We start from the raw sequence: 230,021 nt of genomic DNA, 5'->3' as shown, positions 1-230,021 counted from the left end.
GCATGGAACTGGATTACGGTCGCTCCTGGGCCGAGGTGAACCGGGCCCTGGGCGATTCTGGGATTCCGGTGGTTGACCTGAACCGCAGCGAAGGCTGGTTCCAGGTGGACTTCCGTACCGAGGATGAGCGCGACCCTGGCTGGTTCAGCTGGTTCAGTTCAGAGTCCTCACCAGAGCATACCCACACTGTCATGCTTCGCCAGGAGGCAGACGCCGTCGTGATCTCGGCGCAGCAACTACCGGGTACCGAGGCCAGCCGATCGCCGGCCGAGTTACTGGAACAGCTGTTCGATTACCTATACTGATTGAGAAGGTGGCCGCCCGTGGCGGCCGTTTTTCGGAGACTTCTAATGGAAAAACGCGAAGAACTCTACGCTGGCAAGGCAAAATCCGTCTACCGTACCGACGATCCCGAGCGGTTCGTGATGGTGTTCCGGGACGATACCTCCGCCTTCGACGGTGAAAAGAAGGAACAGCTGAACCGCAAGGGCATGGTGAACAACAAGTTCAACGCTTTCATCATGGAAAAGCTGGAAGCCGTCGGCGTGCCGACCCATTTTGAGGGTCTGCTGTCGTCTACCGAGTCGCTGGTCAAGAAGCTCGACATGATTCCGGTGGAGTGCGTCGTTCGCAACGTGTCCGCGGGCAGTCTGTGCCGCCGGCTGGGTGTTGAGGAGGGCAAGGCCCTCAATCCTCCCACCTATGAACTGTTTCTCAAGAACGATGCGTTGCACGACCCCATGGTGAATGAGTCACTGGCGGTCAGCTTCGGCTGGGCCACCGAGCAGGAACTCGGCCAGATGAAGACGCTCACCTACAAGGTGAATGACGTGCTCAAGGCGCTGTTCGATGATGCCGGAATGATGCTGGTTGACTACAAGCTGGAATTTGGTCGCAGCGGTGGCCAGATCGTTCTGGGCGACGAATTCAGCCCGGATGGCTGTCGGATCTGGGACAAGGAAACCCGCAAGAAAATGGACAAGGATCGTTTCCGCCAGGGATTGGGCGAGGTAATTGAAACCTACGAGGAAGTCGGTCGCCGGCTGGGCATCCAGTTCGACTGATTACCACTCACTACAATTCCAATAGGTGCGTTATGCGTAAACTGATGCTAGCTGTAGGCGGTTCACTGATTCTGGTGGCGCCGATGTCCCAGGCCGATGTGGTTGGGCTGGGTGCCAGCGTAAGTTACTGGGATTCCGATCTTTCCGGTAAGGCTGCCACAAACAATGATGTGGTGGATGTTGAGAACGATCTGAACCTGGACAACGACACCAACGCCAATGCCTCGCTCTACGTTGAGCATCCGGTGCCGGTGTTGCCGAACGTTCGCCTGAACTACACCCTGGTTCAGCAGAGCGGTCAGGGTGAACTGGGAGCGGATTTCGGCGATATCACCACGGTAGGTACCGGTGTGAATGTGCGTTCGGAACTGGATCTGGAGCAGGTTGACTTCACGTTCTATTACGAAGTGCTGGACAACTGGGTCAATCTCGACCTGGGCGTGACGGCGCGCGATCTGAACGGAGAATTGTTGATTCAGGAGCAGGGTGGCGCCAACCGGGTGAACCGCACGGAAGTGGATGCGGTGATTCCCATGGGTTATCTCGCTGCCCGCTTTGATCTGCCGCTCACCGGCCTGTCTGTTGGTGCCGAAGGCAACCTGATCAGCTATGACGGCGATTCCCTGCACGATTTCAACGCCTTTGGTCAGTTTGAAATCGCGCTGGTTCAGTTGCGGGCGGGTTACCGCCAGATGTCGATCGATTACGAGGACGGAGACGATCGGCTGGACGTTGAGATTGGCGGGCCGTTCGTGAGCGCGGGCGTCACCTTCTGATCCCGACACAGACTCCAGGGAGAGACACTTGAAGATTCTTGTTACCGGTACTGCCGGCTTTATCGGGTCGCACCTTGCCCATCGTCTGCTTGATCGCGGCGATGAGGTGATTGGCGTGGACAACGTCAACGACTACTACGACGTAAACCTCAAGGAGGCCCGGCTGGCGCGTCTGACCGGCAAGAAGGGTTTCCTTGAAGTACGTCAGGATGTCGCCGATCGTGCGTCCATGGCGTCGCTGTTTGCCAAGCACCGCCCCGATCGGGTGGTGCACCTGGCGGCCCAGGCCGGTGTCCGGTACTCCCTGGAGAATCCCCACGCTTATGTGGATGCCAACCTGGTGGGGTTCATGAATATTCTGGAGGGCTGTCGCCATAACGGGGTGCAACACCTGGTGTACGCATCCAGCAGCTCCGTCTACGGTGCCAACGAGACCATGCCGTTCTCGGTGCACGACAATGTGGACCACCCCCTGAGCCTCTACGCCGCCTCCAAGAAGGCCAACGAGCTGATGGCCCACACCTACAGCCATCTTTATAACCTGCCCACCACCGGTTTGCGATTCTTTACCGTTTACGGCCCCTGGGGCCGACCGGACATGGCGCTGTTTATCTTCACGAAGAAGATCCTCGCCGGGGAACCCATCGACGTGTTCAACCACGGCCATCATCGCCGGGACTTCACCTACATCGACGACATCGTTGAGGGTGTCATCCGCACCCTCGATCATGTGGCGGAACCCAACGATCACTGGAGCGGCCTAACGCCGGACCCGGGGACCAGCAAGGCGCCTTACCGCCTGTACAACATTGGCAGCAACAACCCGGTGGAGCTGTCACGCTTCATTGAGATTATCGAGGAGAAAGTCGGCAAGAAAGCCGAGAAAAACCTCCTGCCACTCCAGCCGGGCGATGTGCCGGCCACCTACGCCAATGTCGACGACCTGATAGCGGACGTCGGCTACAAGCCGGCAACACCCGTGGAAGAGGGCATTGGCCGGTTTGTGGACTGGTATCGGGACTTCTACAAGGTATAGCGTTCAGTCGGCGGCCACTGCCTCGAGGCAACGCCGGATGGGCGCAGGAATGCTGACCGAACGGTTCTCGGCGCGATCCACAAACACATGCACCACCTGGCCAACCGCTGAAGCTTCGCTGTCCGATTCCCTGAATATGCCGAGCTCGTAGGTCACCGAACTGTTGCCCAGTTTCAGGACCCGGAGGCCGACCGATAGCGCGTCGGGATAGGCCACCGGCCGGCGGAACTGGCAGGATGAGCTCACCACAAAGCCCACCACCGGCGCCTTGTGAATATCCAGACCGCCTTCTTCAATCAGATACCGGTTGATGGTTGAGTCGAAATACGAGTAGTAGGTGACATTGTTCACATGCCCGTAGACGTCGTTGTCCATCCAGCGGGTGGATACCGGATAGAACACCCTGAATTCGTCACGCTGCATTGCTTGTCGCCCCTTTAATACGCCGCCTGGTAAATGGCCAGGGCGTCTGCTTCAGTCACCTCCCTGGGATTGTTCACGAGCAGTCGGGTCTGCTTCATGGCGTCCGCGGCCAAGACCGGCAGGTCGGATTCGCCCACGCCCACCTCGCGAAGTGTCTGCTCCAGGCCCAGATCCGCACTCAGTGCCTCGAGGCGGTCAATAAACTCCCGGGTTCGCTGCTCGGCAGGCGTTGAGGCAAGATCCGGAAAGGCGTCCGTTGCCAGGACGGCATAGGACTCGTTACAGAGCTCGGCGTTGAAGCGCATCACATGGGGCAGCACCAGCGCGTTGGACAGGCCATGGGGTACATGGAAAATGCCACCAATCGGATAGGCCAGGGCATGAACAGCGGCGACCGGAGAGTTGGCAAAGGCCTGGCCCGCAAGCATGGCTCCCAGCAGCATATCGGAGCGCGCCCGGACATTCCGGCCATCCTTCACCGCGGTTTCGATATTCGCGCCCAGCAACCGCAGGGCTTCGCGAGCGAGCGCCCGGGAGACCGGATTATTGTTGGCGGAGGCCGAGGTGTAGCTTTCAATGGCGTGCACCATGGCGTCGATGCCGGTGGCGGCGGTGACATGGGCCGGAAGCCCAAGCGTCAGCTCGGCATCCAGCAAAGCGATGTCTGGCAGCAGCTGCGGCGCCACCACGCCTTTCTTCTCGGTGTCGCCGACCGTGATGATCGAGATGGGGGTTACTTCGGAGCCGGTCCCCGCCGTGGTCGGAATCTGGATCAGCGGTAAACGCTGCCCCTTGGCCTGGCCGACCCCATACACTTCATCAAGCGTTTCGCCACCACCAATCAGCAGTGCGATCAGTTTGGCCACATCCATGGACGAGCCACCGCCAAATCCGATCACGCCATCAATTCTGGAAGCGCGTGCCTGCGCCAGAGCGGCCTCTACCACTGAAACGGGTGGGTCAGCAACCACGTCTCCGAACAGCTCGTAATGGACGCCAGCCTCCTTCAGCGAGTTGATGGCCGGGTCGATCAGGCCCGCCATGACGAGGCCGGGATCGGTAACCAGCAATACTCTGGCGCCAATCTGCTCCCTCGCGAGAGTCCCGAGGCGCTTGATGGCTCCGGGTTCGCAAATGACGCTCTTGGTAGTGTTGAAGGTGAATGCAGTCACAAGGTCCTCCGAAGTCAGCGAAACCAGCATAGGGGATGACCAAAGACTAACACGGTTAGACGTTGGATGGTTCGCTTGGGAGACAGATCGGAGAAGAGAAAAAGTCAGTCGTGAGAGGTGTGTACGACATTGACCGGGATGCAGGAGTGGTAGGACCACGCGGATTCGAACCGCGGACCTCTACCATGTCAAGGTAGCGCTCTAACCAACTGAGCTATGGTCCTGTGTCCTGCAACGGGGACGAAATATACTGATTCCCTCCGGGCTGGTCAACCTCTTTTAGGCGGTTTTCCGACTTCGCAATTGCGTCTTGATGGCTTTGCTCAGAACGGTCCAGCGGTTGACGATCAGCGCCGCAAAAATGAGCCCGCAGCCGCCCAGTTGGATGGCTGTCATGGACTCTCCGAACCAGGCTGCAGCGAACAGCGCCACCCACACTGGTTCCAGCACCAGGATCACCACGCCGTGGCTGTTGGCCGAGAGGCTCTGGGCCAGGGTTTGCAGCAGAAAGCGGCCGGCGGTACCGATCACGGCGCTGGCGGCCACCCACCACACCAGTATCGGGGTAAGGTTGCCCAGTGTGGGTTGCCAGGGTTCCAGCAACAGGGATTCCACGAGGGTCAGCACGCCTACGGTCAGCAGGGCAATGGCGGTCAGGGGCAGGGCCGGTACCCGGTGTTTCTCCACAGTTTTGCCCAGGCGGTCCACCACGGTTCGCTGGTTTGCGGCCCGGGTATTGAGATTGAAGTACAGGGCAAAAATGCTGGCCGCAAGTACAAAGAAAATCTGACCGGCTTCAGGCCGGAAGCCGTTCTCCAGCGATAACAGGGCCAGGCCCGCAACTGCAATGGGGATTGCCAGCCAGGTGCTTGGTGGCTGGGCTTCGCGGAAAACAAGCCGGGCAATGATGGGCACAATCACCACGCCGAGGCTGGTGAGAAAGGCACCCTCGCCAAGGCTGGTGCCATGAACCAGGCCCATGACCCAGCAGGTCATGGCGGTGCCGAACACCAGGCCAACGCCAACACTGCGGCGGAGCTGGTCCAGGCTGAGCTTCATCAGTGAGCGCCGGGCAAAGAAGGCCAGTACCGCACCGGCAATCAAAAAGCGGGCGGCCATGAACATGAGCGGGGGCATCAGCAGCACCGCTTCTTTGGAGAACATCCAGCTGATGGCTGCAAACAGGGTAACCACCAGCAACAGAAGATCGGATTTGTGGGAGTCAGACATGGTATTGCGCTCGCCGGCATTGGCTCAGTCAATCGGGAAAGCGCACCAATGTATAGTTTGCGAACTAAAAAGAAAAGATGGGTAGAACTACCGAGAAGTGGGGGTAGGCTCGTCCCTGAGCCGCAATTGCACAGAACTTCAGTTGTTGAGGGTGGTGTAAACCAGGCTGGACATGTCGGTCTGGTCGGAGCCTGGTACTTCAATGTACTGGTCACCGGAACCCCACCACTGCCACCAGGCCCGCCGGTTGTAGGTGCGGCTGGCGAAGTCGACCCGCAAACCGCCCAGGGTGGTGTTGTTGACCACGGGCACCGAAATATTGCCGGTTTCCGAGCCAAGCACCCCGCTGTGGCTTGCCCCCTCGTTCATCAGTATCGGGTAGTGGTTGTAGTAAAGGGCATCCGGGCCGTTCTGGCTGGTGACTTTACCCGCAAGGCTGATGCTGTTGGAGCACGAATCGATGCCCGCAGCCGATGTGGCGCCGCAGGCCGAGTGGGTGGGCACCACGCCGTCATCGGTGCCTTCGATGAATGGCTTGGTGATGCCGCCGTAAGAGGAACCGCCGGCCACGAACCGCAGTCTGGGAATATTGTTGGGGCTGACGGCCAGGTTTCGGGCTGCATTGGTTTGCAGGTCGTTCACCACGCCAAGTTTGCCCGGTTCCGGCTCAATGCCGGTAAACGCCTCCACCGCGGCGCGCAAGGGCCAGTTGTACCAGCTGTCGTTGTAGGCCAGGCTCATGGCGAGGTTGGCCAGCTCGGTTCCGCCACCGGCGCCGGAGTAGTCCAGGGCCGCCAGGATCTTCAGCGGCGGCAGGCCTTCGGACTGAAGCCATCGCGCCTGGTTTTCCAGCAGGTAGCGGGTTACCAGGTCGCCCGTGGAGTGGGACACCACCAGGCACCAGTTGTTGCACAGGCCCTGCTGGCTGATCTGGCGCAACTGCTGGTAGGCCTGCTGGGCGATACCCCCCTCGACCCGACCGTTACTGCCCCAGTCGATACGCGCTTCGGAGCGCGATAGCCAGAAGGTTCGCCAGTAGTCCTCGCCGGCACTCTTCACTTCCTGAAGGTTGGCGGGTGGATTGGCCAGGTCTTCCTGTTGGAAGCCGTGCACCAGTATGACGTTATGCCCGGCCAACTGGGCCTGGGCGGTGGTACCGGCAAACAGGCTGCCGGTGATAGCGACCGCCAGGGCGGTCTTACAGGCACTTCCTATTGTTGTTGATTTCATGTTTGCTCCGTCTTCGCTGAATTATTGTTGTTGCAGGGCCGGGGCCCTGTCATCAGAACTTGTCGGCCAGCTGCCTGAGCAGCGCTGCCCGTTGTTCCGATTCGGGATTCGCCGCCGGGGTATCGGTGAGCCGATCCAGATCCGGCGGCGTGAACGTGTAGCCCTCGTCGGGCCCGTAAGCGTAATGGGTGCGGTCGCCGGGTTTTGCCGGCAACTGACGAATCTGGAGGTGCTTGAGCTGGAACTGTCCGTTGAAGTTACGGTTGGCCAGCACCGTGCCGTGGGCCCGGAGCTCGAGAACATCGCTGGTGCTGTCCAGGCGTTTCTCGGCCTGGAGTTGGGCAACCGGTTGTTGTCCCGCCCAGAGCTGGGCAGAAAGAGCGTAATAGCCCGGGTCCTCCGGTGCGAAATTGACCGGTATCACCAGGTTGTTATTGCTCACGAACGGGTCGCCAAGGCCCTCGAACTCGCCAAGGTCCGGTTCAATGGTCAGTGCCGAGGCGTGCCGTACCGGGCGGCCGTCCACGGTGGCCTCGACAATCAGTCGGTATTCCCCGGGCTCGGCATCTGCGGTCAGGATTCCCTCGTAATAGCCGGGGGAGCCGGCTTCCTCCAGGCGTGTACTGACAACCGCATCCCGGCTTTGTGGTGTTTCCAGGGTCGCTTCCATGGTGTTGCCAACCACCTGGGAGCCCTCAATGGCGGCGGCCACCAGAATGGTGTCTCCACGGGTGTAGCGAAACTTTTCGAGGGTGACCGTGAATCGTCCATCACCGGGCAGTGGCAGGGTCACAGGTTCGTAGTGGTTAGCCTGGTAGCCGCGGGCCTGGGCCGGGCTGAGGGGGATCGACCAGTCCGGATAACGGCTGGCCTGTTCGTACTGATCGGCGACGCTCGCGAGCATGAAGCCCAGGGCATTGTCGGAGGGCGGCTTGGGTGAGGTCGCTTCGGGCGACTTCCGGTTGTCTGCCGTCGTGGCGGAATACGGCGCGGGCGCGGGCGCCGGTGTGCTGCCGGCCAGGCTACGCAGCCATTGGAATTCAGAGCGGTTCTCGGCAGACAGAAAATAACCGGTGCCAATAACCGTCGTCAGTATGAGGGCTGGAATCAGTAGTGCCTTACCGGGCATGCGGCAGGTCCCTGTCTTGTTTTTGTTTCCTTAAACATAACGGGAATACCGCCGCACCCCAAAAATCCGGGCCCCTTTTGTAACAGAATGTGTCCAGGGTGTGCGCTGGGTCACATCGCAGGCATCAAGAGAGTCTGCTGATCTGAACACCTGTTCAGAAAAGACCGCCGGATTCGCGAATCGCCTCGAACCCGAATCTCAGAGTCACCTCATCGCCCACCATGGCCTGCTCGATCCCATAAGTCATGCCCCATTCGCTGCGCTTGAGGGTTGTGGAGGCGCTGATGCCCAGGGTGTACTCCTCATGCCCGAAGGGATAGACAGCGCTTTTGTTGAGAGTCACGTCCAGCACCACGGGGCGGGTCTGGCCGAGCATTTCGAGGTCGCCGGTCACCTTGCCGGTATTCTCGCCGGTGGTTTCAAATCCGGTCACCGTGTAGGTGATTTCCGGGTACTCCTCACTGTTGAGGAAGTCTTCGTTACGGACGTGCTCGTCCCGCTTCTTGTGATTGGTGAACACACTGTCGCTCTGGAACACCAGTTGACCAGACTTCAGCTCCCGGGCTTCCTCGTCGTAGACGAATTGGCCTTCAACCTCACGAAACATGCCCATCACCGGCGCGTAACCGATGTGCATGATTTCGAACACAATGGAGAAGTGTTCGTCGTCCACGATAAATTTTCGGGGTTCGGCCATCGCCCCGGTGCTGATCGCCAGCGCGGCGGGCAGGGCAACGAGGGTTCTGGTCAGTGTCCCGGTGTTAACAGCTGTCATGGCAATGTCTCCTTTGATAGAGCCAGCGAATGTCCAGGGAAAAGGACCACACCAGCAGCGCCAGCGCGGTGGCCAGTGTGGTGCTGACAAACAGGGGTGTGGCCGGTGGCAGGATCGCCACAAGCAGGGTGACGATCTGCCAAACGCAGATAGTTTTGCGTCGAAAGCTGTCGGGCAGGGGTTGGTTCATCCAGGGCAGCAACAGGCTGGCGGCCACGAAACCATAGCGCATCAGGCCCAGAGCCAGGACCCAGACGCCGGCTTTCCCGAGTGCCAGAACCGCAACGCACAGCCCGAGGATGAACAGCGCATCCAGCTCCATGTCAAAACGGGCGCCGAAGTCGCTTTGCGAACCGGTAGCTCTGGCCACCCTGCCGTCCACGCCGTCCAGCAGCAAAGCCAGTAATGCCACCACGGAGTACAGCCAGAGCCCGCCTGTACTCCCGTTTTCGCCAACCAGGTTTCCTGCGTAGGGAGCCAGGGCAACCAGCGTTATTACCAGCGTGCTTCGAAGAAGGGTCGCCCGATTGGCCCAACCGAAATCCTGGCCACGGGGCCAGGCGAAGCCAGCGCAGACGCAAACTGCTATATACAAAATGGCGGCCAGAGCGATAAACGTCAGCGGTAGCTGGGCCAGCCAGCTGGTAAGGAGGCATAACAACGCCAGCAATCCGCCTGCCCAGGCAAGATCGAAAGCCAGGGAGAGGCGGCCTGGGGAGGTGTGCCCATTAGAATCCATCGTCAGGCTCCAGCGTATACATTGGCAGCCAGCGCGGCCCAGAGCCGCGCTGCCACGCCCCGAATACAAAGACTATAGTAGTCGGATGGTGTGAATATTTACGAGAGCAGACTGCGTTCAGACCGTCAGCTTCGTCGTCCTTTCCCGGGCGCCGAAAGCCAGGCATGAAGCAAGGAGATTGCATTGCCAAAGGAAGCCGGAGCAACGAGCTCGCCACGTGAGGCCAGGGCCTGGTGGGTAACCAGTCCCGGGAAGGGCGAAATTCTGGAGACGTCATTGGCGGGGGACAGCCGTGAGTGCCGCGGCGACTGGGTGACGGTTCAGGCACTGTATTCCGGAATCAGTCGGGGGACTGAATCGCTGGTATTCCATGGGCGGGTGCCGAAAACCGAGCACGAGCGTATGCGGGCGCCCTTTCAGGAAGGCGAGTTCCCCGGGCCGGTCAAATACGGCTACGCAAGTGTTGGGAACGTCATTGAAGGGCCGGCGGAACTGGTGGGAAAGCCGGTTTTCTGCCTGTACCCTCACCAGGACCGTTACCAGGTTCCGGCGTCAGCGGTAACGCCTCTGCCCGAGGATCTGCCCCCGGAGCGGGCGGTGCTCGCGGCGAACATGGAAACGGCCGTGAACGGTCTCTGGGATGGTCTGCCAGGGGTGGGGGACAGGGTTGCCGTCGTTGGCCTGGGCGTCGTCGGGCTTCTGGTGGCCTGGCTGGCCAGCCGGATTCCCGGCACCCGGGTAACCGCTATCGACACCAACCCGGCCCGGGCGTTGGTGGCGGAGCAACTCGGCCTTGATTTCAGCGATGGCACCGGCCCACTGCTGGACGATCACGATCTGGTGATTCACGCCAGCGGCCACCCTTCCGGCCTGGAGACTTCTCTGGCGCTTGCCGGCGCTGAGGCAACCATCGTGGAGATGAGCTGGTATGGCGACCAGCCGGTTCCGGCGCCCCTGGGCGCGGCCTTTCATCCACGGCGCCTGACGCTCAAATCCAGCCAGGTGGGGCAGCTGGCAGCGGCCCGACGGCCCCGCTGGGATCACGGCAAACGGCTGGCCCTGGCCTTAAGCCTGCTGCGAGACGAGTCCCTGGAGTGCCTGATCACCGGTGAAACCCCGTTTGAAGAGTTGCCCCAGGCCATGAACCGCATTCTGATTGATGGCAGGGATACGCTCTGCCACCGCATTGCCTACGGCTAGACCACCAACCACTGCCCACTGCATAAGGAGAGACCATGTTCGGCCTGACCGTCCGTGACCACATGATGATTGCCCACAGTTTTAACGGTGAGGTCTTCGGGCCCGCGCAGAAACTCCATGGTGCCACCTACGTGGTCGACGTGACCTTTGAGCGGCATCAACTGGACGAGGACGACCTGATCGTGGATATCGGGCTGGCCTCGGAAGTGCTTAAAGACGTTCTCTCGGAATTCAATATGAAGAATCTCGATGAGATTCCGGAGCTCGCGGGGCGCAATACCACCACGGAATTCATGGCCAGGATGGTATTCGATCGCATGGCCCGGGCCATTCACGAAGGTCGTCTTGGCGAAACCGGCCGCGGCATTGCGAGCCTCAAGGTAACCCTCTCGGAGTCGCATATTGCCTGGGCAAGCTACCATGCCGGAATCTGAGGCGCCGCATGCCATCGAATTTCTGGTGCCGGGTGATCCGGACCAGAACACCGGAGGGTATCGCTACGTCCGAAAACTGGTGCAGGCCCTGAATGAGCGGGGCCAGCTGGCCCGGGTAACCGGGCTGGACGGGCAGTTTCCGAGGCCGGACAAAAAGGCGTTCGAAGAACTCGACCGGCGCCTGACGGCCCTGCCGGAAGGCACCTGCGTGATTCTGGACGGTTTGGCCATGGGTGGGTTGCCAGACGTTGTCGAAAAACACCACGGGCGGCTTACGTTACTGGCGCTGGTGCATCACCCCCTGGCGGATGAGACCGGGCTGAGCGAACCCGACCGGCAATGGTTTCTCGATTCCGAACGGCGGGCCCTGGCGTTCGTGTCGGGCGTTGTCACCACCAGCCGATACACGGCAGCACGGCTAGCGGACTACAACGTTCCGGAGGCGTGGGTCCGGGTCGCGGAACCGGGAGTCAGCGTGTTGGCCGGCAAAAGCGAGCCTGCACCTGCAGACGATTCTGGGGAGGCACCGCACTTGCTCTGTGTCGCGCATCTGTCTCCGCGCAAGGCGCAGCACCAGCTGGTGGCGGCGCTCGCAGCACTCAAGTCCTTATCCTGGCAATGCTCGCTGGCGGGCTCCGACAGCCGTAACGCGGGGTACGCGTGCCAGTTGCGCAAACAGATTGCCGAATCTGGCCTGTCCGACCGTGTCACCCTGACCGGAGAGCTGGACGAAGCCGGTTTGACAGATATGTACCGTCGGGCCGACCTGTTTGTGTTTCCATCGCTCTATGAAGGCTATGGCATGGTGATCGACGAGGCGCTGGCTGCCGGTCTGCCGATCATATCCTCCGACGGCGGTGCGCTGGCGAACACGGCGGAAAGACCCGGCGTAGTGCAGTACAGTGCCGGTGATGTTCAGGCCCTGACGGCACGAATCGAACAATGGCTGACCCACCCGGAAGAGCTTGCTCACGCCCGTAAGCTGGCGGTCCGGGAATCGCGGCAGGTGCGGTCCTGGCGGGCAGCGGCGGATGATTTTCTCAGCGCCGTTGAGCAATTCCGGTACGGAGCGTCCGGGTGGCACCAGCACTCTGCCTTCGACAGCCAATGGCTCTCGGCCCGTGAGGCAGCCGATCACAAGGCGCGCTCCAGGGAACTGACGGCGGCTCTGAATCAGTGGCTGGCCGATCGTTACGAGCAGCAGGCCGGATTTCAGGCACGGCCCTGTCGGATTGTCGACATTGGTACCGGCCGAGGCTCCAACGTTGTGTATCTGGCACCGGCCCTGCAGGTACCCCAGACCTGGCTGGCAGTCGATCAGGACCAGGCACTGCTGCGCGAGGCCCGGGAACGCGCCCGGGGTCTGGACGTGCCCTTTGAAACGGCACCGGTTCAGCTGACACCGGAAAACATCGAGCAGATATTGCCCCAGGACACGGCACTGGTAACGGCCTCGGCCCTGATTGACCTGGTGTCCCGTCCCTGGCTGACGGCCCTGGGCCGGGCGGTGGCGAATAGAAACGCCGCGGTTCTGATTGTGCTGAGTTACGCCGGTCGGTTCGAGCTCAGCCCGGAGCATCCTGAGGACGAGCTGCTCCGGGATCTGGTAAACCGGCATCAACACGGTGACAAGGGCACCGGTGCCGCCCTGGGGCCGGACGCATCAGACGTTCTGGCAACCTTGATGTCTGAGGCGGGCTATTCGGTTCAAACCGCTGAGTCCTCCTGGGTCCTCGGTGGTCCGGACCGTCCTGGCGAATGCTCCAATACCTCCCTCATACGAATGCTGATGCACGGCTGGGTAGAGGCTGCGATAGAACAGTCGCCGGAAAGCCGTCCGCAACTGGAACGCTGGCTGTCCGCCCGGGAAGCCTTGTTAGCCGAGGGAGCGCTTCAGATCGTGGTGCACCACACCGACGTGCTGGCTCTGCCGCCGGAGTCGACCGTTTGACCTGGCTGCAACGCCGGCGTGTTGGCCTGGCCGGTCGCTGGCTGGTTACCGGCCTGGTGATTGGTCTGGTGGTGCAGGCCGTCGATGGGCAGGCACTGTGGCGGGAACTCTCCGGCATTGCCGTATGGGTACTGGTGCCGGCCTTGCTGATGTCTGTCTTGCAGGTAGTAATCTCCGCGTGGCGATGGCGATACACGGCGCAGCGGTTGGGCGTCCCTCTGAGACTCGGCCTCGCCGTGCAGGAATATTATCTGGCGACCTTCCTTAACCAGGTGTTGCCCGGCGGGGTACTGGGCGATGTCCATCGCGCCTGGCGCCACGGTACCAGCGCCGGTGAACGGCTGGCTCCGGCCCATGCGGTCGCTATTGAGAGGTTGTCGGGGCAGGTGGTCCTGATTCTGGTTGTGCTGGTTTCGGTCATCGGGCTTGTCCAGGCCGGCCGTCTCCAGGTCGGGACGCCTGGTGGGGGGTGGTGGCCGGTGGTTGCGATTATCTCTCTCTCGCTCGCCGTCTGGCTGGCGGCCCGATTGGGGGCTGGCGACTATCTTTTGCGGCTCAGGCGTGACCTCCAGCGTGCGCTTTTGAGCGGGTCTGCGTTACCCGTACAGATGGCCTCCTCCTTGATGGTCCTTGCCAGTTATCTCGGTGTCTTCCTGCTGCTGGCCGCTGGCGCCGGCTATCTGGCCGGGCCGGCAACATTGCCCGTGTTAGTCGGCCTGTGCAGTGTTCTGCTGCTCAGCATGGTGATTCCCCTGACAGTCGCGGGTTGGGGGGTTCGGGAGGGCGCGGCCGCTGTGCTCTGGCCCCTGGCGGGCTTGCCGGCGGAGCAGGGCGTGGCGCTGAGTGTCGGGTACGGGGCCCTGGTTCTCATCTCAAGTTTGCCAGGTGCAGCGATGATCTTCAGGGGGCGGGGCACGGCCAGGGACGTCGGGCGATCAGGTGCCTGAGAAATCCAGGTCGAACAGCATGTCACTACCGAGATTGACCAGTTGGGCCCGCGGGCGCAGCGCGTCGTCCAGCAGATCAATCTCCGGCAGGGAAAACGCCGGGCGACCGCTGCCAATGATCATGGGCGCAACCATCACATGCAGGCGGTTCAGAAGGCCGGCGTTCAGGAAAGCGGAAACGGTAACGCCACCGCCTTCCACGAAAATCTTTCTCAACCCGTAGTCTGCCAGGACTTCCAGGATGTGCGCGGGATCTACCGGTGCGTCATCTTCGGGCCGCCCGAGGCAGGGCACGTCGGTCACGCCCGGCGGTACTTCCGCATGCGGTGGCTTGCTGTAGGTGCCACTGATCAGGCGCAGGGTTGGTGCCTCGCCATCGGTAAACAGGTGGTGGCTGTCGGGAACCCGGCGATGCCGGTCGATCACCACCCGTACCGGGTTCCGGCCATGGGTGCGTCGCACCGTGAGCCTCGGGTTGTCGGTTAAAGCGGTGCCTGCGCCCACGATCACCGCGTCGGACACCGCCCGTATCCGGTGGAGATGGGTTATGCCGTCGTCGCCGTTAATGAATCGTGACCGGCCGGTTACCGTGGCTATCCGGCCATCCAGGCTCTGGCCAAGCTGGCCGATCACGTTCAATTGAGCGTTGTCTGGCAAGGGCCGACACAGGGGCAGGAATACCGATAGAAGGCTTTGGGCCTCATGGGTGGCGGGTTGCATAAGGTTCCAGCTGCCCTGACCATTGATCCTGACAGCGGGCGTCTCGGTGCCCGGAAACGGCAGTGTCACATTGCTGCGGTCTACTGCACTGAGAACCAGTTCCCACGCCGTATCGATATCCAGAGGTCTCGCTGCCATAGTCCTTCCGTCAGGTTTCATTCACCCTTTAGTCACCCGAGGTAACGGTCGATTGTGTTCCTGGCTATATGTACGTTACATTTTCGGTTTGTTTCACTTCTCAGGGCATTTTCCGGCCGGTTTGCGCCGGATTCAATGACGAGGTCAGGGCCATGCAGGACATGCACCCCATTCAGCACTGGGATCCGGAAGCGCCCGGAGACGATGGGCAACTGGAACTCCCGGGCATTGCCCTGGACCGCAGTGACGAGCTTCTGGAATCTCTGGAGGAGCTGGAAGATGTGCTGGGCAAGGTCCAGCTGACGGCGGAGGAGGTGGAACTGCTGCGCCGGTTTCGCCGAACAACGGCGGAGAACCGGCGCATGATCCTGCAGTTACTGGCCCGCTGAGCCGGGCCCGGACCTTACTTCTTGCCCTTCTTGTAGATATTCTCGTACACGTAGTTGGTGGCTTCCACAAAGCCATCGATGCTGCCGCAGTCGAACCGCCGACCCTTGAACTGGTACGCCAGTACGCAGCCGTTGCGTGCCTGCTCCAGCAGGGCGTCGGTTATCTGCACTTCGCCGTTCTTGCCGGCAGGCGTGCGCTCGATGATCTCGAAGATATCCGGCGTGAGGATGTACCGGCCAATAATCGCCAGGTTGCTGGGTGCGTCCTCGGGCGCCGGCTTCTCCACCATGTCGGTAATGCGGTACAGGCCATCTTTCATGGATTCACCGGCAATCACCCCGTACTTGTGGGTCTCGTCTGCCGGTACTTCCTCAATGGCGACAATCGAGCAGCGGAACTGGTTGTAGAGCTTGACCATCTGAGCCAGCACGCCGTCTTCACCCTCGGGGCCAATGCAGAAGTCGTCTGCCAGAACCACGGCGAAGGGGCTGTCACCCACCAGGTTGCGACCAGTGAGGATGGCGTGGCCGAGGCCCTTCATCTCGTTCTGACGGGTAAACGCGAAGCTGTTGTTGTCGATCAGCTCGCGGATGGAGGTCAGCAGATCCTCTTTCCCGGAACCGGCAATCTGGTGCTCCAGTTCGTAGCTGATGTCGAAATGGTCCTCAATGGCGCGCTTGCCGCGACCGGTCACAAAGCCGAATTCATGAATGCCGGCTTCTGCCGCTTCCTCAACCCCGTACTGGACCAGGGGTTTGTTCACCACGGGCAGGATTTCCTTGGGCATGGCCTTGGTGGCGGGCAGGAATCGGGTGCCGTAGCCGGCAACGGGGAACAGGCATTTCTTGATCATGGGTTTCGTCCTTTGATGTTCGGTTTCACGGCCTGTGGCTTCGAAGTGAAGACGCTGTCCAGGAGCCTTTTCAGCTGATCAATCACAAAGTGTGCCGAGTTTACCCAAGTTGTCGCCACAAATGCAGGGGGGAGGCCGGTTTTGTAACCGGGCGTATCATCGGGTGTTCCTGAGCATCGCCCAGCTACATTCAGATACAACTTTCATATTGGATTGTAAGTAACTGGTTTGGCTGAACATTAAAATTGTAAGTTTTGGAAAGCTGGGGTGGTCTGAGGACCGGCAGTCTTTTAGAGTGACGATACTCTTTCCCCCGGCCCGAGACGTTTGCGTTGCGTAAGTACGGTTTGCTTGCACTTATTTGGTGCGCTCCTGCCAGTGCGGTCTCACTGGCGGACGCGGTACCCGAGAACCTGGCAGTCTGGACACAGTATCCGGAAAGCCTGCTTCGATCCGTTACCCACTACCTGGCCTCCACGCTGCAGTTCTCGGGCGATTCCGTTCACACCGATGAGTCGGCCAACGGAAGGCTCCGTATGGCCGGCAACGACATGATCCTCTCCCGCCACGATATTGCCCTGGACTTCGAGGATTCGGTGTCCCGAACCGAGGGCGGCGAATGGCAGTCTCTGGCGTTACGCTACGGGTTTCCGGTGGGCGGCGTCGATTTTGATCTGACTGTGAAAGAAACCGACCAGCACCTGGTGACTACCCGCTCGGGCCAGCAGCTGGATACCCGGGTTGATTACCGGGGCCTCGATCTTTCCGGCAGTCGGGCGCTGTGGTCCTGGAAGGGGTTTGAAGTGGATGGCGTGTTCAGCCATGCCACCGGCACCAGTGACTGGTTTGAGGAGTCCTCCTGGACATCGGAAACAGACCACCAGCTTTCCAGCCTTGCGCTGCGGTGTTCAGGGCAGCGGGAACTGGCGGGCGGCTTCCGGGCGGGCTCCACGGCGGTTGCGCTGGCGGGATTCGAGAGGCTCGAAACCGCAACCTCGACCGACATCAGCGAGCAGTCCGCGGGGTTCTACCGGGTCACACTGGGGGCATCGCTCAATCGCTCGTGGCATGCCTGGGATCTGGGCATTCAGGGCCGCTACCAGGTAGCGCCGCCGCAACTGGCTTCGTCAGAGTACCTCCAGATTGCAGGGCCCGCCATGATGCACGGGTTCAATGGCCAGTCGATGCACGTGGCCGAGGGCGGGTGGCTGCGCATGAATGCCCGGAGCCCGGGTTACGCCATTCCCTTCACATCAGCGCTTAATTCCCGCGTCACCTTTTCTGTGCTGAGAGGATGGGCGCCGGCCCGTACGACAGGCCTGAGAAGGTTCGAGGCCAGCTCCGGAGAAATTGCCCTGCAGCTCGAAGGCCGGGGCTTTAACGCCAGCATGAGTGTTGGCCAGATTCTCGACCTCTCCGGTGAGGCGATGGAGCGCCCGGACACTCCCGACGTCTCCCTTTCCCTGTCCATGGTCATGTAAGCCCACCCAGAGCTACCCGCCACAGAACAATCCTTTCAAGGCGTTACGAAGATGTCACTTGAGGCGATGCCAACACCAGGTGCTACATTCTTCTCATGGCACGGAAAGGATTTTCTGCATGAAAGGTTCAGGACTACCGAAACCCCACCTGGTGGCGCTTTTGCTACTGGCGCTGCCTTCGATGGTGAGCGCATTCAGCTTTGACGATGTGCTCAGCAAGGCGGAGAAGCTGGCGGGTAGTGACTATCAGGCGCCCCCGAGGGCACCGGAGTTTCTCCGTACGCTCGATTACTCCACCTATCAGACCATTGGCTTCAAACCCGAGGCTCGCCTCTGGCAGAGCGGGCGCTCCCGCTTTCAGGTAGCGATGGTCGCCCAGGGTGCTCATTACCGGCACCCGGTGACCATCAACCAGATCGATAGCGAGGGAGTGAAGCCGGTCGGTTTTGATCGCACAGACTTTACCTACCCCAATCCCGAACTCGCCAAACGTATTCCCGCAGACCTTGGTTACGCCGGGTTCCGGCTGTTTTTTACCCCTGGGAAGGCATCCGCTGGTGAGCCGTTCATGGTGTTTGCCGGCAACAGCTACTTTCGCGCCGTTGGCAAGGACCAGCGGTTTGGCCTGTCCGCTCGGGGTATCTCGGTGGACACCGGTTTGCCGTCGGGTGAGGAATTTCCTTCGTTCAAGGAGTTCTGGATTGAACGACCGGCCGCCGGAAGCGAGACGTTGGTGGTGTACGGACTGCTTGATGGCCCCAGCCTCACCGGGGCCTACCGGTTTGTGATCCGGCCTGGCGAAAGCACGCGTGTGGATGTGACGGCAGAGCTTTTCTTCCGGGAGGACATTGAACAGCTGGGCCTTGCGCCGCTGACCTCCATGTTCTATTTCGGCGAAAACTCGGTGCCGCCCAGGGGAGAGTGGCGGCCCCAGGCGCACGACTCAGACGGCCTGCTGATTCACGACGGCAAGTCCGGAGAGTGGCTCTGGCGGCCGCTGGTCAATCCGGCCCAATTGCATCTGAGCTTTCATCAGGTTGAGGAACTGGCAGGGTTCGGGCTGATGCAACGGGATCGTGCGTTTCACCAATTTCAGGACAGCGAGGCGCGCTACGATCTGCGTCCCAGCGCCTGGGTTCGGCCCAGCGAATCCTGGGAAGCCGGTTCGGTGGTCCTGGTGGAGATCCCCTCCGGCGCGGAAACCAACGACAACATCGTTGCCTTCTGGCGACCGGCCGAGAAAATCAAGGCGGGCGGGAGGAAACGCTTCGAGTACGAATTGAAGTTTGGTGCCCCGGATATTGCGGGCCACCCCTCCGGCCGCGCCGTTCACACGTTTCTGGGCCGGGAGTCACCCGGAAGCGAACCGGAAGATCTGGGCGCCTACCGGTTTATCGTTGATTTCCGGGGTCGGGAGCTCAGTTCCCTGAAGGCCGGGGCGCCGGTGGTCAGCGAGGTAAGCGCGAACGGGGGCGCAGAGGTGGTGGAGCACTTTGTGGAGTACGTACCTGCCAGTGATGTCTGGAGGTTATCGGTGTTGGTCCGCCCGCCCGCTGACAAGGCGTTGTCGTTGCGAGGCTTCCTGAGTCTCGAGGGCGAGCCATTAACCGAAACCTGGACCTATTCGCCGGGGCCGTCTTCGGGAATATCCGGAGCTCCAGACTGAACGGTAAAAAAAGGAGTCTTGATGAACGTTGACGTGCTGCATCTGACCCTGATCCGGACATCCGGTTACCTGGTGGCCTCCGGGGTTCCGATGACCACGGCCAATTGCCGAACCTTGCTGGCCATGATTGACCGCCTTCTCTCCGAACTGGAGGCGGCCGGCGTTGCGGAAGAAGATCTCGAAAACCGACTGCTCCTCATGGCCATGGATCGTCTTCCCTTTGAGTTCCCATTCCCCAACAGCCAACCGCCTGAAGCGACTCCTGCGCTCTCACGCGGAAGCATCGGGTACGCCGCTCATGTCTGAGGTTGCTGCGGAGATGCCGCTGCGGGCGCATCGTTGGCGCCATATCGCCTTTTTTCGCAGAACCCTGTTGATTCTCTTCGTGCTGGGGCAAACGGCGGTGGCCAGTTACTACCTGCTCTGGGTGCTGCCGTATCACGGCGGAACCTGGGTCGAGATCGGCATGACCGCGCTTTTCGCCATTCTTTACGCATGGATTGCTGTTGGCTTCTGGACGGCCGTGTTCGGGTTTTTTCTGCGTCTTACGGGTGGGGACAGGCACGCGCTGTTGCGACGCCACTCGGAGGAAATCCTGACAGCCACTCCGCTGGCGAAAACTGCCATTGTCCTGCCGATCTACCATGAACCCGTACAGTGGACCCTCAGTGGGCTCAGGGCTGTATACCGGGACATAGAGCGCACAGGGCTGATCGAGCACTTCGAGTTCTACATTCTTTCCGACAGTCGCGATCCGGATGTCTGGCTCGAGGAGCAGCGGGTGTGGGCGGAGCTGGTCAGCGAACTGGGGGCCGAAGGGCGCCTGTTCTATCGGCGACGATCAGTCAATCTCAACTACAAGAGTGGTAATGTTGCGGATTTCCTCCGCCGCTGGGGGCGCCGCTGCCGGTATATGGTGGTGCTGGACGCCGACAGCCTGCTTGCCGGTGACACCATCGTGCGCATGGTGCGGCTGATGGAGAGGGAGCCGGGCGTCGGCATTCTGCAGACCAATCCCACGATCATCAATGCCGAGTCTTTTTTCGCTCGTATCCAGCAGTTTGCCAATCGGTTCTATTCCACCCTGTTTGCCACGGGGCTTTCGGCCATCCAGATGGGCGATGCGGCCTTCTGGGGCCATAACGCCATCCTGAGAATCGAGCCGTTCATGAAGCATTGTGGCCTCCCCAAACTACGCGGCCCCGGCATATTTGGGGGCCCGATCATGAGCCATGACTTTGTGGAAGCGGCCTTCATGGGCAGGGCCGGGTACGAGGTTTGGCTGGAAACCGGGCTGGGCAACAGCTTTGAAGAGTCGCCGCCCACCCTGGAAGATGAGCTGACGCGAGACTTTCGTTGGGCGAAGGGCAATCTTCAACACCTCTGGGTGATGTTGCGGGAACCGGGTCTGCGATTTGCGCATCGAATGGCGTTTCTCAACGGCGCCATGGCCTACCTGGCTTCGCCCCTGTGGCTAGGGTTTCTGGTTCTCACCACGATTGAAGCTGCGCGGATGACCCTGGCTCCGATCGAATACTTTCCCGAGGGTCATCAGGGGCCGTTCCCGCTCTGGCCCGAGTGGCGGCCAGGCTGGGCGCTGATCCTGGCCCTGAGTACCTTTGCGCTGCTGTTCCTGCCAAAGTTCCTGGCCCTGCTGGATGCCCTGTGCCACCGCTACGCCCGTGATTTCGGCGGGTTCCTGAAGTTGTTCGGGAGCGTATTGCTGGAAATTGTGATCTCGATTCTGCTGGCGCCGGTAAGAATGTGGGCACACAGCCGGCACGTACTGGTGGCGTTGTTCGGCCTTTCTCTGTCCTGGGCCGGCCAGAACCGTACCGAGGAAACCACCTGGCGCAAAGCGTTGGCGGCCCAGTTCCCTGGAATGCTGGTGGGCGGCTGCTGGTCGGCGTTTGCCTGGAGCCTGGATACCATGTTCTTCCTGTGGTCTCTGCCCGTAGCCATTCCGCTGCTTCTGGCAGCACCGACCGCGGTTTTTATCAGCCGGAGGGGGCCCGGCGATGCACTCCGGGGGTTCGATCTGTTGCGAGTGCCGGAGGAGAAAGAGCCTCTCCGGCCCATGCTCGCAGACGCTCGCAGGTTTCGCCAGGAGCGAGGGTCCAGTGATGCCTGGCCTCCGTTCGAGCAGGTCGTGCTGGACCCTCATTTGAATCGTCTGCATCAGGCGCTGGCGCGCGATCATCGCAGGGGGCCAAGGCGCAAGCACCTTGAGACAGCGGTTGCCCGGTGCCTTGCGGACGGGCCCGAGGTGCTCAATCGCAGCGAGCTGAGCAGCATTGCCCGCGACAGGCAATCCCTCGCCGCGTTGCACGAGGGCGCCTGGCGCGCGCCCGACAACAGTTACTGGGGCCAGCGCCTGCGAAGGAAATCACTCCAGGGAAGTGTTGGATCATTGGCGCAACCGGAAGGTGGGGCGACATGAATCAGGTGAGCAGAAAAGACGGAGGAGCCGGGATGGACAAAATTGAGAGGCGACGGGTGTTGAAGGTTCTGGCGGCGCTAGTCGGCAGCAGTGCAGTACCACTGGCGCCAACGGTGTTCGGGGCCAGGGTCAAATCGGTAGCCGGTGGCGAGGGCCAGCCTTTCAGTTATGCCTGGTTGAAGGGCCACGCCCGGGAGTTGGCCGGGAAGGAGTACGTTTCTCACAAGGGTGAATTGCCGCCGTCTCTGAAAACACTGTCGTGGGACGATTACCAGGCCATTCGCTTTCGCGAGGATCAGGCACTCTGGCGTGACAGTGACAGCGCTTTTCAGGTTCAGCTCTTCCACCTGGGGCTTTATTTTCAGGAACCGGTGAAAATCCATGAAGTGGAGGAAGGGCAGGCCCGTCAGTTGGCCTATCAACCCGACCTTTTCGACTACGAGGGCGAGCAGCCGCTTGGCGACCTCCCGGAAGATCTGGGCTATGCCGGCTTCCGCGTCCACTATCACAACAACTTTTCGCTCGATCTGGCGGCGTTCCTGGGTGCCAGTTATTTTCGGGCGGTGGGTTCGGAAATGCAGTACGGCATGTCGGCCCGTGGGCTTGCCATTGATACCGGCATGAACCGGGAGGAGGAATTTCCCCGGTTCTCGGAGTTCTGGCTGGAAAAACCGGCGCCGGGAAGTCAGGTGATGCGGGTCTGGGCCCTGCTGGATTCGCCGAGCGTCACCGGCGCCTATGCGTTTGTACTGGACCCGGGCCGTAATATGGTGATGGACGTGGATGCCGCACTGTACCCGCGTCGGGAGATCACCCGTGCCGGCATTGCGCCGCTGACCAGCATGTATCAGGTGGGCGAGAACAGCCAGCGTATGGATTACGATTGGCGCCCGGAAATTCACGATTCCGATGGCCTGTCGTTGCTCACCGGCGCCGGGGAATGGCTGTGGCGGCCCCTGGTGAATCCGGGCAGCCTGCGCTTCAACAGCTTCCAGGACAACAACCCGGGTGGCTTCGGTCTGTTACAGCGTGATCGCAACTTCGACCACTACCAGGACGACGGCGTCTTCTACGATCGTAGGCCGAGTGTCTGGGTGCAGCCCAAAGGAGACTGGGGCAAGGGCAGTGTGGATCTCGTAGAGATTCCGACGGTGGATGAAACCTTCGACAACATCGTTGCCTTCTGGCATCCCCAGGAAGCTATGCAGCCAGGCCAGGAATATCTCTACAGCTATCGCCTCCACTGGGGTGCCGAGCCACCGGTTCGTCCCAGGGAGCTGGCCACGGTGCAGGCCACGCGCACCGGACTGGGCGGGGTTGTGGGCCAGAAACGCGAGTACTTTTCCTGGCGTTTTGCCGTGGACTTTGCCGGCGGAGCGCTGGAGATGCTTCGCAAGGGCGCGGAGGTGGAACCCGTGATTAGCGTCAGCCGTGGCGATGTGGAAATCACCTCGGCCCGGCCATTGTCAGCAATCAATGGCTACCGGGCCATGTTTGACCTGGTGCCCGATGACTCACAGGAGCCCATTAATATCCGCCTTTACCTGCGTCTGGGCGACGAGGCGCTGACGGAAACCTGGCTTTACCAGTATTCGCCGCCTCCGGTTTCGGAGCGCCGGCTCTACTGAGGGAATCCCCGGATGTTTACAATTCCGGGGTTCCCCTCCTTTGTATTGTTGACAATCTATAGATCCAGGCGTAGATTTGCGCAAAATAACCTGGGTTTTGTTGACAAACTATGCCTGAAATCCTGTCTCCTACCTACACGCGTGCTGACGAAGCCTTCGATTGTCTGCAAACGGCCATCGTGAAGGGCGATCTGGCTCCCGGTGAGAAAATCGGCGAGCTGGAGCTGTGTTCCCGTTTCAACCTTACCCGCGGCCCCCTGAGGGAAGCTCTGGGGCGCCTTGAATCCCGGGGCCTGCTGGTGCGGCGACCCCATGCGGGTGTAAAGGTGGTTTCTGTCAGTGCGTCCGAGCTAATGGAGTTGTACCGCATCCGGGAAGTGATGGAGGGCCTCGCCGCCCGCCAGGCGGCAGAGCGCATGACCGACCAGGAGATTGCCGACCTTCAGGCCACCCTCGACAGCCACGAGCGCATGATTGACGAAGCCCAGGGGCAAGCCTACTACCAGGCGGAGGGCGACTACGACTTTCACCACCGTATTGCCACCGGCAGCCGCAACGCCAAGCTGGCCCAGATGCTTTTGGGCGACCTGTATTACATGGTGCGCATGTACCGTTACCGGCTCAGCACCTCCACCGGACGTCCCCAGCGGGCGCTTGGTGAACACCGCCGTATCGTCGAGGCCATCGCCCAGCGCGACGGCGAGCTCGCCGAATTTCTGATGAAACGCCATATCAACGCCGCGCGACAGAACATCGAGAAAAAGATCCAGGAAGGCGAAATCTCCATTTAAATGAAAGAGGCCAACACCATGTCCAACAAACTCAGCCCCGGCGCCTGTTTCCGTAAGGCACTGAAAGAGAATCAGCCCCTGCAGATTGTCGGCACCATCAATGCCTACGCCGCGATGATGGCCGAGAAGGTCGGCCACCAGGCCATCTACCTCTCCGGCGGCGGGGTAGCCAACGCGTCCTACGGTCTGCCAGACCTGGGCATGACCACCATGAACGACGTAGTGGAGGACGTTCGCCGGATTACCGCCGCCACTGATGTGCCGCTGCTGGTAGACATCGACACCGGTTGGGGTGGCGCCTTCAACATCGCCCGCACGATTCGCGAGATGGAACGCGCCGGCGCTGCCGCTGTCCATATCGAGGACCAGGTTGCCCAGAAACGCTGTGGCCACCGCCCGAACAAAGAAATTGTCTCCCAGGAGGAAATGGTCGATCGCATCAAAGCGGCCGTGGATGCCCGCGAGGACGACGATTTCTTCATCATGGCCCGTACCGACGCGTTCCAGAAGGAAGGCCTTGAAGCCGCCATCGAACGCGCCAAGGCCTGCATCGACGCCGGTGCCGACGGCATCTTCGCCGAGGCGGTTACCGAACTGGAGCACTACAAGGCGTTCTCTGAAGCCCTGGACGTGCCTATCCTGGCCAACATCACCGAATTTGGTGCCACACCGCTGTACAACCGCAAGGAACTGGCCGAGGCCGGCGCCGACATGGTTCTGTACCCGCTCAGCGCCTTCCGTGCCATGAACAAGGCGGCCCTGACCGTTTACCAGAACATTCTGGAGAAGGGCGACCAGAAAGACGTGGTAGACCTGATGCAGACCCGCATGGAGCTGTACGATTTTCTGAACTACCACGAGTTCGAGCAGAAGCTGGACGAGCTTTTCAAGCAGAGCAAAGGTTAACAACAGATTCACTGTTTTGATGGGGGAGAACAACCATGGCTGAAGCAAAACAACTGAGCGGCGCGGGCCTTCGTGGCCAAGTAGCCGGCGAAACGGCCCTGTGTACAGTAGGCAAAAGCGGCGCAGGCCTGACTTATCGCGGCTATGACATCGCCGACCTGGCGGAAAAGGCCCAGTTTGAGGAAATCGCTTATCTCCTGCTGCGCGGCAAACTGCCGAACCGCCAGGAGCTGGACGCCTACGTCAAGAAACTGCATAGCATGCGTGGCCTGCCATATGCCCTGAAATCCGTACTGGAGCACATTCCCAAGGACGCCCACCCGATGGATGTGATGCGTACCGGCTGCTCCATGCTGGGCAACCTGGAAACCGAGGAAGATTTCAGCGAGCAGGACGACAAGATCGACCGCATGCTGGCGGTGTTCCCGTCCATCATCACCTACTGGTACCGGTTCGCCCACGAAGGGGTACGCATCGAAACCGAGAGCGACGTGGATTCCATCGGCGGCCATTTCCTGGAGCTCCTGCACGGCAAGAAGCCCAGCGAGCTGCACGAGCGGGTGATGAATGTCTCGCTGATCCTGTACGCAGAGCACGAGTTTAACGCCTCCACCTTTACCGCCCGCGTGTGCGCCTCAACGCTGTCGGACATTCACAGCTGTGTGACCGGCGCCATCGGCTCACTCCGTGGGCCGCTCCATGGCGGTGCCAACGAAGCGGCCATGGCCCTGATCCAGAAGTTCAAGACCCCGGATGAGGCCGAGCAGGGCCTGCTGGGCATGCTGGAGCGCAAGGAAAAAATCATGGGCTTCGGCCACGCGATCTACAAGGAATCCGACCCGCGCAACGCCATCATCAAGCAGTGGTCGAAGAAGCTGGCGGAAGAAGTGGGCGATACCGTGCTGTACCCGGTGTCCGAGCGCTGTGAAGAAGTGATGTGGCGCGAGAAGAAGCTGTTCTGCAACGCCGACTTCTTCCACGCCTCGGCCTATCATTTCATGGGCATCCCCACCGAGCTGTTCACGCCCATCTTCGTGATGTCCCGTGTGTCTGGCTGGGCCGCCCACGTGAAAGAGCAGCGGGCCAACAATCGCATCATCCGCCCGAGCGCCGATTACACCGGTCCGGCGGACGCGAAATGGGTACCGATTGAGGAGCGCCCATGAACACCGACTACCGTAAACCCCTTCCAGGTACCGACCTGGACTATTTCGACACCCGCCAGGCCGTGGAGGACATCCAGGCCGGCGCGTATGACAAACTGCCGTACACCTCCAAGATCCTGGCCGAGCAGCTGGTGCGCCGTTGCGACCCGGCCATGCTGACCGATTCCCTGAAGCAGCTGATCGAGCGTCGCCGCGACCTGGACTTCCCCTGGTATCCGGCCCGCGTGGTGTGCCACGACATCCTCGGACAGACCGCGCTGGTGGACCTGGCCGGCCTGCGGGACGCCATCGCCGAGAAGGGCGGTGACCCGGCCAAGGTCAACCCGGTGGTGCCCACACAGCTGATCGTGGACCACTCCCTGGCCGTTGAGCACGCAGGCTTCGAGAAAGACGCGTTCGAGAAGAACCGCCAGATTGAAGACCGCCGTAACGACGACCGCTTCCACTTCATCAACTGGACCAAGACCGCGTTCAAGAACGTGGACGTGATTCCTCCGGGCAACGGCATCATGCACCAGATCAACCTGGAGAAGATGTCGCCGGTGGTGCAGAACCGCAATGGTGTCGCTTTCCCGGATACCTGTGTGGGCACCGACAGCCACACCCCTATGGTGGATGCCCTGGGCGTTATTTCCGTCGGTGTGGGCGGCCTGGAAGCCGAAAGCGTGATGCTGGGCCGCGCTTCCATGATGCGTCTGCCGGACATCGTCGGCGTTGAGCTCACCGGCAAGCTGCAGCCGGGCATTACCGGTACCGACATGGTGCTGGCGATCACCGAGTTCCTGCGCAAGGAGCGCGTCGTGGGCGCCTACCTGGAGTTCTACGGTGAAGGGGCCGACAGCCTCTCCGTGGGCGACCGGGCTACCATCTCCAACATGACTCCGGAGTACGGTGCCACTGCTGCGATGTTTTACATCGACGGCCAGACCATCGACTACCTGAAGCTGACCGGACGTGAAGACGATCAGGTGGCTCTGGTTGAGAAGTATGCGAAAGAAACTGGCCTCTGGGCCGACAGCATGAAGAACGCCGAGTACGAGCGCGTGCTGAAGTTTGATCTTTCCAAGGTGACTCGCACCCTCGCGGGCCCTTCCAACCCGCACGCGCACCTGCCTACCTCCGAGCTGGCCGAGCGCGGCATTGCTGGTGAGTGGGAACAGGAAGAGGGCAAGATGCCGGATGGCGCCTGCATCATCGCCGCCATCACCAGCTGCACCAACACCAGTAACCCCCGGAACATGGTGGCCGCTGGCCTGATTGCCCGGAACGCCAACAAGCTGGGCCTGAACCGCAAGCCCTGGGTGAAGACTTCCCTGGCGCCGGGTTCCAAGACCGTCAAGATGTACCTGGAAGAGGCCAACCTGCTGCCAGAACTGGAGCAGCTGGGTTTCGGTGTGGTGGCCTTTGCCTGCACCACCTGTAACGGCATGAGCGGTGCCCTGGACCCGAAAATCCAGCAGGAGATCATTGACCGGGATCTCTACTCAACCGCGGTGCTTTCCGGTAACCGGAACTTCGATGGCCGCATACACCCCTACGCCAAGCAGGCGTTCCTGGCGTCACCGCCGCTGGTGGTTGCCTACGCGATTGCCGGCACCATCCGCTTTGATATCGAGAAAGATGCGCTGGGCTACGACAAGGACGGCAACCCTGTCACCCTGAAGGACATCTGGCCAGACGATGCGGAAATCGATGCCATCGTGAAATCCAGCGTGAAGCCGGAGCAGTTCCGCAGCACCTACATCCCGATGTTCGACATTACCCGGGATGCCCAGGCCAACACCAACCCGCTGTATGAGTGGCGCCCCCAGAGCACCTACATCCGTCGCCCGCCGTACTGGGAAGGCGCGCTGGCAGGTGAGAAAACCCTCAAGGGCATGCGCCCGCTGGCGGTGTTGCCGGACAACATCACCACGGACCATCTCTCGCCGTCGAACGCGATCCTGATGAACAGCGCGGCCGGTGAATACCTGCACAAGATGGGCGTGCCGGAGGAGGACTTCAACTCCTACGCCACCCACCGGGGCGACCACCTGACCGCCCAGCGGGCCACGTTTGCCAACCCGAAACTGTTCAACGAAATGGTGCGGGACGAGAACGGCAACGTGAAGCAGGGCTCCCTGGCGCGCATCGAGCCGGAAGGCAAGGTCACCCGCATGTGGGAAGCCATCGAGACCTACATGGAGCGCAAGCAGCCGCTGATCATCATCGCCGGCGCCGACTACGGCCAGGGCTCATCCCGTGACTGGGCCGCCAAGGGCGTGGCGTTGGCGGGCGTGGAAGCTATTGTGGCTGAAGGTTTCGAGCGTATTCACCGCACCAACCTGGTGGGTATGGGCGTGATGCCGCTGCAGTTCGAAGAAGGCACCACCCGCAATACCCTGGCCATCGACGGCACCGAAACCTACGACGTGGAAGGCTCACCGGCACCGCGCGCCGAGCTGACGCTGGTGATCCATCGCAAGAACGGCAGCACCGAGCGGGTGCCCGTGATCTGCAGACTGGATACCGCCGAGGAAGTGTCCATCTACAAGGCCGGTGGCGTGCTGCAACGCTTTGCCCAGGACTTCCTGGAGTCTGAGGGGGCCGCATGACACACGCGCCGCAAATCCGAATCCCCGCCACGTACATGCGTGGCGGCACCTCCAAAGGCGTGTTCTTCCGGCTGCAGGACCTGCCGGAAGCCGCCCAGGTGCCGGGCGATGCCCGCGATAAACTGCTGCTGCGCGTAATCGGCAGCCCCGACCCGTACCAGAAGCAGATCGACGGTATGGGCGGGGCCACCTCCAGCACCAGCAAAACCGTCATCCTGGCCGAGCCCACCGTGCCGGATCACGACGTGGACTACCTGTTCGGGCAGGTCTCCATCGACAAGCCCTTTGTGGACTGGAGCGGCAACTGTGGCAACCTCACGGCTGCTGTGGGCGCTTTTGCCATCAACAGCGGCTTCGTGGCCCAAGACCGGATCCCCGAGAACGGCACCTGCACCGTGCGCATCTGGCAGGCCAACATCAAAAAGACCATCGTCGCCCATATTCCCATTACCAACGGCGAAGTGCAGGAAACCGGCGACTTCGAGCTGGACGGCGTGACTTTCCCGGCCGCCGAGGTGCAGGTGGAATTCATGGACCCGGCCGACGGCGAGGGCGCCATGTTTCCCACCGGCAATCTGGTGGACGATCTGGAGGTGCCGGGCGTCGGCACCCTGAAAGCCACCATGATCAACGCCGGCATCCCCACCATCTTTGTGAACGCCGAAGACATCGGCTACACAGGTACCGAACTCCAGGATCACATCAACTCCGATCCCCAGGCCCTGGCCCGGTTCGAAACCATCCGTGCCCACGGTGCGGTCAAGATGGGGCTGATCCAGAACATCGAAGAAGCCGCCAATCGCCAGCACACACCGAAGGTGGCCTTCGTGGCGAAGCCGTCTGATTACGTATCCTCAAGCGGCAAGCACATCGGCGCCGGAGACGTGGATGTACTGGTGCGGGCCCTGTCCATGGGCAAGCTGCACCACGCCATGATGGGTACCGCAGCGGTGGCCATTGCGACAGCATCGGCGGTTCCGGGGACACTGGTGAACCTGGCGGCTGGCGGTGGTGACCGTACGCACGTGACCTTTGGGCATCCCTCCGGCACCTTGCGTGTGGGGGCGGAAGCCAAACAGGTTGACGGGCAATGGACGGCGACCAAGGCGATCATGAGCCGGAGTGCCCGGGTGTTGATGGAAGGTTGGGTGAGGGTGCCCCAGTAATCCGGGAGTGTCGGGTTGCTTTACACTTCGGTCAAGCACCCTCACATTGCTGTTTTGTAACGCGCTGTTTTTTCGTGACACTGCCCAAGGTGGCACGAAACGCGCGTTAAGACCTCGCGAATCCCGTTTTCGGGAATTCTGACAAACAGGAATAGTGGGGTCACAACATGAAGTATGGAAAACTAGTCGCCGCTGTGGCAACAGCAGGTTTGTTGGCAAGTGGCAGTGCGAATGCCCTCTTGATTACCGTTGAAGCTGGAGGCGTATACAACAGCAGCGTTTCCGGCATTACTGAAATTGACTTCAGCAGCGGGTGTACTTACGCGGGTGGCTGCTCTGGCAGCTTCGACGTTGTCACTGGCAGCGTAAGTGGCCAGTACGCAGCACCGTTTAACCTGGGCTCTGATAACCCGTACCTGACAGTGCCGGCACCTTACACCAGTGCACAGTCCGCAACTCTGGACCCGGGTGGCAGCTACAATTATTTCGGTCTTTTCTGGGGCTCGATTGATAACTACAACTCAATCAAGTTTTCCAACTCGGTCTCGGGAGAAGATTGGACTGTAACCGGTCTGGATCTTCAAACGGTTGATCCGAACATTCTGGTGCAAGGCAATCAGGTTAGCCTGAACGACAATCGCTACGTCAATTTCTTCTTTGGCGCGATGTCTTTCGACACCATTGAACTGATCAGCACCAGCAAAGCGTTCGAAACCGATAACCATACCTTTGCGCAGGTTCCGGAGCCGGCCACCTTCGCGCTGCTCGGCCTGGGCCTGATGGGGTTGGGGCTCAGGGGCCGCAAGCGTAAAGCCTGATTGCTCTATTTGCTCCCAAAGTAAAGAAGCCATTCAGATCCTGTCTGAATGGCTTCTTTGTTTTAGGACGTTACATCAACTGTGCTGGACATCCACTCGCTCAGGCAGAGCGTGAGAAAAGCCGGCGTCTGGCTCCCAGCCCAAGCAAGCCAAGACCCAGCAGTGCCAGGGTAGCAGGCTCCGGTACCGGGGTGGGCGTTACCTGCTCGGCATCACCAATCACCATGTCGTCGAAGGCGAACAGATCGCCACCGCCGGCGTTGGTAAATTCAATGCTGGTGAAGGACTGCGCCAGGTCGTAGAACCCGAAGAACAGAGTTGCCTGGGCAAAGTTGCCGATACCCAGGGAGTGAGGAACGGTCAGCTCCGTGGTGTCGCCCAGCGTATTGGTCAACTTGAGCACCATCTGGTTGGTGACAAAGTCGCCAATGTCGATACCGTTGAAGCCGAAAGCACTCACCGGATCGAGAAAATCGATTACGAACGAGCCAGTGCTGACTTCAAGGTATTTTGTACCGGACGTCGCAAACCGTCCAACCGCGGGGGAACCAGCAATGACGCCAGTACCTGTCAGGGTGGCACTCAGGGAGCCACTGCTACCCGGGAAGCTCAGGTTCAACGGGGAACTGCTCCCCGAGGTGAATGATTCAAAGTCCTCGTTTCCGACACCGGTCAGGTTAGCGAGAAAATCCGTGCGCGCCTGCGCGGAATTCGTTCCAAGGACCCCAGCTGTTGAGGTGTCCTCGCCAAAGAAAGTAATAGGAGCGGCCAGAGCACTGGAAGCTCCCCCCATGAGAGCAAGCGCTAGGGAAGCGCCTACAACGTGTCCACCGATTGTCATATTCCTGTTCATTGCTTTCGTCCCTTTAGTGTTTCCACGGTGTATTTCTTGAGTCTTTATGGAGCGTCAATGCCCCTTTACACCGGTGCAAGGTGAGGGCCAACTATGAAAAGTGCATTTATAACAATCAGATAACATGTGTCTTCATGGAGTCATGCCTGAAAATGTTTAATTTCCTGACATATGCTGTGCCAGCTGGCTCTCAGGCGGTCAGCAACTAGACTCTGGAGTAGGCGTCAGGCAACAAGAGGAGGATGGTTCCAATGTCGCAGACCTCAGATTCGAACGAGCGTCCAGACTACGACCAGGTACTGCAGAAAATCGCGGACTATGTGCTGACCTACAACATCGACAGCGAAGAGGCCTGGACCACGGCCAGATATTGCCTGATGGACTCCATTGGCTGTGGATTGCTGGCGCTGAGGTTTCCCGAGTGTTCAAAACATCTTGGTCCCCTGGTGGAGGGCACTCACGTTCCCGATGGCGCCCGTGTCCCGGGCACACCATTCCGCCTGGACCCGGTGAAAGCGGCCTGGGACATCGGCTGCATTATCCGCTGGCTGGATTACAACGACACCTGGCTGGCGGCAGAATGGGGCCACCCCTCCGACAATCTCGGGGCCATTCTGGCCGTTGCCGATCACCTTTCGCGTAAACGTGTGTCAGTAGGCAAGAGCCCTCTGGCCATTCGCGACGTTCTTGAAGCGATGATCATGGCCCATGAGATACAAGGCGTGCTTGCGCTGGAGAACTCATTCAATCGGGTGGGGCTAGACCACGTCGTGCTGGTAAAAGTTGCCTCAACCGCCGTGGCCGCCCGCCTGATGGGCGCCAATCGCGAACAGATGCTTTCGGCACTGTCTCACGCATGGGTAGACGGCCAATCCCTGCGGACCTACCGTCACGCCCCCAATGCCGGCCCCAGGAAATCCTGGGCAGCCGGCGATGCCTCCTCCCGCGGCGTGAGGCTCGCGGACATTGCCGTGCGGGGAGAAACCGGCATTCCAGGTGTGCTGACAGCGCCGCAGTGGGGTTTTTATGACGTTCTGTTCAGCAAAACCAACAAGGACCAGCAACTGAAACCCGAAGACCAGCGTCAGTTTTCCCTGCCTCAGCCTTTCGGCAGTTATGTGATGGAGAACATCCTCTTCAAAATCTCGTTCCCTGCGGAGTTTCATGCCCAGACTGCCGTAGAGGCGGCACTGGCACTGCACCCTGAGGTCAAGGATCGGTTAGAGGACATCGAACGAATAGTCATTACCACCCACGAATCGGCCATCCGGATCATTTCGAAAACCGGAAAACTCGCCAACCCCGCAGATCGGGACCACTGCCTCCAGTACATGACCGCCGTTCCGCTCATTTTCGGAAAACTGGAGGCAGAGCACTATGAAGACGGCTTTCACCAGGCCTATCCGATCATCGATGAGCTGCGAAACAAAATGGAGGTGGTTGAGGATGAGCGTTACAGCCGGGAATATCTGGAGCCGGAAAAGAGATCCATTGCCAATGCCATACAGGTGTTCTTCTCAGATGGTTCCAGTACGCAGCCCGTTGCCGTGGAGTATCCCCTGGGGCACCGGCGCCGCAGAGACGAGGGCATTCCGGAACTGGTGAAGAAATTCGAGACCAATCTGGCGACGCGATTCTCTCGCCAGCAGTGCGCCCGGATTCTTGCTCTGTGTGAGGATCAGAAGGCACTCGAGTCTGTGCCCGTTCACGAATTCATGGATGCTTTGGCTGGCTGACAGGGACCGGGCAAATTGGTGGAATCCTGTCGCTTGCGATTGCAGTAGCCTGAAATTGCAGTAAACTGCTGTTCTTGGCGCTGTATAACGCGGGATGCGTTTTTTATTGCTTGGGTAGCAAAAGGAGTTGGCGTGGCACACGTCAGATTGTTCAGACACTACATACACCTGCCTTTTGTCATTCTCGGGCTGATAGACCTGCTGGTCCTGGCACTGGTCTTTTCGCTTGCTGTTTTCTTCCGGTTCTTCGGTGATCTTCCGTTCTTCTGGGACAACCTCGTTTTTGTCCTGCCCTCAGCGTTGGTATTCGCTGTTCTCTGCCTGATTGTCATGATTGCCCTGGGAGTGCATCAATCCCGGGTTGAGGAAGGCATGTCGGGCATGATGCTCAGAACCATCATGGCGCTGATACTGGCCATTCCCGCCCATGGCTTCGCCTATGTGATTGCCGACCAATGGCTCTGGTATATGGGCAGCTTCGGCCTGCTTACCACCGCCACGGTGCTTTCGGTGTTTGCCCTCGGCGTTGCCCGGGTTCTGTTTTTCAGCATTGTTGGCAAGGAGGCGTTCAAACGCCGGGTGCTGGTGCTGGGCGCGGGCCGCAGGGCCAACCAGTTGCTGGTGGATCTCGAAACACCCTTTAACCGGAAGGGCTTCACGCTCGATGGCTTTGTGCCGCTTCCCGATGAATCGATCGAGGTGGAAGAGCAATACCTCATCAATAACCCTGCCTCGCTCCACGATTACATCCTGAAGCACCCGGTGAGGGAGATCGTTGTTGCGGTAGACGACCGGCGGAAAGGGTTGCCGATGGAGGACCTTCTCGAATGCAAGATGGAAGGTGTCCATATAATTGACGGTGCCAGTTTCTACGAACGAGAGTCCAGGAAAGTGGCGCTTGAGATGATTACCCGTGGCTGGCTGGTCTTTTCCGATGGCTTCACCGTTTCCTCGGTGTATGGCTTCGGCAAAAGGGCGCTGGATATTCTGTCGGCCGGCAGCCTTCTGATTGTCAGTGCGCCCATCATGCTGCTCACGGTTCTGGCCATCAAACTGGAAGATGGATTAAAAGCCCCCGTGCTATATAGCCAGGAGCGGGTTGGTCTTAACAACAAGGTATTTCGAGTGCACAAATTCCGCTCCATGCGGACGGACGCCGAGAAGGATGGCGCCGTATGGGCGAGCAAGAACGATACCCGCGTTACCCGTGTGGGCGAATTCATTCGCAAGGTGCGGATCGACGAGCTGCCACAGATCTTTAACGTGCTCAATGGCACCATGGCATTCGTGGGGCCCCGGCCCGAGCGCCCAGTGTTTGTTCAGCGCCTGACGGAGACGATTCCCTTTTATGGAGAGCGCCACCGGGTAAAGCCGGGGCTTACAGGCTGGGCACAGCTGTGCTTTGCCTACGCGGACAATGAAGAAGACACCCGCGAAAAGCTTCGCTACGATTTGTACTACATAAAAAATCAGAGTTTATTACTTGATCTGTTGATTATAATTCAGACAGTAGAAGTGGTATTGTTCAAAAAAGGATCACGGTAGTTTCGGAAGCACGCCTGGCCCGAAACATGGAAATCAGCACGGACCTCCAGAGAGGAAAAACGATGTCACGGAAGTACTCCCTCCAGGGACTCATACTCGTCCTTTTTTCAGTGGTATTGGTTTCAGGCTGTGCCACCCAGAGTGCCTCTTCGCCGGAGAAGATACAGCGGGCACTGTCGGTGGATGCAAGCACGAGCGTTGACCAGTACATACTCGGCGCCACCGATGTTGTAAGCGTCTCGGTGTGGCGCAATGAAGACCTCAGCATTTCAGTTCCAGTGCGCCCGGATGGCAAGATTTCTGTGCCGCTTGTGGGCGACGTGCAGGCCAGTGGCCGCACCCCTGAGCAACTGGCCAGCGCCATTCGCACCTCACTTTCCGAATACATACGAGAACCGCAGGTGAGCGTGGTTGTTACTTCCATGGGCAGCCACGAGTTCACAGACCGCGTTCGCGTTACCGGCGCCGTGCGTCAGCCCCTGTCTATCCCGCACAGGAGCGGAATGACCGTTCTGGATATTTTCCTGAGCGCGGGCGGCGCCAATGAGTTCGCCGCTCTGAACAATGCGATGCTCTACAGGAAGTTTGAGGGCGAGGTGGTCGCCATTCCGATAGAGCTGGGCGACATCCTGAACGAGGGACAGGTTCGGACGAACTACCTGATGAGGCCTGGCGATATCCTGACCGTGCCCGAGCGAAGCTTCTGATATGGCCTTACCTCTTTCGCAACTTCCCGGCGAAATAGTGAGGGAAGTGAGAAACCATAAGTGGATGGCTCTGTTGCTTTTCCTGGTGGTGAGCTTCGCGGTGCTGGCTGCGGGTTTTGTGTGGCCTTACAAGTACCAGTCGGATGTCATTATCTTTGTCGACGACCGGAACATCATAGGCCCGCTGATGGAAGGGCGGGCCGTTACCACCGAAATTAACGACCGCACTTCCGCCGCCCGTGAGCTTTTGCTCAGCAGAAGCATTGTTGAAAAGCTGGCAACCGATGACAGTGTTTTCCCGAACGCAGCCATGACCCCGGAAGCCGTTGAGAACAGGATTCTGGATATCCGCTCCGGCATCTCTGTAAGACCCAGGGGCGACAGCTATTTCAGCATTGGCTACTCGGCGACCTCCCAGATGGAGGCATTTCGCGCCGCCCAGCGGCTCGGCCAGCTGTTCATCGAAGAATCGAAGGAGCGCAAGCGTACGGAAAGCAGAAGCGCCTACGATTTTATCGACAAGCAGGTCAAAAGCTACGAGAAACAACTGGCCGAGGCCGAGGCCCGATTAAAGCAATTTCTTTCCGAAAATACCGATGGCACCGAGCAGGAGGCCAACGCCAGGATGGCGCAACTGAGAAGCCAGCTGGAGCTGGCGGAGCTGGAAAAGGAAGAGCTGCAGACTCGCGTTCGTTCCCTGCAGCAGCAACTGGCGGGCATTCAGCCAACCCTCCGGCAGGGAAAAACCGAAGATGCCTACAGGGAACGCATCAGGACCCTGGAAGAAAGACTGGATTCTCTCAGGCTCCAGTATCACGACAGTTATCCGGATATCGTGATCCTGCGTGAACAGCTTGCCGAACTTCGCAAACAGCGAGACCAGGCCGCTGAAGCGCAGGAGAGTGGCAATGTCGTCAGCGTTGAGGGTGAGGAAACCGTTAATCCGCTTCATCAGGAGCTGAGCGCAGCCCTTTCGAAGGCCCGGGCCGATGTGGCAACCGTGGATACCCGCATCGAATCCCTTCAGCGGCTGTTGCGACAGCAGGCACAACGGATGGAACGAATACAGGCCAACAAGGCCCAGTATTCTGAACTGACCCGTGACATGGAAGTAAACCGCGAGATCTACGACGACCTCCTCAAGCGTCGCGAGAAAGCCCGGGTTTCCATGCATCTGGACATTGAGGGCCAGGGCCTGAACTACCGCATCAATGAAACGGCGCAGTTCCCTCGCACCCCCACCGGTCCGAAATTCTCCATGTTTGCCGTGGCAGGGCTGCTTATGGGCATTGCCGCGCCGTTCGGAGCGCTCGCTGGCCTGTTGCAGATCGATCCGCGTATCCGGGCAAGGAGCCAGTTGGAAGAGGGTATTGGCCTGCCGGTGCTGGCGGAGATTCCCCAGGTACGGACACCGTATGAGAAGCGCAGACATCGTAAAGCGACTGTCCTGATTGCCGTCCTGGCCGCTTTGGCCGCAAGCGCCTACGTCACCATCGTTGTGCTGGCGGAATTGGGAGCAATTTGATGTCCGATTGGCAACGCAGTCAGCCCGGATCAGGGGAGAAGGAGTCCTTGGAACAGGATCAGCAAAGGGAGCGCGCCGGCGTTTCAGAAGAGCACGCCTATTTTCTTGAGCGGAAGGAACGCCTGAAGAGGGAGCTGGGGCACACCGACTCGGATGATTCCCGCATGCTGGTGCCCAGCTCACTGGAGCTCGGGCCCGGCGCCGTTGACAAGTACGTGATCAGCAAGCAGATCGTCCGCATGCAGGAGCCCCGAAGGCTCACGCCGGATGACCTCGAGGAACGTCGCATCATCTACCCGGAATCCCCCAACCGGGCACTTGTTAACAAGTTCAGGGATCTGCGCACAAAACTGCTTGAGCTTTCCGGTGGCAACAACTTCACCATGGTGGTCAGTGGTGCCGGTGAGGGGGCAGGCTCTTCCTTCGTTGCCCTGAACCTGGCCGCGGCTTTTGCCTTCGATCAGTCAAAAACCGCGTTGATTATTGACTGTAACCTCCGTGAGCCCTCGCTTCACAGCGTGCTGGACATTATTCCTGATCAGGGGCTTACAGATTTTCTGGACGATCCCGACTACGACATCGCCAGAATTCTCTACCCAACAGGCATTCCAAGGTTACGCCTGATTCCGGCTGGTAGCCGGCGGGAAACGCCGTCGGAGTTCTTTACATCGTTTCGAATGAAACAATTCATCCAGGCCGTGCGCAAGCGTTACCCGGACCGCTTCATTGTTCTGGATACCGCGCCGATTTCAGACTCGCCCGACGCCCGCATTCTCACCGAACTCTGTGATTATGGCCTGCTGGTTATCCCACACGGCAAGATTACGCCAGCAGCGGCGGAGCAGGCGGCCACGGCCTTCAATCCGGACAAGTTCGTGGGAGCGATCATCAATGGCTAGCCATGGATGGATAAGACGCGGAACGGCAGGCCCGGCCGGGGCGATGCTGGCCGCAGTGGCGCTGCAGGTGCCAGTGCCTGCGGTAATGGCGCAATCGGAGATTGTCTACGGATTGGACACCCGCTTCACCGACAACGCCCGGAAGGCAAGCACCAACGAATCCAGCGATCTGGAAACCCGCACCTACCTGACTGCCGGCTATCAAACCGACCCGGGCCGCTGCAATGCCGATTTTCTTGGCACCCTCGGCTACTCCTGGTGGCAGGACGATACCTTCGACAGCGAGACCTTCGCTGAAATGGATTTCCAGGGTAATTGTGAGCTGGCCAACCGGCTGTACTGGGAGGCTGCCAACCAGTTACGGGAAGTCACCCAGGATACCCGCCAGAGCAACACGCCCAACAACCGTACCCGTAAAAATGTCTTCAGCACCGGCCCCCGGTATCTCTGGCAACTGAACGACACCAACTGGTTCAACGTCTCTGCCCGGTACGAAAACACCGAGTACGAGGAGCCGGAGGAAACCGACAGCGAGCGATACACTGGCTCCATAGCGTGGGATCATCTGTTCAGCTCCACCTTCACGGGCGGTGTCAGCCTGGCCCATAGCCAGACAGAGTTTGATTACGGCGCTGAAGTAGACGTAAGCAGCGCCCGGCTCACGTTCCAGAACCGATGGGCAACGACCTCCCTTTCCGGCGCCGTGGGTGTTAGCGAGATCGAAACCGATTACGCGAACACCAATCAATCAAGCGACGGATTAGTGGGTGAGCTCAAACTCACCCGCGCGATCAATCCCACCACCGAGTGGTATGCGAACGCCTCCAGGGAGCTGACAGACCGCACCTCAACGCTGGATCTGCGGTTCGGTGAGTTTGAGTACAACCTGCGGGAGAGCATCACCGTGGAGAACACGGTGCTCTCAACAGGCATGAACAAACGGTTCTCCGATTCGTCGGCGTTGAATGTGGACCTTTACGCCTACCGCACGGATTATCTGGATACCGAAGAGACAGAAGACAAGATTGGCTTCAACGTACGTTACTCAAGGCAAGTGGCAGAGCTGACCACGGGTTTCATTTCCCTGGGCTTCGACCAGCTGAGCTACGAGAGTGACGACACCGAAGATGAAGTGGCGCGGCTTTTGATTGGTGCGGAGCACCAGGCCACGCGGGATTTGAGCCTGTTGGCCCGAATTGGGCACGACACCAAGTCCAGCGATGTGGCCAGCCGGGAGTATGATGAGAATTGGGTGCTGGTAGGGCTGGAATACCGACTGCGCTGATTGACACAGGAAGTGTGGGGCAATGGCTGAGAAAGAACGCATACCGAATGCACTGACCATAGATGTGGAAGATTACTTCCAGGTGGCTGCCCTGGCAGAAGCCGTTCGGTACGACGACTGGTCTTCAATGGAGTACAGAGTAGAAGCCAATACCGACCGGATTCTGGGACTCTTTGATCAGGCGGGCGTGAAGGCCACGTTTTTTACCCTCGGCTGGGTGGCAGAACGCTCGCCCCAGTTGGTGAAAAGAATTGCCCAGGCGGGTCACGAAGTGGCCAGCCATGGTTACAGCCATCAGTTGATCTACAACCAGACACCGGACGTTTTTGCCGAAGAAACCCGTCGATCGAAGGGCATTCTCGAAGACATACTTGGCACTTCGGTGACCGGGTACCGGGCAGCCAGCTACTCAATCACCAATCAGTCCCGCTGGGCGCTGGATATCCTGGCCGAACAGGGTTTCACCTGGGATTCCTCGATATTCCCCGTTCGCCATGATCGCTATGGCATGCCAGGAACCCCCAGATGGCCCCATAGGCTCACCACCGATAAAGGGTATGAGCTTGCGGAATTCCCACTGAGCACGCTGAAACTGCCGGGCTACACATTGCCCATCGCCGGTGGCGGTTATTTCCGCCTCTTCCCGTACTGGTTCAGCCGTTACGGCCTGGGTTCGATCAATCGCCAGGGCCGCCCGTTTGTTTTCTACCTTCATCCGTGGGAGGTAGACCCGGACCAGCCACGACTGGACGTGAAGTGGCTCTCTCGCTTCCGTCATTACAACAATCTGGACGTGTGTGAGGAGCGCCTTGCTCGATTACTCTCCGATTTCAGGTTCACCACCATGAGTCAGGTGCTGGAGAGTGAAGGGCTGCTGGCGCCAGATCCGGACCATGCAAACACCCGTTCTGTCGCAGGAATGGCATGATGGTCGGACTGTTTTGGCTGTCATTTCTGTTGTTGGCCTACATTTACTTTGGTTACCCCCTCTGCATAAAAGTACTGGCGGCAGCCCGGCCTTCGCCCGTGAAAAAACATGGGGGGTACCAGCCCCGGGTGTCCATCCTCATTGCGGCCTACAACGAGGCCAGGGACATAGAGGCTACCTTGAACAACAAGCTGGCACTCGAATACCCCACCGAGCTGCTCGAGATTCTTGTGGTTTCCGACGAGTCGGACGATGGCACGGATGAGATTGTGAATTCGGTGGCCGCAAAGACGTCGTGTTCCGTGCGCCTGTTTCGCCAGGTACCCCGACAAGGCAAGACAGCCGGCCTCAACATGCTCAAGGAGCACGCCAATGGCGACATCCTTGCTTTCTCCGATGCCAACTCGGAATGGGAAAAGGGCGCCCTCAGGGCCCTGGTGAGCAATTTCAACGATCCCTCAGTGGGCTACGTTACCGGCAAAATGGTGTATGTGAACCCGGACGGTTCGCTGCTTGGCGATGGGTGTAGCGCCTACATGAAATACGAGAACTGGCTCAGAAGCCAGGAAACCCTCGCCGGGTCGGTGGTCGGTGTTGATGGCGGTATTGATGCCATGCGCAAAGACCTCTACCAGAGCCTGCGGCCAGACCAGCTGCCGGACTTTGTACAGCCATTAAAAGTTGTGGAGCAGGGGTACCGCGTGGTCTACGAGCCGCAGGCACTTCTGAAAGAAGAAGCACTGAGTGACGGTGGCAGCGAGTTCAGCATGCGGGTAAGAGTCAGTCTGAGGGCCTTTTGGGCGTTGAAGGACATGAAGCACTTGATGAACCCTGCAAGAGATCCGCTGTTTGCCTGGCAATTGGTGTCTCACAAACTTCTCCGCTACGCGGCTTTTGTACCGATGCTGACGCTCGCCATTGCCGCGCTATACCTCGCACCGGTGAAGGGACTTTATCTGGTGGCGGCTATTGGGTATGGCCTATTCCTTTATCTCGCGTGGAGTGGGCACAAAAAAGAAAGCAGAGGCGAATCGCTCTCCACCCTTTACGCCCTGCCGTACTACTTTGTGTTACTCAACCTTGCTTCCTTCCGGGCCTGTGTTGCCTTTTTTAAGGGAGAGAAGAAGGTGGTTTGGAATCCAAGGAAGGGGTGATGAACGGTTATAACTCGTTTTTAATTAGGCGACGGCAAAAAACCGGTCATGGCAGATAATCAGCCGAGGCTTGCGCATCTGCTACAGCAACGCCAGTTGCCGGGCCTGGACGGCTTTCGCATGGTCGCTGTTGCTTCTGTGGTGTTTTATCACGCAGGTATCGAAGTTTTCTTTTCTGCCCGGCACGGCGTCGCCGGCTTTTTCGTGCTTAGTGGGTTCCTGATCACCTGGTTGCTAATTAAAGAACACGCTCTGACCGGACGGGTGTCCTTACGTGACTTTTACCTGCGCCGTTCACTGCGCATTTTTCCAGCCTATTACGTCTTCGTGTTCGTCACGCTATCTTGGGACTTCATGCGAGGTGACCCCCACGCCAAAGAAGTGCTGTGGCCAAGTCTTACCTACCTAATGAATTACTACAACGCGATAGAAGGCCATCCCTCCTCGTCGGTTGCGCACTTGTGGTCTCTTGCCATAGAGGAACAGTTTTACCTGTTATGGCCCATTCTCTTTATCGTCTTATTGAGAGCGGGTAGGGCGTGGGCGATAAAATGCCTCGTTGTACTAGCGGTGTTGGTGATGATTTGGCGTAGCGTCGTGGTCAGCGTACTCGATTGGGGCAACTCCTGGGCCTACAACGCCTTTGACACCCGCTTCGATAACCTTGCTATTGGCTGCCTGATGGCCTTCCTCTTGGAAAGGGAGCGCGTACAGCGAGTGGCGGAGACTGTTTCTAGTCAGCCCTGGATGCCTCTGGTCACATTGGCTTTTCTAGGTCTATCCCGTTCGGTCGCCAACTACCATTATGAGTATGGCCCGGCATTTACCATAGATGCAATTCTGCTGGCAGTGTTGTTGGTGCAACTGATCCTGCTGTCTCAAGGGAAGGTGTTTGGATGGCTGAACCACCGGGTTGTGGTCTACCTGGGACTTTTGTCATACCCCATTTATCTCTGGCATGTACGCGGGCTAGAGGCTGGCCTTAAACTTAACATGTTGCCGGAAGCGCTCCAGGTGGTAGCGGGCGTTGCAATCGGTTTAATGATGGCGGCCGCCTCCTATCACCTTTTGGAAACTCCGTTTCTTCGACTTAAGCGCCACTACCAACACCGTGATAAACCGGGCCCAGAAATCGCCACCACCAAAATTCTAGGGAATAAAGCTCCGGAAAGCGCCAATGACAGATATTAAGGTGCTGCATCTTATTGACAGCGGCGGGCTCTATGGCGCCGAGAAAATGCTGCTTACACTCGTTGCTGAGCAGATCAAACTGGGCATCGAACCAGTGATACTAAGTGCTGGTGAGCTAGGCACTAAAGAGAAGGCTTTGGAACTAGAAGCAAGAAAGCTTGACTTGCCAATCGTCGTATGGCGATTGGAACCGGGTTTAAATTTCAAACAGGCGCTTACGATTGCGAGATGGGCCAGAAAGGAACGCTTCCATGTTCTGCATTCTCATGGCTATAAATTCAATATCTTGTTAGGAATCTTGCCTCGGGGGTTACGACAGCTCCCTTTGGTGACAACGGTACATGGTTATGTGCACGCTCGTCGGTGGAGCAAAATGTGGGTGTACGAGCTCGTAGACCAGTTTGTACTGCGCCGATTAGATAAGGTTTGCCTTGTGAGTGGACACATGAGAAACCTAAAGGGTTTAGCTCGTGTTTCTTACAGTAAAACAGCCATCGTAGAGAACGGGCTAGGTCCGAGCAGAGCATTGCACGCGCCCTCTGGAACGTTGCCGACGCGCTTCGACGCATCTTTTAAAATCTTGGTTGTAGGTAGATTATCGCCGGAAAAGAATATAGCTCTCCTAATAAGAGCATTAGCAAACTGTAGAGTTGCTAATGCAGCGATTGAGGTTTTTATTGTGGGAGAGGGCCATTTAAGAACACACTTGGAACGGCTTGCCAAAGGGCTGGAGTGCGAACACAAAGTTCACTTCCTAGGCTATCGAAGTGACGTCCCGGATTTAATGAAAAGCGCTGATCTGTTGGTTATACCCTCTCTAACTGAAGGTCTGCCGATAACTTTATTAGAGGCTATGCGTTCAGGCTTGCCGATAGCTGCGAGCGCCGTGGGAGGCATTCCTGAAGCGTTAGATCACGGACGGGCGGGTTATCTTTTTAATCCCAATTCAGAAGATGAACTAGTTAATGCTCTCGATCATTTTGTAACAGGAAAAATTAACCGAGCGCAAACTGCAGAATTAGCAGAGCAGCGATTTCGAGAAATTTATACTGGTGAGTTGATGGCAAAGAAATACTTGAGTATATATTCAGAAGTAATTTGAAGTGATTTTATATAAACTAGATAAATAAGAATCTTCTCCAGGCTTCTATGAAAAATTTTACCAATTTATTTAGGTATTTTATTACACGAGTATTTTTTCGGGCTGTGGGAGTCCATCTGTCCAGCTATTTGAATTTCATTGAAGAGTTCTGGAGGCTTAATGAAGAAGAGCAAAGGGAAAAACAGCTCGAATTTTTAAATGGGCTCGGGCTAAAAGATGAATCTGGAAAAGTAATCTGCGACTTTGACAGTTTTTCGAGATTGCCAATAATGACGAAGAGCAATTTTAAGAGCCGGGGCTCTACTATTATTGAGAAATCTGCAAAAGGATCATTCATTCGAAAGACTGCGGGAACAACAAGCAGCCCGACTACGGTAGTACTGAACAAAGATGAGCTATCAAAGCTGCTCGCTGTAAGGGATTACTGCTTCAAGAACCATGGCTTTCGGCTTGGAAGTCGCGAAGCGCGTTTTTGGGGGCGCGCAACCAATGGTTTCAGGAACGACCTAAAAAACTTTCTTCTGCATCGACAAATATTTGATGCCGTCGCCGATGAACCGGAAGTATTCTTGCAGAAGCTTGCCAGGTGGAACCCTGTCTACATTTATGGCTACTCTTCCATGGTGCTCGAAGCTACTCGGATCGTTAAGGAAAACCCAGTCAAACTACCTCGATTACGCGGAATAGTGGTAACAGCTGAAGCGATTATGCCGCCCCAAAAGGCGTACATAGAAAGTACCTTTGCAGTTCCAGTAATAGAAGAGTACGGGTCAACCGAGTTTGATGTTATAGCTTTCGAGTGCCGACGTAGACACCGCCATCTGGTCAATCCTTGGATTCATCTAGAGCGTGAGAGCGAAGAGCTTCTTGTTTCGGATTTGAGTCGTTGTTCCCAGCCACTTATCAGGTACAGCATTGGGGATGTTGCGGAGATATATCATTCGGAATGCGGGGCATTCGGTAGCTTCAAGTGTGTAGGCGAGATAAAAGGGCGAACTATAAATCAGATAGCCTATGGAGCAGATGGGAAGCGATTTCATGCAGTAATTTTCAGTAGAGCACTTGAACACTATATGGTCCGTGTTGACAAAGTATTCTCGTTCCGTTTTGTACAGAATGAAGTTGGAGTATTTCATATGAACATAAATGGATGTGACGAGGCGGAAGAAAATAGAATTAAAGCATTTGTCATAGACTTTGTTCTTTCTGAGCTTGGTGTCCCTATAGAAATTGAGCTTTCAAATACGGAGAAAGTTGACGGAAAAAAGCCCTATTTTGAACAGCAGTTGGAAGAAATACACTAAATTTTGATGGTAAAAGGAATGGAAACTGAAGAATATCCATTTGTCTCGATTGTCATCCCCGCCTATAACGAAGGAGATCATATAGGGAAGTGCTTGGCGGCGCTAATTTCCCAGAACTATCCCGATGACAGGTACGAGATTATTGTTGTTGATAATGGCTCATCTGATAACACTGTGGCAGAGGCTCAGCGTTTCGATGTAAGGGTTTTGTCGAAACCAGCCGTTAAGGTTGGTGCAGTTCGAAATTTTGGAGTTGCACACTCCAGAGGAGATATCCTAGCGTTTATTGATTCCGACTGTATAGCTCAGCCAAACTGGCTCAGTGCTGGTGTATCTGCATTGAAAAAGGAGAATGTCGGTGCTGTGGGGGGTGGCTGTTTGTTAAGGGAAGAGCCTTCGTGGATTGAGAAAGGATGGAAACTAGGAAAAGAGGGTAGTGATGAGCAAGTTACAAGTCTTGCCGGTGGCAGCTTTTTGGTAAAGGCGAATTTGTTCCGAAAGCTCAATGGATTTGACGAGTCGATTAATGCTGGCGAAGATACGAAGCTTTCCCGCGATATCGCCAGCCTAGGATACAGGTTGCTATTTCTAAAAGAGTGCTTTGTCGTCCACTTAGGGTACCCTACTACGATCAAAGGATTTTTCAAAAGAGAGTATTGGCACTCGTCGAGTTATCTGAACTCACAGACTGGATTCAACGATCTAATGTTCTTTTCTGTTTTAGCGTTCACCTTTTCCAATATTTCCTTGTTAATTTATCTTCTATCGCAGGATCTTCTGGTGCTGTATGGCGCTGCCTTTCTTGTCATATCTCCTTTCATGTTTTTAGTAAAGAATATTAAGAAAGTCGGGATAGAGAATCTCGAATATAGACGAATACCTTCAGCAGTTTTAGTTAGTTATATTTATTATTATGGAAGGTCCTGCGGTCTGATAAATAGCTGTATTAATGTAATCGCTGATACTTTTAAGTCGAAAAAAAAGGCCTAGTTCTCTAGGCCTTTTTCTCAACATGGGTGGTTACTATTCGACCATGAGTTCAATGCTGGATGGCGGGCGTTGTACATTGCCGCAGTTTACGACGCAAAAGCCTGTTTCATTTCCCTTATTCTGTTCATCAAAAACGTACAAGTAGACTGCCTGGTTGGGATCAAGCCCGCCAAAGCGTTCTTCTACAACAATTTTGTTTTGATCCCAGTGGTTTATAAACTGAAACTCTTGATCTTTACCCATTTCCAGGTAATTTTCGCTGTTACTAAGGACAACTCTTTGAGGAGTTTTGTCAAAATAGATCTCGCCAAAATTCAGCGCTACATTGACTGTGTCCGATCCTCCAGCGGCCTCCCAACCAATATTTGAGATAGTAGGTCCAGCATAGTTCGGTTTTGAGTCAGCGATATAAAGATTATAAAACCATTTACGGTTTTGGTTATTCAAGCTGATGTAGCCATTGCCATAATCACCAGATAGGTCGATGAAAGCTTCCATTAACTGCCAGTCAGTCGTTTTGGAAACGTAAGGCACACCGTAACCCATGCCTGATGGCGTTTCGTAGGCGCGTCTCAGTTCGTTGTATGCTTCATCAAACTGAACGGAGATCCAGCGATTTGTTGACATTACAGCATGCGTACCTGCGCCCCCTACGGTCTCATAAGACCGAAAGTATTTTCCTGATAGACTTGACGCGTAGAATATTTCTGAATCAACTAATGCGGTTGCTCTACTGCTGTTTCCCGTGATCGTAGCTTTCCTGAAATGGCTTGAGGTTGTGGCAGGAGCCTCTATGTGCACGCGCCCATTTTGTTTATCGACTGAGACTATGTGTCCCTGCTTCGTGCTTCCATCTGGGGCAGCGATCGTGATCGATTCTCCTGGCGTAAACTGGTTAGAGCCTTGATTGAACTCGCCCTGTAAATCAACCAGCGCAACTTCTTTGTAAGCATTGATATCACCAGATGGCTTTATGCGCCACGATACGAAGGCTTTTTCAGAATATGGAGTATCCTCGCCCCCAAATGCGTAAGGCCAGCCAAGCCATCCATCGTTTTCGGACCTGTAGCTATGGGACAAGGCAGGCGTTCTTGCCTCATAATCGTACTTAACGCCTCCCCCGCGCGCCCAAAGGCTATCCTCCGCACCCAGGCCAGCAGGTACAGCTGAGCCTATTGCAATGCCGCTGTCTTTTTTGGTCGCTACGCCATTCTCTCGAACGTCTTCGCCGAAGACCCACAGTATCGGGGCTGGGGAGCTTTTCGTCCCGAATCCCTCACCGCTAATAGTTATGGAGCCATTGGTCACAGTTGCGGTCTCAATAGTTGGAGCTGCAACGCAATACATGAAAGGGAAAGCAGTAAAAATTGCACTAAAGAATGCATTCTTGTGAGGAGATGTAAATGACATGACGATCCTGCCTTCGAGCGACCATTTAACATCAGTTTACATCATTAGGAGCGCGTGTTTGTAAAGTTTCTTACCTTGTGACAGAGCTCAAAGCGATGCTTGGCCTGTAGCTTCCTATTTTTCGGAGCGGCTCTATGCCGATGACGATAGTCTGCATTCGATTCTAGGCGGGTACATAGAGCCCCTTATGCCTTTTAAGGCCCAGACGAAGCAAAGCCCAAGAACCAAAAGTGCCAGGGGGGCAGGTTCCGGAACTGTAGTGATTTCGGAGTGGACATGCTTGCTGTTCAATATAAAGGATGAAGATGAAGATTGCTTGAACTCGGTTAAGAACCAGGCACGGTTGATGTCGTTTGGGAAGGTGAGTATTGGGTTTTGTTCCTTGCGAATTGGTATTTCGGCAACGCCAAGCTCGAGATGATAAGTTACATTGGCGTTACCGAAAAACAAAAGAGCGGGCACGTTAGATTCCCACGAGGATATCGTTGGATTATAAGACCAGTCGGCCTTGGAAAAATTGCTCGAAACTCTGCTTCCACCAAAAAATAAGCCGTCGACCTCTAGGCTCGCGTCAATAATCGTCCAAAGGTCACTGTCCAATGTGACACTCCAATTGCTTGAACGACCGCTCAGGGTGAGCGTCCCAGCATCGAGCATGTTTGGAGTTTCAAAGCGATGTGTTATGAGCGCTGCGTCTGCGCTCCCTACCAAAAATACAAGAACAAGAAAAAGTGATACAGTCCTCATGGCCAACAGTCCTTTGTCACTTACTGTTTCACGTCACGGGTTCCAATAAAGCTAGGATACAGCCTGATGGCAGTCAGAGGAAGTGGTGTCAAGGGAGTAAGAAAGCTTTACTCCATAGTTCTAAGAGCTGGCCCGATCGATGCAAGCAAGGAGGCGGTATGGGTGAAAAGAGTATGTTGAGTGTCAGTGTCATCATCCCTGCGTTTAATCGGGAGAAATTTATATCTGAGGCTGTAGAGTCAATTCGAAGCCAAGATTACGACAATATTGAAATAATCGCCGTTGATGATGGTTCGTCAGACAGAACATACGAAATACTTAAAGGGTTTCAAGAAAACGGTAGCTTGGAATTATATTATCATCCGCGAAGAGCTAATAAGGGTCAGTCAGCTTCGATTAATTTGGGCATTTCGAATGCTTCGGGAGATGCAATTGTAATATTAGATAGCGATGATTTGCTTGAACGGGGCGCGGTTCGGCGGCATGTAGAGTTTTTGGAAAGCCATCCCGACATTGGTTTGGTATACGGCTATGGAAAAGCGATTGACGAGAAGGGGGAGCCACTGGGCTTCAATACGCTTGGGGCGGACCATGTTGAGCGTGGAGACCCGAACGGCTTATTACTCGACTGCTATATAGCTCTTCCCGGAGGCGCTATGGTCAGAAAAGACGTATATAAACGAGTTGGAGGATTCGCAGAGGAGTTCAGAGCTGGGCAGGATCACGATATGGCTTTAAGGCTTTTTGAGGAGACGAAAGTTGCCTACGTGCCGGAAGCGGCTTTTTGCTACCGAAAGCATGAGGACTCAATTAGTAACAAAGGGCTTGAGCGACGCTGGAAAACTGGGTTTGAAATTCTCGATAGAGCGAGAGGTCGATATCCATACCGCGCAGCAACCATAAGAAAACGCGCTGCAGTCCTCAACTTTCGGCTTGGACAAACATATTGGCGGCAGGGCCGCCGTTTGGAAGCCTTACCGCTCCTGTTAAAATCGGGACTGCTGGATCCAGTGAGGGCTGTTAAAGTGCTAGTCGGCCATGAATTGTCCAATTAGTGCTTGACTCCATAGAGGTAAAGTTATGTTTGACAAGGAAGTGGTCCTGTTTGTGATGGACCAGTTTGTAAATCCATATGCAGGCACGGAAAGCCAGCTTTTCAAGCTGATAAGCCACCTTCCCGCAGAGGGAATTACCCCGCGTTTACTGGTTCTTCGATCCAGTCCTTTCGTTGAAAACGGAGAAATGCCCTGTCCCGTAGATGTACTGGGCCATGCTAGCCTGAGGGACCCCCGAACCTGGCTCAGTTTTTGGCGCTATGCACGGCGCGCTAGAAAGAACGGCATCAAGGTCGCCCACGTTTTCTTTAACGATGCCTCCGTAGTCGCTCCGCCACTGTTTCGATCAACTGGTATTAGAACGATCATATCCCGGCGCGATATGGGTTACTGGTATACTCCGTTATACCTCAAGCTCCTCAGGCAAACAGGACGGTTCGTAGATCAGGTAGTGGTCAACAGCGAGGCGGTTCGCCAAGTAACCCATGACAAGGAAGGTATAGCCCTCGATCGGATACAAGTTATTTATAACGGTTATGTGCCGAAGTCTCGGGATGACTTGCCGAAGGTGGCGGAACTCGAACGCTTGCGAGAGACCATAGGAGAAGCGCCAATGGCGATGCTCGTTGCCAATCTCCGACCGATCAAAAGAATATCCGATGCGTTAGAGGCGCTGCGGGTATTGAAAGAGCAGGGCGTATTCCTTCATCTCGTGATTCTGGGTGGCGGTGATCAAAAAGTATTGAAGGAAACCGCGCAAAAATTAGGGGTGAGTGGTCAGGTGCACTTTTTGGGTCGCAGAAACGATGTCGACGCCTGCCTGGCATATGGTCACGTAGGTATTCTGTGTTCCGAATCCGAAGGATACTCAAACGCGATCGTGGAATATATGGAGGCGGGTCTTCCTGTAATCGCCTCGAATGTTGGTGGAAATCGTGAAGCGGTAGTGCACGGGAATACGGGTTGGTTGTACTCAATAGGGGATTTCGGTGAATTGGCGGATTTTTTGGGGCGGGTATGCGGGGAGCCGGAAGTAGCCAAGGAGATGGGCCGCCGGGGACGTATGCTGGCAGGCGAACGCCATAATTTACATAAAATGGTTGAGTCCCACTTAGAACTTTACGACAGGCTTTCAACGCTTGGCCGTGGGCATTTCAGTTTTTCGTCGAAGGATGTGTAAGTGATGGGGTTATCTCCTTTTGTTCGGCTTGCTGGTCAGTTCGGAGGCTATCGCCTTGCTCAATTCCTGACGGCCAGTCAGCCCCGCATTCTGATGTATCACCGTTTTTCAAAGTTTCCAGCTAAAGGACATGTGTCATCCGAAGTCTTTGAGAACCAAGTGGCTTTTATCGCAAAGCATTATAATCCCATGACCGTTTCTGAATTAGTTGCGGCATTATATGAGGGCGAAGGTACTCCAAAACATGCCGTGGCTATTACAGTCGACGATGGTTATAGAGATTTCTATGAAGTAGCTTGGCCGATTTTAAAGCGCCACGGGGTTCCTGCAACTTTTTATGTTACCACCGGGTTTGTTGACCAGCGGCTTTGGCTGTGGCCCGACCAACTTCGGTGGTTGCTTGAAAAAAGTGCTCCAAATGGAGGGTACATTAAGTTTAATGGTAGGAATGTTTTAACTAGCGGAGATTCTGGCGAGCTTGAAAAGCTTTTCGGCGAACTCGTCCAACATCTTTTAACGCTTCCTGATGCCAAAAAGCATGAGTTTATTGAGAATCTTTCGGCAAGTTGGGATGTTGACCTTCCCGAGCAGAGCCCCGAAGCTTTTCAGGCGGCGACTTGGAAACAACTTGAGGAAATGCAGGATGGTGGCATAGAAATCGGCGGCCATACTGTGACCCATCCGTCGTTGGGTAGGGTGGATTCGGAACAAGCCGAGATGGAGATTTCAGGGTGCTATCAAGAAATTAATGACCATTTGGGTTGGGCGCCTCGTTCATTTTGTTACCCCAATGGCACACCCTCTGATTTCGTAGGGGCGCATGTGCCAATCATAAAGAGGGTAGGCTTTTCAGGAGCTGTAGTAGCCTACGCAGATGCGCAGGGACAAGCGCAGCGCTATGCCTTGCGCAGGCATTCCGGCAGTGACGATATGTTCCAGTTCAATAAGGCGATTTCGGGCTTAGAGCTGCTGGGAAAACGGTTGCGAAATGAAACATTCAAGACTCTTTATGACTAGCCCAGCCACGCGGTTAAAGAGAACTGTTGGAATCCGAACTGCCTCTCAGAAACAGAGGGAAGTTAGCAGTTTCTCCTTCTGGTTGTATATGTATTTCCTGGTGGATTTCTTTCTTCACATGCCTGCCAGAGTACCTGGTTATGCCTATTTACGTCCGACTTTGTTACTGGTGTTAATCATTGGCTTCTCGCTATTTATCCAGCGACAAAAGTTTTCGGGCTGGACCAAGGAGCCAATCGTCAAGGCTTTGTTTGCTTTTCTGATCTACGCGGCGCTAGCTCTACCACTCGTTGAATACCCAGGCAGCGTTCTCAGGGCTAATCTCTCTGAATTTGTCAAAGCTATTATTTTTTTGTTTTTCACAGCACTTATTATTGATAGTGAGAGAAGATTGGTAGTATTTTTATATGTATTTGTTGGGTGCCAAGTTTTTAGAGTTCTTGAGCCACTTTATCTACACATTGTACATGGCTACTGGGGACAGAGGAATTATATTGGAGATGGCGAGTTTGCAATGCGACTATCTGGTGCGCCCTCCGACGTCGTGAATCCTAATGGATTAGGCTTTATTTTGGTAACAGCAATACCCTTCCTGCATTATCTTTTATGGCCATCAGGTATCAAGGGAAGAATTTTATATCTGATTTTGATGCCTTGTTTGCTTTATGCCCTGATTTTGACTTCATCTAGGGGAGCATTTTTAGCTCTCCTTGTCGTCGCTTTTATGATCTGGAAGGCTTCTAGCCGAAAAGTACTGCTTCTTGCACTTGGTTTGCTAGTTGGTATGGCCGGCTGGTCAATTATGGAGCCTCAGCAAAAGGATCGATATCTTTCGATTGTTGGTATGTCACAAACAAGTAACGCAGCAAGCGCTGAAGGAAGACTTAGAGGCATGCTAAATGAGTTCCAAGTGGGAATGAATAGACCTGTCGTGGGTCACGGCATTGGCACTACTGGGGAAGCGAAGTATAACTTGGGTTACGGGCGCCAAGCTGCTCATAATCTATATGCCCAATTACTCATCGAGACAGGGGTTATTGGTTTCGTTCTGTTTTTGCGTTTCTTGGTAAAGATATATAAGCAATTTAGACGAAATCAAATAGAGCTAAAAAATAATAGAGACAGAGTAGATTTGGAATTTTATCGTAAACTTAATAACGCAATGATAGCTGTGTTTTGGATGTATATAGTATACAGCACTAACTATTATGGCGTTTCTCAATATTACTGGTACCTTTTCGGTGGCGTCGCAATTGTTTATGCTCGGCTTTTGAGTAAGCGTTTGGACATTAAATCTGAGACAGAGTCAACTTCGTTATTAAGACGTAGGACCCATGGATTGGTGAGCAAGGTAGGATGAATATATTATTAACGGCCCTTCAGCCGGCTGGTGGGATAAAGACATTCTTCAGATATGTATACAGCCAGCCGTGTTTCGAAGGCTATTCTTTTACCTTGATCGCGCCGGATTCAGGGTTAAGCACGTACATTTATGATGTGTTACCTCCTGGTCGCATTACAGTAATACCTGCGAACGAGGGTAAGTTGGCTTTTATAAAGCAAGTGAGAAAGGAAGCAGAAAACTGTCGGTTTTCAATTGTACACTCTCATGGATTCTCGGCAGGAGCGCTAACTGGCGTTGCTCTTATTGGTCGGCGAATTCCCCATTTGATGACCGCGCACGATGTTTTTCTGGAGGCTCAGTTCGAGGGCGTTGTCGGTTATTTGAAGAGATGGGCATTATCGATGAGTTTTTCTAGCCTTTCTGCCATTCATGCCGTCACCAAAGATGCGCGGGAGAATTTCTTAAGTTTTTTCCCTAGCGTACCTGAGGAACGGGTGGTCGGCATTCTTCACGGGGTTGATACAAAATTTTTCAACGATGGTATCCCTCGCGAGCTCAAAGGTGAATTAGGGCTTGATCAGAACACTCCTCTGATTGGATTTTTTGGGCGTTTTATGGGGCAAAAGGGATTCCGCACGCTGGTCGATTCGCTTGAGGAGCTTAGAAAAGATTCAGCTTTGAGCGTAGTTCCTCATGTTGCAACTTTCGGTTGGGGAGGATTTATTCGAGAGGATTACGAGTATTTACGTCAAAAAGGACTAGGCGATTATTTTCACCAGATGCCCCAAACTGATGACATGCCTGCGGCTATCAAAGGTGTCGATTTAGTCGTCATGCCTTCACGTTGGGAGGCGTGTGGGTTGTTGGCAATGGAAACTCTGGCAGCAGGCACTCCAATCATCGGAACGAACTGCATTGGATTAAAGGAAGTTCTGGAGGGCTCTCCCTCCCGTCAAGTACCGGTGGGCGATGCCAGCGCACTGGCGGAGGCGATTATCCATGAATGTAACAATCTTGTAGCACGCAGGGAGGAGTTTACCGATTACGTTCCGGTAGCTGTTGAGCGATTCTCAATTCATCGCCCGGCCCAGAGTTTACGAGCACTATATGACAGCATGCTGAGCTCCCGGAGTCAGTCGCATGTTTCGTAGGCTCGTAGTTAATACTGGGTCCAACGTCTTGGTCATGATCGTGAAAATGGCGCTGACATTTATCATGACCCCGATCTTCATCCATTTCCTCGGCAACTATGATTATGGACTTTGGGAGATGGTGGCCGCAGTGTTGGGGTATATGGGCATGCTGGATCTGGGCATCAAGCCGGCTATCAGCCGATTTGCTTCCAAATACAAAGCAGAGGAAGATCAACACAGTCTGCTCACGGTGTATGCATCCACTTTGGTTTTCATGGCCGGTATCGGCCTACTGATTGCCCTGATGCTCGGAGGATGGGGGCTACTCTTCAGCAATGTGATGACTCCAGAGGGTGAGGAGCCACTTAAGTACACCATATTTTTATTGATACTGGCCGGGCAGATGTTGATAGTGTTCCCGGGGTACGTGACAGAAAGCTACTTGGAAGGCTTCCAGCGTTACAACATTAAGAACAATATCACTATCGTTAACAGCGTTATTGGCGCAACGGTTTTTGTCATCTTCGCTACTCCAGCCAACGCACTGCTCCTTTTAGCACTAGTCAACGCAGTGGGATTGGTCTTGAAGTTCCTGATCTACGGAGTACTTCTCAGGAGGCCTTCATTTGGCGGCATTGTATTCCGGCTTGCCTATTTTAATGCAACCAAGCTGCGCGAGTTGATGACATTCGGCTTCAAATCTTTTATCCAGGGCGTAGCAACAAGGGTTGAGAATGCCACGGATACCCTGGTCATCGGCGCCTTTCTCGGCCCGGCTACGGTTCCCTTCTACAGTATTCCCCAAAATCTTGTACGTTATATTCAGACACTTGGTTGGACACTTTCCCATGCGTTTATGCCGCTTTTCAGTGATCTTGCGGCACGCTCTGAGAACGACAAGATTCAAGGGATCTACCTGGTGGCAAGTAAGATAGTCGTCGGATTAGTGATGGCTATGGGCATCGGCGCTGCAATCGTTGGGACGCCGTTTCTCGCACTTTGGATTGGCACGGAGTACACCGAACAATCCGATATTATCTTGCTGCTATTGGTGAGCTTTACCGTTCTGCCGCTGATCAACCCGTTCAGCAGTCGCTACCTCACCGCTATAGGGAAGCACGGTATTTTTGCCCGTCTGATGCCGATTTCCGCGGTCGTCAACCTGGGGCTGAGTCTTCTCCTTGTTCAGCACTATGGTGTGGTGGGCGTAGCAGTAGCGTCTTTATTACCCTCACTGGTCCTTCAACCTGTGCTTCTCGTCTATTCGTGCCGACAGCTGGAAGTCTCTGTAGCTACCTATCTCCGCGAAAGTCTGTTGCCCAATGTGTTGCCCCTTTTACTGATGGGCGCGGTGACCGCCTGGATGCGTTGGAGTGTTGGTATCGATAGTTATTTGTTGTTAGTGATAACAGTTCTGCTCGCTATCGTGGTGTTTTGCTTGTCGTTTTGGTGTCTGTCATTCAATCCCCAGGAGCGCTCTTTTGTGCTTGAGCGCTCGCCGTTGAGAAGGAGTACTTGAGGCCATGTGTGGGATTGGCGGCATGTTGTCGACCGGTGCTCTGAGTGAAGCGGCGGAAAAGGTTCTGGTCGATATGGGGCGGGCTATTCAGCACCGGGGGCCAGACCAGGAAGGCGTCTGGCGCGAGGGGCGGCTTGGGCTTGTTCACCGGCGGCTTTCTATTCAGGATCTTTCGTCCGCGGGCGCCCAACCAATGGTTTCGAGCTCCGGCCGTTTTGTAATGGCCTTCAACGGAGAAATTTATAACTTCCTGACCCTGAAGCAGGATTTGGAGCTACTGGGAATCACTTTCAGGGGGCATTCCGACACCGAGGTAATGCTGGCAGCTTTTGAAGCCTGGGGTGTCGAAGAATCGCTTCATCGATTCAATGGCATGTTTGCCTTCGCGTTAGTCGACCGTAAAGTGGAACAGCTTCTCCTTGCCCGCGACCGCACGGGCGAGAAGCCTCTCTACTATGGCTGGCAGGGCGATACTTTGCTCTTTGGTTCGGAGCTGAAGGCAATGCGTGCCCACCCGGACTGGCAAGGGAAGATTGACCGAAATGCGCTTGCCCTCTTGTTGCGGCACAACTTTATCCCGGGGCCGCACAGTATCTATCAGGATATTCGCAAGCTGCCTCCCGCTACATTGATCCGATTCGATCTCGAAGGAAAGCCCGGAAGCTGGCCCGAGCCAGAGACCTACTGGTCTCTGCCTGAGGCTTTTGCAGATAGAAAGGTCCAGACGCTTGAAGAGGCGGCGGACGAACTGGAGCGCCATCTTGCCACAGTGATTGGTGAGCAAATGATCTCCGATGTCCCCCTGGGAGCGTTTCTCTCCGGTGGCATTGATTCGTCCACCGTGGTGGCGATGATGCAAAAGCAGGCCACCCAACAGGTACGCACCTTCAGCATCGGTTTTAAGGAAGCCGGCTTCAACGAGGCGGAACACGCCAAGGCCGTGGCAGCTCACTTGGGAACTGAACATACTGAACTCTACGTCTCTCCAGACGACGGCCTGGCGCTTATCCCGAAATTGCCAACCCTTTACGACGAGCCCTTTGCCGATTCTTCCCAGATCCCAACCTACCTGGTCAGTGAGATGACACGCCAGCATGTAACCGTTGCATTATCGGGAGACGGTGGCGATGAACTGTTTTGCGGTTACCCCCGATATCCGGGCAGCGTTGATGCCTGGAATCGTCGGGGGCAGCTCAAGGCCCGCATGCGCCAATGGGCTTCGAGTTTGCCTCCGGAATTGGTGGCTGGACTTGTTCAGAAACTGGTTCCGGGGCAGGGTGAACGGGCCCGCGCCTCCCTGGCGGAACGTTTGCGTCAGGAAGCGGCGGTGGCAAGTGCCGGTACCCTGGCGGAGAGGTATCGCCAAAGCGTGAGCTTTTGGGCGGCGCCGGAGCGTCTGGTCAAGAACGGGCAGGAACCTGACTATGCTCTGACGCAGCCCGTTCCCAAAGCTGTCTTGGGCGATCCTCTCAAGACCCTGATGTGGTTGGATCTCAACTGGTATCTGCCGGACGATATCCTTGTAAAAGTGGATCGGGCTGCCATGGCATGCAGCCTCGAAACACGCGTGCCTTTGCTGGACAGACGCATCGTGGAGTTCGCTTTGGGGCTTCCGAGCGAGCTTAATTATTCGGGTGGGGTAGGGAAGCGGGTATTGCGGGAAGTTCTCTACCGGTATGTTCCGAAGGAGTTAGTGGAACGCCCCAAACAGGGATTCGCGGTGCCACTGGGCCACTGGCTGAGAACCAGCTTGAGAGATTGGGCTGAGGAGCTTCTGAGCGAGCGTCGACTCCGGGAGGAGGGTTATTTTCATCCGGAGCCCATTCGACGGCTTTGGGAAGCCCACTTGAAAGGCAAAGACGACCACGCCTATCCGCTCTGGGGTGTTTTGATGTTTCAGGCATGGCTTGGGCATGGAGGCTAAAACAGTGGAGGTTTCCGGCCCGATAGTAAGCATCGTAACGCCTACGTTTAATCGGGCGAAATACATTCGCCTTGCCGTTGAGAGCGTGCTGGCCCAGACAGAACGGCGCTGGGAGTTGCTCATTGTGGATGATGGATCAACCGACGATACCGCTACCGTTTTGCAGCCTTATCTCAGTGAGCCTCGCATCAACTATATTTACCAGAGCAACAGAGGCCAGAGCGCGGCAAGAAATGTGGCACTAAATAATGCCCGTGGTGCCTACGTCGGCTTTTTGGACTCCGACGATATCTGGTTTCCGGAGAAGTTGGAGCGTCAGCTGCAGCTTTTTGAACGGCACCCCGATGCGCACATCGTTCACGGTGATGAGATAACGATTGACGAAAAAGGGAACGAAATCAGCCGCAAGAATATGCGCAGGTATTCGGGCAGGATTACACCGCAACTTCTGGCCGACAACAGCGTGAGTATTACCACTGCTCTGGTTCGGCACGAATGCTTTGATGTGATGGGAGGCTTCGATCCCAAGTACGGAGTGGCTGATGATTACGAGTTGTGGCTTCGTTTTTCTGCCCGGTATTCATTCCTTTATGACCCGAGACTGGTAGCGGGTTATCGTGTAATGCCCGATCAGATTTCCTCTGACAAACGTCGTCGCTTTGCTGCGAATGAGCGGATCATTCTGGATTTTTTGGAGCGGCACGGTGACTGCCTGTCTTCCACCGAGAGGCGTAGGGGGCTGGCTATGTTTTTTACTCGAAAGGCCCGATATTTTGCGTCGGTCGGAGAGTTCCGGACGGCCGCGACCGCGATTTCACGTTCACTGGTCTATGCCCCCACCAACCCTGTGGTGTGGCGCGGCGTTTACCGGGTTATTTGCCCACAGAGCATTGGGTGATTGACTGCTAATGAACAACGATCGTCAAAAGCCCCCTGTTCCAGAAGACTCGATTGGTTCGATAAGGTCTGTCACCTGGCACCCCAGGTATCGGGAAGGTGTTCTGGAACTCTTTTCGAACGTGCCACACAAAGCGCAGCTGTGGCAATGGGAGTTCGAGAGTAGCCCGTTCGGGAAAGCCTTCGATCCCGTTCTTTTGGTCGACCGGGAGGATCAGGTCGTTGGCTTTAACGGCGTGATGCCCATTGAGGCCACCGCCTTTGGTGAGCCCATCGACGCGCTCTGGAGTTGTGATTTCCATGTTGTGGAATCGTGGCGAGGCAAGGGATTGGGGAGTCGAATCAAGAGCGTATTGCACGGCAAGGCCAAAGAGGTGATGGCATTTGGTATAAGCGACCATGCAAGCAGGGTTCTTCTTCATTTGGGGTGGAAGCCCGACCTCAGGGTGCGGAATTATCGTTTGCTGAGAAGTTCCCGTGGGATTCGGGAATGGGCGTTCAGGGCAATTCAATGGCTCAACCGCAGCCTTGGATTATTGGGCCCCCGCCTTTCCAACTGCACGATCACCGTACGATCAACGTTGCCTGACCAAGCTTCAATCGATGAGTTATGGGAACGGGAGAAGAGCGGCTACTCAAGAATCGTCAAACGTTCCTTCGAGTACCTCAAGTGGAAATATCAGTGCCACCCGCTCGCTCGTTACGCCTTTGTCTGTGCCTGGGAGCATCAAGAGCTTGCCGCGTTGATGGTTGTCCGGTTCCATGGCGAAACGCTGAAAATTGTCGACTATGCTGGCCCGGCTTCCAATGCCGCGCTCAAAAGGGCCCTTGTACGTCGTATTCGAGACCATTGGCGACATGCTCTGCAGTTAACTGTGGTTACGTCGGATGCCCAGTTGGGGCAGTGTTTGCGCAATGAGGGTTTCTTCTCTCCTCGTACTCGCCCGAGATTTTATATCCATGATTCAGAGACTGAACTTACCCGAGGTTGGTTCATAATGGCTGGAGACTCGGATGGCGAGCTGCTGGGCGCTGCTGCAGATTTCTGCAAGGGCTCTACAGTGTTGAATGAAACGGAAGTCAATTGAAAGGGAAAAACATGACAGAGGGCGCTCCAACCGTCAGCGTGATCACACCTACGTTTAACCGCGCGGATTTTATTGGCGAGGCTGTCGAGAGCGTTCTCGGCCAGACGTTCGGTGATTTTGAGTTATTGATCGTTGATGACGGCTCCGCGGACAACACAAGGGAGATTTTGTCTCGCTATCTGTCGGATACGCGTCTGCGTTATTTCTACCAGGAAAACCAGGGGCAAAGTGTAGCCAGAAATCGAGGATTAGCTGAGTCCAGGGGGCAGTTCCTTTGTTTTATTGATTCGGACAATGTGTGGCTTCCAAACAAACTGGAGAGCCAGCTCAGTTTTTTACGGGAGCATCCTGAGGTCGACATCGTTTACGGAGACATTATTACGATTGATGAGGCTTCAAAGGAGATCGGGCGGGAGAACATGCGGCGTTTTAGTGGCCATATTGCCGGGGATTTGCTGCGCGATAATTTCGTGAGCATCAATACAAGCATGGTGAGACGCCATTGTTATACAGAGCTCGGAGGGTTCAACGAAAAGGATCGGCTGGCTGAGGACTATGACCTGTGGTTGAGGTATTCAACCCGTTTTAAATTTCATTATATACCTGAGTATTTTGCCAAGTACCGTGTCATGGATGATCAGATCTCCAGCGACAAATCCGCACGTTTCTGGGCGAATGAGCGAACGCTCAGGTTTTTTCTGGACGCATACCCTACGGCGGTGGATTGGAAGACTCAAAGAAAGGGATGGTCGACCTTTTTTGCCCGCAAAGCCAGATATCTGGCTGGCCAGCGAAGCGTAACCAAGGCATTGCTCACTTCCTTGCAGTCATTGGTGCAATGGCCCTTTCACAGTACCGGTTGGCGCGCACTTTTCCGGGTCTTTTTTCCAGGCTTGAAAGATGTCAGCTGACAGAACTCTGCATGTTTGCCAGCTCAGCGAGTCTCAATTCCAGTCTATGGCTGACGATTGGCAGGCATGTCTGGCACGCTCTGATGCGCATCCCCTGTTTATGGGCTGGCCCTGGCTTTACAGCTGGTGGCAACGATGGTCTCAGGTACTTGGGCTGCAACTCCTGCTCCTTGGCGTATATGATCGAAGCGGAGAGCTCGTTGGTATTGGCCCATTTTATGGGCGCGACCAGGTAACGCCGACCGGCCTGCGAGTGCGCCGGGTTCATTTGATTGGCAATGCCTGGCATGTTGCCCCTACCGTTCGCACCGAATATTGCAGCCTGATCACTGCCAACGAGAGATCCGATGACGTTTACCAAGCGTTGCTGGAAGCCCTGCATACGCTGCCGTGGGACGAGTGGGTTTTGTGCGATGCTCTGGAATCGGAACTTCAGCGCCTGGAACAGAACGATGGTGAGCTTGGGCCTGAAATCTACAGAGTTAACAGGGTGCGGGACGAAGGGGTGCGTATCGAGACCAGTGGCAGTTTCGACGACTGGTTAGTTGGGTTGGGTTCCAACACTCGCCTGAAAGTCTTCAATCGCCGAAAGTACCTTGAGTCCAGGGGAGACCTCAAACTGACGTCTTCCCCAACCGGTGACAGCGCGCAATTTCTGTCGAGACTGAACGCGTTCCATAAGGCTCGCTGGGGAAAGCCGGCATTTGATCACGAGGCACTGCTTTTCCACCAACACATGATAGAACGGCTAGAAAAGTTTGGCGGCCGGGTGCATCTCTCTGAGCTTTATTTTGAGAACGAGTGTGTTTCGGTTCTCTATGATGTAACGGTGGCCGGCCAAAGGATAAACCTTCAGGCCGGGTATCAGGAGGACCTGGACCCAAGGGTGGCCTTAGGGTCCTTGCATCTTGGCTATGCCATAGAAGAAGCTTTTGGCGACTCGGAAACCGCCTTCTACGATTTGTTGGCAGGTGGCGGGAAGAACCACGATTACAAGAAGCATTACCGCGGCCAGATTGTTGTCTTCCAGACTGTCCAGCTTGTACGCAACCGATTTTTGAGCTCCGTGTATAGTAAACAGCATAAAATGCCCGCGACTTTGAGGCGCTTCGTAAATCGCTGGTTGAAGTTGTAGTAGAGTGTTGGTTGCAATGGAATTGGCAATGTGCAAAGGGCACAATAGACAAGCGCAGTTACTTCATAAGGATTGTGAAAATGGCAGCTCACCGAGGGGACATGGTAGGTGTAAAGTACCAATGGATGTCTTACCTGGTTGGATTTGCTCCACTCCTATTTGTCCTCTGGCCCACTCTTCACGACATCTTCGGTCGCTGGCTCAAACTGGATGAGTCTTACTCCCACGGTTTCCTGTTAGGCGCTGTTTCGCTCTTCCTTACTTTCAGGGCAGCCCGAAAGCATCCAGCCGTTCCGGGATTCTATCCTTCCTGGCTTTTGCCCTTTGTGATTTGCCTGTCCGCTTACTGGGTCGGAGGGCTCATTCGCTTGCAGGCGCTTCAGCATCTGGCCCTTATTCCTCTGTTACTGAGTGCCTTTGCCGTCCTCGTGGGATGGCGGCAGGGCAAGTGGTTCCTCATACCTTTGGGCATACTCTTTCTGGCGATACCGGTTTGGGATTTTCTGTCCTGGCCACTGCAGTTGGTTACTGTTGCTGTGAACCAGGCTTTGCTGGGGCTTTTCGACATTGAGTTTGAGGTTGAAGGTGTATTTGTTTACCTGATCGGTGTTGGTGCCTTTGAGGTGGCGCACGGCTGCTCCGGGCTTCGCTACCTTCTGGTGGGCCAGGCCCTGGTTCTGATCTACGGGGAGCTTTACCTCACCCGACTTCGGTCGAAGGTTTTTCTTTATTTATTGGGATGTGGCTTCGCCCTCGTTGCCAACTGGATTCGCGTATTCGTCATTATCTACATGGGTTATGAAACCAATATGCAATCCAGTCTGATTGAGAACCACGATAATTTCGGCTGGTGGGTGTTTGCCGGCACCCTAGTGCCCCTTTATTTCGTGGCGCGTCGTCTGGAGCTTCGGGACGAAAGGGCAGAAACTGAACCGCGGCAGAGGGTCGAAGAGGCGCGACCACAGGGCGAGAATGGCAGCGCAGTCTATGGCGTCGTCGCCTTGGTGGCGCTTGCTTGGGGGGCCTGGTTCGCGCTTCCGGAAGAGCGATCACAGATAGCAAACCAGCCAGAAAACTACGGCATGGATTTAGGGGATCTGTATGCGCCCGTCTTCGGTTCCCAGCTGGCGGGTTGGAAGCCCAATCTGCGAAACCCCGACCGGGTTTATGTACAGACAATGTTCGATCGTAGCAGGGCCAGGGTAGGCGCCAGTCCCAACAGCGTGTTCTATCTCGGCGTGTTCACTTACGACTACCAGAGGAATGGCGCAGAGCTGATCCAGTACAGCAATCGCTTGTACGATCGTGACCTTTGGATGCCGGAGGCCTTCTTTCCGGTTGATACACCTCTGAATATCCCGATTCAGGGCCTTACCCTCAAACACCGGTTGTCTGGGAAGCGTGTTCACCTTGGATACACTTACTACGCCCACAGCCAGTGGGAAACCGATCAGTGGCGTGCGAAACTGGCGCAGGTGTCGGGATTCTTCAGCAATCGTGATGATGCGTCGTTGTTGATAGGTGCGGTTCAATGCCTCGAATGCGACGTACCGGAAACACTGTCCGGTTTCATCAGCGATGCTTTTCCGGCCGCATTGGCTCGGATAGAAGCGACGGTTGGCGAGCCTGCTCATTGAGGAAATTGCCCAGCCGCCGCAGGAAATTGGAGTGATTGGTATTGCTCCACTCCCGGGCAAGCTCTGAGCGCTTGCCGAGCACATCCAGTGGTTCCGTTAGAGCACCAGCGATGACTGTCTCAAGATCGGCGTCGGTTACCTTGTAGCGGGTTCCCAAGCGGAACTTCTGGGTTGCGGCTGGGCGTGCCAGGAATCCGAACGTTGGTGATACCAGTTCGTTCATTGGCGGCGCATCGGTGGTGATGGTTACGCAGCCGTTTGCCAGAGCTTCTGCCAGAACCTGCCCGTAACCCTCCACCTCTGAGGGCTGTATAGCGAAGCCGGCTTTGGCCCACAGGGCTGAGAGTTCTTCTTGTTTGATGTCTTTCCTGATTTCTATGTTGGGCAAGTTAGCGGGAAGTTCCGGTGCTTGCTCGGAAACCACCACAAGCTTTGGCCATTCTGGGTGGCGTTGCCAGCAATTAAGTATGGCTTGGGTGCCCTTGAATTGGCTGGTGCCGGCGACATGAAGCGCCAGCCCGTAGTTCTTTTCTTCTTGTTGCATGCCGTGCCCCGCCATGTCCCCGGTAAAACCAAGAAACTCGGTGGACGGGTGCAGCTTTTCAAAGATCTCAACCGCAAGCCTGGTTTTGCCAAGCACCTTATCCACGTCTGGCAGGTATGGAAGACGCGACCCGATAAACCATTCCTGGTTGGGGATCAGCCAGTGGCGGTGTCCCTTCCAGAGTTGCGTAGGCTGGATGTTCTCCAGGTGAACGACAAGCTCTTCGGGGCTCGCAGATTTCCGCAGTTTTGAAAGCCGGACAAGTGTGCGGAAGTACAGTCGTTGGAAACGCTCCGAGGTGAATCGCCGGAGCAGCGCAAAGGAAATTCTTTCGAGGTTCCTGCGCCATTGCCGGGGGGGAGGCAGTTGGAGAATCGCGCATTCGTGTCCATGAGACTCGACGGCGGCCTTGAGAATCTGGGCATCCTTTTTCAAACCTCGACCACTGTACGAATAGACAATCAGTACGCGCATATACCTGAACCAAACAATAAAAAGCCCTGCCAGGGCAGGGCTTTAAAGACTAGCACAGATTCTGGTGTCAGGCTTTTTTACGGCCTTTCATCCGCACTGCAATGCCTGCGAGGCCGAGGCCAAGCAGAGCCAGGGTGCCAGGCTCGGGTACTTTGGAGGCTTGGACCATCACGAGCATGTCGTCATGGTTGTCATCCACCTGGTTGTTGTCGTCCAGGCTAAGAATGAACCAGTCTTCGCCAACTTCAAAAATCGAGAAGTTGTACCCAACCGCCTGGTTGCCAGTTCCTTGGTTGGAAACAGAGCCAACTGGCGCTCCCCAGGCGAGGGAAGAGAACCCAAAATCAAGTTTCCCAAGGCCGCCTGAGTAGATAGTGCTGAAAGTTTCTCCAAGTGCGCTACTGGCAGTGTTCAGCACTACTGACCCTTCGTATAGGAAAGATCCGGTATAGCCTGCCTCTTTACCCAGGTAGGTAAAGGTGAGCTTGAACGGATCAGATGACACGGACTCAATGGAATGAGACAGCAGAACAGAGTCTGTGGTGTCGTAGTACTGAGGGCCTGTGAACAAACCAGCCGGGATGCCGGTGCCGTTTGCGTAATCGTTGTTGCCTGGAACCGCGGTTGGTGTTGCAGCAGGCGCGGTATTGGCTACCGTGCCAATAAAGGCGGCCTGTGCTGCCCCTGCGAATCCTACCGCTGCAGCCAGCGCAACGCATTGAGTCAGTTTTTTCATTTGAGTCACTCCTCCGGTGAGTGGTCTTTTGTACACCATCTTTTATCTAGCAGTTGTCGTGCCATTTCATAAGGCATTGAAATTAATGCGTTTTAAATGGCATCGCCTTGTTAGGTGTAAAAAGTTCCGACAAATGAATCTTTACTCCACGGTGTGTTGCACTGGCTCTGATGGTTCACTGCTCAATCCGTTGGTATCGATCACCTGAATGGTGAAGTACCAAAGTCCGGGCGCCAGGTCGGTAATGGTGGTGGAAGTTGTACCGGCCGGCACGCTGATCACTTCGGTGAGGTTATTGGGGTCCTGCCCGTAGTTGATGCGGTAGGAATCGATCTCACTCAGTGAAATGCTGCTGCCGTCCACCCGGGTGCCAGGCGGCGTCCAGGAAAGCGTAACGCTGCCTGTGCTGCTGGTGGTCTCCCCGGGAGAGCTGGTGGCTGGCGACTGGGGCTCGGAAACGGGTTCGAGAGTGTAGGGGTGTAACCCCGACTGGTAGGCCTCAAGGACGGTTATGCCGCTGCTATTGAAAACGCTGTCTGCCACCGGTTGCATCAAGGGCAGTCCGTAGCGCAGCTTGTAAAGATCATCGACGCCGTCATTCAGTGAGCTCTCGGCAAATTCGCTGTTAAGCGCCAGGCGCGAGACGGTGCTGGCGGGCGCAAGGACTTCTCCGCTGGCCGTGTCTGATATGTTCAGCACTGCGGTGGCTCCCCAGCCGTATTCAAAATACTCCATGGTTACCGCCACCGGCGTGCCCGCTTCCAGGCTGGCCGTGGCACTGTAGGTGGTTGGTGACTGGTTTTTCCATTGGTTGATGATTGGGGCACCGTTCAGTAGCAGGCGAACGCCATCGTCAGTGGTTGTGGTGAAGGTGTATTCGCGCATTCCGTCGTTGTGGGGAGGGGTAAACCAGCCCTGCCAGCGAATGCTGAATCTGTCCTTTGGCAGGTCAGTGGCGGGGCTCCCGCTACCCCAGTTGAAGTTGATCGATGCGTTCTCCTCAGCCCGGACAAACGTGCCGAAGTCTGTCCCGGTGAAGTACTGGCCAACAAACCCGGCCTCGTAGACTTCCTCCGGCGCCGGGGCATCCTCCAGATTGGTTGGATCGGTGCCGGCCTGGTATTCCTGGAGTGCGGAGTAGCCGTCGCCATCAAGGTCTGAAGTGGCATCGGCCGGGTCTGTGGGATCAAGCCCGTAGGCATACTCGTAGCCATCCGGCAGGCCGTCGGAATCGGTATCCTCGGCGATGGGGCTGGTGCGGGCCCAGAATTCGTCTGTGGCGCTCAACAGGTCATTGTCGGTGTCTGAGGTAGCATCTGCGGCATTGGATGGGTCCAGTCCGAAGATGATTTCCCAGTTGTCGTAGAGGCCATCCTTGTCCTGATCCAGGGGCGGGTAGGCCTTGTTGAACGAGAGGTTCTGTTGGGCGTCAAAATAGCCAATATGATATCCGAGGTGGTAGGCCTGTTCCGGCGTTAATTCCGGGGCCGCGCCGGGTGCCTCAACGGCCCAGGTATGCAATGCGGAGCTGCCGATGGTTTGCTGGGAAAAGCCCGGTCCGGACCAGGCCACCGTAAAGTGGTCATCCCAGCCTCCCTCTTTGTGCCGCAGCTCAAAGTAGTATTTCTTGCCTGCTTCCAGAAACTGGATTGGCGAGGTCTGGGAGCTGTAGCGGTTAAAAGTGTCCAGTGGCACGGCCATGGTGGAGGCGATCTGAACGAGGGACTCCGGCGCCTGGGAATCCGAGAGCCAGAACTGGGTCTGGTCGTCGCCACTGACGAAGAAGGTGTATTCCCCGGTTTCAGGCGGTTCAATAAAACCCCGTATGAGGGTCCCGTAGTTGTTTGCGCGGCTGGTGGCTCGTCGCAGCTCCGTCAGCTCGGTAACTTCGTCGGGATTGTCCGGATACTTCGCAGCATCGAGCAGTGATTGCACGTAATTGCCGGAAATCGCATCGTAATACCAGACATCAACCTTGCCCGGTTCGCTGGTTTGCGGGATAGAGGCGGTGGGAGGGAGCTGTTCTATATCGCGATATTGCCAGCTTTGACACCCTGTGATCGCCACCAGGGCGGTACCAAGGCCAAGCGCTTTGATGGCAGCCATACCAAACCTTCCTTGTGCGCCAGAACGATACATGAAGTATTGATGGGCGATTTGGAGGCTGCCAGCGTCTGCTAGGAACGATTCGCTATGTCAGCTTGGATATTATGCCGTGCCGATATTCTAGCTATTATTTCCCTGTTCAAGCCCCTTAAGGATTCTTTGCGCATCGGTGTCGCGACCTTCCGTGCGGTAAGCCTCCACCAGGTGCATCGCAATCTCCGATGACTCCGGGGCCAGTTTGTGGGCTTTTTCAAGAAGCTTGATGCCTTCTGCTTTTTTGCCGGACTGGAAGAGAATCCATCCGTAGGTGTCCGCTATGGCGCCATTCTCGGGGCTGGATTCGTACGCTCTGCGGGCGATGTCGAGAGAGCGGGAATCACCAATCTGGTGATACAACCAGGCCAGGTTGTTCAGTGCAACGCCGTTCTCCGGATGGGTTTCAAGCAGCGATTCGTAAGCAGTGACTGCTGCGTCATTCTGTTCCATCTGTTGGTAGAGAATGGCAAGGTTGAGCGTGATGGCAGGGTTGTTCGGGAAGTCACTTGCGGCTCTTTCCAGAACGTCGCTCGCTTCCTTGGTTTGCCCGGCATTGCCCAGGGCTCTTGAGAGCGCCAGGTAAAGCTCGGGGGTTGCTCTTTTACTCAAGGCAAGCTCATACAACTCGGCGGCCTGGCGGAACTCGCCCTGCCGTTCGTAATGGGAGGCCTCAACTTCATAAGGCAAAGGGGAGTTGGGGTGATGCTGTTTCACGTCCGCAAGAGCGGTTCTGGCCTTGCTGGTATTCCCGTTCTGGAATTCGATCGCCGCATATTTGAGTGCGATCTGTTCGTTCTCCGGAAACAGCACCCGTCCCCGATTCAGGATCTCAAGGGCGCGCTCGCCACGGCCACGTTGCGCCATCTGCGTGGCGATACCCTCGTAGACCGCCGCGACGTAAGGCTCCGCCGGGCTGGGTGTGCGTTCGTCCTGCCTTTCCATCAGTTGGGCCGTCAGTTCATCGGCGCGGGCGGTGTCGCCCTGAATCAGGGCGGTTTCCAGAAGCACCAACCGGGGGCCGATGGCCTGGGGATTTTCCTGATTCAACTCGGCCATGAAGCGGGTGAGCTCGTCACGCGGGATGGATCCGACCAGCGCTTGTAGCGCCATCCGGTCGTTCGGATCGGCCTTCACCGCCTGCTTGAACAGCGTGATCGCTTCGGTAGTGTTACCTCTCAGGCGCTGAAGGTTGCCAAGACCCACGAGTGGCGCCGGCGATTCGGGGGCGAGCGTTCGCGCTTTCTGCAACGCTGTCTCGGCGGCATCGTGCCGGCTGCTTTGGGCCAGGAGGTTTCCTTTCAGCACCAGTGCTCTAACATTTTCTGCATCTTCCTTGAGCGCCGCATCGAGGGTGTTGAGCGCTCCACTCACGTCGCCGGCCCTGTTCTGGGCGTTGGCTATCAATAGAACGGCCTGACTACGCTCGGCTGCGTCTGTCGGGATCTTACTGGCCTGGGTGATGGCCTCCTGAAGGTCCCCCGCCTGGAACAGGTAGGATGCATATCTTAGCCGCAGGTTGTGATTGTCCGGGTTGATCTCCAGGGATTTTTCAATCAGCTGGCGGCCACTCTGATCATCGCCTCCGGCCAGGGTTGCGATCCCGACAAGGGCAAGTGTCTGGGGATCGTTGTCGCGGTTGTCCAGGTCTTTAAGCAGATCCCGCGCGCCAAGCGGGTCTCTCATGGAGATGCGCGTGGCTGCCAGCAGCTTTCTGATTTCTCCGGAGTCTTCCAGGTCGGCAAGCGGCTCGAGAAGCTCTTCCGCCTCGGCGGCGCGGCCTTGCCTGAAGCGGATGACGCCCAGCATCAGAGCACTCGGGCGATGACCCGGCACCTGGTTCAGTGTTTCTTCGAGGTATCTGGCAGCGGTATCCAGGTCGTTCTGCTCAAGCGCCTGGCGTGCTGCTTCCATGTTACTTTTGATTGTTCCCGGCCCTGATTTTGCGAGAATTTCTTCATAAACGAAGGCCTCGGCCGACTTGCCCTGTTCTCTCAGGGCCGTCACGAGTGCGGAAATGGTTTCGTATTTGCGGAAGGTCATCACATCGTACTGGCCGATAGTCTCCAGGGCCTCGATGTAGGCCTGTTCCGCAACCGCCCAGTTACCTTCAAGGTGGGCGATCTGGCCCTTCAGTAACTGTACTTCTGCATGCTGTGGTGCCTTCTCCTCCGCCGCCGCGAGCCGCTCCTTGGCCAGTTCCGCGTTTCCGGCGGCCATGGCCGACCGGGCAAGCCCTACCAGGGCCTCAATGTTGCCATTGTTGATTTCAAGAACGTCGCGATAGGCCGCTTCGGCCCGTTCGAAATTGCCTGCCACCAGCCAGGCCCGGCCGAGAAGAATGCCTCTTTTTTCAGCCGTTTCCTGAACCGGTGAAACAACCTGATCCAGGGTTTCGCGGGCTTGTTGAATGTTGCCCTGGAGAATCAGCGCCTCCGCCCGTATGAGGGCAGCTTCATTGCGCTGGCTCTGGGTCAGGCCCTGTTCCGGAATTTTGTTCATCAACTGATCGAGCTGGCGTTCGGCATTGACGGCATCGCCGGCGGTAAGCAGGTTGTTGATGATGATGAAGTAGGGTTCTACCCGCTCCGGCTGTAGTTGTATGGCGCTACGGGCTTCAATGGTGCTTGCCTTCAGTTCACCCTGTCGCTGGAAGAACCGCGCTTGGTCAACGTGACTGATGTATTGAATGTCGTCCTGTGTCATTTCCGTTTCGTTGCTGCAGCCGGCAGCAAACAGGGTGATTGCTGCAGTGAGCAAAGCCAGCGGTAACAGTCGTGGTAGATTCATGCCCTGGTCCTTCTTCGGGTCTTGTCCTTCGCCTTCTCTCAGGCACTTGTTGTTTGTGACGTCTCGATTCGGTACTTGTCCGTCAGGTTATACAGGGTAGGGCGCGTCACACCGAGCAGTCGGGACGCCTGGGCCATATTGTAGTTGCAGGTTTGCAGCGCCTGTATGATCGCCTGCTTTTCGGCGTTTTCCCGCACCTGTCTGAGGTTCAGCTGATTGGGTGTGCCAGACGTGTCGCAGGAAAGCTCCAGATCTCCGGCGGTTACGCGCTTCCCCTCCGCCATGATGGTGGCCCGTTTAACCTTGTTGATCATCTCGCGCACGTTCCCGGGCCATGCATAGTTGCTGATGGCATTCACCGCATCCTCGCTGAACGAGAGGTTGGGGCGGTCCATCTGGTCGCCCAGGGATTTCAGGAGTGACCGGGCGATCACTAGAGCGTCGCCGTCCCGTTCACGAAGCGAGGGCACGTCGAGAGTAATCTCACTGATCCGGTAGTACAGGTCTTCACGGAAAACGCCCTCGGTGATCAGGTTCCTGACATCCCGGTGGGTTGCACACACCACGCGAACGTCGACGGGGATGGGGGTTACCGAGCCTACCCTGTCAATCACGCGTTCCTGCAGGAAACGCAGCAGCTTTGCCTGTAACGGCATTGGCATGTCGCCAATTTCATCGAGGAAAAGGGTGCCTCCGTTGGCGCTTTCAATCTTGCCTTTCTTGGTCTGGGTTGCACCGGTGAACGAGCCCTTCTCGAAGCCAAACAGTTCGCTCTCCAGCAGGTTCTCGGGAATGGCTGCACAGTTTATGGCGGCAAAAGGCTTGGAGGCTCGATGGCTCAGATCGTGTAATGCCCGGGCAAGAAGTTCCTTGCCGGTGCCGGTTTCGCCGGTGATCAGCGTGGTGACATCGGTAGGTGCGACTTTTTCGAGGGTTCGGCAGATCGAGAGCATCTGGGGGCTGGCGGCAACAATGCCTTTGATGTTGGTGCCGTTACGTTGTTGCGACAGAACCTGATTTTCCTGTTCAAGCTCTGCGATCCGGAACGCCCGGTTGACCACAAACGAGAGAATGTCGGCATCGAGTGGTTTCTGGTAAAAATCCGAGGCACCCATGCCGATGGCTTTGACGGCGTTTTCCTTTTCTTCGCGACCGGTAACAACAATGACTTTGGTCATCGGGGCGAGCTGGATGATTTCCTCAAGCAGCCGGAAACCTTCGCTGGCACCTCCGGGATCAGGCGGCAGGCCGAGATCCAGAGTGACGACTTGTGGCTCTTCCCGCCGCAGGCAGGTCAGGGCCGAGTCCCTGTCTGAGGCTACAGATACCTGCAGATCCTCACTAAAACACCACCGCATCTGGCTCTGGAGGCCGGGATCATCTTCTACTATCAAGAGTCGTCTGGTCACAACAGCAACAAGTCCTTTGTTTTTTTATTTCCACAGCCTAGATTCTCAACCGAACATTGACACTTTGCAATGCTGGTTTAATCCTCCGTTAAGAAACGACGATTAATTGGCGCTTTGCCTGGCCTCTTCTGATACGGAATCCGGTCGCACCTCTCGCACAGTGGTCACTTTGGGTTGCTCACTGGCGAGCGGAATGCGTACTGAGAAACACGAACCCACCCCAGGCTCGCTGGTCACATCGATGTCGCCACCGATTCTCCGAATGTATTCCCTGGCCTGGTAGGCGCCAATACCCATGCCGGTAAGCCCTTTGGTGCTTTCGAACGGTTTGAATAGCTGGCTGGAGATGAACTCCTTGGTCATTCCCGTGCCGGTGTCCTGTATGAACAGCACCACCTTGCCCTTGGCGAGCTTCAGCGCTATCGAGATGTCACCGGTTGGGGGTGTGGCGTCCTGGGCATTCTGAATAAGGTGGCCCAGCACGCTGCGAAGCTGCTCTTCGTCCGCTTTTATAAGGGCGGTTGGTGTGTCGCCGTCGATTCGTGGTGCCGGCGCCTGCCTCTGGTGGTGTTCAACCAGCTTGTGGGTGAGGTCTGCCAGGTTCAGCAATTTGAGCTGGGAGTCGTCGTCACTGCCCGGTCGGCGAATGTGGTCTACCAGGCCGGACATCTTGCGAACGGCGTGATCGGTGGTGTTGATCATGTCGTCAATGAACGCCGGGTTATTCCGGTGTTTCGGGGCGTTTTTTACCAGCAGGGAGAGCTGGGCAATCACCGTTTTTAGGTCGTGCACCATGAACGCAGAGGCTTTGCTCACCGCCTCAAACTGCATGGCCCGGGACAGACGGTTCTGTGCATCGGCCTGCGCCAAAAGATTGCAGGTTTGTCTGGCCACCACTTTGATCAGATCGAAGTTCTCCCAGTTCAGTTCCACCCGCGCATAAGGGTTGCCCACCAGCGCCATTCCGTAGAGATCGTTACCAAGATACAGCGGTATCACCAGCCAGCCGTCGGCGGTTTTGGCGATCGAGTCGGGTATTTCCAGCAGGTTATAGCTGACAGGGTCGGATTTGTACTCGTGGAGGTCGACGATCCATTCCCGATCTGTGAAAAAGCGAACCAGCTCGGCATCGTTGTCGATCATGGTGTGCTTGGGCGTGGTGAGGTTTACGGCGGCTTTCAGAACGTAAGCATCACGCTCTCCTTTCAGCCAGATCGCGCCGCTGTTGCTTTCAACCAGGCCCGCGAGAATCCGGATGACCCGTTCTGGCAGGGGGGGATCGTCGCTGAGGTCGGCCAGTTCGCGGGTCATTCTCAGCCATTCCTCCCGGTAGTCATATTTGTAATCGAAGAAGTTCTGGCTGATCAGAACCATAAGCCGGGCCCGGATCCGACGTGACAGCAGAAGCGTAGCGAGAAATACCAGGGAGATGGTCAGGAAAAGAACCTGGAGGGCTTCGCCCCAGTTGCCACCAAGCGCTCGAACGTAGTAGCCCCCCATGGCGAGAAACAACAGGTAGGCCCCAGCGAATAAGAGGGTGCTGGCATGAAACACCAGGGTTCGTGAAAGCTGGAATTCAATGGGTTGTTTGCGGGTGTTGATCACGTTTACAGCGAACAAAGGCACCATGGCAGCATTAATAAAGCCACGGGCATTCCAGAACGAATCCGAGACCTGGCCGAAGAGTAAGGCATCGGTATACATGAAGAAGTCGAACGCAAAAATAGTGATGACCCCGATGCAGAGGTACTTCATGCTTGAGCGGCCAAGGCCTCTCGAATTGCGCCAGATTTGCTCAAGAATCGTGAGGCCCAGAAGCGAAAGAGCAATCTGTCCGAGGATTTTTGCTTTACCGCCGATTGAGTCCCATTGAAACAGATATTCCATGATCGCCAGCAACATCAGACCTGCAATCAGGATGCCGCCAGAAGCCACGATGATCGTCCTCGTGCGGACATTGGTGCCCGACGATTTGAAGAAATCCTTCAGAATGGCATACAGAAGCAAGAGCCAGGTGGCGTCGCGAAGAAGTTCCAGAAGGTAGCGAATCAGAAAGTCCGGCTGGCCGAACAGGCTCTGGGTGATGAGAGAGACAGCCCAGAGACAGGACACGAGGGCAGCAAGAAACAGGGCCCGATCTACGTTCCTTCGAAGGTAGCGAGTGCCGACCACCAATGCGAGAAGCAGAAAGCAAGTGGCTGCCGCACCATGACTTAAGACGCCCAAATCCCTGAACATCACTGAATCCTGAATACCCGTCCCAGCCTAGTTTGGGAGGATTATTAAAATCGATCAAGTCTCCTGACTGTATCGAAAACTTAACACTTTTTACCAGGCATGTCGGTATGTTTTACACATTTATTGAATGTATTCATCCACAGGTCGGTTGGCAATATTTAAGTGTCTAACATGCCGACACTTTTAACGTTCTGGCCCCAACCCTGCTTTTCTGGCCACACGTTGCGAATCACGGTATTCGTTGTTGTAGGAAGCAGTCAGGGAAGTAGGTGTTATGGATATGAAAAAGGCATGGCGGTCGCTGGGTGCAGGGTTGATGTTAGCGGGGGCGGCCACGTTTGCCCAGGCGGTTCCTTTAACCATGGACCTGGATTTTGAAGGCTTCAGTAAGGGATACAAATCCGGAACCATCACCGACGACGGGTCCAGCATGTCGGTACGGGCCGGCATGTTTCAGTTCGATGTGAGCAATGTCTCAGGCTCAAGTTCGTTTTCGATTAGCTCGAACGATGTGCTTGAAGCCTTTTGCGTTGACATTGACACCTATCTCGATACCGAGAACATTGTTTCCTACACCCTCCTGGGTGCCGGTGATTACTTCGGGGATGCTGGCAAGGTTGATCGCATCGGCAGGCTTTACACCGGATACGAATCGGCGGTAACAGACGCTAAATCGTCGGCGGCGTTCCAGCTTGCACTCTGGGAGATCATCAATGAGGATTCTGCTTCCATGAATCTCTACAACGATGGGACGTTCAAGTCTTCCTGGTTTGATTCGGCGCGAGGGCTCGCCAACGGTTGGCTGGGCTCGCTGGACTCGCTCCAGAATGGCTACAGCCTGTATGTGCTCTCATCCGCTACCGACGAGCAGCAGAGGAAGCTCTCGCAGGATCTTCTGGTTTTCTCGCCAAAGCCGCCGGTACTGGTGCCGGAGCCCGGCACGCTGGCCCTGCTGGCCCTGGGTATCGTGGGCCTTATTCTACGCAAGGCCTCACGGCGGAGCAGAGACTGACAGGCAGTTTCCGGTCGATGCAGGATCACGAGCCCTGAGGCGCACGTCTCGGGGCTCTTTGTAACTGACCTAAACCGGCCGCTTATTCTCCCGATAAAACCGGAAAATCTCCTTCAACGGGCGCTTCGGCTCAAACCCGAATTCCCGCGCAAATGCCCGACCGTCAATTACCACCGGATACTTGAAGAACGCCATCAGGTATGACGGAAAGCTCTTCAATTTCAGGGTGTTCAGGATCAGCTTGGGTACCACCGGCGGAATCGAGAGTATCGGGAAGCGTTTGCAGCCACAGAGTTTCAGCGCGTGCTGGTAGGCCACCCAATCCTGCGGGGCGACGTTGTACACGCCACGTGTCGGTTTTTTATACGCCAGCACAATGGCATCCGCCATGTCATCAATATGGATGAACTGCATCATCGGAGAGAAGCCGGCCAGCACCGGTGCCCGCTCGCTGCCCAGCAGGGTGCTAATGGTGTTACGCACGCCCGGGCCGACGATATTGCAGGGCCGCAGAATGGTGATGTTCAGTTCCGGATAGCGCCACAGGTAGATGTTGGCGAGGTTTTCCAGCTCCACGGAATCAATCAGGTCGGCGCTCAGGCCGGCGCTTTTCAGAGGCGCGGATTCGTCGATGAGCGCCGGGTTGTAGGCCACCGCACCGTATACGTGGAAGGTGGAAAGCACCACCACGCGCTTGATGCCGTATTTGTGGCTCAGGTCCAGCATTTTCTGGGTGCCCAGCACGTTGGCGTTGTAGCGGCGCATGCGGGTGAGCTGGCTGGACATGATGCGGCCCAGGTGAATCACGCCGTCGAACTTATATCGGCGGAACAGGTCTTCGAACACCCGCTTGTTGAAGTCGATGCAGTAGCTGGGGATGTCATCGCCCAGGTACACTTGTTCGCGGAAGTCCACCGCCACCAGATCGCAGGTGTCGCGTAGCTGCTCGATCACTTGCTGGGCGAGGGCGCCCGCGGCGCCGGTAATCAGGATGTGGGGTCTGCGTTGCTGGGTCATCAGAAAAGCCTTTTCCTCTCGCTCAGTCCTTTGTCGATCAGTCGGCTGATCTCCGATTTTACCTTTTCCACCCGCTCGGTGACTTTCTCTTCCGGAATTTCAAGATCGTCGAAGTACATGGGCTGGCCGAAATTCAGGTGTACCTTGGCGGGCAATACCACGGGCAGGGCGACGGGCGCGTAGGGAATGCCCAGCGCCCGGGCCAGGGGCTTGATGTTGGCAATGGCCGGAATGGTTTCCTCGCAGCCAACAACGCCTACCGGAACAATCGGCGCGTTGTATTTCATGGCCAGGTGCATGAAGCCGTTGCCGAAGCGCTTGAGCTGATAGCGGTCCTGGTAGAGCTTGCCGGAGCCACGCACGCCTTCCGGGAAGACAATGACGGCTTCGTCGTTGGCCAGCATCTTGGCGCAATTTACCGGATCGCCGAGCACCGCGCCCACTTCGTTCAGAAGGTTGCCAAGCCAGGGCACGGTCGGAAAGAAGCGTTCGATCATAGCCCTGGGGATGCGCGGATTCTCCTCGCGCGAGGCGAGGGCATAGCCGATCAGCAGGCCGTCGATGGGCAGTTGGCCGCTGTGGTTGGCAATGATCAGTACCGGGCCTTCGGCCGGTATGTTCTCGACGCCGTGTGCCTCCACCCGGAAGTATTTTTCGTAGATCTGTTTGGTGATCGACAGGCCGTATTTTATGGCCTCGTTGTTGTAGCCCCAGGGATCATAGCCAAGCGTGCCAATAGGCTTGCGGATACGGTTGACGTGCTCGTCCAGCGCCGCCGGAACCAGACGGGATTTCAGAATCGATACCAGGCTCATGCTTTCCTTCCGATGAACACACCCAGGGTGTGGCTTTGTCCTTTATTGAGCACTCTGTAATCGCCACCGGCATTGGCGGTTTCGACGCAGAGCATGGTCTTCCAGGCCGAGTCAGGGAAATCGGAAAGCCGTGCGGCCTTTTCCGGCCCCGGATTCCATACCACGGTGGAGTCGCTGCCCACGGGCGAGAGCTTGCGGCTGCCGCGCGGCGTCACCACGTTGAGCGGCTCACCGCTTTCATAGATCCGGTCGGTTTCGCCGTCGAAGTACACCGGGCCTTCCTGCCGCTTGTATTCCCAGTTGTCGAGCGTGTCGATGTATTGGCTGTCACCCAGACCCGAGATCCGGGTGCGGGCAATGTCGCTGGTGGGCAGGTAGGTGTGCAATGCCTGGCTGAACGCGAGCGGATCATTGGCCAGGTTGGTGGTGGTCAGCGCCAGTTGGCAGCCACGGATGGAGAAGCTGAACGTTAAAAGCGCCAGGGCATGTCCGCTCCAGGCGTCTGCAAAGTCCTCGTTAGCGTCCAGCGATAGGCTGATTTCCACCTCGTGGGCGCTTTCCCGCACGTCTTCCAGTTTCCACAGCGCGGTACGGGCAAACCCGTGGGCGCTGTCGGTGTGGATGCGTTTGCGTACCTCCGGGGCATTTCTGGCCGGGTCGCCAAACCAGGGCCAGCAGATCGGAATACCGCCGCGTATGGCGCGCCCGGGCTCGTAGCGCGCGGTAGGGCTCATCCAGAGCCAATCGGCCTCGTCCTGGGGGATAAAGCTCGCCAGGTGGGCGCCCTGGAGGAAAAGGGTTGCCTGGAAGAGCGGGTGGTGTACCTCGAGGGCTTCCAGTTGCCCGATGGTTTTCCAGCGCGTGAAGGACCATTGCCCCGGAGACAGAGAAATCGGAGGCCTGTTACTGCTTTCTGACATGGTGAGTTACTGATTGATTAAGTGTATTCGCTTACCTAGAGAGTAAATTAAAACTGCCGCTCCGGCGACATTTGCGCCTAAAATATGGCCAAAATTTAAACGAGGCCCGTCCATGGAAACGCCGGTTGTCACCCCCATTCACGAATCGTTGACCGCGCCGGCCGAAGGGCTCGAGGGGCGTGCGGAGCGCTGGCTTGACGGTCTTGCCGAGGGTTTGACCGAGTACGGCTGGATGTCACTGGATGTGCGAGACCTGTTGGGTGGCGACCTGCTGGCGGCCCTCAAACAGGAGGTGCAAATCCTGGATCGAACCGATGCCATGCAGAAAGCCGGCATTGGCCGCGGCAATGATCTGGTGCGGGACCGCTCCGTGCGCCGGGACAGGATTGCCTGGCTACAGGGCATTACCGCACCCCAGGCCGCTCTGTTCGAGTTCTTCGAGGGCATCCGCGTGGGACTGAACCAGCGCCTGTTCCTGGGGCTAAAACGATTTGAAACCCACTACGCAACGTACCATCCAGGGGATTTCTACAAGCGTCACCTGGACAGCTTCCAGGGTCGTGCGTCCCGGGTTGTGAGCCTGGTGCTTTACCTGAATGAGGGCTGGCGGCCGGAAGACGGCGGCGCACTCCAGGTGTTCAACCGCGACAGCGAACACGAGGTGTGCGGAACCGTGGTGCCCGAGATGGGGCGCGTGGCGGTGTTCATGAGCGAAGAGGTGCCTCACGAGGTGCTGCCCGCCAATCGCACGCGTCACAGCCTGGCCTGCTGGTTCCGTCAGGACGAAGTGCCGCTACCCCTCTAGGGTTGGCCGATTTCTCATTGTAGTCCGCAAACCCTTTTGCTAATATGCGCGCCGCTTTCGGGGAATTGTCCCGGAACGCCGTTATGGTGGCTCCATTGGTGCCTCCGCAACATGAAACCGTGAACCCGGTCAGGCCCGGAAGGGAGCAGCCGCAGCGGTGGAATTGTGTGCCGGGGTGTCGCTGATGGAGTCACCCCCAGTTTTCTCCCCCGTCTTTTCCTAGATCCCTGATTTTCCTCGATACTGACCCTCCTGGCCCATGAAGCTATGCGGTGCGGTTTGCTTCTTATTGGGCAGTGGTCCGTGGTAAGGTTAAGGCCATTTTTCACAGCGGTTGGCGGAACATGAGCTACCAGGTACTTGCCCGTAAATGGCGCCCACGCACGTTTGAAGACATGGTGGGCCAGGAACACGTGCTCCAGGCGTTGATCCACGCCCTGGAAAGCCAGCGTCTGCACCATGCCTACCTGTTTACCGGCACCCGAGGGGTGGGCAAGACCACCATTGGCCGCCTGCTGGCCCGCTGCCTCAACTGCGAGACTGGCGTAACGCCGAACCCATGCGGCGAGTGTTCCAGCTGCCAGGAAATCCAGGAAGGGCGATTTGTTGATCTGATTGAAATCGATGCCGCGTCCCGAACCGGTGTCGACGACATGCGCGAGCTCACCGATAACGTGCAGTACGCGCCAACCCGTGGACGATACAAGGTGTACCTGATCGACGAGGTGCACATGCTCACCAATCAGTCGTTCAACGCCTTCCTGAAGACCCTCGAGGAGCCGCCGGAGCACGTCAAGTTCCTGCTGGCCACCACTGATCCCCAGAAATTGCCGGTGACCGTGCTTTCCCGGTGTCTGCAGTTCAATCTCAAACGGATGACCCCGGAGCACATTGCCGGCCACCTGCGCAACGTGCTGACCGCCGAGAACATTCCCTTCGAGGAACCCGCCCTGTGGCTGCTTGCCCGTGCCGCCGATGGCAGCATGCGGGATGCCCTGAGTCTCACCGACCAGGCCATTGCCTTTGGCAACCAGAAGCTCGCGGCCAGCGATGTCAGCAACATGCTGGGTACCATTGATCAGCGCGACATCGAGCGCATGGTTGAGGCCCTTGTGGAAGGAGACGGGCCGGCTCTGCTGGCAGAGATCAACCGCATCTCGGATTTTGCCCCGGATTACAGCGTGATCCTGGCGGATCTGCTGTCGCTGTTCCATCGAGTGACCATGGAGCAGGTAGTACCGGGCAGCGCCGATAATGCCCTCGGGGACGCCGAGCAGGTACAGGCACTGGCCCGGAAGCTCAGCGCCGAAGACGCCCAGCTGTTTTATCAGTCCGCGCTGATTGGCCGGAAAGATCTGTCGATTACCCCAGACGCCCGGATGGGCTTTGAAATGACGCTGCTCCGGATGCTGGCATTCCGGCCCGGTGCCGACCGCCGTGAGCCTCCGGCGTTGGGTTCCGGTGACAAGGCCGCGGTGCCAGAACCCAGGGACGAGCCCGACCCGGCGCCAGCGCCACAGCCACAACCTCCGGCCGCTGAGCCGGAAGCGGCGAAACCGGAGGCGCCCCAGCCTGAACCCGAAGCACCGGAGCCGCAGGCTCGGGTTTCTGCAGAGGATGATGCGTGGCTTGCCAGCCTGGACGCCCAGGCCGAGTCCGCCGCCGATCCCTATGAAGAGGCGTTGACAGGCACGGATGAAGCGCCTGTCCAGCCGTCAGCACCGGAGCCGGATTTCGTGCCGGAACCCGAATCGGCTGCGACGCAGGAAACGGTAGCGGAGCAGGAGCCGGTCTCGCCGCCCGTGCCGGAACCGGCACAAGACTCGCATACGCAAGAGGCGCCCGCTTCGGCTGAACTTAGTGAGTCGCAAAGCGGAGACTTCGTCTGGCATCGGGATTTCCGCAGTCTTGGCATCGTTGGTATGCCCGGTAATCTGGCGAGCTACAGTGCCATGAACCGGGACGGTGAGACCATTATTCTCACGATCGATGAAGGCCATGCCCGTCTGTTGAACAGTCGCCACGAGGAGAAGATCCTGGCGGCCTTGAGAAACCGCTTCGGCGACTCCATTCAGTTACGGGTAGAGCAGGGCGACCCGGGTCCGGACACGCCTGCCGCCTACGAGGAGCGTCGGCGCCAGGCGCGACAGCAAGCGGCTGAGGCGTCCATTCGACGGGATCCCGTCGTACAGTCTATCGTTGAACGATTCGAGGCGCGGGTAGTCGAAGACAGTATCCGGCCGGCCGACCCTGGCCAGAGGCAAGCAGGAGACAAGGCATGATGAACAATATGGGCGACCTGATGAAAAAAGCCCAGAAAATGCAGGAAGAGATGCAGAAAGCCCAGGAAGAAATCGCCAAGGCCGAGGTAACCGGCGAGGCGGGCGCAGGCCTGGTAAAGGTGACCATGAACGGTCGCCACGATGTCCGCAAGGTGGATATTGATCCGTCCCTGCTGACCGAGGAAAAAGAGATTCTCGAAGACCTGCTGGCTGCCGCCGTGAACGACGCGGTGCGCCGTGTGGAAGAGAACCAGAAGGAAAAGATGTCTGGCATGATGTCCGGGATGGGTATGCCGCCCGGCTTCAAGATGCCGTTCTGAGTTTCGTTGCCCGCAGTTTGAGGACATTTCATGGCGTTCAGCCCCCTGGTTGATGAGCTTGTAGACTCCCTTCGCTGCCTGCCTGGCGTGGGACAGAAAACCGCCCAGCGAATGGCCTTTCATCTGCTTGAACGAGGCCGCTCCGGAGGAACACGTCTGTCTGAGGCCTTGAGCCAGGCCATGACCGGCGTCCGTCGTTGTGAGTGTTGCCAGAACTTCTCAGACACAGAACTCTGCGGGATCTGCGAAAACCCCCAGCGCCGTACCGGTACCCTGTGCGTGGTCGAAAGCCCCTCCGATCTCCTGGCCATCGAACAGGCGGGCGACTATCGGGGCGGTTATTTCGTGCTGATGGGGCACCTGTCTCCGATTGATGGCGTCGGCCCCGAGCAGATCGGCATCGAGCGGCTGCTCAAACGGATCCGTGAGGAAGGCGTGACCGAACTGATTCTGGCCACCAACCCCACGGTTGAAGGCGAGGCAACCGCCCACTACATTGCCGACCGGCTTGACGGCCAGGGCATTCTCATTACCCGGCTTGCCCACGGCATTCCCGTGGGTGGCGAGCTGGGTTACGTTGACGGCTTTACGCTCACGCATGCCTTCCGGGGCCGCAAGCCACTCTCTGACTGATTCAGGCCAGGCACGTTTATGACTGCTGTTATGGAAGGCTCTAATGGATAGCTCTACCGAGGCTGCGATGGCGGCCAGCGTCCCACCGGCGCCCGCCGAGATTCCATGGATACACGAGCCGCAAGAGCTCGATCGTTGGCTGGAGCCGGCGCAGGGCAGGCTGCTTGCCCTCGACACCGAGTTCGAGCGGGTGAACACCTTCTATCCCATTCCCGGACTGGTCCAGTTGGGGCTCGGTGAAGAGTTCTGTCTCGTGGACCCGTCGGTGGCTGAGCAATCGCTGCGTTTTAGGGAGCTGCTTGCTGACCCTGCTACTCCGAAACTGCTCTATGCCATGAGTGAAGACCTGGAGCTGTTCCGGCAATGGCTCAAGCTGGAACCGGCAGGCGTGATTGATCTTCAGATCGGAGCGGCCATGGCGGGCGCGGGCTTTTCCCTGGGCTACGCCAAACTGGTGGAAAGCCTGTTCGGGGAAACACTCGACAAATCGGCAACCCGTTCAGACTGGCTGGCACGCCCCCTGAGCGAGGCCCAGCAGCGCTACGCCATCGACGACATCCGTTTTCTGGAGCCCATGTATCACTGGGTCATGGGCTTGCTGGAAAAGCGTGGGCTTGCAGGGGCCTTGGCGGAGGAATCCATGCGCTTTGCCAATGAACTGGCCAGCCAGGAAGATCCCGACAATCACTATCTCAAGCTGCGGGGCGGCTGGACCCTGTCGCCCCAGCAGCAAGGTGTGCTGAAAGAACTCGTGAAATGGCGCGAGCTGGAATGCCAGAAGCGGGACCGGCCGCGGAATCGCGTGCTGGCAGATGCCCTGCTGATTGCGATTGCCGAAAGGCTGCCCCGGTCGGTAAGGGAGCTGTCCAACATCCAGGGTGTGCCTGGAGGCGCCGTGCGCCGCTATGGTGAGACCCTGGTGGAACTTGTGAGTCAGGGTTCAACTGCGGATAATTCGAGCCTTGAGCGCATAGCATCGCCGCTCTCGAGGGAGCAGCAGGGTTTCTACAAACAGTTGAAGCGCCTTTTCAAGAAAGCGTCAGAAGACGTTGATATTCCAATGGAATTGTTGGCTCCGCGCAAGCGCCTCGAGAAAGTGGTCCAGGATCCGGATCTGGCCAGACACGATTTTTTTCAGGGCTGGCGGGCCCGTATCCTGGCGCCCGTGCGCACCGAGATCGAGGAATTACTGACATCATGAAAGACCGGGCGTTTGTCTCCGTATTTCGCAGCAGCAAGAAGAACGATACCTATGTGTTCGTTCGGCGCGACCAGAAGTGGGAAGACCTGCCAGAGGGGTTGCGGACCATCTTCGGCCAGCCGATTCACTCCATGGACCTGCTGTTGACACCAGAGAAGAAGCTGGCCAGGACCACCGGCAAGCAGGTGCTTGAGGCAATTGCAGAGAAGGACTTTTACCTGCAGATGCCGGAAGAGAGGGAAAACTACGTGGTGGACTTCAAGCGCAAGCTGGAACGGCATAGCCCGTGATAGCGCAGGTCCCGTTCTGGCAGCGCAAGCGTCTGCACGAGATGACCCCACGGGAGTGGGAATCGCTCTGTGACGGTTGCGGCAAGTGTTGCCTGAACAAGCTCGAGGATGAGGACACCGGCGAGGTATACCACACCGATCTGGTGTGCCGGTATATGGACGACGAAACCTGCCAATGCACGGTTTACGAACAGCGCCTTGAGAAGGTGCCCGGTTGCACCGTGCTGACACCGGAGACCGTCAACTACTACCATTGGCTACCGTATACCTGTGCCTATCGCACGCTGGCCGAGAACCGGCCACTGGCGGAGTGGCACCCGCTGCGTAGCGGCGATCCGGAATCGGTGCACGAGGCGGGCGTGTCTGTTCGCCACCGGGTTCTGTCTGAGGACCGTGTGACCGAACAAGACTGGGAAGAACATATTATTCACTGGATTCTGTAATGATCGATACCGATGCACAACTGGCCTATGGCATTTTCTGGGCCGCCTACGCCCTCGCGTTTGTGGTGTTTTTTTACATGGTGAAGCGCCTTGTACGCTTCCTCCCACTCTACGGCCTGCGGACCCTGTTTCTCGCCGCGCTGGTGGCACTGCTGCTAACACCGGTTGAATCACCAGAGGTAGCGGGCTGGTGGATTCCCGCCTGGCTGTTTGGTGGTTACGAGATGATTCTTGGCAACGTTGACGCGGCCGGACGGGCAGCGTTCAACCTCGGGCTCGCCGGTCTGGTAATGTTGCTGGTGTGGGTACTCGATCTGGTGCGCTATCGCCTGGTTCGACGGTAAATCGGGGCAGGGCCGATCAGTCAGGAAGTTACAACAAGAAAGCCCCCAATAGACAAAGGGACGAATGGCTTGAGTGCGAAATCATCTGGTTTGATACACCTTTTTGCTCTGCTTCTGGCGATGGGTTTGTCCGGGCCGTTGGCCGCCCAGGAGTCCTCCGGGGAGGTTCAGTTCCCGGAGACGTCCGATGTCCGGATCATCGTTGATATTTCCGGCTCCATGAAAGAGACCGATCCGGAAAACCTTCGTCAGCCGGCGGTACGCCTGTTGGCCAGGCTGCTCCCGGAGGGTTCGACGGCGGGCGTGTGGACCTTTGGCCAGTACGTCAACATGCTGGTTCCGCACCAGGAAGTGAACGATGCCTGGCGGGACATGGCCATTCAGCGTTCGGCCCAGATCAACTCTGTGGCACTTCGGACCAACCTCGGCGCCGCCATCCAGACGGCCAGCGACGACTATGTCACCGACGGCGATCTGAGCCGGACCCACTTCATTCTGCTCACGGACGGCAAGGTTGACATTTCGGACAAGCCGGAAGTCAATGCCGCCGAGGAACAGCGTATCCTTGATTCCATTGCCGCTCGCCTGATTGAAAGGGGTGCAACTTTCCATCCGGTAGCTCTTTCAGAGGCGGCGGATACCGATTTTCTGAAAGCTCTGGCGACACGGTCTGGTGGCCGCTTCCAGGTTGCCCAGACCGCCGATGCCCTCAATCTGGCCTTTCTGGAGGCGCTCAATACTGCCGTGCCACAGGAACAGATTCCCATTGAAGGCAATGGATTTACGGTGGATTCCGGGGTTCAGGAATTCACAGCGCTGATCTTCTGGGGGGAGACCGAGACAGCCGCAACCCGTGAACTCACGCTTGTTCGGCCCGATGGCAAGGCCCTGAATCTCAACGATGTGCCTGACAACGTGCGATGGGCCAGGGAAGCGGGCTACGACCTCATAACCGTAACCGGCCCCCAGTCAGGCAAATGGGGTATCCAGGGTGAGCTCGGTGAGGGCAGCCGGGTGACCGTGGTCAGCGATCTGCGTATGGTGGTGAGCCCCATGCCCCCGACTTTCTCGGCGGAAGCGCCACTGGACATCCGCGTCGCATTCTTTGAGGAACAGGAAAAAATCACCAATCCGGATTTTCTGGGGGTACTCGAGGTAAGCCTGAGCATTACCTCTGAAGACGGCCGCAGCGGCACCAAGATTCTCTCCGGAGAACAGCCGCCGGAAGATGGCACCTACAGAGACACCGTTGGCCGTTTGCCTGCCCCGGGGCTGTACACCATTGACGTGGTGGCGGACGGTCAGACCTTCAGCCGGAAGTTCAGCGCCACTGTGGGCTTTACCGTGCCCGAGGGTGCTGAGGCGCCGGCGCCCACCGAAGCCCCTGGTGAGCCATTGGCCGAACCGGAGAGCGAAGAAGGGGTCCCTTCACCGGAGGCGGAGCCATCCGGAACGGCGCCCCAGGCCGAGGCAGAACCCGCAGCTGAGCCTGCCATCGAGTCTCCGATTGATGTCAGTCAGGTCGAGCCGGCACCGGCGACCGAAGCGGATGCGCCAGTAACGCCGGAAGATGAAGCGCAGACAGCTTCCGTGGCCGCGTCGGAAGAGGCAGAGCCGGCGTCCGGACTCCCAGTCTGGGCCTACGGTGCAGCGGGCGGTGCGGTTGCCATGCTGGCGGGTATCGTCTGGTTTGCTTTGCGCCAGCGTCGCAAACGTCAGGAGGCTCAGGAACAGGCGGCCGCTGAGCGGGAAACCCTGGCGGACCTCGATGAAGAACCAGAGACTGAACCGACGGCTGAGACGGCGGTACCCGAACCGGAACTCGAGCCCGAGCCTGAACTGGAATCAGGGCCAGAACCCGAGCCTGAACCCGAAGACATTCCCGAAGTCACAGAGCCCCCGACTGACGAGGAGTTGGCCGATCTTGAAGCGGTGATTGATGACGCCGAGCCGCCAAAGGTGGAAGAGGAATGGCCGGCTGAGGCCGATGACACGGTCGACGACGATGTGGAAATTCCGGTAGCCGATACTCCGGTAGATGAGGAACCGGCCGACGACGAAGAGGAGTTCGGCCTGGAGGATTTCGATCTGTCGGAGTTCGACGACCTTCCGGATTACGACGAGGAGCAGTCCGGACTTCCGGATGATGACTCCGACGACAAACGCAATCAGAAAGATTCGAAAAAGTAACCAACAGGAACCAGACCATGAAGTTTACCGGTACCGAGAAATACGTAGCCACCGATGACCTGCAAATGGCCGTCAACGCCGCGATCGGACTCCAGCGCCCGCTGCTGATCAAAGGCGAGCCGGGCACCGGGAAAACCCTGCTGGCCGAAGAAATGGCGGCGGGGCTCGGCATGAAGCTGATTCCCTGGCACATCAAGTCCACCACCAAGGCCCAGCAGGGTCTGTATGAGTACGACGCGGTCTCGCGCCTGCGGGATTCCCAGCTGGGCGATGAGAAGGTCAAGGACATCCGCAATTACATCGTCAAGGGCAAGCTGTGGGAAGCGTTTGAGTCCGATGAGCAGGTGGTGCTGCTGATCGACGAGATCGACAAGGCCGATATCGAATTCCCCAACGATTTGTTGCTCGAGCTGGATCGGATGGAATTCTATGTCTACGAGACCCAGCAGTTCGTCAAGGCCAAGCAGCGGCCGATCGTGGTGATCACCAGTAACAACGAGAAAGAGCTGCCGGATGCCTTCCTGCGCCGCTGTTTCTTCCACTACATCAGCTTCCCGGACCACGACACCATGAAGAACATCGTGGACGTGCATTTCCCGGGTCTGCAGCAGGCCATCGTGCGCGATGCACTGGAAGTCTTCTTTGACGTGCGCAAGGTACCGGGGCTGAAGAAGAAGCCGTCAACCTCCGAGCTGATCGACTGGCTCAAGCTGTTGATGGCCGACGAGCTGTCCGCAAAAATGTTGCAGGAGAAGGACACCAGCTCGGCGTTGCCACCACTGTATGGTGCCCTGGTAAAGAATGAGCAGGATGTACACCTGCTGCAGAAGCTTGCCTTCATGGCACGTCGCCGCAGCTGATCCTGGGTAAGAGTCCTGGCAAACGTCCCGGCAAGAGTCATCGTTTATGTTGATTGATTTTTTTCTTGAGGTAAGGCGCGCGCGGGTCCCGGCCAGTCTGCGGGAGTTCCTGGATCTGCTGGAGGCGCTGCAGAAGCGTCTGGCCTTTGCCGACATGGAAGAGTTCTATTACCTCTCCCGTTTGTGTCTGGTGAAGGACGAGCGTCACTTCGACAAGTTCGACCGCGCGTTCCAGGCCTATTTCGAAGGTATTGAGAACCTCGACGATCTGCTTGAGGCTCTGATTCCGGACGATTGGCTCAGAGCGGAGTTCGAGAAGCACCTGACCGAGGAGGAGAAGGCCAAGATTGACTCTCTCGGCGGTCTTGAGGAACTGATCGAAACCTTCAAGAAGCGCATGGAAGAGCAGCAGGAACGTCACGCCGGCGGTAACAAGTGGATTGGTACCGGCGGCACGTCGCCTTTCGGTGCTAATGGCTACAATCCGGAAGGTTTCCGTATCGGCCAGAAGAACGGTCGCCATGGTCGCGCCGTGAAGGTGTGGGAGAAACGCGAGTTCAAGGACCTCGACGACAGCGTCACCCTGGGTATCCGGAACATCAAGGTGGCGCTGCGACGGCTGAGGAAGTTTGCCCGCCAGGGCGCTGCGGATCAGCTGGATATGGACGACACAATCCGTTCTACCGCACGCAACGCCGGCTACCTGGACCTGAAAATGGTGCCGGAGCGGCATAATGCGGTAAAGGTCCTGATCTTCTTTGACGTGGGTGGGTCAATGGATCCCCACGTGCGGGTGTGTGAGGAGCTGTTCTCGGCGGCCAGGCTCGAGTTCAAACATATGGAGTATTTCTACTTCCACAATTTCATCTACGAGAGTGTCTGGAAAAACAACATTCGCCGGATGAACGAGACCACCAGCACCTGGGACATCCTCCACAAGTACACGCCGGACTACAAAGTGATCTTCGTGGGTGACGCCACCATGGCACCCTATGAGATTTCCCATCCCGGCGGTTCGATCGAGCACTGGAACGAGGAAGCCGGTGCCACCTGGTTCCAGCGAATTACCGAGCATTTCCGTAAAGTAGTCTGGCTGAACCCCCTGCCGGAGAGCTATTGGGGCAACGGCGGATCACTGGGCATGACGCGGCAACTGGTCAACGACCATATGTACCCGCTGACGGTTGAGGGCCTCGAATCGGCCATGAAGCAGCTGAGCAAGTAAAACAGCGATCCAAAAAAAAGCCGATGCGGTTGAGGGCATCGGCAAAGCTCGGCATATCAAGCGGGGTTGCCGCAACGGCAGTCCCGCCTTCATTCTTGAGCAATTACAGGGCCAAATGCCCAAATGTGCCTTAAAACAGCCGTTTAAATACTTCTCTTCGCTCTTATCCCCGGAGTAAGGTGCCCCCCGAACCGCTACGCCTGTCAAAGAACTCGACACTTCCAAGACCCTGCGTTTCTAATTTGGTGATCTGGATACCGTTCTTGCCGGTTACCAAGTGTTACGCTTTCTGCCGATCTGTTACAGAAGATTGCATGGGTTACAAGGCACGACGGAGTAGGCAGGAGGCTTATGTTCGGCTCAAAACAACCACAACAACGCCGGATACACGGGTGGGTTTCAGCCATGCTGACCACCTTGATCATCGCCGGAATGACGGTACCGGTCGATGCGGCGTCGACGCTCGATGAACAGATCGCGGAGCTGAACACACACGTGGCGAAGCACGCCACAGAGGTGTTGGCGCTTGAACAGAAGCTGTTACACCCACCCAATACCCGACTGGCAGTTTTCCTGACACTCCAGAGCCGCGACGCCCTGAACCTCGATTCGGTGGAACTGTTCGTTAATGACCAGCCCGTGGCCGCCCATTACTACACAGACCGCGAACGGGCCTCGCTGGAGCAGGGTGGTGTTCAACAGTTGTTCATCGGCAACCTGGAAAATGGCGAGCATGAATTGACAACGGTGATTACCGCGCGCTCTGCCGATGAGGATTTCGTCCGTCGTGAGGCAAGTCATCGCTTTCGCAAGCGCCCGGGTGTGCTCAGACTCCAGATGAGCCTCGAAGCTCGCGCCCCGGACTATGAGCCCAGAGTGGCATTCCGGGAGTGGGAGTAAGCCGGCATGGGTCTGCGTCTGCGTGCGCTTCTGCTGGTAGCCGTTGTCGGGCTGGGTAGTACCAGCGCTGGTGCGGCCTCGCCCCTGCCGGAGGAGATCCGTACCGGGCTGGTGTCCTTCCGGGCAGCCGAGGGTGCGGGTATACACCTTGGAGACGCCCGGCAGCAGGCGCTCTATCGAAAGGCCGAATCGGCCCGCGCTCAAGGCAGAACGGATGACGCGGGCCGCATTCTGGCCGGTATGAAAGAAGGGTACTGGTCCGCCCTCGGATACCTGAACCTGGCCACCGACTACGCGAGCACTGACCTCAATCCCGCTCGCGCTCTGGTGGCCCTGAGAGTTGCCCTGGCCATGGCGGAGGGCGATCCGGTAGCCGAGCGCCGGGCGAAGCTGCGCAATAACCTGCTGGTTCGCGCCGGCTACCTTGCCTACCAGCATGGGGAATTCGACAAGGCCATCGGGTTTCTTGAAAAGGTAGACCTCGACAGTTTCAGCACACCCCGCGCGCTCTACCTCCATGGCCTCGCCCTGGCCGAAAAAGGCAATCATCGGGCGGCCATGCAAAGCTGGCACAGGGCCCGCAAATACCCTCTGGCCTATCCGGGGGTGGCCGATGCCTGGATCGGTATGGGGCGGGGTTACGATCTCTCCGGCTATCTTGGCCAATCCGGGGAAGCTTACCTGGCCGCCAACGCGGCTTTTGAGAGTGAGCGGGTGACTTTGCGAAAGCTGTCGGAGAAGATCGGGCGGGACGGCGCCTACAAAACCTTGATTCTTGACGCCCGTGATACCGGCGTGGACTGGTTTCTTGCCGACAGCCGCACACTGACCCAGCCCAGGATGGCTTACCTGCTGGCGTTCATGAAGCAGCCGGACGCGCAGCACGCCGCCGGTCGGGTTGCGGAGCTGGAGGCACTCAGAGGGCAGCTTGAGGGGTTTGGTCGTGACCTCGACGTCTTTCAGAAAGCTCTCGAGACCGCGTTGAGGGATGTGTCCTCGGGGTCAATCGGGGATGGCGGTGATGGCATCAGACGCTTGATCCGGGAGGGAGAGGCGCTTCTGGAGCGGATAGAACGTTTCTCTGCTGGCGCGGGCAAGGAACAGGCCCTCCGCCTGCGGGAACTCAAGACCACCATTGCCGATGCCCGAAGCCGCCTTGACCTTCTGGATCAGCGGGCAACCATCCGGCCGGCTGTGCTTGAGTCTCTCGCTGAACAGGCGAGGGCACTCCAGCGGCGGAACGAGCGGTTGTTGTCCGCCGTGCGCGAACTCTCCGGGAAGTCCGCCGAGGCCCTCGACGAACTGGCTCTGGCGTTTGTCCGGCAGCAGGACCAGAGATTGACCTACGCCCTGGACAAAACCGAACAGCAGATTGCGCATCTCTACGAATACCTTGCCTTGCAGAATCTCGGGGAGAACAGCCAATGAGTGCGTGGCCCCGGAACCTGCCATTTGCTGCTTTCATGGGATTGGTCCTCGTCACAGGGGCGACAGCTGCCCAGGAGTCATTCCGGGTGGAGCTTGGAGGTGAAGGCGATACCCTCGGGGATATGCGGCCGGTATTCCTGCCTTTCGAAAGCCGACCGCTTCCGGCTATTTCGCCGGCAGAGGTTGCCCGGCGCTACCAGCGCCTGTTCCAGTCATCGGATGAGCCGGAGGTCCGGATTGATGCCCTGAACCGGCTGGGTAATATCCGGGATCGTTCCGGTGAGGACGTGGGTTTTTCACCGGCGGAGGAAGAACAGGCCTACCGACAGGCCATCGACAGTTATGAAGCCATTCTGGAGCGGGGCGCCTACGCCGGTCGCCTGGATGAGCTGTTGTACCAGATGGCCAAGGCCCACGCCTTGACCGGTCAGCCGGAGGCCTCGATTCAGCGGTTAGAGCAGTTGGTGGGGTTGTATCCTGGCTCCCCGCTGGTATCGGAGGCCCGGTTCCGACTGGCAGAGCACGCCTTTGCCGCCGGTGACTATGCCCGGGCCGAGACGGGTTATCGCCAGCTGCTGGAATCCAGCCAGGCGGGTGAGTTGGGCACCAAGGCCCGGTATATGCTCGGCTGGAGCCAGTTCAAGCAGGGTTCCGCTGCCTGGAATCGTGCCGCCGGAACCTTTGTAACGGTGCTTGACGAATTCCTGCCAGATTCGGCCAGTCTCTCGACCGTTGCTGAATCCAATGTCGATACGATTGACGATACCTTCCGCGTACTGGCGTTGATGGCAAGCCGCAAGCAGGGGCCGGAATCGCTGGTCACTTGGCTCGAGGGAGCCGGGCACCCCGCCTGGGAACATCTCCTGTTCGACCGGCTGGCGGATTATTACGCGGTACGAGGTGAAACCCTTGCAAGCGTTGAAACTCACGAGGCTTTTTTCGATTGGGCGCCTGAACATCCATCGGAGCCGGCCTTCCGGTTGCAGCTGGTTGAGGTATGGCGCGCTGCAGGCGACCCCGACCAGGCCCGGCGAGCCCGCGCTGAGTTCGTTGCGCAATACCGTCCGCTTGAGGCCTATTCTGCCCTTGGGGCCGAGCATCAAGCCCGTTGGCAGGAATTCAGCCGCGAACTGGCCGATCATGCGTACGCACGAGGCAGCAGGTTCCTGAAAGAGGAACAGGACGAACTGGCGAGGGACGCGTTCCGAACGGCCGCCGGCTTCTATGAAGGCCTCGCGGAGCGAGTCAACCATGCGGGTGAGGTTCTGAGACTGGCAGGCGATGCGCGCCTCCAGGCAGGACAGTACCCGTTGGCGCTGACCGATTTCCGTCAGGCGGCCTATGAGCAAACCGGCTTTGCCGAGGCCGCCGACGCAGGCTGGGCGGGCATCGTTTTGCTTCGAGATGGTGTTGACGGTCGAAAGACCGATGAGGCCTTTGCTCCGGGGTTATCGGACCTCACTGGAGAAGCAGACCGCTTCCTCTCCAGGTTTCCCGGGGACCCGCGCGGCATCAGCCTGATGGCGGATCTTGCGGCGCGCTGGCTGTCTGTGGGAGATCAAACTCTGGCCCTGGATTACAGCGCCCGGGTAATCGGAAGTTCCGGTGCCTCCAGCGACGAGCGGTTTGCCGCCTGGCAGGTGACCGCCCGCATCCGGCAGCAGAACGGGGAGTACGGTCTTGCTGAACGGGCCTGGAACCAGGCCCTGAAGCTTGCAGAGAGCGAAGGTGTGTCTGCAAGGGTATCGGGGCAGACGGAAGAGCTCCGTCAGCAACTGGCAACGGTTGTCTATCGTCAGGGCGAGCAGGCCGCCGCGGCGGGCAGGGTAGACGAGGCCGTTCGGCATTTCGAGCGCGTGGCGCCGATCCTTCCCGGTTCCGAGATTGCCATCAAGGCTCGTTACGACGCGGCCAACACCCTGCTCAAGGCCGCTGCCTGGGGCCCGGCGGTGGCAAACCTTGAGGAGTTTCGCAAGGCGTTCCCGAACCATGGGCTGGCCGAGGGTATCAGTGAAAAGCTGGTGCTTGCCTGGACCGAGTCGGGCGACTACACCCGTGCGGCTTCCGAGTTATTGCAGGCATCGGCGAACCAGGCAGACCCCTGGTCGTACAGGCTTCGTGCCGCTGAACTCCTGGATCGGGCAGGCAATCTTGTTGAGCGTAACCAGCTCTATCGGGATTATCTCGCCGCCAATCCGTCACCCGGCGATGGCCAGCAACACCAGCAATTGCAGACGTTGCGTTACCAGTTGATGGAATCCACTGAAGACGCCGATTACTGGCGTGAGGCGCTCGTAGCTGCCGAACTGGACAGCCCCTGGCACAGCGATGCCTCGCTGGAATGGGCCGCCCGGGCCTCTCTGGTACTCGGCGCTCGGGCGGCAGCAGCCTTCACCCGCATAGGGCTCGACCACCCGCTTGAACAGTCACTCGCTCGCAAACAGGAGGCGCTGGAAACCGCTCGTCAGCGGTTCCAGGATGCCGAAGCGCTGGGGGGCGAACAGGTGCGTTCTGAATCGCTGTTTCGGCGCGCGGAGCTCTACCGCGGCCTCGCCAATGATCTGATGGCGTCGTCGGTGCCTGCCGAGCTTAACGAGATGGAGGCCATGCAGTATCAGATGCTGCTCGAGGAGGAGGCCTATCCCTTCGAAGAGAAAGCGATAGCCCTGCATCGTCAAAACCATCAACGGATAACCTCCAGCGGATACGACCCCTGGATTGGCCGGAGTCTGAGCATTCTGGCCGAGCTGCACCCGGGGCGCTACGAACGGAATCTGAAATGGTTGAGCTGGAACATGGAGGTTGGCGATGGCGCTTGAAACCCGGTTTTTCAAACGTGTGTTCCTGACGCTTCTGGTCGTTGTTCTATCCGGTTGTGCAGGAAAGTCCCCAAAGGAGCCAGAGGCCACCAGGGTGAGCCCTGAAGAGGCCGGAGTGCACGTCCAGGCGGGCCGCGAAGCTTACGATCAGGGCCGGAAGGACGCTGCTGTCGAAGCCTGGCAAAAGGCGGTAGCTCTGGACCCGGCTAATTCAGTGGTGGTCAATAATCTCGCGCTTCTTCTCAAGGAGCAGAACCGGTTCACGGAGGCTGCCGAGCTGCTCGGGCAGGGCATCCGCCGTTCACCTTCCGTGGCCGAGCTGCACTACAACCTGGCCGTGATTTCGGAGCTCTATCTGCTGGACCTCGAAACGGCGCTGCATCATTACAACCGATACCGGGAGCTGTCGGCGGAAGATGACGAATCGGTGGCCGGCTGGATTGCCGATCTGGAACGGAGGCTCCAGTGATGGTGAGCGTATCCGTTAAGGCAACCGCATGCCTGGTTCTGGCCTGGATGGTGCCCGCGCTTTTGATGCCTGTGGCGGCCGCAGATCAGGCCACCGGCGTATCAACCTCGCGCCTCAGCGTGGAAGGAATTTCGGCCAGCCTTGGAGAGGACGAGCCCAGGGTCCTCTACATCCTGCCCTGGCAGGCGCCCAGTCTTTCGAAGCGGCCCCGTGCCGAACTTGATGACCAGGCACCGGAACTGCTGGCGCCGGTTGACCCGCTGGCGCTGGAACGACACAGAGTTTTTCGCGACAACCTGAACCCCCTGATTCTGAGCCCGTTTTCGGGCCCAGACGGCACTGAGCAGTCATTCACAGGAGAATAACAATGCTGGACACCATCGTACGTTTCTTCCAGGAAGGCGGTCCCTTCATGTATCCCATCGCCGTGGTCCTGGCGCTGGGCCTTGCCATCACGCTGGAGCGGTTTTTCTACCTGTCGGCCGTGCGCCGGCGGAATCGCACGGCTTTTGAGAAAGGCATCCTTCCGCTGTTGCAGAAGCGGGATTACCCGCGGGCGATGAAGCTGGCCAGCAACTCCAACAGTGCGATTGCCTCGATCATGGGCGCGGGCATCGGACGGCTGCTGAATAACAGCCGTCGGGAAGAGATTGAATACGCCATGGAAGAGGGGCTGATGGAGGTGCTGCCCCGCCTGGAGAAGCGCACCCAATACCTGGCGACGCTGGCCAACATTGCCACACTTCTGGGTCTGCTGGGCACGATCATTGGCCTGATTTCCGCGTTTACTGCCGTGGCCGCCGCCGACCCCTCCCAGAAGGCCAGCCTCCTGTCGGAGAGCATTTCCGTGGCCATGAACACGACGGCCTTCGGATTGATGTCGGCGATCCCGCTGTTGATGTTCCACGCCATACTGCAAACCCGTACCAACGAGATTGTCGACAGTTTCGAGATGGCTGGAGTAAAGCTTCTGAATCTGATCTCCGAGCCGGGCACGCGGCATTCGGCCGCCTGAGGAAAGGTCATGAGACGTCGACATCGCAGGACCAACGTTGCGCCGGAGCTCGACATCACTGCCTTCCTCAATCTGATGATTGTGCTGGTGCCCGTGTTGTTGCTGGGGATGGTGTTCAGCCAGGTACGAATGATCGAGCTGAATTTCCCGGGGCTGCCGGCGGGTGAAGCGCCTCCGGCCGAGGAGTTGAGGCTGGTGGTGACGCTGATCCCCGAGGGCATGGAGGTGGCGGACAGTCGTCGCGGGCTTATCCGGGTGCTGCCTGCGCATAGCAGCGGGCAGGACTTTACGGGGTTGCGCGAGGTGCTCCGTCAGATTAAGGCCCGGGTACCGGAAAAGACCGATGTGATTCTTGAGGTAGGCCCGGATGTGGATTACCAGACCCTGGTGACTGCCATGGACACGGTCCGCTCGTATCCGGCGGTTGTGGCTGCCAGCGTGGTGGAGGGGGAGCTGTTTCCGGATGTCTCGCTGATGGATGCCGCTGATGATCGGCGGTTGGCCACGAACAACAAAGCGGCAAGCGGGGAGGGGGCATGAAAACCTCCCGGAAGGCACGTCGTATTCAGCGCCATTACAGCCGAATGCACAAGCCCGGCGGCCTGAACCTGGTGTCACTGATGGACATCTTCACCATCCTGGTCTTCTTCCTCATGGTGAACTCCTCCGATGTAAAGGTCCTGCAGAATACCGCAGACGTGCCGTTGCCCGAATCCACAGCACGGCAGGAAGCGGTGGAGAACCTCACGGTGCGGGTAACCGGGGAATCGATTCTGGTTCAGGGCAAGGAAGTCGCCCGCCTGGAGGGCATTGAAACCGGAGACACGCACATCTCTGGCCTGTCTGAAGAGCTTGCTTGGCGGCGCGCGCGCTGGGCTGAAGTTCCAGAGGAAGGTCTGGCGGTGACCATCATGGCGGGCCGTGACACCGATTACCGGCTGTTGCGGAAGGTTATGCAAACCTGTGTGGATGAGCAGTACCGGCAGGTCAGGTTGGCGGTTGAATCCGTGGACGTGGCCGAGGGCCCGAAGGAGGGACCTCACAATGGCTGATCAACGGTCGTCTCCGGAGGTCCACAGCCTGCTGCCCTGGAGTCGGGAAGCCGGCGAAAACCGGCGGTTCGCCGTCATCCTTGTGGTTATGGTGGCGCTGTTCCTGCCCCCCGCGTTTCTGATCCCCTCTCTCCAATTGCCGGAGCGGGACCGGAGCGAGGTTGAGCAGATTCCGCCGCGATTGGCCCGGCTTGTGGAGGCGCCCCGGCCCGTCTCTCCCCCCGAACCGGCGCAGCCCGAACCGGAACCAGAGCCTGAGCCTGTGCAGCCGCCGGAACCCGTGGAGCCGGAGCCGAAAGTGGCCGAGCAGAAACCGGATCCTGCGCCTGAGCCGGAACCAGTGCCCGATGCAACACCGCCGGGGGGCGAACCCGCCCAGACGGTCGAGCAGGCCCGGGAAAAGGCGTCCAGATCGGGCTTGCTCGCAATGAAAGACCGGCTGGCCTCCATGCGCGCACCAGAACCGACATCCGGAAAGACCTTTACCGCCAACACCGGGACGGCGGCGACGGAGGCCGAACTGGCGCCGGAGCAGTCGTCGGTCCTTGCTGGCAGTGGCGGCGTTGCCGATCAGGCAATGGAAGACGCCTCGGTAGCGGTGGCGGACCATCAGGTGAAGAGCGTAAAGGTTGCGGAAGAGGCGGCGCCCCGGGAGGTGGCGGCTAGCCCTGGCTCTGCCAGGCCCTCGACCGGCGAGCGGGCCATGAGCAACATCCGAAAGGTGTTCGATGCCCAGAAAACCGCACTTTATTCCCTGTACCGGCGGGAGCTGCGGCAGGATCCAACGCTGGAGGGCAAGGTTCTGCTGGAGCTTGTTATCGAGCCCGACGGCTCGGTTTCTGCCTGTGAGGTGGTGAGCTCGGAACTGGAACATCCCACACTTGAGCAGCGGATCGCCATGCGCGTACGGCTGTTCAATTTTGGCGCCGACAATGTCGAGGCCCGGAAGGTGCGGTTCCCGATTGATTTCCTGCCCGGCTGAAGAGCTACTGAGATAGCAGGTCGGGGCAGGGTGTCGCCACCCTTTCCCGGCGGTGCAGAAGATCAGCGGTCGATAGTGATCTTCGGTAGTTGAGGTTTGTGCAGGGACACTTTCGTGGTCGGCGCGATGACCTTGGCCTCGCCAATCACCACTTGCTGGTCATTCTGGTTGCGCACATCGCAGTGCACTATCACGCGATTCTTTGGCTCCTTGCTCAGCACTTTGAGGTTCACCGTCAGGGTGTCATCCAGCTTTACCGGCCGCTTGAACGCCAGGTTCTGTTCCAGGTAAATGGTGCCCGGGCCAGGCATCACCGTGGCCAGTGCCGCGGATATCAGCGAACCGCTCCACATGCCGTGGGCAATACGTTCCTTGAACATGGACCCGGCCGCGAATTCCGGGTCCAGATGCACCGGATTTACGTCCCCGGAAACCGCCGCAAACAGCACCAGCTCGTCTTCTGTGAGGGTGCGTGTAAAGGTGGCGGTGTCGCCTTCATTGAGTTCCTCGTAGGTGAGATTTTCAAGAGTATCAAGGGTATCGCTCATGGCGTGCTCCGCACGAAGGTTGGCTGGTACAGGTGTTCCGGTTATCAATCCGAAAACTACCTCATCGTTAACAAAACTGCTATTCTCTCCCCTCTTTTTTGAGGCTGATACTTTTGTCGGGTTGATTTTCTTCTCAGTCTGGCATTGGTCGATCATTACAATCAGAAGCGCCAAACAGGAGATGGTGATGGATTTTGAGCAGTTCTATCAGGACAAATACCCCGCCGGCGTGCCCCGGGAGATAGACCTGAACAAGTACAAGAGCATGGTGGATGTGTTTGAGCAGGCGGTCAAAAAATTCGCCGATCGTCCCGCATTCAGTGCTGTTGGCGCTACCCTCACTTACCGTGACCTGGATACCCAGAGTCGCAACTTCGCCGCCTGGCTGCAGAACAAGACCGACCTGAAACCCGGCGACCGTATCGCAGTCCAGATGCCGAACGTCAGCCAGTATCCAGTGGTGGTGTTTGGCGCTATGCGTGCCGGCCTGATTGTAGTGAACACCAACCCGCTGTACACCACCCGTGAGATGGAGCATCAGTTCAACGATTCCGGTGCCAAGGCGCTGGTGGTTCTGGCGAACATGGCGGAGAACGCCGAGAAGGTATTGCCGCACACCGGCATCGAGCACGTGATCGTGACCGAGGTTGCCGACATGCACTCGCCGATCAAACGTACGCTGATGAACGCTGTCGTCAAGCACGTGAAGAAGATGGTGCCTCCGTTCAATCTGCCCCAGGCCCACAAGCTGCCGGCGGTACTCAACGCGGGTGCACGCGAGACCTTTACCCCGGTTGAGTGCAAGCAGGATGACATCGCGGTATTGCAGTACACCGGCGGCACCACCGGTGTTGCCAAGGGCGCCATGCTGACCCACGGCAACCTGGTTGCCAACCTCCTGCAGACCCGCCCGATGATGGAAGATATGGTGGTGGAAGGGCAGGAAGTGGTGATCGCGCCGCTGCCCCTGTACCACATTTACTCCTTTACCCTGAATTGCGGCATCATGCTTGAGGCTGGCGCCCACAACGTGCTGATCCCCAACCCGCGGGACATTCCGGGCTTTGTGAAGGAATTGAAAAACCACAAGTTCACCGCGTTCCTGGGCCTGAACACCCTGTTCGTAGCGCTGTGCAACAATGAAGAGTTTCAGGACCTCGATTTCAGCGCCCTGAAATTGACGTCTTCAGGTGGCATGGCTTTGACCAGTGACACAGCGAAGATGTGGGAGCGGGTAACCGGTTGTGAGATCTGCGAAGGCTTTGGCATGACCGAAACTTCTCCCGTGGTGACTTTCAATCCCCACAGCGCCATCCAGTTGGGCACCATCGGCTTGCCGATCCCGTCCACCAAGGTCAAGACCATTGATGAAGAGGGCAACGAGACACCGCTGGGTGAACCCGGTGAGTTGTGTGTGAAAGGGCCCCAGGTTATGCGGGGCTACTGGCAGCGCCCGGAAGATACCCAGAAATCGTTCACCGAAGACGGATACCTTCGCACCGGGGATATTGCCCTGATCCAGGAGGATGGTTACATCCGCATTGTTGATCGCAAGAAGGACATGATTATCGTGTCTGGCTTCAATGTGTTCCCGAACGAAATCGAGGACGTGGTGAGCAGCCATCCGAAAGTGGTGGAATGTGCCGCTGTGGGTGTGCCCGACGCCAAGAGTGGCGAGGCTGTGAAGGTGTTCCTGGTGCCCACCGCCGAGGGTGTTACCGAGAACGAACTCAAGGAGTTCTGTCGCGAGCGGCTGACCGCCTACAAGGTGCCCAAGCAGTTCGAATTCCGGGATGAGCTGCCCAAGACCAACGTCGGCAAGATCCTGCGCCGCGAGCTGCGTGACGAGGCCAACAAGAAGTAGCGGTTGTTGTCGCCGGCACGATGAAAACCCCGCTTCGGCGGGGTTTTTCTATTTTTAAGAGCCGGAAATTCCCGATAGACTGTCGCCCAATCCGAATCCAGAGAGCGCACGCCGGTTTGTAAATGACAGACACCGATTCCTCGATTGCCAAAGCCCCGACCCCGAAGCCTGACGGCGTGGCCGCTGTCAAGGCCATAACCGAGCAACTGGATGCCTGCAATCAGCAGGAGGCGGCCCGGATTGTGAAAGCCGTAGCTCGGAGCAAGGGGCGGCCAGGCCCGAAGGATCTGGAGAAAATGGCCCGTTGGCTGGAGCAGGGACTGGCAAAGGTCCAGCAACGCCATGCACAGCACAAGCCTGCCAGCTTTCCGGCCGGGCTACCCGTATCGGACCGGGTGGACGACATCCGGGAGGCCATCGAGAACCATCAGGTGGTGATTATTGCCGGGGAAACCGGCTCGGGTAAAACCACACAGATCCCGAAGATCTGCATGAACAGCGGCCGTGGGATCCGGGGACTGATTGGCCATACCCAGCCCCGCCGGATTGCCGCCCGCAGCGTTGCCGCCCGTATTGCCGAGGAGCTCGGCGAGCAGACGGGCCAGCAGGTCGGCTATCAGGTGCGGTTTACGGACAATACCTCCGAGCAATCGCGGGTCAAGGTGATGACCGACGGCATCCTGTTGGCGGAAGTTCAGCACGACAGGTTTCTGGACCGATACGATACCCTGATCATTGATGAGGCCCACGAGCGTAGCCTTAACATCGATTTTCTGCTCGGCTACCTGAAACAGCTGTTGCCCAAACGGCCGGACCTGAAGGTCATCATTACGTCGGCCACCATCGAGGTGGAGCGCTTCAGCGAGTTCTTTGACAAGGCCCCGGTGATAGAAGTCAGTGGCCGGACCTACCCGGTGGATATCCGGTATCGCCCTTTGACCGGCGACGAGGACGACCGCGACCAGGGCTGGACCGATGGTGTGCTGGGCGCCCTGGACGAAATCGAACAGCATGAACGCAGCGAGAAGCAACCGCCCGGTGATGTGCTGGTGTTTCTGCCCGGTGAGCGTGAAATCCGGGCACTCAGCAAGGTGTTGCGCCACGTCGATCTGCGCCATACCGAGGTACTGCCGCTGTACTCCCGCCTCAGCAATGCCGAGCAGAACCGGGTGTTCCAGCCGCACAAGGGGCGCCGGATCGTGCTCTCCACCAATGTGGCGGAAACCTCGCTCACCGTTCCGGGCATCCGCTATGTGATTGATACCGGGGTCGCCCGGATCAGCCGGTACAGCGTGCGCTCCAAAATCCAGCGCTTGCCCATCGAACCCATCTCCCAGGCCAGTGCCAACCAGCGGGCCGGTCGATGTGGCCGGGTGGCACCTGGTCTCTGCTTCCGGCTGTACGACGAGACCGATTTCATCAATCGCCCGGAATACACCGATCCGGAAATCCTTCGGACCAATCTGGCGTCGGTCATCCTCCAGATGGCCACCTCCGGCCTCGGCGAAATCCGCCAGTTCCCGTTCTTGGAAGCGCCCGACAAGCGCCAGGTAAACGATGGTTACAAGTTGCTCGAGGAGCTGGGTGCCGTCGACGACCGGCGCAAGGTCACCCGACTGGGCAGGACCATGGCCCGACTGCCCCTTGACCCGCGGCTGTCCCGGATGCTGGTGACGGCGGGCGAGCTTGGAAGTCTTGCGGAAACCCTGATCATCATTGCCGGCCTTAGCATACAGGACCCGCGGGAGCGCCCCCAGGACAAACAGCAGGCGGCGGACCAGGCCCATGCGCCGTTTAATGATAAGGAATCGGATTTCGTCACCCTGCTGAATATCTGGAATTTTTTCGAGGAACAACGCCAGGAGCTGTCCCAGAACCAGCTCAAGAAGGTCTGCCAGAAGAGCTTCCTGAGCTGGATGCGCATGCGCGAATGGCGGGATATTCATCGCCAACTCACGCTGATCTGTCGGGAGCAGAAGCTGCCGATCAACAAGGACGCGGCCAGCTACGAGTCCCTGCACAAGGCCATTCTTGCGGGTCTGCTCGGACAGGTGGCGGTCAAGCTCGAGAAAAAGGAGTACCTGGCGACCCGCAACCGGAAAGTGCTGATCTTTCCCGGCTCGAAAGTGGCCAAAACCGGGCCCAAATGGATTGTGGCAGCCGAGATCGTGGAAACCAGCCGTGTGTTCGCCCGTATGGTGGCGTCCATTCAGCCGGAGTGGGTGGAGCCTCTGGCGGGCCATATTCTCAAGCACCATTACTTTGAACCGCACTGGGAACAGAAGCGGGCTCAGGTGATGGGATACGAGAAGGTGACGCTTTATGGCCTGGATATCGTAGCCAAGCGACGCATCCCGTACGCCAAGGTTGACCCTGCCGAATGCCGGAACCTGTTCATCCGCCGTGCCCTGGTGGAAGGAGATTACCGCTCAAGGGCGCCGTTCATCGCCCGCAACCGGGAAATGCTCGACACCGTCGAAAACCTGGAAAAGAAGACCCGTCGGCGCGATTTGCTGGTGGACGACGAGGTGCTGGTGGCGTTCTACGATGAGCGGCTGCCGGACGACATCATCAGTGGTCGCCACTTTGAAAGCTGGTGGAAAGGGCTCTCGGCCGGGCAATTGAAAGACCTGGAGCTTACCGAAGAGGATATTCTGCAGCGCCCGGTGGACGCCGGTGCCCGCGACCTGTACCCGGACTACCTGGAGTGGGAGGGGGTTCGATACCCGCTCAGCTACGAGTTTGAACCTACCAGCGAGCAGGATGGCGTCACCCTGCAGGTGCCGCTGATGGCGCTCAAACAGATTCCGTCCCGACGCCTGGAATGGCTGGTACCGGGACTGCTCCGCGAGAAGTGCATTGCCCTGGTCAAATCGCTGCCCAAGGCGTTGCGCCGGAATTTCGTGCCGGTGCCGGATTTTGTGGATGCTGCCCTCGAGAATCTTCAACCCTCCAACGAGCCGCTCACGCTCCAGTTGGGCGAGCAGTTGCGCCGAATGACGGGTGTCCAGATTGATCCCCAGGCCTGGGCAGAAGCGGAATTGCCGAGACATCTCCGGATGAATCTGCGCGTTCTGGGTGACGGTGGCCGGCCGATCGCGGAGAGTCGCGATACCGCCGAGCTGCAACACCAGCTCGAGGGGAAGGCAGAGCAAGCCCTGGCCTCGGCGGCTTCGGACAGGGCGGCAGAGGAACCCTCCGGGGAGTACGACCACTGGCAGTTCGGCAGCTTGCCCGCGCAGGTACAGACCGAGAAGGGCGGTATGCAGATCACCGTTTATCCGGCTCTGGAGGACCTTGGCCGGAATGTCCGTCAGATCCGCTGCCTGGATCCGCTGACCGCCGAGGACACGTCGCGCAAGGCGGTTGCCCGGCTGATTATTAACCGATTCGGCAGAACCCTTGATGACCTCGAGCGCAAGCTTCCCAGGTTCAAACAATCGGCACTGATGTTCGCGCCGGTCGGCCAGTCCAAGGTCCTGTTGGACGACCTTCTTCTGGCTACCGCCATGCAGCATTTCCTGGAGGACGGTATCCCCCGTAGTGCGGACGAGTTTGAGCGGGTGTTCGACGCACACCGTGGCGACTTTATACCGGTCCTTGAGCAGGGGGATGAACGGCTGTACCAGGCCATGACGGGTTACCAGAAGGTGGCAAAGCAGCTCAAGGGCAAGATCAACCTGGCTTTGGCCAACAGCATGGCGGATCTGAAGTTTCAGTTGCAGAACCTGGTATACCCGGGCTTTCTGGTGAATACGCCCCCACAGTGGTTGGGAGAATTCGGGCGTTACTTTGAGGCGGCGTTGATTCGCATGGAAAAAATGCCCAGGGAAATGGGACGTGAGCGGGAATTCCTGCACACCATTGAACCGCTCTGGTCGCGCTATGCCGTAAAGCGGGACGAGCAGAAGCGGCAGGGTGTGCGCGATCCGGAGCTTGTGCTCTACCGTTGGATGCTGGAGGAGTTTCGGGTGTCTTTCTTTGCCCAGCAATTGGGCACCGCAAAGACGGTCTCGGTGAAGCGTCTGGATCGGCAGTGGGAGAAGACCCGCGTGTAACACGGGCGCCATGCACCAGGTCGGTGCCAGTGACTGTGATCTGGCGGGCAAAACCCGGAGACTGTGTTAGTATTTCTGACAGTGGGTTTGCCCAGACATACTGTTTCCATAATTATTACGTGGGGTTAGCGTGATCAAAGCCGTTATCAGCGGGACCGGCCTCTATACGCCGCCAGCAACCATCGACAACGATGAACTTGTCGAAGCCTTTAATCAGTACGTTGAAACGTTCAACGCCGAACACGCCGAGGCTATTGAGCGTGGCGACGTGGCGCCCCTGCAGCCGTCGTCTTCCGAGTTCATCGAGAAAGCCTCTGGTATCAAGCGCCGCCACGTGATCGATAAGGATGGCATCCTGGATCCCCGGCGTATGACGCCTTATATTCCTGAGCGGAGTAACGACGAGCCCTCGGTACAGTGCGACATGGCCGTTGCGGCCTGCCGTGAAGCCCTGGATCAGGCGGGGAAATCCGTTGGCGATGTCGACGCGGTGATTGTCGCCTGCTCAAACCTTCAGCGGCCCTATCCGGCGGTGGCCATCGAAGTCCAGGAGGCTCTGGGCATTGATGGCTTTGCCTACGACATGAACGTGGCGTGCAGCTCGGCGACCTTTGGATTGCAGGCGGCGGTGAATTCCGTTGAGAACGGCAGTGCCCGTTCGGTGCTGGTGGTCAGTCCGGAGATCTGCTCCGGGCATCTGAACTTCCGCGATCGGGACAGCCATTTCATTTTTGGCGATGCCTGCACGGCCATCCTGGTGGAGCGGGAAGAGGATGTTCGGAAGGAGCAGGGCTTTGAAATTCTGGGTACCAGCCTGAAAACGAAGTTTTCCAATAACATCCGCAACAATTTTGGTTTCCTGAACCGGGCCGATGAATCCGGTATCGGGAAACCGGACAAACTGTTTGTTCAGCAGGGCAGGAAGGTGTTCAAGGAAGTGTCACCGCTGGTTGCGGAAACCATCCAGAACCAGTTGAAGAGTCTGTCGCTTACACCTGGAGATCTGCGCAGGATGTGGCTGCATCAGGCCAATCTGAATATGAACCAGCTGATTGCCCGCAAGGTGCTGGGTCGTGATGCCACTGAGGACGAGGCGCCGGTGATCCTCGACGAGTACGCCAATACCAGCTCCGCCGGTTCAATCATCGCGTTCCACAAACACAAGGACGACCTGGCCAGCGGGGATCTTGGCGTTATCTGCTCGTTTGGTGCCGGCTATTCGATCGGCAGCGTGGTTGTGCGGCGCCGCTAGCACGGCACCGCATCAGTTGCTGGCCAGGGCCCGAAGGCTGTCCGGCAGCGGCGCTGATTTGCGCGTTCTGCGGTCGAACCAGACGATTTTCGCGTATCCCTCCGCATAGACCTCGCCGGTATCGGCATCTGTCATCAGATGATAGGTGTCGAGACTGGTGTTGCCGGCTTTGTCGGCAAAGGTTTTCACTTCGACGGTGGCCGGGTGATTCAATTCCTTTAGAAAGGTGGCGCTGGTCTTTATAATGACCGGCCCGGTGGGCTGTTCGGACGCGCCCAATTCCAGCGAGGCCAGCCAGACAATGCGAGCCTCCTCGAAGAAACGGAAGTAGACTGTATTGTTGGCATGGCCGTATGCGTCCATGTCGCCCCACCGCAACGGAATGTTGATGGTTGCTACAAGATTGCCCGGTACTGACATGGAGTTCCTCCGGAAAGATAGGTTAATAACAATAATAGCGCCGGTATTTTCGACGAACTGAAACGGAATAGACAACCCAAGAGCTGACAAATGAGAGAATTTCTTTCCCGGCGCCCCCTGAACCCTCTGGTCATGACGCTTGTTCTGGCGCTGGCCTGCTCCGGAGCTGCGCTTGCCCAGAACATGCAGGAACCGGCTCCGGAAGGCTCGGTGCCGGTCAATCCGACAGACCCCTGGGAGAACTGGAACCGGAAGGTCTTTACCTTCAACGAAACCATCGATCGTTGGTTCCTGAAACCGGTAGCCCAGGCCTACCGGACCTTTACGCCCCGGCTGGTGGATCGCGGTGTCACCAACTTTTTCAACAACCTCACCGAGCTTCGGAACTTCACCAACAGTGTCCTGCAGTTGAAGGGGGAGTCCGCTGTGGTGGCACTGGGCCGTTTCACCTACAACACCACGTTTGGTCTGGGCGGTTTGATCGACGTTGCTACCGCCTTCGACCTGCCCGAGAGGCCTGAAGACTTCGGTCAGACCCTTGGCTATTGGGGCACCGGTTCCGGTCCGTACCTGATGCTGCCGTTCCTCGGTCCGTCAACGCCGAGGCATTTTACCGGCTTCGCCGTGGACGGCTTTGTACTGCCTTCGGCGTGGGATGAAGTGGATAGCCCCGAGGTTTACTATGCTCGCGCCCTGCAGATTGTGGATCGCCGGGCAGACCTGATTCCCGCAGAGAGTTTTATCTCCGGCGACAGCTATATATTTGTGCGTAACGCATTCCTGCAGCGCAGGGAATTCCTGATCAACGACGGCAAGGTGGTCAACGATCCCTTCGCCAGTGATGATGACGAAGATCTGATGCTCGAGGATTTCTGAGCTCATATCGGTTCGAAAGGAGGTCAGCGGTGTTCAAGGATCCCAGAATAGCCAAATTCCGGAAAATGCTGGCCGAGGCGCCCAACTACGAGGTCTGGAAGGCGGCGGCCCTGGAACTCGATTTTCTGGAGGGCAACGCCGACTGGAAAGAGGATTTTGCATCAGATCTCTACCACTACGAACTGATCTACGACCGCCTCAGTAATCTCAAGCAGTATCGCCAGCAAAACGATTTCGAGCGACTCAAGCGGGCATTGCGTGAGGGGCTGCACCACGACCTGGGCAACATGGGTAACCCCGCGCTCTATACGCGCTCCCGCGTGGGCACCAAACATCTGATTGAGGAATACATCACCCAGGTCTGCGAGGCGCTGGATTACCTGTGTGACCATCCGGTCCCCGATTTTCCCGTGGCGGAGAAACTCCAGTTCTTCCGGGATACCCTGACCAGTTACGGTCGGCCGGCGCTGTTGCTGAGTGGCGGGGCCACCCTTGGCATGTTTCATTTCGGTGTGATCAAGGCGCTCTGGGAGAAAGGCCTGCTCCCTCAGGTAATTGCCGGGTCAAGCATAGGCGCGATCATCGCCGGTATTCTCGGGGTTCATACCGATGCCGAGATCCCGGAGATGCTGGTGCCGGAGAATCACAACCTCAAGGCCTGGAAGTGGCGTGGTCTGCTCAGTGCCGTGCGCGGCGATGGTCTGATGGATCAGGAACAGCTGCGCTCCTGCCTGCGGGCTAATATCGGCGAGTACACCTTCGAGGAAGCTTTTCAGCGTACCGGGCGCTCGATCAATGTCAGTGTTTCGCCGGTGCAGGCGCATCAAAAGGCCCGGCTGCTGTGCGGCTACACGTCGCCGTACCTGATGGTCTGGAGCGCTGTGCTGGCGAGCGCCGCGGTACCCGGGATTTTCCCACCGGTTACCCTGATGAAAAAGGACATTCAGGGCAACATCCTGCCGTACATGCCGCGGCTGAAGTTTGTTGACGGCTCGGTGGTCAGCGATCTGCCGGTGGAGCGGCTGATGCATCTGTACGATGTGAATTACACTATCGTCAGCCAGACCAACCCCCACGTGGTGCCTTTCCTCAGCCGGGGAGGCCGGGATGAGAAGTTGTCGCTTGCAAGGCTGCCGATGCACCTTCTGAAGTCGGAAGTGCAGTTCCACGGCCAGGGTGTGTTCGATTACCTGCGCAAGCGCGTTCAGCCGGAACTTCTGCGGCAGATGTCCGGTCAGCTCTACACCATCATGGCCCAACGCTATTCCGGAGATGTCACCATCGCGCCCTCCTATTCCCTGAAGGATTATCGACGCATGCTCGCCAACCCGGACCCGGAGTATGTACGCCGGATGATACTCGCAGGGGAACGGGCAACCTGGCCAAAGATCTCGATGATCCGATCACACGCCCGGATTTCGAAGACCCTTGAGCGATGCGTACGGCGGCTGAAACAGCAGAACCGGCGTACCGCCGAGCTGCGGCTGGTCACCAACGCGGACGCCGGTACCACCTGATATGTATTACGATTTTTTCGGCTTTCGGGAACCACCGTTTTCCATTGCGCCGGATCCGCGCTACCTGTACCTGAGTGACCGCCACAAGGAGGCGCTCGCCCATCTGATGTACGGTGTGCAGGGGCAGGGCGGCTTCATTGTGATCACCGGTGAGGTGGGCACTGGAAAGACCACCGTATCCCGCTGTTTTATCGAGAATGCGCCCGACAACGTCGATATAGCACTGATCCTTAATCCACGACTGTCTGCCAGGGAACTGTTGTCTTCGGTTTGTGATGAACTGGAAATCAGCCACGATCTGGGCGCCAGCATCAAGGAACTGGTGGACCTGATCAACCGGGATCTGCTCCGGGCCCACGCCGCCGGCCGGCACAAGGTCTTGATGATCGACGAGGCCCAGAACCTTTCGGCAGACGTGCTGGAGCAGCTACGCCTGCTCACCAACCTCGAGACAGCCGAAAAGAAACTGCTGCAGATTGTGTTGCTGGGCCAGCCCGAGCTCCAGGATATGCTAGCACTGCCGGAACTGCGGCAGCTCAATCAGAGGGTGACTGCCCGTTATCATCTCGATGCCATCGGCAGGCAGGAGTTGCCGGCCTACCTCCGCTATCGCCTGGGCGTGGCCGGGCTGCGGGGGGATGTCTTCTCCTCCGGCGCGGTTCAGCGGCTGTACCGGGAGAGCCAGGGCATCCCGAGACTGATCAACCTGATCAGCGATCGGGCCCTCCTGGGCGCCTACGCCGAGGGCGAGCACGAGGTCTCTGCCAGTCACATCAAGTGTGCAGCAAAAGAGGTTCGTGGTAATTCAGTGGCAGGAGCCGCACGGTCGGCACGCAGGCCGGATCGTTCGCAGGTGCTGGTGGTGGCTGCATCCATACTCGTGGCGATCATCAGTACGGTCTGGCTGTTCCAGCGCTGGAATCCGGAACCCGCGCTGATCGCACAGGCCGAGGAGTCGGTTCTCCAGGGCGCGGTCGAGCGTGCCGAAGAGCCTTCGATAGAGACTGACGTTGCCGAGCCCGAAACAAGCGTTGAGCAACCGGACGTTCTGCCGTCCCTGGCTGTGCCTGCCCAGTTGCTGGACTCAGTTACGGCGTTCAAGGCCCTGTTTCGCGCCTGGGGGCTTCAGTACAACCCCTCCAGCGCACCCGTGGCCTGTGACTACGCGCGAAATCAGGGGCTCGGTTGTCTCGAGCGGCAGGGAAGTCGTCGAAGCCTGGAGTTTCTCGACCGGCCGGCCATGCTGGCGTTGCAGGATGAGCAGGGTAATCGGGGGTTTGTTGTGCTGCGCCACCTGGACGGCGACCGGGCCGGGATTATGCTTGCGGATGGACGGCATATCGTTTCCTTTGCCAGCATCGAGCCCTATTGGTATGGCGACTACCGGGTGTTGTGGCGCTTTCCCGAGTACATGACCGACGAGCGGTTCTCCGGCAATGGTGCCGGCGAGCAGCTCTGGATTGGCGCCCGGATGATGGATCTTGCGGATCGGTTTGCCGGATCACTGTCTGATAGCGACCGGATCAAGCGCCTGGACGCCGAGGCTCAGGTACGCTGGTACCAGTCCCTCCGGGGATTGACCGTGGACGGTATTGCGGGCGCCATGACCATTATCCAGATGAACAACGATCTGGGCGCGGCAGTACCACGGCTCAGCTCCGAGAAGGCGGTGCCGCAGCCCCAATCCGAAAGCGCGCAGCGGCTCCGTGAGAATGAGTAATCATGTCGTATATTCTTGACGCATTGCGAAAATCCGAAACCGAGCGCCGTCAAGGCCAGGTGCCGGATCTGGGCCAGCAGGTTCAGTTGATTCATCGCCCAAAAAAGAAGGGCGTGTCGCCCGTTGTGTGGGTCGCCGTGGCATTGGTGCTTAATGCAGCGGTTCTCGCCTATGTATTCTGGCCGGAGCGCGAGAGATCGTTCTCGGCTGCGCCTGCTGCAACGGCTGCAGATACCACTCCGTCCGCGGAGGCACAGGAGTCGACCGCCAATCCGGTGTCATCTCCGTCGGTGCAGCCCGAAATAGAGACCCGGCCGGAAAATGCGGTGGCAGAGTCCGGTAATCTGGCCCAGTCCCCGGTCAACCAACCTGATGAGGATCAGCCTGTTCGCAAGTCTACTGCCTCAGCGGTTTCATCAGCGCAGGAGCGGGCAACCATCATCGTGCCTTCGGTTGATGCTTCTGCGGTCCAAGAGGCAGCGGACGGCGTCATTCAGTCACCCCCCGAACAGGCCGGTCGGGTACCTCATCTGGTAGAGTTGCCCCTCTCATTTCAGAAGGGTATTCCGGATTTGACCTTCAACAGTCATATCTATTCGTCGTCGCCGGGCTCCCGCCGGGTGATGATCAACAATAGCTACCTGCGGATCGGTGACTCGTTTCAGGGCCTTCGCGTGGAAGATATCACCGAGGACGGCGTGGTGTTGAGCCGGGACGGCCGCCGTTTTCGGGTGGGTGTGGTCCGCGACTGGGTGAGCCCCCGCTGATGGCCCTGACCGACGAGATCAAGCAGCAGATCCAGCAGGGCTACCGTGACGTTCTGGCCGGAAAATCGATCCGGGCCCGTTATGGCCAGCGCCTGATGATTGCGGAGATCGCCCGTTACATGGGGGATATCACAGACGATGACGGACAGCGTACCTCCGCCCCGGCTGCCTGCGTGGTTGAGGCCGGCACCGGTACCGGCAAGACCCTTGCCTACCTGATTGCAGCTATCCCTGTGGCCCGGGCGCTTGGCAAAACCCTGGTGATTTCCACCGCAACGGTCGCCCTGCAGGATCAGATAGTGCTCAAGGACCTGCCGGATCTGAAAAAACACAGCAAACTGGCGTTCAACTGGACGCTGGCCAAGGGGCGGGGGCGTTACCTCTGCCTGTCGCGGCTGGAGGCAAGGCTCCATGATGAAGGCAACGGTGACAGTGACACCATGCCTCTGTTTCTCCTGGATGGCCCGAAATCCGAGGAAGCCGGCACCCGCGCTTTCTTTGAGGAAATGCTGGCCAGTTATGGTTCCCGGCAGTGGGATGGCGACCGGGACCACTGGCCCGAGCAGATTCCGGACGATGTGTGGCGGCAGGTGACCACCGACCACCGACAGTGCACCAACCGGCACTGCGCGTACTTCGACAGCTGTGCGTTTTTTGACGCCCGGAAGGACCTGGACGAGGCCGATATTGTGGTCGCCAACCATGATCTCGTGTTGGCGGACCTGGCCCTGGGGGGCGGTGCCATCCTGCCCGAGCCGGAGAACGCTCTTTATATCTTCGATGAGGCGCACCACCTGCCCGACAAGGCGCTCAATCATTTCGCTGCCTCGGTGCCCTTGAATGCTACCCGGCAGTGGTTGAAACAGCTGTCCCAGGCACTGGTCAAGATGCAGCCGTACCTGCCGGGTGGCAGCCAGGCGGCAAAATCCCTCGACCGTATTGGCGGCGCCTCCCGGGAAGTGGATCTGGTGCTGAGTCGGGTATACGAGGAATCGGAGAGCAATACCGGCTGGGAATTCAACGAGGAGAGGCGCACTGCCCAGTGGCGTTACCCGGAGGGTGAACTGCCGGAGGCCATGGCGGAACTGGCTGCGGAAACCCGCATTGCCACTGCCAACCTCGTTCGACATCTGGGTGTGCTTGCCGATGAACTGCAGGGTGCGTTTGACGAGCGCAAGGAGCATGAGCTGGACAGGGAGACCGCCGAGGCCTGGTACCCGGTGATCGGTTCCTTCCACAGCCGGGCTGAGGACCAGCTGCGGTTATGGACGGCCTGGTGCGAGCAGAACGCGGCCAAACCGGAGGGCGAGGCCGATCCGGACAACGAAGGAGATGGCGCGCAGAAGCCCCCTGCCGCGAACCGCAAGAGCCCGCCACCGGCACGTTGGGCTGTGCGCCAGCGGTGGGACCACGCCGAGGATATTACCCTTTACAGCTCACCTGTGCTGGCGGATAACCTGCTGTACACGCGACTCTGGTCCAGGGCCTATGGCGCCGTGCTGACCAGCGCGACCCTGACAGCCCTGGGCCGGTTCGACCGTTTGAACGCAAGGGCAGGGCTGCCAAAGGACAGTCGGTTCCTCGTGGTGCCCAGTTCCTTCCGGTACGGCGACATGGCAACGGTGGAAGTGCCGGCAATGTCGGCCATGCCCACTGACGATGGTTTCGCGGATGAACTGATCAGGCGCCTTCCGGGCCTTTGGGCCGGAGAAAAAGCCACCCTGGTGCTGTTCACCTCCCGCCGGCAGATGCAGCAGGTGCGTGATGCGCTGGCCCCGGAGTATCCCGAGCTGATCATCACCCAGGACGACATGGCCAAGGGCGAGGTGCTGAGACAGCATTGCAGCCGGGTTGATGAAGGCCGGGCCAGTGTGTTGTTCGGCGTCGCCAGCTTTGCCGAGGGCATCGATCTGCCCGGCAAGTACCTGCACCATGTGGTGATCACCCGCCTGCCATTCTCTGTGCCAGACGACCCCATTGAGGCGAGCCTCGCGGAATGGGTGACGCAACGTGGCGGCAATCCGTTCATGGAGATCACGGTGCCCGACGCGTCTATCAAACTGGTGCAGGCCGTTGGGCGTCTGCTTCGTACGGAACAGGACACAGGTAGGGTAACGATTCTGGATCGCCGGATTATTGCGCGGCGCTACGGGCAGTTGCTGCTGGATGCCCTGCCACCGTTCCGCAGGATCATCGAGCCCTGAGCCGGCACTGTTGAGTCATCCGGCAAAAAAAAGAGCCAACCTGTGAAGGATGGCTCTTAGGGAAGGGGTTCTCTCGAACCCGGGGCGTCGAAACAACGCGAAACAAGAAATCTGAAGGCCTGAAGTTTCAGAATTCCAGGTGAGGTTTCCCTCACCGATGGGAGAATCATAGGGCAGCAGGGGGCGTAAACGGATCGTCCAAAGGGCGTAGTCCTTTTCGATAGTCACTCCAAAGTGTGACGCATGTCACAAAATGGAATGACCGGATCAGGTCGGAAGCAGGCCCAGCTCGCGGGCCCTTGCCAGGGCTTCCGTGCGCCGGCCAACGCCCAGCTTGCCGTACAGGTTGCGAATATGGGCCTTCACCGTTGCCGGCGCCACCGCCATGCGTGTGGCGATCTCCTTGTTGGCATGGCCCTCGTGAATCAGTGCAAGCACTTCCAGTTCTCGTTGGCTGAGGGGCTCGGGCAGCGCTTCAGTACGTCTTTCGGCTGATTCCGGTGAGCTGGTTGAGCGAACGGGGTCGGACGTCTCCGTTAGGGGCGCCGCTGGTCGGGAGCCTTGTAACAGAGACTCTTGTAACAGGGAACGGACCCGATCGTTCCAGCGACCAGGTGTGTTGAGGGCAGGCAATGCCAGCAACCGTGCCCGGAGGTTCGTGCTTTCCTCGGCCAGCAGTCTTACAAAGCCCGCTTCTGCGGCCAGGCCCAGGGCGCGGGAGAGTACCTGCTCGCTTTCTTCCCGACGCTCCAGCAGGCCCAGTGCCTCGCCATACACCAGCAATATCTCTACCAGGTGACGGTTGTGGCCACTTTCCTCGGCCGGTTTCATCAGGCGTTCAAGCAGCTCCAGGGCCTCCTGAGCCTGCGCGTGGGCGAGCAGCACGCGGGCTTCGGCGAGCTGGTATTGTTCCAGGTTCAGCGGGTTGGTGAACCGGGTGTCCGACCAGGATTCCAGACAGGCCCGTGCTTTTTCCGGCTGGTCGTTGGCAAGGTAGCAGCGGGCCAGCAATGCGGCGCTCGCCGGCGGCTCGAAGACAATCTGGTCGCGACGCTTTCGACCCACGTAGGCGGCGTCTTTCAGGATCTCGATGGCTTCATCGAGCCGGCCTTCGCTGAATGCCAGGTGCCCCCGGACATACTGAATGACCACGTGCTGGCCCGGTTCGGTGCCCCGTTCCACATGCTCCAGCAGCGGTTGGAGATGGCTCGCTGCAAGCTTGGGGTTGTCCCGTTCCCGGTAGATTTCACACAGGGTGCTGTTTTGCCAGCAGGAAATCAGTCGGGGCTGGCTGGGATCCGAGTAATGCCGGTCAACCCACTGCCGAATTTCGAGACACGTCTCCAGGGCCAGATCGATATCGCCGCGGTTATAGAGTATCCAGGCCAGCAAACCACCGCTGGACAGCACCGTGCTGGGTTTGTGTTCCACCTGACCGTACCGAACCGCGGAGCGCAGCGCATCCTCTGCCTCCACCAGCTCGCCCTTGCCGAAGTAGTCCAGGCCCAGACCGTAGTAGGTAACGGATTTCAGCGGAATGCGGGTATGGTCGATTTCCCTGAGGACCTGGCGGGTGAGGTCACTGGCGCTTTTGTCATCGCTGCGGGTGCGGGCCAGATAGGACCGCATCAGGGAAATCTCGCTCTGCAGGCCCAGGGCCCCTTCGGCATCGGGATGGGAATCGGCGACCCTGCGGTCGAGGAGGTCTTCGAGAGCGCCGAGGAGGGGTTCGAGACTGTCCAGCCGATTGGCGAAGAACAGGCCCCAGATCTTCAGCATCTGTAGCTGGGGGTTGTCTGTCACCAGGTTCTGGGGCAGGGCGTCCAGCCAGTCGAGCACCGGCAGGTGGAACCCACTGTGGATGAGATTGTTGCCGTGCCTGGCCAGGACCTCAGACAGCCATGGCCAGTCTTCCCGACGCACGATCTGGGCAATGGCTTCCTGCACATGGCCGTGGGCAAGGAGCCAGTGGATGGTGTTCTGCCAGAGTGTCGCCGCTCTTTCGGGTTGGGTCTGCTGGATTCGCAGCAGCAAGGCATCGCGGAACAGATCGTGGTAACGGAACCATTCGTTGCGGGTGTCCAGGGGGATCAGGAACAGGTTCTGGCCGAGCAGGCGCTCCAGCATCTCCTGGCTGTTGCCCGATTCCCGAACCTCATCGCACAGTGACGCACACAGGCGAGGGCAGCAGGCGGTTTCCAGGAGGAAATCTGCCAGCTCTGGTGGTTGCTGGTCGAGTACTTCCGTCAGTACGTAATCGCTGATATGGCGCTCGTCAACGCTGATTTGGTGTCCTTCGGGCGCGCTGCCGTGGCCTGAGAGTGCAGACAGCTGCATGGCGGCAACCCATCCCTCTGTTTTCCGACAGATGGCTCGGGCGTCGTCGCTGGAGATAGTAAGGCCCATGGTTCCCTCGAAGAACTGGCGACACTCTTCTTCAGAAAATGCCAGCAGTCCCGGGTGAATGTCCTGCACCCACCGCCTTACCCGCCAGCGGGCCAGGGGAAGCTGGGGTTCGGTTCGGGAGGCGAGGGTGACCAGCACTCCGGGCGGCAGGTAATCCAGGAAATAGGAAAATTGCCGAAGCAGCTCCGCCTGGCCCACGTAGTGAAAATCATCCAGCACCAGGGTCCAGGGGCTGCCGTCGCTGGCCAGGGTATTAACCAGACCGGTAACGGTGTCGATGAAATCATCGTCTGTTTGCCGGGCCAGGCTCTTGCGGAGGTCACCGGCCCCGGGCAGTCCGGCGTGTTCGAACGCGCCGACAACGTACTGCCAGAATCGCCGTGGTTCGTCGTCGTGTTCGTCCAGGGAGAGCCAGGCGGTGGGGGACGTATTCTGTGCGCACCATTGCGCGACCAGGGTGGTTTTGCCGAAACCGGCCGGTGCGATCACCAGATTCAGCCGACGCTGGTGGTCGGGCACCAGCAGCGCACTCAGCCGGTCGCGCTTGACGGCGCGCGGATCGGCGGTCGGCCGGAGGAATTTGGTGGTTAGCAGCATGGCAGTCCTGAAAGCTGGCACGTGGATAACGTGGATTGTGTCGGAAACAAAGAGTTTTGTCAGGGGCTGCGTAAATGCATTTTTGGTCTAAACTGTGTACAGGGAATAACCTAGAATAAAAAAGAATGAAAGAATCCTTTTTTATGCGTATTCTTCTCAAGCGTGCCCGGATCCGCAACAGGCCTGTTCGCGACTGCACGTTGATTCAGAAAGCCCTTTGATTTGAACGTCTTCTGATTTCCAGGGAGCAGCATACTCGATGAAATTACAACAGTTGCGCTATATCTGGGAAGTTGCGCATCACGACCTGAATGTGTCCGCAACCGCTCAAAGTCTTTTCACATCCCAACCCGGTATCTCCAAACAGATTCGACTGCTTGAGGACGAGCTGGGCCTGGAGGTGTTCGCCCGCAGCGGCAAGCACCTGACCCGCATTACCCCGGGTGGAGAAATCATTATCCGGGAAGCCGGGGAGATTCTGCGTCGGGTGGAGGGCATCAAAAAGATCGCCCAGGAATTCAGCAACCAGCGCAAGGGTGATCTCAGCATCGCAACCACCCACACCCAGGCGCGTTATGCGCTGCCGCCCATCATCAGCGGTTTTATTGAAGAGTACCCGGATGTCTCCCTGCACATGCACCAGGGCACACCGATGCAGATCTCCGAAATGGCGGCCAATGGTGCCGTAGACTTCGCCATAGCCACCGAGGCCATGGAGCTGTTCAACGATCTGATCATGATGCCCTGTTATCGCTGGAACCGGAGCGTCATCGTGCCTCGCGATCATCCACTGGCAAAGCTACCGGAACTGACGCTGCCGCAGCTGGCCGAATATCCGTTAGTGACCTACGTCTTTGGTTTTACCGGGCGGTCCAAGCTGGATGAGGCCTTCCAGAGCCAGGGTTTAACACCGAAGGTAGTGTTTACGGCCGCCGACGCGGATGTCATCAAGACCTATGTTCGCCTGGGGCTTGGCGTTGGCATTATCGCCAGCATGGCCTTCGACCCGAAAACCGACACCGACCTCGTGGCCCTGGACGCACGCAAGTTGTTCCGCCCCAGCGTGACCCGCATCGGCTTCCGCAAGGGCACCTTCCTTCGTGGCTATATGTACGATTTTATCCAGCGCTTTGCGCCGCATCTCACCAGGGACAAGGTGGACGAAGCGGTTGCCCACCAGGGGAGTCGCTCGGAGATCGAGGAACTGTTCAAGGATATCGAGCTACCGACCTACTGACAGTCGGAGTGTCAGCAAGGTTGAAGGCCGGTAGCCCGGCGCCCGCTCAGTTGCGGGCGATCAGGTTACCGGCGTGCAGGCCGCATTCCTTCTGGGTGGCTTCTTCCCACCACCAGCGGCCCTCGCGCTCGTGTTGTCCGGGCAGGACCGGGCGGGTGCAGGGCTGGCAGCCGATACTGACAAACCCCTTCTCGTGCAGAGCGTTGTACGGGGCCTCCGACATGCGGATGTAGTCCCACACCTCTTTTGACGTCCAGTTTGCCAGCGGGTTGAACTTCACCAGCGTTTTGTCAGGGGTGGAGAACGCCGTGTCTTCCTGAACCACGGGAACGTCATTACGGGTGCCAGGGCTCTGGTCTTTTCGCTGGCCGGTAATCCAGGCGTCCACGGTGGCCAGCTTTCGTCGCAGCGGGTTGACCTTGCGTATACCGCAGCACTCGCTGTGGCCGTCTTCGTAAAAGCTGAACAGGCCCTTCTTGTTGACCATTTCCTGAACCTCGGCCTGGTCCGGAAACAGCACTTCGATGTCAATGCCGTAGTGCTTGCGCACCTTTTCGACAAACTCGTAGGTTTCCGGGTGCAGTCGGCCGGTGTCGAGTGTGAACACCTGCATGTTGTCGGTCAGCTTGTGGGCCATTTCGATCAGCACCACGTCTTCCGCACCGCTGAAGGAGATGGCGATGTTGTCGTACTGTTTCAGGGCCGCCTTGAGGATGGCGCGGGGGCTCTGGCCTTCAAGCTCTTCCCGCAGGGTCTGTATGTCGGTCATGGGCGGGTATTTCCTCCTCTGGATGTGCGCCAAGGCTATCACTAAATCGCTCATAGCCTGAAGGAATGAGGATCTATATGGTTATTCCGCGGTAGCAGGCCGGTTTTTCACTTCCACGATGCATTCATGCGCTGTTTTTCTTATCATACGCCCCGTACCCGGGCCAGCGGACTCGCCGTAAGCGCCCATTATTCAGCAAGCAGGAGATCGTTGTGGAACTGGCATGCCTTGACCTTGAAGGAGTATTGATTCCGGAAATCTGGATCGCGTTCGCCGAAAAAACCGGCATTGAGGAACTCAAGGCGACCACCCGTGACATTCCAGACTACGACGTGCTGATGAAACAGCGCCTGAAACTCCTGGACCAGCACGGCTACGGCCTGCCACAGATCCAGGAAGTGATCGGAGAGCTCGACCCGCTGCCTGGCGCCCGGGAGTTTCTGGATTGGCTGCGTGAGCGTTTCCAGGTGGTGATTCTCTCGGATACCTTCTATGAATTCGCCATGCCGCTGATGAAGAAGCTCGGCTATCCGGCACTGCTCTGCCACAAGCTTGAAGTTGCTGATAATGGCCAGATTACCAACTACCTGCTGCGCCAGCGGGACCCGAAACGGCAGTCGGTGCGGGCATTCCAGTTGCTGAACTACCGGGTGATTGCCGCCGGTGATTCCTACAACGATACCACCATGCTGGGGCAGGCCGAGGCCGGTATCCTGTTCCACGCGCCGCAAAATGTCATCGACGAGTTCCCGCAGTTCCCGGCGGTACACAACTTTGATGACCTGAAGCAGCAATTCCTCAAGGCCAGCAAGATCCACAGCGCCTGATATTGATGTCTCGGGCCCGGCAGCAACAAACTGCCGGGCCCGGTTTATTCGATCACCAACTCTTCCAGAAACCGCATCAATGGCCCGACTTTGGCCAGCGTCTCCTGATACTCCGCCTCGGGGTCAGAATCCGCCACAATCCCGCCGCCACCCCAGCAACGAATGGTGCCTTCGTCATCACACAGCATGGTGCGTATGGCGATATTGCTGTCCAGGGTGCCGTCCAGCCCCCGGTAGAAGATGGAACCGCAGTAGGGCCCTCGCCAGTGGGGCTCCAGCTCCCGGATAATCTCCATGGCCCGGATCTTCGGCGCGCCGGTGATGGAGCCACCGGGAAAGGCATCGAACAGGGCTTTCATCGGCGACACCCCGTCTGCCAGCTCGGCCCGGATGTGACTGACCAGGTGGTGAACGTTGCGGTAGGACTCCAGGGCAAACAGCTTGTCGACCATCACGCTGCCGGGTTTGGCGTTTAAACCGAGGTCGTTGCGCAACAGGTCGACGATCATCAGGTTCTCGGCGCGGTCTTTCTCCGAGGCTTCGAGTTCGGCTGCAAGGGCCTTGTCTTCGGCTGGGTCGCGTCCCCTGGGGCGTGTTCCTTTGATGGGGCTTGTCGCGACGGTTCGCCCATGGATCTCCAGGAAGCGCTCTGGGGATACGGAAATAATGGAGTTGTTGTCAGTACGGATAAAAGCGGCGTATGGCGTAGGGTTCTCGAGTGATAGCGCCTGGAATGCCTGCCAGGGATCGCCCCTGAACCCGGCTGAAAATTCCTGAGAGAGATTCGCTTGATAGCAATCACCGGCCTCAATGTAGTTTCGAATGGCTTCGACACTGCGTTTAAAGGCGTCAGCTCTTTGTTTTGGTTCGAACGCAGACGTCAGAGACCAACCGGTCCTCGCCGTCGTTTCTTCCGAGGTGAGCCAATGCTCCAGCGTCTTTCGAGTTTCCTCAGGGCACTCGGGATGGACCCAGAGCCAATAATGATCGGTGCTGCGATTGTAGCTGGCCGCCCAAAGGTATAGCCCCGAGGATAGGAGAGGCAATCTCATAAGGGGGCAGATTTCTTTTAAGCGGCTTTCTCGTGCATACCCGAACTCGTAGCTTATGAAGCCAATCCAACCACCGGTCAGGCATTGTTGCTTGTTGCCTGTTTCAATCCCGTACCGATTGATCAGGTCCTCCATGTCTCGCGCCAGGCCATCGATAGATAAATCCTCGTGTTCCGGATATCGATAGGTACGCGTTTCAACCGCGTTGGCGCTAAACCCGCTAAATTCCCCTCTCGCGGGACCACCTCCGACGCTACCGATATAGGCGAAATCCGTCTCCCGGCAGGCGTGACTGAGTAGGCGATCATAAGCCTCCCTGGTGAGTAAACGCATGGTTGCCGGGTTCAAACTCCCTCCGGAATCTTCGAAAAATGATAATCAGCACACAAAAGGAACGTTGTAGGCGGCGTCGCCACACTGATCTAATAAAACCGCTTCGCGGCCACTCGGTTTGCATTTTAACCGAGATAGGCGTCAAGCGTATTGCAACCAAAATAAAATAAGGGAACGCCATGTTTCAGTCCTCAAAAGCACTCACCTTGCCCATTATTTTACTGTCGTTTCTGTTGACTGGTTTGAGTCAGGCCCAGGAGTCAGAAGATCAGACTGTCGAATTAAAAATTCCGGAAAACAGTGTTTTGTCAGATGGGGTCATAGACAAGAAAGAGATGGCGCAATACCTCGTGTTAGCTAACAAGCAACTGGCATACCTAACGGCCAAAGCCACCGAGGAGTATGCTCCGGTCCTTGAAATTGACAATAATGCGATGCCTGCCGCTTGGATGTTGATGAACGATGGCGTGACAGTTAAGGAACTTACCCTCGATGAGGCGGCAGGTGATGCTCCGGCATCAATTCGAGTGGTGATGTTCCGGGCAGCCCTTAAATCCATAGCCCGTAGAGGAAAGATCAACGCCGCGGTGATTCTCTATGCGGGACAGATTTCCGAAGAAAACGACCAGCGTGCTCTTGTGGTCGAACACGAGCACAGGCTTGGCATCTCCGCAACCAAGATCGTACCGTTTGTCATTGATAACGGGCAGGTTAAATACGCTCAGTCTGTTACCCGCAAAAAGCCTTTTCAGTTGTTCTACGACGACAAATCCGGCGCTCCGGCGGCTGCATCCTGAGCTGTGTACCACCTTGTTGAGATGTACGACACAATTGTTTCAGGTTGTTAAGAGCGGGTAAGGTTTTGTGAATGCAGTCACGGACTAGGACTGTAAAACAATCTTAAATGGATTCGTGGGGTCGCGAACCTCACATCCAAAATCCAAAACTCGCATAAGAATAAAAGAGTTTTATAAGGAGATAAGAATGAAAGGCCTGAAGAAAATTGCTCTTGTAACTGCAGTTGCCGCTGCTCCGTTTGCAGCCAACGCTGAACTGAAAGCCCTGAACGACAGCGCAATGGGCAACGTCACCGGTCAGGCCGGTGTCACCATTGAACTGGAAACCAAGGTAAGCATCGGTCAGTTCAAGTACACCGACGAAGGCTCATTCGCGGTTAACGACATCGTGCTTGGTGGTTCTGGCGTCGCTGGCGGCACTGGTACCGAGCTGCTGGACCAGCTCAAAATCGATATCGACGTTGCTGATGACGGTGACGCCGTCATTCACGTTGGTTCCCTGCAAACTGACCCGGCCACCGGTGCACCGGTTCCCATCGACTGGGGTATGACTGCCGGCTCCATGGAGCTTCTGGCTGGTGGTACTGGCAGTGACAGCACCACGCTGATCTCTAACCTGTCCATGCGTGGTGACCTGGCCGCTCTGGACCTGCGTGTTGATACCGCTACTGATCACCTGAACGTAGCCGTTGCCTTCGATATCGACGATATGGACTTCGACGTTGACTTCCTGGGCGTTGGTATCCGTGACATGGTTGTCACCGGTGCTGGTAATAACTTTGACTACGATGGCAATGGAACAACTGCCGAAGAGGAAATTGCCGCTGGCACGGGCACCGTTGAAGGTTATGACTTCACTAGTCAGGCTGGTCAACTGGCCTACGGCAAGCTGAGCAAGTACGCCAACGTGAACCTGGACGTATACAAGGGCGCTGGCCTGGGCGACTCTACCGCTACCGGTGTACTGCGTGTTGACGTAAACAACGTTTACATGGACATGTCCATCGGCGCCATCGAGATCGGTGGCACTTCCATCGGTTCTGTAGCGCTGGATAACCTCGCTGTTACCAACACCAAGCTGGCTATCTACGGTAAAGATTAATACTGCTAGATACCATGATTGGTAAGACGCCCCGCCCAGCGGGGCGTTTTTCGTTGGCCGAATCAAAACTCAGGCAACAAAAAAGGGGCAGTCACTCAGTGGCTGCCCCTTTTCCTCTGCCTTCAGGTCGCTACTTACTGATCGGGCACCGCAATGGAAAGATCAAACCCGCCACCTGGCCGCGGGGTAAGTGTAATCGGCCCCTCATTGATCGCCTCTGGAATCTGAATCTGATCAATGCCCGGTGGGTTGCCGATGCTGAAATTCAGGTTTTGCCCGTCAAAGCCAATGCCCAGCTGGTCGTTAAGAAACGTCTGGGTGAACGGCTCCTCCGGAATCTGGGCCTGCTGGCCAAAAATCAGAGGCGGAATGGTCGGCGTAAACTCCGCCGGGGGCTGGGCTCGGGCCAGCTCTTCCTGGGGAAGCAGCAGGGCGCGGCGCAGGAATTCGTCTTCGGCATTTTCCAGAGCGTCGGATTTACCTTCTTCTATGTAACGCTGGAGCGCTTCGCGGTAGGCTTCCTCTTCGGCTTCGGTAAGCACGGGCTCGCCCGGGGATATGGTCAGGGCGCGGATGATGCGCTGGCGGTCGGCCTCGGGTTTCCGTTTTTCTTTCGGCACCACGATAACCGCAGAGTCCTTGACGTAAGTCTCCACCATTTCGTCCGATGTGAGCGCCTGAACGCCGCCCACGGCTGGCAGAGACAAGGTCATGCCGCTGATGGCTGTTATGCTACCCACGGCCGTGGCAAGCAGATTGTGGCGTTTCATGGTTTGGCCCTCGTGGTTGGACTATCGCCCTCTATAATCGAGTATTCGGTTTGTAGGACAGGAATTCAAGCTGGAAACCCTGTTTGTGTGATCAGAATCTTTGATTCGGGGGTATCTTTAACGGGATTCCGGAAACTTTTCCCGACAGTGACGGCCTCAGGGACACTATGAACAACCTTTTCAGACAACGTTGGCAACGCTGGATAAACCGTCGCATCCCGCGCTCGGATCTTCAGACGTTCAGTCAAAAGACCATTTTCATCTTGCCCACAGGTGCCGGAGTGGTGTTCGGGCTGTTGCTGGTGATCATGCTGCTTACGGGCATCAACTACCAGAACAGTCTCATTTATCTCACCACGTTCCTGTTGGGCGCTGTTTTCGTGGGTGCGATGCATCAGACCCACCGAAATCTGTCTGGTCTGGAACTGAGCCTGATTCAGCCTGGAGAAGGGTTTGCCGGTGACGACATACCCTTTCGCCTCAGGCTCAAGGCGGGCCGTGACGACGCAGTCGCTGTGGTTATCTCCTGTAAGGACTCCCGGCACACACCGGTTCACGTGCGGTCTGGCCAGGCTGAAGATCTGGTTTTACCGGTGCATTCGGCGCATCGCGGTTATTTGCGACCCGATCGCATCCGGGTTGAAACACGGTTTCCCTTTGGCCTGTTGAAAGCCTGGTCCTGGCTTCGGCCAGTCTCCGCGGGTGTTGTGTTCCCAAGACCCATCGCGGCTCCGGACAGCCTGAGCCTGGTGGATGACGGCGAGGAATCCGAACAGGCGCGATCTGTGGACGGCAATGATCACGCCGATATCCGCCCATGGCGGGAGGGCGACCTGAGCCAGCGGGTGCAGTGGAAACGGTTCGCCCGGACCGGTCAAATGGTGGTAGCGGACTGGGAGGGCGAACAGGGCAGTCCGCACTGGCTGGATTTCAATGCCTACCCGGGGGTCGATCACGAGCTGCGCTTGAGTTACCTCGCTTTTCTGGTCACCGAACGTGGTAAAAGCGGGGCCCGATTCGGGCTCAGCCTGCCCGGGCAGATGATCGAGCCGGAGGCCGGCCCCGCCCATGTGGCCCGATGTCTCCGTGTGCTGGCCACCTGGGGTGAGGAACGCCCCAGGGATGCCACGGTGGAACCCCACGGCACTCGCCGGCAAGGATTCCTCCGGTCATCGGCATCCATAAAGGAGGGGCAGGCTTGAGACTGTTTTCAGGGTTACGATCTGCTCCCGAACCGGAGGAGTCCGGCGTGCTGCCGTCCCGGGCATTGCTGTGGTTGATTGGCAGTTTTGTACTTCTGTTGGTGCCACAGTGGGACCGCTTGCCCATCTGGTTGATGGCTGCCTGCGCGGTATTGGCCACCTGGCGCTGGCTGGCGCAGGTCGGACGAGTGAGGTTGCCCGGGCGGTGGCTGCGCACGGCCATCATGCTGGTGCTGGTGGGGGTATACCTCGCTACGGTTCAGGGCCGCTTTACGGTGGATACGGCGGCTTCGTTTTTCGTGCTGGCGGTGGGTCTGAAGTGGCTCGAAACCCGCTCCCGGCGGGACTTCTATGTGCTTTTTTTCATTCTGGTCTATCTGGCGACGGTGAATTTTCTGTTTCATCAGGAAATTCTCTGGGCGCTGGTGAATTTCACGGGTGTGGCGTTTTTGCTGGTGGGCCTGCAGGTCCTCAATGCCCCGGATTTGCCCGCCGGTATGACCTCGAGCTGGCGGCGGCTCGGCGGGCTGTTCCTGAAGACGCTCCCGGTCGTGGTGCTGCTGTTCGTGTTCTTCCCCAGAATGGCACCGCTCTGGAGTGTTCCTCTGGTATCCGGCGAGGCGCGCACTGGCATCAGCGATACCATGCGGCCCGGGGACATATCCAATCTGGCCCAGAGCAGCGAACGCGCCTTCCGCGTGACCTTCGGCGGTGAAATTCCGCCACACCGTGACCGGTACTGGCGCGGGCTTATCCTCGACTATCTCGATGGGGAAACCTGGCGGCAAGGCCAGAGAGAACCGTTCCGACCTCTTGGCCGGGTTGCGGTGGACGGGGGCGTCGGTGAACTCAAAGGTAGCGAATACGATGTGCTGCTGGAACCAACGGACCAGCGTTGGGCGTTTGCGCTGGAAGGTTCCGAGGCGGTCTCGGACAACGTCTACGAAGCCAGTGCCGATCTGTTTCGCTTTCCCCGGCCTGCCGACAGCCCGGTGCGCTACCGTTTGGCCCTGCAGTCGGAGCCAGACGAAGCCACGGAGCTGGGTCCCACGGAACGCCGTCGTTATCTGCAGCTACCGCCTGATGGCAATCCCCGGGCCAGGGCGCTGGCAGGAGAGCTGCGTCGGGAGCTGGCGGACGAAGACATTGTGGTGAACCTGCTGGAGCGGTTTCGACAGCAGCCCTATTTCTACACGTTGCGGCCACCGGCGATGCCGGAAAACGGGATTGATGCGCTTCTGTTTGATGTGAGGCGTGGATTCTGTGCCCACTACGCTGGCGCAACAACCTTCGTGCTTCGGGCCGCCGGCATTCCCGCACGAATCGTAGTTGGCTATCAGGGAGGCGAAGCCGGTGCCGGGGGCGAGTACCTCATTGTTCGCCAATACGACGCCCATGCCTGGGTCGAGGCCTTTATTGACGGAAGAGGTTGGGTCAGGATCGATCCTACCGCCGCCATTGCACCGAACCGTATTGAATCCGGCCTGAGAGACGCGGTGGCGGAAGAGGGATCCTTCCTGGAAGATAACTGGGCGTCGCCCCAGCGTTATGCCGATGTGGCACTGGTGCAATGGGCAAGCCTCCAGCTGGACCGGATCAATTACCAGTGGCAACGCTGGGTTGTGGGTTACCAGGGCCAGAGCCAGATGGACCTGATGTCGAGGCTCCCTGGCGGCTTTGGCCTTCGGGAATTGGGCTATCTGACCGCCGGTATCGTGGGTGCCGGTTTGCTGGTTGCCGGGTTGGTTTCAGCTCTGCAGCTGCGCAGAGGTGAGCGCCGTGATGGATTTCGAAGAGTGGTGGACAGCTGGCACCAGCTCTGTAATCGTGTTGGAGTGCCGGTTCGGCACGGAGAAACGCCCTCCGGCCTCGCATCCCGACTCGCGAGGGCTGAGCCGGCGGCGGCCGACTCCGCGCGGCTTTTTGCCCGAATGGTAAACAGCCATTACTATAGCGCGGGCAAGGACCGGGCTGATGGCGCGGAGCTGAAGCGCATGCGCCGTTTACTGGCGACCATGAGGCGCCAATTGCGCGGCCGGCGGGCCCGACACAAACAGACAGGTCGTCGTCCTTCTTCGGCTCACCAGCAACAACTACACGGAAATAGTCAGTGACCGACATTGTTCAAGAAATGCCCTGGCTGGCGAGAGCCTGGCAAACCGTGCAGAACCGGGTTGCCGATGACCGGCTGCCCCACGCGCTGATCGTGTCCGGCGAGCGCGGCATTGGCAAACGGGCCTGGGCCGACGCGGTTGCAGGTCTACTGGTGTGCGAGCGCCCCTCGGGACAGGAAAGCGGAAAGCCTGTGGCGTGTGGCCGGTGCAAGCAATGTGAGCTGTACGGCGCAGCCAGTCATCCCGATGTACGGGTCTATGGGCCGGAAAAGTCCCGCATGGTCAAAGTGGACCAGGTGAGGGCGTTGTCGGCATTCGCTGTGGCTTCTCCCCAGGTGGCTCACCACAAGGTCGCCATAATCGACCGGGGCGATCAGTTGAACATCAACGCAGCCAACGCCCTGCTCAAGACCCTTGAAGAGCCGCAGCCTGACGTTACCCTGATTCTCCTGCAGGAGAGCGGTCGACCATTGCTGCCGACCATTCGTTCGCGGTGCCAGGCACTCACGATACCTGTGCCTGGCAACGCCGAGGCCAATCGGTGGCTGATTAACCGGGTCGAGCAATTGCCTGAGGGTGAACGGCCCGCCGCCGACTCCCTTTCCAAGGCGTTGATGCTGGCCGGTAATGCACCGAGGCTCGCCCTGGAGTATGCGACCGGCGATTTTATCGGCCTCAGAGACGAGGCGCTGGAGCGCTTTAAGGAATTCATGAAATCCCGCATTCCGCTCGGGGAAGCGGCCCGGGCGTTCAAGACCATGGGGCTTGAGGATACGCTCTGGTTGTTCGAAACCTGGGCTGCAGACCTTGCCCGCATGATTGCAGGGGGCGCTGCCAAGGATACGGATTCGGCCGATATGATCGGTTTTCTGGCCAGGACAACACCGGCCTGGCGCGCCCACGAGCTGCTGGAAATGGTGCGGGACGCCAGGGCTGCCGGTGTATACAACGCCAGCCCGGAGCTGGAAGCGAGTCGGCTTCTGATCGCCTGGCAGGCACTGATGCCTGCAAAGCGGTCGGCGTAGACGTCGCCCGACGACGCGCAGGGTTGCGCCTTTGAGCGCAACAGCTGCTATGATTGCCTGATGAAAGGGATTTTCAGGATCCCTTCCAACCTAATGATAATTCCGGAGAAAGGTGTCAGATATGGGGCCCGGTTTTGGCGCGCGCAGTGGCATTCTCACCCTGACGATCAAGGATAAGGCGGTCCTGTACGCCGCCTATATGCCGTACATCCGTCAGGGCGGCCTGTTTATTCCCACCCAGAAGCAGTATCAGCTGGGCGACGAAGTGTTCCTGTTGCTCAACCTGATGGATGAGCCGGAAAAAATCCCGGTGGCTGGCAAAGTGATCTGGATTACTCCCAAGGGCGCCCAGGGCAACCGCGCTGCCGGCATCGGCGTGCAGTTCAATGGCGACGACGAAACTGCCCGGACCAAAATTGAATCCTACCTGGCAGGCTCATTGAGCTCTGATCGCCCGACACACACAATGTGAGGGAGCAGCCGATGAGTGACACGGCAACATCTGTCTCTGCGGTTGCCGGCGAGGGTCCTCCCGGATTTGCCAAGGACGAGCTGCAAGGTTGTCGAGAGGCTCAATGGAAGCTCCGGCATATCACCCTGGCCGGTCTGAGCTGGGCGTGTGAGCCGGGTGTTCACGAAAACACACCAACGCTACTTGTCCATGGCTGGCTTGATAACAGCCTGAGTTTTGCCAGGCTGGCGCCGGACGTGGCGCGACTCGGGCCAGTTCATGCCATCGACCTCGCCGGCCACGGGCACTCCGGCCACCGTCCGGAAGGGCAGAGTTATCAGCTGATGGATTATGTCGCCGATCTGGCGGAGCTGGTTGAACGGTATTTCCAGGAAACTGCGGATGGTTGTGTCAACCTGGTGGGTCATTCCCTCGGGGGTATCGTGTGCGCCTTGTATGCAGCCACGTTCCCGGAGCGAGTCCGTCAACTGGTGATGATTGACAGCCTGGGCGCCATCAGCCGACCGGCTTCGGAAACCGTTTCGCAGCTGCGCAAGGCTATCAAGAAGCGGATTTCCGGCTCCGGGATGCCGCCGGTCTATCCGGATATAGCCGCGGCGGCCAGGGCCCGTGAGGGCGGCTTGAGCCCCCTGAGTCGGGAGGCTGCATTAATTCTGAGCCCCCGCAACCTGACATCTGTCGAAGAGGGTTACGTGTGGCGGACCGATCCGCGCTTGCGCCACCCCTCGCCGCTGATGATGACGGAAGAGCAGGTGCTGGCCACGCTGGAGGCCATCGAGGCACCGACGCTGTTTATAAGGGCCGATGCCGGACTTCTTTCGTACAGAAAAGACCTCGATGCTCGGGCCGGCGCGATCGCAAGGCTCCAGACTGTCCGGGTGCCCGGCGGTCATCACTGTCATCTGGACGGTGAGACTGCCCCGGTTGCTGACGCTGTCGTCCAATTTCTTGAAGGTGAGTAATCCTTTGCTTAAATCGATATACGCCCGCCTCGTTCTCGTTTTGGCCCCATTGGCGTTGCCGTCCCTGGTCTCTGCCTCGCCAGCGGATTTTCCGGTCCCGTTCGCCCAATCCACACTGGAGAACACTGTGGAGATCCAGTCGACAGGGCATCTTGTTCTGTTCAGTCCGGTACGGGAAGTCAACGATGAGATTCGCTCCGAGAGCCTTGCCCGGTTGCCGGTTGAGGGTGAGGGTCGTCTCTATCAGCTGGCGCGGGACGCCAATCGGGAAAGCGCACGGGATCACTACCAGCGGGTGCTGAACGAGCGCAATGCCCAGGTTCTGTTTGACTGCGCGGGCATCCGCTGCGGTCGGAGCAACGTCTGGGCCAATCAGATTTTTGGCCAGCGCACGCTGCTCGGTCGGGACGATACTCAGGACTACCTCGTTGCCGGCTCCATCGCCGAGGATGGTGCCCGGTGGTTGACCCTGGTGTACACGGTTACCCGAGGCAACCTTCGGGAGTATGTATGGGTGGAGCACCTTAGGGTCGGATCGGGTGCCACGATACCCGGGCTCGGAACGGTAAATGAGCGGGTCAAAGGGCCGATCATTGTGCCCTGGCAAGGCGGCGTGACCTACCGTTTTGACTGGCGCGGATCTGATCGCCGCCGCTTGTCGGATCTGGCCTCGCAAGAAGGGGCGGTGGTTGTCCTGGTAGGCTATTCTGAACTGGAAGCGGATGAATCCTTTGGCGAAGCGGTTGAGCGCGCACGAATGGCCGCAGAATCCCTGTCAGAGGTGCTGACCAAGACCGGCGTGCCCAGAAGCCAGCAGACAATCATCGTGCCGGGACCGGCGGGGGTATTCAAGGACCCGGATCGTCAGGGGAACCGGGTGGAATTAATCGTGGTATCGGGGTGAAGGTAATGGGTAAATCACAGGACGACGACCCTCAAAAAAGTGAATCGGCCCAGGACGACGAGCCCAGAGATCACGCATCGACGGTACTCAAAAGCTCGGATATTTCTGCAAGTCAGGCCCCGGCCAGTTCCCAGAAGGGCGCGGTTTCGGGGAAGCGCCGGAAAACCGTGGCACTGACTCTCGGTAGTGGCGGCGCCAGGGGCTATGCCCACATCGGCGCCATTGAGATTCTGGTCGAGCGCGGCTACGACATCGTGGCCATTTCAGGGTGCTCCATGGGTGCGCTCATTGGCGGCATGTTCGGTGCTGGCAAGATGCAGGACTACAAGGACTGGGTGACCGGGCTCGGCCAGTTCGACGTACTGAAACTCCTCGATGTGACTTTCAATTCAGTGGGCGCCATACGGGGCGAGAAGATTTTCTCCGTGGTGCGGGAGATGCTTGGCGACACCCGCATCGAAAACCTGCCTATTGCCTATACAGCGGTGGCTACCGATCTTCTGGCCCACAAAGAAATCTGGTTTCAGGAGGGGCCGCTGGACCAGGCCATACGGGCCTCAGTGGCCATTCCCAGCGTGGTTACGCCACTGGTCCTCAACGGACGTGTGCTGGTGGATGGAGCCTTGCTCAATCCCTTGCCGATTATTCCGACCATTTCATCGCACGCGGACCTGATTGTTGCCGTCAATCTCAGCGGCGAGGACGACCGTCGCCGTCGTATCCCAGACGCGGCCTTCAGCAGTAACGATGATGAAGGCGGCGAGATGGATGAATGGGTGGACGCCATCCGCGAGAAAGCTTCGCGCTGGTTCGACTGGGACACACTGAAATCCCTCGGCGCTCGCAAGGCCGGCAACGACGACAGTCCGGAAGAGAAGATCAGCCGGGAGGTCAGTAAAAAAGAACATCAAAAGCACGTTGAGCGAAAGTCTTTGGACCCGAAAACTCAGGAAGAGCACGAAACCATAGACTGGGACAAGCTGGGTATCGGCAAGTTTGATGTCATGAACCTGACCATCGAGACCATGCAAAGCGCGCTGGTTCAGTACAAGATTGCCGGTTATCCGCCAGATCTCCTGGTGAACATTCCCAAGAACGCCTGCCGAAGCTATGACTACCACAAGGCACCGGAGTTGATTCAGCTCGGGCGGGAGCGCATGGCGGCGGCACTGGACCGGTTCGAGGAGAGTCGCAACAGTTCCGGGCCCCTGGCAATCTGACAAAGTTGCTCGTCGGGTTGGTCGCAAGGCTGCAGTGTCGCCCGCAAACAGCGTATAATCCGGCGCTGACACGCTCACGGACAGGACAGACTTTGTGACCAGCCCCATCGACGACCTTCACAGCGTTCGGGATTACCTTCGCTACGCGTCATCCCGCTTCGCCGCCTCGCCCCTGTTCTTTGGCCACGGCACCGACAACGTCTGGGATGAGGCGGTTCAACTGGTGATGCGCAGCCTGCATCTGCCGCTTGAGAACAACACCGTTTTTCTGGATGCCAGGCTGACCTGGGAAGAGCGGAATACCATTCTTGAGCGCATTGATCGTCGCGTGAATGAACGGGTTCCCCTGGCGTATCTGCTGGGTGAGGCCTGGTTCATGGGCATGCCTTTCCATGTGGACGAGCGTGTGCTGGTGCCACGTTCACCCATTGGTGAGTTGATCGAAAACGGGTTCCAGCCCTGGTTGGGTGACCGGGCTGTTGAGCGGATCCTGGATTTGTGTACCGGCAGCGGCTGCATAGGAATCGGGGCGGCGTCGGTGTTTGTTGATGCAGAGGTGGTGTTGTCGGATATTTCAGCGGACGCGCTGGAGGTGGCGGATTCGAATATCGATCTCCACAATCTGCGTGGCCGGGTAAGTACCGTGCAATCCGACGTGTTCGAAAAGGTTGAGGGACGTTTTGATGTCATCGTCAGCAACCCGCCGTACGTGGATGCTGAAGATCTGGCGGATATGCCGTACGAGTACCGCCATGAACCGGAACTCGGCCTCGCAGCCGGGCAGGACGGTCTGGACATTGCGCACCGAATTATTGCAGAAGCGGCTGACCATTTGACTCCGGGTGGTTTGTTGGTAGTGGAGGTCGGTAATAGCTGGGTGGCGCTGGATGATGCCTACCCGGATCTGCCGCTGACCTGGCTGGAGTTCGAGAACGGCGGCGATGGTGTTTTCGTGATTGGCGAAGCCGAGCTGCGGCAGTGGTTGGCTTCACGTTAATCCTGTTTCTTACAATTGCTTAACAAGATACTGAATTATGTCGGGAAATTCCTTCGGAAAACTGTTTACCGTAACCACTTTTGGTGAGAGCCACGGCGCCGCGTTGGGCTGTATCATCGACGGCTGTCCTCCCGGGCTTGAGCTGTCTGAAGCCGACATGCAGCGCGATCTTGATCGCCGCAAGCCCGGTACTTCCAGACACACCACCCAGCGCCGGGAAGCCGATGAAGTGCGGATTCTTTCCGGCGTTTTCGAAGGCAAGACAACCGGCACACCGATCGGGCTGATCATCGAGAATACCGATCAGCGTTCGAAGGACTACTCCAAGATTGCCGAGCAGTTCCGGCCCGCCCACGCTGATTACACCTACATGCACAAGTACGGCGTGCGGGACTACCGCGGCGGTGGCCGTTCCTCCGCGCGTGAAACCGCCATGCGTGTAGCGGCGGGGGCGATAGCGAGGAAGTTCCTTGAGCAGCGCCTGGGCATGCGTATCCGTGGCTACCTGTCGCAGCTGGGGCCGATCAAGGCCGAGAAACTGGACTGGGAGCAGGTGCACCAGAATCCGTTCTTCTGTCCTGACGCCGACAAGGTGCCGGAGATGGAAGCCTATATGGATGCGCTCCGTAAGGAAGGCGATTCCATCGGAGCGCGCATTAATGTGGTAGCGGAGGGTGTGCCGCCGGGACTTGGCGAGCCGATTTTTGATCGCCTGGATGCGGATCTGGCCCACGCGCTGATGAGCATCAATGCAGTAAAGGGCGTGGAGATTGGCGCCGGGTTTGACTGCGTAGAGCAGAAGGGCACTGAGCACCGCGATGAGATGACGCCGGAGGGCTTTCTGTCCAACAACGCCGGTGGTGTGCTGGGGGGCATTTCCTCGGGGCAGCCGATTGTGGCGAGCATTGCCCTGAAGCCGACCTCGAGCCTGCGGCTTCCGGGGCGCAGCATCGATGTGAACGGCGATCCCTGCGAAGTGATCACCACTGGACGCCATGACCCGTGCGTAGGTATTCGTGCAACGCCGATCGCCGAGGCCATGATGGCCATCGTGTTGATGGATCATTACCTGCGGCATCGTGGCCAGAATGCGGATGTTTCTGTTTCTACGCCGGTGATTGGGCAGCTTTGACCGCGGGATTTGGAGAAGCGGCTTCGGCGGGATCGACTGCCCAAAAAACGCCCGTGAATACGTCCATGTAGGGCTTGGTCGCGCCATCCCTGGCGCTCCACATTTTTGGGCAATCGATCCCACCAAAGCCACCGGGCATCCCGGGTAGGCTGACAGGGGTTTCGCCATTTACTTTCGACTCTCTAACCTCTATTTCTGGTTCTTCGCTCTCCTGGGCGGGCTCCTCCCGTATTGGTCTCTCTATCTTGAGGGCCAGGGTTTTTCCTATCTCCAGATCGCCACGCTCATGGCGACCATCCAGCTCACCAAGATCGTTGCGCCCAGTGTCTGGGGTTGGCTCGGGGACAGAACCGGGCAGCGGGTTCGGCTGGTGCGATTTGGCGCCATTACCGGGTCGCTGTTCTTTGCGGGGGTATTTCTGGAGCCGGGTTTCTACGGTTTGTTGCTGGTTATGCTGGCGTTCACGTTTTTCTGGAACGCCATCTTGCCCCTTTATGAAGTGATCACGCTTCGGGCCCTGGGTGCCCAGAAGGAGAAGTATGGTCGCGTGCGGCTCTGGGGCTCGGTGGGCTTTATTGGGGCTGTGGCGCTGGTGGGTGGACTCCTGGAGTTGATGCCTATTCAGTCCCTGCCGTGGCTGCTGCTCCCGGTATTTGCTGGAATTGCCGTTTCGGCGTTTCTGGTTCCCTCCGAGCGAGGAGAGCGCAAGCCGCCTGCGCCGAAAGGCAGCCTGAAAGCCATCGTGACCCACCCGGCGGTGGTGACCTTCTTCCTGATGAACTTCCTGCTTCAGGTTTCGCACGGTGCCTACTACACCTTCTTCAGTATTCATCTGGCCCAGCATGGGTATGGCAAGCTGTCCATTGGTTTGCTCTGGTCCCTGGGGGTGTTTGCAGAAATCGCTTTGTTCCTGGTGATGCACCGGCTGACCCGGAACTTCACGGTTCGTCAGATTGCGATTGGGGCACTGACTCTCACCATGATCCGCTGGATCCTGATTGCCGAGGTCACGGATGTGGTGGTGGTGCTGTTGTTCGCGCAACTGCTCCATGCGGCGTCCTACGGGGTCTTACACGCGCTGTCCGTACAGTATATTCAGGGCTTTTTCGGGCAGCATCACCATGGCCAGGGGCAGGCGCTGTACAGCGGGCTGACCTTTGGTGCTGGCGGCGCGATCGGTGCCTGGTTGTCCGGTTTCCTGGTGGATGGGTTCGACACCTCCGCCGCGTTCTGGGGAGGGGCCGCGGCCATGCTGATCGCTATTGTGATTACCTGGCGGGGCCTGCGGCCGCCACCGGTTCCGGACCAGAGCTGAACGTCAGGCGTTTTCTTCCTGCTGGACGATCTCAAGCAGGGCTTTGGATGCGTTGCTCAACTGCCGGCCAGCCAGGCCGATGCCTCCCAATACCCGGGATACCGGCGTTCCAATGTCCAGCACTCGCAGACTGGTGTCGAGCATGCGGGTGGGCAGCACACTCCAGCCAAGGCCCACGCTGGTCATCATCTTGATGGTCTCCAGATAGTTTGTGGGCATTTGCGGATTCATGTGCAGGTTTGCCTCAAGGAATAGGCGGCTGACCACCCGATAAGTGGCTGTGCTGGTATCCGGAAGCAGCGCCGGATGCACGGCAAGATCCTTCAGTGTCGGTTTGGCCAGTTGCGATAGCGTGTGTTCCGCGCCGGCAACAAATACCATGTCGTCCGGCCACTGGGCAAAGACCTGAAAACTTGGCTCCATGCTGTCACTGAGGGTGACGAACGCAAGTTCGGCATTGCGCTTGCGCATCTGCTCGTAGGCCGCATCGGATTCCATGAACTGCAGATTGATCGATACCTGCGGATACTCCCGTTTGAACCGGCGCAGCCAGTTGGGCAGGTGGTGCAGGCCGATGTGGTGGCTGGCGATGATCTGCAGCTCGCCTTCCACCTCACCGGAGTCGGGGGAGAGGGCGACCCTGGCGTTGTGAATTTCATCCAGTATCTTGCGGGCGTGGGGCAGCAGCCGGCTGCCGGCGTCGGTCAGTCTAATCTGGCGGTGACTGCGGTCGATCAGCGTGGTGCCGAGCTGGTTCTCCAGGGCGGCCAGGCGCTTGGAAATGGCCGGTTGCGTCAGGTGCAGAGTTTCGGCCGCCTCCGAGAAGGAGCCCTGGTCGACGATCGTCAGAAATGCTTTAAGTGCGTTTGAATCCACGGAATTCTTGCTCCACAAAATCAACCTTGTGCGGGTTGCCTGGAGGCTCTGGCCTCCGAAAACACGCCCGTAAATACGTCCCTGTAGGGCTCGGTCGCGCCATCCCTGGCGCTCTACGGTTTTCGAAGGCCAGAGCCTCCAGTCAACACGGGCAGCACGGGTACACCTGCGAGGTTCGGGGCGCGGGTTGGGATAGTCTTTTCAAAACCGTAGAGGGCCAGGGATGGCCCGATTCGAGCCCACATGGATGTGCTTGTCGGCGTGTTTTGAAAAGACTATCCCAACCCGTGACCTTCTCCGTAGTATAACTGATAGGGATGGGATAGATAAAAAACATGAATTGAGGTTATTCAGGAGCTGACGTTAGAATAAGCGAATACTGAGCAAGAACCAGAAACCCCCAGAGAGTGAGAGAGAACCATGGCGGGCAAGACCTTATACGACAAATTGTGGGACGACCATCTGGTCAAACAGCGGGACGATGGCTCCGCGTTGATCTACATCGACCGTCACCTGCTGCACGAGGTGACCTCGCCTCAGGCGTTTGAGGGCCTGCGTCTTGCTGGCCGGAAGCCATGGCGGATTGATGCCAACATTGCCACCCCGGACCACAACGTGCCGACCACCGATCGGGATCGGGGTGTCGAAGGCATTGTTGATCCGGTGTCCCGGATTCAAGTGGAAACCCTCGATAAGAACTGCGATGAGTTCGGGATTCTGGAATTCAAGATCAAGGACCAGCGCCAGGGCATTGTGCATGTAATCGGGCCGGAGCAGGGCGCAACCTTGCCTGGTATGAGCATCGTCTGTGGTGATTCCCATACCTCTACACACGGCGCTTTCGGCTGTCTGGCTCATGGCATTGGTACCAGCGAGGTGGAGCATGTGCTCGCCACCCAGTGCCTGGTGCAGAAGAAAATGAAGAACATGCTGGTGAAGGTGAACGGCAAGCTCGGGCCGGGCGTGACAGGCAAGGATGTGGTGCTGGCCATCATTGGCAAGATTGGCACCGCCGGTGGTACCGGCTATGCCATCGAGTTCGGCGGCGAGGCTATCCAGGGCCTGAGCATGGAAGGGCGGATGACCATCTGCAATATGTCCATCGAGGCCGGCGCCCGGGTGGGCATGGTGGCGGTGGACGACACCACCATCGAGTATGTCCGTAATCGCCCGTTCGGTCCCAAAGGTGAGCAGTGGGATGCGGCGGTGGAGTACTGGCGTACGCTGCGCAGTGATGATGACGCCGAGTTCGACAAGGTGGTGGAGCTGGAAGGCTCCGAGATCAAGCCTCAGGTCAGCTGGGGCACCTCACCCGAGATGGTCGCTGGTGTTGATGGCAATGTGCCGGACCCGGAGCAGGAAGCCGATCCGATCAAGCGTGAAGGCATTGTTCGCGCCCTGAAATACATGGGCCTGAAGCCGAACATGCCGATCACCGAGATCAAGCTGGACCGCGTATTCATCGGCTCCTGTACCAACAGCCGGATCGAGGACCTGCGTGAGGCGGCGGCGGTGGTGAAAGGTCGCAAGGTGTCGCCGACGCTGAAGCAGGCAATGGTGGTGCCGGGCTCCGGTCTGGTCAAGGCCCAGGCCGAGCAGGAAGGGCTGGACAAGATCTTTATCGAGGCCGGTCTGGAGTGGCGGGACCCCGGCTGTTCCATGTGTCTGGCCATGAACGCCGACAAGCTGGGGCAGGGAGAGCATTGTGCCTCCACGTCGAACCGGAACTTTGAAGGTCGTCAGGGCTTTGGTGGGCGGACTCACCTGGTAAGCCCAGCCATGGCCGCGGCGGCTGCGGTTGCCGGGCATTTTGTTGATGTTCGTGAGCTGATGCACTGATCCACAGGAGAGAACCATGCGCGCATTTACGCAACACCAGGGTATTGTTGCCCCCATGGACCGTTCCAATGTGGACACGGACATGATCATTCCCAAACAATTCCTCAAATCCATCAAGCGCACCGGCTTTGGTCCGAACCTGTTTGATGAGCTGCGGTACCTCGACGAGGGCAAGCCGGACCAGGACAGTTCCACCCGGCCCATCAATCCGGATTTCGTGCTCAACCAGGATCGCTACAAAAACGCCAGCGTGCTGCTGGCCCGTCGTAATTTCGGTTGTGGCTCCAGTCGCGAGCACGCGCCCTGGGCGCTTGAGGACTTCGGCTTCCGGGTAATCATAGCCCCGAGCTTTGCCGACATCTTCTACAACAACTGCTTCAAGAATGGCCTGTTACCTATTGTTCTTCCGGAAGAAGTTGTAGATCGTTTGTTCGAGGAAGTGGACGAGAGCGAGGGGTATCAGCTGTCGGTGGATCTGGAGGCCAAGACCGTTACGACCCCCTCCGGTGAGACCTTCACGTTCGAAGTGGACGACTTCCGCCGGCATTGTCTGTTGAACGGTCTGGACGATATTGGCGTCACGCTGGAAGATGCGGACGCAATCCGGTCCTATGAGGAAAGTCGTCGCAAGACCGCTCCCTGGTTGTTTGGCGCTGGCAGCTGAGTCTGGTGTCGGATTACGCTGCGCTAATCCGACCTACGGTCCCGAAATGTTTGCAAGCTCCCCAGTAGGTCGGATTAGCGCAGCGTAATCCGACATAAAGGAATCCAACAAGGAAATAACATGTCCAGAACAATCCTCATGCTTCCCGGCGACGGCATCGGCCCGGAGATTGTCGCAGAAGCGGAAAAGGTCCTTCACAAGGTTAACGAACAGTTCAATCTCGGTCTCACGTTCGAGGCGGGACTGGTCGGTGGTGCTGCTATCGATGCCACCGATACGCCGCTCCCGGATGAAACTCTCGAGAAAGCCAAGGCCGCCGACGCCATTCTGCTAGGCGCCGTTGGTGGACCGCAGTGGGACAATCTGCCCATGGCCAAGCGGCCGGAAAAGGGGCTGTTGGGGTTGCGCTCCAACCTTGAGCTGTTCGCCAACCTGCGTCCGGCCATCCTGTATCCGCAGCTGGCTTCAGCGTCTTCCCTCAAGCCCGAGGTGGTCTCTGGCCTGGACATCATGATCGTGCGGGAGCTGACTGGCGGTATCTATTTTGGCCAGCCGAGAGGCGTTCGGGAGCTCGAGAGCGGCGAGCGCCAGGGGTATAACACCTACGCTTACAAGGAATCGGAAATTCGTCGAATCGGTCGCGTTGCCTTTGAGGCGGCCCAGCAGCGGGGCAAAAAGCTGTGCTCCGTAGACAAGGCGAATGTGCTGGAAGTCACTGTCCTGTGGCGTGAAATCATGAACGACCTGCGCCGGGAATACCCGGATGTGGAGCTGTCCCACATGTATGTGGATAACGCCGCCATGCAGCTGGTTCGGGCACCCAAGCAGTTTGACGTGATTGTGACTGGCAACATGTTTGGTGATATTCTTTCGGACGAAGCGGCTATGCTGACCGGTTCTATCGGCATGTTGCCCTCGGCTTCCCTGAATTCCCGGAAGCAGGGCATGTACGAGCCTTGCCATGGCTCGGCACCGGATATCGCTGGCAAAGGCGTCGCAAACCCGTTGGCCACGATTCTCAGTACCGCCATGATGCTTCGTTACAGTCTGAACGAAGAGAAAGCGGCCGAAGCGATCGAGGTCGCGGTCAGCAAGGTCCTTGATCAGGGGCTGCGAACAGCGGACATCATGTCCGAGGGTGCGAACAAGGTGTCCACCCGGGAAATGGGAGAGGCTGTTCTCGCTGCGTTATAATCAGCCGCTGAACAATCCGATAATTTGAGACCCGACGGTGACGGGATGCAGTTGCCGCGGGATCATCCACCCTGTCCCTGCCAGCGATAACGGTAGCGGGCGGGCATAAAACGAGGTCTGAAGATCGCCCATGAAGCGAGTTGGACTTGTAGGTTGGCGTGGCATGGTGGGCTCTGTCCTCATGCAGCGCATGCGTGAAGAAAACGATTTCGCAGACATCGAGCCGGTGTTCTTTACCACATCCCAGGCAGGCAAACCTGCGCCGGACGTGGGCAAGGAGGGGGTGCCCCCTCTGCAGGATGCCTTTGACATCGATATTCTGAAAGCCATGGATGTGATCGTTACCTGTCAGGGCGGCGACTACACCGGTGAGGTCTACCAGAAGTTGCGCGATGCTGGCTGGCAGGGCTACTGGATTGATGCGGCATCCACATTGCGGATGGCCGATCATTCCGTGATCGTGCTGGATCCGGTCAACCGGAACGTCATTGATGCCGCGCTTGAAAAAGGCGTCAAGGATTATATTGGCGGTAACTGTACCGTCAGCCTGATGATGCTGGCCCTCGGTGGTTTGCTGGAGCAGGACCTGATCGAGTGGGTGTCGCCCATGACCTATCAGGCGGCTTCCGGCTCCGGTGCCCAGAACATGCGTGAGCTGCTCAACCAGATGGGCGAGCTCAACAAGAGCGTGAAGAGCGAGCTTGAGGACCCGTCCTCCGCGATTCTGGAGATTGACCGCAAGGTTACCGAAACGATGCGCTCCGGTGATTTTCCCACCGAGCATTTCCAGGTTCCGCTTGCAGGCAGCCTGATTCCGTTCATCGACAAACAACTCGATAACGGCATGAGCAAGGAAGAGTGGAAAGCCGGCGTTGAGACCAACAAGATTCTCGGTCGCTCCGCCAATCCGATCCCCATCGACGGTATCTGTGTGCGGATCGGCGCCATGCGCTCCCACAGTCAGGCGCTGACCATCAAGCTCAAGAAAGATCTGTCGGTGTCAGAAATCGAGGGAATCCTGGCAAAGGCAAACGACTGGGTGAAAGTCATCCCCAATGAGCGCGATGCGACCATTGAGGAGCTTACTCCGGCGAAGGTCACTGGCACCTTGAGCGTTCCGATCGGGCGCATCCGCAAGCTGTCCATGGGACCGGAGTATATCTCCGCGTTTACCGTTGGCGATCAGCTGCTGTGGGGCGCCGCTGAGCCGCTGCGGCGGATGCTGCGGATTCTTCAGGAGCGTTAAAAATTGTTACACAGAGGCAATAAATGCCAACTGTGTCCGGTTTCAATGAACCGGTAAGGGGGCGGAGGCTGATTTCAGTCTCCGCCCCTGTTATTTTCAAGAGCGCTAGGCAGTTCCGCGCGATTGATAAAAAATCGGTACAAGGATTGCGGCTGATTGATTGATAAAAGAGGTTTTATCAACAATACTTGCCGGACTGAATGTTAAAAAGAACACATAATAACGAGAACGATCCAGACGGAAGTCATCCAACCTCGTCCGATTCTGTTTGAAAAAAGCAGTAACGAATAACGGAGACTGGAAAGGAAAAAGCATGAAGGTACGCAAGCTTGCGGTTGCCCTGGCTCTGGCGGGAGGGCTCGGATCCGGCGTCGCACAGGCCCTGGGACTGGGTGAACTCGAACTTCAGTCCTATCTGAACGAGCCACTGGACGCGGAGATCACTTTGCCTCAGAGCCGAGGCATCAATCCAGCGGACGTGTTCGTCAATATTGCTTCACCAGAGGCCTATGAGCGGGTGGGGCTGGACCGTAACCAGTTTCTGAGCAAGCTCAGGTTCCAGGTGGTGCCGGGCAACGACGGTCGTCTCATCATCAACGTTTCGTCTCGCGAGCCCCTGCGCGAACCGTACCTCAATTTCCTGCTTGAACTGACCTGGCCCAATGGCCGCCTGTTGCGGGAATATGCCGTGCTGGTTGATCCGCCCGTCTATGCCGAAGAGTCCGGTGTAGAAGAGCAGATAAGTGCACCGACCGTGAGTTCGACACAGACCGCTCAGCAGCCTACCGCTGCACGCAGTGCCGAGTCTGCAAGGCGTCAGGCCCGGGCCGAACAATCCCTCAGCTCTGGCTACCGCGCAAACACCTTTGGACCCACCGGTCCCTCTGACACCCTCTGGACAATTGCGTCGCAGGTTCGCCCCGATGACAGCGTGTCCATGCAGCAGGTGATGTTGGCAATCCAGGATTTGAACCCGGATGCCTTCATGGACGACAACATCAACCGTCTCAAGCGGGGTGAGGTTCTCCGGATTCCTTCGATGGACCAGATCCAGAGCCGTTCCCGTGCTGAGGCTACCCGCCTGGTGGCCCAGCAGAATCAAGCCTTCCAATCATCCCAGCGTACCGTGGACGCTACCTCAGAGCAGTCCGCAGGTTCGGCAGCCCAGGCCGCCAGCGGGACAGGTGGTGATGAGCTCAAACTGATCGTGGCCGACGACGGCGACCAGCAGCCATCAGAGAGTGGCTCAGCCGGTGGTGACGGCCAGTTGCCCGGCGGCGTTGACGCCGGTACCGCTGTCGCTATGGAAGAGCTCGAGAGTGCGCGGCGCGAGAACGCAGAACTGAACAGCCGCGTGGAAGACCTCCAGGATCAGGTTGAAACACTGCAGCGTTTGCTGGAGTTGAAGAACACTCAGCTGGCCGAAATGCAGCAATCCGCCACGACGGGCGATGATGCCGCCCAAGGCGCCGGTGATGCCGCAGATGCTGTGTCAGGTGAAGCCGGGGCCGAAACCGGAGAGGCCCAGACAGATACGGAAGCGTCTGTAGCAGGTGGTGAGCAGTCAGCCCTGGCAGAGGGCGAGGTTGCCTCCGATGACATGGCGGAAACCGAAACGGATGCCGCTGAGGCACAGGAGTCTGCGGAAACTGTCGCGGAAGCGCCCGCCGACAAGGCTCAGGAACCCGAGCAGCCGGTGGCGGTGGATGCAGATGCCACGGCTGATTCCGATCCCTCGGACCTGGATGACTCCTCGGCTGAAACAGCACCTGCGGCGACACAGCCGGCAGAGTCTCAGCCAGAGGCGCAGCAGCCTGCGCCCAAGCCAAGTCAGCCGGCCGCGGATAAAGGGTTTCCGGGCAATATCATTGATGCCATCACCAGCAATCCGATTTACCAGATTGCCCTCGGTGGCGGCCTGATTGTTCTGCTCCTGCTCTTGCTGCTGCTTGCCCGCAGGAACGCCAATCGGGAGAAAGCGTTTTACGAGCAGCTGAATAGCGAGTCAGAGGAGAGCGGAGATTCCTTCGATCTCAGCCTTGAGGATGAGGAGCAGGAATCTTCTGAGGGCGATGCGATTGCCGAGGCTGACGCTTACATTGCTTACGGTCGCCACGACCAGGCAGCCCAGACTCTGGAAAATGCCATCTCCCGGGAGCCAAGTCGTACGGATCTCCGGCTGAAGCTTTTGAGCGTGTATGCCGATAACCAGGATCGGGACTCCTTCGAAAAGCAGTTTGGTGAGATTGAGGCGCTGGAAGACGAAGATGCCATTGCCAGCGCGAATGAGCTTCGTGCACGGCTTGAAGAAGCCGAATCCATGCCGAGCATCGATGATCTGGAGTCTGAGTTGCGTTCTGATTCCTTCACGGCTTCCAAAGAGGTTGCCGATGAGGACGAGTCGGATTACAGCCCGGATTTCGAGAGCGCATTTGCCAGTGAAACGGAAGGAGCCGACGAAGAAGACAAGCCGGCCTCCGATGAGCTTCTGGCAGACCAGTTCGACGCCGAGAAAGAAGAGCCGCAGGAAAACGAATTTGGAGAGTTCGATTCGGATTTCGAAGACGTTGACCTGAGTGAATTTGAGGAACAGGAATCCTCCACTTCCGGGGATTCCGAGCAGGCGGAAAGTCCGAAAGAAGAAAGCAAGGATGACATGATCGAGTTCGACCTCTCGGGTATCGAGCTTGAATCGGACGACGACAAATCCGCTTCCGGGGACGAAACGACCGAGGCGAGCGAATCCGAGGCATGGGATCTTTCGTCGGAATTTGAGTCTGACGTTGAGGAATCTGCGCAGACCGAAGTTCCCGATGATTTGTCGGAAGAAGAGGATCTCAGCCTCGATTTCGAAGCGTCAGACCTGAGTGACGATGAAACCGCTGCCGAAGAGGTTGCCAAGTCTGATAAGGCAGGTCAGAGCGAGGAAGATTCCGAGGGCGATCTGGAGTCACTGGACGAGTCTTTCCTGGACGATCTGGACGCTGAGCTCGACAAGGTGGCCGGGGAAGACGACGAGCTTGGAGGCAGCGAAATGGAGGAGTCTTCACTGGATGATCTCGAGCTGGACGTCTCCGATGAAGACCTGGCGCTGATGGAAGAGATCTCGGACTCTGGTGACTCTGCCAACCAGGACGACGAACAGGAGTCGCTGGATGAAGAACTCGGACTTGAGGATGCCCTGGGTGAGGACGATACCCTCGGCGACGCCGCAGGCGCAGGTCCCGAAGAGACCGTAGAGAGCGCGGAAGACCTCGAACAGGAGGGTCTGGATACCCTGGAGACTGCCGAAGAAACAGCGGACGAGAGTGCCGGGGAAGACGCCGAAGGCGAAGCCGAGCTGCCCGTAGCCTCCGACGAGGTGGGTGGCAGCGGGAAAAAATCGGCAGTCGCTGACATCGACGAAAGCGAACTCGGCGATGACGATGATTTTGATTTCCTCGCCGGAACCGATGAAGCGGCTACCAAACTGGATCTAGCCCGCGCCTACATTGAAATGGGCGATACCGATGGTGCCCGAGACATTCTCGAGGAAGTTGCACTCGAGGGTAATGAGGAGCAGAAGGCGGAAGCGCAAGATCTCCTTAAAAATCTGTCCTGATTCGTTATAATCAGGCTCAGGCAGCAAGCGCCGGCGACTGGAAGCGATTCCGGTATCAAGCCGGCGCTTTGCTTTTCAGGGAAACACTCACTCCGGGCTAGCCTTTGTTTCTTCAAAACCCGCCACTGACCACCGATAACGCCATAGGCAACGGGCGCGTGATCATTGCGTTTGAATACGACGGCCGGGGGTTCCACGGCTGGCAGTTGCAGAAGTCCGGGGTTCGGTCAGTGGAGTCCGAGTTGTCCCGTGCTGTGGGAAAGGTTGCCGATCATCCGGTTGAACTGGTGTGTGCCGGCAGGACCGATGCGGGCGTTCATGCCAGCTACCAGATTGCCCATTTCGATACGCCCTCGGTACGTAACCTTCGCTCCTGGGTCATGGGAATTAACACTGCGCTTCCCGAGGATATCGCCGTTCACTGGGCGGGCAGCGGCGTCGGCGATTTTCACGCCCGCTTCTCGGCGACCTATCGGCGTTACCGGTACATTATATACAACCATCCGGTCCGCCCGGGCATTCAGCGGGGGCAGGTGAGCTGGACGTTCCGGCCCCTCGATGCCGAACGAATGCACGTTGCGGCCCAGGCGCTGGTGGGCGAGCACGATTTTTCGTCCTTTCGGGCGGCGGGTTGTCAGTCGAGGACACCGATTCGTTTTCTGGAGAGAATCTCGGTAACCCGAAAAAGGGACTTTGTCGTAATCGATGTCCAGGCGAACGCCTTTCTTCATCATATGGTTCGTAACATTGCCGGCGCACTTATGGCAGTTGGGTCTGGCAAGGAGTCTATTGACTCAATTCGTGAGATACTGATGCAGAGGGATCGGACGGTTGCCGGTGTGACCGCACCGCCCCATGGTCTCTACCTGGTCGACGTAGGTTATCCGGGCGAGTTCGGGGTGCCGGAAGCCGAATGCGGTCCCGGGTTCTTGAGGCCGTGGTTCACCCGTTCGGAGAACAGCCCGCTCGCCCCGACACACATTCATCCCAAACAACGGGTGACGACACCATGACTGCACGGGTGAAAATCTGTGGGTTGACCCGCCCGGAGGATGTACGGGCGGCAGTGGAGAGCGGAGCCGATGCCATCGGACTGGTGTTCTATCCACCCAGCCCGAGAAGCGTTTCCCCGGCCCAAGCCAGGGCCTTGGCAAATGAGGTGCCTGCCTTCGTAACGGTGGTTGGCCTGTTCGTCAATCCCACCCGGGAAGAAGTTGAGTCCGTTCTTGAGCAGGTGCCGCTGGATCTGCTTCAGTTTCACGGTGATGAAACACCGGCGTTCTGTGCCGGCTTCGGTCGCCGCTGGATCAAGGCCATACGGGTAAGGGAAGCGGGTGAGATTGAGGATGCCTTTGCGGATTATCGTAACGCCGCAGGTCTGTTGGTCGATGCCTGGGACCCCGAACGGTATGGCGGTACCGGGAGAGTATTTAACTGGGACCTGATTCCCCAGGAGCGTCCGCTGCCGCTTATATTGGCCGGCGGATTGTCATCTGATAACGTATCTGCCGCTGTGGAACAGGTCCGTCCCTGGGCTGTGGATGTCAGCGGTGGTGTGGAAAAAGGCAAGGGCATCAAGGATATCCGGAAAATCCGTCACTTTATTAACGAGGTTCACCGTGTCTGTAAAACTGACTGAAGAAATGCTGAGCGCACTGCCGGATGCACGGGGTCACTTCGGGGCCTTTGGGGGTCGGTTTGTGTCCGAGACTCTGATGGATTCCCTGATGACGCTCGAGAAGGAATACGCACATCTCAAGAAGGATCCCGAGTTCCAGGCGCGTTTTGATAAAGAACTGGCAGATTATGTGGGCCGCCCGACGCCCCTTTATTTTGCCGAGCGTCTTACCCGTGAGACCGGCGGTGCCCAGATCTGGCTCAAGCGGGAGGATCTCTGCCACACCGGCGCGCACAAGGTGAATAACACCATTGGCCAGGCGCTGCTCGCCAGTTTTCTGGGCAAGAAGCGGATCATTGCCGAAACCGGTGCCGGACAGCACGGCGTTGCAACCGCGACCGTATGCGCGCGCCTGGGCCTCGAGTGCCACGTTTTCATGGGGGCAGAGGATGTTCAGCGCCAGTCCCTGAACGTGTTCCGGATGAAACTTCTGGGTGCCACGGTCCATGCTGTTCAGAGCGGTACCAAGACTCTGAAAGATGCCATGAACGACGCCATGCGTGACTGGGTGGCGAACGTCGACGATACCTTTTACATCATCGGCACTGTGGCCGGGCCGCACCCGTATCCGCTACTGGTTCGTGATTTCCAGTCGGTGATTGGTCGCGAGACCCGTCGTCAGGCCCTCGAGAAAACCGGCAAGCTGCCCGATGCGCTGGTGGCCTGTGTCGGTGGCGGTTCGAACGCCATTGGCATGTTCTATCCGTTCCTGGCCGACGAGAGCGTGCAACTGTACGGAGTTGAGGCCGGAGGGCTGGGTATCGAAACCGGTAAACACGCCGCGCCCCTGTGCGCCGGTCGCCCCGGCGTACTGCACGGTAACCGGACCTATCTGATGGAAGATGAGAACGGGCAGATTGCCGGTACCCATTCGGTCAGCGCCGGTCTTGACTACCCGGGCGTTGGACCGGAACACAGCTGGCTGAAAGACATCGGTCGCGCGCAGTATGTGTCTGTCACCGACGACGAAGCCATGGAAGGGTTCCGTAAGCTGACCCGGGTCGAGGGTATCATGCCCGCCCTGGAGACGGCGCATGCCGTGGCTTATGCCATTCGACTGGCTGCCACCATGGATAAGGACCAGACCGTTGTGATCAACGTTTCTGGCCGCGGCGACAAGGACATCAACACGGTCGCCAAACTCGAAGGCATCGAGATCTGAACTATTGACAGGAGCAGGCATGAGCCGAATTGAAGGGGTTATGAAGGCCCTCAAAGGGCAGGGGCGCAGGGCACTTATTCCCTATATTACTGCGGGCGATCCACATCCGGATGTGACGGTCGATTTGATGCATGCACTGGTGAAGGCCGGTGCCGATATCATCGAACTGGGCGTGCCGTTCTCCGACCCCATGGCAGATGGTCCGGTCATCCAGCTGGCCTGCGAGCGGGCACTCGTGCATGGCACCTCCCTGCGGCAGGTAATCGCGATGGTGCGGGAGTTCCGGAAGGCCGACAACGATACGCCGGTGGTACTGATGGGTTACCTAAACCCGATGGAAGCCATGGGTTATGAGACGTTTGCCGAGGCCGCCAAGGAAGCGGGGGTTGACGGCGTGCTCACCGTAGACCTGCCACCAGAGGAGGCCGACGAAGTGGCACCTCTGTTCACCCAGAGGAACCTGGATGCCATTTTCCTGCTGTCGCCGACCACCACCGATGACCGTATTCGCGCAATCAGCGAACACTCTTCGGGCTATGTGTACTATGTTTCTATCAAGGGCGTAACAGGCTCGGCTACCATCAACGTCGACGAAGTGGCTGCCAGAGTGAGCCATATTCACGAATTGACGGCGTTGCCGGTGGGTGTTGGCTTCGGTATTCGCGATGCCGAGACGGCCGCTGCCATTGGTCGGGTATCCGATGGTGTAATTGTTGGCAGTGTCCTGGTCGATACAATAGCCAGAAATCAGGCAGATACCGAGCAGCTCAAACGGGCCTTGACCGATCTGCTTCACCCGATGCGCGAAGCACTGGACAGCCTCGCCTCCTGATATCCGGGCGGCGGGGCAGACAGGCATCAAAGGACAGGATGACATCATGAGTAACTGGCTGGACAAGATCATGCCGAGCAAGATTCGCTCGGAATCCAAGCAAAGAACGGGCGTTCCCGAGGGGCTATGGAAAAAATGCCCCAAATGTGGGGCCTTTCTTTATAAGCCGGAACTCGAAAAGAATCTGGATGTTTGCCCCAAGTGCAACCATCACCTGCGTGTCTCAGCCCGTCGGCGCCTTGATATCTTCCTCGACGAAGATGGTCGTGAGGAAATCGCCGCGGAACTGGAGCCCTGGGATCGACTCAAGTTCAAGGACAGCAAACGCTACAAGGACCGGCTCTCCCAGGCCCAGAAGGCGACCGGCGAAAAGGACGCTCTGGTGGCCATGAAAGGGTCTACCATGGGCGTTCCCCTCGTTGCCTGTGCCTTCGAATTCAACTTTCTGGGTGGCTCCATGGGACAGGTGGTTGGCGAAAAGTTCGTCCAGGCCGCCAATATCGCTCTGAACGAGCGCATCCCTCTGGTCTGTTTCTCGGCCAGTGGCGGCGCCCGAATGCAGGAGGCCATCCTCTCGCTTATGCAGATGTCCAAGACCGCTGCGGTTCTGGAGCGCATGAAGCAGGAGGGCATTCCCTACATATCCGTGATGACCGATCCTGTGTTCGGTGGTGTGTCCGCGAGTCTGGCAATGCTGGGCGACCTGAACATTGCCGAACCCAATGCCCTGATTGGCTTCGCCGGCCCCCGGGTGATTGAACAGACGGTTCGTGAGCAGTTGCCAGAAGGCTTTCAGCGCAGTGAGTTCCTGCTGGAGCATGGTGCAATTGACATGATTCTGCATCGACACCAGATGCGGGAGCGCATCGCGCACGTTCTGGCCAAGTTCACTGGCCAGGAGCGGCCAGGGACCGAAGAGCCCATCGAGTTTGAAGTGTCTGAAAAGCCCGAAACCGATGCCCCGACCGAGTAACACCCCCGCGGCCCCGGCTTCCCCGGGGCCCGGCTCCACTGTCGATCAGTGGCTTGCCTACCTGGAAGCGATCCACCCGAAAGAGATTGATCTTGGACTGGATCGTGTGCTGCTGGTGCTGCGGAAGCTCTTTCCCCGAAAGCCCTCCGCCCGCATCATTACGGTAGCCGGCACCAACGGGAAGGGCAGCGCGGTTGCTGCTGTTGAAACGCTGCTTCGGGCCGCCGGTCGCAGGACCGGCGCCTATACCTCTCCGCATCTGCAGAACTACAACGAGCGGGTGCGTCTTGATGGCACGGATATATCGGACCAGGCGTTGATCCGGGCGTTCGAGGCCGTCGAGAAGGCCCGGGGACGTGTGTCGCTGTCCTATTTCGAGTTTGGAACCCTGGCGGCGTTTGTGGCTTTTGCAGAAGCGGGTGTCCAGGACTGGATTCTTGAAGTCGGTCTGGGTGGACGGTTGGATGCAGTGAATACCCTGGACGCTGACTTTGTCATTCTCACATCGGTCGATATTGATCATGTAGCCTTCCTCGGCGACAACCGGGAGGTCATTGGCTTCGAGAAAGCCGGTGTTCTCCGCCCGGGCATTCCGGCCGTGTATGCGGATATCGATCCGCCATCATCCGTGCTGCAGCAGGTTGCCGCCCAAAAGGTCGGACTGACGATGCTGAACAGGGATTACACCCTCTCGGATCCGGACAGCGCTGAAGATGAGCCGGGACATCTGCTGCTGCGTTACCGGGGAGAGACCGTTCGAATTCCGGATGGACCGCTGCCCGTGAACAGTGTTGCGGCAGCGGTCGTTGCCATTCGCCGTCTGGAACCTGATGTGGCCATTGAGACGGTCGAGAAGGCTCTGAGGGGCCTCCGCGTGCCCGGTCGATTCGAGCAGCTTGGTCGTGATCCGGCCGTCTATGTGGATGTCGGGCACAATCCGCATGCCGCCACCTGGCTCGCGGGACGCCTGAATCGCTTGAAGCGTGCCGGTGTCCGGATTCACGGTGTGTACGGTGCCCTGTCGGATAAGGATGTGGAAGGTGTGGCTGCCGCCCTCGGGGGTGTGGTGGATGCCTGGTATCTTGGCGGGTTGTCCGTTCCCAGGGGGTTGTCTGCCCAGGCACTTGAGGCCAGGCTGGCTACAGTGGCCTTGCCTGAGGTAACGGCTTTCCCGACGGTCACCGAAGCCCTCCAGGCGGCCTTGTCGAGAGCCGGGGCCACCGACCTTGTCATTGCATTCGGCTCTTTTTTCACCGTGGCAGAGGCGAGAGACTATCTGGCGGTCCCGTCCGGTTCATTGGCGGCCATTTCGTCTTAAACTTTGTCCATACCAGTGTGCGAGACTTTGAGTTCGGCCAGCAGGACCGTTAGTATCTGCGGGTAAGCGCTTTGCCGGCGCGGCAACAACAGTGGGGAGCCTAGAACGTGGATGGATTGAAGCAGAGAATCATCGGGGCACTGGTCCTTGTTTCCCTCGCGGTTATCTTCGTTCCCATGCTCTTCGATGAGCCTCACACCGAGCGCACCTCCACCACCATCAACATCCCTGAAGAGCCGCCATTCCCTGAGGTGGAAGCACCGGAATCGGCCATGCCGGCGCCCCCTGCAGAATCCTCGGGCCAGTCGGACGAACCCGGATACCGCATCCTTGAAGAAGCGCCACCGGAGACTTCCACTGCGGCGCCTGAACAGGTGACGGCATCGGAAAGTGACACCTCTGGCGAACCGGCGCAGACAGAACAGCCCGTTGCCGAGACCAGCGAATCTGCTGCCGGCGAAACCGCTGCCCCTGAACCTGCTGAAACAGCAAGCAATGAGGCAGAAAGCACCGAAACGGAGTCCGCCGAATACCAGCGCTCTCTGGAAGGAGCCTGGGTTGTTCAACTGGGCAGTTTTGGTAATGCTGATAATGCCAGGCGTCTTCGCGACCGTGTCCGGGAGAAGGGGTACGGTTCCCATCTGCAGCAGGTCACCCAGGGTGACACGACCTTTACACGCGTATTCAGCGGACCGTTCGCCACGGAATCCGAGGCCAAGGCAGCCAAGCGCGCGCTGGACGACGCCTTTGGCCTGAACAGTCTGGTAACCTCCGGCGGAAAATAACGCATTGCGGCAGCCTTTATGTGCTCAAGGCGGTTTGGTGAGCGGGGGTTTCCTGATAGAATTCGCGCTTCCTTTTCTCCACCGGGTTTTCCATGGAAGCGCTGATCTGGATTGACTGGGTCATCATCGCCCTGATTACAGTTTCCACGCTCATCAGCCTGAAGCGGGGCTTTGTCAAAGAAGCTCTTTCTCTGGTGACCTGGGTGGGCGCGTTTATCCTGGCCCGAACGTTCCACCCGCAGATGCAAACCCTGCTGGAAAGCACCGTCGAGACCCCGCTGGTCCGTCTTATCGCGGCGTTCGCCATTCTGTTCTTCGGAACCCTCATCATTGGCGCGATCATTAACAACATGATCGGGCATCTGGTCCGCGCCACTGGTCTGTCGGCCACCGACAGGGTTCTTGGCATGGGGTTCGGTTTGCTGCGCGGTGTTGTTGTGGTGATCGTGGCGATTGCCTTTACCCGCTACACGCCCCTGGCACAGGACACCTGGTGGCGGACGTCGATCATCATTGATCGTCTGGCAGTGGTTGAGGATTGGTCGCGGCGAACCCTGGGCGACGAATTTGCCCGGTTTCTGGGGCCAGCGCCGGAGTCGGCGCCGGTGCCGGATACAGATCTTCTGCAAGAAGGCGTGGAACCTGCGTCCGCGTCCCGCTAACATTCAGTTTTAACACTCGGAGACTTCCTTATCCATGTGTGGCATTGTCGGCATCGTCAGTACTACCAACGTCAATCAGTCGCTCTATGATGCGCTGACTGTACTTCAGCACCGGGGCCAGGACGCGGCGGGCATTGTTACTTTTCAGGATGATCGCTTTTATCTGCGCAAGGATAACGGCCTTGTGCGGGATGTCTTCCATACCCGTCACATGCGCCGGCTGGTGGGCAATGTCGGTATCGGTCATGTCCGGTACCCGACCGCCGGCAGCTCCAGTTCCGCCGAGGCCCAGCCGTTTTATGTCAACAGTCCCTATGGCATAACGCTTGCCCACAACGGCAACCTGACCAACGCCGATGAACTGAGCCGGGACCTGTTCCGCACCGACCTGCGGCACATCAACACCAATTCGGACTCGGAAGTCCTGCTCAACGTGTTTGCCCACGAACTGCAGAAGCTGGGCAAGCTGGACCCCACCAAGGACGAGATCTTTTCGGCCGTTCGGGCCGTTCACAAGCGCTGTCGGGGCGCTTACGCGGTAATCGCGATGATCACCGGCTACGGCATTGTCGGATTCCGGGACCCCAATGGTATTCGCCCTGCGTGCTATGGCGAGCGCACCTCCGAGGACGGACGTAAGGAATACATGATTGCGTCCGAGAGCGTTGCCCTTAGCGCCGCCGGTTACAGCCTGGTGCGCGACATCGCACCGGGTGAGGCAGTTTACATTGAAACCGACGGCACACTGTACACTCAGCAGTGCGCTGAAGATCCACACCTGTACCCGTGCATTTTTGAGCACGTGTATTTTGCGCGCCCGGACTCGATCATTGACAAAGTGTCGGTTTACAAGGCGCGGTTGCGTATGGGCGAGACGCTTGCTGAAAAGGTGCTCCGGGACTTCCCGGATCATGATATTGACGTGGTCATGCCGATCCCTGATACCAGCCGCACCTCCGCCATGCAGATGGCTCACCGGTTGGGCGTCAAGTTTCGAGAAGGCTTTATCAAGAACCGCTATATTGGTCGGACGTTCATCATGCCCGGCCAGAAGATGCGCAAGAAGTCGGTGCGTCAGAAGCTCAATCCGATTGACCTGGAATTCCGTGGCAAGAATGTGATGCTGGTGGACGATTCCATCGTGCGGGGCACCACCTGTAAGGAGATTGTCCAGATGGCGCGGGATGCCGGTGCCCGGAAGGTTTATTTTGCGTCGGCGGCGCCCCCCGTACGCTACCCCAACGTCTACGGTATCGATATGCCCTCCGCCAGTGAGCTCATAGCCCATGACCGTACGGAAGAGGAAATCCGGGACCTGATCGGGGCCGACTGGCTGTTGTATCAGGATCTTGAGGACCTGGTGACCTGCGTCAGCGATGTAAACGAGAGCATCGAGGGTTGGGAATGTTCGGTGTTCACCGGGAACTATGTCACCGGTGATGTGGACGACGCCTACCTGAATCGACTGGAAGAGATGCGCAACGACGAAAAGCGCTTCCAGAGTGCCGGCGCCATCTCCGGCGATAATGCCATTATTGACCTGTACAATGACGAAGACTGAAGTAGCCCCCGGGGGCAGGAGACGTTAATGACCTTTCGCCGCGAAGAAACTGTCTGGATTCCGGAATCGGATCTGGAAGGCATGTCGGTAGATACCCTGGCGGTGAGGGCAGGGCAGATCCGCTCGGGGCAACTGGAGCACAGTGATGCGATCTATCCGACCTCCAGCTTCGTCTACGGCAGTGCGGCCCAGGCTGCCGCACGCTTTGGCGGCGATGAGCCGGGCAACATCTATTCCCGTTTCACCAACCCCACGGTACAGGCATTCGAGGCCCGGATAGCCGCCATGGAAGGGGGAGAGCGCGCGGTGGCAACCGCCTCGGGCATGGCCGCCATCCTCAGCACCTGTATGGCATTGCTTAAAAGTGGCGACCACGTGATCTGTTCCAGGGGTGTGTTTGGCACGACCAACGTGCTCTTCCAGAAGTATCTGGCCCGCTTTGGTGTGAAAACAACGTTTGTGAGCCTGACGGATCTCGAGGAGTGGGCGTCGGCGATCCGCCCCGAGACCCGTATGCTGTTTATTGAGACGCCCTCCAATCCACTGTGCGAGGTGGCCGATATGGACGCTCTCTCACGACTCGCCCAGAATAACGACGCACTGTTCGTGGTGGACAACTGCTTCTGCACGCCGGTGCTGCAGCGACCATTGGAGCAAGGGGCGGACATCGTAATCCATTCCGCCACCAAATACCTCGACGGCCAGGGCCGATGTGTGGGTGGCGTGGTGGTCGGTGATCACAAGACCATGGAAGAGGTTTATGGCTTTCTGCGATCGGCCGGACCAACCATGAGCCCCTTCAACGCGTGGGTGTTCCAGAAGGGCCTGGAAACCTTACCAATCCGTATGCGCGCCCACTGTGACAATGCGTTAGAGTTGGCCCTGTGGCTGGAGCAGCAGGCGGAGGTGGAGCAGGTATTCTATGCCGGGCTCGAAAGCCATCCACAGCACCAGCTAGCGAAAAAACAACAGAGCGGATTCGGTGGCGTTCTGTCATTCCAGGTCAAGGGTGCGCGTGACGAGGCCTGGCGCTTCATTGACGCAACCCGGATGATTTCCATCACTGCCAATCTGGGCGATGTGAAGACCACCATTACCCATCCGGCCACCACCACTCACGGGAGGTTGTCGCCGGAAGACAAGGAGCGGGCCGGCATCACGGAGAACCTGATCCGGATTTCCGTCGGCATTGAGGCAGTCGAAGACCTGAAAACCGACCTCAATCGGGGATTTCAGGCGCTTCGGAACGCACGAAACGAAAACGTCTGAGTATTCATGGCCGAATCTGCAAAAGCGAAGAAAGCACCACAGGAACTGACAGAAAAGCAGCTGCGCTTTCGCCGCCTTGCCGCACAGGGTGCCAGAGAGGGCGCAGTGATTGCCCTGATCTCCCTGGCGATCTACCTGGCCATGGCACTGGTGACTTTCAGTCCGTCTGATCCCGGCTGGGCCAGCATCGGCCATGACACCCGCGTGGATAACTATGCGGGCAGAACCGGGGCGTGGCTGGCCAGCCTGTTTATGGATTTCTTCGGACAGGTTGCCTACCTGTTCCCGCTGATGATCGCCGGTTACGCGTTGATGCTGATCCGCCGTCGAAATGAATCCCTGGACCTCCACTGGCCGCTGTTCCTGATGCGCTTCGGCGGATTTATCCTGATCCTCCTGTCTGCAACCAGTCTGCTGTCGTTGTATTCCGTGTTCGGGCTCGGCGTTTCCTCCGGCGGGGTACTGGGTACCGCCGTGGCTGACGCCATGGTGCGCTTCTTCAACCTGCCTGCCACCACCTTGCTGCTGATTGCGATTTTCCTGTTTGCCCTGACGGTGACTACCGGTCTGTCCTGGTTCTGGCTGATGGATCAGGTAGGCGGGCTTACCCTGAAGACCGGTCAGGCCATTCGTAAACTCTTTGCTGGCAAAGGCAAGGCCGATAAAACGCCCGCGCGCCCTGAGCCGGCGCCCGCCCGACCTTCCACGCCAGCCAAGGAACCTCCGGTGGTCAGCGACCGGGTGGCCGAACCCGAGCGGAAAAAGACCCGATCAAGTTCTGAAAAACCGCGTCGGGACAAGCCCCGCTGGTGGCAGCGTATTCCGGGTTTCCGGCCCAGAAAGGCCGTCGGCCCCGGCTCCGCTCCCGATGATTCCTTTGCCAGGAAAGAACCGGCGCTGGGCGGATTCTCCGCCGGTGACGATCCGGAGCCTGCAAGGCTCGAGAGCTTCAGTTCCCGCGACGATACGGTGGCCGATGTCGAGCCCCGGCTCAGCGCCGCAAAAGGCTCTCCGCAGCCGGCCTCCCGGTCGGTGAAGATCTCGCCGTTCAAGAAAGACGAGCAGCCGACCAAAGCGAAGGAAAAAGACAACCGGCAGCCGTCTCTGCTGGAGGACATCGAAAGCCCCATTCCGCCGATTTCGCTTCTGGATCCGCCCGAGGAGCACAAGGAAAAAGGGTACTCCGAAGAGTCGCTGGAACACATGTCGCGGCTTCTGGAAGAGAAGCTGGCGGATTTCGGGGTGTCGGTCGAGGTGGTGGAAGTGAACCCCGGACCGGTGATCACCCGTTTTGAAATCAAACCCGCTCCCGGGGTCAAGGTGAGCAAGATTTCCAATCTTGCCAAGGACCTTGCCCGTTCATTGGCGGTACTCAGCGTACGCGTGGTGGAGGTAATACCCGGCAAGTCCGTGGTTGGTATCGAGATCCCCAACGAGGAACGGGAGATCGTTCGTCTCAGTGAAGTGCTGGGTGCCCGGGTTTTCGAGGAGTCCAGTTCGCCTCTTACCCTCGCACTCGGTAACGACATTGGCGGTAACCCGATGGTGGCCAATCTGGCCAAGATGCCACACCTCCTGGTAGCCGGCACCACTGGCTCCGGTAAATCGGTGGGCGTCAACGCCATGCTTCTGAGCATGCTGCTGAAGGCGGGCCCGGACGATGTCCGCTTCATTATGGTGGACCCGAAGATGCTGGAACTGAGCATCTACGACGGTATTCCTCATTTGCTGGCGCCGGTTGTCACCGATATGAAGGAAGCCGCCAACGCGCTGCGCTGGTGTGTTGCGGAAATGGAGCGCCGCTACCGACTGATGGCCAGTCTGGGGGTTCGGAACATTGCCGGTTATAACCGCAAGATCAAGGATGCCATGGCTGCCGGTGAGCCTATTCTGGATCCGCTCTGGAAGCCGGATGAATATCTGGCGAACGATGAGCAGGAGCGTCCCGAGCTGGAAACGCTGCCGTTCATTGTGGTGGTGATCGATGAATTCGCCGACATGATGATGATCGTCGGCAAAAAGGTTGAGGAGCTGATTGCCCGGATTGCCCAGAAGGCGAGGGCGGCCGGTATCCACCTGATCCTGGCCACCCAGCGCCCATCCGTTGACGTGATCACCGGCCTGATCAAGGCCAATATACCCACCCGGATGTCGTTCCAGGTGTCGTCGAAAATAGACTCGCGCACGGTACTGGACCAGGGCGGCGCCGAGCAGCTTCTGGGGCACGGTGACATGCTGTATCTGCCGCCAGGCTCAGGTTTGCCGGTGCGTGTCCACGGCGCCTTCGTTGATGACGATGAGGTCCATCGGGTGGTCAGCGCCTGGAAGGCCCGCGGTGAACCGGTGTATGTCGATGATGTGCTCAGCGGTGCCGAGGGTGAGAGTCTGCCCGGTGTGCCCAGCCTTGCCGAAGGCGGTGGCGACAGCGAGGGCGATGCCCTTTACGACGAGGCAGTTGCATTTGTGACCGAAGGCCGACGGGTGTCGATTTCTTCGGTGCAGCGAAAATTCAAGATTGGTTATAACCGAGCGGCCAACCTGGTGGACGCCATGGAGGCATCCGGTGTGGTCAGCGCTGCCGGTCATAACGGTGCCCGCGAAGTTCTGGCGCCGCCACCCCCGAGAGACTAGGAGCAAACACCTATGGGACAGTCCTTCCTGAAATCCCTGTTTACCCTACTGGCACTGGCGATGATGGCTACTCCGGTTGTTGCCGCCGAACCCGCCAAGGCGGATGGTGTGAAACTCGGCGCTGATGAGCTTGCTCGTGTTCTTGAGAGCTACCAGTCCTATCAGGCGGACTTCATTCAGATTGTAGTGAATGAAAACGGTAACCGGGTTCAGGAAACCCGTGGCTCGCTCAAGGCCAAACGCCCAGGGATGTTCTACTGGGAGACCAGCGCGCCTCTCTCGCAGTTTATCGTCAGTGATGGCGACACCGTGGAAGTCTATGACCCGGACCTTGAGCAGGTTACCGTCCACGACCTTGACGACCGCGTTCAGTCCACACCCGCGCTGCTGCTCAGCGGTGAGGTGGATGACCTCGAAAAAACCTACCGGGTTTCCGGTCGCAGCATGGGTGAACATACCCGGGAATACACACTGGAGCCCCGCAGCCCGGACTCTCTGTTCACGTCGCTGCGCCTGACCTTCTTCGACGGTGAACTCCAGGAGATGCGGATGCAGGATTCCCTGGGACAGCTCAGTATCCTCAGTTTCGACGACATTCGCTTGAACGAGCCCGTTGAGGCCAGCGCCTTCACCCTTGAGTACCCGGAGGGTGTGGATATCATTCGGGACGGAGCCTGATGCAGGACAGCCTGTTCGCGGAGGCGTCGGGCTTCCGGCCACTGGCCTCCAGGATGCGTCCGGTAACGCTGGATGACTACGTGGGCCAGGCCCATCTGGTGGGCCCGGGCAAGCCTCTGAGGCGGGCCGTGGAACAGGGTCAGCTGCATTCGATGATCCTCTGGGGGCCACCGGGCGTTGGTAAAACCACGTTTGCCCAACTCCTCGCCAATGTCAGCGATCTGAGCTTTGAGACCGTCTCAGCCGTGCTCAGTGGCGTCAAGGAGATCCGTGCCGTAGTCGAACGCGCCCGTAACCGAAAGCAGTCTCAGGGCCGCGACACGCTGCTCTTCGTGGATGAGGTGCATCGTTTCAACAAGAGCCAGCAGGATGCCTTCCTGCCGCACATCGAGGATGGCACCTTTATTTTTGTCGGTGCCACCACCGAGAACCCCTCCTTCGAACTGAACAGCGCCCTGTTGTCCCGCACCCGTGTCTACGTCCTGAAGAATCTCGAGGAAGACGATATCCTCAAATTGCTGCGTCGTGCCCTGACTTCCGAAGAGGGATTTGGGGGAAAGCTGTCGGTGGAGGAGAGCGTTCTTACGGTGATGGCCTCGGCTTCCGGCGGCGACGCCCGCAGGGCTCTCAATATTCTGGAGGTGGCCGCTGATCTGGCAGAGCCGGACGCTTCAGGTGTCGAACGCGTGACCGCCGAGCACCTCGAGCAGGTGATGCAGACAAGCCTGCGTCGGTTCGATAAAGGCGGTGACGTTTTCTACGATCAGATCTCCGCACTGCACAAATCTGTCCGTGGGTCCGATCCGGACGGTTCGCTTTACTGGTTGTGCCGGATGCTCGATGGCGGCTGTGATCCGCTCTACGTGGCCCGTCGTCTGGTGCGGATTGCCAGCGAGGACATCGGCAATGCCGATCCCCGCGCGCTCCAGCTCAGCATGGATGCCTGGGAGGCACAGGAGCGGCTGGGTTCTCCGGAGGGTGAGCTGGCTCTGGCCCAGGCAGTCACCTACCTGGCTCTGGCGCCCAAGAGCAATGCGGTTTACAAGGCCTTCAACCAGTGCATGGCCGACATTCGCAAAGATCCGGACTACGAGGTGCCAATACACCTGCGTAATGCCCCCACCAAACTTATGAAAAGCATGGGCCATGGCGACAGTTACCGCTACGCCCACGATGAGCCGGACGCCTTTGCCGCCGGCGAATCCTACCTCCCGGAGGCCATCCACCAGCGTCGCTACTATCAGCCGGTGGACAGGGGCCTGGAAATCAAGCTGGCGGAGAAGCGCCAGCGCCTCGATACCCGGAACGCAGAGAGCGCCAACAAGCGTTACCGCTGAGCCCCTGGCGCCGCTAGCCACCAGCAAATGTGCAGGTATAATGGCCAGTCATTCATCCCATCGCTAACCGAAAGATTCAGGATAAACATGCTCGATCCCAAACGTGTCCGTACCCAGACAGAAGAGATCGCCCGCAGGCTGGCCATCAAGAACTACGATTTCGACGTGGCGGCTTTTGAACAGCTTGAGGAGCGTCGTCGTGCCATCCAGGTACGCACGGAAACCCTGCAGAGCGAGCAGAACAAACGGTCCAAATCCATCGGCAAGGCCAAAGCGGCCGGCGAGGACATCCAGCCTTTGCTGGACGAGGTGGAGAGCCTGAAAAAGCAGAGATCCGAGGCGGAAGATGAACTCCGTACGCTTCAGGAAGAATTGAACGCCTTCCTGGCCGGCATCCCCAATCTCCCGGACGAAGACGTGCCGCCGGGTGCGGACGAAGACGATAACGTTGAAGTTCGTACCTGGGGCACCCCTAAGGCCTTTGATTTCGAGCCTCAGGATCACGTAGCCCTGGGCGAAGGTCTCAAAGGGCTGGATTTCGAAACCGCCAGCCGGCTGGCGCGCTCCCGATTCGCGGTCATGCGCGGACCGGTTGCCCGGCTGCATCGTGCGCTGGCCCAGTTCATGCTGGATCTGCATACCCGTGACCACGGTTACCAGGAAACCTACGTTCCCTATCTGGTGAACGCCGACACGCTCTACGGCACGGGTCAATTGCCCAAATTTGAGGAAGACCTTTTCCGGATGGAGGGGGAGAATCCACTCTACCTGATCCCGACCGCAGAGGTGCCGGCAACCAATCTGGTGTCGGACACCATCCTGGACGCCAGCGAGCTGCCGCTGCAGATGGTCTGCCATACGCCGTGTTTTCGCAGCGAGGCCGGGTCGTATGGGCGCGATACCCGTGGCATGATCCGGCAGCACCAGTTTGACAAGGTGGAGCTGGTGCACGTTGTGCGACCAGAGGATTCCGAGGCGGCTCTCGAGGCCCTGACCGGGCATGCGGAAAGGGTTCTTCAGCTGCTGGAGCTTCCCTATCGCGTTGTCGCCCTGTGCGGCGGCGATATGGGCTTCTCTGCGGCAAAAACCTACGACCTGGAAGTCTGGTTGCCTGGTCAGCAGAAGTTCCGTGAAATCTCCTCCTGCTCCAATACCCGTGATTTCCAGGCACGGCGCATGCATGCACGTTGGCGTAACCCGGAAACCGGAAAGCCCGAGCCTGTGCACACCCTGAACGGGTCGGGGCTTGCGGTAGGTCGCGCCCTGATCGCGGTAATGGAGAATTACCAGCAGGCAGACGGCAGCATTCTGGTTCCGGAGGTCCTCAAGCCGTACATGGGAGGCATTGACCGAATCCAATGACTGATCCGAAGGAAGTCGCACCAGGGAAGGGCGTTGGTGCAACCCCTGCACCAATCCGGTACAGGAAAAATCCGGTAACCTCGAATCCCAACACCTCGGCCGGAGAGGTGGCTCTGGTCGGGGCCGGGCCGGGCGACCCGGAACTGCTCACACTCAAGGCCTGGCGTTTGATCACCTCTGCTGAGGTGGTTCTGTACGATCGCCTGGTGTCACCGGAGATCCTGGCTCTGATTCCGGAATCGGCCGAGAGAATCCATGTGGGCAAGCAACGTGCAAATCACACCCTGCCACAGGATCAGATCAATCAGAGGCTGGTGGATTTGGCGAAACAGGGCCGCAAGGTGGTGCGACTCAAGGGCGGCGATCCTTTTATTTTCGGGCGCGGCGGCGAGGAAATCGAGACCCTGGCTGATGCCGGCGTTCGTTTCCAGGTGGTGCCCGGGATCACGGCGGCGTCCGGATGTGCCGCATACGCGGGCATTCCGCTGACGCATCGTGATTATGCCCAATCGGTCCGGTTTGTCACCGGTCACCTCAAGAACGACACATGCGACCTTCCCTGGAAGGATTTTGTCCAGAATAACCAGACCCTTGTGTTCTACATGGGGCTGGTGGGATTGCCGATCATCTGCCGTCAGCTGGTGGCCCATGGCATGTCGCCACAGATGCCGGTGGCCCTGGTCTCAAAAGGCACCACGCCGGAGCAGCGTGTGGTGACGGGTAATCTGGATAACATCGTCGAGCGCGTGCAGGCCGAGGACGTTCAGCCTCCCACTCTGGTGATCATCGGGCAGGTTGTTGCTTTGAGAGAACGGCTTGACTGGATCGGAGGGGTAACCGCGGGGAGCTGAAGCTCCCCGACTGGTTTGTGCGGGAGGCCTCAGCCAACCTTGCGCTTGGGCAGCACGTCTTTGAGTTTCTCCCGCATGTCCCGAATGGCCTTTTCAGTGGTCGGCCAGTCGATGCAGGCGTCTGTGATGGAAACCCCGTACTTCAGGTCTGCCAGGTTGTCCGGAATCGACTGGTTACCCCAGTTGATATTGCTCTCTACCATCAGGCTCTGAATGGACGAATTGCCTTCCAGAATCTGGTGGGTGACGTCCTGCATTACCAGCGGCTGAATAGCCGGGTCCTTGCTGGAGTTGGCGTGGCTGCAGTCGATCATGATGGACTTGCGCAGGCCGGACTTCTCCAGCGCCTGCTCGCAGAGCGCTACGCTGACCGAATCATAGTTGGGTTTGCCACCACCGCCGCGCAGTACCACGTGCCCGTAGTTGTTGCCCTTGGTACGGATGATGGCCACCTGGCCCTGCTGGTCGATGCCGAGGAAACTGTGCGGGTGTGATACTGATTTCATGGCGTTCACCGCCACGTCGAGACTGCCGTCGGTACCGTTCTTGAAGCCGATCGCCATGGACAGACCGCTGCTCATTTCGCGGTGGGTCTGAGACTCGGTGGTACGGGCGCCGATGGCAGACCAGGCAATGGTGTCCTGCAGGTACTGGGGCGAAATCGGATCCAGCGCCTCTGTTGCTGCCGGCAGGCCCAGTTCATTGATGTCCAGCAGTAACCGACGGCCAATGTGCAGGCCCTGTTCGATATCAAAGGTGTCGTTCAGGTGCGGGTCGTTGATCAGACCTTTCCAGCCAACGGTTGTCCGTGGCTTTTCGAAATAGACACGCATAACGATCAGCAGGGTATCGCTGACTTCATCAGCGAGTTTCTTCAGGCGAGTGGCGTAGTCGCGAGCCGCCTCAACGTCGTGGATGGAGCAGGGGCCAACCACCACGAACAGGCGATGGTCCTTGCCGTCCATGATGTCGTAGATGGCCTGCCGGCCTTTGGCGACGGTGTCCGCGGCCTTCTCGGAGAGCGGCATCTCCTTTTTCAGCGCCTCAGGAGTAATCAGTGTTTCCTGGCTCGCCACGTTCAGATTCTCAAGTTTGTTGCCCGACATGTTGTTCTGCTTCCCGATTCTGATCGTAGTCACTGCTGGTGGGTGCCCTTCAGCCTGCGCCAACAGCGTGTCAATTTGGCTCGATGAGCGCCGGTACACGGTTGCGGTAAACCCCGGCGAGTTGGTTATACTGCGTTATTTACTGGGCCTTTTCAACGCTTCTTGAGTATGAGGAACGGATGTCGCTAAACAGATCGAGAACAAAGCCAGAGACTGAAAAAAGTGCCCACGAATAAAGTGGTTTCCGGTCGGATTGACGACGTTCTCGCCGGTATACGGGTCCCGGATCTGCCGTATCCTGCGGGCAGGCTTGAGCCCGAAGCGGTCAGCGACTGGCGGCCGCTGCTGATTTCCTGCTGGTCGGAGCAGCGTGACGAGCGAGTAACCCACGTGATTCGTTCGGTCCATCTGGAGTGGTCGGCACGCCAGGTCAACGCGGCCTATGTGGCGGACCGCATCATGGATGTGTTTCTCAAAACCAGCGGGCTGCACCCAACGCTGGCCCGACGCATCGCGCGGTTACGTTTCTACCTGGCCTGGCGAATGAACCTCGAGGGCAAGAAAGCGTTCAGTGAGCCGCTCGTGGCCTGGCTCGACAGTCTCCAGGAATGGCGCGGCTGGAGCGAGTCCGGAGGTCGTTCCGCGCGGGTTCTGCTGGATCAGCTCGACGCGCTGGTAATCGCTGTGTCTGCCAGCTTCGAGGAAGGCAGTACCGCGCCGGTCGAGGTGTTTTGCCGGCAATGGGAGGCAGACGCGGAAAAACGCAATTCCCAGGCCGAAAAACTCCGCCAGCGACTGCTGGAAACCGAACAGGGCGCCGCAAGACAGCGCCGGGCAGACCAGACCGCAAGGGCGCTGGTGGGTCGGGCATTGCAGAGTAGAGATCTGCCCATACCGATTGTTCGGTTTATCCTGGATTACTGGCAGAGCCTGATCAAACAGGCCGTATGGGAAGGTGGTCTGAAGGGCGAAACCTTCCGGCATGGCAGCAAACTGCTCGAGTGGCTGGTGTGGATAGGGGATCCGTCGCTGTCCGACCAGGACAGAAACCGGCTCTACCATGTGGGAGAGCAAATCGGCGACCGCATTCTCGATGTCTGGAAGAAGGTCTACAAGACGGACCTGCCGGGCGAGGCCCTGGCGGGGATTGAGTCGGTTATGGTGTCGCGTCTGCGCGGCGAGACTCCGGAGCTCGTGGACGCTCTGGACGAGGCGGGACAGTTCCAGTGGGACTCCCGTTGGCTAGAATTTGAACTGCCTGCCCGGGACACGTACCAGGCGGTTGAGGGGCATTGGTTCGTGGAAGGTGAAGGTGCGCGCGAACAGCGCCGTTTTTGCTTTGCCTTCCTGGCGGATTCCGCCGAAATTCTCTGGACCAATGGCGCCGGGGTGAAGCTGGGCGTCCAGCCATGGTCGGAATTCCAGGCGGCACTTGATCGCAACCAGCTCCGTCCACTCCCCAAAATGACCCCTTTCGGACAGGTGCTTTCAGAGACCGTGGAATTGCTGGCGAACGTGTGCGAGAAGCAGCGTAAGCAGCGAGAAAAGGCGGCTGAGGCAGCGAGGGCCAGGGCCGAGGAGCTGCGGCGCCAGCAAGAAGCCGAAGAGGCTCGACGAAAAGCCCAGGAGGCGGAACGCGAGGCCGAGCTGGAGCGCCAGCGGCAGGAGGCGGAAGCTCGCAGAATTGCAGATGAAGAGGCAGAACAGGCGCGAATCCTCAAAGAGCGAACCTTGCTCGCCGAGAAGCAGGTGGCCGGCATCAAGCTGGGTGGCTGGATTGTGGTAGAGTCCGGGGAGCCCGGGTCGGATGCCGCCCGGCTCAAGCTGGCGGTTCGCATCAACGCCTCAAGAAAACTGGTCTTTGTGGACCGGCTTGGTTTGAATCGGCGAGAATTCCTTGAAGACGACCTGGTGGCCGGCATCGTCGCCGGAAAAATCCGGGTTCTGGGAACCTCCGCGGAGTTTGATGATACCCTGAGCCGGGTCGTTGGCCGCATTCGTGTTGGCCGTAACTGAGCCTGGCAGTGCAGGAAGAGCAACATGGCAGACAACGACTACAGTTTTGGTACGGGCAACGAACCTCAGGTCGATCAGGACAACAGGAGCAGTTATCGCCTCACCGCCCGCGCTCGAGCCATCCTGGAGCTGGAATCCGGGGAGCCCGACAAGACCTCCTCCGACAGTAGGGATCTGGTTTGCGGCATTCGGGATATCTCTGCCGGCGGGCTGTGCCTTACCGCGGCCGAACCTCTGTCTCTGGATGCGCTGTTACCGGCAAGGGTGTTCCTCGGCAACCACCGCGAACCCTTTCTGTTGATGGTTGAGGTGGTCTGGTGTCGCCCTCATGAACAGGCGTTCCTGGTTGGCGTCAGAATCATCGAGTCCGATGACACCGCCTATGTCGAGTGGGTGGAGGCCGTTGCCCTCGCAATGGAGCAGGGCTGAGCACTCGCCCAGCGCTTCGGGCAACCTACCTGAACACGAAAAAGCCGGCATGATGCCGGCTTTTTGCTTTCTTCAGTCGGTAACAGCTGCTGTTATTCTTCCAGTTCGGCCATACCGGTGATATTGAAACCGGCGTCCACGTACATGATCTCACCGGTAATACCGCTGGCCATGTCCGAGCCGAGGAACGCGGCGGCGTTGCCCACTTCGTCAATGGTCACGTTACGGCGAAGCGGGGCACGCTTGGCGTTCTCGGCAAGCATCTTGCGGAAGCTCTTGATGCCGGAGGCCGCCAGGGTCTTGATCGGGCCGGCCGAGATGCCGTTCACGCGAATGCCGTCGCGGCCGAGGCTTGAGGCCATGTAGCGAACGTTAGCTTCCAGAGAAGCCTTGGCCAGTCCCATCACATTGTAGTTCTGCAGCACACGCTCTGCCCCCAGGTAGCTCAGGGTGAGCAGGGAGCTGCCTTCGTGCAGCATGCCACGGGCGGCTTTGGCCAGTGCAACAAAGCTGTAGGAGCTGATGTCATGGGCAATCCGGAAGCCTTCCCGGGTGGTGACGTCCACGTAATTGCCGTCAAGCTCGTGGGCCGGGGCATAACCCACCGCGTGAACAATGATATCGACGTGGTCCCAGTGCTTCGCCAGTTCCTTGAACACGTTTTCGATTTCGTCGTCCTTGGCTACGTCACAGGGGAAGGTCAGTTTGCTACCCCAGCCTTCCGCAAATTTTTCTACACGGGGTTGCAGCTTTTCGTTCTGGTAGGTAAACGCCAGCTCCGCGCCTTCACGGGCGAAGGCATCCGCGATGCCGTAGGCAATGGACAGTTTGCTGGCTACGCCAACGATCAGTGCTTTCTTGCCACTGAGGATTCCCATGGGTCGTTCTCCCTGTGTTCCTGATTTTGGTGCATTATCCCCGAACTCAGGGGCCCGGGGTAACGCTCAAATAGTCGTAGTGGTGTCCTGGTAGAAAAACGCCGCACTGAGCAGCTCGCGCGTGTAGTCACGGCGAGGCGCCTGAAAAATGTCGGCAGCGTTACCGTATTCCACGATCTGGCCGTGCTGAAGCACAAGTAACTTGTGGCTGAGCGCACGAACCACTGCCAGATCATGGCTGATAAAGATGTAGCTTAGACCATAACGGGCCTGGATATCCCTCAGCAGCTCAATCACCTGCTTCTGCACTGTGCGATCGAGCGCCGAAGTGGGCTCGTCAAGAATGATCAGGTCGGGCTGCAGAACAAGGGCCCGGGCAATGGCAATTCGTTGCCTCTGACCGCCGGAAAACTCATGGGGATACCGGTGCCGCGCCTCCGGGTCCAGCCCAACATCGCTCAGGGCCCGGATAACTTTGTGATCGTGCTCCCCGGCACCGTCCGCATCGTGTATTTCCAGACCTTCCCGAATAATCTCCGCCACTGACATCCGGGGGCTGAGACTGCCAAACGGGTCCTGGAACACAATCTGGACTCGTCGGCGCCAGGGACGGAAGGCCCTCTGGTCGAGCCGCGCCAGCTCCTCGCCGTCCAGTCGAATGCTGCCGGTGCTGGCGGTCAGTTTGAGCAGGGCATGGCCAATGGTGGTTTTGCCACTGCCGCTTTCCCCAACGATGCCGAGGGTCTCCCCGCGCTTGAGGTCAAAGCTCGCGGCCTGGACCGCGTGAAACGATTCCTTCACACGGCCGAACAGGTTCCTGCGAATGGGGAAGTGAACATCGAGGTCGGTTACGGAAAGCAGGGGTGAGGCCTGGCCCTCCAGGGCGATGGGTGCCTCCGGCGGTTCGGCATCCAGCAGTTTTCGGGTATAGGGATGGCGCGGCGATTCGAACAGAGTTCGGGTATCGGCCTGCTCAACAAGCTGCCCCTGTTCCATGACGGCAACCCGGTCGGCGTAACGACGGACAATGGTCAGGTCGTGGGTGATCAGCAGAATGGCCATGCCCAGCTTTTTCTGCAGGTCACGCAGCAGCTCGAGCACCTGCTTCTGAACCGTCACGTCCAGGGCGGTGGTCGGTTCATCGGCAATCAACAGGTCCGGCTCATTGGCCAGTGCCATGGCAATCATCACCCGCTGTTTCTGGCCACCGGACAGCTGGTGCGGATAGGCACCCAGCTTGGACTCGGCGTTCTGGATACCCACGAGGTTCAGAAGCTCCAGGCAGCGAACACGCGCCTGATTGCCGCGCATGCCCTTGTGCAGCTCAAGGGTTTCGCCAATCTGGCGCTCAACCGTGTGCAGGGGGTTCAGAGAGGTCATGGGCTCCTGGAAGATCATCCCGATTTCCCGACCGCGTATCTGGCGCAGGCGTTTGCTGTTGGCCGCCAGCAGGTTCTCCCCGCGATACTGAATGTTTCCCCTTGGATAGCTCACGTGGCGCTCATCGAGAAGCCGGAGAATCGAGAGGGCCGAGATGGACTTTCCGGAGCCGCTTTCACCAACAAGGGCCAGGGTTTCACCCTCGCTGATCGAGAGCGAGAGAGATTCCACCACGGGTGGAGCCTGGTCGAAGGCGATGGTCAGATCGGAGATTTCAAGCAATTGGGTCATGTCAGCTCTTTCTCGGATCAAAGGCATCGCGGACGGCTTCGCCAACGAACACCAGCAAGGTCAGCATCAGCGACAGCGAAACAAAGGCGGAAATACCAAGCCAGGGAGCGTGCAGGTTGGCCTTGCCCTGTGCGATCAGCTCACCGAGCGATGGAGAGCCGGACGGCAGACCGAAGCCCAGGAAATCCAGTGACGTGAGGCCGGTGATTGCGCCTGTCAGAATAAACGGCAGAAAGGTCAGAGTGGCGACCATGGCGTTGGGCAGAATATGCCGGAACATGATTTTTCGATTGCCCAGGCCGAGGGCCCGGGCTGCTTTCACGTATTCGAAGTTCCGTGCTCGAAGGAATTCGGCGCGCACCACGTCCACCAGCCCCATCCAGCTAAACAGCAGCATGATCCCGAGCAACCACCAGAAGTTCGGCTGCACAATGCTCGAGAGAATGATCAGCAGGTAGAGCACCGGCAATCCTGACCAGATCTCGATAAATCGTTGCCCGAACAGGTCGACCTTGCCCCCATAAAAGCCCTGGATGGCGCCCACTACCACGCCCACAATGCAACTGGCGATGGTGAGCGTCAGCCCGAACAGCACCGAGATGCGAAACCCGTAGATCACGCGCGCGGCCACGTCACGACCTTGATCATCGGTGCCTAGCCAGTTTTCCGCGCTGGGGGGCGCCGGTGAGGGCACCTCAAGGTCGTAGTTGATGGTGTCGTAGCTGAACCGGATGGGTGGCCATACCATCCAGCCGTTGGCCTTGATTTCCTCGGCGATGAACGGATCCCGGTAGTTCGCTTCCGTTGGCAGAAACCCTCCGAAGGTTTCCTCAGGCACCGATTCGACAACCGGAAAATAGAGCTCGCCCTGATAGGACACGATCAGCGGCGAGTCGTTGGCAATCAGTTCGGCCACCAGGGAGAGACCGAACAGCGCCAGGAATATCCACAGCGACCAGAACCCCCGACGGTTGTTCCGGAAGCTTTGCAGGCGCCGCTGCTGGATGGGCGTCAGGGAACGTAAGGTCACGCACCCTCCCGGCTTTCAAAGTCGATTCGGGGGTCCACCAGTACATAGGTTATGTCGCTGATCAGCTTCAGTATCAGCCCCATCAACGTGAAGATGTAGAGGGTGCCAAAGATCACCGGATAATCCCGGTTGAGAGCCGCCTCAAAACCCAGCAGCCCCAGGCCGTCCAGGGAAAAGATCACCTCAATGAGCAGCGAACCGGTGAAAAACAGGGCCACCAGCACTCCCGGCAGGCTGGCGATGACAATCAGCATGGCGTTACGGAATACATGGCCGTAAAGCACCTGCTTGTCGGTAAGGCCTTTCGCCCTTGCTGTCACCACATATTGCTTGCCGATCTCGTCGAGAAAGGAGTTCTTGGTGAGCAGGGTGAGCGTCGCAAAACCGCCAATCACGTTCGCGGTAACCGGCAGCGCCAGATGCCAGAAGTAGTCGCCGATTTTCTGGTACCAGGTCAGCTCGTCGAAATTCGAGGAGGTCAGGCCGCGTAGCGGAAACCAGTCGAGATAGCTTCCGCCTGCGAAGAGCACAATCAACAGAATGGCAAACAGGAATCCGGGTATCGCATAACCCACCACAATGGCCGAGCTGGTCCAGACATCGAAGCGAGTCCCGTCCAGGACCGCCTTGCGGATGCCGAGGGGGATGCTGATCAGGTAAATGATGAGTGTCGACCAGAGGCCCAGCGAGATCGAGACGGGCATCTTGTCGAGAATCAGTTCGATAACGCTTTTCTCGCGGAAGAAGGAGTCGCCGAAATCGAATGTGGCATAGTCTCCGAGCATCTTGATAAAACGCTCGTGGGGCGGCTTGTCAAAGCCGTACATCACTTCGATTTCCTTGAGCAGGTCATCCGGAATTCCGCGGGAGCCCCTGGAGTCGCCGGATGTGTCCGCCACTTCACCGCCCGTGCCACCACCGGAGGCCCGCGCCAGGGCGCTGCCGCCGTGGCCCTGCATCTCGGCAATCAGTTGTTCAACCGGCCCTCCGGGCGCTGCCTGAACAATGACAAAATTCAGCAGCATGATTCCGATCAGGGTAGGGACGATCAGCGCCAGTCGCCGGAGTATGTAGATGCCCATGTAGCGGCGCTTTCCTCAGGGCCTGGCCCACCAGTTGTCGAGGTCTATACCGTTCTTCGGGGTGGTGGCCGGTCGCTGAAGGTGGTTCCAGTAGGCCACCCGGTCTTTGGTGAGGTGCCAGTGCGGAACCACGTAGTGCCCGTGCAGCAGCACGCGGTCGAGTGCCCGTACCCGATGCACCAGTTCTTCGCGGTTCGGCGCCTGAATAACCTTGCTCACCAGCTCGTCGACCACCGGGTCGCTTACGCCGGCATAGTTGCGCGAGCCTTTGGTGTTCACGTTGGAAGAATGCCAGTAGTCCCGTTGTTCGTTCCCCGGCGAGTCTGACTGACCGAACACCTGGGTAATCATATCGTAGTCAAACTCGCGCAGGCGCTGGATATACTGGTTGCTGTCCACCAGCCTGACGGTAACGTCGATACCCAGGCGTTCAAGATTTTTCTTGAAGGGCAGGACCACTCGCTCGAAGCTCTTCTGGAAAAGCAGAATTTCAAAAGCCAGAGGCTTGCCGGACTCGGCATTTACCATCTTGCCGTTGCGGATCTCGTAACCGGCCTCGTTGAGCAGATCCAGGGCAATCTTGAAGTTCTGGCGGAGCCCCTGTTGTCCTTCCGTGGTGGGAGGCTGGTACTCCTCGTTAAACACGTCCGCGCTCAACTGATCACGGAACGGTTCAAGAATTTCCAGCTCCCGCCCCTGGGGCAGACCGGAGGAGGCCAGTTCACTGTTCTCGAAATAACTGTCGGTTCTGGTGTACTGCCCGAAGAACAGGTTCTTGTTGGCCCACTCGAAGTCGAATGCGTAGGCCAGGGCTTCCCTCACCAACGGGTCCGAGAACACCGGCCGCCGGGTATTGAATACAAATCCCTGCATGCCGGCCGGGCGGTGATGTTCGATGGCTTCCTTGATGATGGTGCCATTGTTGAATCGCTCACCCGTATAGGCTGTTGCCCAGTTCTTGGCGGAGGACTCGAGCCGGAAGTCAAAACTGCCCGCCTTGAATGCTTCCAGGGCGACGGTGTCGTCGGTGTAGTAGTCATAGACGATGCGATCGAAGTTGAAGCGTCCGGCGCGAACGCCGAGGTCCTCGGCCCAGTAGTCTTTGACTCGCTCGTAGCTGACACTTCGGCCCGCCTCGAAATCACCGATACGGTAAGGACCGCTGCCCAGGGGGCGCTCCAGACCGTTGTCGCCGAAGTCACGATCGGCCCAGTAGTGGGCCGGCAGAATCGGCATCTGGCCAAGAATCAGCGGCAGCTCACGATTCTTGGTTTCACCGAAATCAAACCGGATGCGATGTGGCCCTTCAACCGTTACCTTGCTGACGTCTGCATAGTAGTTGCGGAAGAACGGGTGCCCCTTGGTGGTCAGTGTCTCGAAGGAAAACTTGACGTCCTCGGCGGTGATGGGCTTGCCGTCGTGAAACCTTGCCTGCTCACGGAGATTGAAAACCACATAACTGCGGTCCTCCGGGGTTTCGATGGATTCGGCAATCAAGCCATAGGCCGAGAAGGGTTCGTCGTCGGACGATGCCAGCAGAGTATCGTAAAGGTAATTGCTGATGCCTGCAGCGGCTACGCCACGGATGTCGAACGGATTGAACGAATCAAACCCGTTGGCCACCACCGCCAGTTTCAGGGTGCCGCCTTCGGGAGCCTCCGGGTTAACGTAATCGAAATGGCTGAAGCCCTCGGGGTACTTGGTCTCACCGTGCATCGCCAGACCGTGCGAGGGTGTGACTTCCTGTGCCAGGGATCCAGCGGAGAACAGCGGCGCCGCAACCAGCGCCATTACGGAACAGAAGGACGTAAGGAATGAGGTTGTTCGAGTTGTTGTCATGGGGCTCGCACGTCAGGGGCTGTTTCGAATGTCCACGTAGAGTACCAGACTTTGGCCGGGTTGCAGATAACGCGCTGTGTTGAGGTCGTTCCAGCTTGCGATGTCACGCACATTCACCGAAAAACGGCTGGCAATACGCGCCAGCGAATCGCCTTTGCGAACCCGATAGCCCACCTTTCGCACCATGGCATCACCGCGACGGCTGTTGGCTGCCACCACGGTCGGTTGACTGGTTTTCGACCAGATCACCAATTCCTTGCCGGGAATCAGTGGATCACCCGGGGCCATTCCGTTCCAGGCCGCCAGTTCCCGAACCGAGACCCGGTGCTCACGGGCAATATCCCAGAAGGTATCGCCCCGCCGGACGGTGTAGCGAACCTTGTTGCCCTCGCGCTCCCGGGATTGTTTGCGTTCCAGCCGCTGGGCTGCACTGAGGGCGTAGGCATCACTGTTCTTGGACGCCGAAGGAATCATCAGTCGCTGGCCGATCCGGATCAAGTCGCTGTTCAGATTATTGACCTGCTGCAGCACAGACGGCGTGGTGGAAAACTTGCGGGAGATGGTATTGAGGCTGTCGCCGGACTTCACCACGTAGTTGCGCCAGGACACCCGCTGAGCCACCGGCAATTTGTCCAGGGCGGCGCGAAACGCCTCGGCACTTGCCACCGGGACCAGCAGGCGGTGCGGACCGTCCGGCGACGTGGCCCAACGGTTGTAGGAGGGGTTGAGTAGATAGATCTCATCTATATCCACGCCCGCCATCTCGGCAGCCTGGGCCAGGTCGAGCTGGGAGCCGGTATCGACAACTTCGAAGTAGGGTTCGTCTTTCAGCGAGGGCAATTCGATGCCGTAGGCGGCGGGGTCGTCGAAGATCTTGGCGAGGGCAATCAGCTTGGGCACGTAGTGACGGGTTTCCCGGGGCAGTTCCAGCGACCAGAAATCCGTGGGCCGGTTGCTTTTCATGTTACGTCTGATGGCGCTCGAGACGGTTCCACCTCCGCTGTTGTAGGCAGCCAGGGCCAGCGTATGATCGCCGTCAAAGCGGCCTGCCAGCCGTTCCAGGTAGGTCAGGGCAGCGTCGGTTGCGGCAATCACGTCCCGGCGCTCGTCGTGCCACCAGCTCTGGGTGAGTCCGAAGTACTTGCCGGTGGAGGGAATGAACTGCCAGAGACCCGCAGCCCGGCCGTGGGAATACGCGAAGGGATCGAAGGCGCTCTCCACCACAGGCAACAACGCGTATTCAGCAGGAAGGCCGCGCTTTTCGGTTTCGTTCAGTATGTGATGAAGGTAGCGGCTGCCACGTTCCACCACCCGCTCTATGTATTTGGGGTGGCTCACATACCAGTTCAGTTGGTCGCGGACCCGCTCATTGTCCACGCTGTGATCCAGGACAAAACCTGCTCTCATCCGGTCCCAGAGGTCTACCTGGGCAACGGTTTCCGGTTCTGGCTCGGTGACCGGGTTGTCGAGTCTGTCCCTGGCTTCACGGGCGGCCTTCTTCAGGTCTGGTGCAATGGCGTCGTCCAGAGGGCCATCCTGGGCTTCCGTGTTGTCTTCGCCCGCAACCACCGCCTGCTTCAGGCCCTCATCGCCGGCTGCTACGGCCAGTTGCTCGGTTTCAAGCGGGTTGTCCGAATCTTCTCCGCTCTGGTTCAGCAAACTCGTGCACCCGGTAATCAGGGCCCCTGTAAGGAAAAAAAACGACAAGCGTCTGAGCGACATAACAAGACATCCGGAAACGGTTCAAAAAAGGCTTTTGATTCTATTGGAGCCTGTCAAAAAGGGTCAAGAATCCTCTCGTTACGGCTCTGAGAGGATTTGTTAAGTACGTAGGGCCCGGCGTCAGAAGTGGTCCTTGCCGTGACGAATCGCCGCAAAGATTGCATTCTCTGAATCAGCGGGCAGGCCATGGCTGGCGCAATAGGCCCGGGCAGCATCGACAACGGGAGGATCATCCCAGCGCAGGAAAGGGTTGAGGCGCTTTTCCTCCGCCAGCACCGAGGGCACGGTTGGTTTTCCTGCGTCCCGGGCTTTCTTGCAGCGGTTCTCGAAATCCTTGAGGCCTTCGTCTTCTGGCAGCCAGCTGCGGGCAAAACGCAGGTTGGCAAGAGTGTACTCATGGGCGCAGTATACAGCGGTCCTGTCCGGCAGGGCGCGCAGGGTCTGCAGGGACTGGCGCATCTGTTCCGGAGAGCCCTCAAACAGCCTCCCACAGCCACAGACAAACAGGGTGTCGCCGCAGAACAACACGGGGCGCCCCTGGACCTCGACATCCGTAAAGTAGGCGATGTGGTCGAGGGTGTGGCCGGGCACTCCGAGTACCTGAAAGGTAATCTCCTCCCAGATCACCTCATCGCCCGGGTGCAAGGTGTTGGTCGCGCCTTTGAAGGGAGAGTCCGCCGGGCCACTGACGCGGCAGTCTGGAAAAGTGGCAACCAGCGACTGAACGCCGCCCACATGGTCCGGGTGATGATGTGTGACCAGGATAGTGTCGAGCGTGAGGCTGTGTTCAGAGAGGTGATCCAGCACTGGCTGAGCCTGGCCGGGGTCGACAATCAGTGCTTTGCCGCTGGCCGAATTCGACAGGCACCAGATGTAGTTATCGCTAAACGCCGGTATCGCAGTAATTGTCAGCATAGGGCCCCACATGTGCTTGGAAAGTGTGACTGTTATGATAGAGCAATACCTTCGAGGCCCCAACCAAAGGTCCGGATCGCGGGAGCGTCCAAACAGTGAGTGAATCCCAGGCTTTCGCCTATGCCAGCAGACATGAGAGTTTTGAACGATGGTTCCAGACGCCGCTTGGGCGTGCGTTGCTGGCGGACCAGAGGCGGTTCGTGGACATGCAGCTCCAGAGCCTGACGGGGGCGCGGCAGCTGCAGGTGGGTGTGAGTCATCGGCTACCGCTGGCCACCGGCACGGACTTCTCCCAGAAAATTATGACCACGCCGCGATGGACACCGCAGATCCCGGATGGGGTGACGGTTTGCGATGCTGACGAGCTTGCCTTCCCGGGCGATTCCATGGACCTCGTGTTGCTGCATCACACTGCGGATTTCTCGCCTTACCCGCATCAGGTTCTGCGCGAGGCAGCCCGGCTCTTGCGGGGCGAAGGGACCATCGTGCTGATTGGTTTCAACCCGCTCAGCGTCTGGGGTGCCCGAAAGCTGATTACAAGGAGCGAGGAAGGTCCCTGGGGTGGGCGCTTTCTGCTTCGTGGGCGCATGGAAGACTGGCTTAATCTGCTGGGTTTCAATGTCGAGACTTCTGTCACCCGTTTCTGTCGCTGGCCCCTGCAGCGCAGTGGTCGCAAGGCTCGGTCACGATTGGAACGCTGGATTTCGGGAAATCGGTTCCTGCCAGTGGGCGCCTATTACTGTATCCTTGCCAAAAAACGCGTACATGCACGGTTGCCAAGGCGCCCGGTGTGGCGCAAAAGCAAGGTTATCGCGTTACCGGGCACTGGTACCGTCGGGGCCTCCCGTGGCTGCAGCCGCGAAGAGCTACCCGCCCGGCCGGCCGAGTAACGGATCGTGTTTACAGAACAGGAGTAGCAATGGCCGGCAAGGTAACGCTGTATACCGATGGCGCCTGCAAGGGCAATCCGGGCCCGGGCGGATGGGGCGTGGTGCTTCGTTACGGGGACGCCCGGAAAACCCTGCATGGCGGTGAGGCAAATACCACCAACAATCGCATGGAGCTGATGGCGGCCATCCGGGGGCTGGGCGCCCTGAAGCGTCCGTGTGAGGTGGAGCTGTACACAGATTCGCAGTACGTGCGAAAGGGCATCACGGAATGGCTGGCCGGATGGAAGCGCAACGGCTGGAAAACCTCGGCCAAAAAGCCGGTCAAGAATGAAGACCTCTGGCGCGAACTGGATTCCGCCGTGGCCCGGCATCAGATTAACTGGCATTGGGTGAAGGGCCACTCGGGTATTCCCGATAACGAACTGGCCGACGAGCTCGCCAACCGGGGCGTTGACGAGCTCACCAACGCCTGACATCTTCCCGCACTTACAGACAATCGGACGCAGGCCATGAGACAGATCGTACTCGATACCGAAACTACCGGCATTGATCCGGCCGAAGGCCACAGGATCATTGAGATTGGTTGTGTTGAACTGATGGAGCGTCAGCTCACCGGCCGGAACTACCACGTATACATCAATCCCGATCGTGAGGTGGAAGCCGAGGCCATTACGGTGCACGGCATCACTAACGAGTTTCTGGCCGACAAGCCGAGGTTTGCCGAGATTGCCGAGGAGTTCTTCGAGTTCATCAAGGGCGCGGAACTGGTCATCCACAACGCTGCCTTTGACGTGGGCTTCATGGATGCCGAATTCGCCCGCCTGAAGCCCGTTCGGAAAACGGCTGATCACTGTGGCATTGTGGATTCGCTGGCCATCGCACGCGCCCGCCACCCGGGCCAGAAGAACAGCCTCGATGCCCTGTGCAAGCGCTACGGCGTCGATAACAGCAACCGTGAGCTGCATGGCGCTCTTCTTGATGCGGAGATACTCGCCGATGTCTATCTGTTGCTGACCGGTGGCCAGACAGCATTGTCGCTGGATGCCGGGTCTGACAGCGCAGGAGGGGCCGGGGGCATTCGTCGGCTTTCCGGAGAACGGGCGGCCCTCGCCGTCGTCCGCGCCTCGGAAGAGGAAAATGCTGCCCACGAGGAATTCATGGCCGTGCTTGAGAAACAGGCCGGCGAGTCGATATGGCGCAAACTGCAGAATGCGGAATGAGAACTGGTTTGGCCTGTACCAAATGTTACACTCCGCCTTTCTTGAGCTACTTGAGTTTTATGTTATAAGTAATGATAAGTTCGCCAGTTTTTTGCGAACACTTTGGCCGGACGAGGGTGCCCGGCCCAGAACAATAAGGCCGGGTCCGTTTTTACCGGGCCGTCGTCCACCAAAGAGGATGCGGTAGTCTCCGCAAAGCTAACGGGAAGCGTGTATGGTTCAGTCGTCTCTCGCGACGAAATCGCAGTCGTTTGACCTGGTCAAAAGTGAAATCGAGCAGACCATCAAGCAGGCAGAATCCAGCCTTGAACGCTTCCAGGAGAACCGCGAACGGGGAGAGGATCTCCAGAACTGCGTGGACTTCATCAATCAGCTACGGGGCATCTTCATTCTGGTGGAGCTGCGCGGCGGTACGCTGCTTTGCCAGGAAGCCGTCACCATGGCGAATGACGTGCCCGTTGGCGCCAACGATGACAAGAATATCCTGCTTACCACCCTCAACAGTGCGCTCTTTATCCTTCGGCGATACGTCGAGTATTACCACCAGCAACGGCAGGACCACCCTGAACTTCTGCTGCCGGTCATCAACGACCTGCGCGAGGCACGTCGCGAAAAGCCATATCCCGAGTCCTGCTTTTTTGATGTCGATGTAAAAGAGCGGCCGGATTTCTGCGGTGGTCTGGCACTTGCACCCTTCGATGGTAACGAGGCGGACTACGAAATCATGGCCAGGCGCATGCGCCTGACCTTCCAGGTGGCGCTGCTTGGCATCCTGCGAGATCGCAACGATGCCGTGAACAAGAAGCTGATCGGGCGTGCATCCCGTGGCCTTGCCCGTCTTTGTCAGGGCGCTCCCATGGGCCAGATGTGGTGCCTCGTGGGCATAGTAGCGGACACCATGCTTGATCGTGCCATGCTGTTCACCAAGGCCCGCAAGCGCATGTTCATGCGCATCGAGAAATACGCCCGGGAAGTGGTTTACGTAGGTAAGGTCGCCACCGCCAAGGACGCGCCCGACTCGTTGATCCGGGATCTGGTGTATCTGCTGTATCGCAGTGGTTCGGCTAATCCGGAGGTCACCTCTGTTCTTTCGGCTTACAAGCTGGCGCCCGCTGATTTTCCGGATGCCATGCTCGAGGCTCATGCCCGCCGTCTGTACGGCCCTGGCAGCGATGTTCTCAAGTCCCTGTCGGACGCACTCCAGGACGAGTTGAACCAGCTGAAGGACAAGCTCGACATCATCGAAAGGGGTATAGAGCCGGATCTCGCTGAACTGTCCTCCATCGCCGACGCCCTGGAGCGCCTGGCCAACACCCTGGTGATGCTTGATCTGCACAAGCTGGCAGGCATTGCCCGGGAAGAGGCCGGCAGGCTGCGGAGTTGGGAAGAAGAAAAACGCCTCCCGGGCGATGAGGAGCTTTATCGCCTGGCCGATTCAGTGCTGGGTATCGAAGATGCCGTCATGCAGATCGTAACCCGCGGGATAACCTCCGAGACGGATGCTCTTGCCGGTAGTGAGCGTAAACAGGAAGAGTCGGTGTATCTCAGGGAGGCCTTGTACGTTGTTGCCGACGAGGCCCGCAGCGCGCTGACATTGGCCAAGCGTGCCATCACCGCCTTTATCGAATCGGACTACGACAAACTCCACCTCGCGAACCTGCCCGCGACCCTGCACAGCATCTGGGGCGGACTGCAAATGGTGAACGATCCAGAAGCCGCCAGTGTGCTCGAGCGGGTGGCTTCCTCCATTCAGGAGCGCCTGCTCGACGCCAAGGAGTCGCCGGCCGCCCAGGTTCTGGAAGCGCTGGCTGACGCCCTGACATCACTGGAGTATTACATCGAGAGCATTGGCAAGCGCGAAGACCGCAACCGGGATCTGCTCAAACTGGCCGAATCGTCTCTGGACGACGTGGGTTTGTAAGTCATGTCTCACGACCTCGCCACCATGGTAATTGGCGCCCTTGGCGCGGTAATGGTGATCGCAGGTTTGCTGTTTTTCCTTCGCCCGCGCTGGCTCCTTGGATGGCTCAAGGGCATGGCGGTGTTCGGCGTTATTGTCTTTGGCCTGTACGCGCTCGCGATCGCCGTCAACCTCTCCGCGTACCAGTCCCTCGAGGGAATGAAGACCGTCGCGACCATTTCTACGAGCCAGGAAGGTGAGCAAATCTGGCGGGTTACCCTGGAAACCGCTGATGGAACCTCAACCGTGCGAACCCTGCGGGGTGATCAATGGCAGATTGATGCCAGAATCATCCGGTTTGCCGGACCCATTCGCTGGCTTGGTGTTGCTCCGGGATACCGTCTCGAGCGGCTCGGAGGTCGGTATACCTCTCTTGAGCAGGAGCGTTCCGCGCCCCGTACAGTCATCGGGCTATCCGACGCCACCTGGCCGGATCTCTGGGAACTGGACCGGCAATTCAATCTTCCGTTTGTGGAGGGCGTTTATGGCAACGCTACCTTCATGCCAATGCGCGACGGGGCCATGTTCGATGTGCGCTTGTCAGCCTCTGGGCTGGTAGCAGTGCCGGTAAATGAGCAGGCTCGAGCGGCGGTTCAGCTCTGGGACCAGTAGCGCCGGCCAGGCAACCAGCGGGTTGCCCATCTGACTCTATCCCGATAAACCTCCAGACATAAAAAAACCTGCGCGAAAGCGCAGGCTTTTCCAGATGTCTGTTGAGGCGGGCATCAGCCCATCTTGAACAGTTCACCCAGCTTGGTTGCCAGCATCATATCGCCCTCGGCGCGCAGTTGGCCCGCCATGAATGCCTGCATGCCGTCGGTTTCGCCTGAAACGATGCCCTGAAGGGTTTCGGAGCTCATGATCAGGGTAACGGAAGGGTCGTCATGGGCGCCTTCGTGCAGTTTGCAGGTGCCGTCGTTGATGACCAGGTGATAGGTTTTGTCGTCCTCGATGTCGAACTGGAATACCAGGTCCAGGCCTTGTGCTGCGTCTGCGTTGAAATTCTGTTCGAGCTGTTCAAATACCTGAGCTACAGACATGGTTTTACCCTTTTGATGGTTGTCTATTCATGATCACGACGGCTGGGTTGTCCCCCGCGGCCTCAGGGGTTCCCGGGCACAGCCGACCTCGCAATCCGACTTTATGGTGAGTGGTCGGCCCTGTCAAGGTCGATCGAACGCTTGTTTTAATTTTTTTGCTCTGCTTATCACCGTAATTTCGGTAAGTTACACTTTACGCTTAAGCACACACAGATGGAGAAACACCTTGGAGTTCCTCACAGAATACGGTTTGTTCCTGGCCAAGATCGTCACCTTCGTGATAGCGGCTGTGGTGGTGATCTCGGTGGTTGTATCGGCCGCCCAGAAGGATCGCGGCGATCAAGACGGAGAGGGCGAACTCAAGATCCGGAAATTGAACGAGAAATACCGGAAGTTGCGGGAGGCCATCGAGGCCAGGCTGATGTCGGATCAGCAGCGCAAGGTGTTCGAGAAGGCCCGTAAGAAGAAGGAAAAGCTGGAAAAGAAGGCGAGCAAAAAGAAAAAAGAAGCGTCGGATGAGGACTCAGACCGTGGACGCGTCTTTGTGCTCGACTTCGATGGCGATATCAAAGCCAGCGACACCGATCCGCTGCGTCGGGCGATTACCGCCGTGCTCAGCGTTGCCGATCCGGAAAGGGACGAAGTGGTTATCCGTCTGGAAAGTGGCGGTGGACTTGTTCACTCCTACGGTTTGGCGGCAGCGCAGCTGGACCGCATTCGGAGCAAGGGCGTTCGACTGACCGCCTGTGTCGACAAGGTTGCGGCCAGCGGTGGCTACATGATGGCCTGCGTGGCCGACCGGATTGTCGCGTCTCCGTTCGCCATCCTGGGTTCCATTGGCGTGGTCGCCCAGTTGCCGAATTTTCACCGGTTCCTGAAAAAGAACGACGTCGATTTCGAGGTGCTCACCGCCGGGGAGCACAAGCGCACGCTCACCATCTTTGGAGAGAATACCGACAAAGGTCGCCAGAAGTTTCTGGAAGATCTTGAGGACACCCACGGCCTGTTCAAGGAGTACGTCAGTGAGCGTCGGCCGGACCTCGACATCGCCGCGGTTGCCAATGGCGACATCTGGTTCGGGAAACGGGCGCTGGATGTGAAACTGATCGACGAGATCAAGACATCCGACGAATATCTGATTGAAGCCTGCGACCGGGCAGACGTAGTCTCGGTGAGCTACCAGCGCAAACGCACGCTCCCGGAAAAGCTCGGGCTGGCCACCAGTGCGGCGCTCGAACACACCGTCTGGAAAGTTCTGGGCGTGTTCCGGAACCAGAAATTCCAGTAGTCCAACGACAACGGGGAAGCACAATGACAACCAACACCGAATTCAAAGCCTGGCGGGTGGAAGAACAGAATGGCGAGTATGTCGGCAGTGAACAGACCCTGAGCACAGCCGATCTTCCAGCGGGGGAGGTTCTCGTTCGGGTCAGCCATTCCTCATTGAACTACAAGGATGCCCTGTCGGCATCCGGTAACAAGGGGGTAACGCGCTCTTTTCCCCATACCCCCGGTATTGATGCCGCGGGTGAGGTGGTCGAGTCCGCCACCGGAAAACCTGTCGTGGGCACTCCCGTTATTGTTACCGGCTACGATCTGGGCATGAACACCGCCGGGGGCTTTGGCGAATACATCCGGGTTCCGGCCGCCTGGTGCGTACCCATGCCGTCGGGTTGGACTGCACGGACCGCCATGATCTACGGCACCGCCGGCCTAACGGCGGGTCTGTGCGTGCAGAAACTCCTGACTATGGGCGCGAAGCCGGAACAGGGCAGGGTCGCGGTGACCGGTGCGTCAGGTGCGGTTGGCACCGTGGCGGTGGAGCTGCTGGCGAAACTGGGCTTTGACGTTGTGGCCATCAGTGGCAAGGCCGACCATGCTGACGGCCTCAAGGATCTGGGTGCGAAGGAAGTGCTTGGCCGCGACACGCTGGCGGAGGAAAAGAAACCCCTGGTAAAGCCGGCCTTTGCCAATGCCGTGGATACCGTGGGCGGTGCTCCGCTGGCCGAACTGCTCAAACAGATCCAGCCGGGAGGCTCGGTGTCCTGCTGTGGCCTCGTGGCCGGCCCGGGTCTTCAAACCACGGTGTTGCCGTTCATTCTGCGAGGGGTAAACCTGCTGGGCGTTGATTCTGTGGAGATTCCACTGGCGGAAAAAGAAGCAGTCTGGAAAAAATTCGCCGGTGAGTGGGCGTGCCCGAAAACCGAAGCTTCAGCCCGGGATATCGGTCGGAAAGACCTGGATGAGGCACTGAAAGCGTTTCTGAGAGGTGAATCTTCCGGGAAGATTGTGCTTGATCACGCGAAATAACCGGGTACAGCAACAGTTCGGGGCATAAAAAAAAGGGACGTTGTTACGTCCCTTTTCTCGTTCCTTCCAACAGGACTCAGGAGGCCCTACGCCGAAACAGCGGAATGTCGGTATCGGTTGCTGCCTGATAGCCCTGGCTAAAGAAGTTCAGGCACCGCTGGGCTTTGCTAATGTCCTTATCGGGGCGCAGCACATAGGCGTCAAAGCCGCAGCGTTTCATGAACTGGAGCTGATCCAGCAGCACATCTCCGATGGCCCTCAGCTCATTCACATAGCCAAACCTCTCACGCAACAGACGACCAATGCTGTACCCGCGGCCATCGCTGAACTTCGGGAAGTTCACCGCAATCACCGGCAGCTCATTGACGCGGCCCTCGAGAATCTCCGGCTCGTCGTGGCTGTCGAACCACACGCCGATATCCTGACGGCCCGTGAAGTGCTCGTAGCCGGCCAGCCAGAGATCCGCCGGAATCAGGGCAGGCTGATCGGAGGGAATATCCAGGGATTCGCCCTCGGCGGGGCGTGGTACCACCACCCAGTTGTCCTGGCGGATGGTCCCATCCGCAGCGATAACGTTAGGCATAAACCCGCTCCTTGAAAGGATCAATTCCAACGCGCCGGTAAGTATCGAGGAAGGTTTCCTCTTCGGTGCGCTTGTCCACATACACATCAATGATCTTGGCAATGACCTCGGGCATTTCTTCCCGGGCAAACGAGGGCCCGAGGATCTTGCCGATGGCAGCATCGTGGTGGGAGGAGCCGCCCAGGCTGATCTGGTAGAACTCCTCACCTTTCTTGTCCACGCCAAGCACACCGATGTTGCCCACATGGTGGTGACCACAGGCATTCATGCAGCCGGAAATGTTCAGGTCGATGTTGCCCAGGTCGTACAGGTAATCCAGGTCGTCGAACTTGCGCTGGATGGCTTCGGCCACCGGAATGGACTTGGCGTTGGCCAGGGCGCAGTAGTCGCCACCGGGGCAGCAGATCACGTCGGTCAGGGTGTTCAGGTTGGCGGTCCCGAAACCCATGGGGGTAATGGCCTGCCAGAGCTCCAGCAGACGATCCTGGCGAACGTCCGCCAGTACCACATTCTGCTGATGGGTTACCCGCACCTCACCAAAGCTGTACTCATCCGCCAGGTCGGCAATCTGCTCGAGCTGACGATCGGTAACATCGCCCGGAGGGGTACCGGTTTTCTTCATGGTCAGCGTGACAATGGCGTAACCGGGCTTTTTATGAGTATCCACGTTGTGGGCAAGCCACTGATCAAACTCGCGATTCTCAAAACGCTGCCGTGCCAGAACGTCAGTGGCGTTCTCCAGGCTGGCATAGTCAGGTTCTGTAAAGTAGGCCTGGATACGCTCAATGGCTTCCCGGGTCAGACGGGTAGGGGAATCCTTGATGTGCTGCCACTCGGCCTCCACCTTTTCAGCAAAGCCTTCGGGTGTCAGCGCTTTCACCAGAATCTTGATCCGCGCCTTGAACTTGTTGTCACGGCGACCGTAGCGGTTGTAGACGCGCAGTACCGCTTCCAGATAAGTGAGCAAGTCCAGCTCGGGCAAGAATTCGCGGATGACCGGCCCTACCATGGGCGTACGACCAAGGCCGCCGCCCACGTGAACGCGGAAGCCCAGCTCGCCGGCGTCGTTGCGCACCATCTGCAGGCCAATGTCGTGAACCTGGATGGCCGCTCGATCCGAGTGCTCGGAGGCATTCACCGCGACTTTGAACTTGCGGGGCAAAAACGCGAATTCCGGGTGGAACGTGGACCACTGGCGGATAATCTCGCAGTAGGGCCGGGGATCGGCAATCTCGTCGGATTGCACCCCGGAAAACTGGTCTGTGGTGGTGTTGCGAATGCAGTTACCGCTGGTCTGGTTGGCGTGCATCTCCACTTCCGCCAGTTCCGCCAGGATGTCGGGCACATCTTCCAGCGCCGGCCAGTTCAGCTGTACGTTCTGGCGGGTGGTGAAGTGGGCGTAGCCTTTGTCGTAGTCCCGGGTGATCCGGGCAAGCCTGCGCAGTTGATCGGAGCGCAACATGCCGTAGGGAACACAGATCCGGAGCATCGGTGCCAAACGTTGAACGTACAGGCCGTTCTGCAGACGAAGGGGAAGAAACTCATCTTCGGCAAGCTCGCCAGCCAGAGCCCGTTCGGTCTGGTCACGAAACTGTGCAACCCTCTCGGCAGCCATTTGCCGATCGTGTTCATCGTATACGTACATAGTGGGGGAATCCTGATTTAACGCGTCATATTCAGGCTGGTGCCTTATATCTGCCGGGAAGGATAACAGCGGCTTTTTATTCTTAAAATGATTATTTCAAAATATAGTTATCGATTCAGGCGATAAGCAGGCGGAACAATGGACTGGACGAATATCAATTAACTGCTTAACTTGAAGGTAACGGAAGGCCTTCCAGAGAACAAACTCGGAAAGAGGAAACTGATATGAACAAATCAACTCGCCCGGACAGTCAGGTAGATGCGGTTGCCGCGGTTCTACTGGTTATGCTCGTCGTTGCATTTGCTGTGGTGTGGGTGTCCGGCCAGTAGGGTTACTGACTGGCCAGCACCAGTTTCACGATAACGATCAGCCCGACCACGAAGCTTGCGGTAAACAGTATGCCCGCAATGATGTAGGGCCATGGGCTGTGGCTTGAGAAGTCTTCCTCCCGGCGCTTGTCGGATTGCACACCGAAAGCGCCGGCAAGAATGCTCTGCATAACCTTCAGAACCCCCGGCCCCCGACGTTTCGCATTGCGCTGTTTGTCTGTTCCGGTGGATTCTGACATAACCCGTTCCTCGTTCTGGTTTCCCGATGTGACCCTAATATTCAGCTGGATCGTAAGCCAGGCTGGGAGCCAGCCAGCGCTCGGCATCGGCCTTTGAGACGCCTTTGCGTTCAGCATAGTCCTCAACCTGGTCTGCGCCAATCTTGCCGACTGCGAAATACTTCGAGTCCGGATGGGCAAAATACCAGCCGGACACGGCGGCGGCGGGGAACATCGCGAAATGCTCGGTCAACTCGATGCCGGCGTTGTCCGTGGCCTGCAGGAGGTCGAAGAGTGTAGCTTTCTCGGTGTGGTCCGGGCAGGCCGGATAGCCTGGCGCCGGCCGGATGCCACGGTAGCGTTCCTTGATCAGATCCTCGTTTGCAAGCTGCTCTTCGTTGGCGTAACCCCAAAACTCCTTGCGGACCCGCTCGTGCATGCGCTCGGCGAAAGCTTCCGCCAGACGGTCGGCAAGGGCTTTTACCATGATGGCGTTGTAGTCATCGTTGGCGTCCTTGAATTCCACGGAGAACTCTTCGGCGCCAATGCCGGTAGTTACCGCAAAACCGCCCACGTAATCGACGGTGTCGGTGCCTTCCGGGGCCACGAAGTCCGAAAGTGCCATCATCGGCTTGCCCGGTGCCTTGTCATCCTGCTGGCGCAGGTGGTGCAGGGTGGTGAGCTCCTCATTCCGGCTGTCGTCCGTGTAAAGCACAATGTCGTCCCCACGCCGGTTGGCTGGCCAGAATCCGATGACGCCGCGAGCGGTGACCCGCTTCTCGTCAATCATTCGTCTCAGGATCTTCTGGGCGTCATCGAACAGGTTCCGGGCCGCCTCGCCGCGCTTGGGGTCATCAAAGATGGCGGGGTATTTTCCGGAAATGTCCCACGACAGGAAGAACGGCGTCCAGTCGATGTAGTCAACCAGCTCCTCGAGGTCGTACTCCTCGAACACCCGAACCCCGGTAAAGGCGGGCCTGGGAGGCTGGTAACCCTCAAAGGCTATCTCCGGGGCACGTTCACGGGCTTCCTTCAGCGACACCAGCTTGGTGCGCTCGCCCCGGTTCTTGCGCCGTTCCCGGATCTCGTCGTATTCGGTGCGGGCCGCGCTGACAAAGTCGGGCTTGGCGGTTCTGCTGAGCAGCTGCGACGCCACGTTCACGCACCGCGAGGCGTCGGAGACGTACAGGGCAATGTCGTTCTTGTACTGGGGCTCGATCTTGACCGCCGTGTGCGCCTTGGAGGTGGTGGCGCCACCGATCATCAGCGGGATCTTGAAATCCAGCCGCTGCATCTCCCGGGCCACGTGCACCATTTCGTCCAGGGACGGGGTGATCAGGCCGCTCAGGCCAATCAGATCGACGTCGTGCTCTTTTGCCGCGCTCAGGATCTTGTCGCAGGGCACCATTACGCCCAGGTCGATCACTTCGTAGTTGTTGCACTGAAGAACCACGCCTACGATGTTCTTGCCAATGTCGTGGACATCGCCCTTGACCGTGGCCATCAGGATCTTGCCCTTGGCCTGCTGGCCTTCACTTTTCTCGGCTTCAATGTAGGGGATAAGGTGCGCCACGGCCTGCTTCATGACGCGGGCGCTCTTGACCACCTGGGGCAGGAACATCTTGCCGTCGCCGAACAGGTCGCCGACCACGTTCATGCCGTCCATCAGCGGCCCTTCGATTACCTCAATCGGATGGTCCGCGTTCTGCCGGCAGGCCTCGGTGTCCTCGATAATGTAGGTGGTGATGCCTTTTACCAGCGCATGCTCGAGACGCTTTTCGACCGGCCATTCACGCCAGGCGAGGTCTTCTTCCTGGGTTTTGCCGCCTTTGCCCTTGTACCGCTCGGCAATTTCCAGCAGGCGGTCGGTGGCATCGCCGCGACGGTTGAGGACCACGTCCTCCACCAGTTCCTTCAGCTCCGGATCGATCTCGTCGTAGATCACCAGCTGGCCGGGATTCACAATGCCCATGTTCATGCCAGCCTTGATGGCGTGGTACAGGAACACGGAGTGAATGGCCTCGCGGACCACGTCGTTGCCCCGGAACGAGAAGGACACGTTACTTACGCCGCCGGAGATGGAGGCGTGGGGCAGGTTCTCCCGGATCCAGCGGGTGGCGTTGATAAAGTCCACCGCGTAGTTGTTGTGTTCCTCGATGCCGGTGGCGATAGCAAAAATGTTCGGGTCGAAGATGATGTCGGCCGGATTGAAGCCGATACCGGTCAGCACATCATAGGAGCGCTTGCAAATTTCCGTCTTGCGTTCGTAAGTATCGGCCTGGCCCTTTTCGTCAAACGCCATGACCACCACAGCGGCGCCGTAGCGCATGCAGTCGCGGGCGCGCTTGATGAACTCTTCCTCGCCTTCCTTGAGACTGATGGAGTTGACGACGGCCTTGCCCTGGATGCAGCGCAGGCCGGCCTCGATCACATCCCATTTGGAGGAATCGATCATGATGGGCACTTTGGAGATGTCCGGCTCCGAGGCAACCAGGTTCAGGAAGGTGACCATCACTTCCTTGGACTCCAGCATGCCCTCGTCCATGTTGATATCAATGATCTGGGCGCCATTTTCCACCTGGTCGCGGGCGACGCTCAGGGCTTCCTCGTACTGCTCCTCCTTGATCAGCCGCAGGAAGCGCTTGGAGCCGGTCACGTTGGTGCGCTCACCGACGTTGATGAACAGCACGTTGTCGTCGCCGGTGAATGGCTCAAGGCCAGACAGACGCAGGGCCTTGGGGCGCTCGGGGATTTTCCGGGGCGGATATTTGGCCACGGCTTTTGCGATGGCTTCGATATGGTCCGGTCGTGAACCGCAGCAGCCACCGATGATGTTCAGGAAGCCGTCCCGGGCAAACCCCTCAATAATCTCGGCCATCTCCTCCGGCGTCTGGTCGTACTCGCCGAATTCGTTGGGCAGGCCGGCGTTGGGGTGGGCACTGACGTAGGTTTCTGCCTTGTTCGACAGCTCTTCGACGTAGGGGCGCAGGGCGTCGGCGCCCAGGGCGCAGTTCAGGCCCACGGAAATGGGTTTGGCGTGGGCGACGGAGTTCCAGAAGGCTTCGGTGGTCTGGCCAGACAGGGTACGGCCAGAGGCATCGGTAATGGTGCCGGAGATCATGATCGGCAGCTCGGTACCGCTGTCTTCGAAGTACTGCTGGGTGGCGTAGATCGCCGCCTTGGCGTTGAGGGTGTCAAAAATGGTTTCAATCAGGATCAGGTCGCAGCCGCCTTCCACCAGGCCTTCAACCGCCTCGTAATAGTTGTCGACCAGGGTCTGGAAATCGACATTGCGGTAGCCGGGGTTGTTAACGTCCGGTGAGATAGACGCGGTTCGCGACGTGGGCCCGACCGCGCCGGCAACGAACCGTGGTTTGGCCGGATTCCGGGCGGTGTACTCGTCCGCGACCTGCCGAGCCAGCTCTGCCGCCGCCACGTTCAGCTCTTTGGCAATCACTTCAAGCCCGTAATCGGCCTGGGACAGCCGGGTGGAGTTAAAGGTGTTGGTCTCGATAATGTCCGCGCCGGCATCCAGGTAATCCGCGTGAATGTTGCGGAGCAGGGCGGGCTGGGTGAGGTTGAGCAGGTCGTTGTTGCCCTGGACCTCCCGGTCATAATCCGCAAACCGATCGCCCCGGAACGCCTGCTCATCCAGCTTCAGATTCTGGATCATCGTGCCCATGCCGCCATCCAGGATCACGATTCTTTCCTGCAGGGCCTTGTGGAGCTGGTTGAGACGGGTGGTACGGTCAGTCATAGATTTACTTCCGGGTGTCGGTTAAGGCGCTTCATCGAGCATCTATCAAAGTCAGAGGCGCGGGATCATAGCAAAAATGCCAAAGCCCGTCTTAGTACGAATGACGATTATCAATTGCTTTCCAGAGATGAGCTTTTGTAGGGGAAAGTCATTACGCCGGTAAAGCCCGACTATTTTACTTGGTCTTTCATGTTCCCGCGAACTCACTTAAAATGGATTGAAACTTTCAAACGGGTTGGAAACATGGCACTGGTTACTGTGACAGATTCCGCGAGGGACTACCTCGCACAACTGATCGAAAAGCAGGACGTTGAGGGGATGGGCGTACGTATCTTTGTTACCCAGCCCGGCACCAAGCACGCAGAAACCTGTCTGGCTTACTGTCCACCCAACGAGGTGGTACCGACGGACGAACAGTTGGACCTTGATAAGTTCACGCTGTATCTGGATCACAACTCGGTGCCCTTCCTGGAGGAAGCCTATGTGGATTACTCCAAGGATCAGATGGGCGGTCAGTTGACCATCAAGGCCCCGAACGCCAAGGTGCCGAAGATCGACGACGATGCGCCGCTTCCGGACCGGGTCAATTACGTTCTGGCCTCCGAGATCAATCCCAACCTGGCGGCGCACGGCGGAGACGTGTCCCTGGTGGAAATCGTTGACGAGTCCGTTGCAGTTCTGCGCTTCGGCGGCGGCTGCCAGGGCTGTTCTGCGGTCAGCCTTACCCTCAAGCAGGGCGTTGAGTCCACTCTCAAGGAGCGGGTTCCGGAAATTACTGCGGTGCGGGACGTTACCGACCACTCCTATACCGAGAACGCGTACTACCAGTAATCGCTTTCTCTTCGCTTATCGCGCCCGAACAGGGCGCGATACTGACGCCTACCCCCGGTTACCGTTCACCGCTAGCTGCCGCAATTCCCGCCCGATACTGGCTGCACGGCCAATGTTGTGACTTTTCAATTACTTCATCATGCGTCACATAAACAGAAACGGCAGACGGTTACCATGCGGTCTGTCCTGGCTGGCCGTTGAGTGGCCGAACCGATTTCATTTTCAGACCGGGGTCAAACTTGTTCGACGCTGCACTTCTTTCCGTGCCCATCATGGCGGCTGTGGTTGGTTGGCTCACCAACTGGCTGGCCATACAGATGTCGTTCTATCCGGTCCAGTTCATTGGCGTTGGATTGATCGGCTGGCAGGGCGTCATTCCCCGCAAGGCCGAGAAAATGGCCCATATCTGCATCGATCGCACACTACAGCAGTTCGGGGATCTGAATGCGGTGTACCAGCAGTTGGAGCCCCAGCGCATCGTTGAGCAGGTTATTTCGCAGGTAACTCCAAGGATGGACGAGTACATTGATGAGGTGATGTACGAGATCCAGCCGGTGCTTTGGGACAATCTGCCGCTCTTCGTCCGGAACCGGATCTACCAGTGGGCGCGGGAGCAGTTACCCTCCCGTGTCGAGGAGCTGGTGGAGGACTTCGGCGATGATCTGAACGAACTCGTCGACCTGAAGGCTCTGCTCAGCCGGGAGCTGGAACGGCATCCGGATATCATGAACCGTATTTTCAAGCAGGCAGGCGCCGTAGAGCTGCAATCGGTCATCCGCCGCGGTGCGGTGATCGGCGGCCTTCTCGGGGCATTGCTGGTGCCGCTGTGGACCCGTTTTCCCGAACCGTGGTTGTTGCCGGTGGGTGGTTTTGTCGTGGGCTTCGTCACCAACTGGATTGCGATTAACCTTATTTTCGCTCCGCTCAAACCGCGCCGTATTCTGTTCTGGAAACTCCAGGGCCTTTTCCTGCGCCGGCAGTCGGAGATCAGCGATATCTGGGCGAAGCTGGTTGCCGAAGAGCTGATCACCGTCGAGAAAGTTGCTGATGCCATGATCAACGGCAACCACGGCGATCGCACCAGGGCCATCATCCAGAAGCATCTCAGACCCTTGCTCGATAATTCTGTGGTGATGAAGCTGACGGCCCAAGTGACTGTGGGAATGACCGGTTACACCGAGCTGAAAAAGGTGATGAACCAGAAGGCCGTGCTGGCTACCCGCGACGTGTTCAGCGACCCGGCCTTCAACCGCGAGCGTGCGCCGGTGGTGGCCTCTGTTCTTGCCAGTCAGATGAAGGCACTCGAGCCTCACGAGTTCCAGGATATCCTTCGACCGGCGTTCCGTGAGGAGGAAATCCAGTTGATGATTGTCGGTGGCATTCTTGGCGCCCTGGCCGGTCTTTTGCAGTTCGTCTCCTTGTCAGTCCTGTGATTGGGGGTATCGGGGGTAGGGTTGCTGGCTGATTCATTCCGTTAGTAGGAGGCATTATGTCTTTCTGGGCGATGCTGATATTGCAGATAGTGGCAACGGCGGGCGTTGTTCTGTTGACGCTCTGGGGCTTCTGGCGCCTGGTGGTAAGGCCCTACCTGGACCAGAAGGTGGAGTCTTTGATTGAAGCCGCTCAGGCCGTTGAGCCGGCGGTATCAAGGGGAGTAAAGAAAGGGGTGGCCGAGAGCCTCAGGGAACTGCCGGAAACGGCCTGGGATGGCACCGTGAAGGAATCCACGCGCCAGTTCCTGAAGTTCGGCTCAGGGCTCTTTGAGAACGGACTGAGCAGTTTCCTCGGGTCTGCGGCGGACCTTGAGCGGAGCAGACGCGAAGCCGCCCGGAACGCGGGAGAGTCTACAGGCAGTTAGTGGGGCGCGGCAGCCCGGCAATCCTGCAAGCGGTCTTTGCGGGTGTACCCGGGAACAGCTGCATCAGGTAAATGCTGTTGCCCCTGTCTTCACCCAGCGCTTCCTTGACCGCCTTCACGAACAGCCGGTTTGATGGCGGAGACATCTCATGCTCTTTGTAAAAATCCCTAAGAAAGTGCAGGATTTCCCAGTGTTTTTCGTTCAGTGAAAGACCTTCCTCAGCGGCAATGAGTTTCGCCACCCGTTCATCCCAGGCGTGCGCGTCTTCAAGAAAGCCCTCATTGTTGCGTTGTGGTAGGGTCCGGTTCGTCATAATGCCTACCAGCTGATTACCCGCTTCGCCGCCAGTGACAGCGATACCATGTCGCTGTAACCCACCGTCTTCACCTGTTCCGTGTCCGCCTGCAGCCCCCGGGCCTGAATATCCGGCGCCGATGCGAACAGCTGGCACGTAGCCGGCGCGCTTTGGGTGGCCAGTAGAAGGGTGGCGTTTTCAATCAGGAGCAGGGCATCGTCGGGCGCCAGCGCCGCCAGACAGTGTCCGGTACGCGGATGCTCCGGGGCTTTGTTGAGAATGTGCAGGGTTGAATACTCTGCCATGGCTTAACCTGCGAACGCTGCGTGATCGTATTGACGGAAAAGGTCCGGGCCCGATTCCACCAGAGTGACGCCCGGGATCATCGACGCCTCACTCAGGCCGTAGGAAGCGCAGGCGGAGCGGTCAGCCATGATCGCGTCTATGCCGAAAACCGGCGCCGCGGCCAGGTTCTTTTCCACGGTCTTCTGGCCGATTTCTGATGCCTGCTGAGCCTTCCGGAGCCAGTTCACGCCAGGCCCGGTGAACAGCAACGCGGCCTCCTGGTCAAAGGCTGCCAGTGAAAATGTCATATCCAGCGCCTCCCTGCCTGCCCAGCTGCCGTAGGGCGCCTGGTCGATTACGATCAGCGTGGCCATGGTCAGTTCCCTCCGTGGAAATAGAGTGTGCGCGTGGATTTGATCCGCCCTTCAACCCATTCCCCAAGGCCAGCAATCTGGAACGGGGAAAGCAGGTTGTGGGAGGCCAGTTCGTAACGCCGCTGTTCCGACTCATCCACCAGGCCGCGGCGCAGCGCCGAAGCGATACAAACAATACCCGGAATTTCCTGCGTCTGTAGGAAGCTGGCCCATTCCCGGGGCCAGTGGGTTTCGTCGGACGGAGGCGTGCTGAGCGCCGAGGCCAGATGCACGCCATCGCCATACAGAAAAACCCGGTCTATGCGGTGGCCTGCCTCCAGCGCGGCCCTGGCAAAGGCCAGGGCGGTCTGGGGCGCCTGTGACGCGTAAGGCGCACCGGTGATTACCAGGGTAAAGGAGTCGCGATCAGTGGCGGCCATGATTACCGTTCTTTGCGTTTGGGGCGTGGATCAGAGTTCGAGGCTTTCAGTGTACCTAAAGCAAAAGCCCCGGCAACTGCCGGGGCTCGCATAAGGGACTGTTGAGCCTGTCTCAGTCTTCGCCGCTGAAGGCGGAGAGCAGGTGCAGCAGACTCACAAAGAGGTTATAGATGGACACATAGAGGCCCACCGTGGCGATGATGTAATTGCGCTCGCCGCCCTTGATGATCTGACTGGTCTCAAACAGGATCATGATTGAGGCAAAGATCGTGAAGCCGGCGGAAACAGCCAGATGCAGCGCCGAACTCTCCATAATGAAGGCCAGCACCATGGCGCCGATCAGCACGAATGCGCCGGCGGTCAGGAAGCTGGACATGAAGCTGAAGTCCTTTTTGGTGATGATCGCGGTGGCGGACAGGCCCACAAATGCCACGGCTGTGAGGGTCAGCGCCTGAGCGACGATCTGGGAAGCTCCAGCGGCCACGAATGCGCCAATGATCGGCCCAAGGGTATAGCCCATGAAGCCGGTGAGCGCGAAGGTGGTCACAATACCCCAGGGGCTATTTTTCAGCTTGTAGGTGGCGAACAGCAAGCCAATGTATCCCACAATGGTGATCAGAAAGCCCGGATGGGTACCGTTCATGTTCAGGAACGCGGTAAGTGCCGAAAAGGCCAGGGTCATGCCGAGGAGCATGTAGGTGTTACGCAACACCTTCATGGCATCATCGCTGATACCTGTGGTCGCGCGTTCTGTCTGGGGAGTTGAATAGGCTCCCTGTGAGTTCTGAACGCCGAATCGTCTGTCTTCCATTGTCATCTCCGTTTATAACGACTGGATACTGATTCCCATCATAATGTCAGATACGCAACTTTCAATCATTTACGACAGGAAACTTGTTCCCGGATTCCATTAAAAACCGTTAATGTTTAAAAATACGGCGGGTTTTATGCAGAGCGTTGACAGCACAGGCAATTCCGGTATCATGCTCACCGCTGTCGCAACGGCAGCAATGGAAAAACGGTGGGCTGGCAGAGTGGCTGAATGCAGCGGTCTTGAAAACCGCCGAGGGTTAGTAGCCCTCCCGGGGTTCGAATCCCTGGCCCACCGCCATTTTTCCTTTCTTCCTCTCCAGATTTCCTGAATTTCCCAAATTCTATAGTCGATGATGGCCAAATATGGCGGCCGAACCGGAATCAAAGATCCCGGCCCGGATACGTCAGGCCTTTCTGCTCATCTGCACGTTGCTGTCGCGCTGACAGGTCTTCCGGCTCGTTAGCAGGTTTCTGCCAGCCCTGAAGATTTTCCTCAATCAGTTGCACGAGAGCGTCAATGTGGCCAGGTGTGGCATTGAGGGCCGTGATGTAACTGAACGCTTCACCGCCGGCTTCCATGAAGTACTCCCGATTTTCCTCGTTGATCTCCTCGATCGTTTCCAGACAGTCTGAGGAAAACCCGGGGCAGAACACGTCGATCGACTTGGTGCCCTGGCCGGGGAGCGCCTTGAGGGTCTCGTCGGTGTAGGGTTTCAGCCACTCTTCCTTGCCGAATCGGGACTGAAAGGTGGTCAGGTAATCGTCCCGTCCCAGACCAAGGCGTTCGGCCAGCAGCCGCGAGGTCTTGTGGCATTCACAGTGGTAGGGATCGCCCTTGGTCAGGTATTTCAGCGGCACCCCGTGATAGGAAAATACGAGCTTCTGGTTGCGACCGTGGTTGGCCCAGTGCGCCTCGATGTGGCGCGCCATGGCCTCAATGTAAGGCGGGTAGTCCGGGTAGTGAGAGATAAACCTGAAATCCGGCAGCCAGCGCCGCTTGCTGAAATCCTTTGCAATGGCATCGAACGTAGAAGCGGAGGTGGACGCCGAGTACTGGGGGTAGAGTGGCAGCACCAGCAATTTCCGGACACCCTGTTCCTGCATCTCATCCAGAACCCGTGGTATGGATGGATTGCCATAGCGCATGGCAAAACCCACCACCACGTCGGGTCCGTACCTGGCCTTTAAAGCCTCCCTGATGCCTTCCGCCTGTTTGGCGGTGTGAATAAGCAGCGGCGATCCGTCCTGCTGCCATACGCCGGCATAGGCCTGGGCGCTGCGCCTTGGCCTGATGCGCAGAATCACACCATGCAGAATCAACCACCAGAGCGGGCGGGGCAGCTCAACCACCCGTGGATCCGAGAGAAACTCAGCCAGATACCTACGCAGGGCAGAGGTCGTGGGTGCATCCGGCGTGCCCAGGTTGGTAACCAGCACCCCCAGTCGTGCGGGCTGGTTGTGGCTGAAGTTCTCGGAACCTTTGTATCGCATTCTATTGATCCTGACAGTGGTTGGCTCTTGGGATGTCAGTCCTGCCTGGACGCCTGTTGGGCCATGCGGGGCGCCAGACCGGCGATATCATACCCTGCGCCGCGAGCCTTGGTGAAAATCTCGTTGGCGGGGGTGTGGCGGGCCGCGCTCAGCGCCCACAGAACCGTGCAGCGGGTGCCTGACCGACAAAAGGCCAGTACGGGCTTCTCGGCGTCACGGATCATTGGGGCGAAGCGGTCCACGTCCTGATCGGTGATGTTGCCGGACTCGACCGGCATGTATACCCAATTGAGGCCGTGGTTGCGCGCGGCGGCTTCCAGCTCTGACATCGGCGGTTGCCCGGGTTCTTCGTGATCAGGTCGGTTGGCCACCAGGGTTCGGAAGCCGAGACGGGCGGCCTCGGCAACGTCGTCTACCGAAATCTGGGGGGCTACGGAAATGGAGTCGTCAATCTTTCGGGGGTCCATCGGGTGTCCTCTTCAGGTTGGGCCGCGGGAATGCAGGCATCATCGCATACCCCGGCCGCTGTTTCAGGCTGATGGCGAAGAAAGGTATCAGAAATCGGTCAGGCTTTCGCGCGCTGCCGCTCGATCACTTCAAACAGCGCCATGCCGGCTACCATGGCCGCTACAAACACAACGGCTTTGGCTTCGCCGGCACCCAGTGCCACCAGGCCGGGGCCCGGACAGAATCCGGCGATTCCCCAGCCGACTCCGAAGGTCAGTCCACCAACAACCAGGCGTTTGTCGACTTTGGTGCTGGAGGGAAGCTTCATGCTGAACCCGAGGAACGACAGCGTGCGCTGGCGCGCGATGGTAAAGGCAAAAATACCCACCAGAATGGCGCCAGCCATTACCAGGGCAAGGGAAGGATCCCATTGGCCCGCGATATCGAGAAAGCCCAGTACTTTTTCAGGGTTGGCCATGCCCGATACGAGCAGGCCCGCTCCGAAAATCAGACCGGCGAACAGTGAAGCAAGTGTGTATCTCATGGCCTCAGACTCCCAACAGATGGCGGATCACATAAACGGTGACGAAACCGGCACCCATAAAGCTGGCAGTGGCCGCCAGTGATCGAACAGATAACCTTGAAAGCCCGCAGACACCATGGCCACTGGTGCAGCCGGAGCCATAGCGGGTGCCCACGCCAACAAGCAAGCCGGCGATGATCACAGCGGGGTAGCCCGCCTCAATCCGGATCGGGGGTAGTTCGGCGACGACCAGCCAGAGCAGTGGGGCGCCAACAAGCCCGCCGAGGAAGGCGAGGCGCCAAAGGATATCGCCCTTTGTGGGAGCGAGAAGACCACCGAGGATACCGCTGATGCCGGCAATCCGGCCATTGAGCAGGATGAAACTGGCGGCCGCCAGGCCAATCAGGATGCCGCCGCCGAGGGCGGACCAGGGCGTGAAACTGTTCCAGGCAATGTCAATCATAGGCAAATCTCCAGAAGCGATTCCGGTTAATTATGGAATAAGCATATATCTGGGGGCAATATCGCCAAAAAAAAGCCCGGCGAAATTGCCGGGCAGAGGCGTGCGAGTAGTATCCATGAAAGACTTCCAGACAAACCGACATCAGCAGGGATGTCGGTACAGGGAAGTATTGACTATATTTTGAACACTTCAAGCGAGAGCCGGATTCGTTTGAAAACATTTTTTCATATTGAATGCGTCTTTATACTGCGGCCTTTCGCTGCGCACTTCTCAGGCCGACTGAAATCCGCAGAGAGCTGTAATACAATGGCCAGTGGCGCAGAAACATTCCCACCCCGAGGTTGTTGTATGTCTGACGAAAGCGACAAAAAACCGGAAAACGATCCGCAGCTGGCGGCAAAGATCAAGGATTCCGCCCGCCAGATCTGGCTTGCGGGCTTGGGAGCCTATACCAAGGCGGAAGAGGACACCGGGCGCTTTTTTGATCGCCTTGTCCAGGAAGGCGAACAACTGGAAAGCAAAACGCGAGGCGTGGTCGAAAAACAGATCAAGTCCGTGGAAGACCGGGTGGAAGGTGTACGGGAGCGGGCGACGGGTACCTGGGATCGCCTTGAAAACATGTTCGATGAACGGGTTTCCGGAGCGCTGAAACGATTAGGCATTCATCGTCGCGAAGACATCGAATCCCTGGAGCGTCGTATCGAAGCCCTGGAGGCGGAACTGTGCAGGCTCAAGGAGCGGGCAGACGACGAGGAAGAGTAGTCCGCCTTACAGATAATCCCGGCTCATCATACGCGCCTCTTCCCGTTGTTCCGGCGCCAGGTAAGGCAAAACCAGATGCATCATCTGGTACACGCCGCGGCCGGGATTGACAGATTCCCGGTCGTCCAGGTGGGAAAGGGTATCGAAGGCACTCCAGTAACAGGCGGTCAGGGTGAGCTGTTCACACAGGGAGTCCAGCTCCTCCGGCTCGATCGACATCATCCCCTGGCGCCGGAAACTGTCACAGATTATCCGGAACGCCAATGCCTTTTTCTTCTGAATGCGCTTGAAGCGCACCCGCAGTTGGTCATAGCGAGCGAGCACATTGACCAGATCCTGGTAGAGAAATCGATAGCGCGCTACCGTTTCGAACAGCAGGTGCAGGAAAAAGCCCTGCTGGTCCAGGGTGACATCGGCATCCTCAGGCACCCCGAGAAGATCCATCATTTCCCGTTCATACTCGTCGAACAATTCCTCGACGATATCGCCCTTGCTCTTGAAATGGTAATAGAGGTTGCCGGGGCTGATATCCAGCTCATCGGAAATCAGCAGCGTGGTGACATTGGGTTCGCCGACGCTGTTAAACAGCGCCAGGCTGGTCTGGAGGATACGGTCGCGGGTTTTGAGTTTTTTCATGTCGCGCCGGGCAGTGTTCAGAGCTCGAAGCTCGCCCAGACAGGACAATGGTCGGACGGCCGCTCCATGGCCCGGATATCATAGGAAACGCCGGCCTGTCTGGCCTTCGGCAGCAGGTCATCGCTGGCCATGATCAGATCAATGCGCAGGCCGCGCTTGGGGTCCCGCTCGAAGCCCTTGCTGCGGTAATCGAACCAGCTGAAGGTGTCTGACTCGTCAGGATGCAGGTGGCGGAAGACATCGGTATAGCCAAGCGCCTCAACCTGGGCCAGCCACTCCCGTTCCTCGGGCAGGAAAGAGCATTTGCCGGAGCGCAACCAGCGTTTGGCGTTATCGGCACCGATGCCGATGTCGCGGTCTGTGGGAGAGATATTCATGTCGCCCATCACCACAACGTGGCCGCCGGCCTTGTTCAGTTCGTCGAGGTAGCGCATCAGGTCGGCGTAAAACTTTTCTTTGGCGGGAAATTTCACGGGGTGATCCCGGCTCTCACCCTGGGGAAAGTACCCGTTCACCACCGTGAGCCGCTCGCCATTAACGGTGAACTGTCCGGTGATCAGGCGGCGTTGTGAGTCCTCACCGTCCCAGGGATAGCCCTTCTGCACATGCTCAGGTTCGGATTTTGAGAGCAGGGCAACGCCATAGTGGGTTTTCTGTCCGTGGAAGTGCACGTGATAGCCAAGCTTGCGCACGGCTTCTGCCGGAAAGTCCTCGTCCTGAACCTTGGTTTCCTGAAGCCCGATCACATCCGGCGAGAAGGTGTCAATGACGGCTTCGAGCTGGTGCAGGCGGGTTCGGATACTGTTGACGTTGAACGACACGAACATCATGGTGAGACACTCTCCGGCTGTGGCTTCCGGCGGAGTTTAACACAACGGCCCGGGGTTACGGCCTTGGCACGGGCGACGGATTCATGGGGTCAGTTCACAATCCGGGTAGGTCTCCACGGAATAGCGGATATGGGCCGAGTAGTTTTCGTCCGGGTTCTTGCGGATGTTGGTCAGGCCCAGGTAGTCCGTCAGCGCCCCGTTTTCGTTGTATCCCAGAACGATCGGGTCAACCAGGAAGCGAAGTACCATTCCCGTGGGGCGAATCTGTAGAACGTGCTCTGCTTCGATCTCGCGGTTCTCCACGGCTTCAAGCACGAAGGCGTAGTGTTCGCCGCGGGTGGGGCCGAGAAAGCGAAACTCGATGGATTGGCCCGACAGCACGGCTTCCCAGTTCTGGCGGACAAAGTTATCAAAGCCGGCATCCACCACAGTCCGGTCTGTGAACGGTACCGAAAAGTTCTCCGTGTCGTCGCCCGGCCCCGGCGTATTCCAGCGAATGGTCAACTGCTGGGGCTGCGGGTAGCGGATCTCGAGACGCTCATTGAAGTCGGGCTGGGCAAAATCCACGGTTGGCCGGATCACCGACGAATCATAGCTGAGGTCCTTGGTCGCGAACGGGTGGTCCGAGTCCGATCTGAGGTAGGCAACATCGTGATCGAGCGGCCGGAACTGGCCCCCCTCGCAGCGACCGGTCACCCGGTGGCGCTCTGTATAGATCACAGCGCCGTCATCGGCTTTGGCAGTGCCGGTAAAGCGCATTTCCACGGCCTGGGAGGGCAGGGAGACAACCATTCCTGTGAGACCAAGTGCGGCCAGCGTGGCGCGGCTGTTCATCGGACCAACTCCGGATAGAGGGTTCTACGAGCGTACAGAAGCAGGGGAAATACCACCAGCCATCCCAGCGCCAGCGCAATCAGCGAGGGCGTAAGCGACGGCAGTTCAACGGCACCCAACTGGCTGGCCGACCAGTAAGCGAAGGGCCCGGCAATGGGCGCCAGGACAAACGGAAGCCAGACTTTCCGGCTTACCCAGTCCAGCGAGTGACTCAGGGTGGTCATGAAGATTGCCCAGATTGCCACCAGCCAGGGCGGCGTGAGCGCGACCCCGCCGGTACCATCGTCCAGAATACCGGTACGGAACCAGATGCCATCCAGTATTGAGCCGGCCACGGTACCCAGGCCGATAAACTGCAATTCCGTGAAACGGTGCTGGCTGACCAGAGCAAAGTGCAGTGCCAGGAACAGCAGCACGATGCCGGCACCGAGCAGGTTCGGGTACAGAACGCACGCGAACCACCCGGCCTGGAACAGCACAAAGTTCAGAACGTTACGAGCGGTTTCTGAAGCAATCATACGCTAAGAATGTTGTCACGTTTGTTGCCGGGCTTGGCGAACACCAGTTGGGATACACCAATAGCCCGTTCACTGAAGCCCGCCTCGCAGTAGGCAAAATAAAAGTGCCAGAGGCGTTCGAAGGTTTCGTCGTAACCCAGTTCAGCGAGGTGCGCCCGCTGGGCCATGAACCGGTTGCACCAGTCCCTGAGCGTGCGGGCGTAATGGAAGCCGATATCCTCCGCGTGGGTCAACACGAGATTACTCTCATTGCGCACCGATTCGAGAATGGCCCCGAACGACGGAATAAAGCTGCCGGGGAAGATGAACCGCTGGATGAAATCGACGTTCTTGAGCGCACGGCGGTAACGCTGCTCCGGCATGTTGATAGCCTGCACCAGCGCGAGCCCATCGGGTTTCAGCAGAGCATTGATCTGGGAAAAGTAACTGTCCAGGAACTGGGGGCCGACGGCTTCGATCATCTCGATCGAAACCAGCTTGTCGAACTGGCCCTCAAGGTCGCGGTAGTCGTCGAAAAGCAGGGTGATGCTGTCTTCCAGGCCTTCATCACGTACGCGTGCCTTGGCCAGCTCAAGCTGCTCCCGGGAGATGGTGGTGGTGGTCACATGACAGCCATAGTGCTTGGCCGCGTGGATGGCGAATCCGCCCCAGCCGGTACCGATCTCGATGACCCTGTCGCCTGGCTTGAGATCGAGTTTGCGGCAGATGGTGTCGAGCTTATGAACGGCCGCTTCTTCCAGGGTTGATTCCGCGTTCGGATAAATCGCCGACGAATACATCATGGTCGGGTCAAGAAACGCCTCGAACAGCTCATTGCCCAGATCGTAGTGGGCACTGATGTTCTTGCGGGAACCCTCTTTGGTGTTGCGGTTCAGCCAGTGCAAGCCCTTCAGTGCGGGCTTGGTGACCCAGCTGAAGCGGTCCTCGAACTGGTTCATGCGGTCGACGTTGCGACTGAAGAAGCGGAGCAGGGCCACCAGATCCGGGGTTGACCAGTCGCCAGCGACAAACGCTTCTGCCGCGCCGACACTACCTCCGGTAAGCAGGTCGCGCCAGGTGCTGTGGTCGTGGATGTGAAGCTCCGCTGGCGGATAGCGGGTATCGCCATCGCCAAACACCAGGTCGTCGAAGCCTGGCTCGCGCACAGTGAGCCGGCCATCCTCCAGCAACTGCAGCTGCTGGATAACCAGGGTGCGGGCGAACCGGCTCAGCACCGGCAGGCTGTCGGTGCTCGATGAGGACTTTTCAACCGAGGTATTCAGGTTCTCCATGAACTTACCCTTCCACGCGTCTGGCCATGCATTTGGCCAGGAGTCTCGTCGTTATGGTCCGGGTTGGTAACGTCCAGCCCGGCGTCGTCATGCCCCCGGCGAAGGGCCGGGTCGTCTTCAGAAAGTTTGTCCGGGTGCGTGTAGAACGGCGCGCCCTTGAGCTTGAGCTTCAGGGCATGCCAATAAATTCCTGCGACCACCTTGAACGCTTCCAGCGGAAACTTTCGAAGACTTTTATGCACATCTTTACGAGTGAGAGGGGTGCGTTGGACTACCAGAGTGGCATCGAAATGCTTTCGCCCCTCCTCGAATACATTCATGTGAATCCGCAGCTCACGTCCCCGGAAACTGAAGGTCCATTCGTATTGCTGGTCCATACCGTTAAACGGCGACACGTGGAAGCGCTTGCTGAACCCGAACCGTTCGGTTCGCCATCCGGCCTGATTAGCCTCGTTACCGCGGGTTTCCAGGCAGTAGGCGTGGCGATCGTGCCAGGGGGTATTGGTGATCTGCGCCACGATGACACGCGGAACCGCGCCGGATTCCGGCCGTTCCCCCTTCTGATAGCAGAAATAGAAACTCACCGGATTGAACACATAGCCGAAATAGCGCGGATGGGTGATCAGTTCCACTTCGCCGTCCGGTCGCCAGCCTGTGGCTTCAGAGACATGTTCGCGAATCGCTTCTGAGAGCTGGCCGGTGTCCGGTCGAAAGTAGTCCTTTCGCCTGAGCGACAACCAGTTGAAGCGTTCCAGGGAAAACAGGGGGCTGAGCCGGGTCACGCTGTGCCACTCATCGGTATCCAGGGCCAACATGCCGGTGTTGTAGCTGAATTCGTGTTGGACCGGGTACTTCCGTCTGTGCCGGACAGTACCCTCAAGCCACTGGCTGTTCACGATCAGAGCTCCATCCCGAACGCGCGGGTTACCCGCAGTGCGCTGCGCACACCGTCCTCGTGGAAACCATTAAACCAGTAAGCGCCGCAGAAGTGGGTGCGATTTTGGTTGCCAATTTCGTCATAGCGTTCCTGGGCCCGAACAGCGTCCATGGTGAACACCGGATGGGCATACTCAAAGCGTTTGATGATCCGGGACGGATCAATGTCCCGGCTCCGGTTCAGGGTCACGCAGAAAGTTTCGGGCGCCTCGTGGAAATTCTGCAGGATATTCATGTTATAGGTCACCGAAACCGGCTCGGTGCTGTGGCTCGGAATGAAATAGTTCCAGGCCGCCCAGGCTCGACGGTTGCCGGGCAGAACACGACTGTCTGTGTGCAGTACAACATCGTTTTTCTGGTAGGCAATGGCACCAAGAATGTCCCGCTCCGAGTCAGTGGGTTCGGCGAGCATGGCCAGGGCCTGATCACTATGGCAGGCGAATACCACCTGGTCGAAACGGTGGCTCTCACCTTTCACCAGAACGGTTACCCCGGTTTCGTCGCGGCTAACGCGCTCTACCGGGCTGTTCAGGTGGGTGGCCTCACCCAGGCGATCCATCATTTTACTGACGTACTGTGCCGACCCTCCGGAAATCACTCGCCAGGTTGGCCTGTCATCCACGGACAGCATGCCGTGGTTGTTAAAAAACTGCAGGAAGAAGCGGATGGGAAACTGCTCCAGCACAATTTCCGGTGCCGACCAGATCGCGGCCCCCATGGGCACGATGTAGTAGTTGCGGAAATACCGCGAATAACCGTTCCGATTCAGGTACTCGCCAAGGGTTTCTTCGTTGCTGATAGCGCCGGTGTTGAGATCGGCACGGGTTTCCTTGTTGAACCGGAGTATTTCACGAACCATTTTCAGGAACGGCAGGTTGAACAGGTTCCGGCGCTGGGCAAACAGCGTGTTCAGGCTGGTACCGTTGTATTGCAGCCCGGTGTTGCTGCAATCCACGCTGAAACTCATGTCACTGACTTCCGAGGCCACACCAAGGCGGTCCATCAGCTTGATGAAGTTCGGGTAGGTCCAGTCGTTGAAAACAATAAAACCGGTGTTCACCGGCCAGGTGCGACCTCCTGCTTCCACTTGCTCGGTGTTGGTGTGTCCTCCGGCGTAGTCGGCGGCTTCGAAAACCTGCACATCGTGTTTCTCGGCCAAAAGCCAGGCCGCAGTGAGACCGGAAACGCCGGCCCCGATGACAGCAATCCGCTGACGTTCGTTACTCATCCATTCGATTCCTGCTCATTGTTGCTTTTACGGGCCATGGACGCCGACATTCGGTCGATCAGGGGCCGGGGAAGGGCGCCGAGGATTCTCAGCATCCAGGTAAAACGCTTGGGAAAAGCGATTTCATTGTGGCCTTTGGCCAGCCCGCTGACGATCCGCTCGGCCGCATCTTCGGCAGAGACCAGAAACGGCATGGGAAAATCGTTGCGGTCGGTGAGAGGCGTTTTCACAAACCCGGGCGAAACGACCACCACATCTATGCCCTCGGCGGCCAGGTCGGCTCTCAACGCGTGTGCAAAATACGACAGCGCGGCCTTCGAGGCGCCGTAGCCTTCGGCGCGCCCGAAGGGAAACCACCAGGCGGAGGAACTCACGATGACGATCGTGGCCGGTTTGCCTTTCGCCCGGGTTCGTCGGAGCGCGGGCAGGGCTATATCCAGACAACGGGCGGTGCCAATCACGTTGGTATGAATGTTTTTCTCGATTACATCGCTGCTGTATTCGGCGATCTCGAGATATTCGCAGGTGCCGGCGTTCAGGATGGCCATATCCAGATCGCCGTCGTGTTCGAGCTCTTCGGCAATCGCCTGCAAGTCTTCCTTACTGGTCGTGTCACCGGCAGCACACCGAATCTGTTCAGGTGCAACCGACGCCAGCTCTTCCAGAGCGCCTTTGCGTCGGCCGGTGATCACCAGCCGATGGCCGCCTCGAGCGAGGGCCCGGGTCACTGCCTCACCGATGCCAGAGCTGGCGCCGGTGATCCAGATGTTCGAGGTATCCTGAAGTCGATCACTCATCCTGCCTGGTCCTTTATCCAACGAATGACCCCGCCGATGACGGGCAGGTTCTCGTAGAGCATCTCACCCGCGTCGAAATAGTCCCGGTGGTAATAGACACGGCCGTCGCGGATCCTGAGATGACTGATGCCCTGCACCTGAACTTCCCGGCCCTTGCGAATGCGTTTATGCCGGAGGTGCATCACCCAGGGTAAGGCGGCACACTCGCCCTGAACCACGGCCTCTCCGAATTCGAAACGGCAATCCACGACGTTCGCGTAGGCGCCGGCGAAATATCGGGTCAGTTCGTCCAGGCCATTTACAGTGCCCAGAGGATCCTGGAAACGAATGTCTTCGCTGTAAAGGTCGGCAAGTTTGTCGAGGTTACCCTTGTCCAATTTGTTGAACAGGGCCCGGAAATCCTCCAGCGTTGCGGGAACGGCTGAATTGCGCGTCCCAACTTCAATTTTTGAGGCGGTTGTCATGATCTGTTCCTCCTCATCCTGTCCAGTTCACGTGTCTCTTCCTGAATGTGCTGCGGGATTGGGTTCAGCTCCCAGATAATGCCAAGTTTCGACATCAGCCAGAGGCCATACCAGGTAATGTCGATTTCATACCAGCGGAAACCCTGCCGTACGGATTGCGGCCAGCGATGGTGGTTGTTGTGCCAGCCTTCTCCCAGAGTAATCAGGGCCAGCCAGAAGTTGTTGCGGCTGTCATCAGCCGTGTCAAAGCGGCGCTTTCCCCACACATGAGACAGCGAGTTAATCGAGACAGTGGCGTGAAACAGCGCTACCGTGGAGATAAAGAACCCCCACACCAGTAACTGTAGTCCGTTGGTGCCGAGACCGGGCGCCCAGGCTGCCAGGGCTTCACCCAGGGCATAGATGCTCACCGCTGCCAGCGCGGGTACCAGCGAATCAAACCGGTTGATCAGTTTCAGTTCGGGGAACTTCAGCCAGTCGCGAACACGCCGTTCATCCATTGCAAAGCCGGCGTCGCAGGTGAACCAACCCATATGCGACCACCAAAAACCGCCATGATGAGGAGAATGCAGATCCTGCTCCTGATCTGAGTGCTGATGATGATGCCTGTGGTGTGCGGCCCACCAAAGGGGCCCCCTCTGAGCCGCACTCGCGCCGAGGACAGCAAATGCGAATTGTGCCGGGCGACTCGTCTTGAAGGTTTTGTGGGCAAAATACCGGTGGTAGAAGCCCGTGATGGCAAACATGCGAACAACAAAAAATGCGATCGCAAACCCAATGGCGAACGCACTGACACCCGTGTAGAAGGCCAGCAGACAGGCAAGATGCAGTGCGATGAATGGAATTACTCTCAGGAAATTGAAGGTTCTGGAGTTGGTGTCGATGTGATCCGAACCCGCCTCGGAATCGAACCACCTCAGAATGTTTGTAAGCCAGTGTTGCACTCGGGTCATACCCTGATTGCCTTCCTCTGTTCTAAAACCTTGATTGCTGAACCGGCTGACAACCGGTTGCGATTGCTGTCAAGTTGTACGATGTCACCACTTGAATTGGATGCACGATAACTCATGTTTAATCAGTCCGTTGATATTCCCTCTGTACGTCGTATAGCGATTGTCGGTTCAGGCATATCGGGCCTCACTGCAGGCCTTCAGTTGAAGGGGCTAGGACACGCCGTTACCGTCTTCGAAAAAAGCCGTGGTCCGGGTGGAAGGCTGGCGGCCAAAAGGGTAGGTACGGCATCGGTCGACATCGGTGCTCAGTACTTCACGGCCCGCAACCCCGATTTCCTGCCATTCCTGGAAAAGTACGCAGGCAAGGGCACCTTCGCGCCCTGGCAGGGTCGGTTGGCCTACCAGGCGCCCTCGGGCGAGTGGGAGTCTTTCCCGGAAGAAACACGGTTTGTGGGCACCCCAAGAATGACCGCCATCACTCGGGCGCTGTCGGCCAACCTTGATGTGGTGACGGAAACCCGGATAGCCAGATTGGCGCGAACAGACAGAATATGGCGCCTTTACGATACGGACGACGTGCCGGTGGGACAGTTCGATCAGGTGATCATTACCGCACCGCCGGCCCAGGCCCGGGAACTTCTCGCCAGCAGTGGACTTCCCGAGGTTGCCACTGAGCTGGACGAACCTGTTGGCAAGGTGCTGCCCTGTTGGGCCGTAGCGGCTCACTTCCCGGTCAATCCCTGGCCCCACCACGACGGCATGCGTTGTCAGCATCCCGCTCTGTACTGGGTTGCCAACAATTCCAGTAAGCCAGGCCGACAGGACACCGGCCTGTGGTGGGTTTTACACGCCGGCGCTGCGTGGACTCAAAAGCATGTCGACACGTCGGCGCCGGAAGTGGCCGAACTGCTGGTTACCGCTTTTCGGGAGGTTACCGGTTTTCAGACAGGCCCTGATGATGTGGTGGCCCACCGCTGGCTTTACGCCCGCTCCGAGGGCGGCGAACAGCCTGGCCACCTCTGGTACCCGCAACACGGTATTGGTCTGGCCGGAGACTGGCTCAGTGGGGGCCGGGTAGAAGGTGCGTTTGACAGTGCCTGCGGCCTGGTCGGGGAAATGCACGCGGAGTCAGCTACTCTGTAAGCGCCCCCTGGTTGCCAGTGGTGACATCCGGCCGGGTGTAAAAGTGAGTAATGGTGCCGTCTCGAAACTTGCTGAAAAAGGCGCTGACTTCGGTAATTTTTTTCAGGGAGCGCGCCCGGTGGATGGGTTCGCGAACGAGTACCTTGATACCATTGAAGTTGTCCTGGATATTCGAGAATCGCGCCCGCATGGAACAGGTAACCACGCGGGCGGGACTGATACCGAGTTCGCCGGCTAGCCAGGTGCTGTGATGTCGGATGCCGCTCTCAGACAGGTCTTCACGGGTGTCGAGGTGGTTCAGTTTTACCCGGTTTACGATGCAAAAGGAGTAACTCTGGGGATGCTTGCGGGCCACTTTCCGAAAGGCTTCCCAGAAAAAGTTGTCGGTTAGCTCGGCAAAGTAGGTCATGTCGCTCAGGCAGGTGTCCACCCAGTCAAAGTTTTCAGGATCGTCCAGCACCTCATTGATCGCCTCCCGCAGGAGCCAGTCGAAGCCCAGTGCGGTCTTGTGGGCGTAGACCTTCCGGTACATCTGGTGGCGGCTGTACACAAAGTCTTCCAGCGCGCCCAGGCCCTTCTGGGTGATGGCAAGACCCAGCCAGGGCTCGGATACATCCCAGCCGAAGCGCAGGTTGCTGAGCAGGTGGTCCAGGTTAAAGCCGCCAATGGTCACCGACGAGTGGAACCCATCCCGAAGCATGTAGTCCGCGCGATCCGCGTCGATTTCCCCGGACACAATCGAGGAAAGCAGGTTCATCACCAGCCCGGGAATGTCGTCGCTCAGGGGTGAGCCCACCGCCGCATCCTCGCCTGCGATGAAGGCCCAGAACGTGCGGGCGTGACGACAGAAGGTCTCGCTGGGCGCAACCCCCGTGGTTTCCATGATGCCGATGACATCCCGGGCGTGGAGCCCCGCGCTTTCGAGATCCACCGCCGCCAGCACCTCGTGGGCCACTCTCACGGAATAGTGCTCGTGCTCCAGCTCCTCCGGTTCCTCGGGGTGGTAATCCGAGAAATCCACGCCTCGCCAGAGATCCCGGAACCGGCCTGGCCGCGACATCAGTTCGCGGATTCGGCGGGCCTGAGTGAACTGGTGGGAGAAGCTGGAGTGGCCGCTGTCGTGCAGCAGGCACCCCAGGCGGATCGTTTTTGCCAGGTAATCGATGGCATCAAGCTGGCTCAGACTCAGGTCGGTCTGTTCACTGAGCTGGCGCTCTCTCAGGTAGGCATCAATCATCGACCGGAACATCCGCGTGCCCACGTGCATGACGCCAATGCTGTGCAGGAAACGGGAGTGGGTGGCGCCCGGGAAGACCAGGCTGAGGATATCGTTCTGGCAGATGTTGCGCAGCCTCTGGAACAGCGGATGGTCGATCACCTGGATTTCGTGCCGGTACAGCGGAATCCCGCCATGAACCGGATCCATGATCAGCTTGTCATAGGCTCCGAGAAGGTCGTTGACCGCACGTCTCATCTGCTGGAATCTCCCGAATTCATGAACTTGGCCTTGTTATATCACAGGGGCGTGCCAGAATAGGCTTATCCGAGGCAATTTCCTGTTTCACACTGGTAGTTTAGGGCAGTCGCCATGACCTCGCGCACCGAGCGCATACTAATCATTGATGCCGATGAACGGGCCCGCACCGATCTTGCCCGATACCTCGAGGCCCGGGGCTTTTACGTGACCGGTTATACCGACCTGGCAGCGGCCCGGGCACTGTTCGACGATAACATTCCGGATGTGATCTTTGCAGACCTGCCACCGGCCGCCATCCGCGACCTTGCGAGCCGGTTGGAAGAAGCGGAAACCTTCACTCCCATTGTCGCCTGTTCCTCGAGCCAGTCGAGTGTCGACGTGGTCAATGCCCTGCGGGCCGGTGCGGCGGATTTCGTTCTGAAACCCTGCAACGACGACAAGGGCGCCCTTGATGATGTCATAGGCAAACTGTTTGACCGCGTGAGGGTAAATCGTCTGAATCAGCTTTATCGCCAGGAGCTCGAGGAAGCCAACCGGGACCTCCGGGAGGGTATTGCCGAGCTCCGGGCAGACCAGAGGGCCGGGCGCAAAGTGCAACTGCGGATGCTGCCGGAGCATGAACAGGTCATGAGCGGGCTTCAGGTGGACCACTTGATCAAGCCCTCGTTGTTTCTGAGCGGTGATTTCCTGGATTACTTCCGCGTGACTGACGATAAGGTACTGGTGTATATCGCCGATGTCTCAGGTCATGGCGCCAGTTCCGCATTCGTTACCGTGTTGCTGAAGAACCTTACCAATCGCCTCCAGCGGAACCTGCGTCGTGGTTCCAGCGACGATATTCTTTACCCTGACCGATTCCTCGAGCGCATTAACTCCGAGCTCCTGGATACCGGCCTTGGCAAACACGTAACGGTTTTCGTCGGCATTATTTCACTGAGTGAGCGAAAGCTGCACTACGCGGTGGGCGCGCATTTCCCGATGCCCATTCTGTCGTTTGAGGGTGGAGAAACCGAGTTTCTGGAAGGCAGTGGCCTGCCCGTGGGCCTTTTCGAGTCTCCCGAGTGGGAGGTTTATGAACGGCCTTTGAACAAACCGTTTCACCTGACCCTGTTTTCCGATGGAATCCTCGAGGTTATCCGGCAGAAAACTCTTGATGAAAAGGAGGGGACACTACTTGAACTCGTCTCGGGAGGTCGTCACACTATCGCATCGCTCAACGACGCTCTGAATCTCGACGAGATCACAGAGCTGCCTGACGATATCGCTATTGTGTCGGTTACTGATACCATGAATGGATCAGAGAACACTTCGTCGAAATAGTGGCAGTGTGGAACATGGCTGGTTACAAGATCCTGCAGGCAGAGAAACAGGGCATTTATGTCCTCAAGTTTATTGGGGAAATTCGGCTGAACCTGTGTTCGACGCTGGACAATCTGGTTGAGTCAATCACCCAGGACCCGGAGTTCAAAACGGTGGTGGTGGATCTCACGGAAACCGAGATTATCGACAGCACAACCCTCGGTCTGTTGGCCAAGATTGCCATGGCGGCCCAGAAACAGAGCCACTTCCTGCCCACTCTGATTTCAACCAATCCCGACATTACCCGCATTATCACGTCCATGGGTTTCGACAAGATTTTCATCATTGTCCGAGAGCCTGCGTCCCGTATTGAAGAACTTGAAGAAATACCCGTGCTCAAGGCCAGTGAACAACAGGTTCGCGACAAGGTACTCGATGCCCACAAGGTACTGATGGGCCTGAACAGCCGTAACAGGGAAGAATTCAAGAATCTGGTGCGCGCTCTGGAATGTGAAGAGCCCGGTTGATCCGAAGGCCCCGGGCCTCAATACCGGTGTCACACCTGATCTGACAACAACGGAAGCATTATGTCTGAACAAACGACGCCCCGTCGCGATGGGGTATCCGGGCCAACGCACGACGTTGCGGTGCTTGGTGGCGGGAGCTTTGGCACCGCCATGGCAAAAGTGCTTGGCGAGAACGGCCACCGGGTGCATTTCTGGATGCGCGATGAAGCGCAGGTTGAGGAAATCCGCAGCCAGCGTACCAACAGCCGGTACATGCCCAATGTGGAGCTGAAAGGCGACATTCTCGCGACCACCGATCTTGGTGACGCAGTCAGCAAGGCGGAGCTCGTCTTTATTGCCATTCCGAGCAAGGCTTTTCGGGCCGTTATCCGCGAAAACTGCGACAAATTCCGCGACGAGCAAATCGTAGTCAGTCTTACCAAGGGTATCGAGGAACACGGCTTCAAACTGATGAGCGAGATTCTCCAGGAGGAGATCCCCCGTTGTCGGATAGGCGTGCTAAGCGGCCCCAACCTGGCCAGCGAAATCGTCGACAGGGACCTGACCGCCACGGTCATCGCCGCCAAGGACCCGGATGTGCGCAGAACCGTCCAGGAGTTGCTGGGCTGCGAGTATTTCCGGGTGTATGCGAACGTGGACGTGTACGGGGTAGAGCTCGCCGGAGCACTCAAGAACATTTACGCCATCGTCGCCGGCCTCGCATCCGCTCTTGAGATGGGTGAAAATGCCAAGGCCATGCTGATTACGCGGGGACTGGCAGAGATGAGCCGCTTTGCGGTGAGCCTCGGTGCCAATCCGATGACCTTTATGGGTCTGGCTGGTGTGGGCGATCTGATCGTAACCTGTACGTCGCCAAAGAGCCGGAACTACCGGGTGGGTTACGCGGTTGGCCAGGGCCAGAAACTGGATGACGCCGTGGCAGAGCTGGGTCAGGTGGCCGAAGGCATCTACACGCTCAAGCTGGTCAAAGAAAAAGCCGAAGCCATCGGTATCTACATGCCCCTGGTCCGTGGTCTTTACGAGATTCTCTACGATCACGCGTCGATCAAAGCGGTCATCAACAGCCTGATGATGTCGGTCCAGAACTCCGACGTTGAATTCATTCTGCCTCGGACCATCACACAGTAGGCGGCCAGCAGAGGAAAACTGCCCTTGCAACTGCTTATCATGCGTCATGGCGAAGCCGGCTGGCACACCCTGGACCAGGAGCGGGAGCTGACCGAACACGGCCGGCTCGCAGTGGCAGAGGTCGCGGCCCAGATTGCCGAATCGCCGTGGCGACCGAAGCTGATCTGGAGCAGCCCCTACGTCCGGGCCCGGCAGACGGCGGCTATTGTGTCTGAGATACTCAATTGTCCCGTCGAAGAAAAGTTGTTCATCACCCCGGATGATGACCCCGGGGCCTGCCTGGATGCCCTGATCGAGCAGCACGAATCCCCGCTGATGGTGGTCTCCCATATGCCCCTGGTGGGCGGTCTGGCGACCCTTTTGGTGGATGCCCATCGGCGTGGAATTCCCTTCATGACCGCCCAGGCCGTCGCGCTTGAAATGCCCGTGGTCGGCCCTGGATGCGCCGATCTGAAAGCACAGTTTCTGCCGTGACTGGAGCCAATGTTATGACAACAAATCCGGATAAACTGGCAAAACAGGTGGAGACAACCGTGAAGAATCCGGGACATCCTCCCCTTGAACAGTGGAATCCCGAGCTTTCGGGCGATATGGATCTGCGAGTCAGCCGAGACGGGCAGTGGATCTTCAAAGGCGAGCCCATGGCTCGCGAGGCCATCGTCCGTCTGTTCTCAACCATCCTGCGACGGGAAGCCGATGGCGATTACTACCTGGTGACCCCGGTCGAGAAATGGCGCATCCAGGTAGAAGATACACCGTTGCTGGCGCATTCGCTGGAAGCATCCGGAGAAGGTGAGCTGCAGGTGCTTTCGCTGACCACCAGTGTCGGGGAAACCCTGGAGATTGGGCCGGACCATCCGCTCGCGATTGGCACCTATGAGAACTCAGACGAGCCCAGGCCAGTGGTGGCTGTGCGTCACGGCGTTGAGGCCCGGCTGGTGACCGCTGCCTATTACGATCTGGCCGAACGCGCGATCGAGCGGGTTGAGGACGGCCAATCGGTCTTTGGCGTCTGGAGCCACGGAATTTTCTACAAAATCGGGCAGGGTGGTTGAAAAGCCCCGCCGCGTCCCCAGAATTACGGTAGAAAACGCACTCTGACCATTGTTAAACTGTGTTTTCATACTTGTTATGAGCCTGGCTCTCTAACGAGGCCCGGTGGTCGTTAGTCCCTCTGTGCAGTCTGGCTGTTCACGATCACTTTCGATTGCCTAAATCAATTAAACAGTCATTGCGAGACACGCAAGGAGATCACATGGCCCAACCTCGTGTTGTCACCATCCATTACACGCTCACTAACGATCAGGGAGAGCAGCTTGATTCCTCCCGTGTAGAAGGTCGCGAGCCTCTGTCATACCTGGAAGGTGCACAGAACATCATCGGCGGACTGGAAAGTGCGTTGAACGAAAAGAACGCAGGCGACCAGGTAAAGGTGTCTGTAGAACCTGCTGAAGGCTACGGCGAAGTAAACGAAGAGCTGATTCAGCCTGTTCCTCGTTCTGCATTTGAAGGTGTCGATACCATCGAGCCGGGCATGCAGTTCCAGGCACAGACTCCGGGCGGCCCCCAGGTTGTTCGCGTGGTTGAAGTAGGCGATGACACCGTCACCATCGATGCCAACCACCCGCTGGCCGGTCAGACCCTGCACTTCGACGTGGAAGTGGTTGAGACCCGGGACGCGACCGACGAAGAGCAAGAGCACGGTCACGCTCACTAAGCTGTTCCGACGCGCAACGAAAGGCGGCTCCTCAGGGAGCCGTTTTTTTGTGTCCTGAAATAGTTATGTCGGATTACGGCTTCGCCTTATCCGGAACCAACAAAAAACGGCCCGCAAGGGGCCGTTTGTATTACCGGAAGCCGAACTTACATGTTCGGATAGTTCGGGCCGCCGCCCCCTTCCGGGGTGACCCAGGTGATATTCTGGGCTGGATCCTTGATGTCGCAGGTCTTGCAGTGCACGCAGTTCTGGGCGTTGATCTGGAACCGCTTGCCACTGCCGTCGTCCTTTTCAACTACCTCGTAGACGCCGGCCGGGCAGTAGCGCTGCGCGGGCTCGTCGTACTTGGGCAGGTTGTCACGGATCGGAAGTTCCGGATCGGTCAGCTTCAGGTGAACCGGCTGGTCTTCCTCGTGGTTGGTGTTGGAGATAAACACCGAGGACAGGCGGTCGAAGGTCAGGGTGTTGTCCGGCTTCGGATAGTTCACCTTCTTGCACTCGGACGCCGGCTTCAGGGTGGCGTAATCCGGCGTGGTGTCGTGGAAGGTGATCGGCAGGCTGCCGCGCAGGATGTTCTGCTCGAAGAAGGCGATAGCACCACCAACCACGTTGCCGAACTTGTGCATGGCCGGGCCGAAGTTACGCTCCGCGTAAAGCTCCTTGTACAGCCAGCTGTCTTCGAAACGCTTCTGGAAGCTGGTGATTTCCTCACCACTCTTGCCTTCCTTGAGTGCTTCGAACACGGCCTCGGCGCCCAGCAAGCCGGATTTCATGGCCGTGTGGGAACCCTTGATCTTGGAGCTGTTCAGAGTGCCGGCGTCACAGCCCAGCAGCAGGCCACCCGGGAAACTCATCTTCGGCAGGGCGTTGTAGCCACCTTTGGCGATGGCACGGGCGCCGTAGGAGACGCGCTTGCCGCCTTCCAGGTGCTTCTTGATTTCCGGGTGCAGCTTCAGGCGCTGGAATTCTTCAAACGGACTCAGGTGCGGGTTGCTGTACGACAGATCGGTAATCAGGCCCACGTAGACCTGGCCATTCTCCAGATGGTACAGGAACGAACCACCGGTGGAGCCGGTTTCGTTCAGTGGCCAGCCGGTGGTGTGGATTACCAGGCCGGGCTCGTGTTTGGCCGGATCAATGTCCCACAGTTCCTTGATACCAATGCCGTAGTGCTGGGGATCCTTGCCTTCATCCAGCTTGAAGTCGTTGATCAGGCGCTTGCCCAGGTGACCACGGCAGCCCTCGGTGAACAGAGTGTACTTGGCGCGAAGCTCCATGCCCGGCATGTAGCCGTCTTTTTCGGAACCATCGCGGGCCACGCCCATGTCGCCGGTGATGATGCCTTTTACCTGGCCATCCTCAACAATGGTCTCCGCGGCCGCAAAGCCCGGGTACACTTCAACGCCCAGCTGCTCGGCCTGCTCGGCCAGCCAGCGGCACAGGTTGCCCAGGCTGATGATGTAGTTGCCATGGTTGTGCATGTTCTTGGGCACAAAGGCATTGGGGATCTTGGTGGCGCTTTCCTGGTTCTTCAGCAGGAAAATGTCGTCGCGGGTAACCGGGGTGTTCAGCGGTGCGCCTTTTTCTTTCCAGTCCGGGAACAGTTCGTTGAGGGCAGTGGGCTCGAACACGGTACCGGCGAGGATGTGCGCGCCGATTTCAGAACCTTTTTCTACCACGCATACGGTGAGTTCCTCGCCAGCTTCCTGTGCCAACTGCATGACACGGCACGCTGCCGACAGGCCCGCCGGGCCGCCGCCGACGATAAGAACATCAAATTCCATCGATTCGCGTTCCACGTTGGTCTCCTCAAACATCTTTGATGAATATTGTATGCCCGCAGGCGAGTTTTTCGGGTCGCCATAATACCGGCTAAAGGGCCTGTAGACGACTGCCACAGGCCGATTTGGCCTGCCTGACTATCTGAAAGGATACCGCATTTGAGAAATCAAACAAACGTTTGTTTGAAATTCGCCCCGACCTTTGGCACTCTAGGAGCACACTGAAACATGGTGTATTTTGAGTCGAAATCTAGTATCGTCTCATTACGGTTCCCGGTCAAGGCCGGTGAATTGGCTGAAAACTCAGTTCTGGCGCGTCGTTTGAGGCCATTGATTCTGCCGAGCGTTGCTTCCACCATTGTGGCGCACTGATTTCAGGCAGGCTCTGCGCGAGGACTGCAAGTCATAAACCCATCGTAGAAGAACGAGGAATCTATGAAGGTTCTGGTCGCTGTAAAACGAGTTATCGACTACAACGTGAAGGTGCGCGTCAAGCCGGACAACACCGGTGTTGATCTCGCCAACGTCAAGATGGCAATGAACCCGTTCTGCGAAATCGCCGTGGAAGAGGCGGTTCGCCTGAAGGAAAAGGGTGTTGCTACCGAAATCGTGGTGGTGTCCATTGGTCCCAAGGCCGCCCAGGAGCAGATCCGTACCGCTCTGGCGCTGGGTGCGGACCGTGGTATCCACGTTGAAACCGACGAGGAGGTTCAGTCTCTCGAAGCGGCCAAGCTGCTGAAGGCGGTTGTTGAGAAGGAAGAGCCGAAGCTCGTGATTCTCGGCAAACAGTCCATCGATTCCGACAACAACCAGACTGGCCAGATGCTGGCCGCGCTGACCGGTATGGCTCAGGGCACCTTCGCTTCCGAAGTGGTTGTTGAGGGCGACAAGGTAAACGTAACCCGCGAGGTAGACGGTGGTCTGATGACCGTTTCCCTGAACCTGCCAGCGGTTGTGACCACTGACCTGCGTCTGAACGAGCCGCGCTACGCCTCTCTGCCGAACATCATGAAGGCCAAGAAAAAGCCGCTGGACGGCATGAGCCCGGCCGATCTGGGTGTCGACATTGCTCCGCGCCTTTCCACCCTGAAGGTCGAAGCGCCCGCTTCCCGTCAGGCAGGTGTGAAAGTGGCTGATGTAGCCGAGCTGGTCGATAAACTGAAGAACGAAGCGAAGGTGATCTAAATGAGCATCCTTGTAATTGCTGAACATGACAACAGCAGCCTGAAGCAGGCTACCCTGAATGTTGTAGCGGCTGCCAAGGCCATCGGCGGTGACATCGACGTACTGGTTGCCGGCGAGAACTGCGGTGCGGTCGCAGAAGCCGCGGCCAAGGCCGAAGGCGTGAACAAGGTACTGGTTGCCGATAACGCGGCCTACGGCCATTTCCTGGCCGAGAACCTGGGCGAGCTGGTTGCCGAAGTGGGCAAGGGCTACAGCCACGTGCTGGCCGCTGCCGGTACCACTGGCAAGGACTTCATGCCTCGCGTCGCCGCGCTGCTGGACGTTGCCCAGGTATCCGACATTATCCGCGTTGAGTCCGACGACACCTTCGTTCGTCCAATCTATGCCGGTAACGCCATCGCCACCGTGAAATCCAGCGACAGCGTCAAGGTCATCACCGTTCGTCCGACTGCATTCGATCCGGTAGCCGCCGAAGGTGGTTCTGCCGCCGTTGAGCAGCTGGACGTGGTCAAGGACGCGGGCCTGTCTTCCTTCGTGAGCGAAGAGAAGGCCGAGTCGGATCGTCCGGATCTGGCCTCTGCCGGCATCGTTATCTCCGGTGGCCGCGGCATGCAGAACGGTGACAACTTCAAGATGCTGGAGCAAGTTGCTGATCTGCTGGGTGCCGCTGTTGGTGCATCCCGTGCCGCTGTTGATGCCGGTTTCGTACCGAACGACATGCAGGTTGGCCAGACCGGTAAGATTGTTGCTCCGCAGCTGTACGTTGCCGTGGGTATTTCCGGTGCCATCCAGCACCTGGCCGGTATGTCTGACTCCAAGGTGATCGTTGCGATCAACAAGGACGAAGAGGCACCGATCTTCCAGGTAGCGGACTACGGCCTGGTAGCGGACCTGTTCGAAGCGGTACCGCAACTTGAGGAAGAGTTGAAGAAGGTTCTGTAACCTTCTCTCAGCTTTAGAAAAAGGCACCTTCGGGTGCCTTTTTTGTTGGGCCAGCCTGCATTACCTGCGATCATAGAAAACACCATTCCGGACAAGACAAACCCACAATGACCAGCATTCCTTTCGATGCACTTGCCTGTCCCCTAGACCATTCCCCCCTCATGCGCTCTGACGGGGCCTGGCGTTGCGAGCACGGCCACAGTTTCGATATTGCCCGGCAGGGCTATGTGCATCTGCTGCCAGTTCAGAAGAAACGCTCACTGGATCCTGGAGACAGCAAGCCCATGGTGGCGGCCCGCAGGCGCTTCCTCGAGGCGGGATACTATGCCGGGATTGCCGAAGCCGTCAGTCAGAGGGCGATGGCGGCCCTGAACCCAATGATCACCTCCGGTAACACCGTTCCAGCGGTACTGGATGCCGGATGTGGAGAAGGCTATTACCTCCGTCACCTCAACGCTGCGGCCGGGGAGCTGCCTCTCAGCATGATCGGAGTGGATATTTCCAAGTGGGCTGTACTCTCCGCAGCCAAGCGCGAAAAGGCGTGTTGCTGGGTGGTCGGGAGCAATGCCAACCTGCCGGTGCTGCCGGCCTCGCTGGACCTGATCCTGTGTCTTTTCGGGTTTCCGTCGTACGGCGAATTTGCTCGTGTGCTGAAGCCTGGTGGCCGTATTCTTCAGGTGGATGCAGGCGCTGATCATCTCAAAGAGCTGCGTGAAATCATCTATCCGGAGCTGAAGCCGCCTCGGGAACGAGATTCCGGAGCGCCGGAGGGGTTCGAGGAACGCGCGTCCAGCACGCTCCGGTCCACCGCAGTGCTTGGCGGTCAGTACCCGATCGCCGATCTCCTTGCCATGACGCCACACCTGTACCGGGGCAGCGCCGAGGGGCTCGAGCGGGCTGCAACCCTCAGTACCCTGACGGTGACCGTAGACGTCGTGATTCGTGAATTCGAGAGGCAGCTCGATCGCGTCTAGGAGGCGCCGGGCCGGCGCTTGCGTGCAACCAGGCGTTTTTCGGCCTGCCCGATGATCAGGGTGTCTGCCAGAATGTGCAGTGCCCGGTTGGTGGTGCGTACCGTCCGGTAGATTTTCTGGCTGGTCTCATCGTGACTGAGCCTCGCCTTGCGGGCACTGCTCCGGAAGTCTTCGTCGCTGGAAAACAGGTCGATAAGCCCAAAAGTGGTGTTGGAAATCGCCTTGTGCAGCTTTTCCACGGCAGTGGCACCCCCGGTTACCGAGTCTTCCAGCAAGCGCGCCCGGTTACGGACTTCCAGTAGGTCCATGCGGCTTTTCTGTATGGCGCTGTTGGCGGCCACCCGATGTGAATTGAGAATCCTGGCTTCGCGCCGCCCGATAAGGAGCAGGCGAAAGACCTGGCAAAGCATCGCCAGTGCGAGCAGCTCTAACAATGCGATCGTGGCAAGAAGAAAGGTTTCCATGGTCATTCACCGATACTCGATGTGCATTTCCACGTCGATCTCACGCTCGGCCAACTCCGACTCCAGCTCTTTCATGACTTCCTGGTACACCATCTTGCGCACCATTACCGGGAGCTTATCGGCCAGGATCCTGGCGGAGCGGGATTCCCGTTTTGCCAGGGCAATCGGATCCAGTACCCGAAGCGTAAGCACCAGCTCGGGTTCCTGTTCTCCGCCTGGAATATCGTCGTTTTCCATCATGCGGGCAATCATCTTGCGCTGCTCAATCACCTGCCAGCAGAGAAAGGCGCTGAACAGGACGAGTAGCAGGCTGATCACCAGAAGAAAGGTGGTCAAGGCAAACCTCCGGAATTCGGTTAATGCACGTGCAGGCAGTGTGCCCCAGGAATCATGACAAACGATTGGCCCTATCGACGGCCTTTCCGGTTATGACAGGAAAGTGGAACAACCGCTCAAAACCGCTAACATCGTTTGCAGTCGGGCAGTGTTGCACGCAGAATCAAAGAGTTAAAGCGAAGTATTCACACCATTAGAGGATGGAATCATGGTTTGGTTGAAGGCGTTTGCAAGCGGTTTTCTCGCAACTCTGGTGTTTCACCAGGGCCTGTTTGCCCTGTTCTGGTTAGCGGGTGCTGTGCCGGCGGCTCCGTTCAACCTTTCGCCGGTTCCGCCTTTTGGTGTGCCCCAGGTGGTATCGCTCGCCTTCTTTGGCGGTCTCTGGGGCATGGTGCTTTGGCTGCTTTTGGGGCGCCTGGCCGGGGTGACCTTCTGGCTCGGCCATGTCATTGTGGGGGCGGTAGGTCCCACGGTGGTCGCCATGCTGTTGGTGTTCCCCATGAAGGGACTGGATGTCTCCGCCCAGACCTGGGTAGGAGGGCTGATTCTGAATGGTTTCTGGGGCCTTGGCGTTGCCGTATTCATGCGCCTGATGGGCGCTCGCGCGGTCGCCGTGCCCCGCTGAGTCGTTAATTCAAACGGTTGATTAAGGAAGAGCAATGACCAAATCCACAGACACGGCCTACGACCTGGTGGTTTTCGGTGCCACCAGTTTTGTTGGCCAGATTCTCACCCGATATCTGCTCGAGACCTACGGTGTGGATGGCCAGGTAAAGTGGGCCATCGCAGGGCGTTCGGAAAGCAAACTGAAGGCCCTGAAGACCGAGCTTGGCCCGCAGGCGACAGCCATACCCGTCATCCTCGCCGACGCATCCGACGAGGCTGCCCTGCAGTCCATGTGCGACCAGACCCGGGTAATTATCTCCACAGTGGGGCCCTATGCACTGTACGGCGAGCCTTTGGTACAGGCCTGCGTTCGCAGCGGCACCGATTACTGTGATCTCACCGGCGAGGTACAATGGATTCGTCGGATGGTCGAACGTTATGAGGCAGAAGCGAAAGCCTCAGGGGCCAGGATCGTCCACTGCTGTGGTTTCGATTCCATTCCGTCGGATATGGGCGTCTGGTTTCTGCAGAACCAGGCCGAGCAGACCTTCGGCAAGCCCTGTCGGGATGTGCGCATGCGCGTGAAAACTGCCAAGGGCGAGTTCTCCGGCGGCACGGTTGCCTCGATGATCAACGTGGCAAAGGAAGCCGCTGCCGATCCGAAGCTGAGAAAAGAGCTGGCCAACCCGTTTTCCATCTGCCCCCCGGAACACCGATCCAAAACCCGGCAGCCAAGCCTGAAAGGCGCCGAGTACGACAAGACGTTCAACGCCTGGCTGGCACCCTTCGTGATGGGGGCGATCAACACCCGCGTGGTGCACCGTTCCAACGCCCTTCAGAACGCCCGATACGGCAAGGAATTTACCTACGACGAGGCCATGATGACCGGCCGTGGCACGAAGGGCCGGCTTGCCGCCTACGCCATTACTGGCGGTCTGGCCGCGTTCTTTACCGCCTCCGCGATCAAACCGACCCGCTGGCTGGTGGAGAAGTTTGTGCCGAAGCCGGGTGAGGGGCCCAGTCCAGAGGCGCAGAAAGCGGGCTTCTACGATCTGCGGTTTGTCGGTCGCACCGAGGACGGCAAAACGCTGATTACGAGGGTAACGGGAGACCAGGATCCCGGGTATGGTTCCACCGGGAAAATGCTAGGCGAGGCGGGCATGTGCCTGGCCTTCGATATCCCGGCTGATCAACCCGGAGGCTTCTGGACGCCGGCCTCACTGCTGGACGGCAAGCTGCTGGAGCGACTGACCAGCAAAGCCGGCCTGACCTTCGAAGTGGTAGAAACCCGTTAGCGGGCCTTTCTAACCGGAAAGAGAAAGCACGCGGTCGGTGCCCGGCAGGGCATCCGGCCCGTGTGCCAGCACAATCAGGGTTTTCCCTTCCAGCAGTGTTTCCAGGCGCTTCGCGATCCTCGCCCGGGTGTCAACATCCAGCCCCGTGAACGGCTCATCAAGTATCACCAGAGGCGCAGGGCTCAGGAGCACCCGGGCCAAGGCCAATCGTCGCGCTTCGCCGCCGGAGAGACGGCTCCCGGAGCTTCCGATCCAGGTATCGAGCCTGTCCGGCTCGGTTGCGAAGCGATCTGCCAGTTCCATGTGCTCGAGAATTCGCCAGAGCTCGGTGTCCGAGGCGTCCGGGGCGCCCAGTAGCAGGTTTGCCCGCAGGGTATCGTCGAACAGCACGGTTTTCTGGGTGAGATAGGCACACGCCTCGCGGGCCAGACTGCCGTGGGGCAGGGGAAGCAGACCGGCAAGCGCATCGGCCAGAGACGATTTGCCACTGCCGGAATGGCCAATAACGCCGAGCCGCTCACCCGAACTTACGGTCAGGTTGAAGTGGCTGAACAGCGGTGCGTAGCCGGCGTATTTTACGGTGATGTTATCCGCCTGAAGCGCCGTGCCCGCATTGAGTTCACCAACCGCGCCTACCTGCGGCCGTTGACCTTTCCTGCAGTCCCGATTCAGACGTGCCGCCGAGGCCATGGTAGCACCGAGCTTGCCGAAGGCATCCGGCAACATGGCGAATACTTCGGCCAGGCCCAGCAGGGCAATGGGCAGTAACACAAGCACCGGGCCGGTAATCGCTCCGGCCTGGAACAGCGCCAGACCCAGCCACAGGGCCAGAACGGCGGCCAGATGGATGAGAAGGTGCGAGCCCGCCAGATGCCAGCCAACCCGGGTATCAACGCGAGCTTGCTCGGCATTCGCCTGATGCGCCTGCCGCATGAGCCAGGCGGCATGTTTGCCGGTGCGCCCGGCGGCGGTAAGCTCGGGGAATCCTTCAATATGTTCAATCACAGCAGTACGCAGATCGTCCTGTCGGGTGCTTTGTCTGGCCGCCAGGTCAGAGGTAGCCAGGTAAACCGAGGCAGTGGCCACTAACAAAGCAGCCAGCAGCACCAGCGTCAGCCAGAGTGCTGTGTTGGGATCGAAGAGTACGGTGGCAAGGATCAGCACCAGCATGGTCGTCAGCCCGGCCAGCGCAGTGGGTGCGATCAGCCGCAAATACAGGGTGTCCAGCGCGTCGACATCCGAGGTGAGCCTGGAAAGCCACTGGGCACCGCTCAGGCCACTACGGCCAGGCCCATGGGTTCCGGCGAGCCCTTTGAATAGCGCAACCCGGATGTCGGTAAGCAGTCGCAGCACTGTGTCGTGGTTGTATACCCGTTCCAGGTATCGAAAAACCGTGCGCGACACCGCGAAAAAGCGGATGGCGCCGCCCGGAACGTACAGGTTGATCGTGGCCGCTGTACCGGCAGCCAGTAACAGCCCTACTATCGCTGTTTCGGTAATGAACCAGCCGGAAGCCGCTAACAGCGAGAGCCCAGACAATAGGGTGGCGAACATTAGCGCGCCGCCTGCGAACAGGCGAACCGGGCGCTTGAAGATCAGTTGCAGCCAGGGTTTGAGTTCACGCATCGCGCATCTCCCCGCCGGACACCAGCAAGATCCGGTTTGCCAGCGTCAACAAGGCCTGATGGTGAGTCGAGAAAACCAGAGTCTTGCCGGCTAAGGCCAGTTTGTGCAGCGCTTCAAGTACAAAGACTTCGCTATCGCTATCGAGGCCGGCCGTGGGTTCATCGAGCAGAATAAGGTCGTAATCGGCCAGGAAAATACGGGCCAGGCTAAGCCGTCTGGCCTGCCCCCCGGAGAGGCCTTGTCCTTCCTCAGAAACCGGGCTGTACAGACCGTCTTTGCGGGTTCCGAGAAGGGCGCCCAGCCCCACATTACGCAAAGCGGTTTCAATTGCGATATCCGAGGCTTCGGGCGAGGTCAGCCTGAGATTGTCGGCCCAGGTGCCATGAACCAGGAAGCCTTTCTGACCAAGCCAGCCGAAACGGAATTCACCCGGCGCCTGCCCAAACACACTCAGAGTGCCGCTGTTGGGCACTGTGAACCCCGCCAACAAATGCAACAGGGTGGACTTGCCACCACCCGTTGGACCGGTGAGAGCAACCACGTCGCCCCGGTTTATGGTGAGGTTGCAGTTCCGTAGCACCGGCTGCTCTGGGCGATAGGCTTTGTGGACCGATCGCAGTTCGATGCGCTCCGGGCTGCCGGTAGGAACCGCCGCCCTTTCTGCTTGCCCGGCGTAGGGGTGAGAGTTCAACCGTGCCAGGATCTCGGAGCTGGCGCCAAGAGCCGCCGCACGGTCATGGTAATGCTGTGAGAGCGTGCGAAGGGGCTGAAAGAACTCCGGCGCCAGCAGGAGAACCAGCAACCCGGAAAACAGGGTCAGCTCATCCGCCGGCCCGAAGCTGATGTAACCCAACAAGCCGAAGCCGATATAGATCGCGACCACTGCGATGGCTACCGAGGCAAAAAATTCCAGAACCGCCGACGACAGAAAGGCAACCCGGAGCGTTTTCATGGTGACCCGACGATATTGGTCGGAGCGCTCTCGAATGAGCTCCGAGGCCCAGGCCGTCTGACCAAACAGCTGCAGGGTGGTGAGGCCGCGTACCTTGTCGAGGAACTGCCCGGACAGCCGGCTGATGGTGTCGAAATGCTGCTGGTTGAGCTTTTCAGCGCCCATGCCTACCAGGGCCATGAACAGGGGAATCAGCGGTGCCGAGGCCAACAAAAAAAGACCGGCAAGCCAGTCCACCCAGAACACCAGAACCAGGATGACGGACGGCACAATAACCGACAGGAACATCTGGGGCAGGAACCGGGCAAAGTAACCATGCAGCGCTTCAACGTGGTCTATCCACTCCCGGGCCAGGGTGCCGGCCGAAGACTGGGCCAGTTCGACCGGGCCGGTGGCCTGCCAGTGGTTGTGCAGTTGACGACGTACAACCCGTCGAACCCGCTCGCTGCTCAGCGCGGCGAAACGGGCCTGAGCCCCTTGGGCCAACGCCCGGACAACCAGAACGAGAATCAGGCTGAAAAACAGCGGCGCAAGATCAGCAACCGCGACCTTTTCAATCACCCCCCGATGAACGATCCGTGCCAGCAGCGCCATCTGGATAACGGTGGCAACGCCAGCCACCGTACCCGCAATGACGGTACTGCGGATCCACACTCGGCTGCCTTTGGCCAGATCGGCAAGCCAGCGACGAACCTCTTGCGGATCCGCCTCGGCCACTCAGTGGTATCCTTCGCCCGCGCGGACCTTGCCCCGGAACACCCAGTACGTCCAGGCGGTATACGCCAGTACGATGGGGATCACGAACAACAGCCCCAGCAACAGGAAGAGCTGCGATTCATAGGCGGAGGCAGCGTCCCACAGGGTGTATTCCGGTGGCACCACATACGGCCAGCGGCTTACGACCAGCCCGAGATAGGTGAAGATAAACAGCCCCATGGTGGCCACAAACGGCATGCCCTCGAAGCGGTTGCGAACGGAACGGAAGATCTGGAACGCGCACAGAAGGGTGAGTACCGGGAGAATCCAGATCACCGAGAGATTGGAGAACCAGCGCTCTCGCACCATGTCGTCTACAAACGGCGTCCACACGCTGATAATCCCGAACACCACCAGAACGGCGCCCAACAGGGGGAGCGAGACCCGGTAGGCCCACTCCTGCAGATAGCCCTCGGTTTTCATGATCAGCCAGGTTGAGCCAAGCAGGGCGTAACCGGCCAACATGCCAAGCCCGGTAAGTACCGTGAACGGTGTGAGCCAGTCGAGGGCGCCGCCCACATAGACACCGTTGGCCGTCTCAAAGCCCTGGATGTAGGCGCCCACCACGGCGCCTTGTGCGAAGGACGCAACGGTAGAGCCTCCTGCGAAGGCCCAGTTCCAGAGGTAGCGAGAGGTTCGCGCCTTGAACCGGAACTCGAACGCCACGCCCCGGAAAATAAGGCCGGCAAGCAGCAGAAACACGCCGATATACAGCGCGGGCAGGAAGATGGAATACACCATCGGGAACGCCGCCAGCAGGCCGGCGCCACCCAGCACCAGCCAGGTTTCGTTACCATCCCACACCGGCGCCACAGAGTTCATCATGGTGTCGCGGCTTTCCTCGTTGGGCGCAAACGGAAACAGGATACCCACGCCCAGGTCGAAGCCGTCCATGAGCACGTACATGATGATGCCAAAGCCAATGATAAAGGCCCAGATCAGTGGCAGATCAAACAGTTCCATAATCAGTGACCTCCCTGGCTTGCCGGTTTGCCGCGTTGCTTATCGTGCTCGATCTCGAAGGGTACGTGGGCGGCAGAGAACGGCCGTTTCGGACGCTCCATCTCGTGCTCTTCCTCAGGCCGGTCTTCCAGACCCACGTACAGCACCCGCATCAGATAATAGACACCGGCTGAGAACACCAACGCATACACCACGATATAGCCGATCAGTGTGAACAGCGCCATACCGCCTGTCAGTGACGGTGTGAGCGCCTGAGCCTGGGTCATAAGCCCGTAGACCAGCCAGGGTGCCCGGCCGATCTCGGTGACGAACCAGCCAGCCAGAACGGCAATGAATGGCGTGATGCTCATGAAGCGCATGGCCTGCAAAAACCAGGGGGTTTGCCAATAGCGTCCGCCGGCCCGCAGCACCAGGCCAGTAACGGCAGCAGCAATCATCAACAGGCCAAGGCCAACCATCACCCGGAACGACCAGAACACAATCGCCACCGGCGGCTGCTGGGCCACGGGTACCTCATTGAGCCCGGGCACCTCGCCATCCCACTCATGCGTGAGGATGAAACTGGCCAGGCTGGGGATGCCGATCTCATAAAGGTTGCGCTGGCTTTCCTGGTCCGGAATCGCAAACAGCAGCAGTGGCACATGACGGGAGGTTTCCCAGTTGCCTTCCATTGCTGCCACCTTCATGGGCTGGTGCTCAAGCGTATTCAGGCCGTGGAAGTCGCCCACCACTGCCTGGGTAGGCGCAAGCAGCAGAAGGAGCCACAGACAGATGGACAACGCCTTGCGGTTGGCCTCCACCTCGCGACCTTTAAGAAGGTACCAGGCACTGACACCGGCTACTACAAACCCGCCCGTCAGGAACGAAGCCAACAGCATATGACTGAAGCGGTAGGGGAAGGACGGGTTAAAAATGGCTTCGCTCCAGGAGGTGACGAAGAAAACGCCATCACGAAGCTCGGTGCCGGCCGGCGTATGCATCCAGCTGTTGGCGGAAAGAATCCAGAACGATGATATGAAGGTGCCGGTGGCCACCATGATGGCTGCGAGCAGGTGAATGCCCGCAGGCACCTTGTCCCGACCGAACAGGAGAACCCCCAGGAAGGCAGCTTCCAGGAAAAACGCAGTCACTACCTCGTAACTCAGCATGGGCCCCAGGAAGTTGGCGGAGGCCTGGGCAAAATTGCTCCAGTTGGTGCCGAACTGGAAGGACATCACAATGCCCGACACCACACCCATGCCGAACACAACCGCAAACACTTTGGTCCAGAACCCCGAGAGTTTCACCCACGCCGGATTCCCGGTTTTGAAGGCCAGTGCCTCCAGGGTGGCGATGAACGAGGCAAGACCAATGGTAAACACCGGGAAAATGGCGTGAAATGACACTACAAACGCAAACTGGATGCGCGAGAGGATCAGGGGATCAAGTTCCATAGGAACCCTCCGGTAACGTTCACATCAAAAGACACGGGCCCAGCGGAACCCGTTCATCCGCTGCCTTCGCTCAGTTTGTTGTGTTGTACTGCCGGCAGATCGTTAACATGCTACTAAATAACAGGGGCGCACCGATATAACCGATTGCGCCCTCCTTGATTTAAAACAAGTATGGTGAAGCCAATGAGCTTTTACGAAGACCGTATCCTGCCGCACATCATAGACTGCGCCTGCTCCATGGGCCAGGTGATGAAGCTTCGCAGCGAGGTGGTGCCGCGGGCGAGGGGCCGCGTGTTGGAAGTGGGCATGGGCTCCGCGATCAACCTGCAGTTCTACCGGGCCGATCAGGTGGAAGTGGTGTACGGGCTTGAACCGTCGGAAGGCATGCGCCGAAAGGCCCGCCCGAACCTGGAAAAATCACCGGTAACGGTGGAGTGGCTGGACCTGCCCGGCGAAAAGATACCCCTGGAAAAAGACTCGGTAGACACGGTCCTGCTCACCTTCACCCTGTGCACCATTCCCGACTGGCACGCGGCTCTGGAGCAAATGTGGCGGGTACTGAAACCGGGCGGTGAACTGCTGTTCCTGGAGCATGGGGAATCGCCCGACGAGGGCACCCGCAAATGGCAGCACCGGATTACACCAGGATGGAAGAAATTGGCGGGCGGCTGCCACCTGAACCGCCACATCGCCGACCTGATCCGCCAGGGCGGTTTCCAGATCGAGGAACTGGAAAACCTCTATATTCCCAAGGCACCAAGGATTGCCGGGTATATCTACAAGGGCAGGGCGATCAAGCCGGCCAATCCCTGAAGGCACGTCGCAAAGGACGCTGCTCCAGCGGGCGGAATGCGAATTGCGTTACCCTACGCAGACTTATACAATTCCGCCCGTCAAATCCCCCTCCGATTGCCCGGATGGTGAAATTGGTAGACACAAGAGACTTAAAATCTCTCGGCCGCAAGGCCGTGCCGGTTCGATTCCGGCTCCGGGCACCAATAAAACAGCATCCTAGGTCTTTTCCTCTCCTTCCGTTGGAGTGAGCTGATTCCCATGTAGACATAATGTAGACGCATCAGCTTTGCTTTGCTGCAATAGCGCACCTAGTGTATTGTTTTTCTGGAATATCGGGTGGGATAGAGATGAACAATAAGGACAATCAAGGCACAGCGATAGGTCAGCGAAATGGGAGAGCCAAGGGTTGGCTGATTTTTTTTGGCAGCCTTTTCGGAGGGCTTCTCGGTATCCTCACGATTTGGATCTTTTTCACAGACTCTTCAACAGGCTTATTTGATACCGCAAATGGCATCCTCTTCTCGAAGCCGAGAACAGGGCTGAATCAGCAAGAAACGCTTTTGCTTCAACAGATGATTGAGAATGGCGCCATCATGACTCCCAGTGAGGTTATGAGTGAGGTGTCCTCTTTCTATGAGCGAGTGATTACGATACTTACGACACTCATTGCTTTTCTTGGCGTTATTGCGTACATGTATGTACGTACAGTATCGGAGGAGGCGGCGCTTAAAACTGTTAGAGAGGCAGTAGTGAGTCAGATCGATTCGGATGCTCATAAAAAAGACATTCTTGAGGCGGTAAAAAGCGTGGTGGAGCCTGAACTCAAGCGTCGATTAGATCCGAAGGTTTCGGGTCTTGATACCTATATGAAAGATTTGGATGCAAAGCTTGAAGAGTTTCAAGAGGTCGCACAGCGAATGCCGTCCGAGGATGTCGTTGAAGATATTTATGCGCGTATATCCATGATAACTAGACACATAGCCCTTGAAGATGAAGAGGAAAGTGGAGGGGATTTGGACCTTGAATAACGATTGAATCTATCTGAAGTAAACATAAATTTTATGGTTGGACAGTAGCATGGCAGTCATCAAGCGAAGATTAAGCAAAACCAATCTCTCCCACTTGACTAGTGGTGGGCATCGCTTGGCCGCTGACAAACTTTTAGAGGCAGCAAAAAACCAGGGGATTCAAACGGTTCCATTGGATGTTGAGCGTTTAGCTGGATCTTTTGGTGTAAAGGTCAAGGTTGTTCCAATGAAGGACGAGGTCTCGGGCCACCTGTCCCTTAATGACGGTCAATGGGAAATTGCAGTCAACGCTCTTCATCATCCAAAGCGACAGCGGTTTACACTCGCCCATGAGCTTGGCCACTATGTACTTCATCGCTGGCAGTGCCAGAAGTTTGAAGATACGAAGTTGTTTAGGAATAACGAAACAAACCCGATGGAAGCTGAAGCTAACAGATACGCGGCAGATCTCTTGATGCCAGAGCCTGAATTCAGGAACTATATTAATACCGTATCGAAAAACATAAATGATATAGCCGATTACTTTGATGTTTCAGCGTATGCAGTAAGAGTGAGGGCTAAAAATCTAGGGTTTAGTGGTCATGGCTTATAAGGGATGGTATGAAGCCAATAAACTACATTCAAGTAATTAAGACTACCGACGCAGAACTTAAGGGCTACGCCAACTTGGCTGATGAGGTTAAGTCTGAGATTTTACCTTTATTTGAGCTCACCAGATCCCGCATTTCTAAGCGTGTGCCCGAGGGAAGTATTTACCGTAGGCTTGAAAATATAAAAGAGTCTGTTGGTGAAAATCCTTTTATCCTTGATCTGACTAGTCATGAAGATCTCATGAACTATCAGATAGAAGAGTTGCTGGATGATGAGGATGGATTTAGTGCATGGACAAATTTTGTTGAAAGTCTAGAAATAGAATCTTTGATTCCAGCTATCCATGTTTATCAAGATGGAGATCCTGAGGATGTTGTGAAGCAAGTAGAACGACTTTCTGCTTCTTTTGAGAGTGTTGCCTTCAGAATAGGCGCTGATGACACGGATTTAGATTTTTATTTAAGAAGCATTAAAAGAGGTCTTCGCAACGAAGATCAGCTTCTTGTTATTGTGGATGCCGAATTTATTACTGAGTGGGACTACAGCGCTAAAAAAAACGACCTAGAACAGAAAATAAGTTTCCTAAATAGAGAGGTTCCGAACGCGTCAGTCTCCATTTGTGGTTCCTCTTTCCCCAAATCCGTTAAGGATTCATCGGCAGGTAGCGATGCTTACGGAAAACTTCCGATTTATGAATATGCGATTTTTTCAGAGCTATCAGCCGATCACCCGAATTTAATATACGGTGATTATGCTTCAATCCATCCAGTAAGGTATCAGGCTGGTGGCGGAAATTGGGTGCCCAGAATAGATTACCCATTAGATGATTTTATCATCTACTACAGATTTCGCCGAGATGAAGGTAGTTACCCTCGTTGCGCGCAGGAATTGGTAGATGATAGTGACTTCGATGACCTTGCTTGCTGGGGGACAGAGCAGATATATAGTGCTTTAAGCGGTGAGCCAAACGGCAAGAGTCCGTCCTTTTGGATCGCAGTTCGATTGAATATCCACATCACAAGAAAAGTTAGAAGTCTCACTCAACGAATCATTCTGTGAGGTCCAAGATTTAGTAAGTCTTCATAGTGAATCGTCTGGCCGGTCTCTCTCATGAATGTGATGTAGCCTTCTTCATATTTTCTAAGGATTTGGGATCGAAACCCAATTCGAAGCATTGAGATATTTGCTTTGTCCGAGAGCCGTTTTGCAAGAAGATCGAACCCATTGCTTCTGTGGTGGGAGATTTCAATTTCGCCAAGCAATGCAGATAGGGTGGATCGATCTAGTGAAAGGCTTATCGCTCTTTTGTCCAGCCGCTTTATCTGTTTGGCTTTCCTTTTAATTTTTAAAGCTCCTTCCTCAAGCACGAGCAAGCCGACGCTATTCGGCAGAGATCGTCGAGCATTTTTCAGGTGATTTTTTGACACGAGCAGCCAGACAAAATCGAAGACTCGCAAGTAATCAGATGCTTGACTCAGCAAATTGTCTAGCTTGTCGCGGTCTGACTTTATCTCTATCCCATGTACAAGTTGATCTTCAACCACCACCGCGTCCGCGCGCCGCTGGCCAGCCAAAAAGGGCATTTCCAAGGTTATACATAAAGGATTGATCTGAGAGTAATGCTTTACGAGTGCCAGTTTATATACTTCTTCGTTCATCTAAGTACCCTGATTTGGGTCGATAGTCTAGCTTATGCAGGTTTGGTCCGTACAGTTATTGACAGAACTCCAAGGTCGCGGGTGAACGTCGCCACTCAGCTTATCCGAGGCATAAGCGATGTCGTCGGGCAGTGAGGCGATTTCCGCTTCTGTCGGCTCCCGGACCTCGGTTAGTTGCTTCAGGCGGTCCAGCCAGGAAGAGCCGGGATTAATCTCGGGCTCTGCCTTATTTGGTCGTTTGATCTCGCATCGGAGCGTTCGCGTTATCCAATACCGGCCTTGAGCAAACAGACCAAGCAGCTTGCCTTTAGCCGGTTCATCGTATTGCTTAACCGGGCTATCCAAATACGCGCCGGTTTCGTGATCGAACTATAGCCATTTGGCGTTTTTGATGGGCTGATCAGCCCGCTTGGCGCATGGTTCATTCATGGCCTCGACAAAGCCCGCACCATCACTTTTTCGCCATCGCCTCAAGCATCCGATTCACCGCCTCCAGGTGCTCCGGCTCGTTGTGGCACAGGCCCTGGAAGTTCGCGCACACATCCAGAAAGTCCTTCAGATCCATCCGTGGGGCCATTTTCATCAGGCGTTTTGTAAGTCGGGTCGCCTTGGGTGGCTGGCTGGCGATGCGGTTTGCCATGGCGTAGGCGGCAGTCATCAGTTCTTCAGCTGGCACAACCTCCAGCACGATGCCCAGTTCCCTGGCTTCGTTGGCATCAATCACGCGGCCCGTTAGGGTCAGTTCGAACGCTCGCTGGTAGCCGATCAGTCGCTGCATGAACCAGGCGCCGCCGTCGCCGGGGATAATGCCGAGGTTCAGGAAGGTCTCGCCGAATCTGGCGTTTTCAGAGGCGATGCGGATGTCGGCCATGTTGGCCAGATCAAAGCCTGCGCCGATCGCAGGGCCGTTCACCGCGGCAATGATCGGCACTTCGACGTCCTGTAACGCCAGCGGAATGCGCTGGATGCCCTTGCGATAACGGTCGGCGCATTCGGCCGGATCGCCCGCGAAATCGCCGCTGCGGTTGGCCATGTCGCGGATGTTGCCGCCGGCGCTGAAGGCGGAACCGGCGCCTGTGATCACCAGTACCGACACATCCTCACATGCGTTCACCCATTCCGCCGTGGTAACAATGTCCTCAATCAGGTTCGAGCCTGTCAGAGCGTTGCGCAGGTCGTGGCGGTTGAAGGTGAGGGTGGCTACCCGGTTTTCCAGCTTAAGCAGGGCATCGGTGAGCATCGGGACGTTGGTCATGGCTTTCTGATCCTTGTTATCGGTAGGGCGGTATCTTCGCGCGGAGCCCTCGGTTTTATCAACCGCAGGGGGCGTATCGAGTATCCGTGCATCCTGCGATGGAAATATCGCTTGCACGTTTTTGAGGCAGGTGCATTATACTGTAGACGTTGCGGACCGATTTCATGGATAGCAGGAACAGTCTGTTTCTGGTCGCTCCAGCGCCTTTACCGGGGTGTTTAAAGTGGCCGATAAACCAGTCTTATCGTGCTCTCCAAGTTCCGAATCCTCGAGAAACTCCAGTTCTCCGTTCACTCTGTTTGCGCCTCTTGATCGCTTGAACCGCCGCTTTCCGCTGTGGCCGGCCACGTTGCTCCTCGCCGTTCTCGCGATTGCGGGTAACGCCCTGGCAATCCAGCTTTACTACGGCGTGCATTTCATCTTCGGCTCGATCTTCGTGCTTGTGGCCATCCGCACGCTGGGTGCCCGGCAGGCGGTCATGGTCGGACTGGCCGGAGCGCTTTACACCAGTGTTCTCTGGGAACATTACTACGCAGTGGTTGTGTTCCTTGGAGAGTGTCTGTTCGTGCTGGCGTTCTGCCAGCGTACAAGGCGCTCGTTGTTCCTCGCCGATAGCCTCTTCTGGTGTCTCCTGGGTATTCCGACCACGCTCACTCTGTACCACTTGGGCATGGATATCCCCCTTAAAACGGCCTTCGTGATTGCCGTGAAACAAATGTTGAACGGTATTTTCAATGCGGCCATGGCGGGGCTCATCCTGTGCCTGTACTACCTGCTGAAAAACCGCATCTCCACCGGTTATCTGGTGAGCTCCCAGATTCGCAGCATCCTGTTCCACACCATCCTGATGACGGCCCTGGTGTCCGGCTCCGTGCCGGTCCTTCAACTGGCCGAGACCAAGCAGCAGATCCAGGCCCGGGAGCTCGAGCGGGAGCTGGCCGAGAGCTTTCAGCGGGTGACCCGGTTCTTTGCAACAAACCCGGATTACACCCAGGATGAATGGCAGGCCCTG

General features: G+C 58.0%; 204 protein-coding genes, 3 tRNA genes, 1 other RNA gene and 3 pseudogenes (2 of these 211 only partly in view). 140 read left to right on the top strand and 71 right to left on the bottom strand.

From position 1 onward, the window contains the following. The 4 genes in view from bamC to BM344_RS02845 are tightly spaced (at most 45 nt apart) and all read left to right on the top strand, a layout consistent with a single transcriptional unit that may run on beyond the window. Positions 1-305, top strand: the final stretch of a protein-coding gene (gene bamC / locus BM344_RS02860) for an outer membrane protein assembly factor BamC (RefSeq protein WP_228143537.1). It extends 778 nt beyond the left edge of the window; the window shows 305 of its 1,083 coding nt (coding positions 779-1,083); its start codon lies beyond the left edge, outside the window; its stop codon occupies positions 303-305. Positions 306-350: 45 nt separating this feature from the next. Continuing rightward, positions 351-1,064, top strand: a complete 714-nt coding sequence (gene purC / locus BM344_RS02855; RefSeq protein ID WP_091985785.1) for a phosphoribosylaminoimidazolesuccinocarboxamide synthase — start codon at positions 351-353, stop codon at positions 1,062-1,064. A 32-nt stretch (positions 1,065-1,096) separates the two neighbouring features. After that, positions 1,097-1,840 (top strand): TIGR04219 family outer membrane beta-barrel protein, encoded by a 744-nt coding sequence (locus BM344_RS02850; RefSeq protein ID WP_091985782.1) that lies wholly within the window; start codon positions 1,097-1,099, stop codon positions 1,838-1,840. A gap of 28 nt (positions 1,841-1,868) precedes the next feature. Continuing rightward, positions 1,869-2,876 (top strand): NAD-dependent epimerase, encoded by a 1,008-nt coding sequence (locus tag BM344_RS02845; RefSeq protein ID WP_091985779.1) that lies wholly within the window; start codon positions 1,869-1,871, stop codon positions 2,874-2,876. 3 nt (positions 2,877-2,879) lie between these two features. Here the strand turns inward: BM344_RS02845 and BM344_RS02840 are convergent, their stop codons facing one another. The 8 genes from BM344_RS02840 to BM344_RS02805 all read right to left on the bottom strand — a co-directional run bounded on the left by BM344_RS02840 (position 2,880) and on the right by BM344_RS02805 (position 9,574). Then, positions 2,880-3,299, bottom strand: coding sequence for an acyl-CoA thioesterase (locus BM344_RS02840; protein WP_091985776.1), 420 nt, complete (start codon positions 3,297-3,299; stop codon positions 2,880-2,882). Positions 3,300-3,313: 14 nt separating this feature from the next. Continuing rightward, positions 3,314-4,471 (bottom strand): iron-containing alcohol dehydrogenase, encoded by a 1,158-nt coding sequence (locus BM344_RS02835; protein WP_091990727.1) that lies wholly within the window; start codon positions 4,469-4,471, stop codon positions 3,314-3,316. Between the two features lie 147 nt (positions 4,472-4,618). Continuing rightward, positions 4,619-4,695, bottom strand: a tRNA-Val gene (locus BM344_RS02830). Between the two features lie 55 nt (positions 4,696-4,750). Beyond that, the gene (locus BM344_RS02825; RefSeq protein ID WP_091985774.1) at positions 4,751-5,701 is read right to left on the bottom strand and encodes a DMT family transporter; all 951 of its coding nucleotides are present in this window, start codon (positions 5,699-5,701) and stop codon (positions 4,751-4,753) included. Between the two features lie 138 nt (positions 5,702-5,839). Continuing rightward, entirely contained in the window at positions 5,840-6,931 is a 1,092-nt protein-coding gene (locus BM344_RS02820; protein ID WP_091985772.1) for a hypothetical protein, read from the bottom strand. A gap of 52 nt (positions 6,932-6,983) precedes the next feature. Then, a complete protein-coding gene (locus BM344_RS02815; RefSeq protein WP_091985770.1) occupies positions 6,984-8,060 on the bottom strand; it encodes a hypothetical protein in 1,077 nt (358 codons plus the stop codon). A 154-nt stretch (positions 8,061-8,214) separates the two neighbouring features. Then, on the bottom strand, positions 8,215-8,835 hold the full coding sequence (locus BM344_RS02810) for a YceI family protein (RefSeq protein ID WP_091985767.1): 621 nt from the start codon (positions 8,833-8,835) through the stop codon (positions 8,215-8,217). After that, complete coding sequence (locus BM344_RS02805; RefSeq protein WP_091985764.1) at positions 8,822-9,574, bottom strand: CDP-alcohol phosphatidyltransferase family protein; 753 nt, start codon at positions 9,572-9,574, stop codon at positions 8,822-8,824. Before BM344_RS02805 ends, BM344_RS02810 begins: the two co-directional genes overlap by 14 nt. 183 nt (positions 9,575-9,757) lie before the next feature. Here BM344_RS02805 and BM344_RS02800 point away from each other — a divergent pair, with 183 nt between their 5' ends. From BM344_RS02800 to BM344_RS02785, 4 genes are read left to right on the top strand one after another with little or no spacing between them, the layout of a single operon-like run. After that, positions 9,758-10,774 carry a zinc-dependent alcohol dehydrogenase gene (locus BM344_RS02800; protein ID WP_091985762.1) on the top strand — a complete coding sequence of 339 codons (1,017 nt, stop codon included), beginning with the start codon at positions 9,758-9,760 and terminating at the stop codon, positions 10,772-10,774. Positions 10,775-10,809: 35 nt separating this feature from the next. Beyond that, on the top strand, positions 10,810-11,208 hold the full coding sequence (locus BM344_RS02795) for a 6-pyruvoyl trahydropterin synthase family protein (RefSeq protein ID WP_091985759.1): 399 nt from the start codon (positions 10,810-10,812) through the stop codon (positions 11,206-11,208). Further along, a complete protein-coding gene (locus BM344_RS02790; protein ID WP_091985757.1) occupies positions 11,195-13,159 on the top strand; it encodes a glycosyltransferase in 1,965 nt (654 codons plus the stop codon). The genes BM344_RS02795 and BM344_RS02790 overlap by 14 nt, the downstream gene beginning before the upstream one ends. Further along, complete coding sequence (locus tag BM344_RS02785; RefSeq protein WP_091985754.1) at positions 13,156-14,106, top strand: lysylphosphatidylglycerol synthase transmembrane domain-containing protein; 951 nt, start codon at positions 13,156-13,158, stop codon at positions 14,104-14,106. Before BM344_RS02790 ends, BM344_RS02785 begins: the two co-directional genes overlap by 4 nt. Here the strand turns inward: BM344_RS02785 and BM344_RS02780 are convergent. After that, on the bottom strand, positions 14,095-14,964 hold the full coding sequence (locus BM344_RS02780) for a RibD family protein (protein ID WP_091985752.1): 870 nt from the start codon (positions 14,962-14,964) through the stop codon (positions 14,095-14,097). The genes BM344_RS02785 and BM344_RS02780 overlap by 12 nt on opposite strands. 152 nt (positions 14,965-15,116) lie before the next feature. Between BM344_RS02780 and BM344_RS02775 the strand changes: the two genes are divergently transcribed. After that, a complete protein-coding gene (locus tag BM344_RS02775) occupies positions 15,117-15,353 on the top strand; it encodes a hypothetical protein (RefSeq protein WP_091985750.1) in 237 nt (78 codons plus the stop codon). Positions 15,354-15,367: 14 nt separating this feature from the next. Here BM344_RS02775 and galU read toward each other — a convergent pair whose 3' ends face one another. After that, positions 15,368-16,207, bottom strand: coding sequence for a UTP--glucose-1-phosphate uridylyltransferase GalU (galU, locus tag BM344_RS02770; protein ID WP_091985747.1), 840 nt, complete (start codon positions 16,205-16,207; stop codon positions 15,368-15,370). Positions 16,208-16,554: 347 nt separating this feature from the next. Here galU and BM344_RS02765 point away from each other — a divergent pair, with 347 nt between their 5' ends. From BM344_RS02765 to BM344_RS17785, 11 genes and pseudogenes are all read left to right on the top strand, one after another. After that, positions 16,555-17,688 (top strand): ShlB/FhaC/HecB family hemolysin secretion/activation protein, encoded by a 1,134-nt coding sequence (locus tag BM344_RS02765; protein WP_139229621.1) that lies wholly within the window; start codon positions 16,555-16,557, stop codon positions 17,686-17,688. Between the two features lie 118 nt (positions 17,689-17,806). Beyond that, on the top strand, positions 17,807-19,354 hold the full coding sequence (locus tag BM344_RS02760) for a glucan biosynthesis protein (RefSeq protein WP_228143536.1): 1,548 nt from the start codon (positions 17,807-17,809) through the stop codon (positions 19,352-19,354). A gap of 21 nt (positions 19,355-19,375) precedes the next feature. After that, a complete protein-coding gene (locus tag BM344_RS02755; protein WP_091985741.1) occupies positions 19,376-19,660 on the top strand; it encodes a hypothetical protein in 285 nt (94 codons plus the stop codon). Then, positions 19,653-21,794, top strand: a complete 2,142-nt coding sequence (mdoH, locus tag BM344_RS02750) for a glucans biosynthesis glucosyltransferase MdoH (RefSeq protein ID WP_091985739.1) — start codon at positions 19,653-19,655, stop codon at positions 21,792-21,794. Before BM344_RS02755 ends, mdoH begins: the two co-directional genes overlap by 8 nt. Positions 21,795-21,826: 32 nt before the next feature. Continuing rightward, entirely contained in the window at positions 21,827-23,422 is a 1,596-nt protein-coding gene (locus BM344_RS02745; RefSeq protein WP_091985737.1) for a glucan biosynthesis protein, read from the top strand. A 110-nt stretch (positions 23,423-23,532) separates the two neighbouring features. Next, the gene (locus BM344_RS02740; RefSeq protein ID WP_091985734.1) at positions 23,533-24,213 is read left to right on the top strand and encodes a GntR family transcriptional regulator; all 681 of its coding nucleotides are present in this window, start codon (positions 23,533-23,535) and stop codon (positions 24,211-24,213) included. An 18-nt stretch (positions 24,214-24,231) separates the two neighbouring features. After that, positions 24,232-25,119, top strand: a complete 888-nt coding sequence (gene prpB / locus BM344_RS02735; RefSeq protein ID WP_091990722.1) for a methylisocitrate lyase — start codon at positions 24,232-24,234, stop codon at positions 25,117-25,119. A 35-nt stretch (positions 25,120-25,154) separates the two neighbouring features. Then, entirely contained in the window at positions 25,155-26,285 is a 1,131-nt protein-coding gene (prpC, locus tag BM344_RS02730) for a bifunctional 2-methylcitrate synthase/citrate synthase (RefSeq protein WP_091985731.1), read from the top strand. Beyond that, positions 26,282-28,879 (top strand): Fe/S-dependent 2-methylisocitrate dehydratase AcnD, encoded by a 2,598-nt coding sequence (gene acnD / locus BM344_RS02725; protein ID WP_091985729.1) that lies wholly within the window; start codon positions 26,282-26,284, stop codon positions 28,877-28,879. The genes prpC and acnD overlap by 4 nt, the downstream gene beginning before the upstream one ends. After that, entirely contained in the window at positions 28,876-30,045 is a 1,170-nt protein-coding gene (gene prpF / locus BM344_RS02720) for a 2-methylaconitate cis-trans isomerase PrpF (RefSeq protein ID WP_091985726.1), read from the top strand. Before acnD ends, prpF begins: the two co-directional genes overlap by 4 nt. A 272-nt stretch (positions 30,046-30,317) precedes the next feature. Beyond that, positions 30,318-30,863: pseudogene (locus tag BM344_RS17785) on the top strand (Npun_F0296 family exosortase-dependent surface protein); the annotation flags it as partial. A 100-nt stretch (positions 30,864-30,963) separates the two neighbouring features. Here BM344_RS17785 and BM344_RS17760 read toward each other — a convergent pair. Continuing rightward, positions 30,964-31,059 (bottom strand): annotated as a pseudogene (locus tag BM344_RS17760) (PEP-CTERM sorting domain-containing protein); the annotation flags it as partial. A gap of 908 nt (positions 31,060-31,967) precedes the next feature. Between BM344_RS17760 and prpD the strand changes: the two are divergent. From prpD to BM344_RS02650, 12 genes are all read left to right on the top strand, one after another. After that, positions 31,968-33,452, top strand: a complete 1,485-nt coding sequence (gene prpD, locus BM344_RS02705) for a 2-methylcitrate dehydratase (protein WP_091985717.1) — start codon at positions 31,968-31,970, stop codon at positions 33,450-33,452. A gap of 132 nt (positions 33,453-33,584) precedes the next feature. Further along, positions 33,585-34,997, top strand: coding sequence for a TIGR03013 family XrtA/PEP-CTERM system glycosyltransferase (locus tag BM344_RS02700; protein WP_091985715.1), 1,413 nt, complete (start codon positions 33,585-33,587; stop codon positions 34,995-34,997). A 62-nt stretch (positions 34,998-35,059) separates the two neighbouring features. Further along, a complete protein-coding gene (locus BM344_RS02695; RefSeq protein WP_091985713.1) occupies positions 35,060-35,704 on the top strand; it encodes an XrtA/PEP-CTERM system exopolysaccharide export protein in 645 nt (214 codons plus the stop codon). Position 35,705: 1 nt separating this feature from the next. Next, positions 35,706-37,229: an XrtA system polysaccharide chain length determinant gene (locus tag BM344_RS02690; protein WP_091985710.1), complete on the top strand. Its 1,524-nt coding sequence runs from the start codon at positions 35,706-35,708 to the stop codon at positions 37,227-37,229. Beyond that, positions 37,229-38,128 (top strand): P-loop NTPase family protein, encoded by a 900-nt coding sequence (locus BM344_RS02685; RefSeq protein ID WP_228143535.1) that lies wholly within the window; start codon positions 37,229-37,231, stop codon positions 38,126-38,128. Before BM344_RS02690 ends, BM344_RS02685 begins: the two co-directional genes overlap by 1 nt. Beyond that, the gene (locus BM344_RS02680) at positions 38,121-39,413 is read left to right on the top strand and encodes a hypothetical protein (RefSeq protein ID WP_228143534.1); all 1,293 of its coding nucleotides are present in this window, start codon (positions 38,121-38,123) and stop codon (positions 39,411-39,413) included. Before BM344_RS02685 ends, BM344_RS02680 begins: the two co-directional genes overlap by 8 nt. 22 nt (positions 39,414-39,435) lie before the next feature. Further along, positions 39,436-40,341 carry an XrtA system polysaccharide deacetylase gene (locus BM344_RS02675; protein ID WP_091985705.1) on the top strand — a complete coding sequence of 302 codons (906 nt, stop codon included), beginning with the start codon at positions 39,436-39,438 and terminating at the stop codon, positions 40,339-40,341. Continuing rightward, positions 40,341-41,495 carry a glycosyltransferase family 2 protein gene (locus BM344_RS02670; protein WP_228143533.1) on the top strand — a complete coding sequence of 385 codons (1,155 nt, stop codon included), beginning with the start codon at positions 40,341-40,343 and terminating at the stop codon, positions 41,493-41,495. Before BM344_RS02675 ends, BM344_RS02670 begins: the two co-directional genes overlap by 1 nt. 48 nt (positions 41,496-41,543) lie before the next feature. Further along, positions 41,544-42,686 carry an acyltransferase family protein gene (locus tag BM344_RS02665; protein ID WP_091985701.1) on the top strand — a complete coding sequence of 381 codons (1,143 nt, stop codon included), beginning with the start codon at positions 41,544-41,546 and terminating at the stop codon, positions 42,684-42,686. Further along, positions 42,673-43,788, top strand: a complete 1,116-nt coding sequence (locus BM344_RS02660) for a glycosyltransferase (protein ID WP_091985698.1) — start codon at positions 42,673-42,675, stop codon at positions 43,786-43,788. Before BM344_RS02665 ends, BM344_RS02660 begins: the two co-directional genes overlap by 14 nt. Before the next feature lie 128 nt (positions 43,789-43,916). After that, positions 43,917-45,092 carry a phenylacetate--CoA ligase family protein gene (locus BM344_RS02655; RefSeq protein ID WP_139229620.1) on the top strand — a complete coding sequence of 392 codons (1,176 nt, stop codon included), beginning with the start codon at positions 43,917-43,919 and terminating at the stop codon, positions 45,090-45,092. A gap of 18 nt (positions 45,093-45,110) precedes the next feature. After that, entirely contained in the window at positions 45,111-46,082 is a 972-nt protein-coding gene (locus tag BM344_RS02650; RefSeq protein WP_167363204.1) for a glycosyltransferase, read from the top strand. A gap of 33 nt (positions 46,083-46,115) precedes the next feature. Here the strand turns inward: BM344_RS02650 and BM344_RS17490 are convergent, their stop codons facing one another. After that, positions 46,116-47,492: a hypothetical protein gene (locus tag BM344_RS17490; protein ID WP_139229618.1), complete on the bottom strand. Its 1,377-nt coding sequence runs from the start codon at positions 47,490-47,492 to the stop codon at positions 46,116-46,118. Between the two features lie 132 nt (positions 47,493-47,624). Continuing rightward, positions 47,625-48,239 carry a hypothetical protein gene (locus BM344_RS17485; RefSeq protein ID WP_139229617.1) on the bottom strand — a complete coding sequence of 205 codons (615 nt, stop codon included), beginning with the start codon at positions 48,237-48,239 and terminating at the stop codon, positions 47,625-47,627. Between the two features lie 158 nt (positions 48,240-48,397). Between BM344_RS17485 and BM344_RS02640 the strand changes: the two genes are divergently transcribed. The 12 genes from BM344_RS02640 (at position 48,398) to BM344_RS02585 (ending at position 63,080) form a co-directional block, all read left to right on the top strand. Next, positions 48,398-49,294, top strand: a complete 897-nt coding sequence (locus tag BM344_RS02640) for a glycosyltransferase family 2 protein (RefSeq protein ID WP_228143532.1) — start codon at positions 48,398-48,400, stop codon at positions 49,292-49,294. A gap of 25 nt (positions 49,295-49,319) precedes the next feature. Beyond that, the gene (locus BM344_RS02635; protein WP_091985688.1) at positions 49,320-50,474 is read left to right on the top strand and encodes a glycosyltransferase; all 1,155 of its coding nucleotides are present in this window, start codon (positions 49,320-49,322) and stop codon (positions 50,472-50,474) included. Between the two features lie 3 nt (positions 50,475-50,477). Then, positions 50,478-51,491: a polysaccharide deacetylase family protein gene (locus BM344_RS02630; protein WP_091990714.1), complete on the top strand. Its 1,014-nt coding sequence runs from the start codon at positions 50,478-50,480 to the stop codon at positions 51,489-51,491. 118 nt (positions 51,492-51,609) lie between these two features. Beyond that, positions 51,610-52,851 carry an O-antigen ligase family protein gene (locus BM344_RS02625; RefSeq protein ID WP_228143531.1) on the top strand — a complete coding sequence of 414 codons (1,242 nt, stop codon included), beginning with the start codon at positions 51,610-51,612 and terminating at the stop codon, positions 52,849-52,851. Continuing rightward, positions 52,848-53,987 (top strand): glycosyltransferase family 4 protein, encoded by a 1,140-nt coding sequence (locus tag BM344_RS02620; RefSeq protein WP_091985684.1) that lies wholly within the window; start codon positions 52,848-52,850, stop codon positions 53,985-53,987. The genes BM344_RS02625 and BM344_RS02620 overlap by 4 nt, the downstream gene beginning before the upstream one ends. Beyond that, positions 53,977-55,488 (top strand): oligosaccharide flippase family protein, encoded by a 1,512-nt coding sequence (locus tag BM344_RS02615; RefSeq protein WP_091985681.1) that lies wholly within the window; start codon positions 53,977-53,979, stop codon positions 55,486-55,488. The genes BM344_RS02620 and BM344_RS02615 overlap by 11 nt, the downstream gene beginning before the upstream one ends. A 4-nt stretch (positions 55,489-55,492) precedes the next feature. Next, complete coding sequence (gene asnB / locus BM344_RS02610; RefSeq protein ID WP_091985679.1) at positions 55,493-57,412, top strand: asparagine synthase (glutamine-hydrolyzing); 1,920 nt, start codon at positions 55,493-55,495, stop codon at positions 57,410-57,412. Next, positions 57,402-58,310 (top strand): glycosyltransferase, encoded by a 909-nt coding sequence (locus tag BM344_RS02605; protein ID WP_091985676.1) that lies wholly within the window; start codon positions 57,402-57,404, stop codon positions 58,308-58,310. Before asnB ends, BM344_RS02605 begins: the two co-directional genes overlap by 11 nt. 10 nt (positions 58,311-58,320) lie before the next feature. Further along, the gene (locus BM344_RS02600) at positions 58,321-59,397 is read left to right on the top strand and encodes a GNAT family N-acetyltransferase (RefSeq protein WP_091985674.1); all 1,077 of its coding nucleotides are present in this window, start codon (positions 58,321-58,323) and stop codon (positions 59,395-59,397) included. Continuing rightward, a complete protein-coding gene (locus BM344_RS02595; protein ID WP_091985671.1) occupies positions 59,394-60,308 on the top strand; it encodes a glycosyltransferase in 915 nt (304 codons plus the stop codon). Before BM344_RS02600 ends, BM344_RS02595 begins: the two co-directional genes overlap by 4 nt. After that, entirely contained in the window at positions 60,298-61,443 is a 1,146-nt protein-coding gene (locus BM344_RS02590; RefSeq protein WP_091985669.1) for a GNAT family N-acetyltransferase, read from the top strand. Before BM344_RS02595 ends, BM344_RS02590 begins: the two co-directional genes overlap by 11 nt. An 80-nt stretch (positions 61,444-61,523) precedes the next feature. After that, positions 61,524-63,080, top strand: a complete 1,557-nt coding sequence (locus BM344_RS02585) for an exosortase/archaeosortase family protein (protein ID WP_091985666.1) — start codon at positions 61,524-61,526, stop codon at positions 63,078-63,080. Here the strand turns inward: BM344_RS02585 and BM344_RS02580 are convergent. The 6 genes from BM344_RS02580 to prsK form a co-directional block, all read right to left on the bottom strand. Continuing rightward, on the bottom strand, positions 63,016-64,098 hold the full coding sequence (locus tag BM344_RS02580; protein ID WP_091985665.1) for a glycosyltransferase: 1,083 nt from the start codon (positions 64,096-64,098) through the stop codon (positions 63,016-63,018). The two genes, BM344_RS02585 and BM344_RS02580, sit on opposite strands and share 65 nt — an antisense overlap. 67 nt (positions 64,099-64,165) lie before the next feature. Then, a complete protein-coding gene (locus BM344_RS02575) occupies positions 64,166-64,834 on the bottom strand; it encodes a PEP-CTERM sorting domain-containing protein (RefSeq protein ID WP_208603369.1) in 669 nt (222 codons plus the stop codon). A gap of 141 nt (positions 64,835-64,975) precedes the next feature. Further along, on the bottom strand, positions 64,976-66,940 hold the full coding sequence (locus BM344_RS02570) for a PA14 domain-containing protein (RefSeq protein ID WP_091985660.1): 1,965 nt from the start codon (positions 66,938-66,940) through the stop codon (positions 64,976-64,978). Positions 66,941-67,060: 120 nt separating this feature from the next. Next, positions 67,061-69,763 (bottom strand): tetratricopeptide repeat protein, encoded by a 2,703-nt coding sequence (locus BM344_RS02565; RefSeq protein WP_091985657.1) that lies wholly within the window; start codon positions 69,761-69,763, stop codon positions 67,061-67,063. Positions 69,764-69,801: 38 nt separating this feature from the next. Continuing rightward, positions 69,802-71,172, bottom strand: coding sequence for a PEP-CTERM-box response regulator transcription factor (gene prsR / locus BM344_RS02560; protein ID WP_091985654.1), 1,371 nt, complete (start codon positions 71,170-71,172; stop codon positions 69,802-69,804). 102 nt (positions 71,173-71,274) lie between these two features. Then, on the bottom strand, positions 71,275-73,410 hold the full coding sequence (prsK, locus tag BM344_RS02555; RefSeq protein WP_091985652.1) for an XrtA/PEP-CTERM system histidine kinase PrsK: 2,136 nt from the start codon (positions 73,408-73,410) through the stop codon (positions 71,275-71,277). 280 nt (positions 73,411-73,690) lie between these two features. On the opposite strand from prsK, the gene BM344_RS02550 reads away from it, so the two are divergent. Next, positions 73,691-74,422: a PEP-CTERM sorting domain-containing protein gene (locus tag BM344_RS02550; RefSeq protein ID WP_167363203.1), complete on the top strand. Its 732-nt coding sequence runs from the start codon at positions 73,691-73,693 to the stop codon at positions 74,420-74,422. 69 nt (positions 74,423-74,491) lie between these two features. Here BM344_RS02550 and BM344_RS02545 read toward each other — a convergent pair whose 3' ends face one another. Genes BM344_RS02545 through BM344_RS02535 form a run of 3 tightly spaced genes read right to left on the bottom strand, consistent with a single transcriptional unit; the run spans position 74,492 to position 77,174 of the window. Continuing rightward, positions 74,492-75,439 (bottom strand): SDR family oxidoreductase, encoded by a 948-nt coding sequence (locus BM344_RS02545; protein WP_091985647.1) that lies wholly within the window; start codon positions 75,437-75,439, stop codon positions 74,492-74,494. Then, positions 75,439-76,254: a lysophospholipid acyltransferase family protein gene (locus BM344_RS02540; protein WP_091985644.1), complete on the bottom strand. Its 816-nt coding sequence runs from the start codon at positions 76,252-76,254 to the stop codon at positions 75,439-75,441. The genes BM344_RS02545 and BM344_RS02540 overlap by 1 nt, the downstream gene beginning before the upstream one ends. Next, positions 76,251-77,174: a D-hexose-6-phosphate mutarotase gene (locus BM344_RS02535; RefSeq protein ID WP_091985641.1), complete on the bottom strand. Its 924-nt coding sequence runs from the start codon at positions 77,172-77,174 to the stop codon at positions 76,251-76,253. Before BM344_RS02535 ends, BM344_RS02540 begins: the two co-directional genes overlap by 4 nt. Positions 77,175-77,286: 112 nt before the next feature. Here BM344_RS02535 and BM344_RS02530 point away from each other — a divergent pair, with 112 nt between their 5' ends. The 21 genes from BM344_RS02530 (at position 77,287) to BM344_RS17480 (ending at position 96,432) form a co-directional block, all read left to right on the top strand. Continuing rightward, positions 77,287-77,979 carry a 2OG-Fe(II) oxygenase gene (locus BM344_RS02530; protein ID WP_091985639.1) on the top strand — a complete coding sequence of 231 codons (693 nt, stop codon included), beginning with the start codon at positions 77,287-77,289 and terminating at the stop codon, positions 77,977-77,979. Between the two features lie 93 nt (positions 77,980-78,072). Then, positions 78,073-78,169: signal recognition particle sRNA small type (ffs, locus tag BM344_RS02525), an RNA gene on the top strand. Between the two features lie 154 nt (positions 78,170-78,323). Next, positions 78,324-80,261, top strand: coding sequence for a DNA polymerase III subunit gamma/tau (gene dnaX / locus BM344_RS02520; protein WP_091990711.1), 1,938 nt, complete (start codon positions 78,324-78,326; stop codon positions 80,259-80,261). Next, positions 80,258-80,581, top strand: coding sequence for a YbaB/EbfC family nucleoid-associated protein (locus BM344_RS02515; protein WP_091985637.1), 324 nt, complete (start codon positions 80,258-80,260; stop codon positions 80,579-80,581). Before dnaX ends, BM344_RS02515 begins: the two co-directional genes overlap by 4 nt. Positions 80,582-80,611: 30 nt before the next feature. Further along, a complete protein-coding gene (gene recR / locus BM344_RS02510) occupies positions 80,612-81,214 on the top strand; it encodes a recombination mediator RecR (RefSeq protein ID WP_091985634.1) in 603 nt (200 codons plus the stop codon). Positions 81,215-81,257: 43 nt separating this feature from the next. Then, positions 81,258-82,415: a ribonuclease D gene (locus BM344_RS02505; protein ID WP_091985633.1), complete on the top strand. Its 1,158-nt coding sequence runs from the start codon at positions 81,258-81,260 to the stop codon at positions 82,413-82,415. Beyond that, a complete protein-coding gene (locus BM344_RS02500) occupies positions 82,412-82,705 on the top strand; it encodes a YcgL domain-containing protein (RefSeq protein WP_091985630.1) in 294 nt (97 codons plus the stop codon). The genes BM344_RS02505 and BM344_RS02500 overlap by 4 nt, the downstream gene beginning before the upstream one ends. After that, positions 82,702-83,148 carry a YcgN family cysteine cluster protein gene (locus BM344_RS02495; protein WP_091985628.1) on the top strand — a complete coding sequence of 149 codons (447 nt, stop codon included), beginning with the start codon at positions 82,702-82,704 and terminating at the stop codon, positions 83,146-83,148. Before BM344_RS02500 ends, BM344_RS02495 begins: the two co-directional genes overlap by 4 nt. After that, on the top strand, positions 83,148-83,492 hold the full coding sequence (locus BM344_RS02490; RefSeq protein WP_091985625.1) for a hypothetical protein: 345 nt from the start codon (positions 83,148-83,150) through the stop codon (positions 83,490-83,492). The genes BM344_RS02495 and BM344_RS02490 overlap by 1 nt, the downstream gene beginning before the upstream one ends. 120 nt (positions 83,493-83,612) lie before the next feature. After that, a complete protein-coding gene (locus BM344_RS02485) occupies positions 83,613-85,682 on the top strand; it encodes a VWA domain-containing protein (protein ID WP_091985622.1) in 2,070 nt (689 codons plus the stop codon). Between the two features lie 17 nt (positions 85,683-85,699). Next, positions 85,700-86,542, top strand: a complete 843-nt coding sequence (locus tag BM344_RS02480; RefSeq protein WP_091985620.1) for an AAA family ATPase — start codon at positions 85,700-85,702, stop codon at positions 86,540-86,542. Between the two features lie 46 nt (positions 86,543-86,588). Beyond that, complete coding sequence (locus BM344_RS02475; RefSeq protein WP_091985618.1) at positions 86,589-87,767, top strand: vWA domain-containing protein; 1,179 nt, start codon at positions 86,589-86,591, stop codon at positions 87,765-87,767. Positions 87,768-88,172: 405 nt separating this feature from the next. Then, positions 88,173-88,667 (top strand): AraC family transcriptional regulator, encoded by a 495-nt coding sequence (locus BM344_RS02470; protein WP_091985615.1) that lies wholly within the window; start codon positions 88,173-88,175, stop codon positions 88,665-88,667. Between the two features lie 6 nt (positions 88,668-88,673). Then, positions 88,674-90,095 (top strand): tetratricopeptide repeat protein, encoded by a 1,422-nt coding sequence (locus BM344_RS02465; RefSeq protein ID WP_091985613.1) that lies wholly within the window; start codon positions 88,674-88,676, stop codon positions 90,093-90,095. Beyond that, positions 90,092-92,914: a tetratricopeptide repeat protein gene (locus tag BM344_RS02460; protein WP_228143530.1), complete on the top strand. Its 2,823-nt coding sequence runs from the start codon at positions 90,092-90,094 to the stop codon at positions 92,912-92,914. Before BM344_RS02465 ends, BM344_RS02460 begins: the two co-directional genes overlap by 4 nt. Then, positions 92,904-93,383, top strand: a complete 480-nt coding sequence (locus BM344_RS02455; RefSeq protein WP_091985610.1) for a tetratricopeptide repeat protein — start codon at positions 92,904-92,906, stop codon at positions 93,381-93,383. Before BM344_RS02460 ends, BM344_RS02455 begins: the two co-directional genes overlap by 11 nt. Next, the gene (locus BM344_RS02450) at positions 93,383-93,748 is read left to right on the top strand and encodes a hypothetical protein (protein WP_091985609.1); all 366 of its coding nucleotides are present in this window, start codon (positions 93,383-93,385) and stop codon (positions 93,746-93,748) included. Before BM344_RS02455 ends, BM344_RS02450 begins: the two co-directional genes overlap by 1 nt. A gap of 2 nt (positions 93,749-93,750) precedes the next feature. Next, a complete protein-coding gene (locus BM344_RS02445; protein ID WP_091985607.1) occupies positions 93,751-94,398 on the top strand; it encodes a MotA/TolQ/ExbB proton channel family protein in 648 nt (215 codons plus the stop codon). 9 nt (positions 94,399-94,407) lie between these two features. Continuing rightward, positions 94,408-94,938, top strand: coding sequence for an ExbD/TolR family protein (locus BM344_RS02440; RefSeq protein WP_091985605.1), 531 nt, complete (start codon positions 94,408-94,410; stop codon positions 94,936-94,938). Then, positions 94,935-95,450: an ExbD/TolR family protein gene (locus BM344_RS02435; RefSeq protein WP_091985602.1), complete on the top strand. Its 516-nt coding sequence runs from the start codon at positions 94,935-94,937 to the stop codon at positions 95,448-95,450. Before BM344_RS02440 ends, BM344_RS02435 begins: the two co-directional genes overlap by 4 nt. Continuing rightward, complete coding sequence (locus tag BM344_RS17480) at positions 95,443-96,432, top strand: AgmX/PglI C-terminal domain-containing protein (protein ID WP_228143529.1); 990 nt, start codon at positions 95,443-95,445, stop codon at positions 96,430-96,432. The genes BM344_RS02435 and BM344_RS17480 overlap by 8 nt, the downstream gene beginning before the upstream one ends. A 62-nt stretch (positions 96,433-96,494) precedes the next feature. On the opposite strand, the gene BM344_RS02420 is transcribed toward BM344_RS17480, so the two are convergent. Further along, positions 96,495-96,980, bottom strand: coding sequence for a MaoC/PaaZ C-terminal domain-containing protein (locus BM344_RS02420; RefSeq protein WP_091985595.1), 486 nt, complete (start codon positions 96,978-96,980; stop codon positions 96,495-96,497). A 187-nt stretch (positions 96,981-97,167) separates the two neighbouring features. On the opposite strand from BM344_RS02420, the gene BM344_RS02415 reads away from it, so the two are divergent. The 3 genes from BM344_RS02415 (at position 97,168) to BM344_RS02405 (ending at position 104,154) form a co-directional block, all read left to right on the top strand. Next, complete coding sequence (locus BM344_RS02415) at positions 97,168-98,844, top strand: long-chain fatty acid--CoA ligase (RefSeq protein ID WP_091985593.1); 1,677 nt, start codon at positions 97,168-97,170, stop codon at positions 98,842-98,844. 122 nt (positions 98,845-98,966) lie between these two features. Then, positions 98,967-102,902, top strand: a complete 3,936-nt coding sequence (hrpA, locus tag BM344_RS02410) for an ATP-dependent RNA helicase HrpA (RefSeq protein ID WP_208603368.1) — start codon at positions 98,967-98,969, stop codon at positions 102,900-102,902. A 130-nt stretch (positions 102,903-103,032) separates the two neighbouring features. Continuing rightward, the gene (locus BM344_RS02405; protein ID WP_091985591.1) at positions 103,033-104,154 is read left to right on the top strand and encodes a beta-ketoacyl-ACP synthase III; all 1,122 of its coding nucleotides are present in this window, start codon (positions 103,033-103,035) and stop codon (positions 104,152-104,154) included. A gap of 12 nt (positions 104,155-104,166) precedes the next feature. Here BM344_RS02405 and BM344_RS02400 read toward each other — a convergent pair whose 3' ends face one another. Beyond that, the gene (locus BM344_RS02400) at positions 104,167-104,574 is read right to left on the bottom strand and encodes an acyl-CoA thioesterase (protein ID WP_091985588.1); all 408 of its coding nucleotides are present in this window, start codon (positions 104,572-104,574) and stop codon (positions 104,167-104,169) included. Positions 104,575-104,664: 90 nt separating this feature from the next. Here BM344_RS02400 and BM344_RS02395 point away from each other — a divergent pair, with 90 nt between their 5' ends. From BM344_RS02395 to dinG, 5 genes are read left to right on the top strand one after another with little or no spacing between them, the layout of a single operon-like run. After that, positions 104,665-105,450 (top strand): MlaA family lipoprotein, encoded by a 786-nt coding sequence (locus BM344_RS02395; RefSeq protein WP_091985586.1) that lies wholly within the window; start codon positions 104,665-104,667, stop codon positions 105,448-105,450. 29 nt (positions 105,451-105,479) lie between these two features. Continuing rightward, a complete protein-coding gene (locus tag BM344_RS02390) occupies positions 105,480-106,967 on the top strand; it encodes a DUF3336 domain-containing protein (RefSeq protein ID WP_091985583.1) in 1,488 nt (495 codons plus the stop codon). Between the two features lies 1 nt (position 106,968). Continuing rightward, the gene (locus BM344_RS02385) at positions 106,969-108,687 is read left to right on the top strand and encodes an ExeA family protein (protein ID WP_091985581.1); all 1,719 of its coding nucleotides are present in this window, start codon (positions 106,969-106,971) and stop codon (positions 108,685-108,687) included. Positions 108,688-108,689: 2 nt separating this feature from the next. After that, positions 108,690-109,454, top strand: a complete 765-nt coding sequence (locus BM344_RS02380) for a general secretion pathway protein GspB (RefSeq protein ID WP_091985578.1) — start codon at positions 108,690-108,692, stop codon at positions 109,452-109,454. Continuing rightward, complete coding sequence (gene dinG, locus BM344_RS02375) at positions 109,454-111,658, top strand: ATP-dependent DNA helicase DinG (protein WP_091985576.1); 2,205 nt, start codon at positions 109,454-109,456, stop codon at positions 111,656-111,658. Before BM344_RS02380 ends, dinG begins: the two co-directional genes overlap by 1 nt. Positions 111,659-111,925: 267 nt before the next feature. On the opposite strand, the gene BM344_RS02370 is transcribed toward dinG, so the two are convergent. Beyond that, positions 111,926-114,661, bottom strand: coding sequence for a LuxR C-terminal-related transcriptional regulator (locus BM344_RS02370; protein WP_091985574.1), 2,736 nt, complete (start codon positions 114,659-114,661; stop codon positions 111,926-111,928). A 259-nt stretch (positions 114,662-114,920) separates the two neighbouring features. Here BM344_RS02370 and cysB point away from each other — a divergent pair, with 259 nt between their 5' ends. Further along, positions 114,921-115,898: an HTH-type transcriptional regulator CysB gene (cysB, locus tag BM344_RS02365; RefSeq protein WP_091985571.1), complete on the top strand. Its 978-nt coding sequence runs from the start codon at positions 114,921-114,923 to the stop codon at positions 115,896-115,898. 46 nt (positions 115,899-115,944) lie between these two features. On the opposite strand, the gene BM344_RS02360 is transcribed toward cysB, so the two are convergent. Next, positions 115,945-116,667 (bottom strand): phosphoadenylyl-sulfate reductase, encoded by a 723-nt coding sequence (locus BM344_RS02360; protein WP_091985569.1) that lies wholly within the window; start codon positions 116,665-116,667, stop codon positions 115,945-115,947. 212 nt (positions 116,668-116,879) lie between these two features. Between BM344_RS02360 and thrH the strand changes: the two genes are divergently transcribed. After that, positions 116,880-117,494 (top strand): bifunctional phosphoserine phosphatase/homoserine phosphotransferase ThrH, encoded by a 615-nt coding sequence (gene thrH, locus BM344_RS02355; RefSeq protein ID WP_091985565.1) that lies wholly within the window; start codon positions 116,880-116,882, stop codon positions 117,492-117,494. A 44-nt stretch (positions 117,495-117,538) separates the two neighbouring features. Here thrH and pabB read toward each other — a convergent pair whose 3' ends face one another. Then, positions 117,539-118,894: an aminodeoxychorismate synthase component I gene (pabB, locus tag BM344_RS02350; RefSeq protein WP_228143528.1), complete on the bottom strand. Its 1,356-nt coding sequence runs from the start codon at positions 118,892-118,894 to the stop codon at positions 117,539-117,541. A gap of 164 nt (positions 118,895-119,058) precedes the next feature. Between pabB and BM344_RS02345 the strand changes: the two genes are divergently transcribed. Further along, positions 119,059-119,676 (top strand): hypothetical protein, encoded by a 618-nt coding sequence (locus BM344_RS02345; RefSeq protein WP_091985561.1) that lies wholly within the window; start codon positions 119,059-119,061, stop codon positions 119,674-119,676. A gap of 187 nt (positions 119,677-119,863) precedes the next feature. Further along, the gene (locus BM344_RS02340) at positions 119,864-120,778 is read left to right on the top strand and encodes a DUF6160 family protein (RefSeq protein WP_091985558.1); all 915 of its coding nucleotides are present in this window, start codon (positions 119,864-119,866) and stop codon (positions 120,776-120,778) included. Positions 120,779-120,912: 134 nt separating this feature from the next. On the opposite strand, the gene BM344_RS02335 is transcribed toward BM344_RS02340, so the two are convergent. Next, the gene (locus tag BM344_RS02335) at positions 120,913-121,548 is read right to left on the bottom strand and encodes a hypothetical protein (RefSeq protein ID WP_091985557.1); all 636 of its coding nucleotides are present in this window, start codon (positions 121,546-121,548) and stop codon (positions 120,913-120,915) included. A gap of 167 nt (positions 121,549-121,715) precedes the next feature. Between BM344_RS02335 and BM344_RS02330 the strand changes: the two genes are divergently transcribed. From BM344_RS02330 to BM344_RS02285, 10 genes are all read left to right on the top strand, one after another. Continuing rightward, positions 121,716-122,750 carry a DUF58 domain-containing protein gene (locus BM344_RS02330; protein WP_091985554.1) on the top strand — a complete coding sequence of 345 codons (1,035 nt, stop codon included), beginning with the start codon at positions 121,716-121,718 and terminating at the stop codon, positions 122,748-122,750. Then, on the top strand, positions 122,747-124,864 hold the full coding sequence (locus BM344_RS02325; protein WP_091985551.1) for a transglutaminase TgpA family protein: 2,118 nt from the start codon (positions 122,747-122,749) through the stop codon (positions 124,862-124,864). The genes BM344_RS02330 and BM344_RS02325 overlap by 4 nt, the downstream gene beginning before the upstream one ends. Next, positions 124,861-125,889, top strand: a complete 1,029-nt coding sequence (locus BM344_RS02320) for a DNA polymerase III subunit delta' (protein WP_091985549.1) — start codon at positions 124,861-124,863, stop codon at positions 125,887-125,889. Before BM344_RS02325 ends, BM344_RS02320 begins: the two co-directional genes overlap by 4 nt. A 121-nt stretch (positions 125,890-126,010) precedes the next feature. Then, a complete protein-coding gene (locus tag BM344_RS02315; protein WP_008171779.1) occupies positions 126,011-126,361 on the top strand; it encodes a PilZ domain-containing protein in 351 nt (116 codons plus the stop codon). An 11-nt stretch (positions 126,362-126,372) separates the two neighbouring features. Beyond that, positions 126,373-127,323, top strand: a complete 951-nt coding sequence (locus BM344_RS02310) for an alpha/beta fold hydrolase (RefSeq protein WP_091985546.1) — start codon at positions 126,373-126,375, stop codon at positions 127,321-127,323. 127 nt (positions 127,324-127,450) lie between these two features. Beyond that, positions 127,451-128,227: a DUF4892 domain-containing protein gene (locus BM344_RS02305; RefSeq protein ID WP_322853407.1), complete on the top strand. Its 777-nt coding sequence runs from the start codon at positions 127,451-127,453 to the stop codon at positions 128,225-128,227. A 5-nt stretch (positions 128,228-128,232) separates the two neighbouring features. Beyond that, the gene (locus BM344_RS02300) at positions 128,233-129,447 is read left to right on the top strand and encodes a patatin-like phospholipase family protein (protein WP_091985541.1); all 1,215 of its coding nucleotides are present in this window, start codon (positions 128,233-128,235) and stop codon (positions 129,445-129,447) included. Between the two features lie 94 nt (positions 129,448-129,541). Further along, entirely contained in the window at positions 129,542-130,444 is a 903-nt protein-coding gene (prmB, locus tag BM344_RS02295; protein WP_091985538.1) for a 50S ribosomal protein L3 N(5)-glutamine methyltransferase, read from the top strand. A 37-nt stretch (positions 130,445-130,481) separates the two neighbouring features. Beyond that, the gene (gene aroC / locus BM344_RS02290) at positions 130,482-131,576 is read left to right on the top strand and encodes a chorismate synthase (protein WP_091985537.1); all 1,095 of its coding nucleotides are present in this window, start codon (positions 130,482-130,484) and stop codon (positions 131,574-131,576) included. A 166-nt stretch (positions 131,577-131,742) separates the two neighbouring features. After that, positions 131,743-132,891: an MFS transporter gene (locus tag BM344_RS02285; RefSeq protein WP_091985534.1), complete on the top strand. Its 1,149-nt coding sequence runs from the start codon at positions 131,743-131,745 to the stop codon at positions 132,889-132,891. 3 nt (positions 132,892-132,894) lie between these two features. Here BM344_RS02285 and BM344_RS02280 read toward each other — a convergent pair whose 3' ends face one another. Further along, positions 132,895-133,767, bottom strand: a complete 873-nt coding sequence (locus BM344_RS02280; protein WP_091985532.1) for a LysR family transcriptional regulator — start codon at positions 133,765-133,767, stop codon at positions 132,895-132,897. Positions 133,768-134,187: 420 nt separating this feature from the next. On the opposite strand from BM344_RS02280, the gene leuC reads away from it, so the two are divergent. From leuC to cobA, 20 genes and pseudogenes are all read left to right on the top strand, one after another. Continuing rightward, positions 134,188-135,606 carry a 3-isopropylmalate dehydratase large subunit gene (gene leuC, locus BM344_RS02275; protein WP_091985530.1) on the top strand — a complete coding sequence of 473 codons (1,419 nt, stop codon included), beginning with the start codon at positions 134,188-134,190 and terminating at the stop codon, positions 135,604-135,606. Positions 135,607-135,622: 16 nt separating this feature from the next. Continuing rightward, positions 135,623-136,270 (top strand): 3-isopropylmalate dehydratase small subunit, encoded by a 648-nt coding sequence (gene leuD, locus BM344_RS02270; protein ID WP_091985528.1) that lies wholly within the window; start codon positions 135,623-135,625, stop codon positions 136,268-136,270. A 120-nt stretch (positions 136,271-136,390) separates the two neighbouring features. Beyond that, complete coding sequence (gene leuB, locus BM344_RS02265; protein WP_091985525.1) at positions 136,391-137,464, top strand: 3-isopropylmalate dehydrogenase; 1,074 nt, start codon at positions 136,391-136,393, stop codon at positions 137,462-137,464. 130 nt (positions 137,465-137,594) lie between these two features. Continuing rightward, positions 137,595-138,710 (top strand): aspartate-semialdehyde dehydrogenase, encoded by a 1,116-nt coding sequence (gene asd / locus BM344_RS02260; RefSeq protein ID WP_091985522.1) that lies wholly within the window; start codon positions 137,595-137,597, stop codon positions 138,708-138,710. A gap of 313 nt (positions 138,711-139,023) precedes the next feature. Next, positions 139,024-142,311, top strand: coding sequence for a FimV/HubP family polar landmark protein (locus tag BM344_RS02255; RefSeq protein ID WP_091985519.1), 3,288 nt, complete (start codon positions 139,024-139,026; stop codon positions 142,309-142,311). A 104-nt stretch (positions 142,312-142,415) separates the two neighbouring features. Continuing rightward, positions 142,416-143,324, top strand: coding sequence for a tRNA pseudouridine(38-40) synthase TruA (gene truA, locus BM344_RS02250; protein WP_091985517.1), 909 nt, complete (start codon positions 142,416-142,418; stop codon positions 143,322-143,324). Beyond that, on the top strand, positions 143,321-143,950 hold the full coding sequence (locus BM344_RS02245) for a phosphoribosylanthranilate isomerase (protein ID WP_091985514.1): 630 nt from the start codon (positions 143,321-143,323) through the stop codon (positions 143,948-143,950). Before truA ends, BM344_RS02245 begins: the two co-directional genes overlap by 4 nt. Further along, a complete protein-coding gene (gene trpB / locus BM344_RS02240) occupies positions 143,943-145,151 on the top strand; it encodes a tryptophan synthase subunit beta (protein ID WP_407656838.1) in 1,209 nt (402 codons plus the stop codon). Before BM344_RS02245 ends, trpB begins: the two co-directional genes overlap by 8 nt. Before the next feature lie 19 nt (positions 145,152-145,170). Further along, positions 145,171-145,983 (top strand): tryptophan synthase subunit alpha, encoded by an 813-nt coding sequence (trpA, locus tag BM344_RS02235; protein WP_091985509.1) that lies wholly within the window; start codon positions 145,171-145,173, stop codon positions 145,981-145,983. 46 nt (positions 145,984-146,029) lie between these two features. Next, entirely contained in the window at positions 146,030-146,956 is a 927-nt protein-coding gene (gene accD / locus BM344_RS02230) for an acetyl-CoA carboxylase, carboxyltransferase subunit beta (RefSeq protein ID WP_091985506.1), read from the top strand. Next, the gene (locus tag BM344_RS02225; protein WP_091985504.1) at positions 146,940-148,274 is read left to right on the top strand and encodes a bifunctional folylpolyglutamate synthase/dihydrofolate synthase; all 1,335 of its coding nucleotides are present in this window, start codon (positions 146,940-146,942) and stop codon (positions 148,272-148,274) included. Before accD ends, BM344_RS02225 begins: the two co-directional genes overlap by 17 nt. A 107-nt stretch (positions 148,275-148,381) precedes the next feature. Continuing rightward, positions 148,382-149,059 (top strand): SPOR domain-containing protein, encoded by a 678-nt coding sequence (locus BM344_RS02220; protein ID WP_091985502.1) that lies wholly within the window; start codon positions 148,382-148,384, stop codon positions 149,057-149,059. 92 nt (positions 149,060-149,151) lie between these two features. Further along, entirely contained in the window at positions 149,152-149,721 is a 570-nt protein-coding gene (locus BM344_RS02215) for a CvpA family protein (protein WP_091985500.1), read from the top strand. 34 nt (positions 149,722-149,755) lie between these two features. After that, positions 149,756-151,282: an amidophosphoribosyltransferase gene (gene purF, locus BM344_RS02210; protein ID WP_091985497.1), complete on the top strand. Its 1,527-nt coding sequence runs from the start codon at positions 149,756-149,758 to the stop codon at positions 151,280-151,282. Between the two features lie 27 nt (positions 151,283-151,309). Beyond that, a complete protein-coding gene (locus BM344_RS02205; protein WP_091985495.1) occupies positions 151,310-152,551 on the top strand; it encodes an O-succinylhomoserine sulfhydrylase in 1,242 nt (413 codons plus the stop codon). Positions 152,552-152,557: 6 nt separating this feature from the next. After that, positions 152,558-155,182: a DNA translocase FtsK gene (locus BM344_RS02200; RefSeq protein ID WP_091985492.1), complete on the top strand. Its 2,625-nt coding sequence runs from the start codon at positions 152,558-152,560 to the stop codon at positions 155,180-155,182. Positions 155,183-155,242: 60 nt separating this feature from the next. Then, positions 155,243-155,860 (top strand): outer membrane lipoprotein chaperone LolA, encoded by a 618-nt coding sequence (lolA, locus tag BM344_RS02195; protein WP_407656836.1) that lies wholly within the window; start codon positions 155,243-155,245, stop codon positions 155,858-155,860. Further along, positions 155,860-157,197, top strand: a complete 1,338-nt coding sequence (locus tag BM344_RS02190; protein WP_091985487.1) for a replication-associated recombination protein A — start codon at positions 155,860-155,862, stop codon at positions 157,195-157,197. Before lolA ends, BM344_RS02190 begins: the two co-directional genes overlap by 1 nt. 87 nt (positions 157,198-157,284) lie before the next feature. Continuing rightward, on the top strand, positions 157,285-158,559 hold the full coding sequence (gene serS / locus BM344_RS02185) for a serine--tRNA ligase (protein ID WP_091985484.1): 1,275 nt from the start codon (positions 157,285-157,287) through the stop codon (positions 158,557-158,559). Between the two features lie 95 nt (positions 158,560-158,654). Further along, positions 158,655-159,410, top strand: a pseudogene (cobA, locus tag BM344_RS02180) (uroporphyrinogen-III C-methyltransferase); the annotation flags it as partial. A 29-nt stretch (positions 159,411-159,439) separates the two neighbouring features. Here the strand turns inward: cobA and BM344_RS02175 are convergent. Continuing rightward, a complete protein-coding gene (locus tag BM344_RS02175; protein ID WP_091985480.1) occupies positions 159,440-160,516 on the bottom strand; it encodes a 3-deoxy-7-phosphoheptulonate synthase in 1,077 nt (358 codons plus the stop codon). 222 nt (positions 160,517-160,738) lie between these two features. On the opposite strand from BM344_RS02175, the gene BM344_RS02170 reads away from it, so the two are divergent. Together BM344_RS02170 and BM344_RS02165 are read left to right on the top strand one after the other, a co-directional pair. Next, positions 160,739-162,532 carry a DUF1631 family protein gene (locus BM344_RS02170; protein ID WP_091985479.1) on the top strand — a complete coding sequence of 598 codons (1,794 nt, stop codon included), beginning with the start codon at positions 160,739-160,741 and terminating at the stop codon, positions 162,530-162,532. Positions 162,533-162,556: 24 nt separating this feature from the next. Next, entirely contained in the window at positions 162,557-162,961 is a 405-nt protein-coding gene (locus BM344_RS02165) for a PilZ domain-containing protein (protein ID WP_091985477.1), read from the top strand. Between the two features lie 92 nt (positions 162,962-163,053). Here BM344_RS02165 and BM344_RS02160 read toward each other — a convergent pair whose 3' ends face one another. The 7 genes from BM344_RS02160 to gloB form a co-directional block, all read right to left on the bottom strand. Continuing rightward, entirely contained in the window at positions 163,054-163,839 is a 786-nt protein-coding gene (locus BM344_RS02160) for an enoyl-ACP reductase FabI (protein WP_091985475.1), read from the bottom strand. 66 nt (positions 163,840-163,905) lie between these two features. Then, a complete protein-coding gene (locus BM344_RS02155) occupies positions 163,906-165,510 on the bottom strand; it encodes an ABC transporter ATP-binding protein (RefSeq protein WP_091985473.1) in 1,605 nt (534 codons plus the stop codon). A gap of 1 nt (position 165,511) precedes the next feature. Further along, positions 165,512-166,540 carry an ABC transporter permease gene (locus BM344_RS02150; protein ID WP_091985470.1) on the bottom strand — a complete coding sequence of 343 codons (1,029 nt, stop codon included), beginning with the start codon at positions 166,538-166,540 and terminating at the stop codon, positions 165,512-165,514. After that, complete coding sequence (locus BM344_RS02145; RefSeq protein ID WP_091985468.1) at positions 166,537-167,622, bottom strand: microcin C ABC transporter permease YejB; 1,086 nt, start codon at positions 167,620-167,622, stop codon at positions 166,537-166,539. Before BM344_RS02145 ends, BM344_RS02150 begins: the two co-directional genes overlap by 4 nt. Before the next feature lie 15 nt (positions 167,623-167,637). After that, the gene (locus BM344_RS02140) at positions 167,638-169,461 is read right to left on the bottom strand and encodes an extracellular solute-binding protein (protein ID WP_091985466.1); all 1,824 of its coding nucleotides are present in this window, start codon (positions 169,459-169,461) and stop codon (positions 167,638-167,640) included. 12 nt (positions 169,462-169,473) lie between these two features. After that, positions 169,474-171,183, bottom strand: coding sequence for a lytic transglycosylase (locus BM344_RS02135; protein WP_091985463.1), 1,710 nt, complete (start codon positions 171,181-171,183; stop codon positions 169,474-169,476). Between the two features lie 120 nt (positions 171,184-171,303). Beyond that, a complete protein-coding gene (gene gloB / locus BM344_RS02130; protein ID WP_091985462.1) occupies positions 171,304-172,098 on the bottom strand; it encodes a hydroxyacylglutathione hydrolase in 795 nt (264 codons plus the stop codon). Positions 172,099-172,193: 95 nt separating this feature from the next. Between gloB and BM344_RS02125 the strand changes: the two genes are divergently transcribed. The 5 genes from BM344_RS02125 to BM344_RS02105 all read left to right on the top strand — a co-directional run bounded on the left by BM344_RS02125 (position 172,194) and on the right by BM344_RS02105 (position 176,780). Beyond that, entirely contained in the window at positions 172,194-172,988 is a 795-nt protein-coding gene (locus tag BM344_RS02125; RefSeq protein ID WP_091985459.1) for a class I SAM-dependent methyltransferase, read from the top strand. A gap of 29 nt (positions 172,989-173,017) precedes the next feature. Then, on the top strand, positions 173,018-173,461 hold the full coding sequence (gene rnhA / locus BM344_RS02120; RefSeq protein ID WP_091985456.1) for a ribonuclease HI: 444 nt from the start codon (positions 173,018-173,020) through the stop codon (positions 173,459-173,461). A gap of 36 nt (positions 173,462-173,497) precedes the next feature. Next, positions 173,498-174,208, top strand: coding sequence for a DNA polymerase III subunit epsilon (dnaQ, locus tag BM344_RS02115; protein WP_091985453.1), 711 nt, complete (start codon positions 173,498-173,500; stop codon positions 174,206-174,208). A 214-nt stretch (positions 174,209-174,422) separates the two neighbouring features. Next, positions 174,423-176,129 (top strand): chemotaxis protein, encoded by a 1,707-nt coding sequence (locus BM344_RS02110; RefSeq protein WP_091985452.1) that lies wholly within the window; start codon positions 174,423-174,425, stop codon positions 176,127-176,129. Between the two features lie 3 nt (positions 176,130-176,132). Then, complete coding sequence (locus tag BM344_RS02105) at positions 176,133-176,780, top strand: multidrug transporter (protein ID WP_091985449.1); 648 nt, start codon at positions 176,133-176,135, stop codon at positions 176,778-176,780. A gap of 113 nt (positions 176,781-176,893) precedes the next feature. Here the strand turns inward: BM344_RS02105 and BM344_RS02100 are convergent, their stop codons facing one another. Beyond that, positions 176,894-177,208 (bottom strand): SCP2 sterol-binding domain-containing protein, encoded by a 315-nt coding sequence (locus BM344_RS02100; protein WP_091985448.1) that lies wholly within the window; start codon positions 177,206-177,208, stop codon positions 176,894-176,896. Between the two features lie 226 nt (positions 177,209-177,434). Between BM344_RS02100 and sohB the strand changes: the two genes are divergently transcribed. After that, positions 177,435-178,496 carry a protease SohB gene (gene sohB, locus BM344_RS02095; protein ID WP_091985445.1) on the top strand — a complete coding sequence of 354 codons (1,062 nt, stop codon included), beginning with the start codon at positions 177,435-177,437 and terminating at the stop codon, positions 178,494-178,496. Positions 178,497-178,519: 23 nt separating this feature from the next. Further along, positions 178,520-179,518, top strand: a complete 999-nt coding sequence (locus BM344_RS02090) for a YhdH/YhfP family quinone oxidoreductase (protein WP_091985443.1) — start codon at positions 178,520-178,522, stop codon at positions 179,516-179,518. A gap of 76 nt (positions 179,519-179,594) precedes the next feature. On the opposite strand, the gene BM344_RS02085 is transcribed toward BM344_RS02090, so the two are convergent. From BM344_RS02085 to metH, 4 genes are all read right to left on the bottom strand, one after another. Further along, the gene (locus tag BM344_RS02085; protein WP_091985440.1) at positions 179,595-180,101 is read right to left on the bottom strand and encodes a DUF934 domain-containing protein; all 507 of its coding nucleotides are present in this window, start codon (positions 180,099-180,101) and stop codon (positions 179,595-179,597) included. Next, the gene (locus BM344_RS02080; protein ID WP_091985438.1) at positions 180,094-181,746 is read right to left on the bottom strand and encodes a nitrite/sulfite reductase; all 1,653 of its coding nucleotides are present in this window, start codon (positions 181,744-181,746) and stop codon (positions 180,094-180,096) included. Before BM344_RS02080 ends, BM344_RS02085 begins: the two co-directional genes overlap by 8 nt. Before the next feature lie 331 nt (positions 181,747-182,077). Further along, positions 182,078-182,314 (bottom strand): DUF2970 domain-containing protein, encoded by a 237-nt coding sequence (locus BM344_RS02075; RefSeq protein ID WP_091985435.1) that lies wholly within the window; start codon positions 182,312-182,314, stop codon positions 182,078-182,080. 34 nt (positions 182,315-182,348) lie between these two features. Then, a complete protein-coding gene (gene metH, locus BM344_RS02070) occupies positions 182,349-186,050 on the bottom strand; it encodes a methionine synthase (protein ID WP_091985432.1) in 3,702 nt (1,233 codons plus the stop codon). Positions 186,051-186,293: 243 nt separating this feature from the next. On the opposite strand from metH, the gene nfuA reads away from it, so the two are divergent. From nfuA to BM344_RS02055, 3 genes are all read left to right on the top strand, one after another. Continuing rightward, positions 186,294-186,881 carry a Fe-S biogenesis protein NfuA gene (gene nfuA / locus BM344_RS02065; RefSeq protein ID WP_091985430.1) on the top strand — a complete coding sequence of 196 codons (588 nt, stop codon included), beginning with the start codon at positions 186,294-186,296 and terminating at the stop codon, positions 186,879-186,881. Between the two features lie 239 nt (positions 186,882-187,120). Beyond that, positions 187,121-188,314 carry a DUF445 domain-containing protein gene (locus tag BM344_RS02060; protein WP_208603367.1) on the top strand — a complete coding sequence of 398 codons (1,194 nt, stop codon included), beginning with the start codon at positions 187,121-187,123 and terminating at the stop codon, positions 188,312-188,314. Positions 188,315-188,370: 56 nt separating this feature from the next. Beyond that, on the top strand, positions 188,371-188,739 hold the full coding sequence (locus BM344_RS02055) for a hypothetical protein (protein ID WP_091985427.1): 369 nt from the start codon (positions 188,371-188,373) through the stop codon (positions 188,737-188,739). Here the strand turns inward: BM344_RS02055 and BM344_RS02050 are convergent. The 5 genes from BM344_RS02050 to BM344_RS02030 all read right to left on the bottom strand — a co-directional run bounded on the left by BM344_RS02050 (position 188,726) and on the right by BM344_RS02030 (position 190,923). Further along, the gene (locus BM344_RS02050) at positions 188,726-189,052 is read right to left on the bottom strand and encodes a TusE/DsrC/DsvC family sulfur relay protein (RefSeq protein ID WP_091985424.1); all 327 of its coding nucleotides are present in this window, start codon (positions 189,050-189,052) and stop codon (positions 188,726-188,728) included. The two genes, BM344_RS02055 and BM344_RS02050, sit on opposite strands and share 14 nt — an antisense overlap. A 5-nt stretch (positions 189,053-189,057) precedes the next feature. Next, positions 189,058-189,339 (bottom strand): sulfurtransferase complex subunit TusB, encoded by a 282-nt coding sequence (gene tusB, locus BM344_RS02045; RefSeq protein WP_091985421.1) that lies wholly within the window; start codon positions 189,337-189,339, stop codon positions 189,058-189,060. A 3-nt stretch (positions 189,340-189,342) separates the two neighbouring features. Then, on the bottom strand, positions 189,343-189,693 hold the full coding sequence (locus tag BM344_RS02040) for a DsrE family protein (RefSeq protein ID WP_091985419.1): 351 nt from the start codon (positions 189,691-189,693) through the stop codon (positions 189,343-189,345). A gap of 2 nt (positions 189,694-189,695) precedes the next feature. Next, positions 189,696-190,112, bottom strand: a complete 417-nt coding sequence (gene tusD, locus BM344_RS02035; RefSeq protein WP_091985416.1) for a sulfurtransferase complex subunit TusD — start codon at positions 190,110-190,112, stop codon at positions 189,696-189,698. Positions 190,113-190,224: 112 nt separating this feature from the next. Continuing rightward, complete coding sequence (locus BM344_RS02030) at positions 190,225-190,923, bottom strand: Bax inhibitor-1/YccA family protein (RefSeq protein WP_091985414.1); 699 nt, start codon at positions 190,921-190,923, stop codon at positions 190,225-190,227. A 209-nt stretch (positions 190,924-191,132) separates the two neighbouring features. Between BM344_RS02030 and BM344_RS02025 the strand changes: the two genes are divergently transcribed. Continuing rightward, positions 191,133-191,223 (top strand) — tRNA-Ser (locus tag BM344_RS02025). Between the two features lie 83 nt (positions 191,224-191,306). On the opposite strand, the gene hemH is transcribed toward BM344_RS02025, so the two are convergent. From hemH to BM344_RS02005, 4 genes are all read right to left on the bottom strand, one after another. After that, positions 191,307-192,416: a ferrochelatase gene (hemH, locus tag BM344_RS02020; protein WP_091985411.1), complete on the bottom strand. Its 1,110-nt coding sequence runs from the start codon at positions 192,414-192,416 to the stop codon at positions 191,307-191,309. 35 nt (positions 192,417-192,451) lie between these two features. Then, positions 192,452-192,883, bottom strand: coding sequence for a TIGR01244 family sulfur transferase (locus BM344_RS02015; RefSeq protein ID WP_091985409.1), 432 nt, complete (start codon positions 192,881-192,883; stop codon positions 192,452-192,454). A 98-nt stretch (positions 192,884-192,981) separates the two neighbouring features. After that, complete coding sequence (locus BM344_RS02010; RefSeq protein WP_091985406.1) at positions 192,982-193,407, bottom strand: DUF6691 family protein; 426 nt, start codon at positions 193,405-193,407, stop codon at positions 192,982-192,984. Positions 193,408-193,411: 4 nt separating this feature from the next. Continuing rightward, positions 193,412-193,849, bottom strand: a complete 438-nt coding sequence (locus tag BM344_RS02005; RefSeq protein WP_091985404.1) for a YeeE/YedE family protein — start codon at positions 193,847-193,849, stop codon at positions 193,412-193,414. 348 nt (positions 193,850-194,197) lie between these two features. Here BM344_RS02005 and BM344_RS02000 point away from each other — a divergent pair, with 348 nt between their 5' ends. After that, positions 194,198-194,611, top strand: a complete 414-nt coding sequence (locus tag BM344_RS02000) for a phasin family protein (protein ID WP_091985401.1) — start codon at positions 194,198-194,200, stop codon at positions 194,609-194,611. Between the two features lie 6 nt (positions 194,612-194,617). On the opposite strand, the gene BM344_RS01995 is transcribed toward BM344_RS02000, so the two are convergent. From BM344_RS01995 to BM344_RS01950, 10 genes are all read right to left on the bottom strand, one after another. Next, a complete protein-coding gene (locus tag BM344_RS01995) occupies positions 194,618-195,247 on the bottom strand; it encodes a TetR/AcrR family transcriptional regulator (RefSeq protein WP_091985400.1) in 630 nt (209 codons plus the stop codon). Between the two features lie 17 nt (positions 195,248-195,264). Continuing rightward, positions 195,265-196,077 carry an exodeoxyribonuclease III gene (gene xthA, locus BM344_RS01990; RefSeq protein WP_091985396.1) on the bottom strand — a complete coding sequence of 271 codons (813 nt, stop codon included), beginning with the start codon at positions 196,075-196,077 and terminating at the stop codon, positions 195,265-195,267. Between the two features lie 81 nt (positions 196,078-196,158). Then, entirely contained in the window at positions 196,159-196,911 is a 753-nt protein-coding gene (locus BM344_RS01985; protein WP_228143527.1) for a hypothetical protein, read from the bottom strand. Then, entirely contained in the window at positions 196,908-197,429 is a 522-nt protein-coding gene (locus BM344_RS01980) for a DUF2878 domain-containing protein (RefSeq protein ID WP_091985393.1), read from the bottom strand. The genes BM344_RS01985 and BM344_RS01980 overlap by 4 nt, the downstream gene beginning before the upstream one ends. Next, positions 197,426-198,700, bottom strand: coding sequence for an SAM-dependent methyltransferase (locus tag BM344_RS01975; protein ID WP_091985390.1), 1,275 nt, complete (start codon positions 198,698-198,700; stop codon positions 197,426-197,428). The genes BM344_RS01980 and BM344_RS01975 overlap by 4 nt, the downstream gene beginning before the upstream one ends. Beyond that, on the bottom strand, positions 198,688-199,596 hold the full coding sequence (locus tag BM344_RS01970) for a DUF1365 domain-containing protein (RefSeq protein WP_091985387.1): 909 nt from the start codon (positions 199,594-199,596) through the stop codon (positions 198,688-198,690). The genes BM344_RS01975 and BM344_RS01970 overlap by 13 nt, the downstream gene beginning before the upstream one ends. 2 nt (positions 199,597-199,598) lie before the next feature. Continuing rightward, positions 199,599-200,864: an NAD(P)/FAD-dependent oxidoreductase gene (locus BM344_RS01965; RefSeq protein WP_091985384.1), complete on the bottom strand. Its 1,266-nt coding sequence runs from the start codon at positions 200,862-200,864 to the stop codon at positions 199,599-199,601. Beyond that, complete coding sequence (locus BM344_RS01960; protein WP_091985381.1) at positions 200,861-201,661, bottom strand: SDR family NAD(P)-dependent oxidoreductase; 801 nt, start codon at positions 201,659-201,661, stop codon at positions 200,861-200,863. Before BM344_RS01960 ends, BM344_RS01965 begins: the two co-directional genes overlap by 4 nt. Then, complete coding sequence (locus BM344_RS01955; protein WP_091985379.1) at positions 201,658-202,125, bottom strand: nuclear transport factor 2 family protein; 468 nt, start codon at positions 202,123-202,125, stop codon at positions 201,658-201,660. Before BM344_RS01955 ends, BM344_RS01960 begins: the two co-directional genes overlap by 4 nt. Then, positions 202,122-203,078, bottom strand: a complete 957-nt coding sequence (locus BM344_RS01950; RefSeq protein ID WP_091985377.1) for an acyl-CoA desaturase — start codon at positions 203,076-203,078, stop codon at positions 202,122-202,124. Before BM344_RS01950 ends, BM344_RS01955 begins: the two co-directional genes overlap by 4 nt. Positions 203,079-203,192: 114 nt before the next feature. Between BM344_RS01950 and BM344_RS01945 the strand changes: the two genes are divergently transcribed. Next, entirely contained in the window at positions 203,193-204,221 is a 1,029-nt protein-coding gene (locus tag BM344_RS01945) for an NAD(P)/FAD-dependent oxidoreductase (protein ID WP_091985374.1), read from the top strand. On the opposite strand, the gene BM344_RS01940 is transcribed toward BM344_RS01945, so the two are convergent. Then, positions 204,211-205,695: an HD domain-containing protein gene (locus tag BM344_RS01940; RefSeq protein WP_091985372.1), complete on the bottom strand. Its 1,485-nt coding sequence runs from the start codon at positions 205,693-205,695 to the stop codon at positions 204,211-204,213. The two genes, BM344_RS01945 and BM344_RS01940, sit on opposite strands and share 11 nt — an antisense overlap. 114 nt (positions 205,696-205,809) lie before the next feature. Between BM344_RS01940 and BM344_RS01935 the strand changes: the two genes are divergently transcribed. From BM344_RS01935 to BM344_RS01910, 6 genes are all read left to right on the top strand, one after another. Continuing rightward, complete coding sequence (locus BM344_RS01935; protein ID WP_091985370.1) at positions 205,810-207,018, top strand: PP2C family protein-serine/threonine phosphatase; 1,209 nt, start codon at positions 205,810-205,812, stop codon at positions 207,016-207,018. A gap of 14 nt (positions 207,019-207,032) precedes the next feature. Continuing rightward, complete coding sequence (locus BM344_RS01930) at positions 207,033-207,524, top strand: STAS domain-containing protein (RefSeq protein WP_091990697.1); 492 nt, start codon at positions 207,033-207,035, stop codon at positions 207,522-207,524. A gap of 60 nt (positions 207,525-207,584) precedes the next feature. Then, positions 207,585-208,652 carry an NAD(P)H-dependent glycerol-3-phosphate dehydrogenase gene (locus BM344_RS01925; protein WP_091985368.1) on the top strand — a complete coding sequence of 356 codons (1,068 nt, stop codon included), beginning with the start codon at positions 207,585-207,587 and terminating at the stop codon, positions 208,650-208,652. 24 nt (positions 208,653-208,676) lie between these two features. Next, positions 208,677-209,126, top strand: coding sequence for a SixA phosphatase family protein (locus BM344_RS01920; protein WP_091985366.1), 450 nt, complete (start codon positions 208,677-208,679; stop codon positions 209,124-209,126). Positions 209,127-209,140: 14 nt separating this feature from the next. Then, the gene (locus BM344_RS01915; RefSeq protein WP_091985364.1) at positions 209,141-209,707 is read left to right on the top strand and encodes a DUF1285 domain-containing protein; all 567 of its coding nucleotides are present in this window, start codon (positions 209,141-209,143) and stop codon (positions 209,705-209,707) included. Between the two features lie 200 nt (positions 209,708-209,907). Further along, on the top strand, positions 209,908-210,369 hold the full coding sequence (locus tag BM344_RS01910; protein WP_091985361.1) for an FKBP-type peptidyl-prolyl cis-trans isomerase: 462 nt from the start codon (positions 209,908-209,910) through the stop codon (positions 210,367-210,369). 146 nt (positions 210,370-210,515) lie between these two features. Here BM344_RS01910 and BM344_RS01905 read toward each other — a convergent pair whose 3' ends face one another. Beyond that, positions 210,516-212,168: an electron transfer flavoprotein-ubiquinone oxidoreductase gene (locus tag BM344_RS01905; protein WP_091990695.1), complete on the bottom strand. Its 1,653-nt coding sequence runs from the start codon at positions 212,166-212,168 to the stop codon at positions 210,516-210,518. Between the two features lie 417 nt (positions 212,169-212,585). Between BM344_RS01905 and BM344_RS01900 the strand changes: the two genes are divergently transcribed. The 3 genes from BM344_RS01900 to BM344_RS01890 all read left to right on the top strand — a co-directional run bounded on the left by BM344_RS01900 (position 212,586) and on the right by BM344_RS01890 (position 215,251). Beyond that, positions 212,586-213,335 (top strand): electron transfer flavoprotein subunit beta/FixA family protein, encoded by a 750-nt coding sequence (locus tag BM344_RS01900; protein ID WP_091985359.1) that lies wholly within the window; start codon positions 212,586-212,588, stop codon positions 213,333-213,335. After that, positions 213,336-214,277 carry an electron transfer flavoprotein subunit alpha/FixB family protein gene (locus tag BM344_RS01895; RefSeq protein ID WP_091985356.1) on the top strand — a complete coding sequence of 314 codons (942 nt, stop codon included), beginning with the start codon at positions 213,336-213,338 and terminating at the stop codon, positions 214,275-214,277. It begins immediately after the preceding gene. A 107-nt stretch (positions 214,278-214,384) separates the two neighbouring features. Continuing rightward, positions 214,385-215,251, top strand: a complete 867-nt coding sequence (locus tag BM344_RS01890) for a putative RNA methyltransferase (RefSeq protein ID WP_091985353.1) — start codon at positions 214,385-214,387, stop codon at positions 215,249-215,251. On the opposite strand, the gene BM344_RS01885 is transcribed toward BM344_RS01890, so the two are convergent. Beyond that, a complete protein-coding gene (locus BM344_RS01885) occupies positions 215,248-215,715 on the bottom strand; it encodes a hypothetical protein (protein ID WP_091990692.1) in 468 nt (155 codons plus the stop codon). The genes BM344_RS01890 and BM344_RS01885 overlap by 4 nt on opposite strands. Before the next feature lie 6 nt (positions 215,716-215,721). Then, positions 215,722-216,051: a hypothetical protein gene (locus BM344_RS01880; protein WP_091985351.1), complete on the bottom strand. Its 330-nt coding sequence runs from the start codon at positions 216,049-216,051 to the stop codon at positions 215,722-215,724. A 208-nt stretch (positions 216,052-216,259) separates the two neighbouring features. Here BM344_RS01880 and BM344_RS01875 point away from each other — a divergent pair, with 208 nt between their 5' ends. Continuing rightward, entirely contained in the window at positions 216,260-216,676 is a 417-nt protein-coding gene (locus BM344_RS01875) for a hypothetical protein (protein ID WP_091985349.1), read from the top strand. 34 nt (positions 216,677-216,710) lie between these two features. Further along, on the top strand, positions 216,711-217,952 hold the full coding sequence (locus BM344_RS01870; protein ID WP_091985348.1) for a saccharopine dehydrogenase family protein: 1,242 nt from the start codon (positions 216,711-216,713) through the stop codon (positions 217,950-217,952). Positions 217,953-217,961: 9 nt separating this feature from the next. Here BM344_RS01870 and cydC read toward each other — a convergent pair whose 3' ends face one another. Genes cydC through BM344_RS01850 form a run of 4 tightly spaced genes read right to left on the bottom strand, consistent with a single transcriptional unit; the run spans position 217,962 to position 223,682 of the window. Continuing rightward, positions 217,962-219,578 carry a thiol reductant ABC exporter subunit CydC gene (cydC, locus tag BM344_RS01865; RefSeq protein WP_091985346.1) on the bottom strand — a complete coding sequence of 539 codons (1,617 nt, stop codon included), beginning with the start codon at positions 219,576-219,578 and terminating at the stop codon, positions 217,962-217,964. After that, complete coding sequence (gene cydD / locus BM344_RS01860; RefSeq protein ID WP_091985342.1) at positions 219,571-221,247, bottom strand: thiol reductant ABC exporter subunit CydD; 1,677 nt, start codon at positions 221,245-221,247, stop codon at positions 219,571-219,573. Before cydD ends, cydC begins: the two co-directional genes overlap by 8 nt. Beyond that, a complete protein-coding gene (gene cydB, locus BM344_RS01855; RefSeq protein ID WP_091985339.1) occupies positions 221,248-222,249 on the bottom strand; it encodes a cytochrome d ubiquinol oxidase subunit II in 1,002 nt (333 codons plus the stop codon). A gap of 2 nt (positions 222,250-222,251) precedes the next feature. Beyond that, positions 222,252-223,682: a cytochrome ubiquinol oxidase subunit I gene (locus tag BM344_RS01850; protein WP_091985337.1), complete on the bottom strand. Its 1,431-nt coding sequence runs from the start codon at positions 223,680-223,682 to the stop codon at positions 222,252-222,254. Positions 223,683-223,865: 183 nt separating this feature from the next. Between BM344_RS01850 and BM344_RS01845 the strand changes: the two genes are divergently transcribed. The 5 genes from BM344_RS01845 to BM344_RS01825 all read left to right on the top strand — a co-directional run bounded on the left by BM344_RS01845 (position 223,866) and on the right by BM344_RS01825 (position 227,155). After that, a complete protein-coding gene (locus BM344_RS01845) occupies positions 223,866-224,495 on the top strand; it encodes a class I SAM-dependent methyltransferase (RefSeq protein WP_091985335.1) in 630 nt (209 codons plus the stop codon). 98 nt (positions 224,496-224,593) lie between these two features. Then, positions 224,594-224,680 (top strand) — tRNA-Leu (locus tag BM344_RS01840). 144 nt (positions 224,681-224,824) lie between these two features. Further along, positions 224,825-225,505 carry a hypothetical protein gene (locus BM344_RS01835; RefSeq protein ID WP_091985332.1) on the top strand — a complete coding sequence of 227 codons (681 nt, stop codon included), beginning with the start codon at positions 224,825-224,827 and terminating at the stop codon, positions 225,503-225,505. 49 nt (positions 225,506-225,554) lie between these two features. Then, positions 225,555-226,097 carry an ImmA/IrrE family metallo-endopeptidase gene (locus tag BM344_RS01830; RefSeq protein ID WP_091985330.1) on the top strand — a complete coding sequence of 181 codons (543 nt, stop codon included), beginning with the start codon at positions 225,555-225,557 and terminating at the stop codon, positions 226,095-226,097. A gap of 8 nt (positions 226,098-226,105) precedes the next feature. After that, positions 226,106-227,155: a beta family protein gene (locus BM344_RS01825; protein WP_091985328.1), complete on the top strand. Its 1,050-nt coding sequence runs from the start codon at positions 226,106-226,108 to the stop codon at positions 227,153-227,155. Here the strand turns inward: BM344_RS01825 and BM344_RS01820 are convergent. After that, positions 227,137-227,754: a sce7726 family protein gene (locus BM344_RS01820; RefSeq protein ID WP_091985326.1), complete on the bottom strand. Its 618-nt coding sequence runs from the start codon at positions 227,752-227,754 to the stop codon at positions 227,137-227,139. The genes BM344_RS01825 and BM344_RS01820 overlap by 19 nt on opposite strands. 451 nt (positions 227,755-228,205) lie before the next feature. Next, complete coding sequence (locus BM344_RS01815) at positions 228,206-229,009, bottom strand: enoyl-CoA hydratase-related protein (RefSeq protein WP_091985324.1); 804 nt, start codon at positions 229,007-229,009, stop codon at positions 228,206-228,208. 349 nt (positions 229,010-229,358) lie between these two features. Between BM344_RS01815 and BM344_RS01810 the strand changes: the two genes are divergently transcribed. Next, positions 229,359-230,021, top strand: partial view of a sensor domain-containing protein gene (locus tag BM344_RS01810; RefSeq protein WP_139229616.1) — the start only. The gene runs 2,796 nt beyond the window's last position; 663 of the gene's 3,459 nt are visible here — the first part of the coding sequence; its start codon is at positions 229,359-229,361; its stop codon lies off the right edge, out of view.

The sequence above is a fragment of the Marinobacter gudaonensis genome (assembly GCF_900115175.1).
In the GTDB taxonomy this organism is placed as follows: domain Bacteria; phylum Pseudomonadota; class Gammaproteobacteria; order Pseudomonadales; family Oleiphilaceae; genus Marinobacter; species Marinobacter gudaonensis.
The sequence above is the reverse complement of the archived record's forward strand: the minus strand, read 5'-3'. Positions and strand labels throughout refer to the sequence as shown.

What these genes read in the sequence shown, in the direction of transcription:
- purC (WP_091985785.1), top strand. Translation starts at nt 351, where the DNA reads ATGGAAAAACGCGAAGAACTCTACGCTGGCAAGGCAAAATCCGTCTAC.
- BM344_RS02850 (WP_091985782.1), top strand. Translation starts at nt 1,097, where the DNA reads ATGCGTAAACTGATGCTAGCTGTAGGCGGTTCACTGATTCTGGTGGCG.
- BM344_RS02840 (WP_091985776.1), bottom strand. Translation starts at nt 3,299, where the DNA reads ATGCAGCGTGACGAATTCAGGGTGTTCTATCCGGTATCCACCCGCTGG.
- BM344_RS02825 (WP_091985774.1), bottom strand. Translation starts at nt 5,701, where the DNA reads ATGTCTGACTCCCACAAATCCGATCTTCTGTTGCTGGTGGTTACCCTG.
- BM344_RS02820 (WP_091985772.1), bottom strand. Translation starts at nt 6,931, where the DNA reads ATGAAATCAACAACAATAGGAAGTGCCTGTAAGACCGCCCTGGCGGTC.
- BM344_RS02815 (WP_091985770.1), bottom strand. Translation starts at nt 8,060, where the DNA reads ATGCCCGGTAAGGCACTACTGATTCCAGCCCTCATACTGACGACGGTT.
- BM344_RS02810 (WP_091985767.1), bottom strand. Translation starts at nt 8,835, where the DNA reads ATGACAGCTGTTAACACCGGGACACTGACCAGAACCCTCGTTGCCCTG.
- BM344_RS02805 (WP_091985764.1), bottom strand. Translation starts at nt 9,574, where the DNA reads ATGGATTCTAATGGGCACACCTCCCCAGGCCGCCTCTCCCTGGCTTTC.
- BM344_RS02795 (WP_091985759.1), top strand. Translation starts at nt 10,810, where the DNA reads ATGTTCGGCCTGACCGTCCGTGACCACATGATGATTGCCCACAGTTTT.
- BM344_RS02790 (WP_091985757.1), top strand. Translation starts at nt 11,195, where the DNA reads ATGCCGGAATCTGAGGCGCCGCATGCCATCGAATTTCTGGTGCCGGGT.
- BM344_RS02780 (WP_091985752.1), bottom strand. Translation starts at nt 14,964, where the DNA reads ATGGCAGCGAGACCTCTGGATATCGATACGGCGTGGGAACTGGTTCTC.
- BM344_RS02775 (WP_091985750.1), top strand. Translation starts at nt 15,117, where the DNA reads ATGCAGGACATGCACCCCATTCAGCACTGGGATCCGGAAGCGCCCGGA.
- galU (WP_091985747.1), bottom strand. Translation starts at nt 16,207, where the DNA reads ATGATCAAGAAATGCCTGTTCCCCGTTGCCGGCTACGGCACCCGATTC.
- BM344_RS02760 (WP_228143536.1), top strand. Translation starts at nt 17,807, where the DNA reads ATGAAAGGTTCAGGACTACCGAAACCCCACCTGGTGGCGCTTTTGCTA.
- BM344_RS02755 (WP_091985741.1), top strand. Translation starts at nt 19,376, where the DNA reads ATGAACGTTGACGTGCTGCATCTGACCCTGATCCGGACATCCGGTTAC.
- mdoH (WP_091985739.1), top strand. Translation starts at nt 19,653, where the DNA reads ATGTCTGAGGTTGCTGCGGAGATGCCGCTGCGGGCGCATCGTTGGCGC.
- BM344_RS02745 (WP_091985737.1), top strand. Translation starts at nt 21,827, where the DNA reads ATGGACAAAATTGAGAGGCGACGGGTGTTGAAGGTTCTGGCGGCGCTA.
- BM344_RS02740 (WP_091985734.1), top strand. Translation starts at nt 23,533, where the DNA reads ATGCCTGAAATCCTGTCTCCTACCTACACGCGTGCTGACGAAGCCTTC.
- prpB (WP_091990722.1), top strand. Translation starts at nt 24,232, where the DNA reads ATGTCCAACAAACTCAGCCCCGGCGCCTGTTTCCGTAAGGCACTGAAA.
- prpC (WP_091985731.1), top strand. Translation starts at nt 25,155, where the DNA reads ATGGCTGAAGCAAAACAACTGAGCGGCGCGGGCCTTCGTGGCCAAGTA.
- acnD (WP_091985729.1), top strand. Translation starts at nt 26,282, where the DNA reads ATGAACACCGACTACCGTAAACCCCTTCCAGGTACCGACCTGGACTAT.
- prpF (WP_091985726.1), top strand. Translation starts at nt 28,876, where the DNA reads ATGACACACGCGCCGCAAATCCGAATCCCCGCCACGTACATGCGTGGC.
- prpD (WP_091985717.1), top strand. Translation starts at nt 31,968, where the DNA reads ATGTCGCAGACCTCAGATTCGAACGAGCGTCCAGACTACGACCAGGTA.
- BM344_RS02695 (WP_091985713.1), top strand. Translation starts at nt 35,060, where the DNA reads ATGTCACGGAAGTACTCCCTCCAGGGACTCATACTCGTCCTTTTTTCA.
- BM344_RS02690 (WP_091985710.1), top strand. Translation starts at nt 35,706, where the DNA reads ATGGCCTTACCTCTTTCGCAACTTCCCGGCGAAATAGTGAGGGAAGTG.
- BM344_RS02685 (WP_228143535.1), top strand. Translation starts at nt 37,229, where the DNA reads ATGTCCGATTGGCAACGCAGTCAGCCCGGATCAGGGGAGAAGGAGTCC.
- BM344_RS02680 (WP_228143534.1), top strand. Translation starts at nt 38,121, where the DNA reads ATGGCTAGCCATGGATGGATAAGACGCGGAACGGCAGGCCCGGCCGGG.
- BM344_RS02675 (WP_091985705.1), top strand. Translation starts at nt 39,436, where the DNA reads ATGGCTGAGAAAGAACGCATACCGAATGCACTGACCATAGATGTGGAA.
- BM344_RS02670 (WP_228143533.1), top strand. Translation starts at nt 40,341, where the DNA reads ATGGTCGGACTGTTTTGGCTGTCATTTCTGTTGTTGGCCTACATTTAC.
- BM344_RS02665 (WP_091985701.1), top strand. Translation starts at nt 41,544, where the DNA reads ATGGCAGATAATCAGCCGAGGCTTGCGCATCTGCTACAGCAACGCCAG.
- BM344_RS02660 (WP_091985698.1), top strand. Translation starts at nt 42,673, where the DNA reads ATGACAGATATTAAGGTGCTGCATCTTATTGACAGCGGCGGGCTCTAT.
- BM344_RS02650 (WP_167363204.1), top strand. Translation starts at nt 45,111, where the DNA reads ATGGAAACTGAAGAATATCCATTTGTCTCGATTGTCATCCCCGCCTAT.
- BM344_RS17490 (WP_139229618.1), bottom strand. Translation starts at nt 47,492, where the DNA reads ATGTCATTTACATCTCCTCACAAGAATGCATTCTTTAGTGCAATTTTT.
- BM344_RS17485 (WP_139229617.1), bottom strand. Translation starts at nt 48,239, where the DNA reads ATGAGGACTGTATCACTTTTTCTTGTTCTTGTATTTTTGGTAGGGAGC.
- BM344_RS02640 (WP_228143532.1), top strand. Translation starts at nt 48,398, where the DNA reads ATGGGTGAAAAGAGTATGTTGAGTGTCAGTGTCATCATCCCTGCGTTT.
- BM344_RS02635 (WP_091985688.1), top strand. Translation starts at nt 49,320, where the DNA reads ATGTTTGACAAGGAAGTGGTCCTGTTTGTGATGGACCAGTTTGTAAAT.
- BM344_RS02630 (WP_091990714.1), top strand. Translation starts at nt 50,478, where the DNA reads ATGGGGTTATCTCCTTTTGTTCGGCTTGCTGGTCAGTTCGGAGGCTAT.
- BM344_RS02625 (WP_228143531.1), top strand. Translation starts at nt 51,610, where the DNA reads ATGCCTGCCAGAGTACCTGGTTATGCCTATTTACGTCCGACTTTGTTA.
- BM344_RS02620 (WP_091985684.1), top strand. Translation starts at nt 52,848, where the DNA reads ATGAATATATTATTAACGGCCCTTCAGCCGGCTGGTGGGATAAAGACA.
- BM344_RS02615 (WP_091985681.1), top strand. Translation starts at nt 53,977, where the DNA reads ATGTTTCGTAGGCTCGTAGTTAATACTGGGTCCAACGTCTTGGTCATG.
- asnB (WP_091985679.1), top strand. Translation starts at nt 55,493, where the DNA reads ATGTGTGGGATTGGCGGCATGTTGTCGACCGGTGCTCTGAGTGAAGCG.
- BM344_RS02605 (WP_091985676.1), top strand. Translation starts at nt 57,402, where the DNA reads ATGGAGGCTAAAACAGTGGAGGTTTCCGGCCCGATAGTAAGCATCGTA.
- BM344_RS02600 (WP_091985674.1), top strand. Translation starts at nt 58,321, where the DNA reads ATGAACAACGATCGTCAAAAGCCCCCTGTTCCAGAAGACTCGATTGGT.
- BM344_RS02590 (WP_091985669.1), top strand. Translation starts at nt 60,298, where the DNA reads ATGTCAGCTGACAGAACTCTGCATGTTTGCCAGCTCAGCGAGTCTCAA.
- BM344_RS02585 (WP_091985666.1), top strand. Translation starts at nt 61,524, where the DNA reads ATGGCAGCTCACCGAGGGGACATGGTAGGTGTAAAGTACCAATGGATG.
- BM344_RS02580 (WP_091985665.1), bottom strand. Translation starts at nt 64,098, where the DNA reads ATGCGCGTACTGATTGTCTATTCGTACAGTGGTCGAGGTTTGAAAAAG.
- BM344_RS02575 (WP_208603369.1), bottom strand. Translation starts at nt 64,834, where the DNA reads ATGAAAAAACTGACTCAATGCGTTGCGCTGGCTGCAGCGGTAGGATTC.
- BM344_RS02570 (WP_091985660.1), bottom strand. Translation starts at nt 66,940, where the DNA reads ATGGCTGCCATCAAAGCGCTTGGCCTTGGTACCGCCCTGGTGGCGATC.
- BM344_RS02565 (WP_091985657.1), bottom strand. Translation starts at nt 69,763, where the DNA reads ATGAATCTACCACGACTGTTACCGCTGGCTTTGCTCACTGCAGCAATC.
- prsK (WP_091985652.1), bottom strand. Translation starts at nt 73,410, where the DNA reads ATGTTCAGGGATTTGGGCGTCTTAAGTCATGGTGCGGCAGCCACTTGC.
- BM344_RS02550 (WP_167363203.1), top strand. Translation starts at nt 73,691, where the DNA reads ATGAAAAAGGCATGGCGGTCGCTGGGTGCAGGGTTGATGTTAGCGGGG.
- BM344_RS02545 (WP_091985647.1), bottom strand. Translation starts at nt 75,439, where the DNA reads ATGACCCAGCAACGCAGACCCCACATCCTGATTACCGGCGCCGCGGGC.
- BM344_RS02540 (WP_091985644.1), bottom strand. Translation starts at nt 76,254, where the DNA reads ATGAGCCTGGTATCGATTCTGAAATCCCGTCTGGTTCCGGCGGCGCTG.
- BM344_RS02535 (WP_091985641.1), bottom strand. Translation starts at nt 77,174, where the DNA reads ATGTCAGAAAGCAGTAACAGGCCTCCGATTTCTCTGTCTCCGGGGCAA.
- BM344_RS02530 (WP_091985639.1), top strand. Translation starts at nt 77,287, where the DNA reads ATGGAAACGCCGGTTGTCACCCCCATTCACGAATCGTTGACCGCGCCG.
- dnaX (WP_091990711.1), top strand. Translation starts at nt 78,324, where the DNA reads ATGAGCTACCAGGTACTTGCCCGTAAATGGCGCCCACGCACGTTTGAA.
- BM344_RS02515 (WP_091985637.1), top strand. Translation starts at nt 80,258, where the DNA reads ATGATGAACAATATGGGCGACCTGATGAAAAAAGCCCAGAAAATGCAG.
- recR (WP_091985634.1), top strand. Translation starts at nt 80,612, where the DNA reads ATGGCGTTCAGCCCCCTGGTTGATGAGCTTGTAGACTCCCTTCGCTGC.
- BM344_RS02505 (WP_091985633.1), top strand. Translation starts at nt 81,258, where the DNA reads ATGGATAGCTCTACCGAGGCTGCGATGGCGGCCAGCGTCCCACCGGCG.
- BM344_RS02500 (WP_091985630.1), top strand. Translation starts at nt 82,412, where the DNA reads ATGAAAGACCGGGCGTTTGTCTCCGTATTTCGCAGCAGCAAGAAGAAC.
- BM344_RS02490 (WP_091985625.1), top strand. Translation starts at nt 83,148, where the DNA reads ATGATCGATACCGATGCACAACTGGCCTATGGCATTTTCTGGGCCGCC.
- BM344_RS02485 (WP_091985622.1), top strand. Translation starts at nt 83,613, where the DNA reads ATGGGTTTGTCCGGGCCGTTGGCCGCCCAGGAGTCCTCCGGGGAGGTT.
- BM344_RS02480 (WP_091985620.1), top strand. Translation starts at nt 85,700, where the DNA reads ATGAAGTTTACCGGTACCGAGAAATACGTAGCCACCGATGACCTGCAA.
- BM344_RS02475 (WP_091985618.1), top strand. Translation starts at nt 86,589, where the DNA reads ATGTTGATTGATTTTTTTCTTGAGGTAAGGCGCGCGCGGGTCCCGGCC.
- BM344_RS02470 (WP_091985615.1), top strand. Translation starts at nt 88,173, where the DNA reads ATGCTGACCACCTTGATCATCGCCGGAATGACGGTACCGGTCGATGCG.
- BM344_RS02465 (WP_091985613.1), top strand. Translation starts at nt 88,674, where the DNA reads ATGGGTCTGCGTCTGCGTGCGCTTCTGCTGGTAGCCGTTGTCGGGCTG.
- BM344_RS02460 (WP_228143530.1), top strand. Translation starts at nt 90,092, where the DNA reads ATGAGTGCGTGGCCCCGGAACCTGCCATTTGCTGCTTTCATGGGATTG.
- BM344_RS02455 (WP_091985610.1), top strand. Translation starts at nt 92,904, where the DNA reads ATGGCGCTTGAAACCCGGTTTTTCAAACGTGTGTTCCTGACGCTTCTG.
- BM344_RS02450 (WP_091985609.1), top strand. Translation starts at nt 93,383, where the DNA reads ATGGTGAGCGTATCCGTTAAGGCAACCGCATGCCTGGTTCTGGCCTGG.
- BM344_RS02445 (WP_091985607.1), top strand. Translation starts at nt 93,751, where the DNA reads ATGCTGGACACCATCGTACGTTTCTTCCAGGAAGGCGGTCCCTTCATG.
- BM344_RS02440 (WP_091985605.1), top strand. Translation starts at nt 94,408, where the DNA reads ATGAGACGTCGACATCGCAGGACCAACGTTGCGCCGGAGCTCGACATC.
- BM344_RS02435 (WP_091985602.1), top strand. Translation starts at nt 94,935, where the DNA reads ATGAAAACCTCCCGGAAGGCACGTCGTATTCAGCGCCATTACAGCCGA.
- BM344_RS17480 (WP_228143529.1), top strand. Translation starts at nt 95,443, where the DNA reads ATGGCTGATCAACGGTCGTCTCCGGAGGTCCACAGCCTGCTGCCCTGG.
- BM344_RS02420 (WP_091985595.1), bottom strand. Translation starts at nt 96,980, where the DNA reads ATGAGCGATACCCTTGATACTCTTGAAAATCTCACCTACGAGGAACTC.
- BM344_RS02415 (WP_091985593.1), top strand. Translation starts at nt 97,168, where the DNA reads ATGGATTTTGAGCAGTTCTATCAGGACAAATACCCCGCCGGCGTGCCC.
- hrpA (WP_208603368.1), top strand. Translation starts at nt 98,967, where the DNA reads ATGACAGACACCGATTCCTCGATTGCCAAAGCCCCGACCCCGAAGCCT.
- BM344_RS02400 (WP_091985588.1), bottom strand. Translation starts at nt 104,574, where the DNA reads ATGTCAGTACCGGGCAATCTTGTAGCAACCATCAACATTCCGTTGCGG.
- BM344_RS02395 (WP_091985586.1), top strand. Translation starts at nt 104,665, where the DNA reads ATGAGAGAATTTCTTTCCCGGCGCCCCCTGAACCCTCTGGTCATGACG.
- BM344_RS02385 (WP_091985581.1), top strand. Translation starts at nt 106,969, where the DNA reads ATGTATTACGATTTTTTCGGCTTTCGGGAACCACCGTTTTCCATTGCG.
- BM344_RS02380 (WP_091985578.1), top strand. Translation starts at nt 108,690, where the DNA reads ATGTCGTATATTCTTGACGCATTGCGAAAATCCGAAACCGAGCGCCGT.
- dinG (WP_091985576.1), top strand. Translation starts at nt 109,454, where the DNA reads ATGGCCCTGACCGACGAGATCAAGCAGCAGATCCAGCAGGGCTACCGT.
- BM344_RS02370 (WP_091985574.1), bottom strand. Translation starts at nt 114,661, where the DNA reads ATGCTGCTAACCACCAAATTCCTCCGGCCGACCGCCGATCCGCGCGCC.
- cysB (WP_091985571.1), top strand. Translation starts at nt 114,921, where the DNA reads ATGAAATTACAACAGTTGCGCTATATCTGGGAAGTTGCGCATCACGAC.
- BM344_RS02360 (WP_091985569.1), bottom strand. Translation starts at nt 116,667, where the DNA reads ATGACCGACATACAGACCCTGCGGGAAGAGCTTGAAGGCCAGAGCCCC.
- BM344_RS02345 (WP_091985561.1), top strand. Translation starts at nt 119,059, where the DNA reads ATGTTTCAGTCCTCAAAAGCACTCACCTTGCCCATTATTTTACTGTCG.
- BM344_RS02340 (WP_091985558.1), top strand. Translation starts at nt 119,864, where the DNA reads ATGAAAGGCCTGAAGAAAATTGCTCTTGTAACTGCAGTTGCCGCTGCT.
- BM344_RS02335 (WP_091985557.1), bottom strand. Translation starts at nt 121,548, where the DNA reads ATGAAACGCCACAATCTGCTTGCCACGGCCGTGGGTAGCATAACAGCC.
- BM344_RS02330 (WP_091985554.1), top strand. Translation starts at nt 121,716, where the DNA reads ATGAACAACCTTTTCAGACAACGTTGGCAACGCTGGATAAACCGTCGC.
- BM344_RS02315 (WP_008171779.1), top strand. Translation starts at nt 126,011, where the DNA reads ATGGGGCCCGGTTTTGGCGCGCGCAGTGGCATTCTCACCCTGACGATC.
- BM344_RS02310 (WP_091985546.1), top strand. Translation starts at nt 126,373, where the DNA reads ATGAGTGACACGGCAACATCTGTCTCTGCGGTTGCCGGCGAGGGTCCT.
- BM344_RS02300 (WP_091985541.1), top strand. Translation starts at nt 128,233, where the DNA reads ATGGGTAAATCACAGGACGACGACCCTCAAAAAAGTGAATCGGCCCAG.
- aroC (WP_091985537.1), top strand. Translation starts at nt 130,482, where the DNA reads ATGTCGGGAAATTCCTTCGGAAAACTGTTTACCGTAACCACTTTTGGT.
- leuC (WP_091985530.1), top strand. Translation starts at nt 134,188, where the DNA reads ATGGCGGGCAAGACCTTATACGACAAATTGTGGGACGACCATCTGGTC.
- leuD (WP_091985528.1), top strand. Translation starts at nt 135,623, where the DNA reads ATGCGCGCATTTACGCAACACCAGGGTATTGTTGCCCCCATGGACCGT.
- leuB (WP_091985525.1), top strand. Translation starts at nt 136,391, where the DNA reads ATGTCCAGAACAATCCTCATGCTTCCCGGCGACGGCATCGGCCCGGAG.
- asd (WP_091985522.1), top strand. Translation starts at nt 137,595, where the DNA reads ATGAAGCGAGTTGGACTTGTAGGTTGGCGTGGCATGGTGGGCTCTGTC.
- BM344_RS02255 (WP_091985519.1), top strand. Translation starts at nt 139,024, where the DNA reads ATGAAGGTACGCAAGCTTGCGGTTGCCCTGGCTCTGGCGGGAGGGCTC.
- BM344_RS02245 (WP_091985514.1), top strand. Translation starts at nt 143,321, where the DNA reads ATGACTGCACGGGTGAAAATCTGTGGGTTGACCCGCCCGGAGGATGTA.
- trpA (WP_091985509.1), top strand. Translation starts at nt 145,171, where the DNA reads ATGAGCCGAATTGAAGGGGTTATGAAGGCCCTCAAAGGGCAGGGGCGC.
- accD (WP_091985506.1), top strand. Translation starts at nt 146,030, where the DNA reads ATGAGTAACTGGCTGGACAAGATCATGCCGAGCAAGATTCGCTCGGAA.
- BM344_RS02225 (WP_091985504.1), top strand. Translation starts at nt 146,940, where the DNA reads ATGCCCCGACCGAGTAACACCCCCGCGGCCCCGGCTTCCCCGGGGCCC.
- BM344_RS02215 (WP_091985500.1), top strand. Translation starts at nt 149,152, where the DNA reads ATGGAAGCGCTGATCTGGATTGACTGGGTCATCATCGCCCTGATTACA.
- purF (WP_091985497.1), top strand. Translation starts at nt 149,756, where the DNA reads ATGTGTGGCATTGTCGGCATCGTCAGTACTACCAACGTCAATCAGTCG.
- BM344_RS02205 (WP_091985495.1), top strand. Translation starts at nt 151,310, where the DNA reads ATGACCTTTCGCCGCGAAGAAACTGTCTGGATTCCGGAATCGGATCTG.
- BM344_RS02200 (WP_091985492.1), top strand. Translation starts at nt 152,558, where the DNA reads ATGGCCGAATCTGCAAAAGCGAAGAAAGCACCACAGGAACTGACAGAA.
- lolA (WP_407656836.1), top strand. Translation starts at nt 155,243, where the DNA reads ATGATGGCTACTCCGGTTGTTGCCGCCGAACCCGCCAAGGCGGATGGT.
- BM344_RS02190 (WP_091985487.1), top strand. Translation starts at nt 155,860, where the DNA reads ATGCAGGACAGCCTGTTCGCGGAGGCGTCGGGCTTCCGGCCACTGGCC.
- serS (WP_091985484.1), top strand. Translation starts at nt 157,285, where the DNA reads ATGCTCGATCCCAAACGTGTCCGTACCCAGACAGAAGAGATCGCCCGC.
- BM344_RS02175 (WP_091985480.1), bottom strand. Translation starts at nt 160,516, where the DNA reads ATGTCGGGCAACAAACTTGAGAATCTGAACGTGGCGAGCCAGGAAACA.
- BM344_RS02165 (WP_091985477.1), top strand. Translation starts at nt 162,557, where the DNA reads ATGGCAGACAACGACTACAGTTTTGGTACGGGCAACGAACCTCAGGTC.
- BM344_RS02160 (WP_091985475.1), bottom strand. Translation starts at nt 163,839, where the DNA reads ATGGGAATCCTCAGTGGCAAGAAAGCACTGATCGTTGGCGTAGCCAGC.
- BM344_RS02155 (WP_091985473.1), bottom strand. Translation starts at nt 165,510, where the DNA reads ATGACCCAATTGCTTGAAATCTCCGATCTGACCATCGCCTTCGACCAG.
- BM344_RS02145 (WP_091985468.1), bottom strand. Translation starts at nt 167,622, where the DNA reads ATGGGCATCTACATACTCCGGCGACTGGCGCTGATCGTCCCTACCCTG.
- BM344_RS02140 (WP_091985466.1), bottom strand. Translation starts at nt 169,461, where the DNA reads ATGACAACAACTCGAACAACCTCATTCCTTACGTCCTTCTGTTCCGTA.
- BM344_RS02135 (WP_091985463.1), bottom strand. Translation starts at nt 171,183, where the DNA reads ATGTCGCTCAGACGCTTGTCGTTTTTTTTCCTTACAGGGGCCCTGATT.
- gloB (WP_091985462.1), bottom strand. Translation starts at nt 172,098, where the DNA reads ATGCTGACAATTACTGCGATACCGGCGTTTAGCGATAACTACATCTGG.
- rnhA (WP_091985456.1), top strand. Translation starts at nt 173,018, where the DNA reads ATGGCCGGCAAGGTAACGCTGTATACCGATGGCGCCTGCAAGGGCAAT.
- dnaQ (WP_091985453.1), top strand. Translation starts at nt 173,498, where the DNA reads ATGAGACAGATCGTACTCGATACCGAAACTACCGGCATTGATCCGGCC.
- BM344_RS02110 (WP_091985452.1), top strand. Translation starts at nt 174,423, where the DNA reads ATGGTTCAGTCGTCTCTCGCGACGAAATCGCAGTCGTTTGACCTGGTC.
- BM344_RS02105 (WP_091985449.1), top strand. Translation starts at nt 176,133, where the DNA reads ATGTCTCACGACCTCGCCACCATGGTAATTGGCGCCCTTGGCGCGGTA.
- BM344_RS02100 (WP_091985448.1), bottom strand. Translation starts at nt 177,208, where the DNA reads ATGTCTGTAGCTCAGGTATTTGAACAGCTCGAACAGAATTTCAACGCA.
- BM344_RS02090 (WP_091985443.1), top strand. Translation starts at nt 178,520, where the DNA reads ATGACAACCAACACCGAATTCAAAGCCTGGCGGGTGGAAGAACAGAAT.
- BM344_RS02085 (WP_091985440.1), bottom strand. Translation starts at nt 180,101, where the DNA reads ATGCCTAACGTTATCGCTGCGGATGGGACCATCCGCCAGGACAACTGG.
- BM344_RS02080 (WP_091985438.1), bottom strand. Translation starts at nt 181,746, where the DNA reads ATGTACGTATACGATGAACACGATCGGCAAATGGCTGCCGAGAGGGTT.
- BM344_RS02075 (WP_091985435.1), bottom strand. Translation starts at nt 182,314, where the DNA reads ATGTCAGAATCCACCGGAACAGACAAACAGCGCAATGCGAAACGTCGG.
- metH (WP_091985432.1), bottom strand. Translation starts at nt 186,050, where the DNA reads ATGACTGACCGTACCACCCGTCTCAACCAGCTCCACAAGGCCCTGCAG.
- nfuA (WP_091985430.1), top strand. Translation starts at nt 186,294, where the DNA reads ATGGCACTGGTTACTGTGACAGATTCCGCGAGGGACTACCTCGCACAA.
- BM344_RS02055 (WP_091985427.1), top strand. Translation starts at nt 188,371, where the DNA reads ATGTCTTTCTGGGCGATGCTGATATTGCAGATAGTGGCAACGGCGGGC.
- BM344_RS02050 (WP_091985424.1), bottom strand. Translation starts at nt 189,052, where the DNA reads ATGACGAACCGGACCCTACCACAACGCAACAATGAGGGCTTTCTTGAA.
- tusB (WP_091985421.1), bottom strand. Translation starts at nt 189,339, where the DNA reads ATGGCAGAGTATTCAACCCTGCACATTCTCAACAAAGCCCCGGAGCAT.
- BM344_RS02040 (WP_091985419.1), bottom strand. Translation starts at nt 189,693, where the DNA reads ATGGCCACGCTGATCGTAATCGACCAGGCGCCCTACGGCAGCTGGGCA.
- tusD (WP_091985416.1), bottom strand. Translation starts at nt 190,112, where the DNA reads ATGGCCGCCACTGATCGCGACTCCTTTACCCTGGTAATCACCGGTGCG.
- BM344_RS02030 (WP_091985414.1), bottom strand. Translation starts at nt 190,923, where the DNA reads ATGGAAGACAGACGATTCGGCGTTCAGAACTCACAGGGAGCCTATTCA.
- hemH (WP_091985411.1), bottom strand. Translation starts at nt 192,416, where the DNA reads ATGCGATACAAAGGTTCCGAGAACTTCAGCCACAACCAGCCCGCACGA.
- BM344_RS02015 (WP_091985409.1), bottom strand. Translation starts at nt 192,883, where the DNA reads ATGGACCCCCGAAAGATTGACGACTCCATTTCCGTAGCCCCCCAGATT.
- BM344_RS02010 (WP_091985406.1), bottom strand. Translation starts at nt 193,407, where the DNA reads ATGAGATACACACTTGCTTCACTGTTCGCCGGTCTGATTTTCGGAGCG.
- BM344_RS02005 (WP_091985404.1), bottom strand. Translation starts at nt 193,849, where the DNA reads ATGATTGACATTGCCTGGAACAGTTTCACGCCCTGGTCCGCCCTCGGC.
- BM344_RS02000 (WP_091985401.1), top strand. Translation starts at nt 194,198, where the DNA reads ATGTCTGACGAAAGCGACAAAAAACCGGAAAACGATCCGCAGCTGGCG.
- BM344_RS01995 (WP_091985400.1), bottom strand. Translation starts at nt 195,247, where the DNA reads ATGAAAAAACTCAAAACCCGCGACCGTATCCTCCAGACCAGCCTGGCG.
- xthA (WP_091985396.1), bottom strand. Translation starts at nt 196,077, where the DNA reads ATGATGTTCGTGTCGTTCAACGTCAACAGTATCCGAACCCGCCTGCAC.
- BM344_RS01985 (WP_228143527.1), bottom strand. Translation starts at nt 196,911, where the DNA reads ATGAACAGCCGCGCCACGCTGGCCGCACTTGGTCTCACAGGAATGGTT.
- BM344_RS01980 (WP_091985393.1), bottom strand. Translation starts at nt 197,429, where the DNA reads ATGATTGCTTCAGAAACCGCTCGTAACGTTCTGAACTTTGTGCTGTTC.
- BM344_RS01975 (WP_091985390.1), bottom strand. Translation starts at nt 198,700, where the DNA reads ATGGAGAACCTGAATACCTCGGTTGAAAAGTCCTCATCGAGCACCGAC.
- BM344_RS01965 (WP_091985384.1), bottom strand. Translation starts at nt 200,864, where the DNA reads ATGAGTAACGAACGTCAGCGGATTGCTGTCATCGGGGCCGGCGTTTCC.
- BM344_RS01960 (WP_091985381.1), bottom strand. Translation starts at nt 201,661, where the DNA reads ATGAGTGATCGACTTCAGGATACCTCGAACATCTGGATCACCGGCGCC.
- BM344_RS01955 (WP_091985379.1), bottom strand. Translation starts at nt 202,125, where the DNA reads ATGACAACCGCCTCAAAAATTGAAGTTGGGACGCGCAATTCAGCCGTT.
- BM344_RS01950 (WP_091985377.1), bottom strand. Translation starts at nt 203,078, where the DNA reads ATGACCCGAGTGCAACACTGGCTTACAAACATTCTGAGGTGGTTCGAT.
- BM344_RS01945 (WP_091985374.1), top strand. Translation starts at nt 203,193, where the DNA reads ATGTTTAATCAGTCCGTTGATATTCCCTCTGTACGTCGTATAGCGATT.
- BM344_RS01940 (WP_091985372.1), bottom strand. Translation starts at nt 205,695, where the DNA reads ATGAGACGTGCGGTCAACGACCTTCTCGGAGCCTATGACAAGCTGATC.
- BM344_RS01935 (WP_091985370.1), top strand. Translation starts at nt 205,810, where the DNA reads ATGACCTCGCGCACCGAGCGCATACTAATCATTGATGCCGATGAACGG.
- BM344_RS01930 (WP_091990697.1), top strand. Translation starts at nt 207,033, where the DNA reads ATGGCTGGTTACAAGATCCTGCAGGCAGAGAAACAGGGCATTTATGTC.
- BM344_RS01925 (WP_091985368.1), top strand. Translation starts at nt 207,585, where the DNA reads ATGTCTGAACAAACGACGCCCCGTCGCGATGGGGTATCCGGGCCAACG.
- BM344_RS01915 (WP_091985364.1), top strand. Translation starts at nt 209,141, where the DNA reads ATGACAACAAATCCGGATAAACTGGCAAAACAGGTGGAGACAACCGTG.
- BM344_RS01910 (WP_091985361.1), top strand. Translation starts at nt 209,908, where the DNA reads ATGGCCCAACCTCGTGTTGTCACCATCCATTACACGCTCACTAACGAT.
- BM344_RS01900 (WP_091985359.1), top strand. Translation starts at nt 212,586, where the DNA reads ATGAAGGTTCTGGTCGCTGTAAAACGAGTTATCGACTACAACGTGAAG.
- BM344_RS01895 (WP_091985356.1), top strand. Translation starts at nt 213,336, where the DNA reads ATGAGCATCCTTGTAATTGCTGAACATGACAACAGCAGCCTGAAGCAG.
- BM344_RS01890 (WP_091985353.1), top strand. Translation starts at nt 214,385, where the DNA reads ATGACCAGCATTCCTTTCGATGCACTTGCCTGTCCCCTAGACCATTCC.
- BM344_RS01885 (WP_091990692.1), bottom strand. Translation starts at nt 215,715, where the DNA reads ATGGAAACCTTTCTTCTTGCCACGATCGCATTGTTAGAGCTGCTCGCA.
- BM344_RS01875 (WP_091985349.1), top strand. Translation starts at nt 216,260, where the DNA reads ATGGTTTGGTTGAAGGCGTTTGCAAGCGGTTTTCTCGCAACTCTGGTG.
- BM344_RS01870 (WP_091985348.1), top strand. Translation starts at nt 216,711, where the DNA reads ATGACCAAATCCACAGACACGGCCTACGACCTGGTGGTTTTCGGTGCC.
- cydC (WP_091985346.1), bottom strand. Translation starts at nt 219,578, where the DNA reads ATGCGTGAACTCAAACCCTGGCTGCAACTGATCTTCAAGCGCCCGGTT.
- cydB (WP_091985339.1), bottom strand. Translation starts at nt 222,249, where the DNA reads ATGGAACTGTTTGATCTGCCACTGATCTGGGCCTTTATCATTGGCTTT.
- BM344_RS01850 (WP_091985337.1), bottom strand. Translation starts at nt 223,682, where the DNA reads ATGGAACTTGATCCCCTGATCCTCTCGCGCATCCAGTTTGCGTTTGTA.
- BM344_RS01845 (WP_091985335.1), top strand. Translation starts at nt 223,866, where the DNA reads ATGAGCTTTTACGAAGACCGTATCCTGCCGCACATCATAGACTGCGCC.
- BM344_RS01835 (WP_091985332.1), top strand. Translation starts at nt 224,825, where the DNA reads ATGAACAATAAGGACAATCAAGGCACAGCGATAGGTCAGCGAAATGGG.
- BM344_RS01830 (WP_091985330.1), top strand. Translation starts at nt 225,555, where the DNA reads ATGGCAGTCATCAAGCGAAGATTAAGCAAAACCAATCTCTCCCACTTG.
- BM344_RS01825 (WP_091985328.1), top strand. Translation starts at nt 226,106, where the DNA reads ATGAAGCCAATAAACTACATTCAAGTAATTAAGACTACCGACGCAGAA.
- BM344_RS01820 (WP_091985326.1), bottom strand. Translation starts at nt 227,754, where the DNA reads ATGAACGAAGAAGTATATAAACTGGCACTCGTAAAGCATTACTCTCAG.
- BM344_RS01815 (WP_091985324.1), bottom strand. Translation starts at nt 229,009, where the DNA reads ATGACCAACGTCCCGATGCTCACCGATGCCCTGCTTAAGCTGGAAAAC.